The sequence below is a fragment of the Xanthomonas sp. NCPPB 901 genome (assembly GCF_056725085.1).
In genome coordinates this window covers 2,573,722-2,804,407 of record NZ_CM161511.1, presented here as the reverse complement: position 1 = coordinate 2,804,407, position 230,686 = coordinate 2,573,722, and the positions used below count along the sequence as shown (strand labels likewise).

The 230,686-nt window shown below is 70.0% G+C and carries 183 protein-coding genes and 4 tRNA genes (2 of these 187 running past the window's edge); 71 read left to right on the top strand and 116 right to left on the bottom strand.

Annotated features, from left to right (window positions below; genetic code table 11):
- Both glgX and AC1PME_RS11700 read right to left on the bottom strand, forming a co-directional pair.
- On the bottom strand, positions 1-50 hold the beginning of the coding sequence (glgX, locus tag AC1PME_RS11705; RefSeq protein ID WP_481095972.1) for a glycogen debranching protein GlgX. Its footprint begins 2,086 nt before the window's first position; 50 of the gene's 2,136 nt are visible here — the first part of the coding sequence; the start codon lies at positions 48-50; the stop codon falls past the left edge of the window.
- 233 nt (positions 51-283) lie between these two features.
- Positions 284-985, bottom strand: a complete 702-nt coding sequence (locus tag AC1PME_RS11700) for a pirin family protein (RefSeq protein WP_254458190.1) — start codon at positions 983-985, stop codon at positions 284-286.
- A gap of 141 nt (positions 986-1,126) precedes the next feature.
- On the opposite strand from AC1PME_RS11700, the gene AC1PME_RS11695 reads away from it, so the two are divergent.
- From AC1PME_RS11695 to AC1PME_RS11685, 3 genes are all read left to right on the top strand, one after another.
- Complete coding sequence (locus tag AC1PME_RS11695) at positions 1,127-2,062, top strand: LysR substrate-binding domain-containing protein (RefSeq protein WP_254458189.1); 936 nt, start codon at positions 1,127-1,129, stop codon at positions 2,060-2,062.
- Positions 2,063-2,400: 338 nt separating this feature from the next.
- Positions 2,401-3,390, top strand: a complete 990-nt coding sequence (locus AC1PME_RS11690) for a DedA family protein/thiosulfate sulfurtransferase GlpE (RefSeq protein WP_481095971.1) — start codon at positions 2,401-2,403, stop codon at positions 3,388-3,390.
- Between the two features lie 50 nt (positions 3,391-3,440).
- On the top strand, positions 3,441-4,313 hold the full coding sequence (locus tag AC1PME_RS11685) for a hypothetical protein (RefSeq protein ID WP_481095970.1): 873 nt from the start codon (positions 3,441-3,443) through the stop codon (positions 4,311-4,313).
- A 177-nt stretch (positions 4,314-4,490) separates the two neighbouring features.
- On the opposite strand, the gene AC1PME_RS11680 is transcribed toward AC1PME_RS11685, so the two are convergent.
- The 9 genes from AC1PME_RS11680 to AC1PME_RS11640 form a co-directional block, all read right to left on the bottom strand.
- A tRNA-Arg gene (locus tag AC1PME_RS11680) sits at positions 4,491-4,567 on the bottom strand.
- 169 nt (positions 4,568-4,736) lie between these two features.
- Positions 4,737-4,813, bottom strand: a tRNA-Arg gene (locus AC1PME_RS11675).
- Positions 4,814-4,875: 62 nt separating this feature from the next.
- Complete coding sequence (locus tag AC1PME_RS11670; RefSeq protein WP_481095969.1) at positions 4,876-5,751, bottom strand: alpha/beta hydrolase family protein; 876 nt, start codon at positions 5,749-5,751, stop codon at positions 4,876-4,878.
- Positions 5,748-6,557 (bottom strand): bifunctional hydroxymethylpyrimidine kinase/phosphomethylpyrimidine kinase, encoded by an 810-nt coding sequence (gene thiD / locus AC1PME_RS11665; RefSeq protein WP_307550794.1) that lies wholly within the window; start codon positions 6,555-6,557, stop codon positions 5,748-5,750. The genes AC1PME_RS11670 and thiD overlap by 4 nt, the downstream gene beginning before the upstream one ends.
- A gap of 246 nt (positions 6,558-6,803) precedes the next feature.
- Positions 6,804-7,472 carry a YoaK family protein gene (locus AC1PME_RS11660; protein ID WP_307550793.1) on the bottom strand — a complete coding sequence of 223 codons (669 nt, stop codon included), beginning with the start codon at positions 7,470-7,472 and terminating at the stop codon, positions 6,804-6,806.
- Between the two features lie 84 nt (positions 7,473-7,556).
- Positions 7,557-8,006: a hypothetical protein gene (locus tag AC1PME_RS11655; protein ID WP_254461414.1), complete on the bottom strand. Its 450-nt coding sequence runs from the start codon at positions 8,004-8,006 to the stop codon at positions 7,557-7,559.
- Positions 8,007-8,044: 38 nt separating this feature from the next.
- On the bottom strand, positions 8,045-9,445 hold the full coding sequence (locus AC1PME_RS11650) for a PhoH family protein (protein WP_481095968.1): 1,401 nt from the start codon (positions 9,443-9,445) through the stop codon (positions 8,045-8,047).
- Between the two features lie 82 nt (positions 9,446-9,527).
- Positions 9,528-10,007 (bottom strand): peroxiredoxin, encoded by a 480-nt coding sequence (locus tag AC1PME_RS11645; RefSeq protein ID WP_254458182.1) that lies wholly within the window; start codon positions 10,005-10,007, stop codon positions 9,528-9,530.
- Between the two features lie 61 nt (positions 10,008-10,068).
- Positions 10,069-10,644, bottom strand: a complete 576-nt coding sequence (locus AC1PME_RS11640; protein WP_087943489.1) for a glycine cleavage system transcriptional repressor — start codon at positions 10,642-10,644, stop codon at positions 10,069-10,071.
- Positions 10,645-10,810: 166 nt separating this feature from the next.
- Between AC1PME_RS11640 and dapA the strand changes: the two genes are divergently transcribed.
- Both dapA and AC1PME_RS11630 read left to right on the top strand, forming a co-directional pair.
- Positions 10,811-11,719: a 4-hydroxy-tetrahydrodipicolinate synthase gene (gene dapA / locus AC1PME_RS11635; RefSeq protein WP_481095967.1), complete on the top strand. Its 909-nt coding sequence runs from the start codon at positions 10,811-10,813 to the stop codon at positions 11,717-11,719.
- Between the two features lie 17 nt (positions 11,720-11,736).
- Positions 11,737-12,261, top strand: a complete 525-nt coding sequence (locus AC1PME_RS11630; RefSeq protein WP_481095966.1) for a hypothetical protein — start codon at positions 11,737-11,739, stop codon at positions 12,259-12,261.
- 410 nt (positions 12,262-12,671) lie between these two features.
- On the opposite strand, the gene fdxA is transcribed toward AC1PME_RS11630, so the two are convergent.
- The 5 genes from fdxA to AC1PME_RS11605 all read right to left on the bottom strand — a co-directional run bounded on the left by fdxA (position 12,672) and on the right by AC1PME_RS11605 (position 16,663).
- Positions 12,672-12,995, bottom strand: a complete 324-nt coding sequence (gene fdxA, locus AC1PME_RS11625) for a ferredoxin FdxA (protein WP_017909525.1) — start codon at positions 12,993-12,995, stop codon at positions 12,672-12,674.
- 75 nt (positions 12,996-13,070) lie between these two features.
- Positions 13,071-13,970, bottom strand: a complete 900-nt coding sequence (locus AC1PME_RS11620) for a 2-dehydro-3-deoxygalactonokinase (protein ID WP_481095965.1) — start codon at positions 13,968-13,970, stop codon at positions 13,071-13,073.
- On the bottom strand, positions 13,967-14,890 hold the full coding sequence (locus AC1PME_RS11615; RefSeq protein ID WP_481095964.1) for an SMP-30/gluconolactonase/LRE family protein: 924 nt from the start codon (positions 14,888-14,890) through the stop codon (positions 13,967-13,969). The genes AC1PME_RS11620 and AC1PME_RS11615 overlap by 4 nt, the downstream gene beginning before the upstream one ends.
- A gap of 4 nt (positions 14,891-14,894) precedes the next feature.
- The gene (gene dgoD / locus AC1PME_RS11610; protein WP_481095963.1) at positions 14,895-16,046 is read right to left on the bottom strand and encodes a galactonate dehydratase; all 1,152 of its coding nucleotides are present in this window, start codon (positions 16,044-16,046) and stop codon (positions 14,895-14,897) included.
- A complete protein-coding gene (locus tag AC1PME_RS11605) occupies positions 16,043-16,663 on the bottom strand; it encodes a 2-dehydro-3-deoxy-6-phosphogalactonate aldolase (protein ID WP_481095962.1) in 621 nt (206 codons plus the stop codon). Before AC1PME_RS11605 ends, dgoD begins: the two co-directional genes overlap by 4 nt.
- 281 nt (positions 16,664-16,944) lie before the next feature.
- On the opposite strand from AC1PME_RS11605, the gene AC1PME_RS11600 reads away from it, so the two are divergent.
- The 9 genes from AC1PME_RS11600 (at position 16,945) to folE2 (ending at position 34,384) form a co-directional block, all read left to right on the top strand.
- On the top strand, positions 16,945-17,907 hold the full coding sequence (locus tag AC1PME_RS11600; RefSeq protein WP_307550773.1) for a LysR substrate-binding domain-containing protein: 963 nt from the start codon (positions 16,945-16,947) through the stop codon (positions 17,905-17,907).
- A gap of 299 nt (positions 17,908-18,206) precedes the next feature.
- Positions 18,207-21,143 carry a TonB-dependent receptor gene (locus AC1PME_RS11595; protein WP_481095961.1) on the top strand — a complete coding sequence of 979 codons (2,937 nt, stop codon included), beginning with the start codon at positions 18,207-18,209 and terminating at the stop codon, positions 21,141-21,143.
- Between the two features lie 86 nt (positions 21,144-21,229).
- On the top strand, positions 21,230-23,167 hold the full coding sequence (locus AC1PME_RS11590; protein ID WP_481095960.1) for a sialate O-acetylesterase: 1,938 nt from the start codon (positions 21,230-21,232) through the stop codon (positions 23,165-23,167).
- A gap of 17 nt (positions 23,168-23,184) precedes the next feature.
- Entirely contained in the window at positions 23,185-24,876 is a 1,692-nt protein-coding gene (locus AC1PME_RS11585; protein ID WP_481095959.1) for a DUF5597 domain-containing protein, read from the top strand.
- 53 nt (positions 24,877-24,929) lie between these two features.
- Positions 24,930-27,818 (top strand): TIM-barrel domain-containing protein, encoded by a 2,889-nt coding sequence (locus AC1PME_RS11580; protein ID WP_481095958.1) that lies wholly within the window; start codon positions 24,930-24,932, stop codon positions 27,816-27,818.
- A gap of 712 nt (positions 27,819-28,530) precedes the next feature.
- On the top strand, positions 28,531-30,024 hold the full coding sequence (xylB, locus tag AC1PME_RS11575; RefSeq protein WP_481095957.1) for a xylulokinase: 1,494 nt from the start codon (positions 28,531-28,533) through the stop codon (positions 30,022-30,024).
- A 34-nt stretch (positions 30,025-30,058) separates the two neighbouring features.
- Positions 30,059-31,399, top strand: a complete 1,341-nt coding sequence (gene xylA / locus AC1PME_RS11570; protein WP_481095956.1) for a xylose isomerase — start codon at positions 30,059-30,061, stop codon at positions 31,397-31,399.
- An 88-nt stretch (positions 31,400-31,487) separates the two neighbouring features.
- Positions 31,488-32,915 (top strand): sugar porter family MFS transporter, encoded by a 1,428-nt coding sequence (locus AC1PME_RS11565; RefSeq protein WP_481095955.1) that lies wholly within the window; start codon positions 31,488-31,490, stop codon positions 32,913-32,915.
- 539 nt (positions 32,916-33,454) lie between these two features.
- A complete protein-coding gene (folE2, locus tag AC1PME_RS11560; protein ID WP_481095954.1) occupies positions 33,455-34,384 on the top strand; it encodes a GTP cyclohydrolase FolE2 in 930 nt (309 codons plus the stop codon).
- 265 nt (positions 34,385-34,649) lie between these two features.
- On the opposite strand, the gene AC1PME_RS11555 is transcribed toward folE2, so the two are convergent.
- Positions 34,650-34,724, bottom strand: a tRNA-Glu gene (locus tag AC1PME_RS11555).
- A 30-nt stretch (positions 34,725-34,754) separates the two neighbouring features.
- On the opposite strand from AC1PME_RS11555, the gene pcnB reads away from it, so the two are divergent.
- From pcnB to pgi, 6 genes are all read left to right on the top strand, one after another.
- On the top strand, positions 34,755-36,173 hold the full coding sequence (gene pcnB / locus AC1PME_RS11550; protein ID WP_307552968.1) for a polynucleotide adenylyltransferase PcnB: 1,419 nt from the start codon (positions 34,755-34,757) through the stop codon (positions 36,171-36,173).
- Positions 36,170-36,679: a 2-amino-4-hydroxy-6-hydroxymethyldihydropteridine diphosphokinase gene (folK, locus tag AC1PME_RS11545; RefSeq protein WP_481095953.1), complete on the top strand. Its 510-nt coding sequence runs from the start codon at positions 36,170-36,172 to the stop codon at positions 36,677-36,679. The genes pcnB and folK overlap by 4 nt, the downstream gene beginning before the upstream one ends.
- A gap of 31 nt (positions 36,680-36,710) precedes the next feature.
- Positions 36,711-37,529, top strand: coding sequence for a 3-methyl-2-oxobutanoate hydroxymethyltransferase (gene panB, locus AC1PME_RS11540; RefSeq protein WP_307550758.1), 819 nt, complete (start codon positions 36,711-36,713; stop codon positions 37,527-37,529).
- Entirely contained in the window at positions 37,526-38,365 is an 840-nt protein-coding gene (gene panC / locus AC1PME_RS11535) for a pantoate--beta-alanine ligase (RefSeq protein ID WP_481095952.1), read from the top strand. Before panB ends, panC begins: the two co-directional genes overlap by 4 nt.
- A 176-nt stretch (positions 38,366-38,541) precedes the next feature.
- On the top strand, positions 38,542-38,922 hold the full coding sequence (gene panD, locus AC1PME_RS11530; protein WP_160946600.1) for an aspartate 1-decarboxylase: 381 nt from the start codon (positions 38,542-38,544) through the stop codon (positions 38,920-38,922).
- Complete coding sequence (gene pgi, locus AC1PME_RS11525) at positions 38,919-40,433, top strand: glucose-6-phosphate isomerase (protein WP_481095951.1); 1,515 nt, start codon at positions 38,919-38,921, stop codon at positions 40,431-40,433. The genes panD and pgi overlap by 4 nt, the downstream gene beginning before the upstream one ends.
- A 63-nt stretch (positions 40,434-40,496) precedes the next feature.
- On the opposite strand, the gene AC1PME_RS11520 is transcribed toward pgi, so the two are convergent.
- Entirely contained in the window at positions 40,497-42,461 is a 1,965-nt protein-coding gene (locus tag AC1PME_RS11520) for a PhoX family protein (RefSeq protein WP_481095950.1), read from the bottom strand.
- Positions 42,462-42,882: 421 nt separating this feature from the next.
- Between AC1PME_RS11520 and AC1PME_RS11515 the strand changes: the two genes are divergently transcribed.
- Positions 42,883-45,471: a glycoside hydrolase family 3 protein gene (locus tag AC1PME_RS11515; protein ID WP_481095949.1), complete on the top strand. Its 2,589-nt coding sequence runs from the start codon at positions 42,883-42,885 to the stop codon at positions 45,469-45,471.
- A gap of 107 nt (positions 45,472-45,578) precedes the next feature.
- Positions 45,579-47,141, top strand: a complete 1,563-nt coding sequence (locus AC1PME_RS11510) for a sodium/sugar symporter (RefSeq protein WP_481095948.1) — start codon at positions 45,579-45,581, stop codon at positions 47,139-47,141.
- Between the two features lie 28 nt (positions 47,142-47,169).
- Here AC1PME_RS11510 and AC1PME_RS11505 read toward each other — a convergent pair whose 3' ends face one another.
- The 3 genes from AC1PME_RS11505 to AC1PME_RS11495 all read right to left on the bottom strand — a co-directional run bounded on the left by AC1PME_RS11505 (position 47,170) and on the right by AC1PME_RS11495 (position 50,823).
- Complete coding sequence (locus AC1PME_RS11505) at positions 47,170-48,963, bottom strand: putative bifunctional diguanylate cyclase/phosphodiesterase (protein ID WP_254458160.1); 1,794 nt, start codon at positions 48,961-48,963, stop codon at positions 47,170-47,172.
- A gap of 73 nt (positions 48,964-49,036) precedes the next feature.
- Positions 49,037-49,603, bottom strand: a complete 567-nt coding sequence (locus tag AC1PME_RS11500) for a response regulator transcription factor (RefSeq protein ID WP_307550748.1) — start codon at positions 49,601-49,603, stop codon at positions 49,037-49,039.
- Positions 49,600-50,823, bottom strand: coding sequence for an ATP-binding protein (locus AC1PME_RS11495; protein WP_481095947.1), 1,224 nt, complete (start codon positions 50,821-50,823; stop codon positions 49,600-49,602). The genes AC1PME_RS11500 and AC1PME_RS11495 overlap by 4 nt, the downstream gene beginning before the upstream one ends.
- Positions 50,824-50,948: 125 nt before the next feature.
- Here AC1PME_RS11495 and ispG point away from each other — a divergent pair, with 125 nt between their 5' ends.
- Together ispG and AC1PME_RS11485 are read left to right on the top strand one after the other, a co-directional pair.
- Positions 50,949-52,214, top strand: coding sequence for a flavodoxin-dependent (E)-4-hydroxy-3-methylbut-2-enyl-diphosphate synthase (ispG, locus tag AC1PME_RS11490; RefSeq protein ID WP_254458157.1), 1,266 nt, complete (start codon positions 50,949-50,951; stop codon positions 52,212-52,214).
- Positions 52,195-52,920 carry a phosphatase PAP2 family protein gene (locus tag AC1PME_RS11485; protein WP_254458156.1) on the top strand — a complete coding sequence of 242 codons (726 nt, stop codon included), beginning with the start codon at positions 52,195-52,197 and terminating at the stop codon, positions 52,918-52,920. The genes ispG and AC1PME_RS11485 overlap by 20 nt, the downstream gene beginning before the upstream one ends.
- 13 nt (positions 52,921-52,933) lie before the next feature.
- On the opposite strand, the gene AC1PME_RS11480 is transcribed toward AC1PME_RS11485, so the two are convergent.
- The 9 genes from AC1PME_RS11480 to amaB form a co-directional block, all read right to left on the bottom strand.
- Positions 52,934-54,115, bottom strand: a complete 1,182-nt coding sequence (locus AC1PME_RS11480) for a TPM domain-containing protein (protein WP_481095946.1) — start codon at positions 54,113-54,115, stop codon at positions 52,934-52,936.
- 2 nt (positions 54,116-54,117) lie between these two features.
- Positions 54,118-54,807, bottom strand: coding sequence for an aspartate/glutamate racemase family protein (locus AC1PME_RS11475; RefSeq protein WP_481095945.1), 690 nt, complete (start codon positions 54,805-54,807; stop codon positions 54,118-54,120).
- A 130-nt stretch (positions 54,808-54,937) separates the two neighbouring features.
- A complete protein-coding gene (locus tag AC1PME_RS11470; protein ID WP_481098102.1) occupies positions 54,938-55,807 on the bottom strand; it encodes a DMT family transporter in 870 nt (289 codons plus the stop codon).
- Positions 55,808-55,839: 32 nt separating this feature from the next.
- Positions 55,840-56,883, bottom strand: coding sequence for a UDP-N-acetylmuramate dehydrogenase (murB, locus tag AC1PME_RS11465; RefSeq protein ID WP_481095944.1), 1,044 nt, complete (start codon positions 56,881-56,883; stop codon positions 55,840-55,842).
- Positions 56,880-57,935: a quinone-dependent dihydroorotate dehydrogenase gene (locus tag AC1PME_RS11460; RefSeq protein WP_254458152.1), complete on the bottom strand. Its 1,056-nt coding sequence runs from the start codon at positions 57,933-57,935 to the stop codon at positions 56,880-56,882. Before AC1PME_RS11460 ends, murB begins: the two co-directional genes overlap by 4 nt.
- 10 nt (positions 57,936-57,945) lie before the next feature.
- Complete coding sequence (locus tag AC1PME_RS11455; protein ID WP_481095943.1) at positions 57,946-58,719, bottom strand: class I SAM-dependent methyltransferase; 774 nt, start codon at positions 58,717-58,719, stop codon at positions 57,946-57,948.
- A complete protein-coding gene (locus tag AC1PME_RS11450; protein WP_254458150.1) occupies positions 58,716-58,997 on the bottom strand; it encodes a DUF4190 domain-containing protein in 282 nt (93 codons plus the stop codon). Before AC1PME_RS11450 ends, AC1PME_RS11455 begins: the two co-directional genes overlap by 4 nt.
- A 97-nt stretch (positions 58,998-59,094) precedes the next feature.
- Entirely contained in the window at positions 59,095-59,835 is a 741-nt protein-coding gene (locus AC1PME_RS11445; protein WP_307550735.1) for a metallophosphoesterase family protein, read from the bottom strand.
- A gap of 1 nt (position 59,836) precedes the next feature.
- A complete protein-coding gene (gene amaB / locus AC1PME_RS11440) occupies positions 59,837-61,369 on the bottom strand; it encodes an L-piperidine-6-carboxylate dehydrogenase (RefSeq protein WP_254458148.1) in 1,533 nt (510 codons plus the stop codon).
- A 173-nt stretch (positions 61,370-61,542) separates the two neighbouring features.
- Between amaB and AC1PME_RS11435 the strand changes: the two genes are divergently transcribed.
- The 4 genes from AC1PME_RS11435 to AC1PME_RS11420 all read left to right on the top strand — a co-directional run bounded on the left by AC1PME_RS11435 (position 61,543) and on the right by AC1PME_RS11420 (position 66,337).
- Positions 61,543-61,619, top strand: a tRNA-Arg gene (locus AC1PME_RS11435).
- Between the two features lie 427 nt (positions 61,620-62,046).
- Complete coding sequence (locus AC1PME_RS11430) at positions 62,047-62,394, top strand: hypothetical protein (protein WP_481095942.1); 348 nt, start codon at positions 62,047-62,049, stop codon at positions 62,392-62,394.
- Between the two features lie 464 nt (positions 62,395-62,858).
- Positions 62,859-65,372 (top strand): bifunctional aspartate kinase/homoserine dehydrogenase I, encoded by a 2,514-nt coding sequence (thrA, locus tag AC1PME_RS11425; protein WP_481095941.1) that lies wholly within the window; start codon positions 62,859-62,861, stop codon positions 65,370-65,372.
- Between the two features lie 5 nt (positions 65,373-65,377).
- Positions 65,378-66,337, top strand: a complete 960-nt coding sequence (locus AC1PME_RS11420; RefSeq protein ID WP_481098101.1) for a homoserine kinase — start codon at positions 65,378-65,380, stop codon at positions 66,335-66,337.
- A gap of 4 nt (positions 66,338-66,341) precedes the next feature.
- Here AC1PME_RS11420 and AC1PME_RS11415 read toward each other — a convergent pair whose 3' ends face one another.
- Positions 66,342-66,971: a hypothetical protein gene (locus AC1PME_RS11415; RefSeq protein ID WP_481095940.1), complete on the bottom strand. Its 630-nt coding sequence runs from the start codon at positions 66,969-66,971 to the stop codon at positions 66,342-66,344.
- 220 nt (positions 66,972-67,191) lie between these two features.
- Here AC1PME_RS11415 and thrC point away from each other — a divergent pair, with 220 nt between their 5' ends.
- The gene (gene thrC / locus AC1PME_RS11410; protein ID WP_481095939.1) at positions 67,192-68,493 is read left to right on the top strand and encodes a threonine synthase; all 1,302 of its coding nucleotides are present in this window, start codon (positions 67,192-67,194) and stop codon (positions 68,491-68,493) included.
- Positions 68,494-68,518: 25 nt separating this feature from the next.
- Here thrC and AC1PME_RS11405 read toward each other — a convergent pair whose 3' ends face one another.
- On the bottom strand, positions 68,519-68,833 hold the full coding sequence (locus AC1PME_RS11405; RefSeq protein ID WP_254458144.1) for a hypothetical protein: 315 nt from the start codon (positions 68,831-68,833) through the stop codon (positions 68,519-68,521).
- Between the two features lie 302 nt (positions 68,834-69,135).
- A complete protein-coding gene (locus AC1PME_RS11400) occupies positions 69,136-69,891 on the bottom strand; it encodes a Crp/Fnr family transcriptional regulator (RefSeq protein ID WP_481095938.1) in 756 nt (251 codons plus the stop codon).
- A gap of 111 nt (positions 69,892-70,002) precedes the next feature.
- Here AC1PME_RS11400 and hisS point away from each other — a divergent pair, with 111 nt between their 5' ends.
- From hisS to AC1PME_RS11345, 11 genes are all read left to right on the top strand, one after another.
- On the top strand, positions 70,003-71,403 hold the full coding sequence (hisS, locus tag AC1PME_RS11395) for a histidine--tRNA ligase (RefSeq protein ID WP_481095937.1): 1,401 nt from the start codon (positions 70,003-70,005) through the stop codon (positions 71,401-71,403).
- A gap of 887 nt (positions 71,404-72,290) precedes the next feature.
- Positions 72,291-72,617: a YerC/YecD family TrpR-related protein gene (locus tag AC1PME_RS11390; RefSeq protein WP_017912242.1), complete on the top strand. Its 327-nt coding sequence runs from the start codon at positions 72,291-72,293 to the stop codon at positions 72,615-72,617.
- A gap of 9 nt (positions 72,618-72,626) precedes the next feature.
- Positions 72,627-73,541, top strand: a complete 915-nt coding sequence (gene hisG, locus AC1PME_RS11385; RefSeq protein ID WP_481095936.1) for an ATP phosphoribosyltransferase — start codon at positions 72,627-72,629, stop codon at positions 73,539-73,541.
- The gene (gene hisD, locus AC1PME_RS11380) at positions 73,538-74,833 is read left to right on the top strand and encodes a histidinol dehydrogenase (RefSeq protein WP_481095935.1); all 1,296 of its coding nucleotides are present in this window, start codon (positions 73,538-73,540) and stop codon (positions 74,831-74,833) included. Before hisG ends, hisD begins: the two co-directional genes overlap by 4 nt.
- Positions 74,830-75,930: a histidinol-phosphate transaminase gene (gene hisC, locus AC1PME_RS11375; protein ID WP_481095934.1), complete on the top strand. Its 1,101-nt coding sequence runs from the start codon at positions 74,830-74,832 to the stop codon at positions 75,928-75,930. The genes hisD and hisC overlap by 4 nt, the downstream gene beginning before the upstream one ends.
- Positions 75,927-77,000, top strand: a complete 1,074-nt coding sequence (gene hisB, locus AC1PME_RS11370; RefSeq protein ID WP_481095933.1) for a bifunctional histidinol-phosphatase/imidazoleglycerol-phosphate dehydratase HisB — start codon at positions 75,927-75,929, stop codon at positions 76,998-77,000. Before hisC ends, hisB begins: the two co-directional genes overlap by 4 nt.
- 31 nt (positions 77,001-77,031) lie before the next feature.
- Positions 77,032-77,634 carry an imidazole glycerol phosphate synthase subunit HisH gene (hisH, locus tag AC1PME_RS11365; RefSeq protein WP_481095932.1) on the top strand — a complete coding sequence of 201 codons (603 nt, stop codon included), beginning with the start codon at positions 77,032-77,034 and terminating at the stop codon, positions 77,632-77,634.
- Positions 77,631-78,365 carry a 1-(5-phosphoribosyl)-5-[(5-phosphoribosylamino)methylideneamino]imidazole-4-carboxamide isomerase gene (gene hisA / locus AC1PME_RS11360; protein ID WP_481095931.1) on the top strand — a complete coding sequence of 245 codons (735 nt, stop codon included), beginning with the start codon at positions 77,631-77,633 and terminating at the stop codon, positions 78,363-78,365. The genes hisH and hisA overlap by 4 nt, the downstream gene beginning before the upstream one ends.
- Positions 78,359-79,135, top strand: coding sequence for an imidazole glycerol phosphate synthase subunit HisF (hisF, locus tag AC1PME_RS11355; protein WP_481095930.1), 777 nt, complete (start codon positions 78,359-78,361; stop codon positions 79,133-79,135). The genes hisA and hisF overlap by 7 nt, the downstream gene beginning before the upstream one ends.
- Entirely contained in the window at positions 79,125-79,748 is a 624-nt protein-coding gene (hisIE, locus tag AC1PME_RS11350; RefSeq protein WP_481095929.1) for a bifunctional phosphoribosyl-AMP cyclohydrolase/phosphoribosyl-ATP diphosphatase HisIE, read from the top strand. Before hisF ends, hisIE begins: the two co-directional genes overlap by 11 nt.
- 69 nt (positions 79,749-79,817) lie before the next feature.
- Positions 79,818-81,410, top strand: coding sequence for a calcineurin-like phosphoesterase C-terminal domain-containing protein (locus AC1PME_RS11345; RefSeq protein ID WP_481095928.1), 1,593 nt, complete (start codon positions 79,818-79,820; stop codon positions 81,408-81,410).
- Positions 81,411-82,108: 698 nt separating this feature from the next.
- Here AC1PME_RS11345 and AC1PME_RS11340 read toward each other — a convergent pair.
- The 6 genes from AC1PME_RS11340 to AC1PME_RS11315 all read right to left on the bottom strand — a co-directional run bounded on the left by AC1PME_RS11340 (position 82,109) and on the right by AC1PME_RS11315 (position 88,402).
- A complete protein-coding gene (locus AC1PME_RS11340) occupies positions 82,109-83,233 on the bottom strand; it encodes a C13 family peptidase (protein WP_481095927.1) in 1,125 nt (374 codons plus the stop codon).
- Between the two features lie 8 nt (positions 83,234-83,241).
- Positions 83,242-83,940, bottom strand: a complete 699-nt coding sequence (mtnC, locus tag AC1PME_RS11335; RefSeq protein WP_481095926.1) for an acireductone synthase — start codon at positions 83,938-83,940, stop codon at positions 83,242-83,244.
- 3 nt (positions 83,941-83,943) lie between these two features.
- Entirely contained in the window at positions 83,944-84,510 is a 567-nt protein-coding gene (locus AC1PME_RS11330; protein ID WP_254458131.1) for a 1,2-dihydroxy-3-keto-5-methylthiopentene dioxygenase, read from the bottom strand.
- A gap of 96 nt (positions 84,511-84,606) precedes the next feature.
- A complete protein-coding gene (locus AC1PME_RS11325) occupies positions 84,607-85,248 on the bottom strand; it encodes a methylthioribulose 1-phosphate dehydratase (protein ID WP_481095925.1) in 642 nt (213 codons plus the stop codon).
- Positions 85,249-85,408: 160 nt separating this feature from the next.
- On the bottom strand, positions 85,409-86,845 hold the full coding sequence (locus AC1PME_RS11320) for an amino acid permease (RefSeq protein WP_481095924.1): 1,437 nt from the start codon (positions 86,843-86,845) through the stop codon (positions 85,409-85,411).
- An 84-nt stretch (positions 86,846-86,929) separates the two neighbouring features.
- Positions 86,930-88,402 carry an amino acid permease gene (locus AC1PME_RS11315; protein ID WP_481095923.1) on the bottom strand — a complete coding sequence of 491 codons (1,473 nt, stop codon included), beginning with the start codon at positions 88,400-88,402 and terminating at the stop codon, positions 86,930-86,932.
- 169 nt (positions 88,403-88,571) lie between these two features.
- Here AC1PME_RS11315 and AC1PME_RS11310 point away from each other — a divergent pair, with 169 nt between their 5' ends.
- Positions 88,572-89,150: an NUDIX hydrolase gene (locus AC1PME_RS11310; RefSeq protein ID WP_481095922.1), complete on the top strand. Its 579-nt coding sequence runs from the start codon at positions 88,572-88,574 to the stop codon at positions 89,148-89,150.
- A gap of 371 nt (positions 89,151-89,521) precedes the next feature.
- Here AC1PME_RS11310 and serA read toward each other — a convergent pair whose 3' ends face one another.
- Positions 89,522-90,763 carry a phosphoglycerate dehydrogenase gene (serA, locus tag AC1PME_RS11305; RefSeq protein WP_254458126.1) on the bottom strand — a complete coding sequence of 414 codons (1,242 nt, stop codon included), beginning with the start codon at positions 90,761-90,763 and terminating at the stop codon, positions 89,522-89,524.
- A gap of 261 nt (positions 90,764-91,024) precedes the next feature.
- On the opposite strand from serA, the gene AC1PME_RS11300 reads away from it, so the two are divergent.
- The 3 genes from AC1PME_RS11300 to AC1PME_RS11290 all read left to right on the top strand — a co-directional run bounded on the left by AC1PME_RS11300 (position 91,025) and on the right by AC1PME_RS11290 (position 94,763).
- The gene (locus tag AC1PME_RS11300) at positions 91,025-92,413 is read left to right on the top strand and encodes an FAD-binding oxidoreductase (RefSeq protein ID WP_481095921.1); all 1,389 of its coding nucleotides are present in this window, start codon (positions 91,025-91,027) and stop codon (positions 92,411-92,413) included.
- A gap of 113 nt (positions 92,414-92,526) precedes the next feature.
- Positions 92,527-92,844, top strand: coding sequence for a DUF2388 domain-containing protein (locus AC1PME_RS11295; protein ID WP_307550700.1), 318 nt, complete (start codon positions 92,527-92,529; stop codon positions 92,842-92,844).
- Positions 92,841-94,763: an Lnb N-terminal periplasmic domain-containing protein gene (locus tag AC1PME_RS11290; RefSeq protein WP_481095920.1), complete on the top strand. Its 1,923-nt coding sequence runs from the start codon at positions 92,841-92,843 to the stop codon at positions 94,761-94,763. The genes AC1PME_RS11295 and AC1PME_RS11290 overlap by 4 nt, the downstream gene beginning before the upstream one ends.
- A gap of 449 nt (positions 94,764-95,212) precedes the next feature.
- Here the strand turns inward: AC1PME_RS11290 and AC1PME_RS11285 are convergent, their stop codons facing one another.
- The 6 genes from AC1PME_RS11285 to AC1PME_RS11260 form a co-directional block, all read right to left on the bottom strand.
- Positions 95,213-95,635: a hypothetical protein gene (locus AC1PME_RS11285; protein ID WP_481095919.1), complete on the bottom strand. Its 423-nt coding sequence runs from the start codon at positions 95,633-95,635 to the stop codon at positions 95,213-95,215.
- Between the two features lie 5 nt (positions 95,636-95,640).
- Entirely contained in the window at positions 95,641-96,207 is a 567-nt protein-coding gene (gene yeiP / locus AC1PME_RS11280; RefSeq protein ID WP_307550694.1) for an elongation factor P-like protein YeiP, read from the bottom strand.
- Between the two features lie 116 nt (positions 96,208-96,323).
- The gene (locus AC1PME_RS11275) at positions 96,324-97,094 is read right to left on the bottom strand and encodes an SDR family oxidoreductase (RefSeq protein ID WP_481095918.1); all 771 of its coding nucleotides are present in this window, start codon (positions 97,092-97,094) and stop codon (positions 96,324-96,326) included.
- Positions 97,095-97,565: 471 nt separating this feature from the next.
- Positions 97,566-98,462 (bottom strand): hydroxymethylglutaryl-CoA lyase, encoded by an 897-nt coding sequence (locus tag AC1PME_RS11270; protein WP_481095917.1) that lies wholly within the window; start codon positions 98,460-98,462, stop codon positions 97,566-97,568.
- A gap of 165 nt (positions 98,463-98,627) precedes the next feature.
- Positions 98,628-99,032 (bottom strand): VOC family protein, encoded by a 405-nt coding sequence (locus AC1PME_RS11265; protein ID WP_481095916.1) that lies wholly within the window; start codon positions 99,030-99,032, stop codon positions 98,628-98,630.
- On the bottom strand, positions 99,029-99,817 hold the full coding sequence (locus AC1PME_RS11260; RefSeq protein WP_307550687.1) for an enoyl-CoA hydratase-related protein: 789 nt from the start codon (positions 99,815-99,817) through the stop codon (positions 99,029-99,031). The genes AC1PME_RS11265 and AC1PME_RS11260 overlap by 4 nt, the downstream gene beginning before the upstream one ends.
- A gap of 124 nt (positions 99,818-99,941) precedes the next feature.
- Between AC1PME_RS11260 and AC1PME_RS11255 the strand changes: the two genes are divergently transcribed.
- The 5 genes from AC1PME_RS11255 (at position 99,942) to AC1PME_RS11235 (ending at position 104,316) form a co-directional block, all read left to right on the top strand.
- Positions 99,942-100,193, top strand: a complete 252-nt coding sequence (locus AC1PME_RS11255; protein ID WP_254458117.1) for a FeoA family protein — start codon at positions 99,942-99,944, stop codon at positions 100,191-100,193.
- Positions 100,190-102,049 carry a ferrous iron transport protein B gene (gene feoB, locus AC1PME_RS11250; RefSeq protein ID WP_481095915.1) on the top strand — a complete coding sequence of 620 codons (1,860 nt, stop codon included), beginning with the start codon at positions 100,190-100,192 and terminating at the stop codon, positions 102,047-102,049. Before AC1PME_RS11255 ends, feoB begins: the two co-directional genes overlap by 4 nt.
- Position 102,050: 1 nt before the next feature.
- Entirely contained in the window at positions 102,051-102,305 is a 255-nt protein-coding gene (locus tag AC1PME_RS11245; protein ID WP_307550682.1) for a DUF6587 family protein, read from the top strand.
- A gap of 65 nt (positions 102,306-102,370) precedes the next feature.
- Positions 102,371-103,579, top strand: coding sequence for an aminotransferase-like domain-containing protein (locus tag AC1PME_RS11240; protein WP_307550680.1), 1,209 nt, complete (start codon positions 102,371-102,373; stop codon positions 103,577-103,579).
- 20 nt (positions 103,580-103,599) lie between these two features.
- Positions 103,600-104,316: an MOSC domain-containing protein gene (locus AC1PME_RS11235; protein WP_481095914.1), complete on the top strand. Its 717-nt coding sequence runs from the start codon at positions 103,600-103,602 to the stop codon at positions 104,314-104,316.
- A gap of 156 nt (positions 104,317-104,472) precedes the next feature.
- On the opposite strand, the gene AC1PME_RS11230 is transcribed toward AC1PME_RS11235, so the two are convergent.
- Positions 104,473-105,396, bottom strand: coding sequence for an IS110 family transposase (locus AC1PME_RS11230; RefSeq protein ID WP_254460678.1), 924 nt, complete (start codon positions 105,394-105,396; stop codon positions 104,473-104,475).
- A 621-nt stretch (positions 105,397-106,017) separates the two neighbouring features.
- Between AC1PME_RS11230 and dapB the strand changes: the two genes are divergently transcribed.
- The 13 genes from dapB (at position 106,018) to AC1PME_RS11165 (ending at position 125,555) form a co-directional block, all read left to right on the top strand.
- Complete coding sequence (gene dapB, locus AC1PME_RS11225; RefSeq protein WP_307550676.1) at positions 106,018-106,734, top strand: 4-hydroxy-tetrahydrodipicolinate reductase; 717 nt, start codon at positions 106,018-106,020, stop codon at positions 106,732-106,734.
- 162 nt (positions 106,735-106,896) lie between these two features.
- A complete protein-coding gene (carA, locus tag AC1PME_RS11220) occupies positions 106,897-108,024 on the top strand; it encodes a glutamine-hydrolyzing carbamoyl-phosphate synthase small subunit (RefSeq protein ID WP_481095913.1) in 1,128 nt (375 codons plus the stop codon).
- Positions 108,021-108,590 (top strand): hypothetical protein, encoded by a 570-nt coding sequence (locus AC1PME_RS11215; RefSeq protein WP_481095912.1) that lies wholly within the window; start codon positions 108,021-108,023, stop codon positions 108,588-108,590. The genes carA and AC1PME_RS11215 overlap by 4 nt, the downstream gene beginning before the upstream one ends.
- A 62-nt stretch (positions 108,591-108,652) precedes the next feature.
- Entirely contained in the window at positions 108,653-111,895 is a 3,243-nt protein-coding gene (gene carB, locus AC1PME_RS11210) for a carbamoyl-phosphate synthase large subunit (RefSeq protein WP_481095911.1), read from the top strand.
- Between the two features lie 8 nt (positions 111,896-111,903).
- Entirely contained in the window at positions 111,904-112,368 is a 465-nt protein-coding gene (gene greA, locus AC1PME_RS11205; RefSeq protein ID WP_184502593.1) for a transcription elongation factor GreA, read from the top strand.
- Between the two features lie 4 nt (positions 112,369-112,372).
- Positions 112,373-113,299, top strand: a complete 927-nt coding sequence (locus AC1PME_RS11200; protein ID WP_481095910.1) for a phosphoglycerate mutase — start codon at positions 112,373-112,375, stop codon at positions 113,297-113,299.
- Positions 113,296-115,029 carry a single-stranded-DNA-specific exonuclease RecJ gene (gene recJ, locus AC1PME_RS11195; protein ID WP_481095909.1) on the top strand — a complete coding sequence of 578 codons (1,734 nt, stop codon included), beginning with the start codon at positions 113,296-113,298 and terminating at the stop codon, positions 115,027-115,029. Before AC1PME_RS11200 ends, recJ begins: the two co-directional genes overlap by 4 nt.
- Before the next feature lie 358 nt (positions 115,030-115,387).
- Entirely contained in the window at positions 115,388-118,342 is a 2,955-nt protein-coding gene (locus tag AC1PME_RS11190) for a VIT domain-containing protein (RefSeq protein WP_481095908.1), read from the top strand.
- A gap of 50 nt (positions 118,343-118,392) precedes the next feature.
- On the top strand, positions 118,393-119,289 hold the full coding sequence (locus tag AC1PME_RS11185; protein ID WP_307550666.1) for a LytTR family DNA-binding domain-containing protein: 897 nt from the start codon (positions 118,393-118,395) through the stop codon (positions 119,287-119,289).
- Between the two features lie 61 nt (positions 119,290-119,350).
- A protein-coding gene (gene prfB / locus AC1PME_RS11180; RefSeq protein WP_100224025.1) for a peptide chain release factor 2 occupies positions 119,351-120,476 on the top strand; the annotation gives its coding sequence in 2 pieces (ribosomal slippage) (positions 119,351-119,425 and positions 119,427-120,476; 1,125 coding nt in all).
- A gap of 95 nt (positions 120,477-120,571) precedes the next feature.
- Complete coding sequence (gene lysS / locus AC1PME_RS11175; protein WP_481095907.1) at positions 120,572-122,089, top strand: lysine--tRNA ligase; 1,518 nt, start codon at positions 120,572-120,574, stop codon at positions 122,087-122,089.
- Positions 122,090-122,236: 147 nt separating this feature from the next.
- Entirely contained in the window at positions 122,237-123,373 is a 1,137-nt protein-coding gene (gene rpfG, locus AC1PME_RS11170; RefSeq protein ID WP_043086876.1) for a cyclic di-GMP phosphodiesterase response regulator RpfG, read from the top strand.
- A gap of 1 nt (position 123,374) precedes the next feature.
- Complete coding sequence (locus tag AC1PME_RS11165; protein WP_481095906.1) at positions 123,375-125,555, top strand: ATP-binding protein; 2,181 nt, start codon at positions 123,375-123,377, stop codon at positions 125,553-125,555.
- Between the two features lie 55 nt (positions 125,556-125,610).
- On the opposite strand, the gene AC1PME_RS11160 is transcribed toward AC1PME_RS11165, so the two are convergent.
- From AC1PME_RS11160 to AC1PME_RS11145, 4 genes are all read right to left on the bottom strand, one after another.
- Positions 125,611-126,480 (bottom strand): crotonase/enoyl-CoA hydratase family protein, encoded by an 870-nt coding sequence (locus tag AC1PME_RS11160; RefSeq protein WP_307550659.1) that lies wholly within the window; start codon positions 126,478-126,480, stop codon positions 125,611-125,613.
- A 149-nt stretch (positions 126,481-126,629) separates the two neighbouring features.
- Complete coding sequence (rpfB, locus tag AC1PME_RS11155) at positions 126,630-128,315, bottom strand: fatty acyl-CoA ligase RpfB (RefSeq protein WP_481095905.1); 1,686 nt, start codon at positions 128,313-128,315, stop codon at positions 126,630-126,632.
- Positions 128,316-129,115: 800 nt separating this feature from the next.
- Complete coding sequence (gene acnA, locus AC1PME_RS11150; RefSeq protein WP_481095904.1) at positions 129,116-131,875, bottom strand: aconitate hydratase AcnA; 2,760 nt, start codon at positions 131,873-131,875, stop codon at positions 129,116-129,118.
- A 171-nt stretch (positions 131,876-132,046) separates the two neighbouring features.
- A complete protein-coding gene (locus AC1PME_RS11145) occupies positions 132,047-132,949 on the bottom strand; it encodes a LysR family transcriptional regulator (protein ID WP_254458099.1) in 903 nt (300 codons plus the stop codon).
- Positions 132,950-133,053: 104 nt separating this feature from the next.
- Here AC1PME_RS11145 and AC1PME_RS11140 point away from each other — a divergent pair, with 104 nt between their 5' ends.
- From AC1PME_RS11140 to acnB, 8 genes are all read left to right on the top strand, one after another.
- Positions 133,054-134,160 (top strand): 4-oxalomesaconate tautomerase, encoded by a 1,107-nt coding sequence (locus AC1PME_RS11140; protein WP_254458098.1) that lies wholly within the window; start codon positions 133,054-133,056, stop codon positions 134,158-134,160.
- Between the two features lie 83 nt (positions 134,161-134,243).
- On the top strand, positions 134,244-135,296 hold the full coding sequence (locus AC1PME_RS11135) for an ABC transporter substrate-binding protein (protein WP_254458097.1): 1,053 nt from the start codon (positions 134,244-134,246) through the stop codon (positions 135,294-135,296).
- 11 nt (positions 135,297-135,307) lie between these two features.
- Positions 135,308-136,141, top strand: a complete 834-nt coding sequence (locus AC1PME_RS11130) for an ABC transporter ATP-binding protein (protein ID WP_254458096.1) — start codon at positions 135,308-135,310, stop codon at positions 136,139-136,141.
- Positions 136,125-136,901, top strand: coding sequence for an ABC transporter permease (locus AC1PME_RS11125; RefSeq protein ID WP_307550652.1), 777 nt, complete (start codon positions 136,125-136,127; stop codon positions 136,899-136,901). The genes AC1PME_RS11130 and AC1PME_RS11125 overlap by 17 nt, the downstream gene beginning before the upstream one ends.
- A gap of 121 nt (positions 136,902-137,022) precedes the next feature.
- On the top strand, positions 137,023-138,462 hold the full coding sequence (locus AC1PME_RS11120; RefSeq protein ID WP_481095903.1) for an OprO/OprP family phosphate-selective porin: 1,440 nt from the start codon (positions 137,023-137,025) through the stop codon (positions 138,460-138,462).
- Between the two features lie 223 nt (positions 138,463-138,685).
- Positions 138,686-138,943 (top strand): AbrB/MazE/SpoVT family DNA-binding domain-containing protein, encoded by a 258-nt coding sequence (locus AC1PME_RS11115; protein ID WP_254458093.1) that lies wholly within the window; start codon positions 138,686-138,688, stop codon positions 138,941-138,943.
- The gene (locus tag AC1PME_RS11110; protein ID WP_010343321.1) at positions 138,940-139,347 is read left to right on the top strand and encodes a type II toxin-antitoxin system VapC family toxin; all 408 of its coding nucleotides are present in this window, start codon (positions 138,940-138,942) and stop codon (positions 139,345-139,347) included. Before AC1PME_RS11115 ends, AC1PME_RS11110 begins: the two co-directional genes overlap by 4 nt.
- A gap of 52 nt (positions 139,348-139,399) precedes the next feature.
- Positions 139,400-141,991, top strand: a complete 2,592-nt coding sequence (gene acnB / locus AC1PME_RS11105; RefSeq protein WP_307550648.1) for a bifunctional aconitate hydratase 2/2-methylisocitrate dehydratase — start codon at positions 139,400-139,402, stop codon at positions 141,989-141,991.
- A 128-nt stretch (positions 141,992-142,119) separates the two neighbouring features.
- On the opposite strand, the gene AC1PME_RS11100 is transcribed toward acnB, so the two are convergent.
- The 53 genes from AC1PME_RS11100 to AC1PME_RS10840 form a co-directional block, all read right to left on the bottom strand.
- Complete coding sequence (locus AC1PME_RS11100) at positions 142,120-144,717, bottom strand: bifunctional diguanylate cyclase/phosphodiesterase (RefSeq protein ID WP_481095902.1); 2,598 nt, start codon at positions 144,715-144,717, stop codon at positions 142,120-142,122.
- Positions 144,718-144,721: 4 nt separating this feature from the next.
- Complete coding sequence (locus tag AC1PME_RS11095; protein ID WP_254458089.1) at positions 144,722-145,798, bottom strand: protein-glutamate methylesterase/protein-glutamine glutaminase; 1,077 nt, start codon at positions 145,796-145,798, stop codon at positions 144,722-144,724.
- A complete protein-coding gene (cheD, locus tag AC1PME_RS11090) occupies positions 145,795-146,397 on the bottom strand; it encodes a chemoreceptor glutamine deamidase CheD (RefSeq protein ID WP_254458088.1) in 603 nt (200 codons plus the stop codon). The genes AC1PME_RS11095 and cheD overlap by 4 nt, the downstream gene beginning before the upstream one ends.
- Positions 146,394-147,260: a CheR family methyltransferase gene (locus AC1PME_RS11085; RefSeq protein ID WP_254458087.1), complete on the bottom strand. Its 867-nt coding sequence runs from the start codon at positions 147,258-147,260 to the stop codon at positions 146,394-146,396. The genes cheD and AC1PME_RS11085 overlap by 4 nt, the downstream gene beginning before the upstream one ends.
- Positions 147,261-147,353: 93 nt before the next feature.
- Positions 147,354-149,594 (bottom strand): methyl-accepting chemotaxis protein, encoded by a 2,241-nt coding sequence (locus tag AC1PME_RS11080; RefSeq protein WP_481095901.1) that lies wholly within the window; start codon positions 149,592-149,594, stop codon positions 147,354-147,356.
- Positions 149,595-149,995: 401 nt separating this feature from the next.
- Entirely contained in the window at positions 149,996-152,209 is a 2,214-nt protein-coding gene (locus AC1PME_RS11075; protein ID WP_254458085.1) for a methyl-accepting chemotaxis protein, read from the bottom strand.
- A gap of 169 nt (positions 152,210-152,378) precedes the next feature.
- Positions 152,379-154,763 carry a methyl-accepting chemotaxis protein gene (locus tag AC1PME_RS11070; protein WP_307550635.1) on the bottom strand — a complete coding sequence of 795 codons (2,385 nt, stop codon included), beginning with the start codon at positions 154,761-154,763 and terminating at the stop codon, positions 152,379-152,381.
- A 101-nt stretch (positions 154,764-154,864) separates the two neighbouring features.
- Complete coding sequence (locus AC1PME_RS11065) at positions 154,865-155,245, bottom strand: hypothetical protein (RefSeq protein ID WP_254458083.1); 381 nt, start codon at positions 155,243-155,245, stop codon at positions 154,865-154,867.
- 182 nt (positions 155,246-155,427) lie between these two features.
- Positions 155,428-155,922, bottom strand: coding sequence for a chemotaxis protein CheW (locus tag AC1PME_RS11060; protein ID WP_254458082.1), 495 nt, complete (start codon positions 155,920-155,922; stop codon positions 155,428-155,430).
- 122 nt (positions 155,923-156,044) lie between these two features.
- Entirely contained in the window at positions 156,045-156,827 is a 783-nt protein-coding gene (locus AC1PME_RS11055) for a flagellar brake protein (protein ID WP_307550633.1), read from the bottom strand.
- Between the two features lie 59 nt (positions 156,828-156,886).
- Positions 156,887-159,091: a methyl-accepting chemotaxis protein gene (locus AC1PME_RS11050; RefSeq protein ID WP_481095900.1), complete on the bottom strand. Its 2,205-nt coding sequence runs from the start codon at positions 159,089-159,091 to the stop codon at positions 156,887-156,889.
- On the bottom strand, positions 159,088-159,528 hold the full coding sequence (locus tag AC1PME_RS11045) for a hypothetical protein (RefSeq protein ID WP_481095899.1): 441 nt from the start codon (positions 159,526-159,528) through the stop codon (positions 159,088-159,090). Before AC1PME_RS11045 ends, AC1PME_RS11050 begins: the two co-directional genes overlap by 4 nt.
- A gap of 334 nt (positions 159,529-159,862) precedes the next feature.
- Positions 159,863-162,358: a methyl-accepting chemotaxis protein gene (locus AC1PME_RS11040; protein WP_481095898.1), complete on the bottom strand. Its 2,496-nt coding sequence runs from the start codon at positions 162,356-162,358 to the stop codon at positions 159,863-159,865.
- A gap of 686 nt (positions 162,359-163,044) precedes the next feature.
- Positions 163,045-165,288, bottom strand: a complete 2,244-nt coding sequence (locus AC1PME_RS11035; RefSeq protein WP_481095897.1) for a methyl-accepting chemotaxis protein — start codon at positions 165,286-165,288, stop codon at positions 163,045-163,047.
- Between the two features lie 342 nt (positions 165,289-165,630).
- Positions 165,631-167,874 (bottom strand): methyl-accepting chemotaxis protein, encoded by a 2,244-nt coding sequence (locus tag AC1PME_RS11030; protein ID WP_481095896.1) that lies wholly within the window; start codon positions 167,872-167,874, stop codon positions 165,631-165,633.
- Between the two features lie 237 nt (positions 167,875-168,111).
- Positions 168,112-170,469 carry a methyl-accepting chemotaxis protein gene (locus AC1PME_RS11025; RefSeq protein ID WP_481095895.1) on the bottom strand — a complete coding sequence of 786 codons (2,358 nt, stop codon included), beginning with the start codon at positions 170,467-170,469 and terminating at the stop codon, positions 168,112-168,114.
- 13 nt (positions 170,470-170,482) lie between these two features.
- Entirely contained in the window at positions 170,483-171,253 is a 771-nt protein-coding gene (locus tag AC1PME_RS11020) for a transporter (RefSeq protein ID WP_307550622.1), read from the bottom strand.
- Between the two features lie 237 nt (positions 171,254-171,490).
- Positions 171,491-174,139 carry a methyl-accepting chemotaxis protein gene (locus tag AC1PME_RS11015; RefSeq protein WP_481095894.1) on the bottom strand — a complete coding sequence of 883 codons (2,649 nt, stop codon included), beginning with the start codon at positions 174,137-174,139 and terminating at the stop codon, positions 171,491-171,493.
- 400 nt (positions 174,140-174,539) lie between these two features.
- On the bottom strand, positions 174,540-176,792 hold the full coding sequence (locus AC1PME_RS11010) for a methyl-accepting chemotaxis protein (RefSeq protein ID WP_481095893.1): 2,253 nt from the start codon (positions 176,790-176,792) through the stop codon (positions 174,540-174,542).
- Positions 176,793-177,253: 461 nt separating this feature from the next.
- Positions 177,254-179,515, bottom strand: coding sequence for a methyl-accepting chemotaxis protein (locus AC1PME_RS11005; RefSeq protein WP_481095892.1), 2,262 nt, complete (start codon positions 179,513-179,515; stop codon positions 177,254-177,256).
- A gap of 57 nt (positions 179,516-179,572) precedes the next feature.
- Complete coding sequence (locus AC1PME_RS11000) at positions 179,573-179,779, bottom strand: hypothetical protein (RefSeq protein WP_307550614.1); 207 nt, start codon at positions 179,777-179,779, stop codon at positions 179,573-179,575.
- Between the two features lie 858 nt (positions 179,780-180,637).
- Positions 180,638-182,851 carry a methyl-accepting chemotaxis protein gene (locus AC1PME_RS10995; RefSeq protein ID WP_481095891.1) on the bottom strand — a complete coding sequence of 738 codons (2,214 nt, stop codon included), beginning with the start codon at positions 182,849-182,851 and terminating at the stop codon, positions 180,638-180,640.
- Positions 182,852-183,347: 496 nt separating this feature from the next.
- A complete protein-coding gene (locus AC1PME_RS10990; protein WP_254458074.1) occupies positions 183,348-185,351 on the bottom strand; it encodes a chemotaxis protein CheA in 2,004 nt (667 codons plus the stop codon).
- Positions 185,352-185,385: 34 nt separating this feature from the next.
- Positions 185,386-185,751, bottom strand: coding sequence for a response regulator (locus AC1PME_RS10985; protein ID WP_010341778.1), 366 nt, complete (start codon positions 185,749-185,751; stop codon positions 185,386-185,388).
- Positions 185,748-186,056, bottom strand: a complete 309-nt coding sequence (locus AC1PME_RS10980) for an STAS domain-containing protein (RefSeq protein ID WP_010341777.1) — start codon at positions 186,054-186,056, stop codon at positions 185,748-185,750. Before AC1PME_RS10980 ends, AC1PME_RS10985 begins: the two co-directional genes overlap by 4 nt.
- A gap of 112 nt (positions 186,057-186,168) precedes the next feature.
- Positions 186,169-187,641 (bottom strand): chemotaxis protein CheW, encoded by a 1,473-nt coding sequence (locus AC1PME_RS10975; RefSeq protein WP_481095890.1) that lies wholly within the window; start codon positions 187,639-187,641, stop codon positions 186,169-186,171.
- Positions 187,638-188,420, bottom strand: a complete 783-nt coding sequence (locus AC1PME_RS10970) for a ParA family protein (protein ID WP_254458072.1) — start codon at positions 188,418-188,420, stop codon at positions 187,638-187,640. Before AC1PME_RS10970 ends, AC1PME_RS10975 begins: the two co-directional genes overlap by 4 nt.
- Complete coding sequence (motD, locus tag AC1PME_RS10965; protein WP_481095889.1) at positions 188,420-189,367, bottom strand: flagellar motor protein MotD; 948 nt, start codon at positions 189,365-189,367, stop codon at positions 188,420-188,422. The genes AC1PME_RS10970 and motD overlap by 1 nt, the downstream gene beginning before the upstream one ends.
- Positions 189,368-189,374: 7 nt before the next feature.
- Positions 189,375-190,115, bottom strand: coding sequence for a flagellar motor protein (locus tag AC1PME_RS10960; RefSeq protein ID WP_254458070.1), 741 nt, complete (start codon positions 190,113-190,115; stop codon positions 189,375-189,377).
- Between the two features lie 535 nt (positions 190,116-190,650).
- Positions 190,651-192,399 (bottom strand): chemotaxis protein CheA, encoded by a 1,749-nt coding sequence (locus AC1PME_RS10955; RefSeq protein WP_481095888.1) that lies wholly within the window; start codon positions 192,397-192,399, stop codon positions 190,651-190,653.
- Positions 192,400-192,666: 267 nt separating this feature from the next.
- Complete coding sequence (locus tag AC1PME_RS10950) at positions 192,667-193,275, bottom strand: protein phosphatase CheZ (protein WP_254458068.1); 609 nt, start codon at positions 193,273-193,275, stop codon at positions 192,667-192,669.
- Positions 193,276-193,668 carry a chemotaxis response regulator CheY gene (gene cheY, locus AC1PME_RS10945; RefSeq protein WP_254458067.1) on the bottom strand — a complete coding sequence of 131 codons (393 nt, stop codon included), beginning with the start codon at positions 193,666-193,668 and terminating at the stop codon, positions 193,276-193,278.
- Positions 193,669-193,687: 19 nt separating this feature from the next.
- Positions 193,688-194,437, bottom strand: coding sequence for an RNA polymerase sigma factor FliA (locus AC1PME_RS10940; RefSeq protein ID WP_017908923.1), 750 nt, complete (start codon positions 194,435-194,437; stop codon positions 193,688-193,690).
- A complete protein-coding gene (locus AC1PME_RS10935) occupies positions 194,434-195,318 on the bottom strand; it encodes a MinD/ParA family ATP-binding protein (RefSeq protein ID WP_307550602.1) in 885 nt (294 codons plus the stop codon). The genes AC1PME_RS10940 and AC1PME_RS10935 overlap by 4 nt, the downstream gene beginning before the upstream one ends.
- Positions 195,305-196,942 carry a flagellar biosynthesis GTPase FlhF gene (gene flhF, locus AC1PME_RS10930; protein ID WP_481095887.1) on the bottom strand — a complete coding sequence of 546 codons (1,638 nt, stop codon included), beginning with the start codon at positions 196,940-196,942 and terminating at the stop codon, positions 195,305-195,307. Before flhF ends, AC1PME_RS10935 begins: the two co-directional genes overlap by 14 nt.
- Positions 196,943-197,112: 170 nt before the next feature.
- On the bottom strand, positions 197,113-199,173 hold the full coding sequence (gene flhA, locus AC1PME_RS10925) for a flagellar biosynthesis protein FlhA (RefSeq protein WP_254461409.1): 2,061 nt from the start codon (positions 199,171-199,173) through the stop codon (positions 197,113-197,115).
- Positions 199,174-199,190: 17 nt separating this feature from the next.
- On the bottom strand, positions 199,191-200,321 hold the full coding sequence (flhB, locus tag AC1PME_RS10920) for a flagellar biosynthesis protein FlhB (protein ID WP_481095886.1): 1,131 nt from the start codon (positions 200,319-200,321) through the stop codon (positions 199,191-199,193).
- Positions 200,322-200,429: 108 nt separating this feature from the next.
- Positions 200,430-203,330, bottom strand: coding sequence for a ligand-binding sensor domain-containing diguanylate cyclase (locus tag AC1PME_RS10915; protein WP_307550596.1), 2,901 nt, complete (start codon positions 203,328-203,330; stop codon positions 200,430-200,432).
- 221 nt (positions 203,331-203,551) lie between these two features.
- A complete protein-coding gene (fliR, locus tag AC1PME_RS10910; RefSeq protein WP_254458062.1) occupies positions 203,552-204,343 on the bottom strand; it encodes a flagellar biosynthetic protein FliR in 792 nt (263 codons plus the stop codon).
- Positions 204,344-204,938: 595 nt separating this feature from the next.
- Complete coding sequence (locus tag AC1PME_RS10905) at positions 204,939-205,208, bottom strand: flagellar biosynthetic protein FliQ (RefSeq protein ID WP_010343869.1); 270 nt, start codon at positions 205,206-205,208, stop codon at positions 204,939-204,941.
- Between the two features lie 4 nt (positions 205,209-205,212).
- Positions 205,213-206,043, bottom strand: a complete 831-nt coding sequence (gene fliP / locus AC1PME_RS10900; protein WP_254458061.1) for a flagellar type III secretion system pore protein FliP — start codon at positions 206,041-206,043, stop codon at positions 205,213-205,215.
- Position 206,044: 1 nt separating this feature from the next.
- On the bottom strand, positions 206,045-206,461 hold the full coding sequence (gene fliO, locus AC1PME_RS10895) for a flagellar biosynthetic protein FliO (RefSeq protein WP_254458060.1): 417 nt from the start codon (positions 206,459-206,461) through the stop codon (positions 206,045-206,047).
- Positions 206,458-206,796, bottom strand: coding sequence for a flagellar motor switch protein FliN (fliN, locus tag AC1PME_RS10890; RefSeq protein ID WP_429002413.1), 339 nt, complete (start codon positions 206,794-206,796; stop codon positions 206,458-206,460). The genes fliO and fliN overlap by 4 nt, the downstream gene beginning before the upstream one ends.
- Positions 206,793-207,800, bottom strand: a complete 1,008-nt coding sequence (gene fliM, locus AC1PME_RS10885) for a flagellar motor switch protein FliM (protein WP_254458059.1) — start codon at positions 207,798-207,800, stop codon at positions 206,793-206,795. The genes fliN and fliM overlap by 4 nt, the downstream gene beginning before the upstream one ends.
- 12 nt (positions 207,801-207,812) lie before the next feature.
- Positions 207,813-208,331, bottom strand: a complete 519-nt coding sequence (locus AC1PME_RS10880; protein WP_254458058.1) for a flagellar basal body-associated FliL family protein — start codon at positions 208,329-208,331, stop codon at positions 207,813-207,815.
- A 247-nt stretch (positions 208,332-208,578) separates the two neighbouring features.
- On the bottom strand, positions 208,579-209,889 hold the full coding sequence (locus tag AC1PME_RS10875) for a flagellar hook-length control protein FliK (protein WP_481095885.1): 1,311 nt from the start codon (positions 209,887-209,889) through the stop codon (positions 208,579-208,581).
- Positions 209,886-210,347 carry a flagellar export protein FliJ gene (gene fliJ / locus AC1PME_RS10870; protein ID WP_010341649.1) on the bottom strand — a complete coding sequence of 154 codons (462 nt, stop codon included), beginning with the start codon at positions 210,345-210,347 and terminating at the stop codon, positions 209,886-209,888. Before fliJ ends, AC1PME_RS10875 begins: the two co-directional genes overlap by 4 nt.
- Before the next feature lie 3 nt (positions 210,348-210,350).
- On the bottom strand, positions 210,351-211,727 hold the full coding sequence (locus tag AC1PME_RS10865; protein ID WP_307550585.1) for a FliI/YscN family ATPase: 1,377 nt from the start codon (positions 211,725-211,727) through the stop codon (positions 210,351-210,353).
- On the bottom strand, positions 211,724-212,347 hold the full coding sequence (locus AC1PME_RS10860) for a FliH/SctL family protein (protein ID WP_254458055.1): 624 nt from the start codon (positions 212,345-212,347) through the stop codon (positions 211,724-211,726). Before AC1PME_RS10860 ends, AC1PME_RS10865 begins: the two co-directional genes overlap by 4 nt.
- On the bottom strand, positions 212,344-213,333 hold the full coding sequence (gene fliG / locus AC1PME_RS10855; protein WP_254458054.1) for a flagellar motor switch protein FliG: 990 nt from the start codon (positions 213,331-213,333) through the stop codon (positions 212,344-212,346). The genes AC1PME_RS10860 and fliG overlap by 4 nt, the downstream gene beginning before the upstream one ends.
- 10 nt (positions 213,334-213,343) lie before the next feature.
- Positions 213,344-215,062, bottom strand: a complete 1,719-nt coding sequence (gene fliF, locus AC1PME_RS10850; RefSeq protein WP_307550583.1) for a flagellar basal-body MS-ring/collar protein FliF — start codon at positions 215,060-215,062, stop codon at positions 213,344-213,346.
- A gap of 12 nt (positions 215,063-215,074) precedes the next feature.
- Entirely contained in the window at positions 215,075-215,437 is a 363-nt protein-coding gene (fliE, locus tag AC1PME_RS10845) for a flagellar hook-basal body complex protein FliE (RefSeq protein ID WP_254458052.1), read from the bottom strand.
- Between the two features lie 265 nt (positions 215,438-215,702).
- The gene (locus tag AC1PME_RS10840; protein ID WP_481095884.1) at positions 215,703-219,227 is read right to left on the bottom strand and encodes a glycosyltransferase; all 3,525 of its coding nucleotides are present in this window, start codon (positions 219,225-219,227) and stop codon (positions 215,703-215,705) included.
- Between the two features lie 437 nt (positions 219,228-219,664).
- Between AC1PME_RS10840 and AC1PME_RS10835 the strand changes: the two genes are divergently transcribed.
- The gene (locus AC1PME_RS10835; protein WP_254458051.1) at positions 219,665-220,114 is read left to right on the top strand and encodes a hypothetical protein; all 450 of its coding nucleotides are present in this window, start codon (positions 219,665-219,667) and stop codon (positions 220,112-220,114) included.
- Between the two features lie 160 nt (positions 220,115-220,274).
- Here AC1PME_RS10835 and AC1PME_RS10830 read toward each other — a convergent pair whose 3' ends face one another.
- The 12 genes from AC1PME_RS10830 to rpoN all read right to left on the bottom strand — a co-directional run.
- Positions 220,275-220,658 (bottom strand): FkbM family methyltransferase, encoded by a 384-nt coding sequence (locus tag AC1PME_RS10830; RefSeq protein WP_481095883.1) that lies wholly within the window; start codon positions 220,656-220,658, stop codon positions 220,275-220,277.
- A 166-nt stretch (positions 220,659-220,824) separates the two neighbouring features.
- The gene (locus AC1PME_RS10825) at positions 220,825-221,442 is read right to left on the bottom strand and encodes an LbetaH domain-containing protein (protein ID WP_254458049.1); all 618 of its coding nucleotides are present in this window, start codon (positions 221,440-221,442) and stop codon (positions 220,825-220,827) included.
- Complete coding sequence (locus AC1PME_RS10820; RefSeq protein ID WP_481095882.1) at positions 221,439-222,578, bottom strand: aromatic ring-hydroxylating oxygenase subunit alpha; 1,140 nt, start codon at positions 222,576-222,578, stop codon at positions 221,439-221,441. Before AC1PME_RS10820 ends, AC1PME_RS10825 begins: the two co-directional genes overlap by 4 nt.
- Before the next feature lie 24 nt (positions 222,579-222,602).
- Positions 222,603-223,244, bottom strand: a complete 642-nt coding sequence (locus AC1PME_RS10815; protein ID WP_481095881.1) for a NeuD/PglB/VioB family sugar acetyltransferase — start codon at positions 223,242-223,244, stop codon at positions 222,603-222,605.
- Positions 223,241-224,002 carry an SDR family NAD(P)-dependent oxidoreductase gene (locus AC1PME_RS10810; RefSeq protein WP_481095880.1) on the bottom strand — a complete coding sequence of 254 codons (762 nt, stop codon included), beginning with the start codon at positions 224,000-224,002 and terminating at the stop codon, positions 223,241-223,243. Before AC1PME_RS10810 ends, AC1PME_RS10815 begins: the two co-directional genes overlap by 4 nt.
- A gap of 14 nt (positions 224,003-224,016) precedes the next feature.
- Positions 224,017-224,778, bottom strand: a complete 762-nt coding sequence (locus tag AC1PME_RS10805) for an SDR family NAD(P)-dependent oxidoreductase (protein WP_307550574.1) — start codon at positions 224,776-224,778, stop codon at positions 224,017-224,019.
- A 2-nt stretch (positions 224,779-224,780) separates the two neighbouring features.
- The gene (locus AC1PME_RS10800; protein WP_481095879.1) at positions 224,781-225,821 is read right to left on the bottom strand and encodes a ketoacyl-ACP synthase III; all 1,041 of its coding nucleotides are present in this window, start codon (positions 225,819-225,821) and stop codon (positions 224,781-224,783) included.
- A 1-nt stretch (position 225,822) separates the two neighbouring features.
- On the bottom strand, positions 225,823-226,047 hold the full coding sequence (locus AC1PME_RS10795) for an acyl carrier protein (protein WP_254458043.1): 225 nt from the start codon (positions 226,045-226,047) through the stop codon (positions 225,823-225,825).
- Positions 226,044-227,225 carry a DegT/DnrJ/EryC1/StrS family aminotransferase gene (locus tag AC1PME_RS10790; RefSeq protein WP_254458042.1) on the bottom strand — a complete coding sequence of 394 codons (1,182 nt, stop codon included), beginning with the start codon at positions 227,223-227,225 and terminating at the stop codon, positions 226,044-226,046. The genes AC1PME_RS10795 and AC1PME_RS10790 overlap by 4 nt, the downstream gene beginning before the upstream one ends.
- A gap of 276 nt (positions 227,226-227,501) precedes the next feature.
- Positions 227,502-228,989, bottom strand: a complete 1,488-nt coding sequence (locus tag AC1PME_RS10785) for a sigma-54 dependent transcriptional regulator (protein WP_307550570.1) — start codon at positions 228,987-228,989, stop codon at positions 227,502-227,504.
- Positions 228,986-229,369, bottom strand: a complete 384-nt coding sequence (locus tag AC1PME_RS10780; protein WP_010341669.1) for a response regulator — start codon at positions 229,367-229,369, stop codon at positions 228,986-228,988. The genes AC1PME_RS10785 and AC1PME_RS10780 overlap by 4 nt, the downstream gene beginning before the upstream one ends.
- Positions 229,370-229,384: 15 nt before the next feature.
- Positions 229,385-230,686 carry the 3' portion of an RNA polymerase factor sigma-54 gene (gene rpoN / locus AC1PME_RS10775; RefSeq protein WP_481095878.1) on the bottom strand. The gene runs 102 nt beyond the window's last position, so the window shows 1,302 of its 1,404 coding nt (coding positions 103-1,404); its start codon lies beyond the right edge, outside the window — the gene reads right to left on this strand; its stop codon occupies positions 229,385-229,387.

Here is a 230,686-nt window from a genome sequence, read left to right as displayed (position 1 = left end):
TCGCGGATGCGCGAGGGGGTGGCATAGGCGGCGCTGGTGGGGTGGCGCATCGGCAGGCTCTCGGCCGGCATGCCGGCAGTAGGGGAGGGAGAGCGGAAGCATTGACGCGGAGGCCGTGCAGGACGCGTTACGGGGTGCCGAGGGTGGCGTGAGGACGCGAGCGCGACCTGCAGCCGATGCAGCGACCCGCGCGGCGACGCCATGGCGCCGTGGCGTGGGCAGGTGGCGCGCGCCCCATCCGCCCGGTCCGGGATGGCCCCGGGCGCGACGTTGCCCGACGCACTCAGCGCGGCAGGTCGAACAGCAGGAACTCGCTGTCCTGGGCGTCGGCGAACTGCAGGCTGGCCTCGTCGACCGCCTGGAGGGCGTCGCCGGCCTGCAGGGTCTGGCCGTTGACGCTCAGCGTGCCGCGCACCACCTGCACATAGGCGCCGCGCCCGGCCGCCAGCGGATAGTCCAGGCGCGCATCGCCGTCGAGGATCGAGGCGTAGATGCGCGCGTCCTGGTGGATGCGCACCGCGCCGTCCTCGCCCTGCGGGGCGGCGATCAGGCGCAACTGGCCGCGCTTGCTGTCCGGGGTGAAGTGCTTTTCCTCGTAGCCCGGCGCGATCCCGGCGCGCTCGGGCAGCACCCAGATCTGCAGGAAGTGCACCGGCGCGCTGGCGGAGTGGTTGAACTCGCTGTGGGTGACCCCGGAGCCGGCGCTCATGCGCTGTACGTCGCCGTAGCGCAGCACCGAGCCGTTGCCCATGCTGTCCTTGTGCTCGAGCGCGCCATCGACCACGTAGGACAGGATCTCCATATCGCGATGGGCGTGGGTGCCGAAGCCCTCGCCGGGCTGCACGCGGTCTTCGTTGATCACCCGCAGCGGCCCGAAGCCCATGTGGCGCGGGTCGTGGTAGTGGCCGAAGGAGAAGGTGTGGCGCGAGGACAGCCAGCCGTGTTCGGCGCGGCCACGGGTATTGGCGGGGCGGATCTGCAACATGGGAGGCTCCTTGGTGGCTTGGATATGCAAGTGAATCGAAAAGGGCCGAATCGGCGCGCGCTTCGGATTGGAGACAAGTATCGGCGCTGTCGCCGGGTTTGAAAAACGGATAGATTCGGCATCCATCATCGAAAAATTCGAATGCTCAAGCTCAGTCTCGATGCCCTGCAGATCCTCGACGCCATCGACCGTCGCGGCTCGTTCTCGGCCGCCGGCAAGGCCTTGCACAAGGTGCCCTCGACCATTTCCTACACGGTCGCCAAGCTCGAGGAGGACCTGGGCGTACAGTTGTTCGAGCGCCTGGGGCCGAAGGCGGTACCGACCGCCGCGGGCGCCGAGCTGCTGCGCGAAGGCCGGCACCTGCTGCGCGCGGCCGGCGACCTGGAGCTGCGCGTGCGCCGCGTCGCCTCCGGCTGGGAGACCGAGTTCGCGCTGGGCCTGGATGCGGTGTTCGCGCCGGAATGCCTGGCGCAGGACATGGCGGCGTTCTACGCGGTTGCCGATTGCACCCGGCTGCGGGTGGTGCAGGAATCGCTGTCCGGCACGTGGGAGGCGCTGCTGGACCGGCGGGTGGATCTGCTGGTCGGTGCGGCTGGCGAGGGCCCCAGCGGCGGCGGCTACGTGGCCGAGCCGCTCGGCTCGCTGCCGTTCGTGTTCGCGGTCGCGCCCGGGCACCCGCTGGCGCAGGCGCCGGAACCGCTGAGCCGCAGCCAGTTGAGCGCGCACCGCGCGATCGCCGTGGCCGATTCGGCGCGGCGGCTGCTGCCGCGCACCGTCGGGCTGCTGTTCGGCCAGGACGCGCTGACCGTGCCGGACATGCGCAGCAAGTATCGGCTGCAGCTGGCCGGGCTCGGTTTCGGCTTCCTGCCCGAGCCCTATGCGCGGGCGGCGCTGGCGCGCGGTGCGCTGGTGCGCAAGACGGTGGAGGAGCCGAAGCCGGACGAGGTGTTCCAACTGGCCTGGCGCAGCGGCGAGGAGGGCGCGGCGCTGGCCTGGTGGCGCGCGCGGATGCGCCAGCCGGGGGTGTTCGCGGCGTGGCTGGCGCAGATGGCGCTACGGCTGGACGAGGGCGTGTGATGCCGGTCGGCACGACGGCGGCCTGGTCGTCGGCAGGGCGTTGCGGCACGGCGGCCACCGCGGCCTTGGCTGGTTGCGTACAGCGTCGTCTCGGTGCATGGCGGGCCGCTTGTCCGCAGGTGGGCCGTGCGTTGCGTCGTACCGGCGCCATGCGGTTTGCAGGGGTGCCGGTCCCTTGGTTGCGCACCGCCGGTGCCTTCGCCGCGTCGCGCTGCATGCGCTGCGCGCGGCGATGGATGGGTCTGTTCCGCCAGTGATGCCGTGGCACCCACGCGCGCCGCGGGTGCCGGGAGGATAATGCGCGGCATCCCCTTCCTCTTCTCTGCGCCCGGCATGCCATGCAGGACCTGATTGCGCGCTACGGACTCGGGCTGGTCTTCGTCAACGTGCTGGCCTTGTCGCTGGGCTTGCCGGTGCCGGCGCTGCCCACGCTGATCCTGGTCGGTGCGACCTATGCGCTGCTCGACGGGTCGGCGATGTGGGGTGCGCTGCTCGGCGCGTGGTCGGTGTCGATCGCGGCCAGCCTGGTCGGCGACCTGCTGTGGTTCGGCGCCGGCCGCCGCTATGGCACGCGCACGCTGCAGTCGCTGTGCCGGCTGTCGTTGTCGCGCGATACCTGCATGAAGCGCACCGAGCGCTTCTATGCGCGCTGGGGCGTGCGCGTGCTGGCGGTGGCCAAGTTCGTGCCCGGGTTGTCGATGGTGTCGGTGCCGATGGCCGGCGCGATGCGCACGCGGCCGGCGGCCTTCCTGCGCTACGACGCGCTGGGGGCGGCGCTGTGGGCCGGCGGCGGATTGTTGCTGGGCCTGTGCTTCGCCGACCAGGTGCAGTCCCTGCTGGACTGGCTGAGCCTGCTCGGCCGGCGTGCGGCGCTGCTGCTGCTCGGCCTGCTGGCGCTGTACGTGGGCTACCGCGCCTGGCGCCGGCATACGCTGCGCCAGGCGATGGAGACCCTGCGCATCGACGTCGACGAACTGCATGCGCTGCTGCAGGGCGAGACGCCGCCGCTGCTGCTGGACATTCGCGCCCCGGGCTATCGCGGGCTGGAGCCGTATGCGATCCCCGGCGCGCTGGAAGTGGACGATCGCCAGGTCGACGCGCTCGTCGAGCGCTTGCCGCGCGACCGCAGGATCGTCATCTATTGCGCCTGCCCGAACGAGGTCTCGGCCGCGGTGCTGGCCAAGCGCCTGCGCCAGCACCAGTTCCAGGACGTGCTGCCGCTGCGCGGTGGCCTGGATGCGTGGCGGGCGGCGGGCCATCCGCTGGTCGCGCTGGATGCTGGCAGCTCCGCGCCCCCGCCGTCATCGGGACGTCGGATCGCGGCCTGAGCCTGCCGCGCGGCGGCGCCTGGTTGCGGCATGCCGTCGCCCGCTGCGGCTTGTTCGCCTGTCCCGGATCGGCATACGCTGCGTCATCGAAGCAGGGATTGCAGGCAAGGAGCGCAGCGATGCGAGCGAGGCTGTGGGGACTGATTGCCGTCGGGCTGTTGCTGGCGCCGGCGTACGGCACGGCGCAGGCCGGGGGTGCGGCCGCCGCCGGGCCTGCGGCATGCGTCCCGGTCAACAATGTCGACAGCTGCTGGGAAGATGGCGTCGCGGCGGAGCGGCGCAAGGACGGCGCTGCCGCCTTGGCCGCCTACGTGCGCTCCTGCGATGCCGGTCTCCAGCAGGGTGGTTGCTACGAGGCCGGCAAGCGCTATCTGCTCGATCCTGCGGTGCGCGACGGCGCTGCCGCGGAACCCCGCCTGCGCGCCGTGTGCGATTCCGACGATGTCGGCCTGGGGCCGTATGCCTGCAAGTATCTGGGCCTGCTGTATCGCGACGGGATCGGCGTGGCGCCGCAGCCGGCGTTGGCGGTGTCGCGGTTCGCGCGCGCCTGCTTCCTGCACAATGCCGCGCCGTTCATCGATGGCGAGGGCTGTGCACTGCTCGCCGAACGTGTGCTGGCCGCAGACGATCCCTCGCAATCCGGCACGCCCTGGCCGCGCGACTACGTCGCCTACCTTGCCTATGCCATGGGCTGTACCGATGGCATGCCGGCGCAATGCGGCAAGGCCCAGGCGCTGTACGCGCGCGCCGTCGCCGGCGAGGCCACCTGGTTGGCGCGCTGCGAGGACGTGATGGGCGGGCGTGTGCCCGCCGGCACCTGTCCCTTGCTGGCCGATCCCGCCGTCGCCCGCGGCGCGGACGCGCGACAGGCGGTGCGCCGCACCCTGGTCGACCTGTTTCGCGAGGCGACCGGCCAGCGTTGAGCATTGCCGTCGGTGGAGTGGGGGAGCTGGTGCGCACGTCGCCGAAGCGTGCCGCGTTGCGCCGCAGCGCCATGGCGTGGCGCACGAGGTCGCCGCGCAGCGTGGCGTGGCGTGTGCGTTCGCCGGCACGCAGGCAAAAAAAAACGACAAGCGCTGGCTTGTCGTTTTTGATCTGACTGGTGCGCCCGGAGAGATTCGAACTCCCGACCGCCTGGTTCGTAGCCAGGTACTCTATCCAACTGAGCTACGGGCGCGTTGTCAGGCGCGGGATTATTCACGAGTTGCGGCGATTCGTCTACACCTGCGTGTCGTCCGCATGGCATTGGAGGGCGAGTGCGCCATCGCGTGCTGCCGGCAGCGATCGCATCGCGGCGCCAGGGCAAAAAAAAACGACAAGCGCTGGCTTGTCGTTTTTCATCTGACTGGTGCGCCCGGAGAGATTCGAACTCCCGACCGCCTGGTTCGTAGCCAGGTACTCTATCCAACTGAGCTACGGGCGCGTCGTCAGGAGCGGAATTATGCGGGAGTCGATCTGGCCCGTCAATGCTCTTTCCCAAAAAATTCACCGACCCTCGGCCAAGAGCGCCGCGGCCACCGCCGTGGGCCGCTTCATCCAGGCGAAGTGGTCGGCGGCCACGCCCAGCTGCGCGGCATCCAGGCGGCGGATCTGCATCTGCGGTGCCGGTGCGGCGAGTTTGTCCAGCAACCCGCGCAGCGAGCTTTCCGGCGCCAGCCAATCGTCCTGCAGCACCACGCCGCGCACCGGCAGCGCCAGTTGCGCCAGACGCGCTTCCAGATCGGTGGCCAGGCCGGCCGCGGCGTAGCGGCCGCTCCGGCCCACGCGCGCCCAGTCGGCGATCAGACCCCGCGCCTCGGTGCCGCCGAAGCCCAGGCGGCGGCCGTGCAGTACGCCCTGGCGCTGCGCCAGCCACGGCAGCAGGCGGTACGCCAACGGCAGCAGATAGCCGCGCGGTGCGGGAAAACGCCGCCAGTATGGCGTGCCGCTGGCGACCAGCCACAGCGCGGCGAAGGCCTGCGGCTGTAGGCTGGCGTAGCAGCAGGCGAGCTGTCCGCCGAGGCTGTGGCCGCCGACGAGCAGCGGCGGCGCGATGCCGGCCGCGGCGATCGCCGCCTGGCTGGCAGGCAGATCCAGCTGCAGCAGGGCGCGATAGCCCCAGTCGCACTGCCGCGACGGCCGCAGCGCACTGCTGCCGTTGCCGCGCCATTCGTGCAGGAACACGGCGACGCCGTGCGCGGCCAGCGCTTCGGCGAACGGCAGGTAGTGGCGCGCGGCCACGCCCAGCGCCGGCAGCCACAGCAGCGCCTGCCGCGGCGCGGCGGGAACGCGCGCCAGCAAGGTCCAGCGATGGCCGTCGGTCGCGGCGACGGGCAGGGCGTGCTCGGCGATCGCCGTCGCGCTGATGGGGGCCGCGCTCATGGGCCGCGCGCCGCGCCGAAATGGTCCAGCACCGCCACGTCGCCGCGGCCGGGCCGGTAGCTGCCGCGCAAGGCGCGCGCCACGTAGTCGATCGCCGCTTCGCAGGCGGCCGGCAAGGCCAGGCCCTGGCACAGCTGTGCGGCGATCGCCGCGGCCAGGGTGCAGCCGGTGCCGTGCGCGTCCAACGCCAGTCGCGCATGGCTGAACTCGCTGCGGCTGACGCCATCGTCGTAGCGGTCGATCACCCGCTGGCCTTCCCGCAAATGGCCGCCCTTCAGCAGCACCGCCTGCGCGCCGGCCTCGAGCAGCGCCGCGGTGGCGTGCTCGGCGTCGTCGGCGGTGTCGATCGGGCGGCCGAGCAGCAGTTGCGCTTCCGGCACGTTCGGCGTCACCAGCGTCGCCAGCGGCAACAGGCGGCTGCGCAGCGCGTCCAGGGCGTCGTCCTGCAGCAGCGTGGCGCCGCTGGTGGCCACCATCACCGGGTCCAGCACCACCCATGGCGGGCGGTACTCTTCCAGTGCATCGGCGACCAGGTGGATCACCTCGGCGTTGGCGAGCATGCCGAGCTTGACCGCGCCGATGTCGAAGTCGGCGAAGCAGGCGTCGATCTGCGCGCGCAGGAACGGCAGCGGCGGCACGTGCACCGCGGTGACGCCGCGGGTGTGCTGCGCGGTCAGCGCGGCCACCGCCGACAGCCCATGGACGCGGTGCGCGGCGAAGGTCTTCAGATCGGCCTGGATGCCGGCACCGCCGCCGGAATCGGTGCCGGCGATGCTCAGCGCGGAGACGACGGTGGGTTCGCTCATGCGCCGATTGTGCAGGGCTGGCGCGGGTTATGCACTCGCCGGCGCGCGGTGCCGGTCATCGCTGGCAGGCGTCGCGCGGTAGGGTGCCAGCGCGCGTGGCGGGCGGCGGCCACGTCCCCGGCTCGAGTGCCGCTTGCGCCGGCGCCGATACCGCGTCATGCGCCTGGAACGTGTGCGGCGCAGGCCTGCCCGGTGGCGCATCGGTAATCCGCACCGCGCCGGGCGCCGCCTTGCGCGGGCCCGCCTTCAGCGTTCGCGGTTGCGGTAGTGCGCCTGCAGCGCGTACAGGGTGCCGACCGTGCCGGTCAGCAGGGCCGGTCCCAGCAGGGCGTCGAAGCCGACCTGTCGGTAGGCCCACGCGCCGAGCACGCCGCCGCACAGAAAACCGCCGATGATCAGCAGGCTCAGGCGGATGCGCCGGCGCGGCAGCGGCAGGCCGTGCAGCGCCTGGCCCAGGCCGATGCCCAGGTCGGTGAACATGCCGGTCAGGTGGGTGGTGCGCACCACCGCGCCGCTGTAGACGGTGGTGGTGGCGTTTTGCAGGCCGCAGGCGATCGCGGCGAGCACGGCGCCGGCCAGTTGCTGCTGCTTGAACGCCTGCATCGCCGCCAGCAGCAGCAAGGCTTCCAGCGCCAGCGCCACGCCGTAGCGGCGGCCCAGGCGCAGGCGGCTGTCCTGCACGATGAAGCCGCCGAGCATCGACCCGCCGAGGAAGGCCAGGACCACGCCGGCCAGTTGCGCGATGGCGCGCGCGTCGCCGTCGGCCAGGGCCGCGCCGAGCAGGGTGGTGGTGCCGGTGAGATGGGTGACCGCCTGGTGCTCGAAGCCGAGATAGCCGACCACGTTGACCATGCCGGCGACCGCGGCCAGCGCGCCGGCGAAGGCCCAGGCCCAGCGTGGCAGTTCCAGGTTCATGCCGTGCGCAGTGCGGCCGCGGCGCGGCCGCCGCGGTGTGCGGCGGCATCGGCGTGCCGTCGTGGGCGCCTGCCTGCGGCCATCTCAGCGTGCGCCGTTGACCGCGATCTCGGAGAAGCGGGCGCTGGCCGGGTCGTAGACCGCGCCCCAGAAGCGGCTGCCGCCGCCGCAGGCGCGGACCGCGTCGACCGCGGGGTCGCGCGCGCTGCTGTCGTCCGGCGCGAAGGCGTTGACGTAGATCGCCTGCTTGCCGCGGTACAGGATGCCGACGTACTGGCGATCGGACGCGCTGGGGTCGGCGATCTGCGGCTGCAGTTGCGCCAGGTGCGCCTCCAGCGCGGCGATCTGTTCCGGGGTCGGGATCCAGTAGCCGCTGACGTCGCCGTCGTGGTGCGCCGGGCTGTCGCGCGCGCAGGTGTCCAGTACCTGCGCGGCGGTGCTGTTGCGGGTGACGATCCACGACTGCCCGGCCTTGACCGCGGTCGGCACGGTGGCCGGCCCGCGCGCGGTGGCGCAGGCGCCGAGCAACGCCATCGCCAGCGCCGCCCCGGCCAGGCGCGCGCCGGCCGCGGTCACAGGACCTCCGAGGCGTAGTCGGCCAGGCGCGAGCGCTCGCCGCGGCGCAGGGTGATGTGCGCGCTGTGCGGCCAGGCCTTGAAGCGGTCCGCCGCGTAGGTCAGGCCGGAGGTGGTCTCGGTCAGGTACGGCGTGTCGATCTGTTCGACGTTGCCCAGGCACACGATCTTGGTGCCGGGGCCGGCACGGGTGATCAGCGTCTTCATCTGCTTCGGGGTCAGGTTCTGCGCTTCGTCCAGGATCAGGTAGCGCGACAGGAAGGTGCGCCCGCGCATGAAGTTCATCGAGCGGATCTTGATGCGGCTGGCGAGCAGGTCGTTGGTGGCCTGGCGGCCCCAGGTGCCGCCTTCCTGGGTGTGGGTGAGCACTTCCAGGTTGTCGGTGAGCGCGCCCATCCACGGCGTCATCTTCTCTTCCTCGGTGCCGGGCAGGAAGCCGATGTCCTCGCCGACGCTGACCGTGGCGCGGGTCATGATGATCTCGCGGTAGCGCTGCTGGTCCATGGTCTGCGCCAGGCCGGCGGCCAGCGCCAGCAGGGTCTTGCCGGTGCCGGCGGTGCCGAGCAGGGTGACGAAGTCGATTTCCGGGTCCATCAGCGCGTTGAGCGCGAAGTTCTGTTCGCGGTTGCGTGCGGCGATGCCCCACACCGCGTGCTGGCCGCTGCGGAAGTCGTCGACCAGCGCCAGGGTCGCCTTGCGCTCGGCGTTGACCTTGACCACGCGCAGTTCCACTTCGTCCTCGCCGGGCAGGTACAGGTACTGGTTCGGATACCAGTCCTCGTCTGCGGCCAGGGCGATCTCGTAGCAGGTACGGCCCTTGTCGCTCCAGCTGCGCAGGTCCTGGTTGTGCTTCTGCCAGAAATCCTCCGGCAGTTCGATCGCGCCGGTGTACAGCAGGCTGAAATCGTCGAGCGCGCGGTCGTTCTCGTAGTCCTCGGCGACCAGGCCGCTGATCGCGGCCTTGATCCGCAGGTTGATGTCCTTGGACACCAGGATCACCGGAACCTCCGGGTGCTCCTCGCGCAGCGCCAGCACCGCGGCCAGGATCTTGTTGTCCGGGGCGACGCTGCCGAAGCTGCGCCCCGGCTCGACCGGACGCACCTGGAAGTACAGCCGGCCGATGCTGCCGGTGCTCTTGAGCTGGATGCCCTGCGGGTGGCTGAGCGGAATGCCGGATTCGATCTGCTCGGCGCCGGCGCCCTCGATCAGCTCGTTGAGGAAACGGCTGACCTGGCGCGCGTTGCGGCTGACCTCGGACATGCCCTTCTTGGCATTGTCCAGCTCCTCGATCACCTGCATCGGCAGGAACACGTCGTGTTCCTCGAACTTGAACAGCGCGGTCGGATCGTGCATCAGCACGTTGGTATCCAGCACGTAGATGCGCTTGCCTCGGGTCATCGTGGATTCCTGGAAGAGGAGCAGGGACGAACCATCGCTGCCTGCGGGGCAGGGCGATGCGGGGTACGGGAAACGGCAGTGGTCACTGCTGGGCGGCGGCCTGCAGCGCGTCGAGCACGGCCTGGGCGTGGCCGGGGACCTTGACCTTGCGCCAGCTGCGGACCAGTTGGCCGGTCGGCGAGATCAGGAAGGTGCTGCGCTCGATGCCCAGCACCTGGCGGCCGTACATGTTCTTTTCCTTGATCACGTCGAAGGCGCGGCACAGCGCTTCGTCGGCGTCGCTGACCAAGGCGAAGCGGAAACCCTGCTTGGCGCAGAAGTTGTCGTGCGACTTCACCGAGTCGCGCGACACGCCGAGCACGGTCGCGCCGGCCTGCTCGAACTGCGGCAGCAGCGCATTGAATTCGATGCCTTCGGTGGTGCAGCCGGGCGTGCTGTCCTTCGGGTAGAAATACAGCACCAGCCAGCGGCCGGCGTAATCGCCGAGCGTGGCGCTGGCGCCGCCGGACAGCGCCAGCGGCAAGGCCAGCGTGCTGCGCTCCAGGGTGTCGCCGTCCTTCATCGGGTGTCCTCCGCGTGCATCGCCATCATCTGCGTTCGATTGCGTCGGTGTCCAGCGCGGCTCAGAACTTCATCGGGTCCATGATCGCGTCCAGGTTGAGGTGGTCGCAGAACTCGAGGAAGTCGTCGCGCAATGCGGCGATGTGCATGTTCGCGGGCACGCCGATCGTCACCTGCGCCGAGAACATCTCCGCGCCGGTCTGCATGGCGCGGTAGCGCGTGCTCTGCAGGTTCTCGATGGTGATGCCCTGGCGGTCGAAGAAGTCGGCCAACTGGAACAGGATGCCCGGTTTGTCGGCGGCGATGACTTCGACGATATACGGCAGCAGGTTGGACTGCGCCTGCTTGGCGCCGGTGCGGTACCACACCAGCTTCATGCCTTCCTCGCGGTCGAGGCGGGTCAGCATGGCTTCCAGCTTGGCCACCGAGTCCCACGAGCCGGTCGCCAGCGCGGTCACCGACACGTCGCGGCCGACGGTGGCAAGGCGCGCATCGACCAGATTGCAGCCGCTGTCGGCGATGCGACGCGTCACCGGCAACAGCGGCGACTCCGGATGCGTCGTGTAGGCGTTGATCAGGAGGTGGTTTTCGGTCGGCGCGGGCCGGGGCGTGGTGTCGGTCAAAGGGGCTTCCGGCATTGCGTAAGGCTGAACGGCATCCGGGCGGTTGCCCGGCATGGTGTGCAGCATACTTGCCCGCGCTTTCGGGCCGCAAGTAACATGCGGGGCGACCCTGCCTCGCGTGCGGGGTCGAACCGTCCGCGCGCCCTGCGTGGCCCTCATCTCCCAGCGAGCACCCGGCATCTTGTCCCTCTCCGGCATCATCACCGCCCTGGCCACGCCCTTCCAGGGCAATGGCGACCTCGACCTCGACGCCTGGCAGCGGCTGCTCAAACGCCAGCTCGACGGCGGCGTGCAGGGGCTGGTGGTAGCCGGCTCGACCGGCGAGGCGGCCACGCTGCTGGACGCCGAATACGACCGCATCCTGCGCGAGGCGGTGCAGGCGATCGGCGGGCGCGTGCCGGTGCTGGCCGGCACCGGCCTGTCCGGCACCGCCAAGACCGTGGCGCTGACCCGCCGCGCCGCCGCCAACGGCGCGCAGTACGCGCTGGTGGTGACCCCGCCGTACGTGCGCCCGACCCAGGCCGGCTTGATCGCGCATTACACGCAGGTCGCCGAGCAGGGCGGCCTGCCGGTGGTGCTGTACAACGTGCCCGGCCGCACCGGCTGCGACCTGCTGCCGGAGACCGTGGCGCAGCTGGCGCAGCACGCGAACATCGTCGGCATCAAGGACGCCAGCAGCGACCCGCAGCGCATCGCCGCGCTGGCCGCATTGCGCAGCGACCGCTTCGCCGTGCTCAGCGGCGACGACGGCAGCGCCGCGCAGGCGATGCTGGCCGGCTTCGACGGGCTGATCTCGGTGGCCTCCAATGCCTTGCCGCGCGCCTACCGGCGCCTGTGCGACCTGGCGCGCGCGCGCCAGGCCGAGCCGGCGCAGGCCTGGGACGCGCGGCTGCAGCCGTTCCATGCGTTCTGCGGCATCGAATCCAACCCAATCCCGGTCAAGGCGCTGCTGCAGCGTGCCGGGATCGGCCAGGGCCTGCGGCTGCCGCTGCTGCCGCTGTCCGCGGCGCACCACGCCACGGCCGACCGACTTGCCGCCGACGCTGTCGCGTTGGAAGACCTATCCAGCCGCGAAACGCTCGCGGCCTGACCCCAGGAGATTGATTGATGCGTGCTTCCGTTCCCTACGTCCGCGTGCTGTCGGCCGCCGTGCTGGCGACCACCATGGTCGCGGCCACCAGCGGTTGCAGCTGGTTCCACAAGGGCAAGCCGCGCGGCGACTACGCGCTGGCGCCCGAGATGCGCCCGCTGGAAGTGCCGCCGGATCTGACCACGCCCGACACCTCGGCGGCGATGAAGGTGCCGGCGCTGGCCTCCACGCAGCGTCCCGCGGCTCCGGCCGGCCAGGCGCCGGCGGCGTCGAACAGCGGCTTCGTGGTGCCGGGTGCGCGCGAGCAGGTGTTCGGCCAGGTCGGCGACGCGCTGGGGGCCATTCCCGGCGTGACCATCGCCAGCCGCGCGCAGCTGCTGGGCTCCTACGACGTGGCCTACGAGGGCAGCAACTTCCTGGTGCGCGTGGTGGCGGTGGATGCCGGCGTGTACGTCTCGGCGGTGGACCCGCGCGGCCTGCCGGCCAACGGCGAGGCGCCGGTCAAGCTGATCGCGGCGCTGAAGGCCAAGCTGGGCCACTGATCCGGTTGCGGTCCGGCGCGTGCGCCGGACGCAATGCGGTTCCGAATGCGAAACGGGCGCCTTGGGCGCCCGTTTCGTTTGGCCAAGATGCGGCTTCGGCCGCCAACGTTTCGCTTGGGCATCTCGGTCGCGGCTGAAGCCGCTCCTGCGACCGCGTCATGGCGGTGGATGCCGGTGTACGTCTTGGCGGTTGATTGCGCGGCCTGCTAGCGGTGAAGCGTCGGTGGCGTTGGCGGCCAAGGCCGAATCCCATAGTGGTTTATGGATCGGAGCCCGGCTTTCCGCGCTCAAAACGCGAAACGGGCGCCCTGGGGCGCCCGTTTCGTCTTTTGTAGGAGCGGCTTCAGCCGCGACCGCGTGTCCCCGGGACATCCGTCGCGGCCGAAGCCGCGCCTGCGGCCGTCGCGCGGTTACTTCTGCAGCAGCGGCAGCTTGTTCGGCTTGCCGTCCCACTCGGCGGCGTCGGGCAGCGGTTCCTGGCGCGTGGTCAGCACCGGCCAGGCCTTGGCCAGTTCCGCATTGAGCGCGACGAAGCCTTCCTGGCCGGCCGGCACGTCGTCTTCGGGATAGATGGCGTTGGCCGGGCATTCCGGTTCGCACAGGGTGCAGTCGATGCACTCGTCCGGATCGATCACCAGGAAGTTCGGGCCGGCGTGGAAGCAATCCACGGGGCACACTTCCACGCAGTCGGTGTATTTGCACTTGATGCAGTTTTCGGTGACGACGAAAGGCATGGCTCGATCCGGCGATTAACCCGGAGATTCTAATGCAAAGCGGCGGCCGCGCGGGCCTTGGCCGGCGCGCGCGGCTCAGCCGGCGAGGCCGCCGTGCTGCTGCGCCAGCCGGTACAGGCCGCGCGCGGCCAGGTCCTCCGGGTGGGTGCGCACGCTGCTGCCGAGCGCGGCCAGCGCATGCGCGTAGCGCGCCAGCAGGCCGCTGCCGCCAACCAGGTGCACCACCGGCGGCAAGGCGGCGTGCGCGCGCAGTTCGTGGCCGATCAGCAGGCCGGACAGGTAGGACGGCGCCGCCGCGGCGCTCAGGCGTTCGAACAGGCCCAGGCTGCGCACGCCGAACAGATGGTGCAGCAGCCCGCCGGGGTCGCCGCTGCGTTGTACGCCGGCATCGAACGCGGCCGCATCGAAGGCGCCGTCGTCGGCGTCCATCAGCCGCGCCAGCAGGCTGTGCGTGCGCAGCAGCGCGTACAGTTCGCCGGTCATCATCGTCGCCAGCGAGGCGATGCGCCCGTCCTGCAGCGTCACCCACTTGCTGTGGGTGCCGGGCAGGCAGACGTGGTGGACGTCGGCGCCCGGCGATTGCGCTGCCAGCTCTGCGAGCAGGCCGATCAGCTGGGTCTCCTCGCCGCGCATCACGTCCGGCACGGCAGCGGCGGCGCTGGCCACGCCGGGCACGAACCACAGCGTGCGGCCGGGCAGGGCCGGATCCTGCAGCGGCTGCATCGCCGCGGCCAGCGCGGCGGCGTCGGCCGGGCAGGGCGCGTACGGCAGTTCGATCCAGCCGTTGCGGCTGCCGATCATCCCGCACAGGACGACGTCGCCGTCCCAGCCGTCGATCAGCGCGGCCAGGGTCGCGGCGAAACGGCCCTGGCAGGCGGCGATGCCCTGGTCGCTGCGACGTTGTTCGAGGATGCCGCCATCGGCGTCGAGCCGATAGCCGCGCAGGCTGCTGGTGCCCCAATCGACGACGATCATGCGCTGGCGATGCGTCCTTCGGGCAGGCCGGCGATGCCGACCGCGGCGACGTACACGCCGCCGGCCTGCGGCGTGCGTGCCAATTCGTCCTCGCTGTGATCCTGCCGCGAGGTGCTCAGGTACAGGGTGCCGCCGTCGGCGCCGCCGAGGGTGGGACAGGTGGGGTGCTTGACCGGCAGAGCGACGCGGCGCTCGACGCTGCCGTCGGGGCGGTAGCGCACCACCTGCCAGGCGCGCCATTGCGCGTTCCACAGGTGGCCTTCGGCGTCGACGATGGCGCCGTCCGGCTCGGCGCCGGGGTGGTCCAGCTCGGCGAACACGCGGCTGTTGGCGGTGTGCGCGGTGTCCGGGTCGTAGTCGCAGCACAGGATGCGCGGCTGCACCGAATCGCAGTAGTACAGGGTGCGGCCGTCGGCGCTGAAGCAGATCGCGTTGGGGATGGCCACGCCCGGCAGCGGCAGGCGGCGCAGGCCGTGGCGCGCCGACCACTGGTAGAAGCTGCCGACCGGTGCCTGGTCGGCGCGCTCGCTCATGGTGCCGAACACGAAGTTGCCGTGGCGGTCGGCGCGGCCGTCGTTGCTGCGGGTGTCGTCGCGCTCCGGCTCCACGTCCGCCAGGTGTTGCAGCGGCAGCGCGCTGTCGGCGTCGGCGGCGGCATCCGGATCGGCGGCGTACACGCCCTTGGCCAGCGCCAGCAGCAGGCGGCCGTCGTCGAACAGGCCCAGGCAGCCGGGGCGGTCGGGCAGGTCCCAATGCCGGCTGACGTTGCTGGACGGATCGTGGCGCCACAGGCGGCGGCCGCTGATATCGACCCAGAACAGCACGCCGCGACGTTCGCACCACAGCATGCCCTCGCCATGCGCGCAGCGGCTGTCCACCGCCAGGGTGGCGGTGTGGCGGGCGGGGGACGCGGCGGTCATCGGCTCACCACTCGGCGATGCTGCCGTCGGCGTGACGCCAGATGGGGTTGTGCCAGTCGGGTGGGTTGGCGTTGGCATGGCGCAGGCGCTCCTCGTCGATTTCCACGCCGAGGCCCGGTTTGGGCAATGCGGCGATGCTGCCGCCATTGTCGCAGGCGAAGTCGTCCTTGTTGAGCACGTAGTCGAGCAGGTCGGCGCCTTCGTTGTAGTGGATGCCGATGCTCTGTTCCTGCAGCACCGCGTTGTGCGAGACGAAGTCCACCTGCAGGCAGGCGGCCAGCGCCACCGGGCCGAGCGGGCAGTGCGGCGCCAGGCCGACCTCGTAGGCCTCGGCCATGCTGGCGATCTTCAGGCATTCGGTAATGCCGCCGGCGTGCGAGAGGTCCGGCTGCAGCAGCGACAGGCCGCCGGCCTGCAGCACCGGCTTGAAGTCGAAGCGCGAGAACATGCGTTCGCCGGCGGCCAGCGGGATCGGCGTGGACGCGGCCAGCCGCGGGTAGTACTCGGCCTGCTCGGGCAGCACCGGCTCCTCGACGAACAGCGGCTTGAACGGTTCCAGTTCGCGCAGCAGCACGCGCGCCATCGGCGCGGCGACGCGGCCGTGGAAGTCGATGCCGAAGTCGATGGCGGTGCCGAACGCCTCGCGGATCTGCGCCACCTTGGCCACCGCCGCATCGACCGCGCGCGGGCCGTCGATCAGCTTCATTTCCTCGGTGCCGTTGAACTTGAAGGTGTCGAAGCCGAGGTCGCGGTAGTCCTGGATCTGCGCGATGGTCGCCGCCGGGCGATCGCCGCCGACCCAGCGGTAGGTCTTCATGCGGTCGCGCACGCGCCCGCCGAGCAGTTCGTACACCGGCACGCCCAGCGCCTTGCCCTTGATGTCCCACAGCGCCTGGTCGATGCCGGCGATGGCGCTCATCAGGATCGGGCCACCGCGGTAGAAGCCGCCGCGGTAGAGCATCTGCCAGATGTCGTTGATCCGCGCCGGGTCCTTGCCGATCAGGCTGTCGCCGAGTTCGCGCACCGCGGCCTCGACGCTGCGCGCGCGGCCTTCGATGACCGGCTCGCCCCAGCCGGTGATGCCTTCGTCGGTCTCGATCTTCAGGAACAGCCAGCGCGGCGCGGCGTGGTAGGTGGTGAGACGGACGATCTTCATGCGCGGTCCAGATAGGCGTGGCGGAAGGCGGCGGCGTGCGCCTGGGTCTGTGCGAGCGACTGGCCGGGGCGGTACAGCTCGCCGCCGATGCCGGCGCCGATCGCGCCGGCGCCCAGGTAGTCGTGCAGGGTCTCGGTGTTGACGCCGCCGACCACGAACAGCGGCACCTGCGCCGGCAGCACTGCGCGCAGGGCGCGCACGTGGCCGGGGCCGTAGGTCGCCGCGGGGAACAGCTTGAGCATCTGCGCGCCGGCATCCAGCGCGTCGAACGCCTCGGTGGCGGTGGCGAAGCCGGCCACCACCTGCAGGCCGCGCGCCACCGCGTGGCGGATCACCGGCGGGCGCGTGTTGGGGGTGACGATGAAGCGCGCGCCGAGGTCGGCCAGGGCGTCGACCTCGCCAATCTGCAGCACGGTGCCGCCGCCGATCCAGCAGTGCTGCCCGAACGCCTGCGCGGCCGGGCCGATGCTGTCGGCCCAGCGCGGCGAGTTGAGCGGGATCTCGATCGCGTCGTAGCCGGCATCGGCCAGCGCCCCGACGTGCGCCAGCGCGTCCTCGGGGGTGAGACCGCGCAGGATCGCGATCAGCGGGAGTCGAAACGGGGAGGCGGCGGACATCGGAGTACCTGGGGAAGCGGCAGTGACGGAGGCGCCCGGCCAGCGCGGCGCAGCGGCGGGACCGGACGGCGGCGGCCGCGGTCCGCGCCCGTGCGTCGGCGCGCTGGCGCCAACCCGGCTGCCTTCGCTGCCGACGGGCGGTGCCCGACGGCGGCGACGCCAGCGGGGGGCGCGATGGGCGGTTAGCCTGCGCGCGTGAGCTATGCTCTGCAAATGAAATTTTAGGCATATTCTATTCCGCCGCCGAATAGGCGGCGCCGCCCTCAGGACGCCTGCTCACGATGAATGCTTCCGCCAACCCCTGGTTCAACGCCGCGCGCCTGAAGACCCGGCACCTGTTGTTGCTGCTGCAGTTGCACGAGCATCGCTCGGTGCTGCGCGCGGCCGAGGCGGCCAGCATGACCCAGCCGGCGGCGTCCAAGCTGCTGGCGGAAATGGAGGACCTGCTGGGGGTGAAGCTGTTCGAACGCCACGCGCGCGGGGTCGAGCCGACCTGGTACGGGCAGGTGCTGATCCGCCGCGCACGCGCGGCGATGTCCGAAATCGGCCGCGCCCAGGAGGAGATCGCCGCGCTGTGCGAAGGGCGCATGGGCCAGGTCTCGATCGGCACCGTGGTCAATCCGGGCACCAACCTGGTGCCGCAGGCGATCGCCGAGGTCAAGCGCGAGTTTCCCGGCATCCTGGTGCGGGTGGAGATGGACTACAGCCGGCCGCTGGTGGGCAAGCTGCTCGACGGCCAGCTCGATATCGTGATCGGGCGCATCCTCGGCCCCTACGGCGCCGAGGCGCTGGAGTTCGAGCCGCTGGCCGACGAGCCGCACTCGGTGATCGCCCGCGCCGGTCATCCGCTGTCCACCCGCGCCGATCTGCGCCATGCCGACCTGGCCCGCTACGGCTGGGTGCTGCCGCCGGCCGACAGTGTGCTGCGCGCGCGCCTGGACGCGATGTTCCTGGAGCACGCGGTGCCGGCGCCGCAGAACGTCATCGAGACCTCGTCGCTGCCGGTGATGACCAGCCTGCTGCGCGGCAGCGACCTGCTGGCCGCGCTGCCGGCCGAGGCGGTGGCGCCGTACGTGCAGGCCAAGCTGCTGACGGTGCTGCCGATCGCGCTGGGCGTGCGCATGGAATCGTTCGGCATCGTGCGCCGCCGCGACTATCTGTTGCCGCCGGGGGCCGAACGCGTGTTGCTGGCCTTGCGCAACGCGGCCAAGCGGCTGTACCCCGAGCGCGCGGGGAGTCTCTGAGCGAGGTTGCCGCAGACGCTGCAGACGCACGCGCTCATGCCGAATCCGCTGCCGTCACCATGCTGTGGTACGCATCCCGCTAGTCTGGAATCGCATAGCTCGGCGTGAAACTTTCATTTGCTTCACGCAAACCGCATTTCTAGTCTCGGCCGATCGCGATAGCGACCGGCCTGCCGATCTGCGCAGCGGCGCAGTCCGATACGGCGGCGGCTGAGACCGAGGCCGTCACAACTCGCAGGACGGCGCCGTTGGCGACCGTCGCCCGTGTCCGTGTGCATGTTCCTGGGAGGGAAAACAGCATGGCATCGCAGCATCCCCGTGGTCCGGCCTGGCCGACCGCAGCGTCACGCCGTCCCCGCGTTTTGCCGCGCTCCCTCATCGCGTTGAGCATCGGCCTGCTGCTCGGCGCGCAGGCGTCGGCACAGGAGGCGGCGCCCGCGGCCGCATCGCCTGCCGCCCGGCAGAAAGACGACCCCGTGACCCAGCTCGACGCGGTCCAGGTCCAGGGCGTGCGCGGCAGCCTGATCAAGTCGCAGTCGATCAAGCACGATGCCGAGCAGATCGTCGATTCGGTCAGTGCCGAGGACATCGGCGCGCTGCCGGACCGCAGCGTCACCGAGACCCTGCAGCGGGTCAGTGGCGTGACCATCGACCACTTCATGGCGCGCAACGATCCGGACCACTTCTCGGCCGAAGGCAGCGGGGTGATGATCCGCGGCATGACCCAGGTGCGCGGCGAACTCAACGGCCGCGACAGCTTCAGCGCCGCCAGCGGGCGCGGGCTCAGTTTCGAGGACGTGCCGGCCGAACTGATGGCCGGCGTGGACGTGTACAAGAACCCGTCGGCCGAGATCATCGAAGGCGGCCTCGGCGGCACGGTCAACCTGCGCACGCGCATGCCGTTCGACCAGCCCGGCCGGGTGATCGGTTTCACCGCCGACGCCAACTACGGCGATCTGAGCAAGACCTACAAGCCCTCGGGCTCGTTCCTGTTCAGCGATCGCTGGAACACCGGGCTGGGCGAGATGGGGCTCATGCTCGATGTCGCGAACTCCGAGCTGGCCACACGCAGCGACGGCATCCAGGTCGAGCCGTTCGTGCGCCGCACCGATCCTGCGCTGCTGGCCGGCACCACGTTCGACAAGGTCTACGTACCGGGCGGGGTGAACTGGCGGCAGATGGATTTCGAGCGCAAGCGCAAGGGCGTGGCGGCGGCGTTCCAGTGGCGCCCCAGCGATGCCACCGACCTCTATGTGCAGTACCTGCGTTCGTCCTACGACATGAACTGGCGCGACCGCGCCGCGTTCTTCAACGACGACACCAACGCCATCGTGCCGGCGCCGGGCACCACCTTCACCTACGACAGTGAAGGCCGCTTCGTCAGCGGCTCGCCGGTGTCCACCTCCTGGCGCGGCAACGTCACCGGCAACGACGGCGTGCGCTTCTACACCGACAACCGCTACGCCCAGCAGAGCGCCACCACGTCCGACCTGTCCGGCGGCTTCACCCATCGCCTGACCGACCGGCTGACCGTGCGCGGCGACATGCAGTTGGTGCGCTCGCAGAGCGACGTGCTGGATTTCACCCTGTTCAGTTCGATCTACCTGCCTGGCCTGAACGTGGATCTTGGCGGCCGTTACCCGGCCGTGACCCTGGCCGACCCCGGCTACACCACCGACCCCGCCAACTACTTCTGGAGCGCGGCGATGGACCACCTGGCGAAGAATCGCGGCCGCGAGCTGGCCACGCGCTTCGACCTGGAATACAGCTACGACGACAACCCGTGGCTGCGCACCTTCCGCGCCGGCATCCGCGCCACCGACCGCACCCAGACCAACAAGAACTCCGGCTACAACTGGGGCGTGATCAGCGACAACTGGGCCACCATCCCCGGGACCAGCACCGGCCTGGCCGACCTGGCCAGCTTCATGACCGCTTCGTCGTCGCTGTACAGCTACTCGAACCTGTTCCGCGGCAAGGTGAACGTGCCGACGCAACTGGTCTTCCCGCGCAACAGCGCGGTCAAGGACTACGCCGGCACCTCGGCGCTGATCGAGCAGATCGTCGCGCTGCGCGGTTATGGCTGGGCACCGGACCAGTACCAGTTGCAGGACACCAACCGCCAGTTCGAGCGCACCCAGGCCGCGTACATGGTGATGTACTTCGGCAACGACGAGGCGCTGGGCGTGCCGGTGGACGGCAACATCGGCGTGCGCGTGGTGCAGACCAGGACCGAGGCGGCCGGCTACGGCCAGTATCCCGATCTGTCCGCCACCTCGGCCCCGGACGCGCTCAAGGCCCAGTACAACGGGCAGTACTTCCCGAACAACGCGCGTGGCCGCTACACCGACGTGCTGCCGAGCCTCAATGTGCGCTTCAAGTTCTCCGATGCGCTGCAGCTGCGCCTGGCCGCCTCCAAGGCGATGGCGCGGCCCGACTACACCCAGTTGCAGCCCTACCTGCTGCTGGCCACGACCCTCAACGACGACGGCACGCCGAAGGAATGGACCGGCACCGCCGGCAACCCCAACCTCAAGCCGATGAAGGCCGACCAGTACGATGCCGCGCTGGAGTGGTACTTCGACAGCAGCGACATGATGTACCTGACGCTGTTCTACAAGAGCGTCAAGGACTACTTCTCCAACCAGACCGTCACCGAGAACTACGGCGGCCAGGATTTCCTGGTCACGCGCCCGTACAACATGGACAAGGGCCGCATCCGCGGCTTCGAGTACGGCTACACCCAGTTCTTCGATTCGCTGCCGGGCTGGATGAGCGGCTTGGGCGTCAATGCCAACTTCACCTTCGTCGACAGCAGCGGCGGCGTGAACACGGCCACCGATCCGTACACCAAGACCACCGTGACCGGCGTGGCGTTGCCGCTGGAAGGCCTGTCGCGGCGCAGCTACAACCTCGCCGGCATCTACGAGAAGGGGCCGCTGTCGGTGCGCCTGGCCTACAACTGGCGCTCGCGCTACCTGCTCACCGCCAGCGACGTGGCGACCAAGCTGCCGACCTGGTCGGACGACTACGGCCAGCTCGACGGCTCGGTGTTCTACCGGTTCACGCCGCACCTGCAGTTGGGCATCCAGGCCAACAACCTCACCAATTCGGTGACCAAGGTGCTGATGGGGCCGACCTCCTACAGCGACGGCGAAGTCGACCCGCGCCTGTACACGCGCAGCTGGTTCGTCAACGACCGCCGCTACTCGCTGGTGTTGCGCGCCAACTGGTAGGCGCCACGCCGCGTCCGGCACCCGGTCCGCTTGCGGCGAGGCAGGCGGACCGCGTACCGGCCCTTCCCCCGACGCAGGATCCGCTCATGGCCGTTCCCTTGTTCCCCACCGTTCGCCGCCTGGCCCTGCTGGCCCTGGCGAGTGCGTCCTGGCCGGCCGCGGCCGCGCTGGAATTGCCCTTGCTGTTCGACGACGGCGCGGTGCTGCAGCGCGATGCGCCGATTCCGCTGTGGGGCTGGGCCACGCCCGGCGCGCGCATCCAGGCGTGCCTGGACGGGGCCAGCGCCAGCGCGGTCGCCGGTGCCGACGGCCGTTGGCAGTTGCAGTTGCCGGCGCATGCGGCCGGTGGCCCGTACGTGCTGGAGGTGCAGGGCGACGGCAGCCGGCGCCGCATCGGCGACGTGCTGATCGGCGACGTGTGGCTGGCCAGCGGCCAGTCCAACATGGAGTGGCCGCTGGCGCAGGCGCGCGACGGCGCGCGCGAGGTGGCGGCGGCGACCGATCCGCAGTTGCGCAATTTCAAGGTGCCCAAGGCCTGGGCGGCGCAGCCGCAGCCGCGTCTGCCGGGGGGCAATTGGGTCGCGGCGACGCCGGCCACCGCCGGCGCGTTCTCGGCGGTGGCGTATTTCTTCGCGCGCGACCTGCGCCAGCACACCGGGGTGCCGATCGGCATCATCGACAGCAGCTGGGGCGGCAGCGCGATCGAGGCGTGGATGGACGCGGCCTCGCCCGGCGTGGACGCGGCGCAGCTGCGCACGCGCATCGCGCAGATGCAGGCCAAGGACGCGCAGGACCTGGGCGAGACCCGGCGGCGCCTGGCGCGCTGGCCGCAGCCGGCCGCAGCGGAGGCGGATGCAGGCTGGGCCGCCGCCGATCTGGACGACCGCGACTGGGACCGCCAGCCGCTGCCGGGGCTGTGGGAGCAGCACGGCTATGTCGGCATGGACGGCGTCGCCTGGTACCGCAGCAGCTTCACCTTGAGCGCGGCCGAAGCCAAGGCCGGCGCGGTCCTGGGCATCGGGCCGGCCGACGATGCCGACACCACCTATGTCAACGGCGTGGAAGTCGGCCAGACCGAAGGGCGCTACACCGAGCCGCGCCGCTACCGCGTGCCGCCGTCGGCATTGCGTGCCGGGGCCAACCACATCGCGATCCGGATCGTGGATACCGGCGGCTTCGGCGGCATTTCCGGCGATGCGGCAGCGTTCTTCGTGCAGCCCGACGGTGGCCAGCCGCGCGCGCTGGCCGGCGACTGGCGGTTCCGCCCGGGCAAGGTCACGCTGGCCGCCAACGACGACAAGAACCAGGTCCCGACGCTGCTGTACAACGCGATGATCCATCCCTTGCAGTCGTTCCCGGTCAAGGGCGTGATCTGGTACCAGGGCGAGAGCAACGCCTACCCATACGGCGCGCTGCGCTACCGCGAGCAGTTCGCCTCGTTGATCGGGCGCTGGCGGCAGGAGCGTGGACAGCCGCAACTGCCGTTCCTGTGGGTGCAACTGGCCAACTGGAAGGCCGGCAACGACCAGGGCGACCTCAGCCCGTGGGCGCAGTTGCGCGAATCGCAGACCAGGACGCTGGCGCTGCCGGCGACCGGGCAGGCGGTGACCATCGACATCGGCATGCCGGACAACATCCATCCGACCAACAAGCAGGACGTGGGGCATCGCCTGGCGCTGGTCGCGCGGCACGTGGCCTATGGCGACACGCTGGTCTACAGCGCGCCGGTGTTCGCGCGTGCCACGTTCGCCGACGGCCAGGCGCGGGTGGTGTTCGACATGATGGGCAGCAATCTGGCGGTCCGCGGCGGCGGCGATACGCTGCGCGGTTTCGCCCTGGCCGGTGCCGATCGTCGTTTCCACCCGGCGCAGGCGCGCATCGAGGGCGACCAGGTGGTGGTCCGCAGCGCCGAGGTGCCGCAGCCGCAGGCGCTGCGCTACGCCTGGAGCGAGAACCCCGAGGATGCCAACCTGGTCAACCGCGAACAGTTGCCGGTGGGCCCGTTCCGCACCGACAGCTGGTGAGGCAGGGCACGCGCCGCATGCGAGGAATCGGGTCTCCGCCACGCGCGTCGCGCCGCCGCTGGCGGCTGCCGTGCCTGCTGCCGCTGCTGCTGGCCGCCTGCCAGGCTGCGCCGGATGCGCCGCCGGCTCCGGCGCGCGCGGGCGCCGCTAACGCCGCGCCCTCGGCGCCGGTAGGGGCGCCGATCCCGCGCCTGGTCAGCAGCGACGGCCGCCACGCGCTGCTGGTCGACGGCGCGCCGTTCCTGATCCTGGGCGCGCAGGTCAACAACTCCAGCAACTATCCGGCGGCGCTGGCGCAGGTGTGGCCGGCGATCCGCGCGCTGGGGCCGAACACGGTGCAGGTGCCGATCGCCTGGGAGCAGGTGGAGTCGGAAGAAGGCCGTTTCGATTTCTCCTTCGTCGACACTCTGTTGGCGCAGGCGCGCACGCAGCGGGTGCGGCTGGTGCTGCTGTGGTTCGGCACCTGGAAGAACAACGGTCCCAACTACGCGCCGCACTGGGTCAAGACCGACGATGCGCGCTTTCCGCGCGTGGTCGCCCGCGACGGGCGGCGCCTGGGTTCACTGTCGCCGCTGGCGCCGGCCACGCTGGAGGCCGACCGCACCGCCTTCGTCGCGCTGATGCGGCATCTGCGCCAGACCGACCCGCAGCGCACCGTGATCCTGGTGCAGGCGGAGAACGAACCGGGCACCTACGGCAGCGTGCGCGACTTCTCGCCGATGGCGCAGCGCGTGTTCGACGGCCCGGTGCCGCCGGCCCTGCTGCAGCGGCTCGGCAAGCCGCCGGGCAGCTGGGCGCAGGTGTTCGGCGCCGATGCCGACGAGATCTTCCACGCCTGGCACATCGCGCGCTTCATCGACCGCCTCGCCGAGGCCGGCAAGGCCGCGTATCCCTTGCCGATCTACGTCAACGCGGCGCTGCGCGGCCCGTTCAATCCCGGCCAGCCGGGGCAGTACGCCAGCGGCGGCCCCACCGACAACGTGCTGGACGTCTGGAAGGCGGCGGCGCCGCACATCGACCTGCTGGCGCCGGACATCTACATGCCCGAGTACCCGCTGTACACCACGGTGCTGCAGCGCTACGCGCGAGCGGACAACGCGCTGTTCGTCGCCGAGACCGGCAACCGCCCCGAGTACGCGCGCTACCTGTATCCGGCGCTGGGCCACGACGGCATCGGCTGGTCGACCTTCGGCATCGACTACAGCGGCTACTCCAACTATCCGCTCGGCGCCAAGCGGGTGGACGCGCAGGCGCTGGCGCCGTTCGCGCTGGGCTACCGCGCGGTGGGCATGGGCATGCGCGTGTTCGCCAAGGCCGCCGCCGCGGGCAAGTTGCACGGTACCGCCGAGGCGCCGGGGCAGGCGGTGCAGGAGCTGCCGCTCAACGCGCGCTGGCGCGCCACCGTCACCTATGGCGTGCCGCAGTTCTGGTTCCAGGGCGAGCCGCCCGGCAATCCCACGCCGATCGGCGCGGCGCTGATCGCCGAGCTCGGTCCGGACACCTTCCTGGTCACCGCCCAGCACGCGCGGGTGACCCTGCATCCGGCCAGCGCGGCGACCGCCAACATGCTCTACGACCGGGTCGAGGAGGGCGTGTACGACGGCGAGCACTGGCAATTCCGGCGCAACTGGAACGGCGACCAGACCGATTACGGGTTGAATTTCTCCGACGTACCGCAGTTGCTGCGCGTCACGCTGGCGACCTACTGATGACGCGTCGGCGCCTGTGGCGCCGCGCTGCGTGATGATCCAAGGGAGTGAACATGCACAACGCCAACCGTCACCTGCTGCCCTCGTTGCCGCGCCTGTTGCTGCTGTCGCTGTCGCTGTCGCTTGTCGCCGCGTCCGCTGCCGCGCAGCAGGTGACCCGCGATGCCGATGGCGTCACCGTGCATCCCAGCGCCAAGGGCGCAGCGCCGGTGCGCCTGCAGGTGATCGACCGCGGCATCGTCCGGGTCAGCGCCGATCCGACCGGCACGTTCCAGCGCACGCCCAGCCTGATGCGGGTGCCGGTGCAAGGCGACACTGGCTTCGCGCTCGAGCAACACGGTGAGACGGTGGAACTCAGGACCGCCAGGCTGACCGCGCAGGTGTCCACCGTCGATGGCCATGTCGGCTTCGCCGATGCGCACGGCACGCCCTTGCTGGCGGAAGTGGCGGGCGGGCGCAGCTTCGCACCGCTGCAGGTCGAAGGGCGCCACTACCTGAGCGTGCGCCAGCGTTTCGTCTCGCCGCCCGACGAGGCCTTCTATGGGTTCGGGCAGCACCAGCAGGGCTGGATGAACCAGAAAGGCCACGACATCGAGTTGCTGCAGAGCAATCTGGACATGGCGGTGCCGTACCTGGTGTCCAGTCGCAACTATGGCATCCTCTGGGACAACAATGCGATCACCCGCTTCGGCGATCCGCGCGGGCTGCAACCGCTGCCGGCGTCGCTGCGCCTGTACGACGCGCACGGCAAGCCCGGTGCGCTGACCGCGCACTACGCCATCGACGGCAAGCCGGTGCTGGAGCGTCGCGAGCCCGACATCGACTATCAGTACATCAAGGACCTGGCGACGTTTCCCGCGGCCGCCAAGCCCGGCGACAAGCGCCGCGTCCAGGTGCGCTGGGAAGGCCAGGTCGAGGCCGCGCGCGGCGGCACGCACACCTTCTCGCTGTATGCCAGCGAGTACGCCAGGCTGTGGGTCGACGGCAAACTGCTGATCGACCGCTGGCGGCAGAACTGGAATCCCTGGCATCACGAGTTCGCGCTGCAGCTCCAGCCCGGCCAGCGGCATACCCTCAAGGTCGAGTGGGACCTGATCGACCCCAGCTACATCGCGCTGCTGCATCGCGATCCGCTGCCGGCGGCCGAGGCCGGCGACCTGTCGTTGTGGTCCGAAGCGGGGCAGATGATCGACTACTACGTGGTCGCCGGCGACAACGCCGACCAGGTCATCGCCGGCTACCGGCAACTGACCGGCAAGGCGGTGCTGCTGCCGAAGTGGGCCTACGGTTTCTGGCAGAGCCGCGAGCGCTACAAGACCCAGGACGAACTGCTCGGCGCACTGGCCGAGTACCGCCGGCGCCAGTTGCCGATCGACAACATCGTGCTCGACTGGTCGTACTGGCCGGAGAACGCCTGGGGCTCGCACGACTTCGACCGCAGCCGGTTTCCCGACCCGGACGGCATGGTCAAGGCGGTGCACGCCAGCCACGCGCAACTGATGATCTCGGTCTGGCCGAAGTTCTACCCGACCACCGCCCACTACAAGGAACTGGACGCGGCCGGGCACATCTACCGGCGCAATGTCGCCGTGGGCGAACTGGACTGGATCGGCAAGGGCTACACCAACGCGTTCTACGATCCGTACGCGGCCGACGCGCAGGCGATCTACTGGCGGCAGATCGACGAAAAACTCAACCGCAAGGGCATCGATGCCTGGTGGCTGGATGCCGACGAGCCCGACGTGCACTCCAACCTGGACATCGCCGAGCGCAAGGCGCGCACCACGCCGACCGCGCTGGGACCGTCCACCGAATTCTTCAATGCCTACCCGTTGCCGCATACCCACGGCGTCTATGCCGGCGATCGTGCCGCCGACGGCAAGCGCGTGTTCATCCTGTCGCGCAAGGGCTACGCCGGCGTCCAGCGCAACGCGGTAGCGGTGTGGAGCGGCGACATCGCCTCGCGCTGGGAGGACATGCGCGAGCAGATCTCCGCCGGCGTCAACCTGTCGATGTCGGGCCTGCCGAACTGGACCTTCGACATCGGCGGCTTCGCAGTGGAGAAGCGCTACGAGACCCAGGACCCGGCGCACCTGCCGGAATGGCGCGAACTCAATACACGCTGGTTCCAGTTCGGCGCGTTCGTGCCGCTGTTCCGCTCGCACGGCCAGTTCCCGTACCGCGAGATCTGGAACATCGCGCCGGAGGGTACGCCGTACTACGCCAGCATGACGTACTACAGCCGCCTGCGCTACGCGCTGCTGCCGTACATCTACACGCTCGCCGGCGACACCTATCACCGCGACGGGGTGATCCTGCGCGGCCTGCCGATGGACTTCCCACACGATCCCAAGGTCGCCGACATCGACGACGAGTACCTGTTCGGGCCGGCGTTCCTGGTCGCGCCGGTGACCCGCTTCGGCGCGACCTCGCGCCCGGTATACCTGCCGGCGGGGACCGAGTGGATCGACTTCAACAGTGGCGTGCGCCACGCCGGCGGCCAGACCATCGAGGCGCCCGCGCCGCTGCAGCGCATGCCGCTGTTCGTGCGCGCCGGCGCCATCGTGCCGATGACCCGCGTGCAGCAGTACGTCGACGAAACGCCGGAGGCGCCGCTGACCGTGGTGGTCTACACCGGCGCCGACGGTCGTTTCTCGCTGTACGAGGACGACGGCACCGGCTACGGCTACGAGAAGGGCGAATTCAGCCGCATTCCGCTGCAGTGGGACCAGGCGCGGGGCGTGCTGCGCATCGGCGCCCGCGAAGGCCGTTGGCCGGGCATGCAGGAACGGCGCGCTATCCACGTGCGCTTCGTCGACGGCCCGCGCAAGGACGCCGGTGCACTGGAACCCGAGGCGGACGCCAGCGTGGAGTACCGCGGCCAGCCCTTGCAGGTGCCACGCAAGGGCAGCGCCCATGCCGCCGTGGTAGGGGCGGGATGAGCCTAGCGCGACGCGCGCGCGGCGGCGTCCACCCCGGTTGCCGCATGCTGGCGATCGTGGCGTGCTGCGTGGGTTGGCGATGCAACGAAGCGCATGCGCGACCGCAACCGCGTCATCGCTGCGAGCGCAGAGAAGCAGGGAGCTGCGGCGCATTCAGCCCCTCTCCCACCGGGAGAGGGGTTGGGGTGAGGGGACGGCGCGAAGCGCTGGCGCCCTCAACCAGCACAGGCCCTTACCGCGCGCAGGCTCTGCCCGCACCCTCATCCGCCCCTGCGGGGCACCTTCTCCCGGTGGGAGAAGGGATGCACTGGTCGACCGTGCTCCGGCGCACTATGCGCACGCTTTGCGCATGTGCTTTGCGCAGTGCATCAAAACGGTGGCGTGTGTGGATCCGCTCGGCACGCATGTGCGGCCAGCTCCGCGCTGCGCACAGCGCGTGCGATCTGCACATGCACGGCGGCCAATCCCGGCGGGACGGCGCGTTGCTACCGTCTTCGCGCGCTATGTTTGACTGCAGGCAAACGGCGTCCGCCGTACAACTGCAGCGCCGCGCGTGCGGCGCTGGCCGGCTGCGAGAACGGCCAGCATCATGCGCGGCGGAGCAACGCGCACAAGCGCACTACACTCCGTCCCTGGCGCGCTGCCCGGTGCGCCGATCTTTTCCTGGAGCGACGATGGACCTGGCGGTACGCACGATGTGGCGGGTAGGGCAATGAGTCTGTACATCGGCCTGGACGTGGGCACGCAGAGCGTCAAGTTGCTCGCCTACGATGCCGGCAGCCGGCAGGTGGTGGCCACCCACGGCCATGCGCTGGAGTTGATCAGCCGCGACGACGGCACCCGCGAGCAGCAGGCGCAGTGGTGGATCGACGGCATCGTCGCCTGCTTCGCCGCATTGAGCGCCGCGCAGCGGGCGCAGGTGCGGGCGATCGCGGTGTCCGGGCAGCAGCACGGCTTCGTGCCGCTGGACGCGCAGGGCCAGGTCACCGCGCCGGTCAAGCTGTGGTGCGACACCAGCACCCAACGCGAGTGCGAGGAGATCATGGATGCGGTCGGCGGCGCGCAGCGCTGCGTGGAACTGGCCGGCAACCCGATCCTGGCCGGCTACACCGCTTCCAAGCTGCCGTGGACGCGCAAGCATCGCCCCGAGGCCTATGCCGCGATGACCTCGGTGCTGCTGCCGCACGACTACGTCAATTTCTGGCTCACCGGCGAGCGCTACACCGAGGTCGGCGATGCCTCCGGCAGCGGTTGGCTGGATGTGCGCACCCGGCAGTGGTCGGCGCCGCTGCTGCAGGCGATCGACCCGCAGCGCGACCTGGCCGCGGCGTTGCCGCCGCTGGTGCCGACCGAGACCAGCTTCGCCCTGTCCGCCGCGGCGGCGCAGACGCTGGGCCTGCCGCGCGAGGTGCGCGTGGCCACCGGCGGCGGCGACAACATGATGGCCGCGATCGGTACCGGCAACGTGGTGCCCGGGCGGCTGAGCATGAGCCTGGGCACCTCGGGCACGCTGTTCGCCTATGCCGAGCGCCCGGTGGTGGACGCACAGGCGCGCTGGGCCGCGTTCTGCTCTTCCAGCGGCGGCTGGTTGCCGCTGATCTGCACGATGAACTGCACCGTCGCCACCGAGACCATCGCGCGCCTGTTCGGCATCCGGACCGGGCAAGGCGAAGAGTTGCTCGCCGCCACCGAACCCGGCGCCGGCGGGCTGGTGCTGCTGCCGTTCTTCAACGGCGAGCGCACACCGGACCTGCCGGCCGCGCGCGGCTGCCTGACCGGCATGGACCTGCACAACACCACGCCGGCGCACTTCTATCGTGCGGCGATGGAAGGGGCCAGCTACAGCCTGCGCAACGGCTTCGACGCCTTCGTCGACGCCGGCCTGCAGTTCGATGCCATCTCCCTCACCGGCGGCGGCAGCAACAGCGCCGGCTGGCGCCAGCTCATCGCCGACCTGTTCGGGTTGCCGGTGCACGTGCCGGCGCAGGCCGAGGGCGCGGCGTTCGGCGCCGCGCTGCAGGCGCTGTGGGCCGATGGCTGGGCGCAGGGCGAGCGCGCCAGCCTGGCCGAGGTGGTGCTGCGGCACCAGCAGGACGACCCGGCGCGGTCCGCGCAGCCGGATGCGCAGCGCGGCGCGCAGTACCAGGCGCACTACCAGAGCTTCCGCCGGCATCTGCAGGCCATCGGCCCGCTGTACGCCGCGTGATTCCCTTTCCCCCGCAACGCACCAGGACTTCGTGATGAGCACTTCCGTCTACACCGGCGCCAAGGAATACTTCCCGGGCATCGGCCGCATTCCGTTCGAAGGCAAGGCCTCGGACAATCCGCTGGCGTTCAAGGTCTACGACGCCGGCAAGCGTATCGGCGACAAGACCATGGCCGAGCACCTGCGCTTCGCCGTGGCCTATTGGCACAGCTTCTGCGGCAACGGCGCCGATCCGTTCGGCCCGGGCACGCGCGCCTATCCCTGGGACGCCGGCAGCGATGCGCTGGGCATGGCCGAGGCCAAGGCCGATGCCGCGTTCGAGTTCTTCACCAAGCTCGGTGTGCCGTACTACTGCTTCCACGACGTGGACCTGGCGCCGGACGCCGAGGACATCGGCCAGTACGAAAAGAACCTCAAGCACATGGTCGGCATCGCCAAGCAGCGCCAGGCCGACACCGGGGTCAAGCTGCTGTGGGGCACCGCCAACCTGTTCTCGCACCCGCGCTACATGAACGGCGCGGCGACCAACCCGGACTTCGACGTGGTCGCGCGCGCGGCGGTGCAGGTCAAGGCCGCGCTGGAGGCGACCGTGGAACTGGGCGGCGAGAACTACGTGTTCTGGGGCGGCCGCGAGGGCTACGCCTGCCTGCACAACACGCAGATGCGGCGCGAGCAGGAGCACCTGGCGCGGTTCCTGGCCCTGGCCCGCGACTACGGGCGCAGCATCGGCTTCAAGGGCAACTTCCTGATCGAGCCAAAGCCGATGGAGCCGATGAAGCACCAGTACGACTTCGACAGCGCCACCGTGGTCGGCTTCCTGCGCCAGCACGGCCTGGACCAGGACTTCAAGCTCAACATCGAGGCCAACCACGCCACGTTGTCCGGGCACAGCTTCGAGCACGACCTGCAGGTGGCCAGCGACGCCGGCCTGCTCGGCAGCATCGACGCCAACCGCGGCAACCCGCAGAACGGCTGGGACACCGACCAGTTCCCGGTCGACCTGTACGACACCGTGGGCGCGATGCTGGTGGTGCTGCGGCAGGGCGGGCTGGCCCCGGGCGGGCTCAACTTCGACGCCAAGGTGCGCCGCGAGTCGTCCGATCCGCAGGACCTGTTCATCGCCCACATCGGCGGCATGGACGCGTTCGCGCGCGGCCTGGAAGTGGCCCATGCGCTGCTCACCGCCTCGCCGCTGGAGCAATGGCGCCGCGAGCGCTACGCCAGCTTCGACAGCGGCGCCGGTGCGGCCTTCGCCACCGGCAAGAGCACGCTGGCGGATTTGGTCGCGCACGCCGCGCAGGCCGGCGAGCCGACCCAGCGCAGCGGCCGCCAGGAAGCCTACGAGAACCTGATCAACCAGTACCTGCTGCGCTGAAACCGATGCGCGGCGGCGCGCTTGCCGTCGTCGCGCACGCGCTTTCTGCCCGCCGGCCGTCTCCCCTTGCACGCCACCAGGTGAACCCATGTCCAGTGTTCCGATCGATCGCCACGCCGACGCCGGCGAGAACACCCGCCTCATCATCCTGATCAGCTGCGTCGCCACCATCGGCGGCTTCCTGTTCGGCTTCGACAGCGGCGTCATCAACGGCACCGTGGACGGCCTCAAGGAGACCTTCCAGTCCAGTTCCGCCGGCACCGGCTTCGAGGTCGCCTCGATGCTGCTGGGCTGTGCGGTCGGCGCGTTCCTGGCCGGCTCGCTGGCCGATCGCTGGGGCCGGCGCACGGTGCTGATCGTGTCGGCGGCGCTGTTCCTGGTGTCGGCACTGGGCGCCGGCGCGGCGCACAACTCGGGGGTGTTCGTGCTGGCGCGGATGATGGGCGGTTTCGCGGTGGGCGCGGCCAGCGTGATGTCGCCGGCCTACATCGCCGAGGTCGCCTCGGCGCGCTACCGCGGGCGCCTGGCCACGGTGCAGCAGATCGCCATCATCGGCGGCCTGTTCTGCGCCTTCCTCAGCAACTACCTGCTGGCCAAGGCCGCCGGCACCTCCACCGAGGCGCTGTGGCTCGGGCAGCCGGCCTGGCGCTGGATGTTCTGGATGCAGGCGCTGCCGTCGGCGGCGTTCCTGATGCTGTTGCTGGCGATTCCCGAGAGCCCGCGCTTCCTGGTGGTGAAGGGCCGCCGCGAGCAGGCGCTGGCAGTGCTGACCCGGCTGTACGGCGCGCGCGCGGCACAGACCAAGCTGACCGAGATTTCCGCCTCGCTGTCGGCCGACCAGCACAAGCCGCGCCTGTCCGACCTGGTCAGCCAGGTCACCGGCAAGATCCGCCCGATCGTGTGGATCGGCATCGGCCTGGCCACCTTCCAGCAACTGGTCGGCATCAACGTGGTGTTCTACTACGGCGCGGTGCTGTGGCAGGCGGTGGGGTTCTCCGAAAGCGACGCGCTGCTGACCAACGTGCTGTCCGGTGCGCTGAGCATCGGCGCCTGCCTGATCACCGTGGTGCTGATCGACCGGGTCGGGCGCAAGCCGCTGTTGTGGATCGGCTCGGCCGGCATGGCGGTATCGCTGGCGCTGGTGACCTTCGCGTTCGCCAGCGCCTCGCTGGATGCGGCCGGCAAGCTGGCGCTGTCGCCGGGCATGGGGCGGCTGGCGCTGATCGCGGCCAACGTCTACGTGATCTTCTTCAACATGTCCTGGGGCCCGGTGATGTGGGTGATGCTGGGCGAGATGTTCCCCAACCAGATCCGCGGCTCCGGGTTGGCGGTGGCCGGCGCGGCGCAGTGGATGTCCAACTTCGCCATCACCGTGACCTTCCCGATCCTGCTCGGCAGCATCGGCCTGGCCGGCGCCTACGGCATCTACACCGTGGCCGCGTTCCTGTCGGTGTTCTTCGTGCTGCGCTACGTCTACGAGACCAAGGGCAAGGAACTGGAGCAGATGCAGGGCTGAGGCGGAGGCCGGCGCGCGCAGGGCGCACCGGCATCGTCGGATGCGGCGTGGCGCGGCGCGCGCGCGCCGTGCCCGGCGCACTGCCATTGCAGGTCGCGGCTGGAGGCGAGCATGTCCACGCTGCCCCAACTGGACACGACGTCCCCGCCAGGGCCGGCACGGGGCCGTCGCGATACAGGCTGTCGTCGCCGAGCAGCACGTCGTAGCTGCCGCACTCAGTTCTGGCACAGCAGACACGGCCGGGCTGAAGAAGGCCACCGGGCTGTCGCCGGCCTGCGGCACGCGGGCGAGCGCGCCGGCCTAGGTCGGCGTCGCCGCACTGCCGCCGCGTAGACGTCGCCGCTGATCTCGGCCCCCACCGTCGTGCGCTCTGCAGGACGTGGGCGCTGCTGTCGTCGGGGCCGTTGAAGCTGACATCGGGCACCGCACGCGTGCCGTGGAGTGGCGATGGCTCGATATGTTACTTTATAACAATTGAAGCTTTTCCCACCGCCTTCTCCTCGCTCCTTTGCCGCCTTGCCCATCCGATGAACCTGCCGATGCCCCCGCCGTTGCCCGATGTCGCCACCGATGAACCCTCGCAGATCGCCGCCCCGCTGAACTGGGTCGGCATGGACGGTATCGCGTTGCCGCTGTGCCTGGAGGCGGGGGAGGGTGGGATGCCGGCAGCGGTGCCGGCGCAGGCCGCGCTCGCCGTGGACCTGCCGTCGGCGCAGGTCAAGGGCATCCACATGTCGCGGCTGTACCGCCTCCTCGACGACTGCGCGCAGCAGCCGCTGTCGCCGTCGCGGCTGTCGCAGTTGCTGCGGGCGATGGTGCACAGCCACGCCGACTGCGCCTCGACCGCGGCACGGGTGTCGCTGCGCCTGGAACTGCTGCGCCGCAGTCCGGCGCTGCGCAGTCCGGGCCTGGCCGGATGGCGGGCGTATCCGCTGCGGATCGACGCCGAGCTGCGCGGCGACGTGGTCCGCCTGGGGCTTGGCGTGGATCTGCTGTACTCCTCGACCTGTCCCTGCTCGGCGGCGTTGGCACGGCAACTGCTCAGCGAGGCCTTCGTGCAGCAGCACCCGGACGAGGCGTGGCTGCCGCGCGAGGCGGTCGCGGACTGGTTGCTCCAGCACGGCAGCCACGCCACCCCGCATAGCCAGCGCAGCGTCGCCTCGATCCGGATCGGCGTGTCGGCACGCGCAGTGCGTTTCGACCCGGAGGGCGTGATCGCGCTGGCCGAGCAGGCCCTGGCCACGCCGGTGCAGGCGGCGGTGCGGCGCGCCGACGAACAGGCGTTCGCGCGCCGCAACGGCGAGAACCTGATGTACGTGGAGGACGCCGCACGGCGCCTGCAGCAGGCGCTGGGCGCGCGCTACGCCGAGGTGCGCGTGCAGGTGCGGCATCTGGAGAGCCTGCACGCGCACGATGCGGTGGCGGAGACCGCGTCGGCGGCCGGTGCATTGGCCGAGGCCGCCCACTGAGATCCGACGCCAGGCGGCTGCCTGCCGTCGGCCGAACGACTCGGCCCGCGGCGACGGCCTGACGGGCCGCGACCATCCGGGCAGCCTGGCGGCCACGGACTTTTGTGGGGGTAAGGGGGCAAGCCCGCGGCGCATCACATCCGGGGCGGCCGGTACCTGCGCCCCTTGTGCCGACCCACCGTCGCTTGCCTTGCGGGTCCCCAGAACGCAGAAAACCCCGCCAGGGCGGGGTTTTTGCGGTGTTGCGCTGCAGGCGAGGCGAGGATGGCGCTCCCTAGGGGACTCGAACCCCTGTTTTAGCCTTGAGAGGGCCACGTCCTAACCACTAGACGAAGGGAGCGTTTGGTCGCGTCGATTGCAGCGCGCTAGTATATGGGTCTCGCCGCCCTTCGGCAATCCCGCAACCCGATACGGAAGCGCCATCATCAATCCGCCAGTTCCATCGCCATTCACCCTGCGCGCGATCCCGCGCGATCAGCATCCCATCTCGCGCAAGGACATCAGCCCCAACGCCCTGCGCGTGCTGTACCGGCTGCGCGAGGCCGGCTTCGGCGCGTACCTGGTCGGCGGCGCGGTCCGCGACCTGCTGGTCCAGGTCCAGCCCAAGGACTTCGACGTCGCCACCGACGCCACCCCCGAGCAGGTCAAGCAGTTGTTCCGCAACTGCCGCCTGATCGGCCGCCGCTTCCGCTTGGCGCACGTGGTCTACGGCCGCGAGATCATCGAGGTCGCCACCTTCCGCGCCAACGTCGACGACGGCAGCGGCGACCGCGAGCTGGACAACGGCCGCCTGGTCCGCGACAACGTCTACGGCAGCATCGAGGACGACGCGGTGCGCCGCGACTTCACCTGCAACGCCTTGTACTACGCCATCGAGGATTTCTCGGTGCGCGACTACACCGGCGGCTTCGAGGACGTGCAGGCGCGGCTGATGAAGCTGATCGGCGACCCCGAGCAGCGCTACCGCGAGGACCCGGTGCGCATGCTGCGCGCGGTGCGCCTGGCGGCCAAGCTCGATTTCGAGATCGAGGCCGGCACCGCCGAGCCGATCCCGCGCCTGGCCGGGCTGCTGGCCGAGGCCGCGCCGGCGCGGCTGTTCGAGGAAGTGCTCAAGCTGTTCCTGTCCGGCCACGGCGTGGCCAGCTTCGAGGGCCTGGAACGGCACGGGCTGCTCGCCGCGCTGTTCCCGGAGAGCGCGGCGGCGCTGCGCTCCAACCGCAGCGGTGCGCTGCGGCGGATGCTGATCGAGGGCCTGCGCAACACCGATACCCGCGTCGCCAACGACGAACCGGTGTCGCCGGCGTTCCTGTTCGCGCTGCTGCTGTGGCCGGCCTACTGCCGCGCGCTGATGACCCTGCAGAAGCAGGGCATGCAGATGGAGGAGGCGCAACGCCGCGCCGCCGACCGGGTGACCCTGCACCAGTTGAGCACCGTGGCGCTGCCGCGGCGCTTCTCGCTGCCGATGCAGGAGATCTGGCTGCTGCAGTCGCGCTTCAGCTCGCGCCAGCGCAAGCGGGTGATGCGCACGCTGTCGCATCCGCGCTTCCGCGCCGCGTTCGATTTCCTGATCGTGCGCCAGTCCGCCTCGGACGAGCATGCGGCCGACATCGCCTACTGGCGCGAGCTGCAGCAGCAGCCCGGCTACGCGCCGCCGCCGCGCGGCTTCGATCCGGAGGTGGACTACGCCGGCGACGAGCTGGCGTTCGCGCCGCCGGCCGACAGCGAAGAGACCCCCAAGCGCCGCCGGCGCCGGCGCCGCCGTCCGGACGCCGCCAGCCCCGTCGAGTGAGCGCCGCGACCCAGGCGCCGGTCCAGGCCTGCATCGGCCTGGGCGGCAACCTCGGCGACGCCCAGGCGACCCTGCGCGCGGCCCTGGCCGCGCTCGACACCTTGCCGCAAACCCGCCTGCTGCGCGCCTCGCAGCTGTACCGCAGCCCGGCCTGGGGCCGCGAGGACCAGCCGGACTTCATCAACGCCGCGGCGCTGGTGGCCACCACGCTGCCGGCGTCGGACCTGCTGCAGGCGCTGCTGGACCTGGAAAGCCGCCACGGCCGCCAGCGCCTGCCCGGCGAGCGCTGGGGCCCGCGCACCCTGGACCTGGACCTGCTGCTGTACGCGCAGGACGTGATCGACCTGCCCGGGTTGCAGGTGCCGCACCCGTTCCTGCACCAGCGCGGCTTCGTGCTGCTGCCGCTGGCCGAGATCGCCGCCGAGGCGGCGATCCCGGGGCATGGAACGGTGCGTGACGCACGCGACCGCATCGAAACCGGCGGGATCGTGCCAATCGGTAGATAATGCTCGGCTCATTACCGCAGCACATGAGCTTATGAGCAGCCACGCCGACAGCAAGCCCTGGACCGTTCCCGCCCTGGCCGAGGCCAAGCGCCGCCAGCAGAAGCTGGTGATGCTGACCGCCTACGACGCCGGCTTCGCGCGGACCTTCGACGCCAACGGCGTGGACCTGATCCTGATCGGCGATTCGCTGGGCATGGTGGTGCAGGGCCACGACTCGACCCTGCCGGTGAGCGTGGACGACATCGTCTACCACACCGCCGCGGTGGCGCGGGTGCTGCAGCGGGCGCTGCTGGTGGCCGACCTGCCGTTCCAGTCCGACGCCACCCCGGAGCGGGCCCTGGACGCGTCGACCCGGCTACTGCAGGCCGGGGCGGAGATGGTCAAGCTGGAGGGCGCCGGGCACAAGCTGGAGGTGATCCGCTTCCTCAGCGAGCGCGACATCCCGGTGTGCTCGCACCTGGGCCTGACCCCGCAGTCGGTGCTGACCTTCGGCGGCTACAAGATCCAGGGCCGCGAAGACGCCGCCGCGGCCAAGTTGCTCGCCGACGCCAAGGCGGTCGCCGCCGCCGGCGCCGCGCTGCTGGTGCTGGAATGCGTGCCGTCGCCGCTGGCCGCGCGGATCACCGCCGAGATCGCCATCCCCACCATCGGCATCGGCGCCGGCCCCGGCTGCGACGGCCAGGTGCTGGTGATGCACGACTTCCTCGGCCTGGACAGCGGCCACCGCCGCCCGCGCTTCGTCAAGGACTTCCTGGCCGAGGGCGGCTCCATCGCCGGCGCCGCCCGCGCCTATGCCGACGCGGTGCGCGCCGGCACCTTCCCCGACGCCGAACACGCCTACGCCAAATGATCGAGACCATCACCGACCTGGCGCGGCTGCGCGCCGTCGTCACCGGCTGGAAGCGCCAGGGCCTGCGCGTGGCCTTCGTGCCGACCATGGGCAACCTGCATGCCGGGCATTTCTCGCTGGTGATGCTGGCCCGGCAATACGCCGACCGCGTGGTCTCCAGCGTCTTCGTCAATCCGACCCAGTTTGGCCCGAACGAGGACTTCACCCGCTATCCGCGCACGCCCGAGGCCGACACCAGCGGCCTGGAAGGCGCCGGCTGCGACGTGCTGTGGCTGCCGACGGTGGAAAGCATGTATCCGCTGGGCGTGGAGCTGGCGCTGCGCATGCACACGCCCGGCGTCAGCGAAGTGCTGGAAGGCGCCTGCCGGCCCGGCCATTTCGACGGCGTGTGCACCGTGGTCGCGCGCCTGTTCAACCAGGTGCAGCCGGACCTGGCCGCGTTCGGCAAGAAGGATTACCAGCAGCTGGCGGTGATCCGGCAGATGGTCGCCGACCTGGCGTTCCCGATCGAGATCCTGGGCGGCAGCATCGTGCGCGAGGCCGACGGCCTGGCGATGAGTTCGCGCAACCAGTACCTGTCGGCCGAGGAGCGGCCGCGCGCGGCGCAGATCCACCGCACCCTGCGGGCGATGCGCGAGGCCCACCTGGCCGGGCGCCCGCGCACGGAGGTGGAGGCGGCGGCGACCGCGCAACTGCAGGCGGCCGGCTTCGAGGTCGACTACAGCGTGCTGCGTCGGCCCGACCTGAGCGAGCCGCAGGACGACACCGGCCCGCGCGTGGCGCTGATCGCCGCGCGCCTGGGGCGGACCCGGCTGATCGACAACCTGGAATTCTGAGCGGGGCAGGCCACGGTTGCCGTCGTGGGAGCCGCTTCGGCCGCGACCTGGGCTTGCCGTAGGCCCGTCGCGGCCGAAGCGCTCCGACGGTGCGGGGGGCGAGGCGGCCCGGCCACCACCGCCACCTAACCCTCGGCTGCTAAACTGCGCGTCTTTCCTGACCGCAGTCCCGTCCCATGCAACTGAGCCTGTTGAAGACCAAGATCCACCGCGCCACCGTCACCCATTCCGAGCTGAATTACGAAGGCTCGATCGCCATCGACGGGCTGCTGCTGGAGGCGACCGGCATCCGCGAGTTCGAGCAGGTGCACATCTGGGACGTGACCAACGGCGCGCGTTTCAGCACCTACGCGATCCGCGCCGACGAGGGCAGCGGCATCATCTCGCTCAACGGCGGCGCCGCGCGCCACGTGCAGGTCGGCGACCTGATCATCATCGCCGCCTTCGCCGGCATGAGCGAAGAGGAAGCCGCGCGCTTCCAGCCGACCCTGGTCTACGTGGACGGCAACAACAAGATCACCCACACCAACCACAGCATCCCAAAGCAGGCCGCATGACACAGTCCACCGGTTTCGACGCACTGCATTCCCACGCCCAGCGCTTGCGCGGGGCGCGCCTTCCCGACCTGCTGGCGGCCGAACCCGGCCGTGCCGAGACGTTGGCGCTGCAGGTCGGACCGCTGTACTTCAATTTCGCGCGGCAGAAGTACGACCACGCCGCGCTCGACGCGCTGCTCGCGCTGGCCGCCGACCACGACCTGGCCGGCGCCTTCCAGCGCCTGTTCCGCGGCGAGAAGGTCAATGTCACCGAGGACCGCGCCGCGCTGCACACCGCGCTGCGCGGCGACCTCACCGGCGCGCCGGTGGCCAGCCAGGCCCACGCCAGCGCGCGCGAGGTGCAGCAGCGCATGCGTGCGCTGATCGACGCGCTGGCGCAGACCGAGGTCACCGACATCGTCAGCGTCGGCATCGGCGGTTCCGATCTCGGCCCGCGCCTGGTCGCCGATGCCCTGCGGCCGGTCGACGGCGCCCGCTTCCGCGTGCATTTCGTCTCCAACGTGGACGGCGCGGCGATGCAGCGCACCCTGGCCACGCTGGACCCGGCGCGCACCGCCGGCGTGCTGATCTCCAAGACCTTCGGCACCCAGGAGACCCTGCTCAACGGCCAGATCCTGCGCGACTGGCTGGGCGGCAGCGAGCGCCTGTACGCGGTCAGCGCCAACCCCGAACGCGCCGCCAAAGCTTTCGACATCGCCGCCGGCCGCGTGCTGCCGATGTGGGACTGGGTCGGCGGCCGCTACTCGCTGTGGTCGGCGGTGGGCTTCCCGATCGCCCTGGCGATCGGCGCCGACGCCTTCGAACAGCTGCTCGAGGGCGCCGCGCAGTTCGACGCGCACGTCCTGAGCGCGCCGCTGGAGCGCAACGTGGCCGTCCTGCACGGGCTGACCACGCTGTGGAACCGCAACCTGCTCGGCTACGCGACGCAGGCGGTGATGACCTACGACCAGCGCCTGGCGCTGCTGCCGGCCTACCTGCAGCAACTGGTGATGGAGAGCCTGGGCAAGCGCGTGCGCCTGGACGGCAGCCCGGTCGAGGCCGACACCGTGCCGGTGTGGTGGGGCGGCGCCGGCACCGACGTGCAGCACAGCTTCTTCCAGGCGCTGCACCAGGGCACCAGCATCGTGCCGGCCGACTTCATCGGCTGCATCCGCAACGACGACCCGTACACCGTCAACCACCAGGCGCTGCTGGCCAACCTGCTGGCGCAGACCGAGGCGCTGGCGAACGGGCAGGGCAGCGACGATCCGGCCCGCGACTACCCGGGCGGCCGCCCGAGCACGCTGATCCTGCTCGACGCGCTGACCCCGCAGGCGCTGGGCGCGCTGATCGCGATGTACGAGCACAGCGTGTACGTGCAGTCGGTGGTCTGGGGCATCAATGCCTTCGACCAGTTCGGCGTGGAGCTGGGCAAGCACCTGGCCAGCCAGCTGTTGCCGGCGCTGCAGGGCCAGTCCACCGAGATCGCCGACCCGGTGACGCGGGCGGTGCTGGCGCGGTTGCAGGGCTGAGTGTGCCTCCGGTCGCGCGAGCCCAAGCGGCTCGCGCGATCCGTCGGGGTGCCGCGCGCTGCCCTATGCGTCGTCCAGGCGCAGCCCCACCGGGTCGCCGGTGAGATAGCCCACCGCCGCGCCGTAGCGGTCCTTGTAGTTGGCGCGGATCAGCGGATCCAGCTGCGCCTTGACCTTGTCGTGCAGCGGGCTTTCCCAGTCGCCCGGGTGCTGGAAGTTGCTCATCACGTAGGTCCAGCCATGGATCTCGTCGACCGCATGCAGGCCGGTAGATTCGGCGCCGGCCGGCACCGACAGCAGCCGCGACAGCGTGCCGGTGTCGACGTTGTAGGCCCACAGGAAATTGTTCACGTGCATGGCGCTGTCCTCGCCGATGAACAGCGTGCGCAGGCGTTCGGAGAACTTGATGTTGTCCGGATTGGCGATGCGCTCGGGGTCGGCCAGATTGCCCAGCGGATCGGCGGCCGGCAGGTCGCGGCCGGTCAGCGCGGGCGGCGCGCTCATGGACACCGGCACCCAGTCGCTGCGGATCGGCTGGCCCAGATGGTCGCGCTGGCCGCCGCGCAACGGCAGCGCATAGATCGCGCCGGCGGTCGGGCCTTCCACGCGGATGTCGCCGGAGCCGTCGAGCATGCTGCCCTGGATGTAGGACATCGCCGAGTAGGCGATGCGGTCGCGGGTGTCGACCGTGGTGCCTTCCATCTTGGTGAAGCCCAGGCTGCCGCCGACCAGCGCGGCGTAGCGGTGGGTTTCGAGGAAGGCGGCGGCCCGTTCCATGCCTGGGCGCAGCCGCACCCAGTTGAAGCCGCCGCTGTAGGGAATGCGGGTATAGCCGGGGTCGCCCGGATCGCGCGTGGCCACGTCCATGATGTCGCCGATGCGCAGCACGTCGGCCATCGCTTCGATCTCGTCGCTGCTGGCGCTGCCCAGGCGGATCCAGTCCAGCGTGGCCGCGCCGGGGCCGCTGGCCGAGCGCTGCCGCCACTTCGCCACGTACAGGGTGCCGCTGGACAGGTCGCAGTCGCGGTCGGCGACGAACAGGAACAGGCCGCCGTTGCTGGCGTCGTCGCCCATCAGCACGGTGCGCCGGTCCGGCATCACCTGCACCAGTTCGTGCGAGATGCGGCCCAGGCAGTAGTGCTTGCGGATGCTGCCGCTGCCGTCGGGGTGCACGGTCACTTCCGGCAGGTGCCCGTAGTGATACGGATTGGCGCGCTTGGGATCGCCGTAGAGGTGTTCGCTGAAGCGCTGGAACTGGGTGTTGCCGGCGATGCTGGCGGCGTCCGGTTCGTATTCCTCGCTGGACAGGTGCGTGTTCCAGGGCGAGAGGCTGGCGCCGCAGGTGGTCCACAGGCCATGGACCGCCGAGGTGTCGACGTTGTGGTACTTGACCAGGCGCAGGTGGCCGGTGCGCGGATCCTGATCCAGGGTCAGCACCGCGATCGGCGCCGGCAGCTGGCGGTAGGTGCCGTTGCCTGCGAGATCGCGCGTGGTGTACTCGAACTGCACCACCGCGAACACCGTGTTGCCGCGCACGCCGGGCACGTGCGCATGCGGCAGGGTCAGCAGCGAGGAGCCGTCGGGACAGTCCGAGAAGAACGCGCGTTCGCTGCCGGGGACCGAGCGGTCCAGGATCGGCCGGTTGTGGATGTCGTAGTAGCCGCCGGCCAGCACGGTGCCGCCGGCGCCGTCGGGAACCTGGTCGCCGGTCATGAAGAACGGGCGATAGGCCAGGGCGTAGCGCTGGCGGCTGCCGTCGTGCAGAACCACCTCGACATGCGAGCGCACGCTGGTGCTGGCCATCGCCGCCGGGTCGGCCAGCGACGGCGCCGGCATGCCGTCGAAGCTGACCGCGCGCACGCGCCGCCGCGGCGGGCGGCCAGGTCGCGGCGCAGCGTGGGCCGGCAGACTGGTGGGCGTGCCGCCGCTCGCGAGCGCGGCGGCGGACAGGCTGCCCAGCGGCAGCAGGGAGGTACCGGCCAGCAGGCGCAGGGCACGGCGGCGACCGGAATCGGGAAGATGCGACATCGGGGGGCTCTCCATTACGGGCGGGATACCGGCCACTCCCCCTCTGTGCCGGCCCGGCCCAACCTAGGTGCGCTTGGTGACACGCGTTTGAAATTCGCCACCGGGCGTGTCCAGCCCGTCACACGGCCGCCGCGCCGCGGCCTTGCGCAGTGCGCGGTCCGGTTGATATTGCGCCGCAGCAAACACGGCGGCAGCGGATGGTGCGGCGGCGCGCGGTCGACGACCTGGAGGCGGCCCGCCACAAGCGAAGCCGGTATTCCATCGCTATAGCGTCAGCCGATATCCCGGTGGCATCGCGGCATACCTGTCGGTGCGGTTGACAGGGGCGGGGCGATTCGGGAAGCGTAGGCGCCGGCCGCACACCCGTGTTGCGGTCCGGCCGCGACATGGCATGCGGTCGCCGTTCCTGGGAGGGAGTCTCTTGCCTACACAGCCCGTTGGCGCACGCGCGCCGCTTCGCACTGCCCTGGCCGCGGCCGCCGCGCTGGGTCTGCTGGCCCTGGCCGCGGCCGCTCCCGGCCGCTCGGCCGCGGTCGCTCCGCCGCCGCCCGCACCGGCGCCGGTCCATCCCGAGCTGTGGCCCTCGCCGGTCTGGCCGCTGAAGGAGGATCCGGCGCTGGAGGCGCGCATCACCACGTTGATGGCGCAGATGTCGGTGGAGCAGAAGGTCGGGCAGATCGTGCAGGGCGACATCGGCAGCATGACTCCGGAGGACGTGCGCAAGTACCACATCGGCTCGGTGCTGGCCGGCGGCAATTCCGATCCCGGCGGCAAGTACGACGCCAGCCCGGCGCAATGGCTGGCGCTGGCCGATGCCTACTACGCGGCGTCGATGCAGAAGGACGGCGCCGGCCCGGCGATTCCGATCCTCTTCGGCATCGACGCGGTGCACGGGCAGAGCAACATCGTCGGTGCCACGCTGTTCCCGCACAACATCGGCCTGGGCGCGACCCGCGATCCGGAGCTGATGCGCAAGATCGGCGAGATCACCGCCGTCGAGACCCGTACCACCGGCATGGAGTGGACCTTCGCCCCGACCGTGGCGGTGCCGCAGGACGACCGCTGGGGCCGCACCTACGAGGGCTACTCCGAGTCGCCCGAAGTGGTGGCCAGCTTCGCCGGCCAGATGGTCGAGGGCCTGCAGGGCGTGCCCGGCACGCCCGGCTTCCTCGACGGCACGCACGTGATCGCCTCGGTCAAGCATTTCCTCGGCGACGGCGGCACCACCGACGGCAAGGACCAGGGCGATACCCGGATCAGCGAGCAGCAGTTGCGCGACATCCACGGCGCCGGCTATCCGCCGGCGATCGCCGCCGGCGCGCAGACGGTGATGGCCTCGTTCAACAGCTTCAACGGGGTCAAGATGCACGGCAACAAGGTCATGCTGACCGACGTGCTGAAGGGACAGATGCATTTCGGCGGCTTCGTGGTCGGCGACTGGAACGGCCACGCCCAGGTCCCCGGCTGCCGCAAGGACGATTGCCCGGCCGCGTTCAACGCCGGCGTCGACATGCTGATGGCGCCGGACAGCTGGAAGGGCTATTACGAAAGCGCGCTGAAGGCGGTCAAGTCGGGCGAGATCCCGATGGCGCGGCTGGACGATGCGGTGCGGCGGATCCTGCGGGTGAAGCTGCGCCTGGGCCTGTTCGAGGCCGGCAAGCCGTCGCAGCGTCCGCTCGGCGGCAAGTTCGCGCTGCTCGGCGCGCCCGAGCATCGCGCGGTGGCGCGGCAGGCGGTGCGCGAATCGCTGGTGCTGCTGAAGAACCAGCGGCAGGTGTTGCCGCTGAAGCCGCAGATCAAACTGCTGGTGGCCGGCGACGGCGCCAACGACATGGGCAAGCAGGCCGGCGGCTGGACCCTGAACTGGCAGGGCACCGGCACCAAGCGCGCCGACTATCCCAACGGCACCACCATCTGGGAAGGCCTGCAGCAGCAGGTCGGCGCCGCCGGCGGCAGCGCCGAACTGGCGGTGGACGGCAAGTTCACGAGCAAGCCGGACGTGGCGGTGGTGGTGTTCGGCGAGCATCCCTACGCCGAGTTCCAGGGCGACATTCCGACGCTGCTGTACAAGCCCGGCGACGACAGCGACCTGGAGCTGATCAAGTCGCTCAAGGCGCAGGGCATCCCGGTGGTGGCGGTGTTCCTGAGCGGGCGGCCGCTGTGGGTGAACCGCGAGATCAACGCCGCCAACGCCTTCGTCGCTGCCTGGCTGCCGGGCTCGGAAGGCGCCGGCATCGCCGACGTGCTGCTGCGCAAGCCCGACGGCAGCGTGCAGTACGACTTCCACGGCAAGCTGAGCTTCTCCTGGCCGCGCACCGCGGTGCAGTTCGCCAACAACGTCGGGCAGAAGAACTACAACCCGCAATTCGCCTTCGGCTACGGCCTGCGCTACGACGACAAGGGCGATCTGGGGCGGCTGTCGGAGGTGTCCGGCGTGTCCGGCGCGCAGGCGCTGGGCGGGGTGTACTTCGACCGCGGCAAGCTGGCCCCGGGCATCAACCTGATCCTGTTCGGCGGCGGCCAGGCCAACCAGCCGGTGGCGAGCCTGCCGGCGACGCTGGCCGACGGCGCGCTGAAGGTCAGCGCGGTCGACCACAAGGCGCAGGAAGACGCGCGCCGCTTCGTCTGGTCCGGCGGCGGCAAGGCCGGGCTGGCGCTGGTGCTGCCCAAGCCGCTGGACGTCTCCCGCGAGAGCAACGGCGACGTGCAACTGCTGCTCACCGCGAAGGTGGAGGCGGCGCCGGCCGGCGCGGTACGCATCGGCGTGGCCTGCGGCACCGGCTGCGCCGCGCAACTGGACCTGGGCAAGACCCTGGCCGCGCTGCCCAAGGGCGAATGGCGCACCCTCGGCGTGCCGCTGAAGTGCTTCGCCGCGGCCGGTGCCGACCTGACCCGGCTCGAGCGGCTGCCGGTGATCGAGAGCGACGGCGCGCTGGACCTGGCGCTGTCGCGGATCGCGCTGGGCAGCAGCAACGACGCGCAGCACGTGGTCGATTGCCCGCGGCACTGAGCGGCGGCGCGACGGCCGCGAACGGGTTTCTTGAACGAGCGGCGCCGCCCGTGCGGGCGGCGTCTTGGACAACGGTGCGACAGGGCTGCGGCCCGTAGGAGAAGGCAGTGGGGTTGGCGACGTTGGATGTGGCGATCGTGGTGGTGTACCTGGCGGGCATCTTCATGCTCGCGCAATGGGTATCGCGGGAGAAGGCCGGGCACCGCAAGAGCGCCGAGGACTACTTCCTGGCCAGCAAGACGCTGCCGTGGTGGGCGATCGGCGCCTCGCTGATCGCGGCGAACATTTCCGCCGAGCAGATCATCGGCATGGCCGGCTCCGGCTACGCGATCGGCCTGGCGATCGCATCCTACGAATGGATGGCGGCGCTGACCCTGCTGATCGTCGGCAAGTTCTTCCTGCCGATCTTCCTGCGCAACGGCATCTACACCATGCCGCAGTTCCTGGAGCAGCGCTACGGCAAGTGGATCCGCACGCTGATGGCGGTGTTCTGGCTGCTGCTGTACGTGTTCGTCAACCTGACCTCGATCCTGTGGCTGGGCTCGATCGCGGTGAGCCAGGTCACCGGCATGGACCAGACCCTGGCGCTGGCGCTGATCGGCGTGTTCGCGCTGGTCTACCAGCTGTACGGCGGGCTGAAGGCGGTGGCGCTGACCGACATCGTGCAGGTCACCCTGCTGGTGCTGGGCGGCCTGCTGGTCGCCGGCCTGACCCTGTCGCGGATCGGCGACGGCGCCGGCGTGCTCGCCGGCTTCCGCCACCTGTGGAACACCCACCCCGAGCACTTCCACATGATCCTGTCCAAAGACAATCCGTTCTACAAGGATCTGCCGGGCCTGAGCGTGCTGCTCGGCGGACTGTGGGTGATGAACATCAGCTACTGGGGCTTCAACCAGTACATCATCCAGCGCGCGCTGGCGGCCAAGAACATCGGCGAGGCGCAGAAGGGCATGGTGTTCGCCGCGTTCCTGAAGCTGCTGATGCCGGTGGTGGTGGTGGTGCCGGGCATCGCCGCGGTGGTGCTGGCGCCGGACCTGGCCAAGCCCGACCAGGCCTATCCGACCATGATGCAGCTGCTGCCCAGCGGCATCCTCGGCCTGGTGTTCGCCGCGCTGGTGGCGGCGATCGTGGCCTCGCTGGCGTCCAAGATCAATTCGGTGGCGACCATCTTCACCCTGGACTTCTACGCCAAGTTCCGCCCGCAGGCCGACCAGCCGCAGCTGGTGCGGGTCGGCCGCGTGGCCGCGGTGACGGCGGTGCTGATCGGCATCCTCACCGCGCGGCCGCTGCTGGGCAACTTCGACCAGGGCTTCCAGTTCATCCAGGAATTCACCGGCTTCTTTACCCCGGGCGTGGTGGTGATCTTCATGCTCGGCCTGTTCTGGAAGCGCGCCAACGAGGCCGGTGCGCTGACCGCGGCGATCGGCTCGGTGCTGCTGTCGTTCGCGCTGAAGAAGCTGTGGCCGGAACTGCCGTTCATGGACCGCATCGGCCTGGTGTTCGTGCTGTCGCTGGTGGCGGCGGTGCTGGTGTCGCTGCTGACCCCGCAGGCGCCGGCGCGCGACCTGATCCGTACCGACGACGTGGGCTACGGCACCACGCTGGGCTTCAAGTTCGGCGCCGCCGCGGTGATCGCGATCCTGGTGGCGCTGTACGCGGTGTTCTGGTGAGCCGCGGGCGGGCCGTGGCGCGGCACGCTCAGGCGTCGCCGCCCTGCCACGGCTCGGCCAGCCAGGCGTCGAGCGCGTCGGCCGGCATCGGCCGCGCGATCCAGTAGCCCTGGCCTTCGTCGCAGCCCCAGTCGCGCAGCATCCGGTACACGGTTTCGCTCTCGATGCCCTCGGCCACCACCTGCTGGCCGAAGTCGTGGCCGAGATGGATCATCGACGGCACCAGCATGCTGTCGCTGCGGCTGCCGGGCAGGGCGCGGATGAACGACTGGTCGATCTTCAGCGCGCTGGCCGGGATGTTCTTCAGGTAGCCGAGGTTGCTGTAGCCGGTGCCGAAGTCGTCGATGGCGATCTTCACCCCGAGCGCGCTGATCTGCCGCAGCTGTTCGGCCACCCGCTGCGGATCGCGGATCATCGCGCTCTCGGTGAATTCGATCTCCAGCGCACCGGGCGCCAGCGCGTGGCGTTGCAGCAGCGCCTGCAGCCGGGCGATGAAGTCGGCCTGTTCCAGGTCCACCGCCGACACGTTCAGCGACACGCTGAAGCCATAGCCGCGCTGCTGCCACAGCGCCGCCTGGGCGATGCCGGTGCGCAGCACCCAGGCGGTGATGCGGCTCATCAGCGCGGTCTTTTCCGCCAGCGGGATGAAGTCGTTCGGCGCCACCGTGCCCAGCAACGGATGCTGCCAGCGCAACAGCGCCTCCACGCCGACGCAGGCGCCGCTGCGCAGGCTCACCCGCGGCTGGTAGTGCAGGCTCAGCTGGCCCTGCGCCTCCAGCGCCTCGGGCAAGGCGGCCAGGATCCGGAAGGCATTGCGCTGGTTGGCGTCGTGGCCGGGTTCGTACAGGCTCCAGCCCAGGCCGCGCTGGCGCGCCATGTCCACCGCGGTGGTCAGCGAGCGCACCGTATGGTTGGCGCTGAGCGCCCCGTCCAGCCGCACCGCGCCCAGCGACGGGCTGGCCGCGTGCGGAATGCCCTGGTGATCGATCGCGGTGGCGAAGGCGGCGCAGACATGCTCGCACCAGTGGCGCAGCCGCGCCTCCTCGCTGCCTTCCATGATGAACACGAAGGTGGTGGTGTCGATGCGGTACAGCGGCAGGCCGCCCAGGGCCTGACGCAGGCGGTCGCGCGTGGCCAGCAGGTAGCCTTCGGCGTACTCCCAGCCCAGTGCCTTGACCATGTCGCGGAAGTACGCGACACCGCAGACGTCGATCGCCACCGCGGTGTCGTGCTGGTCCGGGCCCTGCAGCGACAGCCACATGGTCAGGTCGTCGTTGAAGCGGCTGCGGTTGGGCAGGCCGGTCAGCGGATCGACGAAGCCGGTGTTGCGCAGGGTGTCGATGCGCGCCATCAGCAGGTCGCGCAGGTCCTGCAGGGTGCGGCGCGCGACGTCGTCGAACTCGCGGTGCGGCTCGGTATCGATCACGCACAGGGTGCCGAGGCTGGCGCCTTCGGCGGTCAGCAGCGGCGCGCCGGCGTAGAAGCGGATGAACGGCGGTCCGGTGACCAGCGGGTTGTCGCAGAAGCGCGGATCCTCGCGCGCATCGTGGACCACCATCAGCTCCGGGCTGTGGATCGCGTAGGCGCAGAAGGCCTGGCTGCGCGGCGTCTGCGCCACGTCCAACCCGACCCGCGACTTGAACCACTGGCGCTGTTCGTCGATCAGCGACACCAGCGCGATCGGCACCCGCAGGTAGCGCGAGGCCAACTGCGTGATCAGGTCGAACATCTGGTCCGCCGGCGTGTCCAGCAGACACAGTCGGCGCAGCGCGTCGAGCCGCTGCGGTTCGTCCAGCAAGGCGGGCGGGGGAGATTTCAACATGCCGAGATAGCGGCCCCGCGAGCGGGGACTTGAGCGCCGGCCAGGGGCGCGGTTCAGGCCGGCGCCGCGCCGCTCAGCGCGGTGGGTCGCGCTGCGGGCTGGGCCGCTTGGCCAGCTTGCGCTGCAGCGACCGGCGGTGCATGCCGAGCAGGCGCGCGGCGGCGGAGACGTTGCCGCCGGTCTCGTGCATGGCCTGCTGGATGTGCTCCCACTGCAGGCGGCTGAGCGGGGTCATCGCGTCCGGCACCTCGCTGCCGTCCTCCTCCTCGTCCTCCTCGGCCTCCAGGCCGATCGCACGCAGGATCATCGGCACGGTGGCCGGCTTGGGCAGGTAGTCGTCGGCGCCGAGCTTGATCGCCTCCACCGCGGTGGCGATGCTGGCGTAGCCGGTGACCAGCAGGATGCGCATGTCGGCGCGGATCGCGCGCAGCGGCTGGATCAGCGCCAGGCCGGATTCGTCGCCGAGCTTGAGATCGATCAGCGCGTAGTCCGGCGGGGCCTCGGCGGCCAGCGCCAGCGCGGCGGCGGCGCTGTCGGCGGTGCGCGTGTCCAGGCCGCGGCGGGCGAGGGTGCGCTGCAGGGTGCGCAGGTACAGCGGATCGTCGTCGACCAGCAGGCCCAGCGGGGCGTCGGTGTTCATGCGGAGGTCTCCAGGGCGAGCAGCGGCAGGCGGAAGCCGACCCGGGCGCCGTGGTCCGGCGCCGGCTCGGTCCACAGCTCGCCGCCCAGGCGTTCGATGGTCGCATGCGACAGCGCCAGGCCCACGCCCATGCTCTCGGGCTTGCCGCTGCGGAACAGGGTGGCCGGCAGGCCGACCTGGTTGGCGTCGAAGCCGCCGCCGTAATCGCGCACCTCGCCGACCAGTTCGCTGCCGGTGACGCGCACGTTCAGGTCCACCTGCGGATGGCCGGCGCGTTCGCCGGCGTCGGCGGCGTTGTTCAGCAGCACCTGCAGCAGGTGGCCGATGGCGCTTTCCATGCGCAGATGCAGCGGCGCGTCGTCGTTGCGGCGCAGGCGCACGGTGGGCCGCACCAGCTGCCACTGGTGCAGCACCTGCGCCAGCGACACGGTCTGCCCGCCGGCGCGCTGCGCCGGGGCCGCCAGCGCCAGCACCCGTTCGCGGCACTGCACCAGCAGTGCGCGCAGGGTGTCCAGGTCCTCGCGCAGCTCCGGCTGGGTACTCTGTTCGGCGATGTCGTCGGTGAGCAGGGTCATCGTCGCCAGCGGCGTGTTCAGTTCGTGCGCCACCGAGGCGGCGTGGGTGGCCAGGGCGACGATGCCCTCGTTGCGGGTGAAGCGCTCGCGCAGCAGCGCCAGCTCGCGCTCGCGTTCGCGCATGGCCATCGCCAGGCGCGTGGAGAACACCAGCACCACCACCGTGGACAGCAGGAAGTTGGCGGCCATGCCCCAGCGCTGCAGATCCAGCGCCTGGTAGGGGCCATGCGGCAGCGGCAGGCCGAACAGGGCGCTGACCGCATAGCCGGCCACGCAGGCCACCGCCACCGCCAGCGCCCAGCGCAGCGGCAGCGCCAGTACCGCCAGCGCGATCAGCACCAGGAACAGCGAGCCGAAGGCGTTGCCGATGCCGCCGCTCCAGCCGACCATCCAGGTCAGCACGGTCACGTCGACCAGGATGTGGCCGAAGGCGGTGGCCGGCGCGGCCGAGTCGGCATGGCGCAGGCGCAGTTGCGCGTACAGGTTGAACAGCGCCAGCACCGCCACGCCGGCCCACAGCGGCGCCTGCGGCAGCGGCAGCTGCAGCGGCCAGGTCGCCACCAGGATCGTCGCGGCCTGGCCGGCGGTGGCCAGCCAGCGCAGGCTGCACAGGGTGCGCAGGAAGGAGGCGTCGGTGGAGTCCATGCTGCGCATCGTATGCGCTGGGCCGGGGGCCTGCCTGCGACAAACCGTCGCAGCGGCGCCGGCCTCGCTGAATCGCCGGTGCCGGCGCATGCGGCAGGATGCGCGGCGCAGGCTAAAATGGGCGCATGTACGACGCCGTCAGCCGCCCCACGCCTCCCGCCGACGCCGCGCCCTGGGCGCGCCGTCTCACCCAGCCGGTCCGCATCGGCGGCGTCACCATGGGCGGCGGCAAGCCGGTGGTGGTGCAGTCGATGACCAACACCGACACCGCCGACGTCGCCTCCTCGGTCAAGCAGGTGGCCGAACTGTGGCGCGCCGGCTCGGAACTGGTGCGCCTGACCGTCAACAATGCCGAGTCGGCCGCGGCGATCCCGCGCATCGTCGACAAGCTGCGGATGATGGGCATCGAGGTGCCGCTGATCGGCGACTTTCACTACAACGGCCACCAGCTGCTGGCCGCCGAGCCGGCCTGCGCGCAGGCGCTGGCCAAGTACCGGATCAACCCCGGTAACGTCGGTTTCGGCAAGAAGAAGGACACCCAGTTCGCGCAGCTGATCGAGTTCGCGCTGAAGTACGACAAGCCGGTGCGCATCGGCGCCAACTGGGGCTCGCTGGACCAGGCGCTGGCCGCGCAGCTGATGGACGAGAACTCGCGGCGGGACGTGCCGTGGGATGCGGGCCGGGTGCTGCGCGAGGCGCTGATCCGCTCGGCGCTGGACTCGGCCGAGCGCGCGGTGGAACTGGGCCTGGGCCGCGACCGCATCGTGCTCAGCTGCAAGGTCAGCGGCGTGCAGGAGCTGATCGCGGTGTACCGCGACCTGGCGCAGCGCTCGGACTTCGCCCTGCACCTGGGCCTGACCGAGGCCGGCATCGGCAGCAAGGGCATCGTCGCCTCCAGCGCGGCGCTGGCGGTGCTGCTGCAGGAAGGCATCGGCGACACCATCCGCATCTCGCTGACCCCGGAGCCGGGGCAGCCGCGCACCCAGGAAGTGATCGTCGCCCAGGAGTTGTTGCAGACCACCGGCCAGCGCGCCTTCACCCCGCTGGTCACCGCCTGCCCGGGCTGCGGCCGCACCACCTCCGAGTTCTTTCAGGAGCTGGCCAAGGTGGTGCAGAACCACGTCCGCGCGAAGATGCCGGAGTGGAAGGTGACCCACCCCGGCGCCGAGAGCATGACCCTGGCGGTGATGGGCTGCGTGGTCAACGGGCCGGGCGAGTCGCGCCATGCCAACATCGGCATCTCGCTGCCCGGCACCGGCGAGGCGCCGGCCGCGCCGGTGTTCATCGACGGCGAGAAGAAGGTGACCCTGCGCGGCGAGAACATCGCCCACGAGTTCGTGGCGCTGATCGACGACTACGTCGAACGCACCTATGTCCGCCGCACCGGGTGAGTCCGCCGCCGAGGCGGCCGGGCTGCGCCGCTGGCTGCGGCTAAATGCCTGGCGCGTGGTCCTGCTGTTCGCCGGGGTGCTGCTGCCATTGGGCGTGTTCGTGGCCCTGGCCGAGGACGTGCACGCACTCGAAGATCTGTATTTCGACGAGCCGCTGCTGTGGAGCATGCGCGGCCTGACCAGCCCCGGCTGGGACCGCTTCTTCACCGTGGTGACCGAGGCCGGCTACCAGTACGGAGTGATCCCGCTGGACACGCTGATCGTGCTGGCGCTGCTGGGCCTGCGCCGCTGGCGCGAGGCGTTGTTCGCGGCGCTGTCCTTCGTCGGCTCGGCGCTGCTGAACATGGGCGCCAAGCAGTTCTTCCAGCGCGACCGGCCCAGCCTGTGGGAATCGATCGCGCCCGAGCACCACACCTTCAGCTTCCCCAGCGGCCACGCGATGGGCTCGATGACCCTGGCCGCGGTGCTGATCGCGCTGAGCTGGCGCACCCGCTGGCGCTGGCCGGTGCTGTGGCTGGCCGGCAGTTTCACCCTGCTGGTCGGCGTGTCGCGGGTGTACCTGGGCGTGCATTACCCCTCCGACATCCTCGGCGGCTGGAGCGCGGCGCTGGTGTGGGTGGTGGGGCTGTACCTGCTGCTGTTCCGCGGTGAGCGCCGGCCGCGCTGGCGGGCGCGGCGCGCGCTCGCCGCCGCCGACTCCCGCTGACGCCGGCCGCCGCCTACCAGCTCGAACTGGCCCCGCCGCCCCCGGAACTGCCGCCGCCGGAGGAGGAGTCGCTGCTGGCGCTGGAAGACGACGCGGAGGATGAGGACGAGGCCGTCGACTCGGCCGCAGCGCGTTCCTTGGCGGCCTGGGCGGCGTGGTAGCTGGCGGTGTAGGCGAACACGCCGGGGGCGGTCTCGGCGATGTGGCCCTTGTGGATCAGCGCAGTGCGCCGCCGCGCCTGCGCTCTCAGGAAGCGGCTGTAGCGCGGCGGCGAGCGGTAGCGCTGCGCGGCGATCGTCAGGGTCAGCACCAGGATCAGCAGTTCCATCGCCAGGAAGATCGCTGACATCGTCATCGACCTGGCCGACAGCAAGAACACGAAGATGCCGGGGTTGGCGCTCAGGAACAGGCGGATGAACCACTCCCAGAAACCGGCGCGTGCATTGTCCTGGACCAGTTCCTCGGGCTTGGCCGCCAGGCGCGGATGCCGCCGCAGCAGGCGCCTGCGCAGATGGCCGGTCCAGGCCCGACGCAGCGGCAGCAGCAGCCACACCAGCACCAGCAGGCCGGTCCAGGCGATGGCCCCGCGTCGCCAGTCCGTGCCGTCGTCGGCCGGTTGCGCCAGTTCGGCGAGGGTTGCGGGATCCTGCGCGGCGGCGCGACCCATGAAGGCGAACGCGGCCACGATGGCGTCGGCGGTGTCGCCCTGGCGCAGGCGCGGTGCTAGATCGTCGTCCAGCGCGTGCCGCGCGACCACGTCGGGCAGCACGCCTTCCAGACCGTAGCCGACTTCGAAGCGCGAACGCCGCTCCTGCATCGCCAGCACCAGCAACAGGCCGTTGTCGCGGCCTTGCCGGCCCAGCCGCCAGGTGCGAAAGGCGCGTTCGGCCAGGCGTTCGATCGGTTCGCCCTGCAGCGACGGCACGAGGTAGACCGCGCCCCAGATATGCTGGCGGTCGCGCAGGCGCTGCAGCGCCGCGTTGATCCGTTGCGTGTCTTCCGCGCTGAGCGTGCCGGCGGGGTCGACCACGTTCGGCGTGTAGGGCGGAATGGCGACGGCGCAACTGCCCAGCGCCGGCCACAGCAGCAGGGCCAGGAGCAGCAGGGGAGCGCGCCGGATCGGGACCCGGGCGCGCTGGGCGCCGGCGTTGTGGTAATGGACGGTGGCGGCGGCGTGCCGGGCCTGCCTGTGCATCGCTAGGCCAGGCTGTGCAGGGCGGCGGCGCGCGCATGCAGCGCGGTCGTGTCGAACAGCGGCATCGCCGCGTCGGCGGGGCCGATCAGCAGCGAAATCTCGGTGCAGCCCAGGATCACCGCCTCCGCGCCCTGCGCCTGCAGCCCCGCGATCACCTCGCGATAGCGCTGCCGCGACGGCGCCAGGACCAGACCCTGGCACAGCTCTTCGTAGATGATGCGATGCACGTCCTCGCGTGCCGGCGCATCCGGGATCAGCACCTCGAAGCCGCGCCGCTGCAGCCGTTCGCGGTAGAACGCCTGCTCCATGGTGAAGCGCGTGCCGAGCAGGCCGACGCGGACGATGCCGGCGGCCTGCAGCGCATCGGCGGTGGCATCGGCGATATGCAGCAGCGGCAGCGGGACCGCCGCGGCGATCGCGTCGGCGACGCAGTGCATGGTGTTGGTGCACAGCACCAGGAAATCGGCGCCGCCGGCTTGAAGCGCGCGCGCCGAAGCCGCCAGTGCGGCACCGGCCGCCTCCCAGTCGCCGTCGTGCTGGTACTGCGCGATCTCGTGGAAGTCCACGCTGTGCAGCAGGATCCTGGCCGAGTGCAGTCCGCCCAGCTGCGCGCGCACCGTCTCGTTGATGTGCCGGTAGTAGGGCAGGGTGGATTCCCAGCTCATGCCGCCGATCATGCCGATGGTCTTCATCGTGCGTGGCTTGCCATGGGTGTGAGTACGCAAGGATGGTAGCGGCATCGGCCGCGCGCAGCGACTGCGCACGGCACCCGCGCCGGCGATCGCCGGCACGTCGGAGCGCGCTGGCGCGGCAGGTCTGCCACTAGGCGTCCAGCGTCGGCGGCGTGCCGGCGCCGGCGCGCGCTGCACGCCGTGCCAGCACGGTCTCGCGGTGGGCGATGTAGGCGTTGGCGCCAAGGATCACCAGCGCACCCAGCACGGTGCCGCCGTCCGGGGTCTCGTCGAACAGCCACCAGCCGAACAGTGCCACCAGCGGTAGTTGGGTGAAGCTGATCGGGGTCAGCGCGGAGACCTCGCCGAGGCGCAGCGCGTGCGTCCACAGCACCTGCCCGAGGGTGCCGAACAGGCCGGTGGCCAGCAGCCACAGCCACTCGCTGCCCTGCGGCCAGCGCCACACGCACAGCGCCGGCAGCAGCGACATCGGCACCCAGAACGCGTAGGTGTAGAACACCACGGTGTTGGCGTCGTCCACCCGCGCCAGTTGCTTGATCTGGATCGCCACCAGGGCGCTCATCACCGCCGCCAGCACCGCCACCAGGGTGGCGGGACTGAACGCGGCGGCGCCGGGGCGCACGATCAGCAGCACCCCGGCGAAGCCGCACAGCACTGCCAGCCAGCGCCGCAGGCGCACCGTCTCGCCCAGCCACAGGGCGGCGGCCAGGGTCGCGAACAGCGGCGTGGAGTAGGACAGGGCGATCGCCTGCGACAGCGGCAGGTGGCCGATCGCCCAGAACCCGGCCAGCATCGACACCAGGCCGATCGCGGTGCGCAGCAGGTAACGCGGCAGCTGCGCGGTGCGCGGCAACGGCCGGCCCGGCCGCAGCAGCATCGGCAGCAGGAACAACAGGCCGAACAGGTTGCGGAAGAAGGCGATCTGCAGCGTGGACAGCTGCGCCGAGGCCAGCCGGATCGCCACCACCATCAACCCGAAGGCCATGGTGCTGGCCAGCATCAGCAGCGCCGCGCGCAGCGGCGTGGGTGCGGCTACCACTGCGCGCCGACGATGCGCGGTTCCGGTTCCAGGACCAGACCGAAGCGCTCGCGCACCGAGGCGGTGATGCGCCGCGCCAGCGCCAGCAGCTCGGCGCCGCTGGCCTGGCCGTGGTTGACCAGCACCAGCGCGTGCGCGGCGGACACGCCGGCGTCGCCGTCGCGGTGGCCCTTCCAGCCGCAGGCCTCGATCAGCCACGCCGCCGACAGCTTGCGCTGGCCGTCGTCGTCGCCGGGGAACACCGGCAGGGCCGGATGGGCGTGCTGTAGCGCCAGCGCCTGTTCCAGCGGCAGCAGCGGGTTCTTGAAGAAGCTGCCGGCGTTGCCGAGCAGGTCCGGGTCGGGCAGCTTGCGCCGGCGGATGTTGATCACCGCCTGGGCCACGTCGGGCGCGCCGGGCGTGGCGATGCCCATCGCCTGCAGCTCCTCGCCGATGCCGGCGTAGTCCAGGCGCAGCGCGTGCAGCCGCGGCAGGTTGAACTCCACCGCGGCGATCAGATAACGGTCGGGCTGGCGCTTGAACAGGCTGTCGCGGTAGCCGAACTCGCAGGCGGCCGCGTCCAGCCGCACGAAGCGCGCGTCGGCGCGGTCGTAGGCCTCGACCACGTGCACGAACTCGCCCATCTGCGCGCCGTAGGCGCCGATGTTCTGGATCGGCGCGGCGCCGACCGTGCCGGGGATCAGCGCCAGGTTCTCCAGGCCGGACAGGCCCTGCGCCAGCGACCACATCACCAGTTCGTGCCAGCCCACGCCGGCGCCGGCGCGGACGATGGCGTAGTCGGCGCGGTGCTCCAGGGTGTCGATGCGGCCGTTGGCGAAGCGCAGCACCACGCCGGGCGCATCGCCGGCGAACAGCATGTTGCTGCCGCTGCCCAGCGGCAGCAGCGCGGCGCCGGCCAGCTCCGGCGCCAGCAATGCCTCGGGCAGCGCCTCGGGGGCGAAGATCTGCAGCAGCCACGGCGCCTGCGCGGCAACGTGGAAGGTGTTGAGCGCCTGCAGCGGCGCCTGCGCGGTCAGCGACCAAGCCGACGCACTCATGGGGCGGCCACGGCGCCGCGGCTGGGCGCTTCGCGGCGCCGGCGCATCGCCTCCACGCACTCGCCGATCAGGTCCGGCCCGCGGAACACCAGCCCGCTGTAGCACTGCACCAGCGCCGCGCCGGCGGCCATCTTCGCCACCGCGTCGGCGCCGGAGAGGATGCCGCCGACGCCGATCAGCGGGATGCTCTCGGGCAGGCGCGCGCGCAGCCGGCGCAGCACCAGGGTCGACTGGCCCAGCAGCGGCGCGCCGGACAGGCCGCCGCTTTCCGCGCCCAGCGGCTCATGCTCCAGGCCGGGGCGGGCGACGGTGGTGTTGGTGGCGATCACCCCGTCCACCTGCAGGTCCGACAGCACCCGTGCCGCCGCGTCGATGTCGCTGTCGCTCAGGTCAGGCGCCACCTTCACCAGCATCGGCACGCGCTTGCCGTGGCGCGCGGCCAGGGCTTCCTGCGCCTCGCGCAGGCGCGCGATCAGCTGCCGCAGCGCCTGTTCTTCCTGCAGCTCGCGCAGGCCGGCGGTGTTGGGCGAGGAGATGTTGACGGTGACGTAGTCGGCCAGCGCGTAGACCTTTTCCAGGCAGTGCAGGTAGTCGGACGCGGCGTCCTCGTTCGGGGTGTCCTTGTTCTTGCCGATGTTGATGCCGAGCAGGCCGCGCCGGCGCCGCGCGCGCTCGACGTTGCGCACCAGCGCATCCACGCCCAGGTTGTTGAAGCCCATGCGGTTGATCACCGCCTGCTGCCGGGGCAGGCGGAACATGCGCGGCTGCGGATTGCCGGCCTGCGGACGCGGGGTGACGGTGCCGATCTCGACGAAGCCGAAGCCCAGCGCCAACAGCGCGTCGATGTGCTCGCCGTTCTTGTCCAGGCCGGCGGCCAAGCCGACCGGGTTGGGGAAGTCCAGGCCGAAGGCGCGCGTGGGCATCGGCGCGATCGTGCGCGCCAGCAGCGGATTGGTGCCGGTGCGGTAGGCCAGTTCGATCGCGCGCAGGCCCAGGGCGTGCGCGCGCTCGGCGTCGAAGGCGAACAGGAACGGTCGGGCGAGGGAATACATGGCGGGTGGCTCAGTTCAGCGTCCCGGCGAAGGCGCGGGTGCGGTAATGGAACGCGACGACGCCGTCGCGCTGGTGCCGGTCGAACAACGCGCGCAGCGCCTCCAGCATCGGCGCATGGCGCGGGTGGCCGGGCAGCGGCGCGTAGGAGGACGACAGCAGGCGGCCGCGCAGCGCCTCGAAATCCATGCGCTGCTCGTTGGGGAACTGCGCGGTGCCGCGCAGGCCGGCGCCGAACCAGCGCTGCATGGTCGCATCGTCGTGGTAGCGCTCGGCCACCGCGCTGTAGTCGGTGCCGTACTCCAGCAAAAGTTGCTCGTAGCCCTGCAGGAACGGCGTGGCGTCGAGCAGGCGCGAGTTCCAGTACACCAGCGCCAGGCCGCCGGGGCGCAGTACCCGTGCCCATTCGCGGCGCACCGCCTCCAGGTCGAACCAGTGGAAGGCCTGCGCGGCGCTGATCAGGTCGACGCTGGCGTCGGCCAGGGTGGTGGCCTCGGCGCTGCCGTCGATGGCGCGGAAACCGGGCAGGTCCTGCAGCAGCGCCACCGCGGCTTCGCGCATCGCCGCGTTCGGTTCCACCGCCAGGGTCGGGTGCCCGGCCTGCAGGAACATGCGCGTGGAGATGCCGGTGCCGGCGCCGATGTCGGCGACCAGCGCCTCGTGCGCCACGCCCAGTTCGCCGTGCACCCAATCCAGCAGCGCCGGCGGATAGCTGGGGCGGTAGCGCACGTAGTCGGCGACCCGGTCGCTGAAGCGCTCGCGCGGCGCGGCGGCATCCCGGCTCACGACTGGGTGCTCGCGAACCAGGCCAGCCCGCCGAAGAACAGCACGAACGCCAGCACCGCCAACACCGCCAGTACCACGGCAGCCCAGCCCAGGATCAGCCCGGCCACGGCCAGGCCATCGCCCTGGAAGCGCTGCGGCTGGCGGCGGATCTCCGCGCGGGCCAGGTGCCCGGTGATGATCGCGCCGAGGCTGCCCAGCACCGGCATCAGGGTCCAGCCGAGAATGCCGGCGACCAGGCTGACCACGGCGAGGGAATTGGTTTCGCGAACGGTGCTCATGTGGATTCCTCGTGCGAGCAAGGCGGCATGCGCCAGGCAGACGCGCGCGTGCGCGGGATTAGCGAATTATCCCAGAAGCGCGCCTGGCGTGCGCCGCTCATGCGGGGATGCGCCCATGTCGCAACGCATGCGCCCAGTGCGGCCGGCCGTTGCGCTCGGCCTGCGCGGCGGCGCTGGCGTGGTCGTAGTCGATCGCGTGCAGCTGCGCGTGCCACTGGCCGTCGCGGTAGTCGAGCACGGCGTAGCGCGCCTGCGGCGTGCCGGTTTCGACCCGGTGCGGTTGCGGATGGGTCTCGGCATAGGCGGGCAGACCGACGCTGCCGGGATTGCACAGCAGGCGTCCGTCGTCCAGGCGCAGCGTGCGCGGCAGGTGGCTGTGTCCGCACAGTACCAGTGCCGCCGGCGGCGCGTCGCCCAGTCGCTCGCGCACGCGTTGCGCATCGGCGGCGCGCAGCCGCGGCGGTTCCAGTTCGTCGAGCAGCCAGCATAGGTCGTCGTGCGGCGTGCCATGGCACAGCAGCGCATGTGGCAACGACAAGGTCGGCGGCAGTGCGGCCAGCCAGTGCCGCTGTGCCGGCGTCAGCTGCGCATGGGCATAGGCGTCGCTGGCGCCCATGGCCGCCGGTTCCAGTTCGCTCAACTGGCGCTCGTGGTTGCCGCGCACCGTGGGCAGCGCCAGCGGCATCAGCCGCGCGGCGGTTTCCCGCGGCCACAGCGGGCCGGAGACGATGTCGCCCAGGTTGACGATCCGGTCCACGCCGCGCCGTCCGATATCCGCAAGCACCGCCTCCAGCGCGGGCAGGTTGCCGTGGATATCGGAGAGCGCGGCCAGGCGCATCTTACAGATCGAACTTGATGCCCTGCGCCAGCGGCAGCGAGTCGGAGTAGTTGATCGTGTTGGTCTGCCGGCGCATGTACACCTTCCACGCGTCCGAGCCGGATTCGCGGCCGCCGCCGGTGTCCTTCTCGCCGCCGAAGGCGCCGCCGATCTCGGCGCCGGAGGTGCCGATGTTGACGTTGGCGATGCCGCAGTCGCTGCCGGCCGCGGACAGGAACTTCTCCGCCGCCTTCAGGTTCTGGGTGAAGATCGACGAGGACAGGCCCTGCGGCACGCCGTTCTGCATGTCGATGGCCTCGTCCAGGGTGCTGTACTTCATCACGTACAGGATCGGCGCGAAGGTCTCGTGCTGGACGACCTCGTCACTGTTCTTCAGGCCGGTGACGATGGCCGGCAGCACGAAGTTGCCAGGACGGTCCAGCGCGGTGCCGCCGGTCTCGACGGTGCCGCCGGCGGCCTTGGCCTTGGCGATCGAGTCCAGGAACTGCTCGACCGCGCCGCGGCTGTTCAGCGGGCCCATCAGGTTGGCCGGGTCGGTGGGATCGCCGATCTTGCCTTCGACCTGCTTGTAGGCCTTGACCAGCGTCGCCAGCACGGTGTCGTAGATCGATTCGTGCACGATCAGCCGGCGCGTGGTGGTGCAGCGCTGGCCGGCGGTGCCGACCGCGCCGAACACGATGCCGGGCACCGCCAGCTTCAGGTCGGCGCTCTCGTCGAGGATGATCGCGTTGTTGCCGCCCAGCTCCAGCAGGCAGCGGCCCAGCCGGCGCGCGCACTTCTCGGCGACCACGCGGCCGACCTGGGTGGAGCCGGTGAAGCTGATCAGCGGGATGCGGGTGTCCTCGACCAGGCGCTCGGACAGGGCCACGCCGGCATCGTTGATCAGGAAGAAGATGTCCGGGAAGCCGGCGTCGCGCAGCGCCTCGTTGCAGATCTTCATCGACGCGATCGCGGTCAGCGGGGTCTTGTTGGACGGCTTCCAGATGCAGATGTCGCCGCAGATCGCCGCCAGGAACGCGTTCCAGCTCCACACCGCGACCGGGAAGTTGAACGCGCTGATGATGCCGACCAGGCCCAGCGGCTGGTACTGCTCGTACATGCGGTGGCCGGGGCGTTCCGAATGCAGGGTGTAGCCGTACAGCATGCGGCTCTGGCCGACCGCGAAATCGGCGATGTCGATCATCTCCTGCACTTCGCCGTCGCCTTCCGGCTTGCTCTTGCCCATTTCCAGCGCGACCAGCGAACCCAGCGCGTCCTTGTGCTTGCGCAGCGCCTCGCCGCACAGCCGCACGGCCTCGCCGCGGCGCGGCGCCGGGGTGGTGCGCCAGACCTTGAACGCGGCCTGGGCGCGCGCGATCACCGTCTCGTAGTCCTGCTCGGTGGTGGCCTGCACCTCGGCGATCACGGCGTTGCTGGACGGATTGAGCGGCTGCAGCACGCCGGCGCCGGTGGCGCTGGACCACTCGCCGTTGCCGAGATAGGTACCGGAGTTGGTGGCGGCGAGGCCGAGCGCCTTGAGCAGGTCAGCGGACATGGAATCTCCTGGGTTCGTTGCGACAGGGAAGGCGACCGCAGGCGGGGGACGCGGGACGCGATTAGCCGGCAATTTTAGCAGACCCCACGCAGTCGGCCGCCGCCGCCGGCCTGGGTGCCCGGCGAGCGCAAAAAACCCGCAGGCATGCCGTAGAATCCCCCGGCAAGCCCAATGGCCCCGTAGCTCAGCTGGATAGAGCGGTCCCCTCCTAAGGGACAGGTCGTGCGTTCGAATCGCGCCGGGGTCACCATGTCGTGCAGGTCGGCGGCCGCGACCGCCATGCCGCTGCGGCCCTTGCCCGCATTGCCGATGCAGTACGCGCCGCCGCCGCGCGGCGACGCTGAACCGCGCGTGGTCGCGCCTGCCTGCAATCCTGCCTGCAATAACGCCCTCTACACCTTGTGCCGACGCGGCCTGAGCATCGCCCTGCGTAGGCTGCGGACGTCGACCACTGCGGCTTGGCGGCGGTTCGCGCTGCCACTTTGCATTGCCGCGGGGGCGACGGACGACGCTGGCGGCCTCGCATTCCGCCACGTCCGCGACAAGCGTCCCGCCCGCAGCGCGTGCGGCGGGGCGATCGCCGCCGCGCATCGGCGGTCCTGGTCGCCTTGGCGTGATGGCCGGCTTGCCGGCCTGCACGCGGCGACTCCCACCCCTATGCGAAGCAGGAGTCACCGATGAACACAGCGATGAAGATGGTCCTGGTCGGTTCGATGCTGGCTGCCCTGGCGGCATGCAAGCGCGATGGCGACCAACCGGCCACCGATCCGAATGCGGCCAACCCGCCGGCAGCGGCCGACGGCAGTCCCGCGGGCGGCAGCACCGCCCCGGCCGGCACCACCGGCGGCGACGCGACCGGCACTGCGACCGGCACCGATGCCGGGCAGGGCACGATGCAGGGGCAGGATACGTCGCAGGGCATGCCGCCCACCACGACGTCGCCGACCACCCCGCAGGATCCCGCCAATCCGGATCCGCAGCAGCCGCCGACGCAGCCGCCGACGACCGACCAGAAACAGCAGTAAGGGTTTGCGCAAAGCGCGCGGCGCCGCCGGCGTCGCGCGCCCGCGGCGCGCCATCGCGCGGACCTGGGTTCGAGGCCTTGTCCTGACGCCCAACGCGCCCTGCGCCGCGGCGTGACGCAGTGTTTTCCGGCTCGGCGCGATAGTCACTTTTGCAACCGTTTGCCCGGGCCGCGGCGCCGATGCTGCGGTCGCACACGCGGTGCTTGACAGCGCCCCGGCGCATGATGTCCTCTTGCGTTCATGCCTCTGGTTCTCGCCCCCATCGCCACCTCGCTTCCGCGTTCGCTTCGGCACGCGGCAGCGGCCGTTGCGGGCATTACCACCGGTATTACCACCCTCACCATTCGCCCGGTGCGGCCCGTCGTTTTCGCCTGATTGTCGAACACCACGGCCCCGCACCCGGATCAGGATGCGGGGGACTCCCTCGGCCTGATGCGAGCGGGGCCTCCACTCCGAGGTCTCCCATGTCGTCCCCCGCTGTCGCCGCTTCGCCTGATTCCGCTGTAGAGCCTGCGCTCGCCGCCGCCACCGTCGTGCACAAATTCGGCGGTACGTCGGTCGCCGATGCCGAACGCTATCGTCATGTCGCGCAATTGCTGCTGGCGCGCCCGGAACGTCTCCAGGTCACCGTCGTTTCGGCGATGAAGGGCGTCACCGATGCGTTGATCGGCCTGGCCGACCTCGCCGCGCGCGGCCACGGCGACTGGCGCGAGCGCTGGCACGAGACCCGCGCCCGCCATCGTGCCGCCGCAGTGGCGTTGCTGGGCGAGCACGCCGGCGCCACGGTGGAATGGCTGGACGCGCGCTTCGAGCACCTGGCCGAGATCCTGGCCGCGCTGGCGGTGATCGGCGAACTGCCGCGGGAAGTGCTGGACCGCGTGCAGGGCCTGGGCGAGGTGTACTCGGCGCAGCTGCTGGGCGACCACCTGCGTGCGCTGGGCGAGGACTGCGCGGTGCTGGACGCGCGCGAGGTACTGGTGGTCGATCGCGGCGAACTGGGCGTGGACGTGGACTGGGAGGCCAGCGCGCAGCGCCTGGCGCAGTGGCGTGCGCAGCACCCGCAGCAGCGCATCGTGGTCACCGGCTTCGTCGCCCGCGACCGCGCCGGCCGCATCACCACCCTCGGCCGCAACGGCAGCGACTACTCCGGCGCGATCTTCGCCGCGCTGTTCGACGCCACCGAACTGCATATCTGGACCGACGTCGACGGCGTGCTCTCGGCCGACCCGCGAGTCGTGCCGGAAGCGGTGCAACTGGAAACGCTCAGCTACGACGAAGCCTGCGAACTGGCCTATTTCGGCGCCAAGGTCGTGCACCCGCAGACCATGTCGCCGGCGATCGAGCGCGGCCTGCCGATCATCATCCGCAACACCTTCCAGCCCGAGCATCCGGGCACCCGCATCACCGCCAGCAGCGCCACCAGCGGCCCGATCAAGGGCCTGACCCTGAGCCCGGACCTGGCCGTGCTCAACCTCGAAGGCACCGGCCTGATCGGCGTGCCCGGCACCGCCGAGCGCGTGTTCGCGGCACTGCGCAACGCGCGCGTGTCGGTGGTGATGATCTCGCAGGGCTCCTCCGAACATTCCATCTGCTGCGTGGTGCGGCAGAACGAGGCCGAGCGCGCGCGCGATGCGGTGCTGTCGGCGTTCGCCCACGAACTGGTGGTCGGCCAGGTGCAGCGCGTGCAGCTGACCACCGGCATCAGCGTGCTGGCCGCGGTCGGCGACGGCATGGCCGGGCAGCCCGGCGTGGCCGCGCGCCTGTTCGAGTCGCTGGGCCGCGCCCAGGTCAACATCCTGGCGATCGCGCAGGGCTCGTCCGAGCGCAACATCTCGGTGGCCATCGACAGCGCGCATGCGACCAAGGCGCTGCGCGCCGCGCATGCCGGTTTCTGGCTGTCGCCGCAGACCTTCTCGGTCGGCGTGATCGGGCCGGGCAACGTCGGTGCCGCGCTGCTGGACCAGTTGCGCGCGGCGCAGCCGCAACTGCTGGCCAAGGCCAATCTCGACCTGCGCCTGCGCGCGGTCGCCTCGCGCAGCGCGATGCGCCTGGAGCCGCGCGCCTTCGCCGGCGACTGGCGGCAGGCGCTGGCGGCCGGCCAGCAGCCGACCGACCTGGACGCGTTCACCGCGCACCTGCTGTCGGCGCATCTACCGCATGCGGTGATCATCGACTGCAGCGGCAGCGCCGACGTCGCCGACCGCTATGCCGGCTGGCTGGCCGCCGGCATCCATGTGGTGACCCCGAACAAGCAGGCGGGCGCCGGGCCGCTGCCGCGCTTCCACGCCATCCGCGCCGCGGCCGCCGCCAGCGGCGCGCGCTTCCGCTACGAGGCCACGGTCGGCGCGGGGTTGCCGGTGATCACCACCTTGCGCGACCTGGTCGATACCGGCGACGCGGTCACCGCGATCGAAGGCATCTTCTCCGGCACCCTGGCGTGGCTGTTCAACAAGTACGACGGCAGCGTGCCGTTCTCGCAACTGGTGGCCGAGGCGCGTGGCATGGGCTACACCGAACCGGATCCGCGCGACGACCTGTCCGGCACCGACGTGGCGCGCAAGCTGGTGATCCTGGCGCGCGAGGCCGGCCACGAGTTGAGCCTGGAGGACGTGGCGGTGGAGAGCCTGGTGCCGGAGGCGCTGCGCCAGGCCAGCGTGGACGACTTCATGGCGCGCCTGCACGAGGTCGATGCCGTCTTCGCGCAGCGGCTGCAGGCGGCCAAGGCGCGCGGCTGCGTGCTGCGCTACGTGGCGCGGCTGGCGCCGGGCCATGCGCCCAGCGTAGGCCTGGTGGAATTGCCGGCCGACCATGCCTTCGCCAACCTGCGCCTGACCGACAACGTGGTGCAGTTCACCACCCGCCGCTACTGCAACAATCCGCTGGTGGTGCAGGGGCCGGGCGCCGGTCCGGAAGTGACCGCCGCCGGCGTGTTCGCCGACCTGCTGCGGGTGGCGGCGGGCGAGGGCGCGCGCCTGTGAGCCGGATGCAGACGCTGGCGGCGGCTGCCATGGGCTCGGCCGCGCTGCCGGAGCAGGCGCGCGCGTTCGCGCCGGCCTCGGTGGCCAATGTAGCGGTGGGCTTCGACCTGCTCGGTTATGCGGTGGAGGGCGTGGGCGACACGGTGACGGTGCGCCGCATCGACGCGCCCGAGGTGCGCATCGCCGCGATCCGCGGCACCACCGTGGCGTTGCCGCTGGAGGCGGCGCGCAACACCGCCGGCGCTGCGCTGATCGCCCTGCGCGAGGCGTTGGCGCTGCCGTTCGGCTTCGAACTGGAGATCGACAAGGGCATCCCGCTCAGCTCCGGCATGGGCGGCTCGGCGGCGTCGTGCGTGGCCGCGCTGGTGGCGGCCAACGCCTTGCTCGCCGCGCCGCTGTCGCGCGACCAGCTGTATCGCTACGCGCTGGACGGCGAGGCGGTGGCCAGCGGCAGCCGCCACGGCGACAACCTGGGCCCGATGCTGCTGGGCGGGCTGGTGCTGTCGACCCTGGAGCGGCTGGTGCCGGTGCCGGTGCCTGGCCACTGGCACAGCCTGCTGGTGCATCCGGACGCGACGCTGGAGACCCGCCACGCGCGTGCGGTGCTGGCGGGCGACTACCGGCTGGGCGAGTTCGTGGCGCAGAGCGCGAATCTGGCGCTGGTGCTGGCGGGCTGCCATGCCGGCGACGCGGCCCTGGTGCGCGCCGGCTTGCGCGACGTGCTGATCGAGCCGCGGCGCGCGCCGCTGATCGTGGGCTTCGATGCGGCCAAGGCGGCGGCGTTGGCGGCGGGGGCGATGGGCGCTGGCATTTCCGGCGCCGGCCCCAGCGTGTTCGCCTGGTTCGCCACCCGCGCCGAGGCCGAGGCCGCGGCACCGGCGGTGCAGGCGGCCTTCGCCGACGCGGGCTTCGGCAGCCAGCACTGGGTCTCGCCGTTGCAGTGTCCGGGTGCGACGTTGTTGTAGTCATTTATTGGAGCGGTGCGTCGTCCGCGCCGCTGTTGCTGTTGTTAGTGTCGTTGCTGTTGCTGTTGCTGTTGCTGTTGCCGATTTCGAATTTGCTTTTGTTGTTGCAGTCGCTGTCGCTGTCGCTGTCGCTGTTGCTCTGGTTGTTGCTTTTGCTTTGCTGTTGCCGTTGCCGTACCGGGTTCCCTTCCGAAGCGGCGGCCAGCGCGGGGAAAAACCCGAAGGGCGGCGTACATGGATGTACGCCGTCCGCGGCAGGGGCAGGATGCCCCTTCCGCGGATCCCCGTGATGGACGCGGACCCGGAGCGCGCAGCGCGGAGGGCGCGAGGCAGGGCGCGCTTTCTTTTGGTTACTTTTCTTTGCGCGAGCAAAGAAAAGTAACTCGCCCGCAAGGGCGAAAGCTTTGCTTCTGCTGTTGTCGTTGCTGTGGTTGCTGTGGTTGCTGTGGTTGCTGCGTTTGGAAGCTTGAAAGCAACAGCAAAGGCTTTCGCCTGACGGCGAGTCACTTTGATCAGCCTTCGGCTGCTGAGAAGCGCTTCTTTGCTTGTGCAAAGAAAAGTAACCAAAAGAAAGCACACCCCGCAGCGCGCCCTCCGCGCTGACGCGCTCCGGGTCCGCAGCCACGACGGGCATTTTTCGACGGCACATCCATGTGCCGGCGAAAAACGACGCGCATCCTGCGCGTCGCCCTTCGGGTATTCGCCCGCCGCGGCTGCCGCGCCGAGGGGCCCCGGGTGAAGCAGAAGCGCAACAGCCAAAGCGACAGCAACAGCTAGAGCAACAGCAACAGCTAGAGCCAAATTCAAATCCAAGAATGCCAGTGCGACCGAATTTCCCTGCCACCGGAACCACCATGAACTTCATTTCCACCCGTAACGCCGCACCCGCCGTCTCGCTCAGCCAGGCCATCGCCGCCGGACTGGCGCCCGACGGCGGCCTCTACGTGCCCGAACGCATGCCCGCCGCCCGCGACCTGCGTGCCGGCGCCAGCCTTGCCGAGACGGCCGCGCAGCTGCTGGCACCGTTCTTCGAGGGCGATGCCCTGGCCGCGGAACTGCCGGCGATCTGCGCCGAAGCCTTCGACTTCGCGGCGCCCCTGCAGCCACTGGCCACGCCCGGCGACCATGCGCTGGAGCTGTTCCACGGGCCCACCGCCGCGTTCAAGGACTTCGGCGCCCGCTTCCTGGCCGCCTGCCTGACCCGGCTGCGGCGCGGCGCGCCGACGCCGCTGACCATCCTCGTCGCCACCTCCGGCGATACCGGCGCCGCGGTCGCGGCCGCGTTCCATCGCCAGCCCGGCCTGCGCGTGGTGGTGCTGTATCCGGACGGGCGCGTGTCGCCGCGCCAGGCGCACCAGCTCGGCTGTTTCGGCGACAACATCCAGGCGCTGCGCGTGGCCGGCTCCTTCGACGACTGCCAGGCGCTGGTCAAGCAGGCGCTGAACGACGCCGAGCTGCAGGCGCAGGCGCCGCTGAGCTCGGCCAACAGCATCAGCCTGGGCCGGCTGCTGCCGCAGATGAGCTACTACGTGCACGCAGCGCTGCAGCACCATGCCGCGCATGCGCAGCCGCTGAACCTGGTGGTGCCCACCGGCAATCTGGGCAATGCACTGGCCGCGATCCTGGCGCGCGCGCTGGGCGTGCCGCTGGGCCGGATCGTGCTGGCGACCAACGCCAACCGCGTGCTGCCGGACTTCTTCGCCGGCGCCGACTACGCGCCGCAGCCCAGCGTGGCGACCCTGGCCAACGCGATGGACGTCGGCGCGCCGAGCAACGTCGAGCGCCTGCGCTGGCTGTACCTGGGCGACGATGCCACGCTGCGCACGCAGTTCCAGGCGTACTCGGTGGACGATGCGCAGATCCGCCAGACGATCGGCGAGCGCTTCCGTCGCTATGGGGAAGTGCACTGTCCGCATACCGCCACCGCGCTGCATGTACTGCAGCAACTGCGCGCCGAAGGCGCCGAGGCCGACGCCGGCGACTGGGCGGTGGCGGCCACCGCGCATCCGGCCAAGTTCGAAGGGGTGGTGGAGCCGCTGATCGGGCAGCCGGTGCCGGTGCCGCCGGCGTTGGCGGCGCTGCTGCAGCGGCCGGCGCAGGCCGAGCCGATCGCGCCGGACTACACGGCGCTGCGCGCACGGCTGCTGGCCGACTGAGGCGCGCGCGGGCGCGCCCGGCGGCTCAGTCGGTCGGCTGCAGCCGTTGCCAGGCGGCCAGGACGATGCCGCGGACCTGCAGCCAGTCCAGGCGCGAGCGCGGATGGTCGCGCAGGAACACGTCGCGCAGTTGCGCGACCACGTCCTCCACGCGCTGGCCGTGGTACTTGAGGTAGGCGTCGTAGGCCAGCTTCAGTGCCGGTTCGTAGTCGTGGAAGACGTAACCGGGCTGATGGAAGCTGCTGTGCGCGAACTGCGCCTTCCAGAACTCCAGTTCGCGTTCGCGGTCCAGCATCACGCAGGCGCGCGAGGCGTGTTGCATCTCGATGGCGACGGCCATGATGGCCCTCCGAGTGGTCCCCCCCACCGGCACCGCGGCGGCGCCGCAGGTGTGTTGCGCACGCAGTCTATGCCGCGCGGGTGCGGACGCCGCGATGGCCGGCTGAAGCGTTCAGCGCTGGCGTCGCCGCAGCGCTGCCCTCGACGGCACGCAGGCCGCCAGCCGCTGTCGGCAGCCGGCATGGCCAGGTTGTCCACATGCGGTGTGGAGCATTGCCCTGGAATCCTGTGGATAAGTGCCTGCGCGCCCCGTGGCGGCGGCATGCGACGGGGACTGGCGAAAAAATCGCCGGGCCGGTCCGCTCAGTCTTCGTCCGACGCCAGCCGGTGCAGCGCGGCGAAGTCGCGGATCTCCACCACGTGCAGTTGCGGCAGCGCGATCAGGCCCTGCTGGCGCAGCTTGGTGAAGGTGCGGCTGACCGTCTCCATGGTCAGGCCGAGATGGTCGGCGATGTCGCCGCGGCCCATCGGCAGCACCACCTTGTTGCCGGCATCGCCCTGGCGCGCCGCGCGCGCGGCCAGCTTCAGCAGGAAGTCGGCCAGTTTCTCCGCCGGCTGCAGCCGTGCCAGCGCCAGCGCCGCGTCCTGCGCCGCGTCCAGTTCCAGGCAGGCGCGCTGCAGCAGCTTGCGCTCCAGGTGCGGGAACTGGCTGCGCAACTGCTGCATCTGCGTCACCGGCACCCGGCACACCCGGCTGTCGGCGATGGCTTCGATGTCGTGGCGGTGCCTGGCCGATTCGCTCAGGCCCACGTAGTCGCCGGGCAGCACGAAGCCGGCCACCTGGCGGCGCCCGTCGGCGAGGGTGCGGACCAGGCGCAGCGCGCCGGCGGTGACGGTATAGACCGCCTGCCGCGCCTCGCCCGTGCGCGCCAGGGTGGCACCCGCGGGGTAGGTCTGCGAGGTCGTGGCCCGTTCCAGCGCCTGCACCTCGTCGCAGGCCAGCGCCGAGCAGATCGCCAGGTGGCGGACCGCGCAATGCAGGCAGTCATTGCCGCGCGGCGCGCGCGGGACGTCCGCTTCGGCATAGGGCAAGGCGAACCCGGAAGGTGGCCTGTTCATGGGCGTGGCAGCGGCGTCGGCACCGGCGAATGATACGCCGATGCGGCCGGGCGTGGCCGGTGCGGCTAGAATTGGCGTCCCGCTCGCCCCCGAATCGCAGGAGTTCCGCTCGTGATCAAGCCCCGTACGCCGCCCGGCATCATGGAATTGCTGCCGCGCGAGCAGATCGCGTTCCAGCGCATGCTGGACGTCATCCGCCGCAATTACGAGCGGTTCGGGTTCCTGCCGGTGGAGACGCCGGTGTTCGAGCTGTCCGACGTGCTGCTGACCAAGTCCGGCGGCGAGACCGAGCGCCAGGTGTACTTCGTGCAGTCCACCGGCGCGCTGGCCAATGCCGCGGCCGAGGGCGGCGAGGGCGGATTGCCGGAGCTGGCGCTGCGCTTCGACCTGACCGTGCCGCTGGCCCGCTACGTGGCCGAGCACGAGCACGAACTGAGCTTCCCGTTCCGCCGCTACCAGATGCAGCGCGTGTACCGCGGCGAACGCGCCCAGCGCGGCCGCTTCCGCGAGTTCTACCAGTGCGACATCGACGTGATCGGCAAGGACGCGCTGAGCATCCGCTACGACGCCGAAGTGCTGGCGGTGATCCACGCGGTGTTCGCCGAACTGGGCATCGGCGATTTCGCCGTGCAGTTGAACAACCGCAAGCTGATGCGCGGCTTCTTCGAGAGCCTGGGCGTGGCCGAGGGCGAGCGCCAGCTCGCGGTGCTGCGCGAGGTCGATAAGCTGGACAAGCGCGGCGCCGACTACGTGCGCGAGACGCTGACCGGCGAGGGTTTCGGCATTCCCGCCGAACAGGTGCAGCGCATCCTCGACTTCGTCGCGGTGCGCTCCAGCGGTCATGACGATGCGCTGGCGCGGCTGCAGGCGCTGGAGGCCGATGCCGCGTCCAGCGCGATCCTGCGCGAAGGCGTGGCCGAATTGCGCGAAGTACTGACCCTGGTCAAGGCGCTGGGCGTGCCGGAGACCGCGTACTGCCTGAATTTCTCCATCGCCCGCGGCCTGGACTACTACACCGGCACCGTCTACGAGACGCTGTTGACGCACTATCCGCAGATCGGCTCGATTTGCTCGGGCGGCCGCTACGAGGACCTGGCCAGCCACTACAGCAAGTCCAAGCTGCCCGGCGTGGGCATCTCCATCGGCCTGACCCGGCTGTTCTGGCAGTTGCGCGAGGCCGGGCTGATCGACGGCATCGCCTCCAGCAGCGTGCACGCGATGGTGGCGCTGATGGACGAGGCCAAGCTGGACGACGCGCTGGACATCGCGCGGCGCCTGCGCGCCGGCGGCATTAATACCGAAGTGCAGATGGAGCCGAAGAAGATCGGCAAGCAGTTCCAGTACGCGGCCCGCGCCGGCATTCGCTTCGTGGTGCTGGCCGGCGACGACGAACTGGCGCGCGGGGTGGTGGCGGTCAAGGACCTGCTGCGCGAGCAGCAGTTCGAGGTCGCCCGCGACGAACTGGCCAGCACGCTGCAGGTGGAGCTGGAGCAGGCCAAGGTCATGGCCTGAACGGATGGCGGCGGCCCGCATTGGCCGCCGCATCACGAGCGCATCGGACGCACGAGCGCGCTGTGATCGGTGATGCCATTTTTGGTCGCCACCGCAGAGCCGTTGGCGCGCCAGGGTGGCTCCGCAACAGAAGTGGAGCGGCCGCTCCCGCCGTGGCCCGCGCTGTGGGGCGCTTGCAGGTGGGACTGGAGTCATCCTCCTGCGGCACATGCGTCGTGACTGAAGGTCCTCCCGCAACGTCCAGTTTCGCGATGGGCCGCGCGCTTCACCGCAAGGGCTGGGCGTCTCGCCCGGAATCAAATGACCTGCGGAGGAGCGGCTTCAGCCGCGACGCGTTACCGGGAACGCCTGTCGCGGCTGAAGCCGCTCCTACAGGGCCCCTACGGGACCCCTGCAGGACCGCGTCCCGGAGTTACTAGAGGTGCCCTGAAGCCGCTCCTTGCACGGGCTGCAGCGTGTCTTGCCAGGTCACGGCAAGCGGGACCGAGTGGGGGCGCATCAGCCGCGCACGGGCATTTCCGCCGAGGTCCGCTCGCGGCTATGGCCGATCCTGCAGCAGCCGCGCACCCCGCAGCATCGCCTTCAGCGCGCTGCGCTGCGCGCCATCGGCCGCCGGCCACCCCTGCCATGCCAGGCACAGGGCGAGGGCGGCAAAGCACGTGCGGCGCCTCCGGCGCCCCAGCAGTGGCGGTCGTTGCCGATCCTAGCGGTCGCCGGGCGGTGCTTCCTGCCGCCGCGGCCGGCGGATTCCGCGAAATCAGGCCGGCCAGGGCGCTTCGGCGGCAGGGCGCCGGCGCCTCCGGCAGGATCGCCTGTCGGCTGAACGGCCAGTGCGCTGTGACCTGCGCAAACTTGACCTTGTAACAGCGTGCTATTACATTAGCGCAATGAAACAACGTCCCGCCCCTGCAGCAGACCGCGATAGCGACGCCTCGTTCAAGGCGTTGGCGCGCACCCTGGCCCAGCTCGGCAAGCCGCAGGAAGTGGCGGCGTTCCTGCAGGACCTGTGCACGCCGGCCGAGCTGGAGGCGATGGCGGACCGCTGGCGGGTGGTGCCGCTGCTGCTCAAGGGCGTGCCGTACCGCGAGATCCACGACCTGACCCAGGTCAGCGTCACCACCATCGGCCGTGTCGCACGGACCCTGGAATATGGCGCCGGCGGCTATGCCGCGGCGCTGCGCCGGCAGACGGCGCGCCCCTCCGATTCCCACTGAGATGTCCTGATGAGTGCTTCCCTGGCAGCACCGGCCCGCGACCGGCTGCGTATCGCGATCCAGAAGAGCGGCCGCCTGGCCGAGCCGGCCCGTGCGGTGCTGGCCGCCTGCGGGCTGAGCTGGCGCGAGAGCCGCGACAAGCTGTTCTGCTACGGCGAGTCCTTGCCGGTGGACCTGCTGCTGGTACGCGACGACGACATTCCCGGCCTGATCGCCGACGGCGTGTGCGATTTCGGCATCGTCGGCCGCAACGAACTCGACGAGCAGGCCGGCGAGCGTCGCCGCAATGGCCTGCCCGAGGCCTATCGCGCCCTGCGCGGGCTGAACTTCGGCCATTGCCGGCTGATGCTGGCGGTGCCGGAGAGCTGGGAATGGAGCGGCCCGCAGCAGGTGCAGGGGCTGCGCATCGCCACCAGTTATCCGGCGGTGCTGGCCGAGTGGCTGGAGGCGCGCGGCATCGCCGCGCAGGTGGTGGAGCTGTCCGGCTCGGTCGAGATCGCGCCACGCCTGGGCACCGCCGACCTGATCTGCGATCTGGTCTCCAGCGGCGCCACCCTGGCCGCCAACCAGCTCAAGCCGGTGGAGACGCTGCTGGAGAGCGAGGCGGTGCTGGCCGGCCCGGTACGCGAACCGGCCGACGCCCGCGCCGGCCTGGCGGCGATGCTGCTGCGCCGGCTCGACGGCGTGCTCAAGCTGCGCGACAGCAAGCTGCTGATGTTCCGCGCCGCGCGCGAGCGCGTCGCCGACCTGGCGCGGCTGCTGCCCGATGCCGAACCGCTGGTGCAATTGCCCGGCGACGCCGATGGCCCGCTGCAGCTGCAGACCATGTGCCACGGGGCGATCACCTGGCAGCGCATGGAGGAACTGGAGCGCGCGGGCGCGCAAGGCTTGATGGTATTGACGGTGGAGCGGTCGCTGGCATGAATCGATTGGAGTGGAGCGCGCTCGACGCGCAGGAGCGCACCCAGGCGTTGACCCGGCCGGTGCAGCGCGTCGCCGACCGGACCCGCAGCGCGGTGGCGCAGGTGCTGGAGGACGTGCGCAGCCGCGGCGACAGCGCGCTGCGCGAACTCACCGCGCGTTTCGACGGCGTGGTGCTGGAAACCTTCGAGGTGAGCGCCGAGGAATTCGCCGCGGCCGAGGCGGCGGTGCCGGCGCCGTTGCGCGCGGCGATGGCCGAGGCGGCGGCGCGGATCAATACCTTCCACCGCGCCGGCATGGCCCAGCCGTACGCGGTCGAGACCGCGCCGGGCGTGGTCTGCGAGCGCGTGGTGCGGCCGATCGGCCGGGTCGGCCTGTATGTGCCGGCCGGCAGCGCACCGCTGCCGTCGACCGCGCTGATGCTGTGCGTGCCGGCGGCGCTGGCCGGCTGCCGCGAGGTGGTGCTATGCACGCCGCCGCGCGCCGACGGCTCGGCCGATCCGGCGGTGCTGGTCGCGGCGACGCTGTGCGGGGTGGACCGGGTGTTCAAGCTCGGCGGCGCCCAGGCGATCGCCGCGATGGGCTTCGGCACCGACAGCGTGCCGTCCTGCGACAAGCTGTTCGGCCCGGGCAACAGCTACGTCACCGAGGCCAAGCAACAGGTGGCGCAGGCCGGCGCGGCGGCGATCGACATGCCGGCCGGTCCGTCCGAGGTGCTGGTGATCGCCGATGCCGGCGCCGATGCCGCCTTCGTCGCCGCCGACCTGCTGTCGCAGGCCGAGCACGGCCCCGACTCGCAGGTGCTGCTGCTGTCCGACAGCGCCGCGCTGATCGAGGCGGTCGAGAACGAACTGGAGCGGCAACTGGCGACGCTGCCGCGCGCGGCGATCGCCCGGCAGGCGCTGGCCGCGTCGCGGCTGATCCGCGTCGACACCCTGGAGGAGGCGTTCGCCATCAGCAACCGTTACGCCCCGGAACACCTGATCCTGGCGCTGCGTGCGCCACGCGACTGGCTGGACCGGGTCGAGGCGGCCGGCTCGGTGTTCCTCGGCGACTACACCCCCGAGGCGCTGGGCGACTACTGCAGCGGCACCAACCACGTGCTGCCGACCAGCGGCGCCGCGCGCGCCTACAGCGGGGTGAGCGTGGCCAGCTTCCAGAATTTCGTCAGCGTGCAGAGCGCCAGTGCCGCCGGCATCGCCACGATCGGCGGCTGCGCGGTGCTGATGGCGCGCGCCGAGGGCCTGGATGCGCATGCCAACGCGGTGGCGCTGCGCATGGAGAAGGCGGCATGAACGCGGCCTCCGACGCACGCGCCGTACTGGCGCTGGTACGCCCGGACCTGCGCGAGTTCGCCGGCTACTCGTCGGCGCGCAGCAGCGCGCTGCAGGGCGAGGTCTGGCTCAACGCCAACGAATCGGCCTGGGCCAACGCCGCCGACGGCGACGCCGGCAATCGCCGCTACCCCGATCCGCAACCGCCGGCGCTGCGCGCGGCGCTGGCCGCGCTGTACGCCTGCGTCCCGGAGCAGCTGCTGCTCGGCCGCGGCAGCGACGAGGCCATCGACCTGTTGCTGCGCGCCCTGTGCGAGCCGGGCCGCGACGCCATCGTCATCACCCCGCCGGTGTTCGGCATGTACGCGGTGTGCGCGCGGCTGCAGAACGCACGCGTGGTCGAGGTGCCGCTGCGCGACACGGCCGACGGCCTGCTCACCGACGTGGATGCCGTGGTGGATGCCGCGCTGAGCCAGATGGCCAAGCTGGTGTTCCTGTGTTCGCCGGGCAACCCGGGAGGTGCGGCGATCGCCCTGGCCGACATCGCCCGCGCCGCCGAGCGCCTGCACGGACGCGCGGTGCTGGTGGTGGACGAAGCCTATGGCGAGTTCTCCGACGAAGCCTCGGCCACCACCTTGCTGGCGCGTCACGCCAATCTGGCGGTGCTGCGCACCCTGTCCAAGGCGCACGCGCTGGCGGCGGCGCGGATCGGCTGCGTGATCGCCGACCCGGCGCTGATCGCGGTGCTGCGGCGCTGCCAGGCACCGTATCCGATCCCGGCGCCGTGCACGCAACTGGCGTTGGCCGCGCTGCAGCCCGAGCCGCTGCGGCAGACCGCGGCACGGGTGCAGGAGGTGCGCGCCGAGCGCACGCGCATGCAGGCGGCGCTGGCGGCGTTGCCGGGCGTGCGCCAGGTGTATCCGTCGCAGGGCAATTTCCTGCTGCTGCGCTTCGACGACGCCGAGGGCGCGTTCCAGGCGCTGCTGGCGGCCGGGGTGGTGGTGCGCGACCAGCGCGCCGCGCCGGGCCTGGGCGATGCGCTGCGCATCACCCTGGGCACGCCGGCGCAGAACCAGCGCGTGCTCGGCGCGCTGCAGGCCTGGAGGGCGGCGGCATGACCCCGATCCTGTTCGTGGACCGCGACGGCACCCTGATCGAGGAGCCGGCCGACTTCCAGATCGACGCCTACGAGAAGCTGCGCTTCGTGCAGGGCGTGATCCCGGCCATGCTCAGGCTGCGCGACGCCGGTTACCAGTTCGTCATCGTCACCAACCAGGATGGCCTGGGCAGCGAGGCCTACCCACAGGCCGCCTTCGACGGCCCCAACGACCTGATGCTGCAGATCTTCGCCAGCCAGGGCATCGTGTTCCGCGAAGTACTGGTCGACCGCAGCTGGCCGGCCGACAATGCGCCCACGCGCAAGCCCGGCATCGGCCTGATGCTGCCGTACCTGCAGGACCGCAGCATCGACTGGGCGCGCTCGGCGATGGTCGGCGACCGCGTGACCGACATCCAGTTCGCCGAGAACCTGCGCATCCGCGGCTTCCAGTTGCGCACCGCGCAGTTCGGCGGCGACTGGGATTGGGCCGGCATCGCCCACGAGCTGGCCGATGCGCCGCGGCGTGCGCGGGTACAGCGCGACACCAAGGAAACCCGCATCGCGGTGGAACTCGACCTGGACCTGGCGCGCGACCCGCACTGCGCCACCGGTCTGCCGTTCTTCGACCACATGCTGGAACAGATCGGCAAGCACGGCGGCTTCGCCCTGGACGTGCGCGCCGAGGGCGACCTGCACATCGACGAACACCACACCATCGAGGACACTGGCCTGGCCCTGGGCCAGGCGCTGCGCCAGGCGCTGGGCGACAAGCGCGGGATCGGCCGTTACGGCTTCACCCTGCCGATGGACGAGACCCTAGCCAGCGCCGCGCTGGACTTCAGCGGGCGCCCGTACTTCGTGTTCGAAGGCGAGTTCAAGCGCGAGCGGGTCGGCGACATGCCCACCGAACTGGTGCCGCATTTCTTCCGCTCGCTGTGCGACGCGGCCGGGCTGAACCTGCACCTGAGCGTGCGCGGCGACAACGACCACCACAAGGTCGAGGCCTGCTTCAAGGCGCTGGCGCGCGCCCTGCGCCAGGCGCTGCGCCGCGAGGGCGCAGCGCTGCCCTCGACCAAGGGCGTGCTGTGAACCGGCGCGTCGTGAACACGGGGAGGGGACGATGAGCACGGTGGCATTGATCGACGCTGGCGGCGCCAACCTCGGGTCGGTGCGCTATGCGCTGCAGCGGCTCGGTGTGGAGCCGCGGCTGGTGCGCGACGCGGCCGGCCTGCAGGGCGCGGACCGGGTGATCCTGCCGGGCGTGAGCGCTGCGCCGCATGCGATGGCGCGGCTGCACGAGCAGGGCCTGGTCGACGCGTTGCGCACGCTGGAGGCGCCGTTGCTGGGCATCTGCCTGGGCATGCAGTTGCTGTTCGAGCGCTCGGAGGAGGGCGATGTCGATTGCCTGGGCCTGCTGACCGGCGTGGTCCGGCGCATGCCGCCGGCGCTGGGCATCCGCGTGCCGCACATGGGTTGGAACCGGCTGCTGCCGCTGCGGCCCTCGTCGCTGCTGGCGGGCGTGCCCGACGGCGCCAGCGCCTACTTCGTGCATGGCTATGCCGCGCCGGTCACCGGCGACACCGTCGCCGCCTGCGATCATGGCGGCCTGTTCACCGCGGTGGTACAGCACGGCCGCCGCTGCGGCGCGCAATTCCATCCCGAGCGCTCGGCCGACACCGGCGCGCGCATCCTGCGCAACTTCATCGAGACCGATTTCCCATGAGCTTCGTCGTCTATCCCGCCCTGGACATCCGCGACGGCCGCGTGGTGCGGCTGGCGCAGGGCGACTACGCCCGCGAGACCCACTACGGCGACGATCCGCTGCGCCGTGCGCAGGCCTTCGCCGAGGCCGGCGCGCAGTGGATGCACCTGGTCGACCTGGATGCGGCCCGCGCCGGCGGCTACACCCTGGCGCCGTTGCTGCAGCGCATCCGCAGCGAGACCGGGCTGCAGGTGCAGACCGGCGGCGGCGTGCGCTCGCGTGCCGACGTGCAGCGCCTGCTCGATGCCGGCGCCAGCCGTGTGGTGATCGGCTCGCTGGCGGTGCGCGACCGCGAGTCGGTGCTGGAGTGGCTGGGGGAGTTCGGCCCCGAACGCATCACCGTGGCGCTGGACACGCGCCAGGACGCGCAGGGGGTGTGGCGGTTGCCGGTGCACGGCTGGACCGAGACCTCGTCGCTGAGCCTGGATGCGCTGGCCGGCGAGTACGCCGCCGCCGGGCTGGTCCATCTGCTGTGCACCGACATCGCCCGCGACGGCATGCTGTCCGGGCCGAACCTGACACTGTATGCGCACCTGCGGCAACTCGCGCCGGCGCTGGCGGTGCAGGCCTCCGGCGGCATCCGCGACGCCGCCGACGTGCGCGGCGCGCGCGAGGCCGGCTGCGCCGGCGCGGTGCTCGGCAAGGCGCTGCTGGAAGGGCGCCTGCGCCTGGACGAGGCGCTGGCATGCTGAGCCGGCGCATCATCCCGTGCCTGGACGTGCGCGAGGGGCGCGTGGTCAAGGGCGTCAAGTTCCGCGACCACGTGGACATGGGCGACATCGCCGAGCTGGCCTTGCGCTACCGCGACCAGGGCGCCGACGAACTGGTGTTCTACGACATCGGCGCCAGCCCGGAAGGGCGCTCGGTGGACTACGCCTGGGTCGAAAAGGTGTCGCGGTTGCTGGATATCCCGTTCTGCGTGGCCGGCGGTATCCGCGACGTCGCCACCGCGCGTGCGGTGCTGTATGCCGGCGCCGACAAGATCTCGATCAACTCGCCGGCGCTGGAGCGGCCGGCGCTGATCGCCGAGCTGGCCGAGGCCTTCGGCGTGCAGTGCGTGGTGGTCGGCATTGATTCGATCCGCGAGGACGACGGCCAGTGGCGCGTGCGCCGCTTCACCGGCGACCCGAGCAAGACCCAGGCGCTGCGCGTGCGCACCCTGGACTGGGTGGTGGAGGCGCAGCGCCTGGGCGCCGGCGAGATCGTGCTCAACTGCATGGACAACGACGGCGTGCGCCGCGGCTACGACATCGCCCAGCTGCACGAGGTGCGCGCGCTGTGCAAGGTGCCGCTGGTCGCCTCCGGCGGCGCCGGCGAGATGCAGCACTTCGCCGACGTGTTCGAGCGTGCCGACGTCGACGGCGCGCTGGCCGCCAGCGTCTTCCACAGCGGCGCCATTCCCATTCCCGAACTCAAGCGCTTCCTGCGCCAACGACAGATCGAGGTGCGCGATGGCGCATGAACATTCCCACGACGCAGACGCCGCCGACGCGGCGCTGGACTGGGGCAAGGGCGACGGCCTGCTGCCGGTGGTGGTGCAGGACGCCGCCACCTTGCGCGTGCTGATGCTGGGCTACATGAACCAGGAGGCGCTGGCGGCCACGCGCCGCAGCGGCCAGGTCACCTTCTACAGCCGCAGCAAGCAGCGGCTGTGGACCAAGGGCGAAAGCTCCGGCCATGTCCTGCAGGTGGTGGCGATCGACACCGACTGCGATCGCGACACCCTGCTGGTGCTGGCGCATCCGCACGGGCCGACCTGTCACCTCGGCCGCGACAGCTGCTTCCCGCAGGCGCCGGGCCAGTTCCTGGGTGCGCTCGATCGCCTGGTCGCGCAGCGCGAACGCGAGCGGCCCGCCGGCAGCTACACCACGCAACTGTTCGAGAAGGGCACGCGGCGCATCGCGCAGAAGGTGGGCGAGGAGGGCGTGGAGACTGCGCTGGCCGGCGTCGCCCAGGGCGACGACGAGCTGCTCGGTGAGTCCGCCGATCTGCTCTACCACCTGACCGTGCTGCTGCGCGCGCGCGGCCTGGGCCTGGCCGACGCGGTGGCGGTGCTGGAAGCGCGGCACCGCTGAGCCTGTCCGGCGCGGTCACCGCCGCGTCGGCGTAGCTGGCTACAATCGGGGGACCCTCGGCTTCCCCGGATGTTCCGCATGCTGCGCACCGTCGTCCTCGCCTGCCTGTTGGCTGCCGCCGCGCCTGCCGTGGCGCAGACCGCGACGATCAGCGGCAGCGTCTACCAGGAACGCGACAACGCCCCGGGCCGCGGCCCGGGCGATACCGGCGTCGCCGGCGTGCAGGTGTCCGACGGCGTGCACATCGTCCGCACCGATGCGCAGGGCCGCTACCGCCTGCAGGTGGAGCCCGGCCGCACGGTGTTCGTGATCAAGCCGGACGGCTACAGCTTCGCCAGCGCCGGCAACGGCCTGCCGGACTACTGGCGGCACTACGCACCGGCCGGCTCGCCCACGCTCAAGTACCCGGGCATCGCGCCGACTAGCGGCGCCACCGACCACTGGGATTTCGCGTTGCGCGCGCAGCCCAAGGCCGACAGCACCGAGGTGCTGGTGTTCGCCGATACCCAGACCGCGTCGATGACCGACGTCGGCTACTACGCTCGCGACATCGTCGCGCCGTTGCGCGGCAAGACCCGTGCGCGCATCGGCACCACCCTGGGCGACGTGGTCAGCGACGACCTGTCGCTGTATCCGGCGCTGAATGCGGAAACCGCCAAGCTCGGCGTGCCGTGGTTCCACGTGCCGGGCAACCACGACCTCAACTTCGACGCGAGCGACGACGTCGAGTCGCTGTCGAGCTGGCGCGCGGTCTACGGCCCCGACACCTACGCGGTGGAGGAGGGCGGCGCCAGCTTCGTGTTCCTGGACGACGTGGTCTACCAGCCGCAGCAGCAGCCCAAGTACATCGGCGGCCTGCGCGCGGACCAGTTCGCGTTCCTGCAGGCCTACCTGGCCAGCGTGCCCAAGGACCGGCTGGTGGTGCTGGGCCTGCACATCCCGTTGTTCGACGCCGCGCCGGGCAAGCAGACCTTCCGCCACGCCGACCGCGCGCGGCTGTTCGCGTTGCTGCAGGAGTTTCCGCACGTGCTGGTGCTCAGTGGCCACAGCCACACCCAGCGCCACTACGATCATGGCGCCGACGAGGGCTGGCACGGCGCGCAGCCGCTGCACGAGTACAACGTCGGCGCGGCCTGCGGCGCGTTCTGGTCCGGGGTCAAGGATGCCGACGGCATTCCCGCGGCGACGATGGCCGACGGCACCCCGAACGGCTACGCGCTGCTGACCGTGCGCCGCGACGGCGGTTACGCGCTGGCCTACCACGCCGCCCGCGCCGCCGACGACGTCCAGATCGGCCTGCATGCGCCGAAGGTGTTGCGCCGCGGCGCCTATCCGGCCTGGGGCGTGTACGCGAACGTGTACATGGGCGAGGCCGACAGCCGCGTCGAGTACCGCGTGGACGAGGGAGCCTGGAAGCCGATGCAGCGTGTCGAACAGCCCGATCCGGCGCTGCTCGCCGAGAATGCGCGCGACGATGCTGCCGATGCGCTGCGTGGTTACGACCGCTCGCCGGAAGCGATTCCCTCGCAGCATCTGTGGCGCGGCGCCTTGCCGACCGACCTGAGCGTGGGCGCGCACCGCATCGAGGTCCGTGCGTTCGACCGCTGGCATGGCGAGCAGCGCGCCAGCGGCAGCTACCGCTTGCAGGATGCGAACCCGTGATGGGATTGCGGCGGTAGGCGGTGGTCGGTAGAAGCGCGTGCAGTGATGCTGCATGCTCGATTACCGTCACTGCCGCGACAGGGTTTTAGGCGGCCATGCGTTTCAGGCGTCGGGACTGAAGTCCCTCCCACAGTGCGCCGATCAGCGCCTCGCAGCGTCGGACCCATGTAGGAGCGGCTTCAGCCGCGACGAGCGAAGCGACGATGCCAGCCGGTGTGGTCCGCGTTGGACACAACGGAAATCTCTCGCCGACGGTGCGCTCCGGTGGTGTTGGAGCGTAACTGCCGCCATCGCAACGCCCCATGTAGGAGCGGCTTCAGCCGCGACAAGCGCAGTGAGGTGGCCGCGCGTCATCCTCCGCAAAACCAAGACGCTCGCGTTCCACACGCGCCAAGCCGACCCCAGAAACGAAAAAACCTCCACGAAGGAGGCCGACGAACCGAATGATCCTGGCTGGCGAGCGAAGGCTGGCGGGCGGTTGGATCGGGGGCGCAGCTGGCTGGCGAAACGCGGCGGGCTTGCTGCGGCAGGCATTCTAGCGAGCGCGCACGCGGCGCGATCGAACGCGAATCACTCTCATCTTTCCGGCCTGCGGCAGGGATTCGGGCTTACGTGGGCGAGGGCAGGATCGGCCGGCAAACGCGAGAGAGCGCGCACGAGCGCCGCATGCAGTCGATCCCGCGTCCTGCGCGGTTGCATCACCGCACGGGCGTGCGCTTCGTCGGCGGTGCCGGGTCCTGGGCGCGAATCGGCGCGGCGGGCGTAGCCGCTGCACCACGCTCGCCAGTCTGCTCGCCAATCTGCTCGCCATCTGCCGCATCCGGCGCATTCGCCGCGTCGTCCGCATCGGGTTCCGGATACGGATAGGGTGGCGCCGCGGCGTTCGGCAACTGCGCGCGCCAGCGCTGCAGCCATGGCCCGATCCGCGCGCCGACGTACAGCTGCGGATACGACGGCGCTTCGCCCTCGGCCCGCTCGCGCGCACTGATCTCGGCGCTGGCCAGGCGGTAGCTCTCGACGAGGTCGGTGGTGCGCGCCAGCGCGTCGATCAGCCAGGCACGGCCGAAATAGGTGGCGCTGGCGGTGTTGCCGCAGCCGAACGAGGGCCGGTCGCGGCGCGCGGCGGTGATGACCAGGGTGTCGGCGGTCTTCAGCGCCGGCACGAAGCCGCCGGAGTAGCAGGCGGAGATCACGATGATGCGGTTGCGGATGCCGGCGTCGTCGAGCAGGCGGCGCAGTTCCTGCGGGGTGATGGTGTCGTACTCGGCATCCTCGCCGGGACCGAACTGCAGATACAGCTCGTGCTGGTCGGTGCCGTGGCTGCTCAGGAACAGCAGCAGCGCGTCCTCGCGCGGGTCCATCAGCTTGCCGATACGGTCCAGCGTATCGGCCAGGTTGTCGTAGGAGGCCTGCGGCGCGTAGGCGTGCGCGCCGAGATTGTCGCCGTGGTTGATCAGGGTGGCGATACGGCCGGCGGCGCCGAAGCGCTGCGCGAACAGCTGGCGCAGGTACAGCACTTCGTTGCGGAACACGTCCTCGCTGGCGTCGCCGGCGAACCCGACCACGTACAGGTCGGGGATGCCTGGGCGCTGCGGCTGCAGCGCCGCCAGCGCCCGACTCAGCTGCGCCTGGTCGACCGGGTCCTGCGCCGCTTCGTCCTGCGCGGTATCGGCCGCGCCGGCCGGCATGGCACCGGCATCGGAGTGGCAGGCGGGCAGGGCCAGCGCCAACAGCGCGGCAGAAAGCAGCCGGCCGCGCAGCACGGCGAGCGGCCGCCGCAGCGTCGCCAGGGCGGCGATCAAGGCAGCGATGGGCCTGCGCATGCGCGGGCTCAGAAGCCCAGGTCGGCGAAGCTCTCCGCGCGGCGGTGGCCGTTGCAGGCCTCGCCCTGGCGCGGTTGCGGGTAATCGTCGCGGCGGTCGATCAGCACCGTGTCCAGGCCGGCGGCGCGGGCCGCATCCAGTTCGGCGACCACGTCGGACAGGAACACGATCTGCGCCGGCGCCACCCCGATCGCCTCGGCGATGCGCGCATAGCTGGGCTGCTCGCGCTTGCCGCCGATCTCGGTATCGAACCAGCCGGAGAACAGCCCGCGCAGGTCGCCGGCGTCGCTGTGGCCGAAGAACAGCTTCTGCGCCGGCACCGAGCCGGACGAGTACACGTACAGCGCACGGCCCTGGTCGTGCCAGCGGTGCAGCGCCGGCGCGGCGTCGGGGTAGATGTGCGCGGTGAAGTCGGCATCGCGGTAGCCGGCTTCCCAGATCATGCCCTGCAGCGCCTTCAGCGCGGTGTGCTTGCGGTCCTGGTCGATCCAGCCCTGCAACGTCTCCACGATCACCGCATCGGTGCAGATGCCGCCGCATTCGGCGGCCACCGCGTCCAGCCAGTGCCGCACCTGCGGCTGCTGGCCGTGCTCGCGCACGAAGCCGGGCAGGGCGCGGCGCGCGTAGGGGAACAGCACGTCCTTGACGAAGGAGATGCTGCTGGTGGTGCCTTCGATGTCGGTGAGAACGATGCGCGGCTCGGTCATCGCTCAGTGCGCCTCGCCGCGCAGCTTCGCCTCGTAGCGCGGGAAGCGCTGGGCGATGTCGGTGCCGGTGAAGTGGCCGACCCAGCCATCGGGCTCGGTGAAGAAGCGGATCGCGACGAAGCGCGGCTCCGGCCCCATGTCGAACCAGTGGTGGGTGCCGTCGGGCACGGCGATCAGGTCGTTCTGCACGCACTCGATCTCGTAGACCTTGCCGTCCACGTGCAGGGTGAACAGGCCGGAGCCGGCGACGAAGAAGCGCACCTCGTCTTCCTTGTGGAAGTGCTCGTCGAGGAACTTCTTGCGCATCTCCTCGCGCTGCGGGTTGTCGGGCGCGATGCTGACCACGTCCACGGTCTTGAAGCCGTTGGCGGCGACCAGGCGGTCGATGTCGGTTTTGTAGGCGGCCATGACCGCCTCCGGCGTGGCGCCGGCCTCGATCGGCTGGTTGGCCTGCCAGCGCTCGAAGGTGACGCCGATCTTGCGCAGTTCGGCGGCGATCGCGTCGCCATCGCGGCTGTCGAACAGCGGCGCGTCGGGAGTGGTGTCGGCGAAGATGCGGAGTCGGCTCATGGCGGCGGGCGAAAGCGGCAGGGGGGGGACGAAAAGGGTAGCAGGTGCGCGGGCGGCGGCCGTTGCGGCGCTGGAACGCTGTCGCGCCGCGGCCGATCAGCCGGCGGCGCGCAGCTTGCGCAGTTCCAGCTCGCAGTGCAGCAGGAACTCGAAGGCCTCCAGGTGGCGGCGCGCCTCGGCCATGTCGCGGCCCCAGGCGTACAGGCCGTGGCCGTCGATCAGGTAGCCCCACAGCGGCGTGCGGTCGAGCAGGGCGTCGACCTGCGCGGCCAGCACGGTCATGTCCTGGGTGTTGGCGAACACCGGCAGGTCCACCGCGGTCTCGTGGGTCTGGTTGCCGTGCAGCGCTTTCAGCAGCTCATAGCCTTCCAGGCGGATATGGCCCTGCGGCGCATACAGGCGCGAGGCGATGGTCTGCACCGGCGAATGCGTGTGCAGCACGCAGCCGATCTCGGGGAAGCGCCGGTACAGCTGGGTGTGCAGCAGGGTCTCGGCGGACGGACGCAGCGGCCGGCCGACGGCCTGGCCGTCGAAGTCCACCACCATGATGTCCTCTTCCACCAGCCGGCCCTTGTCGCGGCCGGAGACGGTGATCGCGGCATGGCGATCGTCCAGGCGGTGCGAGAAGTTGCTGCTGGTGGCCGGGGTCCAGCCGGCTTGCGAGAGTTCGCGGATGTTGTCGATCAGCAGGTGCGCCAGCGTGCGCAGGCGCTCGGAATCGTAGGGCAGTGCGTTCATGCGCGTAGTGTAGGGCTTGACGGCTGGATTGGGATGACAGCTGGCTGCACCCAGTAGCGCCTGCTCACGCCGTACCCTTACCCCAATCCCTCTCCAGAGGGATCGCGAGCGGTCGGACCCTCACCCCAACCCCTCTCCCGGGGGGAGAGGGGCGCATGGCTCAACCTTGGTTGGTGCGGCGCAGGCGGCTGTGGCGGTAGCCATAGCCGAAGTAGATCGCCAGGCCGACGATGGTCCAGCCGACCATCAGCATCCAGTTGTGCGCGGTCATCTTCGACAGCAGCGCCAGGCAACTGAGCACGCCGGCGATGCAGATCGGCCAGGCGAACGGGATGCGGAACGGGCGCGGCAGGTCCGGCTGGGTGCGGCGCAGGATCAGCACGCCGGCGCAGACCGCGGCGAAGGCGATCAGGGTGCCCATCGAGGTCAGTTCGCCGAGCACGTCCAGCGGGAACAGCGCCGCCAGCAGGGCGATGCCGATGCCGGTGATCACCGTGTTGATGTGCGGGGTGCGGTAGGTCGGGTGGATCTTGGTGAACACCGGCGGCAGCAGGCCGTCGCGGGCGATGATCATGAAGATGCGCGGCTGGCCGATGATCATCACCAGCACCACCGAGGACAGGCCGATCAGCGCGCCGATCTCCACCACCACGCGCAGCCAGGCCAGTTGCGGATGCGCCGCGACCGCGGTCACCACCGGCTCGTCGGTGCCCAGTTGCGTGAACGGCAACAGCCCGGTCATCACCGCGGCCATGGCCACGTACAGCACGGTGCAGATCAGCAGCGACAGGATCATGCCGATCGGCAGGTCGCGCTGCGGCCGGTGCGACTCCTGCGCCGCCACGGAGACCGCCTCGAAGCCGATGTAGGCGAAGAACACCATCGCCGCGCCGCGCAGCACGCCGTCCAGGCCGTACTTGCCCGGGCCTTCGTTGGCCGGGATGAACGGGTGCCAGTTGGCCGGATCCACGTACTTCCAGCCGGCGGCGATGACCAGCACGATCAGGCCGCTCTTCAGCACCACCATGGCCATGTTCATCGCCGAGGACTTGCGGATGCCGACGTAGCACAGCCAGGTCAGCAGCAGCACGATGGCGGCGGCGGGCAGGTTGGCGATCGCGCCGGTGGGCTGCAGCTTGCCGTCCAGCGGCGCGTTGACCAAGGCCGCAGGTAGATGGATGTCGAAGTGATCGAGCAGGCTGAGGAAGTAGCCGGTCCAGCTCACCGCCACCGCCGAGGCCGACACGCCGTACTCGAGCACCAGCATCCAGCCGATGAACCAGGCCGCCAGTTCGCCGAAGGTGGCGTAGGTGTAGGTGTAGGCGCTGCCGGAGACCGGCACCATCGCCGCGAACTCGGCATAGGCCAGCGCGCAGAACGCGCAGCACACCGCGGCCAGCACGAACGAGAGCATGATCGCCGGCCCGGCGTGGTTGGCCGCGGCCTGGCCGGTGATGACGAAGATGCCGCCGCCGATCACCGCGCCGATGCCCAGAGCGGTCAGGCCCCAGGGACCGAGCGCGCGTTGCAGGCCCAGTCCGCCGGCGTCCTCGTGGCTGGCGTGGGGGTGTTTGGTGGCCAAGAGTTGTTTGAGCATCGAGCGGTTCCAGCCGGGCGCGGCGCGCGAGGAGAGGGGATGAACGCGAAGACCGGCGCGGGCGCCGGTCTTCGGGGCAACGGATCAGGCCTTGGCGGCCAGGCGGCTGTTGCGGATGCCGTAGAAGAAATAGATGCACAGGCCGATCAGGGTCCAGCCGACGAACACCTTCCAGTGTTCCTGGAACGCCTGGAAGAACAGGCCGACGCAGAACAGCGCGCCCAGCGGGCACACCGCCCAGAACCACGGCACCCGGAACGGCCGCGGCAGCTCGGGGCGGGTGAAGCGCAGCACCATCACGCCGACGCAGACGGTGGCGAAGGCGAGCAGGGTGCCCATCGACACCAGTTCGCCAAGCACGTCCAACGGGATCAGCCCGGCCAGCAGCGCGGCCAGCACACCGACCACCACGGTGCCGACGTAGGGCGTATGGAAGCGCTGATGGACCTTGCCGAACAGCTTCGGCAGCAGGCCGTCGCGGGCCATGGTGTAGAAGATGCGCGGCTGCGCCATCAGCATCACCAGCACCACCGAGGACAGGCCGGCGATGGCGCCGATCTCGACGAAGGTCTTCAGCCAGGCCAGGTGCGGGTAATGCTCCAGCGCGGTGGCCACCGGCTTGGCGGTGCCGAGCTGGGTGTAGGGCAGCAGGCCGGTCAGCACCGCGCAGACGATGATGTAGATGATGGTGCAGATCGCCAGCGACACCAGGATGCCGATCGGCATGTTCTTCTGCGGGTCCTTGGTCTCGCCGGCGGAGGTGGAGACCGCATCGAAGCCGATGTAGGAGAAGAACACGATGGACGCGGCGCGGAACACGCCGCTCCAGCCGAACTCGCCCGGGCCGGTGTTCTCCGGGATGAACGGGTGCCAGTTGTCCGGGTTGATGTAGAAGACGCCGACGCCGACGAACAGGCAGATCACCGCGATCTTGATCGCCACCACGATGGCGTTGGCGAAGGCCGACTGGGTGACGCCGATGTAGCACAGCGTGCTCACCGCGGCGACGATCAGCACCGCCGGCAGGTTGACGATGTTGCCCGAGGCGACGAAGGCGTGGCCGGTCCACGCCAGCGGCGCGCCGGCCAGTTCCGCGGGGAAGGGCAGGCCCAGCGTCGTGGTGATGAAGCTGATCAGATAGGCCGACCAGCCGACCGCGACGCTGGAACCGGCGAACAGGTACTCCAGTACCAGGCACCAGCCGATGAACCAGGCCACGCCTTCGCCCAGGGTGGCGTAGGAATAGGAGTAGGCGCTGCCGGACACCGGCAGCATCGCCGCGAATTCGGCGTAGCACAGCCCGGCGAAGGCGCAGGCCAGGCCGGCGAACACGAACGACAGCATCACCGCCGGGCCGGCGTGGTTGGCCGCCGCCTGGCCGGTGAGCACGAAGATGCCGGCGCCGATCACCGCGCCGATGCCGAGCATGACCAGGTGCTTGGCGGTGAGGGTGCGTTTGAGGGTGGCTTCGCCCTCCAGACTGCCTTCGAACGGTTCGCCGGCATCGACGTGGCCGGCGGGTTCGATCGGCTTGACCCTCAACAGAGACTTGAGCATTCGGTGCATCCCCAGGTGGCGGTACGGGGCAAATGGCCCCGGCAATGGCGAAGCGCCGGGCCCGCAGCGGGCGACGCAAGCGTCGTACCATGCCAAAGCCGGCCGGCCGCCACAAGCCGCGCTGCATCCTGGGCGGCGATAATGGCCGCCCCTGAATGCGAGAACGCCGATGCCGGAGCCGTCCCTACGCCAGCAGTTGCAGGCCCACGCCCTGCAGTGCCCGGACCAGGCCGAGGTCGCCGCGCAGTTCCTGGCGGTGCTGGACGATGCCGCCGATCCGTTCGTGCGCGCACGCCTGGATGGCCATTTCACCGGCTCGGCCTGGCTGGTCAGCGCCGACGGCACCCGCACCCTGCTGACCCATCACCGCAAGCTGCAGCGCTGGCTGCAACTGGGCGGGCACGCCGACGGCGACCGCGATCTGGCGCGGGTGGCGTTGAAGGAAGCCGAGGAAGAGTCCGGGTTGCCCGGCCTGGCGCTGGAGGACGGTGCGCTCTTCGACCTGGACCGGCATTGGATTCCCGCCCGTGGCGAGGTGCCGGGGCACTGGCACTACGACGCGCGCTACGTGGTCCGCGCCGGCGCCGACGAGGCCTTTGCGGTCAGCGCCGAATCGCTGGCCCTGGCCTGGCGCCCGATCGCCGACCTGCTGGACGAGGCGGACCTGGATCCGTCGCTGCGGCGCATGGCGCGCAAATGGCTGCAACGACAAGCAGCCCCTCTCCCTCCGGGAGAGACGTCGGGGTGAGAGTGCGGGCGCGAAGCGCGTGCGGTGTTTGGGTTGCGCGAGGCTGCGCCCGGACCCTCATCCGCCCCTCCGGGGCACCTTCTCCCGCCGGGAGAAGGAAGCGCCGGCTTCGGCTGGATGGCTAAGCCCCTCTCCCCCCGGGAGAGGGGGTGGGGTGAGGGTCCGGGCGCGAAGCGCGCGCGGTGCTTGGGCTGCGCGAGGCTTCGCCCGGACCCTCATCCGCCCCTTCGGGGCACCTTCTCCCGCCGGGAGAAGGAAGCGCCGGCTTCGGTTGCATGGCTAAGCCCCTCTCCCCCCGGGAGAGGGGTTGGGGTGAGGGTCCGGGCGCGAAGCGCACTCGCCAATCCCCAATCCCTAATCCCCAATCCCCGCTAGTAAAGAATGCGCGTCCGCAACGTCCCAGCCACCTGTGCCAGTTCGTCCTTCAACACCGCCGCCTGCTCGACGCTGGCGCCGACGTCGATCACCACGTAGCCGACCTTGGGGTCGGTGCGCAGGAACTGGCCGTCGATGTTGACGTTGTGGCGCGAGAACAGTTCGTTGATCTGCGACAGCACGCCCGGCACGTTGCGGTGGATGTGCAGCAGGCGCAGGCTCTCTTCGTGCTCGGGCAGGGTCACCTCGGGGAAGTTGACCGCCGACAGGGTGCTGCCGTTGTCGCTGTAGCGCACCAGCTTGGCCGCCACTTCCACGCCGATGTTGTCCTGCGCCTCCAGCGTGCTGCCGCCCACGTGCGGGGTCAGGATCACGTTGTCGTGCGCGGCCAGCGGCGATTCGAACAGGTCGCCATTGCCCTTGGGCTCGATCGGGAACACGTCCACCGCGGCACCGCCGATGTGGCCGCTGCGCAGCGCCGCGTCCAGCGCATCGATGTCGATGACGGTGCCGCGCGAGGCGTTGATCAGATGCGCGCCCGGCTTCATCTGCGCCAGCTGCGCCGCGCCGATCATGTTGCGGGTGGCCGCGGTTTCCGGCACGTGCAGGGTGACCACGTCTGAGCGCGCCAGCAGGTCGTCCAGGTCGGTGGCGGTGCGGGCGTTGCCCAGCGACAGCTTGGTCTCGATGTCGTGGAAGATCACCTGCATGCCCAGCGACTCGGCCAGCACGCCGACCTGGGTGCCGATGTGGCCGTAGCCGACGATGCCCAGCACCTTGCCGCGGGTCTCGTGGCTGCCGGCGGCCGACTTGGACCAGCCGCCGCGGTGGCATTCGGCGTTCTTCTGCGGAATGCCGCGCAACAGCAGGATGGCCTCGGCGATGACCAGTTCGGCGACGCTGCGGGTGTTGGAGTAGGGCGCATTGAACACCGGGATGCCGGCCAGTTCGGCCGCGTCCAGGTCGACCTGGTTGGTGCCGATGCAGAAGCAGCCGACCGCGATCAGGCGCTTGGCCTGGGCCAGCACCTCGGCGCTGAGCTGGGTGCGCGAGCGGATGCCGACGATGTGCGCCTCGGCGATGCGCTGCTTGAGTTCCTCTTCCGGCAGCGACTTGGCGTGCAGCTCGATCTGCGAGTAGCCGGCCGCGCGGAACACGTCGACGGCGGTCTGGCTGATGCCTTCGAGCAGCAGCACGCGGATATCCTGCTTCGGAAACGAGGTCTTCTTGGGCGACATTGCAGTAAAGGGAGCGATGGCCAACGGGCCGGTCACTATGCCAGATGGCTCCCTGCTTTGGTGCGCCGCAATAGGATGCCGGGAGACCGCAGGTGCAACGCCGGCGAAAGGTTTCAGGTGCATCGATTGATCAGGGCCGGCACGGGATTGGGGAGTCGGGATTGGGAATGCGTAAGCGCCGCGAGTTGCTGCCCGCAACTGGACGCCGCTGCGCAACGCTGGCAGGCTTGAACGATTGTCTACGCCCCGACCTCTCCGCCCATGACCGACCCGCGCCTGGATGCCCTGGCCCTTGCCGTTCCCACCCTGCGCCTGAAGACCGACCCGGCCGACCTGGAGCACTACGGCCGCGACTGGACCCGGCGCTGGACCCCGGCGCCGCTGGCGATCGCGTTGCCGGCGACAGTGGAGGAGGTGCAGGCGGTGCTGCGCTGGGCCAACGATCATGCCGTGGCCGTGGTGCCCTCCGGCGGCCGCACCGGCCTGTCCGGCGGCGCGGTGGCCGCCAACGGCGAGCTGGTGCTGAGCCTGGAGCGGATGAACAAGGCGCTGGCCTTCGACCCGGTCGACCGCACCCTGACCGTGCAGGCCGGCATGCCGCTGGAGGCGGTGCACAACGCCGCGCGCGAGCACGGCCTGCTGTACCCGGTGGACTTCGCCGCGCGTGGCTCGTGCTCGATCGGCGGCAACATCGCCACCAACGCCGGCGGCATCCGCGTGATCCGCTACGGCAACACCCGCGAGTGGATCGCCGGGCTCAAGGTCGTCACCGGCAGCGGTGACCTGCTCGAGCTCAACCGCGGGCTGATCAAGAATTCCAGCGGCTACGATTTCCGCCAGTTGCTGATCGGCTCCGAAGGCACCCTCGGCATCGTGGTCGAAGCGACCCTGCGGCTCACCGACCCGCCGCCGCCGAGCAACGTGATGTTGCTGGCGCTGCCCTCGTTCGAGGTGCTGATGCAGGTGTTCGCCGCGTTCCGCAGCCGCCTGCAGCTGGAAGCGTTCGAGTTCTTCACCGACCGCGCGTTGCAGCATGTGCTGGCGCACGGCGCGCAGGCGCCGTTCGAGACGGTCTACCCGTACTACGTGGTCACCGAGTACGCCAGCGGCAACGAGGCGCAGGAGGCGGCGGCGCTGGCCGCGTTCGAGACCTGCATGGAGCAGGGCTGGGTGCTGGACGGGGTGATCAGCCAGAGCGAGGCGCAGGCCGCGCAGTTGTGGCGCCTGCGCGAAGGCATCACCGAAGCGGTGGCGCGCTACACCCCGTACAAGAACGACGTGTCGGTGCGGATCTCGTCCATGCCTGCGTTTCTGCAGCGCACCCAGGCGCTGCTCGGCGAGGCCTATCCGCAGTTCGAGGTGGTGTGGTTCGGCCACATCGGCGACGGCAACCTGCACATCAACGTGCTCAAGCCCGACGCCACCGCGCCGGCCGAGTTCATCGCCGCCTGCGAGCAGGTCACCAAGCTGCTGGCGCAGGTGCTGGCCGAGCATGGCGGCAGCATCTCCGCCGAGCACGGCATCGGCCTGGTCAAGAAGCCGTACCTGGACAGCACCCGCAGCCCCGACGAGATCGCGCTGATGCGCGCGGTCAAGCGCGTGTTCGATCCGTCCGGGCTGCTCAATCCGGGCAAGCTGTTCGACCCCTGAGTCCGGTGCCGCCGCCGCGCGGCCCGTTCAGGCGCTGCGCCCGGCGGACCGCTAGGCTATGCGGCGCGGCGGCGGCCGCCCCCTTTTTCACGATCCTGCTTGGAACGATTGCGATGACCCGAGTGACCGCGCGCTGCGCCCTGCTGTTGGCCCTGATCCTGCCCGCGTTCGCGCAGGCGTCCAGCTTCGCCGGCACCTCCGCCGGTTCGGCCTCGGCCGGTTCGGCCGGCAGTTCGGCGTCGTCGGACAGCAGCTCCAACAACGACAAGGTGGTGCTGCAGGCGCGCGACGACGCGGCCGGCTTCGTCGCCAGCGCCGGCCGCATCCGCGGCGCGCAACTGGAAGCGGCGCTGCGCGTGCTGCGCGAGCGCAACCCGCAGGCGCAGCAGGCCAGCGACCTGGAACTGGCGCAGGCGATCCTGGCGCTGTGACCGCGCGCCGGCCACGGCGCCTCGGCGCGCGGTGGCTGGCGGTGCTGGCGCTGGCCGCTGCGCCGCACGCAGCGGCCGCGCCGCTGTCCGTCGACGACACCGGGCTGAGCGCCGCCGAGCGCACGGCCAGCCAGGCCGTGCTGGCCGCGGCGCAGGCGCGGCTGCCGCCGGCCTGGGCTGCGGCGCTGCCCGCAGGGCTGCCGCTGCAATGGCGCGACGACCTCCCCGCGCAGGTGCACGGGCGCGCGCAGGCACGGCGCCTGCTGTTGAACAAGCGCCTGCTGCGCGACTGGATGGCGGCGGAGGGAGACGGCGCCGATCCGGCCGCCGACCCCGCACGGCGACCGGCACTGGCCGCCGTGCTGCACGAACTGGCGCATTTTTACGACCGCGCCGCGGCGGGGCGGCTGTCGTCCGATCCGCGCCTGCTGGATCTGGCCGGTTGGCAGGTCAGCCCGATGCGCTTGGGCCTGCGCCGCGGCGACAACCGCTTCACCGAGCGCAGTCCGGACCGCTACGAATTGCAGTCGCCGGCCGAGTTCGTGGCGGTGAATCTCGAGCACTTCCTGCTCGATCCGGACTACGCCTGCCGCCGGCCGGCGCTGGCCGGGTACTTCGCCGCACGCCTGGCCTGGACACCGCCGCGCGGCGATTGCGCACCCGGCCTGGTGTTCGTGCAGGATCCGCTGGCCGAGCGGACCGCGCTGCTGCAGATCGACCCGGCGCGGGTCTACGCGGTGGACTACCTGCTGGCCGACGGCAATGCGCAGCCGATGAGCCACTGGGGGCACAGCATGCTGCGCCTGGTGATCTGTGCGCCCGGGCGGCCGCTGGGACCGCGCTGCCGGCTGGACCTGGCCGAGCACCGGGTGCTGTCGTTCCGCGCCTTCGTCGACGACGTGCAGATCTCCAGCCTGCGCGGGCTGACCGGCTCCTATCCGTCGCGGCTGTTCGTGCTGCCGCTGCGCCAGGTGGTGGACGACTACACCCAGGTGCAACTGCGCGGCCTGCAGTCGCTGCCGCTGCGGTTGTCGCGCGAGGAGATCGCCGCGCTGCTCGAACGCGCCGCGCAACTGCACTGGAGCTACGACGGCCGCTACTACTTCCTCAGCAACAACTGCGCGGTGGAGACCTACGCCTTGCTGCACGACGGCGTGCCGCGGCTGGCGGCCGCGCACCTGTCCGGGATCAGTCCGACCGGCTTGCGCCGGCGCCTGGTCCGCGCCGGCATCGCCGATGCATCGGTGCTGGACGATGCCGACGCGGCGGTGCGGGAGGGATACTTCTTCCCGGCGGCGAGCGCGCACTTCGCGCAGATGTTCGCGGTGGCGCGCGGTTCGTTGGCGTTGCCGGCCCGCACTGCCGACGCGTGGCTGGACCTGCCGGCCACGCAGCGCGCGCCGTGGCTGCAGCGCGGCGACCTGCGCGCCAGCGCCGCCTTGCTGCTGCTGGAGAACGCCGCGCGCCGTCGTGCCGAACAGCGCGGTCGCGATGCGTTGAAGCGGCGCTATCTGGGCAAGCCGCTGCCGTCCGCGGTGGCCGGTGCGGGCGGGGGCGATGCGGGTGGCGACACCCGCGACGCCGCCAGCGCGGTGCGTGCGGTGCTGGCCGAGCAAGGCCTGCTGAGCCAGCCGGCGAGCCTGCTGCAGGGGCAGCCGGGGTATGGCCTGCCGCAGGCGCAGGAACGCGCCTGGCTGCAGGTCCAGGGACAGGCGCGGATCGTGGCGCTGCGCGACGATGGCGCCGCGCTGCAGACGCGCTTGCGCGGCCTGCTGCCAGCGCCGCTGCAGGCGGACCTGGCGCAGATCGATGCCAACCTGGCGACGCTGGGCGAACGCCTGCGCACGCTCAATCGCGAGGGTGGCGGGCTGCAGCTGCGGTCGCCTTCCGTGTTGCAGGAGGGGGGCGGGCAACCGTAGTGCGGCATGCGCGGTTGGTCAGGGAGGCCGAAGGGGGCATCTCGCATTTGGTCGACGACGTCGCGGTCGCGGCTGAAGCTGGGACCGCGACGCGGCCGGCGGTGAGTCCGCGGCATTGGCTGGTTGCAGGTGCAGCCTTTTCGTCATCAAAGGAGGCCGATAGTTCCAGTCGTCGGGACTGAAGTCCCTCCCACAGGGAGCGGCCCATTTTTTCGCCCATCTTTGAGGGAGCGGCTTCGGCCGCGAGAGCGAAGCGCGAAGGCGAATCGGCTGGGGCAGTCGTCGCGACTGAAGTCGCTTCCACAACAAACGCGGTGCAGCCTCCGTCCATTTTGCAGGAGTGGCTTCAGCCGCGACGCGCGAAGCAGGGAAACCGCCTGATGTCGGCCGCCGTCAGGGCTGACATGCACTCCCGCTAGGGCACGACCTTGCCGGCCCGCAGGCCGCCGTCACGGCAGCTCGAGACCGACATCCTCGCCGTAGCGGCGCAACCAGGCGTCGCGTGGCGGATCCTGGCGGTACTGCGCTCGCAGCTTCGCCCAGGTCTGTTCATTGCCGTCGCAGTACGTGTCCATCGCCTTTTCCAGGTCGCGACGCCGCGCGGCGTCGTAGGGTTCCTCCCCGGCGAAATGGCTGCAGGTGTCCTGGCGGGCGACGAAGGCGCGGATCGGCTCGGGCATCGAGCAGAAGCCGGCGTGGTGCTCGGGATCGACCGCGTCCGGAATCGTGCATGCGGGCTTGGCCGCGGCCGCGGCGGCCGGCCTCACCGGCGCGGCGAGCGCCAGCGCCGGCAGGGCCAGCAGCAGGCCAAGGCAGGCGCACTGCGGCGCATGCCCGGCGCTGCCGGCGCGGGCGGCACGGCGCCCGCGCATGGGACTCAGTCGGCGCGGCCGGCGAATTCGCCGGTGGTGGTGTTGACCAGCACGCGCTCGCCGTTGCCGATGTACTCCGGCACCATGATCTCGATGCCGGTATTGAGCTTGGCCGGCTTCGGCCGCTTGGTGGCGGTGCCGCCCTTGAGCTCCGGCGGGGTCTCGATCACTTCCAGGGTCACGCTCTGCGGCAGCTGGATCGCCACCGGCTGGTCGTCGATGACCTGCACGTAGATGCCGCTGAGGCCCTCGGTGATGTAGCCGGCATCGGTGCCGATCGCATCGGCGTCCAGGGTGTAGGGGGTGTAGTCCTCGTCGTCGAGGAACACGAACGCCTCGCCGTCCTTGTAGGAGAACGTGGCCTGGCGGCGCATCAGCTCGACCTCGCGCAGGTCGTCGTCGCCGTCGAAGCTGGCATCGAGCTTGTTGCCGCCCGGCACGCTGTACATCACGAAGCGGAAGCGCACGTTGCCGCCGCGGCCCTGCGGCGAGCTGCGCTCGATGTCGCGGATCTGGTACACGCCATTGTTGTATTCGACGACGTTGCCTTTCTTGATTTCGTTGGCTTTCATGAGAGCTGGGAATCGGGAATGGGAAATAGGGAATCGGAACAGCGTCAAGCGGGCGGAGAGGAGCAGCGGGTGGGAAGCGCCCTTGCGATTCCCCATTCCCGATTCTCCATTCCCGGCTACTTCGGCGCCAACCGCACCGCGCCGTCCAGGCGGATGGTCTCGCCGTTGAGGTAGCGGTTGCGCAGCAGGAACATCACCGTGTCGGCGAATTCGTCCGGGCGGCCGAGACGCGAAGGATACGGGATCGCCGCGGCCAGCGACTGCTGCACGGCCTCGGGCATGCCGTCGACCATCGGGGTCCAGAAGATGCCGGGGGCGATGGTGTTGACGCGGATGCCGAAGCGCGCCAGTTCGCGCGCCATCGGTAGGGTCATCGCCACCACGCCGCCCTTGGAGGCGGCGTAGGCGGCCTGGCCGATCTGGCCTTCGTAGGCGGCGACGCTGGCGGTGTTGACGATGACGCCGCGCTCGCCGTCCTCGCCCGGGGCGTTGTGCTGCATCAGGTCGGCGGCGGCCTTGGCGACGTTGAAGCTGCCGACCAGGTTGACCATCACCGTGCCCTGGAAGGTGGCCAGCGGCATCGGCGCCTCCTTGCCGAGCACGCGGCCGGCACCGAGGATGCCGGCGCAGTTCACCGCCGCGTTGAGTCCGCCGAGGAAGTCGCGTGCCGCGCCGAGCTGGGCGGCCACCTGGGCCTCGTCGCTGACGTCGGTGCGCAGGTAGCAGGCCCGCTCCGCGCCCAGGGCGGCGACCGCGGCCGCGCCCTTGTCGTCGTTCAGGTCGAACAGCGCCACCTTGCCACCCTCGGCGACGATGCGTTGCGCCACCGCCAGGCCGAGGCCGGACACGCCGCCGGTGACCACCGCGTTGAGATCGGCAAGCTGCATGGATGTTCCCTCCCAGGAAAACCGCCATTTTAGAAGGTGTTGCGCCGTTTGCGGCGAGACGTCGTGGCAGTGGCGCTGTGGGGTGGGCGTGGGCAACGCCGCCCCGAGACGCGGCATCGGCGCTGTGCTGGGGAGGACAACGTGGACAGCGGTGCCGGTGCCACGCCGAGACGGTGTCGTGCGCTTCGCCGGAATTGCCGCGTCGGCGCGCCGCACGCCTCGTCTCAAGGGCATGTCCAATCGCGTGCGTCCACCACGATCCAGCCGGGTGCAGGTTGCTCTCCTGTAGGAGCGGCTTCAGCCGCGACAGGCTTTCCCCGGGACCGCGCCTGTCGCGGTTGAAGCCGCTGCTAAAGGACGCTTCCCGTCGCTGTGCGAGGCGCCCTCAGCACGCGCAGGGGCGTCTCGGCGGACGTCATGCATGGCCGCCAGGTGCGGCCGTGCCGCCCGTGCCGAGCACCGCCGCGGCGCTCAGGCCTCGGCGGCCAGCGCCTGGCCGACCTTGCTGCCGGTCGGCCGGCCGAGTTTCTGCGCCAGCCAGCGCCCGGTCGCGGCCAGCGCCGGCAGGTCGATCCCGGTCTCCACCCCATTGCCGTGCAGCAGGTAGACCACGTCCTCGGTGGCGACGTTGCCGCTGGCGCCCTTGGCGTAGGGGCAGCCGCCGGCGCCGGACACCGCGGCATCGACCACGCGCACGCCTTCCTCCAGGCAGGCGGCGATGTTGGCCAGGGCCTGGCCGTAGGTGTCGTGGAAGTGCACCGCCAGCGCCGCCATCGGCACCGCCGCGGCGACTGCGCGCAGCATCGCCCGCGCCTTGCCGGGCGTGCCCACGCCGATGGTGTCGCCCAGCGAGATCTCGTAGCAGCCCATCGCATGCAGCCGCTGCGCCACCCGCACCACGTCGGCCAATGGGACGTCGCCCTGGTAGGGGCAGCCGAGCACGGTGGAGACGTAGCCGCGCACCTTGACCCCGTCCGCCGCCGCGCGCTCGAGCACCGGTGCGAAGCGCGCCAGCGATTCGTCGATGCCGGCATTGGTATTGGTGCGGTTGAAGGTCTCCGAGGCGGCCGTGAACACCGCCACCTCGCGCACGCCGACCGCGGCGGCGCGCGCGTAGCCCTGCAGGTTCGGGACCAGCACCGGATAGTCCACGCCCGGCACCTGCGCGATGCCGGCGTAGACCTCGGCCGCATCGGCCAGTTGCGGCACCCACTTCGGGCTGACGAAGCTGGTCGCCTCGATGCTGCGCAGGCCGGTGCGTCCCAGCCGCGCGATCAGCTCGATCTTGTCGGCGGTGGCGACCCAGGCCTTCTCGTTCTGCAGGCCGTCGCGCGGGCCGACTTCGACGATGCGCACGCTGTCGCTCATCGCGCACGCTCCCGCGCCGGGAGTGTGCGCGTGCAGCGCGATGTCGGTCGGACGCCGCGCACGAGACGGGAAGCAACGAGGGTCATGGGAGACTCCTGATAAAGATGGGCGGTGCGACGGCGGCAGGCGCGGTCAGCGCCGCGCGCGCCGGCCCGAGGCGACGGATCAGGTCGCTGCCGGGCGGTGACAGACCGCTTCGATGTTGTGGCCGTCCGGATCCCGCAGGAACGCGCCGTAGTAGTGGGGGTGATAGTGCGGGCGCAGGCCGGGGGCGCCGTGGTCGCGGCCGCCGGTGGCCAGACCGGCGCGATGGAACGCATCCACCTGCGCGCGGCTGGCGGCGACGAAGGCCACGTGCACGCCATTGTCGCCGGCGTCGCGGCCGCCGTCGGCGATCCAGAAGCTGGGCTTGCCGTCGCGGCCGAAACCGACGTGGCGCTGGCCGCCGCTCGCTTCGGCGCTCACCTGCATCACCACGTCCAGGTCCAGCGCGGCCAGGGCGGCGCGGTAGAACGCCAGGCTGCGTTCGAAATCGCTGCAGCGCAGGCCGAGATGGTCGATCGGGTTCATGGGCTGGCCCTCCAGGCCGGTTCGCGTTTCTCCAGGAACGCAGTCAGTCCTTCCTGGCCCTCGGCCGAGACCCGCAACTGCGCGATCAGGGCCGCGTTGGCCTGGTCCAGCGCATCGCGCTCGCCGCCGGCGGCGACCCGCCGCACCAGGGCCTTGGCGCCGGCCGCGGCCAGCGGCCCGGCCTGGCCGAGCAGGGCGACCTGGCGCTGCACGGCCGCGTCCAGTGCCTCCGGCGCCACCGCCTGGTGCACCAGGCCGATCTGCGCGGCGGTGGCGGCGTCGAAGGTTTCCGCGCTGGCGAACCAGCGCCGCGCCTGGCGCGCGCCGATCGCGGCGACCACGTACGGCGAGATCACCGCCGGCAGCAGGCCCAGGCGGCTTTCGCTGAGCGCGAACCGCGCATCGGTGGCGGCCACGGCGATGTCGCAGCAGGCGACCAGGCCGACCGCGCCGCCGAACGCGGCGCCTTGCACCCGCGCGACGGTGGGCTTGGGCAGTTCGTCGAGCAGGCGCATCAGCCGCGCCAGGGCCAGCGCGTCGTCCAGGTTCTCCTGTTCGCCGGCGCCGGCCATCGAACGCATCCACTGCAGGTCGGCGCCGGCCGAGAAGGCGGGGCCGGCACCGGCCAGGACCAGCACCTGCACCTGCGGATCGGCGCCGATCTGCAGCAGGGCGTCGCTAAGTTGCGCGATCAGCGCGGCGTCGAAGGCGTTGCGGACCTCGGGTCGGTTCAGCTGCAGCGTCAGGACCTTGCCGGATCGTTGCAACAACAGGACATCGCTCATCGAACACGCTCGTACAAAGGGGAAACGGCAGCCATACGGCGATCATAGCCGGCTGTGCCGGCGCCGCCATGACGCGCCGCGGCGATGCTACAATTGATAACCATTCTTATCGACGGATCGTGCTGTGACGTTGTCCGACATGCCGTTGCGCAGCAGCGCCCTCGTGGAATCCGTGCACGACCGCCAGCCCAACGACGCCATCGCCCGGCGTCTGCGCGAGCTGGGCTTCGTCGCCGGCGAACAGGTGCAGGTGCTGACCAGCGGGCCGGTCGGCGGCGAACCGCTGCTGGTGCAGGTGGGCTATACGCGCTTCGCGCTGCGGCGCAGCGAGGCGGCGCGGGTGCAGGTCAGCGCGCTGGACGAGGTGCGGCCGTGAGTGCGGCCGCCGCGCCGCTGCGCCTGGCCCTGGTCGGCAACCCGAACTGCGGCAAGACCGCGCTGTTCAACCAGTTGACCGGCAGCAAGCAGAAGGTCGCCAACTACGCCGGCGTCACCGTCGAGCGCAAGGAGGGCCGTTTCCGCGCGCCGTCCGGGCGCGAATTCGCGGTGCTGGATCTGCCCGGCGCCTACAGCCTGCAGCCGGCCAGCCTGGACGAGGCGATCACCCGCGACCTGTGCCGCGGCTTCTACCCGGGCGAGCCGGCGCCGGACGTGCTGGTGTGCGTGGTCGACGCCACCAACCTGCGCCTGCACCTGCGCTTCGCGCTGGAGCTGCGCGAGCTGGGCAAGCCGATGCTGGTGGCCCTGAACATGGTCGACGCGGCGCAGCGCCGCGGCATCCAGATCGACCGCCAGGCGCTGGAGCAGGCGCTGGGCGTGCCGGTGATCGAGACCGTGGCGGTGCGCCGCAACGGCGCGCGCGCCCTGGTCGAGCGCCTGGACACGCTGGCGCCCGCGCTGCCGCCGGCAGTGGCGCCGGCCGAGGGGCAGGGCGACTACCACCAGCAGGTGCGCGCGATTCTTGCCGCGGCCGTGTCGATGCCGACCCGCACCTCGCGCATCGATGATGCGCTGGACCGCTGGCTGCTGCATCCGGTGGCCGGCCTGTTGACCCTAGTGCTGGTGATGTTCCTGATCTTCCAGGCGGTTTTCGCCTGGGCGCAGCCTGTGATGGACCTGATCGACGGTGGGACCAAGGCGCTAGGCGTCTGGGTCGGCGGAACGCTGCCGGAGGGGCCGCTGAACAGCCTGCTGGTGGACGGCATCATCGCCGGCCTCGGCGGCGTGGTGATCTTCCTGCCGCAGATCCTGATCCTGTTCGCCTTCATCCTGGCGCTGGAGGAATCCGGCTACCTGCCGCGCGCGGCGTTCCTGCTCGATCGCATGATGGCCGCGGCCGGCCTGTCCGGCCGCTCGTTCATCCCGCTGTTGTCCAGCTTCGCCTGCGCCGTGCCGGGGATCATGTCCACGCGCAGCATCCAGGACCCGCGCGACCGCCTGGCCACCATCCTGGTCGCGCCGCTGATGACCTGTTCGGCGCGCCTGCCGGTTTACACATTGCTGATCGCCGCGTTTGTGCCGCAGAAGCAGGTGTGGGGCGTGCTCAATCAGCAGGGCCTGGTGTTGTTCGGCCTGTACGTGGCGGCGATCGTCAGTGGATTGGCGGTATCGTGGACGATGAAGAAATGGCGCCGCGACAAGGGCGAGCATCCGCTGCTGCTGGAGCTGCCATCCTACCGCGTGCCGCACCTGCGCGACCTGGCGCTGGGCCTGTGGGAGCGCGCGGCGATCTTCCTCAAGCGCGTCGGCGGCATCATCCTGGCGTTGACCATCCTGCTGTGGTTCCTGCTGAACTTTCCGGCGCCGCCGGCCGACGCCACCCTGCCGGCGATCGACTACAGCTTCGCCGGCCGCATCGGCCACGCCATGACCACGGTGTTTTCGCCGCTGGGCTTCAACTGGCAGATCTGCATCGCGCTGATCCCCGGCCTGGCCGCGCGCGAGGTGGCGGTGTCGTCGCTGGCGACGGTGTACGCGCTGTCGGCGGCCGACGACGATGCCGCCGCGCAGGCGCTGTCGCCGCTGATCCACGACGGCTGGTCGCTGGCCACCGCGCTGTCGCTGCTGGTCTGGTACATCTACGCGCCGATGTGCATTTCCACGCTGGCCACGATCAAGCGCGAGACCAATTCGTGGAAGCAGATGAGCTTTGCCGCGTTCTACCTGTTCGCGCTGGCGTATCTGGCCTCGCTGGTCACCTACCAGGTCGCGGTGGCGCTGGGAGCCGGCTGAGATGAGCGCGTCGCTGCTGCTGCAGTACCTGGTGATCGCACTGGCGGTGCTGGTCAGCGCCTGGGTGGTGCTGAAGAAGCAGTTCCCCGGTGCCGCGCGCAAGCTGCGCGGTGCGCTCGCGCTGCGCCTGCTCAGGCCCGGCCGCGCGAGCTGGCTGCAGGCGCTGGGCCGGCGCATCGCGCCGCCGGTCAGTGCCGGCACCGGTGCCTGTGGCGGCTGCGACAGTTGCGGACCGACGCCGCCGCGGCGGCACTAGAGGGCGTGCCGGCCGGCGCACGCTTGTGCGCCGCACATGCGTGCCGCGATGGCCGCGATTATCCTATGCCGATGACCACCTCCTTCCCGTTCTCCCGCCGTGCGCAGGCGCTGACCAGTTCGGCGATCCGCGAAATCCTCAAGGTCACCGAACGCCCGGAGGTGATCTCCTTCGCCGGCGGCCTGCCGTCGCCGGAGACCTTCCCGGTCGCGCGCATGCGCGAGGCCTGCGACAAGGTGTTGCGCGACGCGCCGCAGGCGGCGCTGCAGTACGGCCCCACCGAAGGCTATCTGCCGCTGCGCGAATGGGTGGCGGCGCGGCTGAGCCGCGACGGCGCCAGCATCCGGCCCAGCCAGGTGCTGATCACCACCGGTTCGCAGCAGGGCCTGGACCTGCTCGGCAAGGTGTTCATCGACGAGGGCAGCAAGGTGCTGGTGGAGACGCCCAGCTACCTCGGCGCGCTGCAGGCGTTCTCGCTGTTCCAGCCGGCGTTCGCGGCGATGCAGTCGGACGACGACGGGCTGGTGGTGGACGCGCTGGACGCGCCGCAGCTGGACGGCGCGCGCTTCATGTACGTGCTGCCGAACTTCCAGAATCCGACCGGGCGGCGCCTGCCGTTGCATCGGCGCCAGGCGCTGGTCGCGCGCGCGGCCGAGGCCGGTGTGTCCATCGTCGAGGACGATCCCTACGGCGAACTGTGCTACAGCGGCGACACCCTGCCGAGCCTGCTGTCGATGAACCCGGACGGCGTCATCTACATGGGCTCGTTCTCCAAGGTGTTCGCCCCGGGCCTGCGCCTGGGCTACCTGGTCGCGCCGGAGGCGGTGCACGCCAAGCTGGTGCAGGCCAAGCAGGCCGCCGACCTGCACACGCCGTCGTTCAGCCAGCGCATCGTGTACGAGGCGGTACAGGACGGCTTCCTGGATGCGCACATCCCCGGCATCCGCGCCCTGTACGCCAGCCGCTGCGAGCAGATGCTCGCCGCCCTGGCCAAGTATTTCCCCACGCAGGTGCGCTGGAACCGCCCGGCGGGCGGCATGTTCATCTGGGTCGAACTGCCGCAGGGCATGGACGGTGGCGCGCTGCTGAGCAAGGCGATCGAGCGCAACGTGGCCTTCGTGCCGGGGGCGCCGTTCTTCGCGGTCGCGCCGCAGCGCAATACGCTGCGGCTGTCGTTCGTGACCGTGCCGGCCGAGCGCATCGAGACCGGCGTGCGCATCCTTGGTGCGCTGTTGCAGGACGAGGTCGCCGCGCACAGGCGCGCGACGGCCTGAGCCCGGCATCGGGTCAGGCGATGACAGCTCCTGATTCCGCCGTGGCGGCGTGGACCATCGATGCGGTCCTGGTCGGTCGCGCCCAGGCGTTCACCCGTCCAGGCAGCCGCAGCGCGATCGACAAGCGGCCGCAGGCCGGGCGTCTGCGCATCGGCCTGGAGGGGCTGGAGCTGGACGAGCAGGGCGACCGCCGTGTGCATGGCGGCCCCGACAAGGCCTTGCATCATTATCCGCGCGACCATTACCCGGCCTGGCGCGAGGAGCTGGGCGCGCATGCCTTGCTGGACGCGCCGGGCGCGTTCGGCGAAAACCTCAGCAGTTGCGGCGTGACCGAGGCCAACCTGTGCCTCGGCGACCGGCTGCGCCTGGGGACGGCTGTGGTCGAGGTGTCGCAGTCGCGGCAGCCGTGCTGGAAGCTGTCCGACCGCTTCGGCGTGGCCGCGCTGGCGCGGCGCGTGCAGGACAGCGGCCGCACCGGTTGGTACTACCGTGTGCTGGAGCCCGGCGAGGTGGCCGCCGGCGACAGTCTGGTGCTGCTGGAGCGTCCGCATCCACAGTGGTCTCTGGCGCGCCTGGTCGGCCTGCTGTACCGGCGCGAGATCGACCCGGCGCAACTGCAGGAGGTGCTGGCGCTGCCGCTGGTGCCGAACTGGCGCACCTTGTTCGAGCGGCGCTTGGCGCACCGCGCGGTGGAGGATTGGGACAAACGCTTGTTGGGGCAGGCGGCGGCCGAGTAGGGCGGTCGATCGCTCCGGCGAGTGCGCTCCCCTCTCGGCGGGAGCGGTGGCGTCGACAGGTGCATGCCCGATTGGGTGGGTGCAACGCGTCGGGGCTGAAGCCCCTCCCACAATGCCTTGCCAGCGGCGTCGTTGACCGTCTGTAGGAGTCAACTGTCATGCCCCAGCGATAACCGGAGGAGCGTACGGTGCCTGATCGCGCGCGATGGCATTGAGCCAGCGCAGGAACTTGTGCATGCAGGCGACGATGGCGACCTTGGCCGGCTTGCCGGCCGCGCGCAAGCGCGCGTAGGTGTTGGCCAAGGGGGATTTGGCGCGGATGCTGGCCCAGGTGGCCATGTACAGCACGCCTCGCACGTCGGCACGGCCGCCTTTGATGCGACGTTGGCCTTTCCAGCAGCCGCTGTCGTGATTGAACGGGGCCAGCCCGACCAGGGCGGCGAGCTTGCGTGGCGGCAGCGTGCCCAGCTCTGGCAACCGCGCGGCCAGCACTGCGCGCAGGATCGTGCCGAGCCCAGGTACCTTGGGCAAGCTCGAGCAGGTCTTGCCCTGCTGCTCGATCTCCTGCGTCAATGTCTGGATCTGCTGGTTCAGCAGGGCGATCACCTCTCGGCAGCGGTGTTGCACCTTGGCGCTGGTGATGTGTTCCAGGCGCCGCCGATGGGCATCGCGCTGGCCCACCAGGGTGGCACGCAGGTCCAACAGTTCGCGAAGAGACTGCTGGTGCTCGGGCACCACGGTCGTGGGCGTGGTCGGGATGTGCTGGGCGGCGATGGCCAGCAGGCGCGCGTCCAGGGCGTCGGTCTTGGCCTGCAGGCCCAAGGCTTGGGCTAGCTTGCGCGGACGATCGGCGGCCATCCGCACTGCCGGCAGGGCCGCCTCTCGGAGCACCCGCAGCACGGCATGTTCGTAGCCGCCACTGGCTTCCAGCAAGATCCGCTCGCAGCCCAGCTCCACCAGGCGTTGGGCCAGCACACGCTGCCCCTGTGGCGTATTGGGTTGGGTCCAGGCCTGCTCGTCCGGCAGGACATGAATGACCAGTTCGGCCTTGGATACATCGATCCCGACATAGCGCCGCATAGACGTTCTCCGCAGTAGACTCAGGAACGAGAGCACTCCTGCCGATGCCCATGCTTGTGGAGTTCGAGCTCGCGACTCGGGCAACTGTTCGGGCTGATGAGGCAGGAGATACGGGGTGCGGCGGCGCTGACTCCTACTCGTGCTTGCTGGCACTGCGGCTAAACGGCCTGCCGCACTCCGCTCTCACTTACAACGATAGACTCTCATTTGACACAAGCGGCTTCCGCCGCGACGAACGAGGCCGCGCTGTATCCGAAGCGCGGCGCCGTCCGCCTCGAGCATGCTCCGTGCAAGGCGATGCGGGTGCAGCGTCGATCGCGTAACGGCAGCAGGGCTCCCGCGTGAGATCGGGCGGTCCGGCGTCGGGGCTGAAGCCCCTCCCACAGGGGGTGTCCGATCGGCTGCGCTGTCTCTTGGCAGATGCCAAGTGCCAAGTGCCGAGTACCAAGTGCCTCGCTCGGCGGCTTTTGGGTCGCTTCCAGTGCCTCCACAGCCTTGTGGGAGGGGCTTCAGCCCCGACGAGTGAAGCATCGCCACGTCCGAGGCGGTGCGTCGGGCGCTTGCGTCTCCGGTGCACGCGCCCTCTGTCGCAGTCGCGCGCAAACCGCTAGCCTTGTGCCGATGACGACTTCTCCGCTGCGTGTGTTGATCCATGGTGCGTCCGGCCGCATGGGCCAGGCGTTGTTGCGGCTGGCCGCGCAGGACCCGGCGCTGCAGGTGGTGGCCGCGGTGGTGCGGCGCGCGCCGGCGCAGCGGGTGATCGACGGGGTGCCGTATTTCGCCGCGGCCGAGCTGGGCGGGGTGCCCGCTTTCGACGTGGCGATCGATTTCAGCCTGCCGCAGGGCTTCGACCCGGTGTTGGCCTTGTGCACGGCGCGCGGCGCGGCACTGGTGTCCGGCACCACCGGGCTGGAGGACGCACAGCGGCAGGCGCTGGCCGCCGCCGCCGACCGCATTCCGCTGATCTGGGCATCGAACTTCAGCCTGGGTGTGGCGGTGCTGCACGATCTGGTCGAGCGCGCCGCCGCGGCGCTGCCGGGCTGGGATTGCGACATCGTCGAATCCCACCATGTGCACAAGCAGGACGCGCCTTCCGGCACCGCGCTGACCCTCGGCGCAGCCGCCGCGCAGGGCGGCGCCACTGCGCGCTACGCCAGCCTGCGCGCCGGCGACATCGTCGGCGAGCATCTGGTGCAGTTCGCCGGACTCGGCGAGCGGGTCGAACTGGTGCATCGCGCCAGCAATCGCGACATCTTCGCCCGTGGTGCGCTGCATGCCGCTGCGCGCCTGCCGGGGCGTGCGCCCGGGGCCTACCGGCTGCGCGACCTGCTCGGCTGAACAGGCACTTCACCCAAACGGCTGGCGCGGACCGCCCCGCGTCGGTACAATTCTCGCTCGCCTGTTACCCATCGCCACGGACCCGGAGAAGCGCCGAGTTCGCGGTTTCTTGCAGCCTGCAAGTTGGTGGGGCAGGGTTCCTCTCTCCCCAAGGCGAACCCCGTGACTCAACCCGCAATCCTTGTCCTTGAAGACGGCACCGTGTTCGAGGGCGAATCCGTAGGCGCTGCCGGCCTGTCCGTCGGCGAAGTGGTGTTCAACACCGCCATGACCGGCTACCAGGAGATCCTCACCGATCCCTCCTACGCCCGCCAACTGGTCACGCTGACCTATCCGCATATCGGCAACACCGGCTGCACCGACCAGGACGACGAGGCCGCCCAGGTCTGGTCGGCCGGCCTGATCGTGCGCGACGTGCCGCGCCGCCCGAGCAACTGGCGCAACCGGGTGGCGCTGCCGGACTGGCTGATCCAGCGCGGCGTGGTCGCCATCGCCGGCATCGATACCCGCAAGCTGACCCGCATCCTGCGCGAGAAGGGCTCCCAGAACGGCGCGCTGATGGCCGGCGACGTGAACGTGGACACCGCGCTGGAAGCGGCGCGCAAGTTCCCGGGGCTCAAGGGCATGGACCTGGCCAAGGTGGTGTCCACCGACACCGCCTATCCCTGGCGCGACGGCCAGCTCGACCTGGACAGCAACGCGTTCGTGCAGGCCGAGCCCAAGTTCAAGGTCGTCGCCTACGACTACGGGGTCAAGTACAACATCCTGCGCATGCTCGCCGAGCGCGGCTGCGAGGTGACCGTGGTGCCGGCGCAGACGCCGGTCGCCGAGGTGCTGGCGATGAACCCGCACGGCGTGTTCCTGTCCAACGGCCCCGGCGACCCGGCCCCGTGCGACTACGCGATCGCCGCGATCAAGGAACTGCTGGCGCGCAAGATCCCGACCTTCGGCATCTGCCTGGGCCATCAGTTGCTGGCGCTGGCCGCCGGCGCGCAGACCCTGAAGATGGGCCACGGCCACCACGGCGCCAACCACCCGGTGCAGGACCTGGACAGCGGTCGGGTGATGATCACCTCGCAGAACCACGGCTTCGCGGTGGACGAGGCGACGCTGCCGGCCAACGTGCGCGTCACCCACCGCTCGCTGTTCGACGGCAGCAACCAAGGCATCGCGCTCACCGACGCGCCGGCCTTCAGTTTCCAGGGCCACCCGGAAGCCTCGCCGGGCCCGCGCGACGTGGCGCCGCTGTTCGATCGCTTCACCGCGCTGATGGCGGCGGCAGGCGCATGAACGTTCGCCAGCTGATGTTGGCAATTCTTCTGGCCTGCACTGGAGCTGCAAATGCCGCCGACGTATCGGAGGCGCAAGCGTCGCAACTTTTTCAGATCATCGGATTGAAAGAGGCGGCGTCTATCTACGCCAGGGACTCGGTGGCGGCGGCGCCGTTGTTCCAGAAGCTCGGTTCAGATCAGAAAGGCTGCATCGCTGGGCTCGTGGGAGAGGCGATCGCGCTGAATACCATGGCGCAGTTGAAGACGATCTTCCAGGATGACGATACGGCGGGGCGCTGGATCGCGTTTTCTGGAACACCTGCTGGCCAGCGCTACATGCACTATGTGGCCGCGAACGCAAAGGCCGTTTTTCTGAATCAACCCAAGCCTGATGGCGCCGAACTGCTGCTTGGAATGAGCCCTGATCAAGCGGCGCAGGCGCGTGAATTCATCTCTTCGCCTGCGGGAATGGTGTTTCGCGCGGCACCGCCTCTGACTGTCCCCACCATGACGGAAGAGCAGCAGGCCGCGCTCGGGGATGAGCTCATCCATCGTTGTCGATTGTCCGAACATGATGTTTCCTGAACGACTTTAAACGTTAGGCGCTCAGCCTCAAAAACGTCGAAAGCCCAGACTTCGAGAAAGAAATGCCCAAGCGCACCGACCTCAAAACCATCCTCATCATCGGCGCCGGCCCGATCGTCATCGGCCAGGCCTGCGAGTTCGACTACTCCGGCGCGCAGGCGTGCAAGGCATTGCGCGACGAGGGCTACCGGGTGGTGCTGGTCAACAGCAACCCGGCCACGATCATGACCGACCCGAACATGGCCGACGCCGTGTACATCGAGCCGATCAACTGGCAGACGGTCGAGAAGATCATCGCCAAGGAAAAGCCCGACGCGCTGCTGCCGACCATGGGCGGCCAGACCGCGCTGAACTGCGCGCTGGACCTGGCCGACCACGGCGTGCTGGAGAAGTACGGCGTGGAGCTGATCGGAGCCAAGCGCGAGGCCATCCGCATGGCCGAGGACCGCGAACTGTTCCGCGTGGCGATGGGCGAGATCGGCCTGGAGTGCCCGAAGGCGGCGGTGGCGCACACCCTGGAAGAGGCGCTGGAGATCCAGGCCACGGTCGGCTACCCGACCATCATCCGCCCCAGCTTCACCCTCGGCGGCAGCGGCGGCGGCATCGCCTACAACCGCGAAGAGCTGATCGAGATCGTCGGCCGCGGCCTGGAACTGTCGCCGACCAGCGAAGTGCTGGTCGAGGAATCGGTGCTGGGCTGGAAGGAGTTCGAGATGGAAGTTGTCCGCGACACCGCGGACAACTGCATCATCGTCTGCTCGATCGAGAACCTGGACCCGATGGGCGTGCACACCGGCGACTCGATCACCGTGGCCCCGGCGCAGACCCTGACCGACAAGGAATACCAGCGCCTGCGCGACGCCTCGATCGCGGTGCTGCGCAAGATCGGCGTGGACACCGGCGGCTCCAACGTGCAGTTCGGTATCAACGCGCAGACCGGCCGCGTGGTGGTGATCGAGATGAACCCGCGCGTGTCACGCTCCTCGGCGCTGGCCTCCAAGGCCACCGGCTTCCCGATCGCCAAGGTCGCGGCCAAGCTGGCGGTGGGCTACACCCTGGACGAACTGAAGAACGAGATCACCGGCGGGCTGACCCCGGCCTCGTTCGAGCCGTCGATCGACTACGTGGTCACCAAGATCCCGCGCTTCGCCTTCGAGAAGTTCCCGCAGGCCGATGCGCGCCTGACCACGCAGATGAAGTCGGTGGGCGAGGTGATGGCGATGGGCCGCACCTTCTCCGAATCGCTGCAGAAGGCGCTGCGCGGCCTGGAGACCGGCAAGATCGGCCTCGACCCGACCGGCCTGGACCTGGCCAGCGAGGACGACCTGGCCGCGCTCAAGCGCGAACTGAAGGCGCCCGGCCCGGAGCGGCTGTTCTACGTCGCCGACGCGTTCCGCGCCGGCATGAGCGTGGAGCAGGTGCATGCGCTGTCGTTCATCGACCCCTGGTTCCTGGACCAGATCGAGGAGCTGATGGCGCAGGAAGCGCAACTGGCCGCCGACGGCCTGGGCGCGCTGGACGCGGCGCGTCTGCGCACCCTCAAGCGCGCCGGCTTCTCCGATGCGCGCCTGGCGCAGCTGACCGGCACCAACGAGGCCGCGGTGCGCGCGCTGCGCCGCGCGCACAAGGTGCGCCCGGTGTACAAGCGGGTGGACTCGTGCGCGGCCGAATTCGCCACCAGCACCGCCTACCTGTATTCGACCTACGAGGACGAGTGCGAGGCCGCGCCGAGCGACCGCGAGAAGATCATGATCCTCGGCGGCGGCCCCAACCGCATCGGCCAGGGCATCGAGTTCGACTACTGCTGCGTGCACGCGGCGCTGGCGCTGCGCGAGGACGGCTACGAGACCATCATGGTCAACTGCAATCCGGAGACCGTGTCCACCGACTACGACACCTCCGATCGCCTGTACTTCGAGCCGCTGACCCTGGAAGACGTGCTGGAGATCGTCGAGCTGGAGCAGCCCAAGGGCGTGATCGTGCAGTACGGCGGGCAGACCCCGCTGAAGCTGGCGCGCGCGCTGGAGGCCAACGGCGTGCCGGTGATCGGCACCTCGCCGGACTCGATCGACCTGGCCGAGGACCGCGAGCGCTTCCAGCAGCTGGTCGACCAGCTCGGCCTGAAGCAGCCGCCGAACCGCATCGCCCGCAACGCCGAGGAAGCGCTGGTGCTGGCGCGCGAGATCGGCTATCCGCTGGTGGTGCGCCCGAGCTACGTGCTCGGCGGCCGCGCCATGGAGATCGTCTACGGCGAATCCGACCTGGCGCGCTACGTGCGCGACGCGGTCAAGGTCTCCAACGATTCGCCGGTGCTGCTGGACCGCTTCCTCGACAATGCGGTGGAAGTGGACGTGGACATCATCGCCGACCATAGCGGGCAGGTGCTGATCGGCGGCGTCATGGAGCACATCGAGGAAGCCGGCGTGCACTCGGGCGATTCGTCCTGCTCGCTGCCGCCGTACTCGCTGTCGGCGGCCACCCAGACCGAGCTGCGCCGCCAGGTGGTCGAACTGGCCAAGGCGCTGCACGTGGTCGGGCTGATGAACACCCAGTTCGCGGTGCAGGTCAACGATGCCGGCGACGACATCGTCTACCTGCTGGAAGTGAACCCGCGCGCCTCGCGCACCGTGCCGTTCGTGTCCAAGGCGATCGGCGTGCCGCTGGCCAAGATCGCCGCGCGCTGCATGGCCGGCAAGACCCTGGCCGAGCAGGGCGCGCTGAAGGAAATCGTGCCCGACTACTACTCGGTGAAGGAGGCGATCTTCCCGTTCGCCAAGTTCCAGGGCGTCGATCCGATCCTCGGCCCGGAGATGCGTTCCACCGGCGAGGTGATGGGCGTGGGCCGCAGCTTCGGCGCGGCGTTCGCGCGCGCGCAGGAAGCCGGCGGCATCAAGGCGCCGCCGCTGGGCAAGGCCTTCGTGTCGGTGCGCGACCCGGACAAGCAGCGCGTGCTGCCGGTGGCGCAGGCGCTGGTCGAGCGCGGCTACACCCTGGTCGCCACCCGCGGCACCTGCGCCTGGCTGCAGCAGCACGGCCTGCAGTGCGAGCAGGTGAACAAGGTCGCCGAGGGCCGCCCGCACATCGTCGACCTGATCAAGAACGGCGAAATCGTGTATATCGTCAACACCACCGAGGGCCGGGCGGCGATCTCCGACTCGTTCTCGATCCGCCGCGAAGCCCTGCAGCATCGCGTCACCTATTCGACCACGGTCGCCGGCGCGCGTGCGCTGGTGCATTCACTGGAATTCCGCGGCACCGGTCCGGTCTGGGCGCTGCAGGAACTGCACAAGGAGCTGGAAGCGTGAGAGCCCCGATCACCATGCAAGGCGCGCAGCGGCTGCGCGAGGAACTGGATCACCTGAAGTCGGTCAAGCGTCCCGAAGTCATCACTGCGATCGCCGAGGCGCGCGCGCATGGCGACCTCAAGGAGAACGCCGAGTATCACGCCGCGCGCGAACAGCAGGGTTTCATCGAAGGCCGCATCAAGCAGTTGGAGAGCGAGCTGTCGCACGCCGAGGTCATCGACGTCAGCAAGCTGGCGGTCGGCAGCAAGGTGGTGTTCGGCGCCACCGTGACCCTGGCCGACGTCGAGACCGACGAGGAAAAGCGCTACCAGTTGGTCGGCGACCTGGAAGCGGACATCAAGCAGGGCCTGATCGCGATCTCCTCGCCGTTGGCGCGCGCGCTGATCGGCAAGATGGAAGGCGACAGCGTCAGCATCGACGCCCCGGCCGGACGCCGCGAGTACGAGATCGTCAGCGTCGCCTACGTCGGCTGATCCGATGGCCGTCGCCACCTTGCTGTTGCCGGAGCGGGTGCGCCTGGCCGGCGCCGTGCTGGCCGGCGAGGTGGCGCGCGCGTTCGGTCGTGCCGACCGCGTGCAGGCCGCACCGGGCGGGGAGGCGCAGTTGCGGCGGCACTTCGTGCTGGCCGACGACAGCCTGCCGGCCGCGGCGCTGACCCGGCAACTGGACGCCAGCGATGCCGGCGACGGCCTGTGGCTGCGTGCCGATCCGGCCTACGTGGTGCCGGACATGCAGGGCGCGCGGCTGATGGCGCATGGCGACATGCTGCCGCTGGACGCGGTGGACCTGGACGCGCTGCTGCCGGCGGTGCAGGGCCTGTTCGCCGAGAGCGGGCTGCCGCTGGACGCGCCCGATCCCACCCGCTGGTACCTGCGGCTGCCGGCCGACAGCGTGCTGCCGGCGTTCGCCGCGCCCGCGCAGGTGCTCGGTGCGGATCTGTTCGATCACCTGCCGCAGGGCGAGGACGCGCGCCGCTGGCGCGCCCTGCTGACCGAGGCGCAGGTGCTGCTGCATCAGCACCCCTGGAACCGCGAGCGCGTCGCCCGCGGCCAGCCGGCGATCAACTCGCTGTGGTTCTGGGGCGGCGGCCGCCTGCCGGCCACGGTCGGCACCGCGCACGCGCAGGTGCGCAGCCGCGACCCGCTGTTGCGCGCACTGGCCCAGGCCGCCGGCATCGGCGTCGCCGAGGCGCAGGCGCCGCGGGTCGATGCGCTGGTCGACCTGCGCCAGCTGCGCGCGCCCGAGCAGTTCGTCGGCGAGGTGGTGCAGCCGCTGCTGCAGGCGCTGCGCGAGGGCGAACTGCAGCAACTGCAGCTGGATTTCGAGGACGGCACCTGTTTCCGCATCGCCCCCGCGCAACGCTGGCGCCTGTGGCGGCGGCCGCTGTCGCGCCTGGACGCATGAGTTCGGTCACGCGCATCGTGCGGCGGCCCGTGGCGGCCGCGGCCGGCCCGTGGCACGCGGCCACGTTGCCGCTGTTGCGGCGCATCTACGCCGCGCGCGGCGCGCACGACAGCGACCTGGCGCAGCCCAGGCTGGCGCAGTTGTTGCCGCCGGATGCGCTGAGCGGCATCGATGCGGCGGTGGCGTTGCTGGCCGAGGCGATCGCCGCCGGCAAGCGCATCCTGGTGGTCGGCGATTTCGATTGCGACGGCGCCACCGCCTGCGCGGTGGCGGTGCGCGGGCTGCGCCTGCTCGGCGCCGCGCAGGTGCTGCACGCGGTGCCCAATCGCATGGTCCACGGCTACGGGCTGTCGCCGGCGCTGGTGGCGGAACTGGCGCCATTGCGGCCGGACCTGCTGGTCACGGTGGATCACGGCATCGCCTGCCATGCCGGCGTCGCCGCGGCCAAGGCGCTGGGCTGGCAGGTGCTGGTCACCGACCACCACCTGCCGGGGCCGACCTTGCCGCCGGCCGATGCCATCGTCGATCCGAACCTGGCCGGCGACGCGTTCCCGAGCAAGGTGCTGGCCGGCGTCGGCGTGATCTTCTACGTGCTGCTGGCGCTGCGCCGGCACCTGCGCGCGCAAGGTGCGTTCGCCGCCGCGCCGCCGGACCTGGGCGTGCTGCTGGACCTGGTCGCGGTCGGTACCGTCGCCGACCTGGTGCCGTTGGACCCGAACAATCGCGCGCTGGTGTCGGCCGGCCTGCGCCGGCTGCAGCGCGGCGAGGGGTGTGTTGGCCTGCGGGCGCTGATCGAGGCCAGCGGCCGCGACCCGGCGCGGCTCAGCGCCAGCGACATCGGCTTCGCCCTGGCGCCGCGGCTCAACGCCGCTGGCCGCCTCGAGGACATGGCCCTGGGCATCGAACTGTTGTTGTGCGAGGACCCGCAGCAGGCGCGCGCGATCGCCGCGATGTTGGAAGAGATCAACGCCGAGCGCCGCGCCGTGCAGCAGCAGATGACCGACGAGGCCGAGGCGGTGGTGGCGCAGGCGCTGCTGGCCGCGCCCGAGCAACCGCCGGTGGCGGTGTGCCTGTTCGATGCGCAGTGGCATCCCGGCGTGATCGGCCTGGTCGCCTCGAAGATGAAGGACCGCCTGCACCGGCCGGTGATCGCCTTCGCCCCGGCCGAGCCGGGCAGCACCCAGTTGCGCGGCTCGGCGCGTTCGATCCCGGGCTTCCACATCCGCGATGCGATGGCGGCGGTGGAAGCGCAGCGGCCAGGGCTGATGGAGAAGTTCGGCGGCCACGCCATGGCCGCCGGCCTGAGCCTGCGCCAGGACGCGTTGGCCGAGTTCGAACAGGTGTTCCGCGCGCATGCGCTGGCCAGCCTGGACGCGGAACTGCTGCAGGCTGAACTGCTCAGCGACGGCATGCTGGACCCGCACGAACTCGACCACCGCCACGCCGAGGCGCTGCGCCAGGGCGGGCCGTGGGGGCACGGCTTTCCCGAACCGCTGTTCGACGGCGAATTCGAGGTGCTGCAGTGGCGCGTGCTGAAGGAGCGCCACCTCAAGTTGAGCCTGCGCTGCCCGGGCCGCGCCGCGCCCTTGAACGCGATCCACTTCAACGGCTGGCACGGCCGCGAACCGGGCCGGCGCGTGCACGTCGCCTACCGCCTGGTCGCCGACGACTACCGCGGCGGCGACGCCGTGCAACTGGTGGTGGAGCACTGCCAGCCGCTGGGTGATTGAGTCCCCGGCGGTCTGCCGGCGCAGGCGGCGCCGTACCCTCACCCCAACCCCTCTCCCGGTTGAAGAGGGGCGATGCGGCTTGCTTCTCCTGCCTGGAGAAAGTGGCTCGCAGGGCCGGATGAGGGGCGGGTAGCACAGGCAATGATCGGGTGCGCCGCGCGTGCCGGCCCCTCATCCCAACCCCTCTTCCGATGGGAAAGGGTCGACGCGGCTCCCTTCTCCCCTCGGGAGACGGTGTCCCGCAGGGGCGGACGAGGGGAGGGCGCGGCCTCGGTCGCCTCACGTCCGGCAGCACGCCCCCAACCCCGTTGCGCCATGGCGGACGTTCTAGCCATACCGTCCCATCAAGGAGCGATCCATGCCGTTCATCGTGCGCAGAGGCCTGTGCGGGTTGTTGCTTTCGTTGTCGGCGTTCGCCGTGGCAGCCGCCGGCGCGCGCTCCGCCGTACCGCAGCAGCAGTTGGTCGCCCCATTGCTGCGCACCGACGCCGGCGAGCGCCCGGTCGAGCTGCGCGCGGCGACGGTGCGTGCGCATGCCGCCGCCGGCCTGGCCGAGACCACGGTGGAGTTGGAGTTCTTCAATCCCAATGCGCGGGTGCTGGAAGGGCAACTGGCGTTCCCGCTGCGCGCGGGGCAGCAACTCAGCGGTTTCGCCCTGGACATCGACGGGCAGATGCGCGACGCGGTGCCGGTGCCCAAAGAGCGCGGGCGCCAGGTGTTCGAGGCGGTCGAGCGGCGCGGCGTGGATCCGGGCCTGCTCGAGCAGACCGCTGGCAACCAGTTCCGGCTGCGCGTCTATCCGCTGCCGGCGCATGGCAGCCGCCATGTGCGCCTGGTCTATCGCGAATCGCTGCCGCGCACCGCGACCGGCTGGCAATGGCGGTTGCCGCTGGCGTATGCGGCCAGCGCGAGGTCGCTGCAGGTAGCGCTGAGCACGCAGGCCGCGCCCATCGAGCACGCGCTGGCGGCGCCCGGCATGCGCCTGCTGCCGACAGCCGACGGCGGTTATGCGGTGGCCTGGTCCGGGACCCCGGCGCAGTTGCCGCCGGAATTGACGCTGTCGCTGCGCGCGAGCGCGGCGCCGCGCGTGGCGACCGGCGTCCACGAGGGCCAGCGCTATTTCCAGGCGCTGGTGCCGATCGCCGACCTGCATGGCCCGCGGCCGCTGCCGCAACGCATCGGCCTGCTGTGGGATGCGTCCGGTTCGGCGCGGCAGCGCGATATCCCCGCCGAACTGGCCTTGCTGCAGCGCTATTTCGCCGCGGTCGGCACGGCCCAGGTCGAGTTGATCGTGCTGCGCGACCGCGCCGAGGCGCCGCGCCAGTTCCAGGTGCGCAATGGCGACTGGGGCGCCTTGAAGGCGGCCTTGCAGGCCGAGCAGCCGGATGGCGCCAGTGCGCTGGGCGCCTGGCAACCGGCGGCGCAGGTGCAGGAGTACCTGCTGTTCAGCGATGGCCTGGGCAACTACGGTGCGCAGACCATGCCGACGCTGGCACCGGGACAGCGCCTGTATGCGATCGACTCGGCCGGCGCGCACGCCGATGCCGCGCGCCTGGCGGCGATCGCCGAAGCGCGTGGCGGACGCGCGATCGCGCTGCAAGGCCTGCAGGGGGTGCAGGTCGCCAGCGAGCGCCTGTTGCAGCGCGGCGGCGAACTGGTCGCGATGGCGGGCAGCCAGGTCGCCGATCTGGTGGCCGAGTCGCGCTACGCCGACGATGGCTACCTGCGCATCGCCGGGCGCCTGCTGGGGCCCGACGCGGCGCTGCAGCTGGAGATCGCCACGGCGGCCAGCACCCGCCGCCTGCGCCTGCCGCTGCGTGCGGCCGCTGAGGTGCCCGGCGATCTGGTCCCTGGCGCATGGGCGCGGGCCATGCTGCGCAGTCTGTCCGCCGACCCGCTGGGCTCAGCTGCGCGCCGCCAGGCATTGGCCACGCGCTTCGGCCTGGTCAGCGCCGACACCTCGCTGCTGGTGCTGGAGAACGTCGACGACTACGTCCGCTACGCCATCCCGGCGCCGCCGGCGCTGCGTGCGGCGGTGGCGCGCGCGCAGGCGCAACGCCAACAGACCAATGACGACACGCGCAAGCAACGCATCGACCGGGTCGCCGAGGCGTTCGCGCAGCGCGTCGCCTGGTGGCAGCGCCGCTTTCCCAAGGACGCGCCGCCGCAGATGGTCGCCCAGGAACGGCAGCGCCGCGCCGAGACGGCCGGACAGGACGGTGCCCCCATGGCAGCGGTGTCCGCATCGATTGCGATGGCGCCGCCCTCGCCACCGGCGCCTGCCGCCATGGAGGCGCCGGCACCGGCACCGGCACGGATGCTGGCCGCGCCGGCGAGCCTGGACGCGATCGCCGTTGCCGGCGACGCGGGCGCATCCGCGGCCGGCGGCAGTGCAGGCCCCGTCACGATCTCCCTGGCCTTGCAGCCCTGGCAGCCGGATTCGGCGTATGCGCGGCGCCTGCGCGCAGCCGCGGCGGAGGCGGTGTATCCGCTGTACCTGAGCGAACGCGCCGCGCACGCCGACAGCGTGGCGTTCTATCTGGACGTGGCCGACGTCCTGTTCGCGCGCGGGCAGCGCGAGTTGGCCCTGCGGGTGCTGTCCAACCTGGCCGAGCTGCAGTTGGAGAACCGTCACGTGCTGCGTGTGCTCGGCTACCGGCTGCTGCAGGCCGGCCGCGCCGATCTGGCGGTGCCGGTGTTCGAGCAGGTAGTGCGGCTGGGCGAGGAGGAGCCGCAGAGCTTCCGCGACCTGGGCCTGGCCCAGGCCGCGCGCGGCGACGCGCAGGCGGCGATCGCGCAGCTGTACCAGGTGGTGGTGCGCGACTGGGACCCGCGCTTCGACGGGGTGAGCATGATCGCGCTCAACGAGCTGAACGCGATCGTGGCGCGTGCGCCGCAGCCGCTGGATACCGGCTTCGTCGATCCGCGGCTGCTGCGCAATCTGCCGCTGGACCTGCGCGTGGTGCTGAACTGGGACAGCGACAACAGCGACATGGACCTGTGGGTGACCGATCCCAATGGCGAGCGCTGCTACTACGGCAACCGCGCGACTTACCAGGGGGGCCAACTGTCGCCGGATTTCACCGGCGGCTACGGGCCGGAGGAGTTCTCGCTGCGTAGGGCCAAGCCCGGCAAGTATCGGGTCGAAGCGAACTTCTTCGGCGACCGCCAGCCGCTGGTCACCGGCGCCACCACCTTGCACCTGCAACTGAGCACGGGCTGGGGCACGGCCGCGCAGCGCGACCAGCAGGTGACGTTGCGCCTGATCGAGCGCAAGGAGACGGTGCTGGTCGGCGAGTTCGAGGTGCGCTGAGCCGGCCGTGGCGCGTCGGCGTGGCCATGCCGGCGCGCTACACTTCGCTGATGTCCGATCCATCCGGCGCCAGCGCCTATTCCCGTTTCCAGCCCTGGCGCCGCAGTTTCGAGATCGGCTTCTGGGTCGTGTTGACCCTGATCAACGCCACCGCCAACAGCGTCACGGTGCTGATCGATATTCGCAAGACCGGGCTGCACTTCGCCGCGTGGGAACCGGTGGTGTGGGAGTGGTCGAGCAATCTGATGTTCCTGCTGATCGTGCCGTTGGTGGTGGTGCTGACCCGGCGCTACCCGCTGCACTGGGACACCTGGCGACGCCGGCTGCCGGGCTATCTGCTGGGCAGCGTGGCGCTGTCGGTGCTGCACGTGCTGGGGATGGTCGCCCTGCGCAGCCTGGTCTACCGCCTGCAGGGTCAGCACTACGACTTCGGCCCGTGGCCGCAGGGCCTGGCCTACGAATACCTCAAGGACGTGCGCAGCCTGGCCTCGATCGCGCTGTGCGTGGAGATGTACCGGTTCCTGCTGCGGCGCTGGCAGGGCGAGGCGGCGCTGCTCGGCGCGCCCGACGCCGGCCCGCCGGTGGGGTCGCTGGAACGGCCCGAGCGCTTCCTGGTGCGCAAGCTGGGCCGCGATTTCCTGGTCGCCGCGGCCGACATCGAATGGCTGCAGGCCGCCGGCAACTACGTCAACCTGCGCGTGCGCGGCCACGACTATCCGCTGCGCAGCACCATGGCCGCGATCGAGGCGCGGCTGGATCCGGCACGGTTCGTGCGCATCCACCGCAGCTACATCGTCAACCTGGCCAGCGTGGTCTCGATCGAGCCGCTGGAGGCGGGCGAGGCGCGGGTGCACCTGCGCGACGGCAGCCAGGTCCCGTGCAGTCGCCGCTACCGTGCCGCGCTGCGCGTGGCGGCCGGGGAGGGCGAGGCCGCCGCGGTCCAGTAGCGCTGTGGCGCGGCGGCCGGAATTGCTAGAATCGCGCTCTTGTCTGCCGGAAAACGCCGCAATGATCGAACTCAATCCGATTCGCCACCGCATCGCCGATCTGTCCGATCGGGTGCTGTCGCTACGGGGGTTTCTTTGACTACGACGCCAAGAAGGAGCGTCTAGAGGAAGTCACCCGGGAGCTGGAGAGCCCCGACGTCTGGAACGACCCCGAGCGCGCCCAGGGCCTTGGCCGCGAACGCGCCAGCCTGGAGAAGACCGTCGGCGGCATCGCCAGCGTGCTCGATGGCCTGAACGAATCACTGGAATTCCTGGAACTGGCCGAGAGCGAGAACGACGAGGCCACCGCGCAGGCGGTGCTGGCCGACGTCGACCGCTTCCAGGCGCAGGTGGAGAAGCTGGAATTCCAGCGCATGTTCTCCGGGCAGATGGACGCCAGCAACGCCTTCGTCGACATCCAGGCCGGCGCCGGCGGCACCGAGGCCCAGGACTGGGCCGAGATCCTGCTGCGCATGTACCTGCGCTGGTGCGAGTCGCGCGGCTGGAAGACCGAGCTGATGGAAGTCTCCGGCGGCGAAGTGGCCGGGATCAAGTCCGCCACGCTGCGCGTGGAAGGCGACTTCGCCTACGGCTGGCTGAAGACCGAGACCGGCGTGCACCGGCTGGTGCGCAAGTCGCCGTTCGACTCGGACAACCGCCGCCACACCAGCTTCACCTCGGTGTTCGTGTCGCCGGAAGTGGACGACAACATCGACATCGACATCAACCCGGCCGACCTGAAGACCGACGTGTACCGGTCCTCCGGCGCCGGCGGCCAGCACGTCAACAAGACCGAGTCGGCGGTGCGCATCACCCACGTGCCCACCGGCATCGTGGTGGCCTGCCAGACCGGGCGCAGCCAGCACCAGAACCGCGACAACGCGATGAAGATGCTGGCCGCCAAGCTGTACGAGCTGGAGATCCAGAAGCGCAACGCCGAGCGCGATGCGGTGGAGGCGACCAAGTCCGACATCGGCTGGGGCAGCCAGATCCGCAACTACGTGCTCGACCAGAGCCGGATCAAGGACCTGCGCACCGGCGTGGAACGCTCGGACACCCAGAAGGTGCTCGACGGCGACCTGGACGAGTTCGTCGAGGCCAGCCTCAAGTCCGGCCTGGAAGCCGGCGCGAAACGCAGCGACGCCTGAACCGGCGGCCTCCGTCCTGGCGACGGAGGCCGTGCCGCGGCACACGGCCTCGCCGGCTGGTGCATTCTTTCCCTTCCTCACGCATCCCCGATCCCATGACCGAGCAGACCCCCGCGCCGTCCCTTCCCGTCGACGAGAACAGCCTCATCGCCGAACGGCGCGCCAAACTCGCCGCGCTGCGCGCGCAGGGCGTGGCCTATCCGAACGATTTCCGCCGCAGCGACTTCGCCGGCGATCTGCAGGCCGAGTTCGCCGACGCCGAGCGCTGGACCGCCGAGGCGCTGGAGGGGCAGGGCCGCAGCCTGCGCCTGGCCGGGCGCCTGCTGGCCAAGCGGGTGATGGGCAAGGCCAGCTTCGTGCAGCTGCAGGACGAGTCCGGGCGCATCCAGCTGTTCCTGCAGGCCAACGCCCTGGGCGAGGCCTACGACGCCTTCAAGGGCTGGGACATCGGCGACATCATCGGCGTGGAGGGCGGGCTGACCCGCACCAAGACCGGCGAGCTGTCGATCAAGGCCACCGGGCTGCGGCTGCTGACCAAGGCGCTGCGCCCGTTGCCGGACAAGTGGCACGGCCTGTCGGACGTGGAGCAGCGCTACCGCCAGCGCTACGTGGACCTGATCGTGTCGCCGGAGGCGCGCGAGGTGTTCGTCAAGCGCTCCAAGATCATCCGCGCCATGCGCGCCTGGCTGGACGCGCGCCGCTTCCTGGAAGTGGAGACGCCGATGATGCACTACATCCCCGGCGGCGCCACGGCCAAGCCGTTCACCACCCACCACAACGCGCTGGACCTGGACCTGTACCTGCGGGTGGCCCCGGAGCTGTACCTGAAGCGGCTGGTGGTCGGCGGCCTGGAACGGGTCTACGAAATCAACCGCAATTTCCGCAACGAAGGCGTCAGCACCCGGCACAATCCGGAATTCACCATGATGGAGCTGTACGAGGCCTACGCCACGTACCACGAGGTGATGGACCTGACCGAGAACGTCATCCGCGACGTCGCCCGCGAGGTGCTGGGTACCACCCAGGTGCACTGGGACGGCGCCGACATCGACCTGGCGCCGGCGTTCCGCCGCTGGCGCATGGACGAGGCGGTGCGCCACCACAACCCGGAGATCAGCGTCGCCGACTGCACCGACCGCGAGGCGCTGCTGCGCCACTGCGAGCGGCTGAAGATCCGCACCAAGCCGTCCTACGGCTGGGGCAAGCTGCTGCTGGAGATCTTCGAGGCCACCGTCGAGCACACCCTGATCCAGCCCACCTTCATCACCGACCACCCGGTCGAGGTGTCGCCGCTGGCCCGCTCCAGCGACACCGAGCCGGGCTATACCGATCGCTTCGAGCTGTTCATCAATGGCAAGGAGATCGCCAACGGCTTCTCCGAGCTCAACGACCCGGAAGACCAGGCGGCGCGGTTCCAGGCCCAGGTGGCGGCCAAGGAAGGGGGGGACGACGAGGCCATGCACTTCGACGCCGACTACATCCGGGCACTGGAAGTGGGACTGCCGCCGACCGGTGGCCTGGGCATCGGCATCGACCGACTGGTAATGTTGCTTACCGGCAGCAGCTCGATCCGTGACGTGCTGCTGTTTCCGTACATGCGTCCGGAGGCTTAACCTAGCCGCGGACGAGGTGGCGCGGTTCTTGCACTAGGCGTTGCACGCAAAAGGAAGTGAGGTGGACGGGTCGGCGTGATTGGGCGCAGGCGCGTTCCCGTTGTCGTCTCAGCAGCCCGCGCAGATGCGACGGGCGGAGGATTGCAGATGCATGATGCCAGCATGAGCCTCTCCGGCGCGTCCTCGAACGGGGACCGTCTCCACTGGGCGGACGGAAGCGACAATCGTTTGAACATCGTCATCGTCGACGATCAGACCTCCGCGCGCACGATGCTGCGGCATGTCATCGAGGACATCGCCCCGGAACTGACCGTGCGCGACTTCGGCGACTCGCAGGCCGCGCTGGCCTGGTGCGAGGCGGGCAAGGTCGATCTGCTGTTGCTCGACTACCGCATGCCGGGCATGGACGGGCTGGAGTTCGCGCGGCGCCTGCGCCGGCTGCCCAAGCACCGCGACATTCCCATCATCCTGATCACCGTGGTCGGCGACGAGCCGATCCGCCAGGCGGCCCTGGAAGCGGGGGTGATCGACTTCCTGGTCAAGCCGATCCGCCCGCGCGAGCTGCGCGCGCGCTGCCACAACCTGCTGCAGCTGCGGCTGCAGAGCGAGAACATCAAGCAGCGCGCGATGTCGCTGGAGCAGCGCCTGCTGGCCAGCATGCGCGAGGTCGAGGAACGCGAGCGCGAGACCCTGTCGCGGCTGGCGCGGGCCATCGAGTACCGCGACGTCGGCACCAGCGCCTACCTGGAACGGATGGCGCACGTGGCCGGGCTGATCGCCGAGCAACTGGGCCTGTCCGAGGACGAGGTGCGGGTCATCGAGATGGCGGCGAGCCTGCACGACATGGGCAAGATCGCCATTCCCGACGCGGTGCTGCTCAAGCCGGGCAAGCTCAACGAGGACGAGATGGCGGTGATGCGCATGCACCCGCGCATCGGCTACGAACTGCTCAGCGGCAGCCAGAACCGCTTCATCCAGGTCGGCGCGCTGATCGCCCTGCGCCACCATGAGCGCTACGACGGCAGCGGCTACCCGGACGGCCTGGTCGGCGAGGCGATTCCGCTGGAAGCGCGGATCGTGGCGGTCGCCGACGTGTTCGACGCGCTGATCTCGCCGCGCCCCTACAAGGAAGCCTGGACCATGGATGCGACCCTTGCCTATCTGTACGCCCAGCGCGGCCGCCTGTTCGACCCGCGTTGCGTGGACGCGCTGTTCCGCGGCCGCGAGCAGCTGCAGGTGATCTGCGAGAAATTCTCCACCGCCTCGGCGCGACCAGGAGTCTGACATGATCTCGGCGATCAGGTTGGTGCGGCAACGCTTCGCGGAGCGCAAGGATACCGAGCACGGCCAGGCGTTCGTCCGCATCTGCATGGTCGCGCTGATCCTGGCGTACGAACTGGCGTTCTCGCACGATTGGGACATCGCCCCGCGGCAGCGCGCCTACGTCATCGGCCTGACCCTGATCTCGCAGGCCGTGGCCCTGGCCTTGATGACCTGGATCCTGGTCCGGCCGCAGCGCTCGGACGTGCGCCGGATCATCGGCATGGTCGCCGACTACGGGCTGATGTCGATGGCGATGAGCGCGATCGGCGAACCGATGGCCTGCATCTACGTCGTCATCATGTGGGTCACCATCGGCAATGGCCTGCGCTACGGCAACCGCTATCTCTACTTGGCCGTGGCCATGGCGGTGGCCAGTTTCAGCATCACGCTGATGACCAGCGAGTACTGGATCGCCAATCGCGGCCTGGGCATCGGCCTGCTGGTCGGCCTGGCCGCCATCCCGCTGTACCTGTCCGGGCTTTTGCGGCAATTGACCAGCACCACCGCCGAGGCGCGCCGTGCCAGCGAGGCCAAGAGCCGCTTCCTGGCCAACATGAGCCATGAGTTCCGCACCCCGTTGAACGGCCTGTCGGGCATGACCGAGGTGCTGGCGACCACGCGCCTGGACGCCGAGCAGCGCGAGTGCGTCAACACCATCCAGGCGTCGGCGCGCAGCCTGTTGTCGCTGGTCGAGGAAGTGCTGGACATTTCCGCGATCGAGGCCGGCAAGCTGCGGCTCGACAAGCGCGATTTCTCGCTGCGCGAAACCCTGGAGGGGATCAGCCTGATCCTGCAGCCGCAGGCACGGGCCAAGCACCTCGCCTACCAGGTGGATGTCGCCCCGGACGTGCCGGACTATCTTTCCGGCGATCCGGGTCACCTGCGCCAGGTGCTGCTGAACCTGGCCGGCAACGCCATCAAGTTCACCGAGGCCGGCCGGGTCGATATCCGGGTGCGCCTGCACAAGAACGAGCAGGGGCAGCCGAAGCGCCTGAGTTTCGACATCGTCGATACCGGGATCGGGGTCGCGCCGGACATGCGGCCACGCCTGTTCGAGGCGTTCGAACAGGCCGACGTCGGCCTGGCGCGCCGCTACGAAGGCAGCGGTCTAGGCACGACGATCGCCAAGGGCCTGGTCGAGGCGATGGGGGGCAGCATCGGCTACCAGGAGAATGCGCCGCGCGGCAGCCATTTCTGGTTCGAACTGCCGTTCGTGGCCGCGGCGGTCCCGACGTCGGCGGACTTCGGTGCGCCGGCGGCCAGCGTGCCGGCGGCCGCCGAGGAGGTCGATACCAGCGGCAACGTCATCGCATTCTCCGATCCGTTCCTGCGCCACCGCGCGCGGGTGCGCGGCATGCGCATCCTGGTTGCCGACGACCACGCCGCCAACCGCATGGTGCTGCAGCGCATGCTGCAGAAGGCCGGCCATCGCGTCATCTGCGTCGATGGCGCGGAGGCGGTGCTGGACGCGCTGGCCGAGACCGAATTCGATGCGGTGATCGTCGATCTGCACATGCCGGGCATGAGCGGCCTGGACATGCTGCGGCAGTTGCGGGTGATGCAGGCCGGCGGGCCGCGCACGCCGGTGGTGGTGCTCAGCGCCGACGTCACCCCCGAGTCGATCCAGCGTTGCGAGCAGGCCGGCGCGCGCACCTTCCTGGCCAAGCCGGTGGTGGCCAACCGCCTGCTGGATACGCTCTCCGACATCGCCATGGAAGGGCGCTTGCGGGTCGGCAGCGAGATGGCGGCGCGGCAGGGCGCGGTGTCCAGCGAGGGGGTGCTGGATTCGTCGGTCCTGGACGAACTTGCCGGGCTCGGCATGGGCGACGGGTTCGAACGCGAATTCATCTCGCAATGTCTGAACGATGCCGAAGGCTGCCTCGGCGGCATGCAGATCGCCGGCGAAGCCGAGCACTGGGAACGCCTGCGCGAACATGCGCATGCGATCAAGGGCGTGGCCAGCAATCTCGGCCTGATCCGGCTCGCCAGTCTCGGCGGCGAGTTGATGCAGATGCCGGAATGGCAGGTGCGCAGCGAGTGGCGCCCGCGCCTGATGGCGCTCAACGCCAGCCTCACCGAAGGCCGCGAGGCGCTGGAACTGCGCGCCCGGCAGAGTGCCGTGCACGACGGCGAGCTGCGCTGAGGAACGCCCGGCGCTGGGCCGGGTCATTCCCCCCTTGCCGGCAGCGATACCACGCTCAGGCGGCGACGCCCGCTTGCGCGCGCCGGACCTGGGCGCGTACCAGCCGATCCATCGTCCGCAGCGATTTTTCGCCCAGGGCCAGCGCGGCGTCCACCCAGATTTCCGTCACCGCAAGCAATTCCTCGCGGCGCACCGGCTGCACCACGGTGCGCATCGCGTTCATCCCCAGATGCGCCAGCGGCGCGCGTCGTTGTTGCTGGATCAGATCGCGTACGGCTTCCTTGCCCTGACCCTTGGGCACCAGGACGTCGACGATGCCCATGGCATGCATCTCCTGGCTGCTGAAGACATGGCCACCCAGGATGAGCTTTTCCGCGGCATGCGGCGCGATGCGGCGGCTGAGGAACGAATACGCGCCCATGCCCGGGAACAGGCCGAACATGATTTCCGGCAGGCCCATGCCGACATCCTCTTCGGCCACGATCAGGTGGCACGACAGCGCCATTTCCAGGCCACCGCCGAGCGCATCGCCCTGTAGCAGGGCGATGGTGCTGAAGTTGCCGCCGAGTCCTTCGTGGAAACGGTGTACGCCATCGATGCAGCTTGTCGCATAGGCCATCAGCCCGGCGCGATCGCGGCGGCGGATGCAATGGCCGAACAGTTCCAGATCGCCGCCCAGATTGAATGCGTTGGCATCGGACGCCAGCACCAGGCTGCCCAGCCGCGCCGACGTCAGGTTGCGGGGCTGGCTGATGGAGGCGAGGTAGCTGTGCATCTCGCGCATCAACGTGGGATGGAAACAGGGCCGCTGTTTGGCGGCGTTGCCTGCATGCATGTACAGCCAGTGGCTATCGTCGTCGCCATCCGCATCGATGCGGATGCTGGAATAGGCGCGGGTACGGGGCAGCGTGTCGATCATGCTCATGGCGGGCTCTCGGAAAGACGCCCGCGGAGATGGCGTGGCGCAGCGGGCGAGTGCGTTTCCACCCGGCGGATGCTACACCTGGGTGCCGCGGCCGGAACTCGCCCCGCCAGCGCCTGCACGGGCGCCGCATGGGCGCCCGCTGGAGCTGCTTACTGCGGCGGCGGCGCGTCGCGCAGCTCGCGCCGCAGGATCTTGCCCACGTTGGTCTTGGGCAGCTCCTTGCGGAACTCGACGATGCGCGGGTGCTTGTAGCCGGTCAGGTTGGCGCGGGCGTGCGCCTTGACGTCCTCGGCGGTGAGGTTGGGGTCCTTCTTGACGATGACCACCTTGACCACTTCGCCGGACTTCTCGTCGGGCACGCCGACCGCGGCCACTTCCAGCACGCCGGGCATCATCGCGATGACGTCCTCGACCTCGTTCGGATACACGTTGAAGCCGGACACCAGGATCATGTCCTTCTTGCGGTCGACGATGTAGAAGAAACCCTGCGGATCCATCCGCGCCATGTCGCCGGTGTGCAGCCAGCCGTCGGCGTCGATGGCGCTGGCGGTTTCCTCCGGTCGGCGCCAGTAGCCCTTCATCACCTGCGGTCCGCGGATGCACAGTTCGCCGACCTCGCCGGGCGCCAGGATGCGGCTCTGGTCGTCCTTGACGCAGGCGTCGGTGGAGGGGATGGGCAGGCCGATCGCGCCGTTGTATTCGGTCAGGGTCAGCGGGTTGATGCAGGCCGCCGGCGAGGTTTCGGTAAGGCCGTAGGCCTCGACCAGGGTGACGCCGGTGACCTGCTTCCAGCGCTCGGCCACCGCGCGTTGCACCGCCATGCCGCCGCCGAGGGTGAACTTCAGCGAGGAAAAATCCACCTTGTCGAAGCCGGGCGTGTTGAGCAGGCCGTTGAACAGGGTGTTGACGCCGGTGAAGGCGGTGAAGCGGGTCTTTTGCAGTTCCTTGACGAAGCCCGGCATGTCGCGCGGATTGCTGATCAGGTGGTTGAGCCCGCCCAGCTTCATGAACACCAGGCCGTTCGCGGTCAGCGCGAAGATGTGGTACAGCGGCAGCGCGGTGATGATGACTTCCTTGCCTTCCTCCAGCTTGCCGGTCGCCGCGATCCAGGCGCCGGCCTGCAGCATGTTGGCGACCAGGTTGCGGTGGGTCAGCATGGCGCCCTTGGCCACGCCGGTGGTGCCGCCGGTGTACTGCAGGAAGGCGATGTCGTCCGGCGCGATGTCGATCGGCGGCAGCGTGTGCAGGCGGCCGAGGGTCAGCGCGTCGCGGAAGCGGATCGCATTGGGGATGTCGTAGTCCGGGACCAGCTTCTTGACGTACTTCAGGACGAAGTTGACCAGGGGACCCTTGGGGAAGCCGAGCATGTCGCCCAGGCCGGTGGTGATGACCTGCTTGAGCGGGGTGTCGGCGAGCACTTCCTGTACGGTGGTGCCGAAGTTGTCGATCACCACCAGTGCGCTGGCGCCGGAATCGATCAGTTGGTGGCGCAGTTCGCGCGGGGTGTACAGCGGGTTGACGTTGACCACGGTCATGCCGGCCAGCAGCACGCCGAAGGTGGCGATGGGGTACTGCAGGCAGTTGGGCATCATCAGGGCGACGCGGTCGCCCTTCTTGAGTTGCAGTTCGCCCAGCAGGTAACCGGCGAATTGCCGGGCCAGTTCGCCGGCGTCGCGGTAGGTCAGGGTCTTGCCGAAGTTGCAGTAGGCGGGGCGGTCGCCGAACTTGGCCACGGAGCTTTCGAAGACGGCGGCGACGGAGCGGTATTCATCGACATCGATGTCGGCGCCAACGCCGGCCGGATAACTCTGCAACCACGGACGATCCAGACTCATATTCCCCCTCCAGGAAACGTGTTGATGGGCTCACAACGGACAGTATCCGTCAGAACCGGCAACGGCAGCATACCGTTCCGTAGGGAAAAGGCGAACAGGGACGGGGTGGGGTGGCTGGGAGTCGTTGATTTCCTTGGGGTGGCCGTGGTGCACGTTGAGCGCTTGTAATGCTGCAGCGAGTGCTGGCGCTTTGGAGTCGCCTGCTGGGCAGTGTCAAGCAACGGCTTTCGCCCTTGCGGGCGAGTTACTTCGATCAGCCTTCGGCTGCTGAGAAGCGCTTCTTTGCTCGCGCAAAGAGAAGGTAACCAAAAGAAGCGCTTTACCACAGCCGAAGGCTGGTCAAGCGCGCCCTGCCTCGCGCCCTCCGCGCTGCGCGCTCCGGATCCGCGGCCATCCCGGGGATCCGCAGAAGGGGCATCCTGCCGCTGCCGCGGGCGGCGCACATCCCTGTGCGCCGCCCTTCGGTTTTTCCCCACGATGGCCGCCGCTTCGGAAGGGAAGCTGGTAGAGCAGGAGCAAACGCAACAGCAACAGCAACGGCGGTCGCGGGGCTGATCAGTGATGGATCTGGTTCCTTCGCTGTCGGCGGCGCTGTGCAATGCGCTGGCGCTGGGGCCGCGCTTTCGCGGTCGGAAAACGCAAAGGCGGGTTGGCGTGCAGCCAAGCTGCCGGGGCATGTCATGCATCAGGCCGCTGTGCCGGCCGCGCGGGCGCGCTTGCGAACCAGTGGTCAGCGCTGCCCAAAAAAATGCCCCCGCGCAAGCGCGGGGGCGGACCTTGGGGTCGAACCCGAAGGTGGGTCAGCGCGCAGCCAACTGCCGCAGCACGTACTGCAGCAGGCCGCCATGGCGGAAGTACTCCACTTCCTTCGGGGTCAGCAGCATCACCGCTACCTCGAAGGACTGCGCACTGCCGTCGGCCTTGGTCGCGACGACCTTGGCGCGCTTGCTGGCGCCGTCCTGCAGGCCGGTGATCTCGAACACTTCCGAGCCGTCCAGGCCCAGGCTCTGTGCGTTCTGGCCGTCGAGGAACTGCAGCGGCAGCACGCCCATGCCGACCAGGTTGGAGCGATGGATGCGCTCGAAGCTCTCGGCGATCACCGCCTTGACCCCGAGCAGGTTGGTGCCCTTGGCCGCCCAGTCGCGCGAGGAACCGGTGCCGTATTCCTTGCCGCCGATCACCACCAGCGGCACGCCGTCGGCCTTGTACTTCATCGCCGCGTCGTAGATCGCCAGCTTTTCCGGCTGGCCGTCGCCGGACGGGTAGTACAGGGTGTTGCCGCCTTCCTCGCCGCCCAGCATCAGGTTCTTGATGCGGATGTTGGCGAAGGTGCCGCGGACCATGACGTCGTCGTTGCCGCGGCGGCTGCCGTAGCTGTTGAAGTCGGCCGGCTGCACGCCGCGTGACTGCAGGAAGCGGCCCGCCGGCGAGTCCTTCTTGATGTTGCCGGCTGGGGAGATGTGGTCGGTGGTGATCGAATCGCCGAACAGGCCCAGCACGCGCGCGCCGTGCACGTCCTCGATGCGGCCGACCTGCATGGTCATGCCCTCGAAGTACGGCGGGTTCTTGATGTAGGTGGAGGCGCTGTCCCAGGCGTACAGCTCGCCGTCGGGCGAGGCGATGGTGTTCCAGCGGTTGTCGCCCTTGAACACGTCGGCGTAGTTCTGCTTGAACATCTCTGGGCCGACCGTGGCGGCGATGGTGTCGCCGATCTCCTTGTTGCTCGGCCAGATATCGCGCAGGTACACGGGCTGGCCATCGTGGCCGGTGCCCAGCGGCTCGCGGGTCAGGTCGATGTCGGTAGTGCCGGCGATGGCGTAGGCAACTACCAACGGCGGCGAGGCCAGGTAGTTCATCTTCACTTCCGGATGCACGCGGCCTTCGAAGTTGCGGTTGCCCGACAGCACCGAGGCCACCACCAGGTCGTCCTTGGCGATCGCCGCGGAGACGTCCTCCGGCAGCGGGCCGGAGTTGCCGATGCAGGTGGTGCAGCCGTAGCCGACCACGTAGAAGCCGAGCTGTTCCAGGTCGTCCATCACCCCGGCCTTCTTCAGGTAGTCGGTGACCACCAGCGAGCCTGGCCCGAGCGAGGTCTTGACCCATGGCTGCGCCTTCAGGCCCTTGGCCACGGCGTTGCGCGCGAGCAACCCGGCGCCGAGCATGACCGCCGGGTTGGAGGTGTTGGTGCAGGAGGTGATCGCCGCGATCACCACCGCGCCGTCGCGCAGGCGCCAGCCGGCGCCGCTGGCCTCGGCGTCCTGCGCCTGCGCCGCCTGGGCGCCGACCGCGGTGCCGCCGCCGCCTTCGTTCTTGAGCCGGTCTTCCTGCGCGGCGTCGCTGCGGCGCTTGGCGCGCGCGTCGGCGAACGGCACCAGGCTGTCGCGGAAGTTGCGCTGCATGTCTTCCAGCAGCACCCGGTCCTGCGGGCGCTTGGGGCCGGCCAGCGACGGCTTCACCTCGCCCATGTCCAGTTCCAGGATCGCGCTGTAGCTGGCGTGCGCGCTGTCGCCGTCGTGCCACAGGCCCTGCGCCTTGGCATAGGCCTCGACCAGCGCGATCTGCTCCTCGTTGCGCCCGGACAGGCGCAGGTAGGTCAGCGATTCGGCGTCGATCGGGAAGATGCCGCAGGTGGCGCCGTACTCCGGCGCCATGTTGCCGATGGTGGCGCGGTCGGCCAGTGGCAGGTGCTGCAGGCCGTCGCCGAAGAACTCGACGAACTTGCCGACCACCCCGTGCTTGCGCAGCATCTGCGTCACCGTCAGCACCAGGTCGGTGGCGGTGGCGCCCTCGGGCAGCTTGCCGGTGAGCTTGAAGCCCACCACCTGCGGGATCAGCATCGACGAGGGCTGGCCGAGCATCGCCGCCTCCGCCTCGATGCCGCCCACGCCCCAGCCGAGCACGCCGATGCCGTTGATCATGGTGGTGTGGCTGTCGGTGCCGAACACGGTGTCCGGATAGGCGATCGCCTCGCCGTCGCGTTCGCCGGTCATCACCACCCGCGCCAGGTGCTCCAGGTTGACCTGGTGCACGATGCCGGTGTTCGGCGGCACCACCTTGAAATTGTCGAAGGCCTTCTGGCCCCAGCGCAGGAAGCCGTAGCGCTCCTTGTTGCGCTGGAATTCGATCTTGCCGTTGAGGTCCAGCGCGTCGGGCTTGCCGAACACGTCCACCTGCACCGAGTGGTCGATCACCAGTTCCGAGGGGATCAGCGGGTTGATCTGCTCCGGGCGTCCGCCGAGCTTGACCACCGCGTCGCGCATCGCCGCCAGGTCGACCACGCAGGGCACGCCGGTGAAGTCCTGCAGCACCACGCGCGCCGGCATGAACGCGATCTCGGTGTCCGGCTCGGCGGTCGGCTGCCACTGCGCCACCGCTTCGATGTGCTCCTTGCCGACGGTCGCGCCGCCGTCCTCGTGGCGCAGCAGATTCTCCAGCAGGATCTTCAGCGAGTAGGGCAGGCGCGAAATGTCGAAGCGCTGGCCGAGCTTGGGCAGGCTGAAGTAACCGTAGGTCTTGCCGCCGACGTGCAGTTGGCTGCGGGTGGAGAACGAGTCGTTCATGCGGGGGAACTCCTGATTGCGGGTGGCTTGCAGTGGCCCGCTGTCGTGGGCCTGCTTGCGAGTGCCGGGCCGTTGCGTTGCCGGCACTGCGTCGCGGGCGCGGCGCGGCCGGAAGGCGCGGCGGCCCAAGGCGTCGGGCGGAAGCTTACACGTTCAGATGTAGCGCCCGTGTCACGGCTTGCCGCGCCATTGGCTCATCAGCATCTGCAGGAAACGTTCGGCGCTGGGCGAGAGCAGCGCGCTGCGCCGGCGCACGATGCCGATGGTGCGCGAGACCACCGGGTTGCCGATCGGCCGGGTCACCAGGATCGGATGCTCGCCGTCGGGCGTGGCCATCTTCGGCAGCACCGACACGCCGATGCCGGCCTCGACCATGCCCAGCGAGGTGGACAGGTGGGTCACTTCGTAATGCCAGCTCAGCTTCAGGTTCTCGCGCGCCAGCGCGCCGTCGAGCAGGGTGCGGTTGCCGCTGGTGCGGTGCACGGTGATCAACTGGTGCTGGGCCAGATCGGCCCATTCGATCCGGCGTTTCTTCGCCAGCGGATGGTCGCGGCGGCAGGCCAGCACGAACGGGTCCTCGGCGAGTACGTCGAAATCCAGGTTGGGATCGTTGGCGCCCATGAAGTTGATGCCGAACTCGACCTCGCCGCGTTCCACCGCCTGCAGGCCTTCGGTGGCCGGGATGTCGAGGATGCGGAAGCGCACGTGCGGATGCGCCTCGCGGAAGCGCGCCATCACGCTGGGCAGGAAGTAGAACGCGGCCGTGGGCAGGCAGGCGATGGTGACGGTGGCGCCGCGCGCATCGTCGTGGCCGCGCACCGAAAACAGCGAGCCGTCGAACTCCTCGATCATGCGCCGCACCAGCGGCAGCAGGTTCTCGCCGATGGCGGTGGTGGCCACGCTGCGGGTGGTGCGCTCCAGCAGCGGCGACCCCACCGCCTGCTCCAGCTTCTGGATGCGCCGGCTCAGCGCCGGTTGCGACATGTGCAGCGCCTCGGCCGCGCGGTGGAAGCTGCGCGTCTCGGCCACCAGCAGGAACGCGCGCAGGTCGAGGATTTCGCAATTGATGCTCATTGGTAATCAATCATCGAGAAATTAGCAATTCACAGATTAATTGAGGCCATGCCAGTATCGAATCAGACGAAGACATTCATCTTCATGGCGCATCAATCTACACCATGTCCAACGATCTGACCGGCATTCCCTGCGTGCTCATGCGCGGCGGCACCTCCAAGGGGCCGTTCTTCTTCGCGCCGGACCTGCCGGCCGATCCCGCCCGCCGCGATCGCCTGCTGCTGGAGGTGATGGGCGCCGGCCACCCGCTGCAGATCGACGGCATCGGCGGCGGCAACGCGCTGACCAGCAAGGTCGCCATCGTCGACCGTTCCAGCCGCGCCGATGCGGACGTGGACTATCTGTTCGCGCAGGTGCGGGTCGAGCAGCAGGTGGTGGACACCTCGCCCAACTGCGGCAACATGCTAGCGGCGGTGGCGCCGTACGCGATCGAGCGCGGCCTGGTGCAGGCGCAGCATCCGCGCACCCAGGTGCGCATCCACAACGTCAATACCGGCAAGCTGATCGTGGCCACGGTGGAAACGCCGCATGGCCGGGTGGTGTACCGTGGCGAGACGCGCATCGCCGGGGCGCCCGGCGCGGCGGCGCCGATCTGGCTGTCGTTCCTGGACGCGGCCGGCGCGCGCACTGGCAAGCTGTTGCCGAGCGGGCGGGCGCAGGACACCATCGACGGCGTCGCGACGAGTCTGGTGGATTGCGCCATGCCGATGATGTTGCTGCGCGCCGCCGATCTCGGCGTGCGCGGCGATGCCTCGCCTGCCGAGCTGAATGCCGATGCCGCGCTGCTGGCGCGGCTGGAGGCGCTGCGGATCCAGGCCGGCGCACGCATGGGCATCGCCGATGCCGGCAGCAAGGTGATTCCCAAGCCGGTGCTGCTGTCGGCGCCGCAGCATGGCGGCGACCTGCAGGTGCGCTATTTCATGCCGCAGCAGTGCCACACCGCGCTGGCCATCACCGGCGCGGTCGGCATCGCCACCGCGGCGGCCACGCCGGGTACCTTGGCCAATACCTTCGTCGACGATGCGGCGCTGCCGCGCCGCATCGTCCTGGAACATCCGAGCGGCGCCCTGGAGGTGGGATTGAGCCGCAGCGCGGCCGATGCGCCGATCGTCGCCAGCGTGGTGCGCACCGCCCGCCGGCTGTTCGAAGGGCGGGTCTTCGCGACCTCGCCCATGTCCAACGAGGCCCGCCAATGGATCTCCGCGGCATGACATGACCTGCACCGGCCGGGCGCCTGCATGCACGCGTGCGTCCGCGACCGACAACGTACACGCTTCAATCCTGGGAGGGATCGATGTTGTCCAGAACGTTCTTCACCGCGGCGCTCGCCGCGGCCGGTCTGCTGCTCCTCACCGCCTGCGGCAAGGGCGGCGGTGACGCGGCGAGCGCCGACACCGCGCCCGTGCGCATCAGCGTCGGGTCCTACAACCTCAACAACCTGCCGTTCTTCATCGCCGACGCCAACGGCTACTTCGACCAGGTCGGGCTCAAGGTCAAGACCGAGAACTTCGCCCAGGGCGGCTCCAAGGTGCTGCAGGCGCTGGTGGCCAACTCCACCGACGTGGCGGTGGGCTTCTACGACCACACCATCCAGATGCAGTCCAAGCGCAAGGACGTGGTCGCCTTCGTGCTGCTCTCGCGCAACTCCGGGCTGGTGCTGGCCGGGCGCAACGACACCGCCTTCGATCCGGCCAGGCCGCAGACCATCAAGGGCCTGAAGGTCGGCATCACCGCGCCCGGGTCCTCGTCCGACTTCTTCGTGCGCCATTACCTCTCGCGCAACGGCATCGCCGAGAGTGCGGTGTCGCTGATCGGCGTGGGTTCGGGCGCGGCCGCGGTGGCGGCGCTGGAGCAGGGCAAGATCGACCTGTTGGTCAATTACGACCCCGCCGCGACCCTGATCAGCGAGCGCAGGATCGGCAAGATCCTGATCGATGCGCGCAGCGACGCCGGCGCGCGCCAGGTCTACGGCGGGCTGTATCCGACTTCGGTGATGTACGCCAACCGCAGTTTCCTGGAGCAGCGCCCGCAGGATGCGGAGAAGATCGTGCGCGCCGAGCAGATGGCCCTGCGTTTCATCGCCGACCATTCCGCCGAGGAGATCGTCGCCGCCTTGCCCGATGCCTATGTGTCCGGCGACCGCGCCACCTATGCGCGGGCGGTGGAGAACGCGCGCGCCATCTTCACCCGCGATGGGCGCTTCGTCGCCGCCGACCTGGAAACCCCGCTGACCGTGCTGCGCGAGTTCAACCAGGACGTGGCGCGCGCAGACATCGACCTGTCCAAGACCTACACCAACGCCTTCGTGGACCGCGCCAGCGGTGCGGCGAAGGCGGCCCAACCGTGAGCGGAGGAACCATGGCACGCAACGCTACCGTGCAACGCCTCAACGGCGCGCCGCACCTCGACCCGGCGCAGACGATGGTCGCGATCAACCACGTCACCATGTCCTTCGGCGACTTCACCGCCGTGCGCGAGGTGGACATCCAGGTCGCCGATGGCGAGTTCCTGGCCATCGTCGGCCCCACCGGCTGCGGCAAGAGCACCATCCTCAACGCGGTGGCCGGGCTGCTGTCGCCCTCGGCCGGCGAGGTCGTCATCGACGGCCAACCGGTGGCCGGCGTGCAGGAGGCGGTCGGCTACCTGTTCCAGCAGGATGCGCTGCTGCCGTGGAAGACCGCCTTCCAGAACGTGGAGCTGGGCCTGCGCTTCCGCGGCGTGGCCGAGGCCGAGCGCAGGCAGCGCGCCAACGCCTGGCTGGCCAAGGTCGGCCTGGCCGGGTTCGAGCACCGCTATCCGCACCAGCTCTCCGGCGGCCAGCGCAAGCGCGTGCAGATGGCGCAGGCGCTGATCGTGGAGCCGAAGGTGATCCTGATGGACGAGCCGTTCTCGGCGCTGGACATCCACACCCGCCACCTGATGCAGAACGAGCTGCTGCGGCTGTGGCAGGAGCAGCGCCGCTCGGTGATCCTGATCACCCACGATCTGGAGGAGGCGATCGCGCTGGGCGACCGCGTGGTGGTGCTGTCCTCCGGTCCTGCCAGCCGCGTGGTGCGCAGTTTCGACGTGGACCTGCCGCGTCCGCGCAATGTCGCCGAGATCAAGCTCGACACGCGTTTCACCGACCTGTACCGCGACATCTGGGCCTGCCTGCGCGGCGAAGTGGAGAAGAGCTATGCACGCCAAGACTGACAAACTGATCCAGCTCGCCCTGGTCGTGGCCGTGTTCGGCGGCTGGGAGGGCGGCATCGCGCTGGGCCTGATCGACCCGTTCTTCTTCCCGGCGCCGACCGCGATCGTGCAGCAGGCCTGGACCTGGTTGTCCGATACCGGGTTCTACCAGCATGTCTACATCACCCTGACCGAGACCGCGCTCGGCTACGTCATCGGTACCGCGCTGGGCGTGGCCGGCGGCGTGTGGCTGGGCCTGAGCCGGCGCTCGGCGCGGATCCTGGATCCCTTCATCAAGGGCTTCAACGCCATCCCGCGCGTGGTGCTGGCGCCGATCTTCGTGCTGTGGCTGGGCCTGGGCCTGTGGTCGAAGGTGGCACTGGCGGTGACCCTGGTGTTCTTCACCACGTTCTTCAACGCCATGCAGGGCGTGCGCGAGGTCAATCCGGTGGTGCTGGCCAATGCGCGCATCCTCGGCGCCAACCGCCGCGACCTGCTGCGCCACGTGTACTTCCCGGCCGCGGCGAGCTGGATCCTGTCGTCGCTGCGCACCTCGGTGGGCTTCGCCGTGGTCGGCGCGATCATCGGCGAATACCTCGGCGCCTCCGCCGGCCTGGGCTACCTGATCGCGCAGGCCGAGGGCAACTTCAATGCGGTGGGCGTGTTCGCCGGCATCATCATCCTGGCCGCCTTCGTGCTGATCATCGACGCATTGCTGGACGTGATCGAGAACCGCCTGATCACCTGGCGTCCCAACGCGCAGGGCCAGGCGACCAGCTGACGACCGCGCAGGCGCGCCCCGGCTCGGCCGGGGCGCGCCTGTCGCGCGCACCGCATCCCCCGCACCATCGCAACGGGCCAGCGCCGGGCCAGGCGCCCGGCTGGCCGGAGAGACCCGATCCATGCATTCACATCCCGTGCTGCCGCGCGCAGCGCTGACGCTCGCCCTCGGCCTGCTGTTGGGCAGCGCCGAGGCCGGCGCGCAGACCGTGCCGGCCGCGCCGGCCACGCTGAGCCAGGCCGAATTGACCGCGCTGGTGCGCCAGCAGGCGCAGCAGATCCAGCAATTGCAGGCGCGGCTCGACGCGCTGCAGGCGCCTGCCGCACCGCCGGCCGCCGTGGCCGCGCCGGCAACCGCGGCGCCGGCGCTGGAAGGCCGCGTCGCCGCGCTCGAGTCGGCGCAGGCCAAGGCGCCGAAGGTGTCGTGGTCGAAGGGCGCGCCGGAGTTCGCCAGCGCCGACGGCAACGTGGCGTTCCGGCCGCGCGGCCGCCTGTTCGTCGATGCCTCCAGCACCGACGGTTCCGCCGCCAGCCAGCGCAACCTGTCCGGCACCGAGATCCGCTCGGTGCGGCTGGGCGCCGAAGGCCGCTACGGCCTGCTCGGCTGGGTGGTGGAGGGCGACTTCGCCGACAACGAAGTCGCCTGGAAGTCGGTCTACGCCACGCTGGAGCACCGCCTGTTCGGCCTGCCGGCCGACCTGAGCATCGGCAATCGGCTCAACGATCGCGGCATCGACGGCGCCAGCAGCACGTCCAACACCCCGTTCCAGGAGCGCAACGTGGTCGGTACGCTGATCCTGCCGCAGCGCGGCCTGTTCGGCGTCGGCCTGACCGAGCGCGTCTACGGGCGCGATTGGCACGCCAGCCTGTCGGTGTCGGGCAACGACCTCAACAATGCCGGCGACGACAACGACAGCCTGGCCTGGGCGGCGCGCGCGCACTGGAATCCGCTGGTCGGCAAGGCCGCCACCGTGCACCTGGGCGCCTGGGCCTTCCACGAGGAGATCGCCGCCGGCGCCAGCGGGGTGCTGCGCAGTTCGGCGATCGCCGGGCACTTCAACGACCAGGTCCGGATCGCGCCGGGAACGCTGCTGGGCGCGAAGCGCAGCGACGGCTACGGCACCGAGCTGGCCGGCGTGTTCGGCCCGGCCTGGGCCAGCGGCGAATGGGGCAGGCGTAACCTGCACGGGCGCGGCGCCGCGGGCGGTTACGACCTCGCTCACCAGGCCTGGGCGGTGTCGGCCGGCTGGTTCCTGTCTGGCGCGCTGCCGGCGTATGTCGGCAAGACCGGCACCTGGGGCCGGGTCAAGGTCGCCGCCCCAGTCGGCGCCGGTGGCGCCGGCGCCTGGGAGCTGAAGCTGCGCTACGAGGACGTGGACTACGCCGAACTGCCGGGCGGCGGCCGCGGCCATGCCTGGACGCTGGGCACCAACTGGTACCTCAACGATGTCAGCCGGCTGATGCTCGACGTGATCCGCTGGCAGACCGACAACCGCAGCGGCAGCGTGCAGGGCCCGGACCAGGGCACCACCTTCAATGGCCGTCTGCAGGTGGCGTTCTGAGCCGCTGAGAGAGGGCGGGGCGGCCCTGCGTTGGCGGGGGCCCCGGCCCCGGCATCCGCAAGGGGGGGGCGTGCGGTGGCTGCCGAGGACGCCGCAAGGCCGTGCGTCACTGGCGGCACCGCGCCCGGTACCTGACCGCGCGCTGTGCCGGGGCGCGTCCGGCGCTGGCGGTATGGCCGCTTGAGTATGTATAATCCGTGCATACCGAACCGGGCCTACACCAATGGAAGCCACTGTCGCCGAACGCGGTCAGATCACTCTTCCCAAGGCCGTGCGCGATGCGCTGGGCCTGAGCAAGGGCACCATCCTGAAGGTGGAGCTCGATGGCGGCCGGATCATCCTGCGCAAGAGCGTGGACGATGCCATCTCGCGCGCCCGCGGCCGCTTCAAGCTCGACGGCTTCGCCAGCACCGACGAGGCGATGCGCGCGATCCGCGGCCGCGCCCCGGGCGATCCGTTCGAACCCGACGCCGGCGCATGATCGCCATCGACTCGTCCGTGCTGGTGGATCTGCTGGCCGACGGCCCCCAGGCCGACGCCGCCGAAGCCTGCCTGCGCCAGTGTCTGAGCACCGGCCCGGTCGTGGTCTGCGACATCGTCCTGGCCGAAGTGTGCAGCGCGCTGCGCGACGGTGCCGAGGCGTTGTCGGTGCTGGAAGACATGAGCATCCGCTTCAGCGCGCTGGAGGCCAAGTCGGCCTTGCGCGCCGGCGAGATGCAGCGCCGCTTCCGCGCCCGCGGCGGCAAGCGCGAGCGGGTGGTGGCCGATTTCCTGATCGGTGCGCATGCGCTGCTGCAATGCGATGGCCTGATCACCCGCGACGACGGTTTTTTCCGCGATTACTTCAAGGGCCTGAAGATCATCGTCCCCAAGCCCGCCGGTTGACGCCGCGCAGCCGATACCCCCCATCCCCACCGTTTTTTCCCGGAGAACCCGTATGTTGGAAGCCTACCGCCACCACGTAGCCGAGCGCGCCGCGCTGGGTATCCCGCCGCTGCCGCTGAGCGCGCAGCAGACCGCGCAGGTCATCGAACTACTGAAGAACCCGCCGGCCGGCGAGGAGCAGTTCCTGGTCGAACTGCTGAGCCACCGCGTGCCCGCCGGCGTCGACGACGCCGCCAAGGTCAAGGCCTCGTACCTGGCCGCGGTCGCCTTCGGCAGCGAGAAGACCCCGCTGATCTCGCCGACCCGCGCCACCGAACTGCTGGGCACCATGCTCGGCGGCTACAACATCCATCCGCTGATCGAGCTGCTGGACAACCCGGAGTTGGGCGCGGTCGCCGCCGAAGGCCTCAAACACACGCTGCTGATCTTCGACGCCTTCCACGACGTGCAGGAGAAGGCCGAGGCCGGCAACGCGCATGCCAAGGCGGTGCTGCAGAGCTGGGCCGAGGCCGAGTGGTTCACCAGCAAGCCGGAAGTGCCGCAGAGCCTGACCATCACCGTGTTCAAGGTGCCGGGCGAGACCAACACCGACGACCTGTCGCCGGCGCCGGACGCCACCACCCGCCCGGACATCCCGCTGCACGCGCTGGCGATGCTGAAGAACAAGCGCGACGGCGCGCCGTTCGAGCCGGAAGAAGACGGCAAGCGCGGCCCGATCCAGGCCATCGCCGACCTCAAGGCCAAGGGCCACCTGGTCGCCTACGTCGGCGACGTGGTCGGTACCGGTTCCTCGCGCAAGTCGGCGACCAACTCGGTGCTGTGGTGGACCGGCGAGGACATCCCGTACATCCCCAACAAGCGCTTCGGCGGCGTGTGCCTGGGCTCGAAGATCGCGCCGATCTTCTACAACACCATGGAAGACGCCGGCGCGCTGCCGATCGAGCTGGACGTGTCGCAGATGGAGCACGGCGACGTGGTCGAGCTGCGTCCGTACGAGGGCAAGGCGCTGAAGAACGGGCAGGTGATCGCCGAGTTCGCGCTGAAGTCGGACGTGCTGTTCGACGAAGTGCGCGCCGGCGGCCGCATCCCGCTGATCGTCGGCCGCGGCCTCACCGCCAAGGCGCGCGAGTTCCTGGGCCTGCCGGCCTCGGACCTGTTTCGCCTGCCGATGAACCCGCCCGATACCGGCAAGGGCTTCTCGCTGGCGCAGAAGATGGTCGGCCGCGCCTGCGGCCTGCCGGAAGGCCAGGGCATGCGTCCGGGCACCTACTGCGAACCGAAGATGACCTCGGTGGGCTCGCAGGACACCACCGGCCCGATGACCCGCGACGAGCTGAAGGACCTGGCCTGCCTGGGCTTCTCCGCCGACCTGGTGATGCAGTCGTTCTGCCACACCGCGGCGTACCCGAAGCCGGTGGACGTCAAGACCCACCACACCCTGCCGGAGTTCATCTCCACCCGCGGCGGCGTGTCGCTGCGCCCGGGCGACGGCGTGATCCACAGCTGGCTCAACCGCATGCTGCTGCCCGACACCGTCGGCACCGGCGGCGACTCGCACACCCGCTTCCCGATCGGCATCTCGTTCCCGGCCGGCTCCGGCCTGGTCGCCTTCGCCGCCGCCACCGGCGTCATGCCGCTGGACATGCCGGAAAGCGTGCTGGTGCGCTTCAAGGGGCAGATGCAGCCGGGCGTGACCCTGCGCGATCTGGTCAACGCGATCCCGCTGTACGCGATCAAGCAGGGCCTGCTGACCGTGGCCAAGCAGGGCAAGAAGAACATCTTCTCCGGCCGCATCCTGGAGATTGAAGGCCTGCCGGAGCTGAAGGTGGAGCAGGCGTTCGAACTGTCCGACGCCTCGGCCGAGCGTTCGGCCGCCGGTTGCACGGTGCGCCTGAACAAGGAGCCGATCGTCGAGTACCTGACCAGCAACATCACCCTGTTGAAGTGGATGATTGCCGAAGGCTATGCCGACGCGCGTTCGCTGGCGCGGCGGATCAAGAAGATGGAGGAGTGGCTGGCCGACCCGCAGCTGCTCGAGCCCGATGCCGACGCCGAATACGCCGCGGTGATCGAGATCGACCTGGCCGACATCCACGAGCCGATCGTGGCCTGCCCGAACGACCCGGACGACGTGAAGACGCTCTCCGACGTCGCCGGCGCGGCGATCGACGAAGTGTTCATCGGTTCGTGCATGACCAACATCGGCCACTTCCGCGCCGCGGCCAAGCTGCTGGAAGGCAAGCGCGACATCCCGACCCGCCTGTGGGTCGCGCCGCCGACCAAGATGGACGCCTCGGAGCTGACCAAGGAAGGCCACTACGGCACCTTCGGCGCCGCCGGCGCGCGCATGGAAATGCCGGGCTGCTCGCTGTGCATGGGCAACCAGGCGCAGGCGCGCGAGGGCGCCACGGTGTTCTCCACCTCCACCCGCAACTTCCCCAACCGCCTGGGCCGCAACACCAACGTGTACCTGGGCTCGGCGGAGTTGGCGGCGATCTGCTCGCGCCTGGGCCGGATTCCGACCAAGGACGAGTACATGGCCGACGTGGGCGTGATCAAGACCAGCGGCGAGCAGATCTATCGCTACATGAACTTCGATCAGATCCAGGACTACCAGGACGTGGCCGACACGGTCGCCGCCTGATCGCTGCGGCGATGCGCTGACGCGACGTGCCGCCCACGCGGCACCGTCGCAACGAAAAAGCCCGGCAATGCCGGGCTTTTTTCGTGGGCGCTGCCGGTGTTTCGCGGCGCCGCGCCAGCCGCCTGCGCCTAGGCCGGCGGCGCCGGCGCATGCGCGTGCAACCACTGCTCCAGCGCCGCGGCCGGCAGCGCCGGCGCGAACAGGAAGCCCTGCAGCACGCGGCAGCCCAGCCGTGCCAGGAACGCGCGTTGCGCTTCGGTCTCCACGCCCTCGGCAACGGTGTGCAGGCCCAGGGTCTCGCCGATGCGCAGCACCGAGGTGGTCAGCGCGCGCGAGGTCTGGCAGTGCTCCAGGTCGCTGACGAAGCTCATGTCCAGCTTGAGTTCGTTGACCGGCAGCTGGTGCAGGTGGCTGAGGCTGGAATAGCCGGTGCCGAAGTCGTCCAGCGACAGCAGCACGCCGCAGGCCTGCAACTGGCGCAGGTTGGCCAGCGCCGCGCCGGTGTTGGAGAGCATGACGCTCTCGGTCATCTCCAGCGCCAGGTCGGCCGGCTGCAGGCCGCAGGCGGCGAGCAGGCCTTGCACCCGCGCCAGCAACGCCGGGTCGGCGAAATTGTTCGCCGACAGGTTCACCGCCACGCGCGGCACCGGGATGCCGCGCCGGCGCCAGTCGGCCATCTGCCGGCAGGCTTCGCGCAACACCCACTGTCCCAGTTCGTCGATCAGCCCGCATTCTTCGGCCATCGGCACGAACCGCGCCGGCGAGATCGCGCCGAGATTGGGATGTTCCCAGCGCAGCAGCGCTTCCACCCCGTACAGCGCATTCGGCGCCTGGCTGTGCAGTTGCGGCTGGTAGTGCAGTTGCAGCTTGTTGTGGTGCAGGGCATCGCGCAGGGCGGTCTCCATCGCCACGCGTTCCTGCGCCATGCGGGTCATGTCGGAACTGAAGTAGCGCACGCTGTCGCCGCCCTCGCGCTTGGCCCGGAACATGGCCAGGTCGGCATGGCGCAGCAGGGTCTCGATGTCGTGGCCGTCGTCGGGGAACATCGCCACGCCGATGCTGGCGCTGGGGTGCAGGGTCACCTGGCCGACCACCAGCGGCTCGGCCAGCGCCAGCAGCAGGCGTTCGGCGACGCCGGCGGCCTGTTCGGCGCTGCACTGCGGCAGCATCAGCACGAATTCGTCGCCGGCCTGGCGGCCGACCAGATCGGCCACGCCCAGGGTGTCGCCGATGCGCTGGGCGATGTCGCGCAGCAGACCGTCGCCGGCGGCATGGCCCTGGGTCTCGTTGACGCGCTTGAAGCGGTCGATGTCCACGAACAGGATCGCCACCGGCGTGCCGTGGTGTTCGGCGTCGGCCAGCGCCTGTTCGGCACGGGCGCTGAACATCACCCGGTTGGGCAGGCCGGTGAGGGAGTCGTAGAAGGCGAGCTGGTGCACGCGCGCCTTGGTCTGCTCGCGTTCCAGCGCCAGTGCGCACAGGTGTACGCACAGTTCGATCAGGCGCAGGTGCCAGGCCAGCGGCTCGCACACCTGCCGGTAGCACAGCGCGAAGCTGCCGAGTACGCGGCCGCTGCTGGACTTGATCGGGGTGGCCACGCAGGTGCCCAACTGCACGTGCTCCACCAGCCCGACGTAGTTGGCGAACAGCGGGTCGGTGCGCGGGTCGCGCACCAGCACCTGCTTGCCGCGCCAGATCGAGGTGCCGAGGGCGCCGGCACGCGGCCCCGCATGCATGTCGGTCATGGTCTCGGCGAACAGCGCCGGCATGCTCGGCGCCGCCAGCGGCTGCATGCAGCCGCTGCCGTCGACGCTGACCAGCACCGCCAGCGCCTGCGGCGCGATGCGTTCGACCTCCTTGCAGATCAGGGTCACCACGTCGATCAGCGGCTGTTCGCGGACCAGCGCATCCAGCACGTTCTTGTGCAGCACCTCGTGCATCTTGCTCTGGGTGATGTCGGTGAACGAGAGGATGTAGCGCTGTTGGCTGCCGTCCTCGCCGGCGATGGGGGTGGCCACCAGGGTGGCCCACAGCGGGGTGCCGTCCTTGCGATAGGCCAGGATGTCGGCCTGGTGGCCGAAACCGGCGCTTACGCGCTCGCGGGTCTGCTGCACGGTCTGCATGTCGGTGCCGGGGCCGGTCAGCACGCTGCTTGGCAGGTGGCCCAGGACCTCGGTTTCGGTATAACCGAATACCTGGCTGAAACCGGCGTTGGCGTAAAGGATGTTCAGCTGCGGATCGCAGACGAGGATGGCGTTGTCGCTGGAGTCCAGCGCCAGCGACAGCAGCCGCATCCTGGCGTCGCGGGCGCGCTCGGCGCTGATGTCGCGCACGAACAGGACCTGCAACTGGCTGTAGCTCTGCGGTGCGCGTGCCGCGCTCACCGCCAGCCAGCGCGCCGCGCCGTCGTGGTCGCGCAACACCAGTTCGTAGTTGCCGCTGCCGTCTTCGTGCAGGCAACTGGCGAGGAAATCCGCGCGCACCTCGGCGTCGACCAGGTCGCCGAGCGGATACCCCAGCACCTGCGCGCGCGGGCGGTTCCACAGCGCCTCGGCGGTATGGTTGAAGGCGACCACGCGCGCCTGCGGATCGACGATCAGCACGCCGTCGGGCGCGTAATGCAGGCAGTGCAGCAGGTCCAGCTCGGAACGGGCGCTCGCCACCCCCGCTGCCTCGACGCCAGCGTCGCTGGGCGCGCTCAGGGTGGTGGCGCGACGGCCCGGCATGCGGTCAGCGGGCCTGTGCGGACAAGGCGATCAAGCGTTCGGCGATCCTGTCCAGCGGCAGCACTTCCTGCGCCGCGCCCAGGCGGAAGGCGGTGCCGGGCATGCCCCAGACCACGCTGCTGGCCTCGTCCTGGACCAGGGTGCTGGCGCCGGCCTGCAGCATTTCCAGCAGGCCGCGGGCGCCGTCGTCGCCCATGCCGGTGAGGATTGCGCCGATGGCGTTGGCGCCGGCGTTGCGCGCCACCGACTGGAACAGCACGTCGACCGCCGGCTTGTGCCGGTTGACCGGCGGGCCGTCGTCGATCTTGCAGCGCCAGCGCGCACCGTCGCGGATCACCTGCAGGTGCTTGCCGCCGGGCGGCAGGTAGGCATGGCCGGGCAGGATCGCTTCGCCTTCGCTGGCTTCGCGCACGGCCATCGCCGAGTGCCGGTTGAGGCGGTCGGCGAAGGCGCTGCTGAAGCCGGCCGGCAGATGCTGGGTCATCACCACCGCCGGGGCGTCGGCCGGCATGCCCTCCAGCACCACGCGCAGCGCCTCGGTGCCGCCGGCGGAGGCGCCGATGGCGATCAGCCGGTCGGTGGTGCGGAACTTCAGCGAGGACACCGCGGCGGGCGTGGCGGTGGCGGCGCCCGCCGGCTTCGGCGTGGCCGCCCGGTCCAGCGCGCGGACCTTGGCCTTGGCGGCGTTCTTGACCTTGGCGATGATCTCTTCGGCGTACTCCTCCAGCCCGCGGGCCACGTCGAGCTTGGGCTTGGAGACGAAGTCGACCGCGCCCAGCGACAGCGCCTGCAGGGTGGTGTCGGCGCCGCGTTCGGTCAGCGAGGAGATCATCACCACCGGCGTGGGCCGCAGCCGCATCAGGTTTTCCAGGAACGCCAGCCCGTCCATGCGCGGCATTTCCACGTCCAGGGTGATGACGTCCGGGTTCAGGCGCTTGATCTTCTCGCGCGCCAGCAGCGGATCGGCGGCCGAGCCGACCACCTCCACGCCAGCGGCGCCGGACAGGATCTCGGTGAGGATCTGCCGCACGACCGCGGAGTCGTCGACGATCAGGACACGGCAAGGGGCTTCCAGGCTCATTCGAACAACTCCACGGCGCCGGTGACGGGGGCTTTGGCGAGACGGGCGCGCACTGCCGACTCGGCCGCGGCGATTTCGGCTTCCTCGTGCGCATGCGGCAGGCGCTGCACGACCACGCGGCCGGTGCCGGGGAAGAACCAGATCTTGCGCGGATGGATGCCGCGCAGATCCTCGGCCACCACCGGGATATGCTCGGCCTTGAGGTAATTCAGCACGAAATCGGCGTTGCGCGTGCCCACAGGATTGTTGGTGAAGCCCTTGAGCACGTTGCCGCCGCCGAACACCTTGGCTTCCAGGCGGTTGCGGGCGGCGCCGCGCTTGAGCAGGTCGTTGATCAGCACTTCCATCGCATAGCTGCCGTAGCGCGCCGGCGCGCCGTCGCCGCTCTGGCCGTCGGGCAGCATGAAGTGGTTCATGCCGCCGATCTTCAGCAGTGGGTCGCGGATGCAGGCGGCCACGCACGAACCGAGGATGGTGGTCAGCGCGGTGTCGTCGTCCACCACCAGGTACTGGGTCGGCAACAGCTTGGCCGCCATCGTCTGGAAGCGCGTGTCGTGATAGCGCATCACCTGGTCCAGGGCCATCGCCGCGGCAGTCATGAGCGATCCTTCTGCGCGCGGCGATACAGCGTGCGGCCGCAAGGCTGGATCAGGTCGGCCGCGTGCAGATAGTTTTCCGAATGGCCGGTGTAGAGCATGCCCTCGTCGTCCAGGTGCGGGATCAGCCGCGACAGGATGCCGCGCTGGGTGGGCTTGTCGAAATAGATCATCACGTTGCGGCAGAACAGCGCCAGGTACGGGCCGGCGACGTCGTAGCGCGGTTCCAGCAGGTTGAGCTGGCGGAACTCGAGCAGGTCGCGCAGCGCCGGCAGTACCCGGCACTGGCCTTCGTTGGCGCCGCTGCCGCGCTGGAAATACTTGCGCTTGAGCGCCGGGTCCAGGCTGGCGACGCGTTCCAGCGCGTAGACGCCGCGCGAGGCGGTCGCCAGCACCTGGGTGTCGACGTCGGTGGCCAGGATCCGCACCGGCGGGGTCAGCGTACCGAAGGCCTCGCAGGCGGTGATCGCCAGCGAGTAGGGCTCCTCGCCGGTGGACGAGGCGCAGGACCAGATCTTCAGCGGCGCCGCGCCGGAATGCTTCTGCAGTTCCTCGCGCAGCCGTTCGAAATGGTGCGGCTCGCGGAAGAACGAGGTCAGGTTGGTGGTCAGCGCGTTGGTGAACGCCTCCCATTCGTCGCCGCCGTCGCGCTCAAGCCAGTCCAGGTAGTCGCGGAACGAGCGCAGGCCCAGCACCCGCAGGCGCCGCGACAGCCGGCCGTAGACCATGTCGCGCTTGGCTGGGGCCAGGGCGATGCCGGCCTTCTGATAGATGAGGTCGCAGACCCGCTTGAAATCGCGGTCGCTGAAGTCGAAGTCGCGATTGTCGGAACCGGGGGAGGGCGAAGCGGGAGTCTGGATGGCCATGGTACGCAGCGAGGGTCGGTCAATCGGGTTATCGGCCGGGAGCGGACGAAATTGACAGCCGGCGGTCGGCGACGGCCGCCGGCGGTGGCGTACTCAGAACTCCTGCCACTGGGCCTCGCTGGCGGCCGCCACGGCCGGGCGCGACCGCGCCGCCGGGCGGGGTCTGGCGCGGACCGGGGCCGGGCCGGTCCGCGCGCCCGGGGGCCGTGCGGTCGGAGCGTTGGCGGCCGCGCCGTGGTGGGTGTCCAGCTTGAAGGCGGCGATGGCCGCGCCCAACTGGCCGGCCTGTTCCTCCATCGAGCGTGCCGCGGCGGTGGCTTCCTTGACCAGGGCGGCGTTCTGCTGGGTGCTCTCGTCCATCTGCACCACGGTCTGGTTGACCTGCTCGATGCCGGCGGACTGCTCCTGCGAGGCCGCCGAGATCTCGCCCATGATGTCGGTGACGCGCTGCACCGAGGTCACGATCTCGCTCATGGTGCGGCCGGCCTGGCCGACCAGGGCCGAGCCTTCGGCGACGCGGCCGACCGACTCGTCGATCAGCGTCTTGATTTCCTTGGCGGCGGTGGCCGAGCGCTGGGCCAGGGTGCGCACCTCGCTGGCGACCACGGCGAAGCCGCGGCCCTGCTCGCCGGCACGCGCGGCTTCCACCGCCGCGTTGAGCGCCAGGATGTTGGTCTGGAAGGCGATGCCGTCGATGACGCCGATGATGTCGGCGATCTTCTTCGAGGATGCCTCGATCCCGTTCATGGTGGTGACCACCTGGCCGACCACGTCGCCGCCCTGCGAGGCCACCGCGGCGGCGCCGGCCGCGAGCTGGTTGGCCTGGCGGGCGTACTCGGCGTTCTGCTTCACGGTGGAGGTCAGTTCCTCCATCGAGGCGGCGGTGCGTTCCAGGTTCGCCGCCTGCTGCTCGGTGCGGCGCGACAGGTCGCCGTTGCCGCTGGCGATCTCGTTGGAGGCGACGTTGATGTTGGCGGCGGCGGCCTGGATGCGCCCGACGATGGCCGCCAGCTGCGCGGCGGTGGCGTTGGCGTCGTCGCGCATGCGCCCGAACACGCCATGGAACTCGCCGTGCATGCGCGCGGTCAGGTCGCCGGCGGCGATGGACTGCAGCAAGGTCGACAACTCGCCCAGATTGCGGTCGCTGACCGCCATCATCGCGTTGAGGTCCTGCACCATCGCGCGGAAGCCGTACTGGAAGCGGTCCGGGTCGCCGCGCGTGCCGAACGCACCGGCCGCGGCGGCTTCCGCCAGTTGCTTGATCTGCTCGCTCATCGCGGTCAGGTTCTGCTTGGCCATGTCCATGGTCTCGGTGAGCACGGCCTTTTCGCCGGGCAGGCGATCCATGTCCTCGGACAGGTCGCCGATCGCGTAGCGCTGGATGATCTGCAGCAGCCGCATCTTCACCGCGATGTGCGAGGCCACCAGTTCGTTGGTGCCCTTGACCATCTGTCCGTACTCGCCGGGGAAGGCGTTCTCGTCCATGCGGTAGCTGATGGTGCCGCGCGCGTGCTGTTGGGCCATGTCGTCCTGCGCGCGGATCACGGCGTGGATGCGCGAGCGCATGATCAGCATGTCCTCCATCAGCTCGCCGATCTCGTCCTTGCCGTGCGGATAGGTGGCCCCCTCCAGTTCGCCGCGCGCCACCGCCTGCGACAGGCGCTTGGCCGCGTGCAACTGGCGGGCGATGCCGCGCGCGATCAGCCAGGCGGTGACGCCGGCGAACAGCACGGCCAGGCCGAGCAGCGCCAGGATCAGCATCTTGGTGTTGGCCAACTGACTGTCGGCGCGCTCCATTTCCCGATTCAGTGCGGCGACGTTGTACTGGGTCAGTGCCACGAGGCGGTCGAACAGGGTCCGGCGCAGCGCCCGCGAGCGGGTGTCGGAGATCGTCTGCGCGCCCGCCACGTCGCCGGCGCGCAGCGCCGCGCCCATCTCGGCGTTGGCCTGCAGATAGGCCTTGAGCGTCTCCTGCACGCCGGCGTACATCTGTGCCTGCCTGGCGTCGCGCATCATCGCCGCGATCACCTGCTGGTTCTTCGCCACCTCGGCGCGCACCTGCTGCATGCGCTTGAAGTAGTCGGCCTGGGCCTGCGGATCGTCGGCGCGCCCCAGTTGCGCCAGTTCGTAGGTCCGGAACTCGCCCAGATGCGCGCGGATCTCGGCCAGGGCCTGGGTCGCCGGCATCCAGTCGTGCTGGATGTGCTTGAGTTCGGCGATGGACTGGTTGGTGCGGGAGTAGGTAAAGCCCCCCAGCACGACCGTCAGCAGCGTGGTCAAGGCGAAGGCGAAGATCAGCTTGTCGCGGATTTTCAGGTGCGCGAGTACGTTCATGGGCATTCCAGGTGCAGCGGCGGTTGGAAAAGACGAGGGTGACCGCGCGGTCAGCCGACGCAGGCGAGGCGAGGGCGGGCCAGCGCCAGGGCGCCGTGCCGGTCCAGGCCGTCCCGGGCCGTGCGTGCGCGGGTCCGCCGCGCCGGGCAGGGCCGCGACGCGGATGACGGCCGCGGCAGCCCGGTGGCCGCGGCGTGGCGCCGCCGCAGGAGGCTGGACGATGGCGAATGTCGGCGGCTAGGCATCACGTGCTCCCGGAACGGTCGCGGTCGCGCCCAGGCGGTGTCATGCCCGGGTCACACAGCGTGATCCTGATATCGACTAGCGCGGCGATTGCTTGAATCGCCACGCGGGGATCGCCGCCTGCTGCCTGTTGGTTCCTATCGCAGCGGTAAGGCCGCTCAATCGGCGTCGTTGGTTGGGGCCGCGGTGCGCACCAGCCGCAGCGCGGTCGGCCGTGTCGCCGCGCGTGCCGTGCCTGCGCCGCCAGCGTTCGCGCCGATCGGCGCCGCGTCCAGCCGGAACACCGCCGCCGCCTCGCCGAGCCGGCGGCCCTGCTCTTCGAGCGCCCGTGCCGAGGCGCTGGCTTCCTCGACCACGGCCACGTTCTGCTGGATCGCCTGGTCCATCTGCGCCACGGTGCGGCTGACCTGCTCGATGCCCATCGACTGCTCCTGCGAGGCCGCGGCGATCTCGCCGATGATGTCGGTCACCCGCTGCACCGAGGCGACGATCTCCTGCATGGTGCGGCCGGCCTGGTCGACCAGGGCCGAGCCTTCGGTCACGCGGCCCACCGAGTCGTCGATCAGGGTCTTGATCTCCTTGGCGGCGCCGGCCGAGCGCTGGGCGAGGGTGCGGACCTCGCTGGCGACCACGGCGAAGCCGCGGCCCTGTTCGCCGGCGCGGGCGGCTTCCACCGCCGCATTGAGCGCCAGGATGTTGGTCTGGAAGGCGATGCCGTCGATGACGCCGATGATGTCGGCGATCTTCTTCGAGGACGCCTCGATCCCGTTCATGGTGGTGACCACCTGGCCGACCACCTGGCCGCCCTGCGAGGCCACCGCGGCCGCGCCGGTGGCGAGCTGGTTGGCCTGGCGGGCGTGCTCGGCATTCTGCTTGACGGTGGAGGTCAGCTCTTCCATCGAGGCGGCGGTCTCTTCCAGGTTGGCGGCCTGCTGTTCGGTGCGGCGCGACAGGTCCTCGTTGCCCGCGGCCAGTTCGGTGGTGGCGCCGTGGATGCTGCGTGCCGCGCTCTGGATGCGGCCGACGATGTCGGCGAGCTGGTCGGCGGTGGTATTGGCATCGGCGCGCATGCGCGCGAACACGCCGTGGAAGTCGCCCTGCATGCGTACGCTCAGGTCGCCGGCGGCGATGGCCTGCAGCAGCGTCGACAGCTTGTCCAGGTTGCGGTCGCTGACCTCCATCATCGCGTTGAGGTCCTGCACCATCAGCCGGAAGTCGTGCTGGAAGCGGCCGGCATCGCCGCGGGCGCTGAAATCGCCGGCCGCCGCCGCCGCGGCCAGGCGCTTGATCTCGGTGTTGATCGCCAGCAGGCTGGCCTTGGCCGCGTCCATCGACTCGTGCAGCAGCGCGCGGCTACCGGGCAGGCGGCGGGCGTCGCGGCGCAGGTCGCCGTTGGCGTACTCGTTGAGCACGCCGATGGCGTCGACGAGGGCGTCCAGGTGCTCGAACATCATGCGGTTGATGCTGGCGGCCAGGTCGCCGTACACGCCGGGGAAATCCTCCGGCATGCGGTGGGACATGTCCTTGTCGGCGTGCAGCACCGCCATCCGCGCGGTCTCGCTGGAGAAGCGTTCCAGCATCGTGATCATCTCGCCGGTGGCGCGCAACATCTCCCCGGTCTCGTCGCGGCCGGGATTGTCGATGCGCACGCTGAGGTCGCCGCGCGACACCGCGCGGATCGCCTCCAGGCTGCGCGACACCGGGCGCAGCACCGAACTGCCGATCAGCCAGTTGATGCCGAAGGTGAGCAGCACCAGGATGCCGCCGGCCAGGGTCATCAAGCCGGTGAAGAGCAGCGCCTGCGCCTGCACGTCGTCCATGTACACGCCGGTGCCGATCACCCAGTGCCAGGGCGCGAACGCGGCATTGTAGGAGACCTTCTCCACCGGCTTGGCGTTGCCGGGCTTGGGCCAAAGGTAGTCGACATAGCCGCCGCCGGCCTCGGCCACCTTCACGAATTCGCGGAAGACCGGTTTGCCGTCGGCGCTGAGCACCTGGCCGATGTCCTTGCCGACCAGATCGTGGCGGGTGGGATGCATCAGCATGGTCGGATGCAGGTCGTGCACATAGAAGTAATCCACGCCGTCGCGGGCGCGCATCGACTCCAGGGTGCGCAGGGCGGTGCGCTGCGCCTCGGCCAGGGGCATGTTGCCCTTGTCCACCTCGGCGGCATAGGCGCGCACCACCCCCAGCGCCAGCTCGATCTGGCTCTTCAACGCCTGCTCGCGCGTGTTGCGGATGTCCAGGTACTGCATCCGCGCGGCGAGCACCGCCAGCAGCACGATGCCGGTACCCAGCAACACGGTCTGCCACAGGAACTTGCGGCGCAGCGGCAGATCCGAGAGACGCGTGAACAACGAGCGAGACGACATCGACCTGATCCTTGGAGAGGTTCCCTGAGGTTTAACGGCCCCGGGGACGGTGAAATTGAGCGTGCGGCGCCACCGATTCGTAGACAGTCCCGGCGCTGGCGCAGCCGCGAAAAAAAATCCCCGGCGCGAAGGCCGGGGAGAGGGGATGCAGCGACAGGCCGGGCCGGTCTCAGAACTCCTGCCAGTCCGAATCGGCCAGCGCCGGCTCGACCTTGCGGGCGCGCACCGGCGCCGGCTTGGCGGAGGCCACGGCCGCAGGCTTCTTCGCCGCCACTGCCGGCTTCGGCGCGGCCACGGCGTGCGGTACCTGCGCCGCCGCGGTCTGGGCCGACTGCTCGACACGGAAGATCGACACGGCCTCGATCAGCTGGCCGGCCTGTTCCTCCATCGACCGCGCCGCGGCGGTGGCTTCTTCCACCAGCGCGGCGTTCTGCTGGGTGGTCTCGTCCATCTGGGTGACGGTCTGGTTGACCTGCTCGATGCCGGCGGACTGCTCCTGCGAGGCCGCGGCGATCTCGCCCATGATGTCGGTGACGCGTTGCACCGAGGCGACGATCTCGGTCATGGTCTGGCCGGCCTGGCGCACCAGGGTCGAGCCGTTGGCCACCTGGCTCACCGAGGCGTCGATCAGGCCCTTGATCTCCTTGGCGGCGTTGGCCGAGCGCTGCGCCAGGGTGCGCACTTCGCTGGCGACCACGGCGAAGCCGCGGCCCTGCTCGCCGGCGCGCGCGGCTTCCACCGCGGCGTTGAGCGCCAGGATGTTGGTCTGGAAGGCGATGCCGTCGATCACCGAGATGATGTCGGCGATCTTCTTCGAGGAGGCCTCGATGCCGCTCATGGTCTGGACCACCTGGCCGACCACGTTGCCGCCCTGCGAGGCCACGGTCGCGGCACCGCCGGCGAGCTGGTTGGCCTGGCGCGCGTGCTCGGCGTTCTGGCGCACGGTCGAGGTCAGTTCCTCCATCGAGGCGGCGGTCTCTTCCAGGTTGGCGGCCTGCTGCTCGGTGCGGCGCGACAGGTCGTCGTTGCCGGCGGCGATCTCGCTGGCGGCGCCGTTGATCGCGTTCGCCGCCTGCTGGATGCGGCCGACGATGGCCGCCAGCTGCGCGGCGGTGGCGTTGGCGTCGTCGCGCATGGTCGCGAACACGCCCTGGAAGTCGCCGTGCATGCGCGCGGTCAGGTCGCCCTGCGACAACGCGGTCAGCAGCTTGGACACTTCGCCGATGCTGTCGCCATTGGCCTGCAGCAGGCCGTTGAGCTGCTGCGCCAGCTGCAGGAAGAAGCCGTGCTTGCCTTCGATGCCGACACGCCCGCTGAGGTCGCCGGCGGCGGCCTCGCGCACGATCTTGGCCACTTCCTGCTCCACCTGCGCTTCCAGGGTGCGGTCGCGCGATTCGCAGACGAAGCCGATGTGGGCGCCGTGCTGGTCGCGAATGGCGGTGATGGTCTGGGCGATGCGGGCGTCGGCGTAGGCCATCTCGCGCTCCATCACGCCCTTCTTTTCCAGCTCCGCCAGGGTCTTGGGATCGTGCTGGTTGCCGTACTCCAGCACCGTCACCTGCGAGCCGACCAGCGGCAGGCTCGAATCGAAGGCCGGCGCCACCGAGTGGATCTGCTCGGCGTACTTGTCGGTGAGGCCCTGCATCGACGGGTTGGCGTAGACGATGTTGTAGTCCAGGTCGACGATGAACATGCCGATCGAGGAATTGTCCAGCGCGGTGCGGATGCGCAGGTTCTCGGACGCGACCGCGGCGTCGCGCTCGATGCGCCCGCGCAGGTCCTGCTGCATGCGCTTGAGCGCCTGCATCAGCTCGCCGATTTCGTCCTTGCCACTGGCATCGATGTGCCCGTCGAGCTTGCCGCCGGCGACATCGCTGGCCACCTTGACCGCGTCGCGCACGCTGTTGGCCAGCATCCGCCCGAACAGGAAGGCCATGCCGATCGCCGCGCCCAGGCCGATCAGCAGACAGATCAGCAGGGTCGCGGAGGCCTTGCGGTAGGTACCGCTGGCGGCGTCGGCGGCGACCTTGGCCTGGCGGTCGTTCTCCGCGATCAGGGCCACGACGTCGTCCACGACCTTGTTGTGCAGGGTGCGGGTCTCGCCGGTGAAGGTGTCGATGGCGTCGTCATGCAGGTCCAGCTGCAGCATTTCGTTGACGGACTGGTAGGAGGCGCTGGCCTTCTTCCAGTCGGCCACCAGCCGCTCGTAGATCTTCTTTTCCTGCGGGCTGCCGATCTTGGGCGGATAGTCGGCCAGGATCTTGTCCAACTGCTTCTTCAGCTCGACCGAGCGCGCGGCCGATTCCTTCTTCAGCGCATCGCTGCTGCGGATCAGGCTCTGGTAGGCCGCGTTGCGGTACTCGCCCAGGATGCCGCGCATTTCGCCGCCGGTGCGCACGCTCGGCACGACCTGCGACGAGAGGTTGCCGGTCACGCCATTGAGCGAGTTCAGACCGCGATAGGCGGCCACACCCTGGATGAGCATCAACGCCAGTACGACGCCGAACGCCAGCATCAGCTTGGGCATCACCTTGAGATCTTTTATCCACTGCATGAGCGCGTTTCCCGTAATTCGGAGGGGGCGGCAAGGGGAGAGAACGGCAAACGCCGCCGCGCCGGACCGCCTGCACGGGTCCAGCACGGCGGCGTCCGGGCTTACTTGATGGTGGCCAGCTTCAGGCTGGACGGCGCGCTGACCTGGATTTCGGCGCGCGAGCTGTCGCGCTCGATCTTGCCGATCACGCACACGTCCTTGCCTTCCAGGGTCTCCGGCGGGAAGCCGAACTTGCTGCGGTCGGCGCCGGCGATGCGGGCGGAGAAGGTGTGGCGCGGGAACATGCCGCCCATGTACAGGAAGGTCGGCTCGCCTTCGGAGTTCTGCGCGTACTTGGCTTTCTCGACCTTGCCGCAGACCATGCCGTCCTTGCCGACGAAACGGGTGGCCATTTCCGGCGGGATCATCTGCTGGGACTGGGCGAAGGTGCTGGGGCTGGCGGCGAGCAGCAGGACCAGCAGCATGGGAAAGTTCGGTTTCATGGGGCGACTCCTTGAGAACGGGGGATGAAGTGAGGGCTGCGTGATGGCTAGCCACCCTTCAGCTATCGGCGTGAAGTCGGGGAACTTGATTCGAGCAAGTGATAAGTAGTTCGCATTTCAAATAAAAAACCCGCCGTGAGGCGGGTTCTTCTTGCGTCGGGCGGCCGCCGTGGCGGCCGGGCTCAGGCTGCCTCGTCGACGTGGGCGTGCTGCTGGCCGAACTCGGCGCTGTCGAGCAGGGTCTCGATATCCAGCAGGATCAACATCTTGTCGTCCTGGGTGCCGATGCCGGAGATGAAGCGGGTGTCGACCGCCGCGCCGAACTCGGGGGTGGGGCGGATCTGCTCTGCGTTCAGCGGGATCACGTCGGAGACGCTGTCCACGACGATGCCGACCACGCGGTTCTCGACGTTGAGCACGATCATCACCGTGAAGGCGTCGTAACGGGCTTCCTTCAGGCGCAGCTTCAGGCGCAGGTCGATCACCGGCACGATGGTGCCGCGCAGGTTGATCACGCCCTTGATGTACTCGGGGGCGTCCGGGACCCGGGTGACCGAGTCGTAGCCGCGGATTTCCTGCACTTTGAGGATATCCACGCCGTAGTGTTCTTCGCCGAGGGTGAAGCTGAGGAATTCGCCGCCGGTGGCGCCGGAGGTGGAGGTGGTCTTGTCGTTCATCGTGTGCTCCTGGTGCGCACGGGATTGCGGATGGTGGCGTGAGAGGGGAAAGCGCGACTCTGATGCTAGATCGGCGCGGCGCCGCCGAACTTTAGACCCGATCGACTGGCCGGGTCCGGCGTTCAGGAAAGCACGCCGCTCTTGCGGGCGCTGCGCTGGCGCTCGATCCGGAACACGTAGCGCTGGATCGCCGCATCGGCGCCGCGCGGCAGGTCCAGGAAGCGCATGCCGACCCGCAGCGTGTCCTGGCCGTTGGCGAGCTTGGAGACATACATGTTGCAGACCTGCAGGGTCAGCCGGATGGGATCGGCGTCGGGCAGCTGCAGCACGCAGTTGGGGTAGCTCTGCTGCAGTTGCGGCATCGGCTGGCCCTCTACCAGCGCCACCGCCAGGCCGCCGCCGCTGATGTCCACCACGCGCAGCTTCAGTTCGACCAGGCCGGCGTCGTCCTCGATCCGCAGCACGCACAGCGGCGACTCGGTGATCGGCGTCTCCAGGCGGAAATGCTCGCGCCGCTGCAGGTAGTACAGCGATTCGGGCAGCGGTGCGCGGAAGCCGGACTGGCCGTTGTGGTCGGTGCGTTGCGGGCCTTCGATGCGAAAGCGCAACCGCACCCTGTCCAACTGGGCGAAGCACAGCAGGTAGTCGGCCTGTTCGGCGGCGCGGTTGGAGGCTTCGTTGACGCTCAAGTCCAGCAGCACGCTGTCCTCGTCCAGCTCCAGCAGCGCGGTCGAGAAGGCCTGGTCGCGACCGCCCACGTGCGCGCTGACCTGCGAACGCTGCTGGATCAGCGACTGCAGCAACTGGCGGATCTGCCGCGGCTTGGTCAGCAGGAAACGGTCGTCCTCCGCTTCTTCTTCCGGCGAAGTCGGGGCAGGGGAGTCGCTGGGAGTGCCTTCGGCCATGGTGGAGACGGGGACTGGAGGTGGGTGGGGCGGCGCTGCGTCGAGCCGCCACACGCATGCTATCGGCTGAGCAGGACGTTTTTGTAGGCCGGCTGCACCTTGCCGCCGGCGGCCGCGCTCAGCGGCGGGCGCTGCTCCAGGGTGAAGGATGCCACGGCGCGCGCCAGGGCGCCGGCCTCCTGTTCCATCGAGCGGGCGCTGGCGCTGGCTTCCTCGACCAGGGCGGCATTCTGCTGGGTCGCCTCGTCCATCTGCGCGACGGTCTGGTTGACCTGCTCGATGCCGGCCGACTGCTCCTGCGAGGCCGCGGCGATGTCGCGCATGATGTCGGTGACGCGCTGCACCGAGGCCACGATCTCCCGCATGGTGGAGCCGGCCTGGTCGACCAGGGCCGAGCCTTCGGTGACGCGGGTCACCGAGTCGCCGATCAGGTCCTTGATCTCCTTGGCGGCGCCGGCCGAACGCTGCGCCAACGTGCGCACCTCGCTGGCGACCACGGCGAAGCCGCGGCCCTGTTCGCCGGCACGCGCGGCTTCCACCGCCGCGTTCAAGGCCAGGATATTGGTCTGGAAGGCGATGCCGTCGATCACCGAGATGATGTCGGCGATCTTCTTGGAGGAGGCCTCGATCCCGCTCATGGTCTGGACCACCTGGCCGACCACGCTGCCGCCCTGCGAGGCGACCGTCGCCGCGCCAACCGCCAACTGGTTGGCCTGGTGCGCATGCTCGGCGTTCTGCTTGACGGTGGAGGTCAGCTCCTCCATCGAGGCGGCGGTTTCCTCCAGGCTGGCGGCCTGCTGCTCGGTGCGGCGCGACAGGTCGTCGTTGCCGGCGGCGATCTCGCCGGCGGCGGTGTTGATCGCGTCGGAGGCGCCCTGGATCTGCCGCACGATCGCCGACAGTTGCGCGGCGGTGGCGTTGGCATCGTCCTTCATGGTTGCGTAGACGCCCTGCAGGTCGGCGTCGATGCGCCGCGACAGGTCGCCTTCGGCGAGGGCGCGCAGCAGCTGCTGGATGTGGCCCAGGCCGGCGGCGCCGGCGGCGAGCATGGCATTGATCTGTTCGCCCAGCTGCAGCAGGAAGCCGTGCTTGTTGTCCAGGCGGATACGCCCGCCGAGGTCGCCGGCGACCGCGCCGCGCACGATGCCAGCGATCTCCTCTTCCACCGCGACCTCTTCGGTGCGGTCGGCCCATTCCACCACGAAGCCCAGCCGGTTGCCGGCGGCGTCGGTGACCGGATTGACGATCAGGCGCATGGTGTGGCCGCCGACGCGGATCTGTGCGCGGTGGGTGCCCTTGAGCTCGGCGAGCATGCGCGCCTGGTGTTCGGGATGGCGGTGGAACACGTCGATGGTCTTGCCCAGCAGGGTGCTGGCATCGAACTGGGGCAGGTCGCGGCGCAGGTCCTCCTGCACCTCGCTGAGCATCTGCAGCAGCGGGCGGTTGACGTAGACGATGCGGCGCTCGGCGTCGGCGATCATCACGTTGGTGGTGACGTCGTCCAGTGCGCTGCGGATGCGCAGGGTCTCGCGCTGGGCCTCGCTGTCCTGCTCGCGGCTGCGCAGCAGTTGCGCGTTGGCCGCCACCAGGGTGTGGGCGATGGAGCCTTCCGGCAGGGCCAGCGTGCGGATCGCGGCCGGCAGTGGCTGCTGCTGGGCGATGGCGCGCGCGGCCTGCGCCAGGTCGTGCGGATCGTGGCCCACGTCCAGCAGTTGCCGGCGCATCTGCACCGCCATCGGCACCAGGATCGCCGCCTCCACCGCCACGTACAGCGCGTGGATCGCCAGGATGCCGATGCCGGCCTCGGCGGCGAACACGCGGACCGGCAGGCCGCGGTGCTGTAGCCAGAAAAACAGCACGTGATGCACGGCGATCGCCGCGGACGCGACCACGATCGGCCGCCAATCGCGGTAGTACAGCAGCAGCGCGATCAGCAGGATGACGCCGAAGTGCACCTCGATCATGCCGCCGGCCTGCTGGATCAGCGTCGCCGCCAGCACCATCAGACCCAGTGCCACGGTGCAGCGGCTCAGCAGGCTGCCCGGATGCAGCTTCACCTGCAGGGCGACCACGGCCAGGGTCGGCAGGCTGACCGCCAGCCACGGCGTCCACGCACCCTGATGCCAGGCAGCGGCCAGGCTGGCGAGGGTGGCCAGCGCGGCCACCGCCACGAACAGCCGGTCGGCCTGTGCGGCGAGTTCCTGCAGGTAGACGTAGCGCTCGTTGCCGACGAGAAAACTGCCTTGGGTAGGCGAGGCGCTCATGCGAAGGGTTCCTTGGAGTCGGGGGGACATCCGCACTGGGCGGGAGAGATCAGCGGCGAGGCGCCGCTGGTGGCCAGCAGTCGCGAGATCAGCGCCGCGGCGGCGATCGGCGTGCCGCATCCGGCCAGTTGCGCCGGACCCGCATAGATCAGGCGCGACTGCGCGTCGAGGACGATAAGCGGATAAGGCAACGCCGGCGGCGCCGGTCGGTCGCGCAGGTCGACGCTGTGGACGCCTGGCAGCGCGAGCGCCGCAGGCGCGGCGCATGCGCAGCCGGCGATGCGCAGGCGGAACGCCACGGCCTGGCCGGCGGTGCGGGTGATGGGGGCGAAGGCCAGCAGGCGCGCGCGAATGGCCTCGGCACTGTCGGCCGGTGGCGGCGTGGCGAGCGCGACCAGCTGGCTCGCCGCCCAGATGCTCCAGAGCACCAGCAGCACCAGTCCCCATGGCAGGCGGGCGAGACGTCGCGGACGGGGCGTCGTGGCGGAACGTGCCTGCGGCATGGAAGATCGGCCAGCGTGACGCCGGCACGCACCGGCTTTTCACGTTATCGACAGTGCGCCTGGTTCCTTAAGGTTGCATTCATCACAATTCACTGTGTGGTAACGACGCTGACGGCGCTTTCGCTCGCAAGCGCTGACTTACGCGCCTGGAAACGCGATCGGCCGCAGAACGGCCGCGGCCGATCGGGCCGTGCGCCTTGCCGCCCGGCGCAAGCATTGCGTTGGCCGGGGGCAGAGCGGGTGGAGACCGGCGGCCGCGCGGGCCGGCTCAGGCGGCTGCGTGAGCCGGCCTGCGCGCGGACGGCAGCGTCGGCGCGCGGGCCGAGGGCGCCGCCTCCACCTTGAATACCGCCACCGCTTGGCGCAGTTGGCCGGCCTGTTCCTCCATCGAGCGCGCGGCGGCGGTGGCTTCCTCCACCAGCGCGGCGTTCTGCTGGGTGGTCTCGTCCATCTGGGTGACGGTCTGGTTGACCTGCTCGATGCCGGCCGACTGCTCCTGCGAGGCGGCCGAGATCTCGCCCATGATGTCGGTCACGCGCTGCACCGAGGCGACGATCTCGGTCATGGTCTGGCCGGCCTGGCGCACCAGGGTCGAGCCCTTGGCCACCTGGCTCACCGAGGCGTCGATCAGGCCCTTGATCTCCTTGGCGGCGTTGGCCGAGCGCTGCGCCAGGGTGCGCACTTCGCTGGCGACGACGGCGAAGCCGCGGCCTTGTTCGCCGGCGCGCGCGGCTTCCACCGCGGCGTTGAGCGCCAGGATATTGGTCTGGAACGCGATGCCGTCGATCACGCTGATGATGTCGGCGATCTTCTTGGAGGAGGCCTCGATGCCGCTCATGGTCTGGACCACCTGGCCGACCACCGCGCCGCCCTGCGAGGCCACCGCGGCCGCACCGCTGGCGAGCTGGTTGGCCTGGCGTGCGCGCTCGGCGTTCTGCTTCACGGTGGAGGTCAGTTCCTCCATCGATGCGGCGGTTTCTTCCAGGCTGGCGGCCTGCTGTTCGGTGCGGCGCGAGAGGTCGTCGTTGCCGGCGGCGATCTCGCTGGCGGCGCCGTTGATGCTGACCGCGGCGGTCTGGATGCGCGCCACGATCGCCGCCAGTTGTTCGGCGGTGGCATTGGCGTCGTCGCGCATCGCCGCGAACACGCCCTGGAAGTCGCCGTGCATGCGCGCGGTCAGGTCGCCGGCGGCGATGGACTGCAGCAGGGCCGACAGCGCCTGCAGGTTGCCGTCGGCGGTGGCCATCAGCTGGTTGAGGCTGTCGACCATCAGCCGGAAGTCGTACTGGAAGCGCTCGGTGTCGCCACGCACGCTGAAATCGCCTGCGGCAGCCGCCCCGGCCAGATGCTTGATCTCGCGGTTCATCGCGGTCAGGTTGCGCTTGACCGTGTCCATGGTCTCGGTGAGCGCGGCCTTCTCGCCGGGCAGCCGGTCCATGTCCTCGGACAGGTCGCCGATGGCGTAGCGGCCCATGATCTGCGCCAGGCGCTCGGTCACCGCGATGTGCGCGGCGGACAGGGCATTGCTGTCGCGGACCATGCGCCCGTAGTCGCCGGGGAACAGGCTTTCGTCCATGCGGTAGCTGGTCTGGCCCGCATCGTGGCGCCGCGCCATCTCGGTCTGTGCGGCCAATACCTCGCGCAGTTGCTGCTGCATGCGCTGCATGTCGGCCAGCAGGCGCCCGCTTTCGTCGCGGCTTGGCACCACGATCCGGGCATCCAGGCGTCCCTGGGCGATGTCGGCGGCGACCCCGGCGGCGCGGCGCACGTTGCGGGTGAGGGTGCTCAGGGTATGCACGCACACCGCCGCGATCAGCAGCGTCAGCAGGCTGAGCCCGGCCACTGCGGTCCACATCGCCTGCAACGAGGCGTCCAGGTGCCGCTGCGACTGGCGTTGCAGTGCCTGCAGCGCGGTGGCGCTGAGGCCGTGCAAGGCCGCGTCCCAGCCGTGCAGGGCCGCGTTCCAGCGCTGATCGGCATCGGCGCCGCCGCCATCCAGGGCCTGCGCCAGCTGCGGCAGGGCGCGATCGGCGACGGCGGCCTCGGCGGCGACGGCGCGCGCCAGCGCCGGGTCCGGTTGCTCGAGCAGGCCCAGGGCCTTCTTCAGCTCATGCCGCAGGCGTGCGTGGTCGCGCGCGAGCTCGGCGATCTGCGCGCGCAGGATCGGCAGTTCGGCGCCGGCCTGGGATGGGGCGCGCATCGCATCCAGGCGGGTCAGGGTGCTGCTGGTGACCGGCGCGTAGATCAGGCTGCTGACCACCAGGTGGTAGCTTTCCACGTACGGCGTATACACCAGCTGGCTGTCGTCGCGCAGGGCGTCCAGCGCGTCGTCGGCCTGGTCGGCGACCGTCGCGGAGTCGTTGCGCCGGGTCTGCAAGGTCTGCTGCAACCGCGCCAGCGCCGCCGTGCTGCGCTCGAAGCCGGGCAGGGCCGGCACGGTCCGCTGCAGTTCGCGCAGCGCACGGTCGGCGCTGGCGCGTGCCTGCGCCGCGTCGGCGGCGCCGCCGACTTGTTCTTCCTGCAGGGCCGCCAGCAGCGTCAGCATCTGGCGCAAGGGCGCATAGCTGCGCAGCTCGGCGCGGCTCACTTCCACGCCGTCGTTGAGCGTGCGGGTGTACAGCAGCAGGGGAATCACCAGCCCGATCAGGGCCAGCACGCCGATCAGGCTGAGCTTGCGCGCAATGGGAAGGTCGTGCCAGACCCGCCAGCGGGAGCGGCGTTCGGAGGCGGGCGGAGCGGCGTTGTTCGCGGGGGGCGACGTCATTGCGCGGGTCTCTGAGGGAGAGCGAAGGAAGGCAGGCGCTCCATAGGGAATGCATGCCGTGGGAATACGGGTGGAACCGGACGACCGTCGAACCTCGCCTGGCCCGGATGCGCGTCTGCAATGGGATTGGCAGCGCTCGACCGGGCCGGGCAGATCTTTAGCGGCCGCCACGGAGGAAACTTTGAATCTGTGATGGCCGCCGAATTACGCCGGCACCGTGTTACGTGTGCCACCGCGAGCTCGATCGGGCAGGACATACGCGGTACGCGCTTGTGCGGATGCAGCCGCGAGGCAGGTCCTTGCGCGATCCGCGCGCGGCGGCATGGTCCTGGTGTTCATGGGGCAGCGCGAAGCGATGCCGGGGCGGCCGTGACCGGCGCGGCGACCTGCATGCGGCCATCCACCCTCGCCCCAGAGGGGGACGGTATGCCGCCTTCGCACGCGGGGCCTGCAGCAGGCGTCGCTTGCCCGGCGTCGTTCGGTATCGACGGGCGCGTCATCGGAGTGGGGAAACGCGGGGCGGTTCCGCACCGGCGTGCCGCGAGCGATGGGGCCTAGTAAGGGTCGGACCGGCCGTCGCCGGCTGCGCGTGTCCGCGCCGCCGGCGTTCGATCGGGCCCAAAATGGCGGCTGTGCCGCATGTACGGGCGTGGTGGCCAGACCGCAGGGGCCTGGCCAATGTGGCCTCAGAACTCCTGCCAGGCGTCGCCGTTGCTGGCGGCGGCCACGACTGCGCGGCGTGCGGCCGGTTGCGGCGTCGGGCCGGCCTTGGTCGCGCTCCGGCCCGCCGGCTTGGCCGGCACCGCGCGGACCGCTGGCGGCCGCGCGGTCGTAGCAACACGGTCGATCTTGAACAGCGCCACCGCATCGCTCAGTTGCACGGCCTGTTCCTCCATCGACCGCGCCGCGGCGGTGGCTTCTTCCACCAGGGCGGCGTTTTGCTGGGTGGTCTCGTCCATCTGGGTGACGGTCTGGTTGACCTGCTCGATACCGGCCGACTGTTCCTGCGAGGCCGCCGAGATCTCGCCCATGATGTCGGTGACGCGCTGCACCGAGGCGACGATCTCCTGCATGGTGTGGCCCGCCTGGCCGACCAATGCCGAGCCGGTGGCGACGCGGCCGACGGAGTCGTCGATCAATGTCTTGATTTCCTTGGCGGCACCGGCCGAGCGCTGGGCGAGGCTGCGCACCTCGCTGGCGACCACGGCGAAGCCCCGGCCCTGGTCACCGGCGCGGGCGGCTTCCACCGCGGCGTTGAGCGCCAGGATGTTGGTCTGGAACGCGATGCCGTCGATGACGCCGATGATGTCGGCGATCCTCTTCGAGGAGGCCTCGATGCCGCTCATGGTCTGGACGACCTGGTCGACCACGCTGCCGCCCTGTGCGGCCACCGCGGCCGCCCCCACCGCCAACTGGTTGGCCTGACGGGCGTGCTCGGCATTCTGCTTGACGGTGGAGGTCAGCTCTTCCATCGAGGCGGCGGTCTCTTCCAGGCTGGCGGCCTGCTGTTCGGTGCGGCGCGACAGGTCGTCGTTGCCGGTGGCGATCTCGCTGGCGGCGGCGTTGATGCTGACCGCCGCGGTCTGGATGCGGCCGACGATGCCGGTCAACTGGTCGGCGGTGGCGTTGGCGTCGTCGCGCATGGTGGCGAACACGCCATGGAACTCGCCTTCCATGCGCGCGGTCAGGTCGCCGGCGGCGATGGCCTGCAGCAGCGAAGACAGCTTGCCCAGGTTGCGGTCGCTGACCTCCATCATCGCGTTGAGGTCCTGCACCATCAGCCGGAAGTCGTGCTGGAAGTGCGCTGCATCGCCGCGGGCGCTGAAGTCGCCGGCCGCGGCGGCCGCCGCCAGGCGCTTGATCTCGGTATTGATCGCCAGCAGGCTGGCCTTGGCCGCATCCATCGATTCGTGCAGTACCGCGCGGCTGCCGGGCAGGCGACGCGCGTCGCGGCGCAGGTCGCCGTTGGCGTACTCGTTGAGCACGCCGATGGCGTCGACGATGGCGTCCAGGTGCTCGAACATCATGGTGTTGATGCCCTTGCTCAGCTCGCCATACACGCCAGGGAAGTCCTGCGGCATGCGGTGGCGCATGTCCTTGTCGGCATGCAGCTCGATCATCCGCGCGGTTTCGCCGGAGAAGCGCTGCAACTGGGTCTGCATGCGGCCCATCGCCAGCAGCAGGCGGCCGGGTTCGTCGTGCGCGTCGGTGGTCACGTCGTTGTCCAGGCGCCCGTCGGCGATGGCTTCGGCGGCGCGGGTGGCGCGGCGCAGCGGTCCGGTCAGGCTGCGGGTGATGGTCCACCCCAGCAGGCCGCTGACCAGCAGGACGGCGAGGCCGCCGGCGATCAGGACGATGCGGCCGCGCGCCATCGCCGCCGAGGACGCCGTATAAGCGTCCTGGCTCAGGCGCCGCTGCAGATCGGCATTGGCGCGGATCGCCGCCTGCTGCTTCTCCATCGCCACCGACGCATCGCCGAGCAACAGCGCCTGCGCCTGCGCGTTCTGGTCCTTTTCGCCCAGTGCCAGCACCTGGTCGTTGAGTTGCATCGACCGCGTCCGCGCGGCCTGGATCACGGCCATGGCCTGGTGTTCGCGCGCACTTGCCGGCATCGCCGACAGCGCATCGTGCGCGGCCTTGTAGCGCGCCCGGTTGGTCTTCACGATGTTCAGCATCTTCTGGTTGGCCGCATCGCCCTGGACGATGCTGATGGCCAGTAGCCCGATCTGCACATTGGTGTTGGCATCCAGCATCTCGTTGGAGAGCCGGACCTTCTCCATGTTGCCGTTGACGATGCTGTCCAGTTCGCGATGCGCCCTGGTCATGGTCAGCAAGCCCATGGCGACCAGCACGCCGGACAGCAGGATGAGGATGCCGAACGCCATGCCCAGGCGCCGGCCGACGTTGTAGCGTTGCAGAAGTGCGTTCATAACCGACCTTTCGGGGGAACAGGAGGAGTCGGGGTCGCAGGTGCTGGCAGGCCAGCCATGCGATGTGTCATGGCGATGCGCTGCCACTGCCTGGATATCGACATGGCGGGCGGAAATTGAGCGGTGCTGTGGTTCTCGTTGGCGGGCGCTTAGGAAGCTGTCTGGAAAGCAGACGGAGTGGTCGACGCGGGCAGAATCCGACACTATTCCGACATGCGATGGCGCGGACTGGGCGCATCTACGCCTTGCCTGTCGTGGGTATGCGCCTACGACAGGCAAAGCGGATGTCGGATGTTGCCGCCGGGACCGGTCGCCGTGCCGCCGGCACGGCGACCGCGCGACTCAGAACTCCTGCCAGTCGCCGCCGACCACGGCCGCGGCGCGCTTGGCGGGTTGACGCGGTGTGTGCGCCACCGCCTTGACGGCGCGCGGAGCGTGGGGAGCCACGGCCGGTGCCGGTGCCACGCGCACGCCAGCGACGGCAGCGGCACCGACGCTGTCGATCTTGAACAACGCCACCGCATCGCTGAGTTGGCCGGCCTGTTCCTCCATCGACCGCGCCGCGGCGGTGGCTTCTTCCACCAGCGCGGCGTTCTGCTGGGTGGTTTCGTCCATCTGCACCACGGTCTGGTTGACCTGCTCGATGCCGGCCGACTGTTCCTGCGAGGCGGCCGAGATCTCGCCCATGATGTCGGTCACGCGCTGCACCGAGGCGACGATCTCCTGCATGGTGCGGCCGGCCTGGTCGACCAGCGCCGAGCCCTCGGTCACGCGGGCGACCGAGTCGTCGATCAGCGTCTTGATCTCCTTGGCGGCACCAGCCGAGCGTTGGGCGAGGGTGCGGACCTCGCTGGCGACCACGGCGAAGCCGCGGCCCTGGTCGCCGGCACGCGCCGCTTCCACCGCCGCGTTCAAGGCCAGGATGTTGGTCTGGAAGGCGATGCCGTCGATCACCGAGATGATGTCGGCAATCTTCTTGGAGGAGGCCTCGATGCCGCTCATGGTCTCGACCACCTGGCCGACCACGTTGCCGCCCTGCGAGGCGACTACCGCCGCACCGGTGGCGAGCTGGTTGGCCTGGCGGGCGTGTTCGGCGTTCTGCTTGACCGTTGAGGTCAGCTCTTCCATCGAGGCAGCGGTTTCCTCCAGGCTGGCGGCCTGCTGCTCGGTGCGGCGCGACAGGTCGTCGTTGCCGGCGGCGATCTCGCTGGCGGCGGCATTGATGCTGACCGCGGCGGTCTGGATGCGGCCGACGATGCCGGTCAACTGGTCGGCGGTGGCGTTGGCGTCGTCGCGCATGGTGGCGAATACACCGTGGAACTCGCCGTCCATGCGTGCGGTCAGGTCGCCTCCGGCGATGGCTTGCAGCAGTGCCGACAGCTTGCCCAGGTTGACGTCGCTGACCTCCATCATCGCGTTGAGGTCCTGCACCATGCGTTGGAAGTCGTGCTGGAAACGCTCGGCATCGCCGCGGGTGCTGAAGTCGCCGGCCGCGGCGGCCGCCGCCAGGCGCTTGATCTCGGTGTTGATCGCCAGCAGGCTGGCCTTGGCCGCATCCATCGATTCGTGCAGCACCGCGCGGCTGCCGGGCAGGCGACGCGCGTCGCGGCGCAGGTCGCCGTTGGCGTACTCGTTGAGCACGCCGATGGCGTCGACGATGGCGTCCAGGTGCTCGAACATCATGGTGTTGATGCCCTTGCTCAGCTCGCCGTACACGCCCGGGAAGTCCTGCGGCATGCGGTGGCGCATGTCCTTGTCGGCGTGCAGTTCGATCATCAACGCGGTTTCGCCGGAGAAGCGCTGCAACTGCTGTTGCATCGCGTCCATCGCCAGCAGCAGGCGGCCGGGTTCGTCGCGCGCGTCGGTGGCCACGTCGTTGTCCAGGCGGCCGCTGGCGATGGCTTCGGCGGCGCGGGTGGCACGGTCCAGCGGTCCGGTCAGGCTGCGGGTGATGGTCCGGGCCAGCAGGCCGCTGACGACCAGCACCAACAGCCCACCGCCGATCAGCATGTTGCGGCCGCTGGCGATCGAACGGGTCCCTTTGGCGTAGGCGGCCTGCAACTGCTCGTTCTGGAGATCCACGTTCTCGCGAATGTAGCCGTTCCAGGTCAGCGTGGCAGGACGCGAGCGCTGGATCAGCAGCGCTTGCGCTTCGTCGTTGCGGCTGGCGAGGGACAGCGCGATGACCTGGTCGTTCAGTGCGCGGGCGGTCGCCCGTGCCGCGTCGATCTTGGCACGCACCACCGTGCCTTTCGCGGAGGGAGGAAACTTGTCCAGCTCGGCGCGCAACTCGGTGTAGCGCTGACGGTTGTTCCGGACCTCGACCAGCGCTTGCTGGTTGAGCGCGTCGCTGGTCACCATCGCCAGGGTGCCTAGCGCGCCAAGGATCTTGTTGTTGGCGTCGAGCATGTCATTGCTGATTCTGGTCTTCTCGACGTTGTTCTTGACGATCTGGTCCAGTTCGGTCTGAGCCTGCGACATGGAGACCGTCCCGGCCACGACCAGCAGACAGGACAGCAGGATCAGCAGACCGAAGGCACCGCCGAGGCGGCGTCCGACGTTGTAGCGTTGTAGAAAGGCGTTCATTGGTCGTCCTGTTCGTTGACTGTGAAACGCAGCCACTACTGCTGCGTCCATGCGGGGCTCCCGCGACGCTGACGCGGGCGGAGCAGCGGAGCGCGGTGGTCAGACAAGAACAGAAACCAAGTGCCTTGCTGTATGACGCGGAAACGCCGTCGCTCGAATGTAATATCGGCGTCACGACGCGATGCTCGATAGGTCGTTGGTCGTAAGACGATTCCCGACGCTGTCTAGTTCATTTCCTTACGCGGTCAGCGGCTGCCATTGCGTGCCGATCGCGTCGGCGATCGCCTGGGCGTTCGGCTGGGACGCCTGTGGAGCGTGCGCTGGGTGTCCCGGCAAGGCCGCCGCAACCGGATCCGGGGCAGGACCGGTGGTACGGGCGGCGCGCTGTTCCAGCCGGAACACCGCCACCGCGTCGCTCAGCTGCGCCGCCTGGTCCTCCATCGACCGCGCCGCGGCGGTGGCTTCCTCGACCAGGGCGGCGTTCTGCTGGGTGCTTTCGTCCATCTGCGTGATCGTGCGGTTGACCTGCTCGATGCCTGCCGACTGCTCCTGCGACGCCGCGGAGATCTCGCCCATGATGTCGGTGACGCGGCCCACCGAGGCCACGATCTCCTGCATGGTCTGGCCGGCGCGCTGCACCAGTTCCGCGCCGGTGGCGACGCGGCCGACCGAGTCGTCGATCAGGCCCTTGATCTCCTTGGCGGCGTTGGCCGAGCGTTGCGCCAGCACGCGCACCTCGCTGGCGACCACCGCGAAGCCGCGGCCCTGTTCGCCGGCACGCGCGGCTTCCACCGCGGCATTGAGCGCCAGGATGTTGGTCTGGAAGGCGATGCCGTCGATCACCGAAATGATGTCGGCGATCTTCCTCGATGCGGTCTCGATCCCGCTCATGGTGTCGACCACCTGGCCGACCACCGCGCCGCCTTGCGAGGCGACCGCGGCGGCGCCGGCGGCGAGCTGGTTGGCCTGGCGCGCGTGCTCGGCGTTCTGCTTGACCGTGGAGGTCAGCTCCTCCATCGAGGCGGCGGTCTCTTCCAGACTGGCGGCCTGCTGCTCGGTGCGCTGCGACAGGTCGTTGTTGCCCTGGGCGATCTCGGTGGCGGCGCTGTGGATGTCGCCGGCGGCGCGCTGGATGCGGCCGACGATGTCGGCCAGGCGCTCGGCGGTGCCGTTGGCGTCGTCGCGCATGGTGGCGAAGATGCCGTGGAACTGGCCGTGCATGCGCGCGCCGAGGTCGCCGTCGGCCAGCGCGCTGAGCAGTCGCGAGACCTCGGCGATGCTGATCGCGTTGGCGTCGAGCAGGCCGTTGAGTTGCTGCGCCAGCATCAGGAAGAAGCCCTGCTTGCCGCTGCGGTCGATGCGCTGCGACAGGTCGCCGGCGGCGGCGCTGCGCACCACCGCGGCCACTTCCGCCTCCACCCGCGTCTCGGCGGTGCGATCGCGCCATTCGCAGACGAAGCCCAGGTGCGTGCCCTCGGCGTTGCGGATGGCGGAGATCTCCTGGGCGATGCAGACCTCGCGATAGCGCACCTCGCGCTGCGCCGCGCCTTGCCGATCCAGCCGCTGGTAGATTTCCGCGTCCTGCGCATTGCCGACTTCCAGCAGCGTCACCGACTGGCCCAGCAAGGGCGCAGCGCGGTCGAACGCCGGCGCGCTGGCGCGGATGTCCTCGGCGTAGGTCTGCAGCAGGGTCTGCAGCGCGTTGTTGGCGTAGATGATGGTCAGGTCGGGGTCGGCGATGTACATGCCGGTGGACGCGTTGTCCAGGGCGGTGCGGATGCGCAGGTTCTCGGCGGCGACGCTGCGCTCGCGTTCGATGCGTTCGCGCAGCTCGCGTTGCATCCGCGCCAGCGCCGCCATCAGGCTGCGCCCGTGTCGGGCCGCGACCGGAATGGGCTGGTCCAGGCGGCCTTCGGCGATGTGCTGGGCGGCGTCCATCGCCACCCGCGGCTCGCCGCCGAGCAACTGGGCGACCGAGCGCAGGATCCAGGCCGCGGCGGCGACCAGGCACAGCACGGCGACCAGCACCGCGCCGGTCTGCTGCCAGGTGGCGTGCTGGCTCTGCCGCTCTGCGGCGGCACGGCTCTGATCGTTCAGCGCCAGGATGCGATCGCTGATCGCGTCCATCTCGGTTTCCAGCCGAGCGAATTGCGCGGTGAAGTCCGCATAGGCGGCGTTGCTGTCGCCCTGGGTCTCGGCCAGTGTCACCACCTTGTCGGCCGCCGCGATGTAGCGCTGCAGCGCCGGTCCCGCCGCATCGAGCTGCGCGCGCACGTTGCCGTCCAGCGGCAGCGTGCGGTTGTCGTCCAGCGCCTTGCGGAACGCGCTGGCGTGTTCGCCCAGGGCGGCGCGCGCGGCCTTGACCCCGTCCGCGTCCTGTCGCGCCGCCGCCAGCAACGCGGCGGTCACGTCGCCGCGCAGGGCGTCGTGCATCATGTCCGCCTGCATGTGGTTGCGCAGCGCATCGGAGGACACGACCTGCGTGGCGACCGAGCGCAGCAGCGCTTGCTGCGCGCCGTAGCCGACTCCGCCCAGGGCGAGCAGGGCGAGCACCGCCACCAGCACCAGGATCCCCAGCATATGCATGATTTTCATCGGTGTGGCCCGATCAGAAACGGAAGGACAGGCCAGCGCCGAGCGCGTGGTCCGGCGAACGGTCATTGAGGCCGCGGCTGTACACCACGTCCAGTTGTACGTCCTGGCTGAGCAGCCAGGCCGACCCCACGTCGAGCAGGGCGATGGTGCCGCCGTCGTCGGCATGCGCGATCTGCGGCAGCGCCAGTTCCACGAACGAGCGGGCGCGGTCGGTCCAGGCCTTGCCCAGCACCACGCCGAAGATGCCGGCGGTATAGCGGTGCCCGCCGTCGCCTTCGTCGCGGATCACGCCGGGCATCATTCCCAGCGAAACGCTATCGCTGAGCTCCCATTCGGCCACCAGGCGGAACGAGGGGCGGGCGCCGCTGCCACGCACGTCGCGCGCGCCGCTGGGCAGATCCACGTGCAGCAGCCAGGCCAGCGAGGCACCGCCGACCTCGCTGGCCAGGTGATGCTTGAGGCCGAGCGAAATGTCGGAGAAGCCGGAGACATCGTCGCCGACGGGGACGTCGACCGTCTGCCAGCCGTCGGTTTCCAGGCGCAGTTCCCAGGTCGGGCCGATGCCGTAGCGGAACAGGGTCGGCGTGGCGTAGCCATCGACAGTGCCGTCGCGCTCCCAGGCCACGCTGGTTTCCACCTGCAGGCGGCGGTCGCCGGCGGTGAGGCTGGATTCGACGAAGTCGGGGCGATCGGTGGCGATCGGCTCGACCTCGGCGTGGACTTGCCCGGCGAGGCCGGCCAGGCCGCACAAGGTCAGATAGGTGGCGATAATGCGTCGCTGCATGGTGGCTCCCTTGGCGGTTCGGTCGGAACCGGGGATCCGGGCGCAGTGCGGCCGGCGCCGGGGGGCGCGTCGCGGTGCCCACGGCATGGTAGTTCCGGTTTCTATATCGACCCTGACGACCGTTTCTTTACGAACGTGACGTGCTAAGCGCTCTTCCGCGGGCCTCGCTCAGGGCCGTGCGGCAGTGCCGCCAGGCGCGCGAGGCGCCGCGGCGGTGGCGGCATGTGATGCAGCCGCTCAGAACTCTTGCCACTGCCCGTCGTCCGCCGGCACGGGCGTGCGTGCGACCGCCTGCAACGGGGCCGCTGCCGGTCGCCGCGGTGCCGCCGCCGTGGCCGCAGCTGGCGCGGGCGACGCTGGACGGCGCGCGGGTGCCGGCGTAGCGGGTGGCACGACGCGGGTCTCGAGCTTGAACAGCGCCACCGCCTGGTTGAGCTGGCCGGCCTGGTCTTCCATCGACCGTGCCGCGGCGGTGGCTTCCTCGACCAGCGCCGCGTTCTGCTGGGTGGCCTCGTCCATCTGGGCGATGGTCTGGTTGACCTGCTCGATGCCGGCCGATTGCTCCTGCGAAGCCGCGGAAATCTCGCCCATGATGTCGGTCACGCGCTGCACCGAGGCGACGATGTCCTGCATGGTAGTGCCGGCCTGTTCGACCAGGGCCGAGCCCTCGGCGACGCGCGTGACCGAATCGTCGATCAGCGTCTTGATCTCCCTGGCGGCATTGGACGAACGCTGCGCCAGCGTGCGCACTTCGCTGGCGACCACGGCGAAGCCGCGGCCCTGTTCGCCGGCACGTGCGGCTTCCACCGCCGCGTTGAGCGCCAGGATGTTGGTCTGGAACGCGATGCCGTCGATCACGCTGATGATGTCGGCGATCTTGCGGGACGAGGCCTCGATGCCGGTCATCTTGTCCGAGACCTCGCTGGCCAGTACGCCGCCCTGCGAGGCCACCGCGGCCGCGCCCGCGGCCAATTGATTGGCCTGGCGGGCATGCTCGGCGTTCTGCTTGACCGTGGAAGTCAGCTCTTCCATCGAGGCGGCGGTTTCCTCCAGGCTCGCGGCCTGTTGCTCGGTGCGGCGCGACAGGTCGTCGTTGCCGGCGGCGATCTCGCTGGCGGCGCCGTTGATGCTGACCGCGGCGGTCTGGATCCGCGACACGATGGCGGCCAGCTGTTCGGCGGTGGCATTGGCGTCGTCGCGCATGGCCGCGAACACGCCCTGGAAGTCGCCGTGCATGCGTGCGGTCAGGTCGCCGGCGGCGATGGCCTTGAGCAGCGTCGACAGCGCCTGCAGGTTGCCGTCGGCGGTGGCCATCAACTGGTTGAGACTGTCCACCATCAGCCGGAAGTCGTACTGGAAGCGTGCGGCGTCGCCGCGCACGCTGAAGTCACCGGCCGCGGCGGCCCCGGCAAGGTGCTTGATTTCGGTGTTCATCGCGGTCAGGTTGCGCTTGACCGTGTCCATGGTCTCGGTGAGCACGGCCTTTTCCCCGGGCAGGCGCTCCATGTCCTCGGACAGGTCGCCGATGGCGTAGCGGCCCATGATCTGCGCCAGGCGCAGCTTGACCGCGATATGCGAGGCGGCCAGCGCATTGCTGTCGCGGACCATGCGCCCGTAGTCGCCCGGGAAGGCGCTCTCGTCCATGCGGTAACTGATCTCGCCGGCATCGTGGCGCTGGGCCATTTCCTTCTGCGCATCGAGCACCGCGCGCAGCTGCTGCTGCATGCGGTGCAGCGATCCCAGCAACTGCCCCAGTTCGTCGTTGCGCGGCGACTGGATGCGGCTGTCCAGGCGGCCGGCGGCGACCGCACTGGACACCTCCACCGCGCTGGCCAACGGCTTGACCACCAGCCGCCGCAGCAGCAGGTAGAGGCCGCCGCTGAGCAGCAGCGCGGCGCACAGGCCGACCGCGGCGATGGTCCACAGCAGGGAGCGCGCCTGCGCCATCAGTACCGCCTTGGGCACCGCCACGCCCAGCGCGAAGCGCTCCTGGGCCTGGCCGATCTGCAGCGGCACGTACACCTCCACGTCGCTGGCACCGGTCTGCGGATCGACGGTGTCGCGGCTTACGGTCTTGCCCTGGGCGACAGTGGCCAGCAAGGCGCGGGTCGCCGGATCGTGCAGCGTCTTGCCGACCAGCGCGGGATCGCGGTCGGCGATGATGGCGCCGCCGGGCGAGAGCAGGCGCACGTGGCCTGCGCCGAGCGGGCGCAGCTTGGCGATGCGCTGCTGCAGCCCGGCCAGGCCGAAATCGGTGGTGACCACACCCAGGAACTTGCCGTCTTCCAGGATCGGCGTGCTGACCGTGGTCATCAGCACCTTCTGCCCGGCGATCTCGTAATCGTAGGGTTCGGCGACGGTCGGCCGCAGCAGCTTGCGCGGATTCAGATACCAGTCGCCGGCACCGGCCACGTCGTAGTCGCGCAGCGGATCGCGCACGAGTTTTCCGTTCTGCCAGGACCAGTACACCATGTAGCGGCCGCTGGCGTCGTGGCCGGGGGTGTTGACGTAGTCCGCGTCCTTGCCGTCCAGCGCCTGCGGTTCCCACAGCGTGCCGACGCCGGTCCAGTCGGGGTGCTGCTGCAGCTCGCGGCGCAGGCTCTCGCTGAACAGGTCGCGTGCCTTGTCCTGGCCGCGCTGGGCGAGCAGGGCGTTGGCCAGCGCCTGGTTGGAGACGGCGGAAGCGCCGATGGTGTTGCCGATGTGCTCGGATTCCAGGTACGCGGTGTCGGTCATGCGGACCTTTGCGGAGGCGAGCAGGGCGGAACTGCTGCGGGCATAGATGATGGCGGCGGTAATGCCGAAGCACAGCAAGGCGATCGCGGCCACGCCCAGCATCAGGCGGGTGGCGACACTGCTCGGGCGTGTGGAGGGCGTCGTGGACATCGCGGTCGTCTCGAGGGAGGGGAGGGACAGAGCGCGCCGTCGTGGACTGGAGCCTTCTGCCTGCAGACAGAGCAGGCAGGAGCGGAAACGTGCGCGACGATCTCTTATCGGCACAACATCCCAGAAATGTAGCGGGCATCGAGGTGCGGCGCGCCTGGCGTTGCGGCACCGAGGCGGGGCGGGGGGCCGGTCCCGGAAGCGCCGTCGCCCGCGGCGGACGGCGCAGGGCTGCAGGCGTCCGCGCGCCGTCGGCGCGTGCCCGATCGCCGGGCGCGCGGCCGCGCCGCAGGATGCCGCCGGCTCGTGGCGGACGCTGGAAGGTCGGCAATGAAACTGAAAAGCCCCGGGGAGCGATCGCTCCCGGGGCCGGTGAGGCGAGGCGGGCGGCAGCGGCGCGCGCTCAGAACTCCTGCCAGCTGTCGTCGCCTGCCGCGACCGCGACCGGCCGGGCCGATGCCCGGACCGGGCGGACGGCGGGCTTGGCCACCGGCCTGAGCGCCGTCCGGGCCGCCGGGCGGCGCGCGGTGCTCGGTGCGCTGGCCGCAGCCGGCTGGCCGAGCGGGGCGCTGCTCGCCTCGATCTTGAACACGGCCACGGCCTGGCTCAGCTGGCCGGCCTGTTCCTCCATCGAGCGCGCGGCGGCGGTGGCTTCCTCCACCAGCGCGGCGTTCTGCTGGGTGGCCTCGTCCATCTGGGTGACGGTCTGGTTGACCTGCTCGATGCCGGCCGACTGTTCCTGCGAGGCGGCCGAGATCTCGCCCATGATGTCGGTCACGCGCTGCACCGAGGCCACGATCTCGGTCATGGTCTTGCCGGCCTGGTCGACCAGGACCGAGCCTTCGGTCACGCGCTGGACCGAATCGTCGATCAGCGTCTTGATCTCCTTGGCGGCATTGGCCGAGCGCTGCGCCAGCGTGCGCACTTCGCTGGCGACGACGGCGAAGCCACGGCCCTGTTCGCCAGCGCGGGCGGCTTCCACGGCGGCATTCAGCGCCAAAATGTTGGTCTGGAAGGCGATGCCGTCGATCACCGAGATGATGTCGGCGATCTTCTTGGAGGAGGCCTCGATGCCGCTCATGGTCTGGACCACCTGGCCGACCACGCTGCCGCCCTGCGAGGCGACCGCCGCTGCGCCGCTGGCGAGCTGGTTGGCCTGGCGGGCGTGCTCGGCATTCTGCTTGACGGTGGAGGTCAGTTCCTCCATCGAGGCGGCGGTTTCCTCCAGGCTGGCGGCCTGCTGCTCGGTACGGCGCGAGAGGTCATCGTTGCCGGCGGCGATCTCGCTGGCGGCACCGTTGATGCTGACCGCGGCGGCCTGGATCCGCGACACGATGGCGGCCAGCTGTTCGGCGGTGGCATTGGCGTCGTCGCGCATGGTGGCGAATACGCCTTGGAACTGGCCGTGCATGCGTGCGGTGAGGTCGCCGGCGGCGATGGACTGCAGCAGGGCCGACAGCGCCTGCAGGTTGCCGTCGGCGGTGGCCATCAGCTGGTTGAGGCTGTCGACCATCAGCCGGAAGTCGTATTGGAAGCGCTCGGTGTCGCCACGCACGCTGAAATCGCCTGCGGCAGCCGCCCCGGCCAGGTGCTTGATCTCGCGGTTCATCGCGGTCAGGTTGCGCTTGACCGTGTCCATCGTTTCGGTGAGTCGGGCTTTTTCGCCGGGCAGGCGCTCCATGTCCTCGGACAGGTCGCCGATGGCGTAGCGGCCCATGATCTGCGCCAGGCGCTCGGTCACCGCGATGTGCGAGGCGGACAGGGCGTTGCTGTCGCGGACCATGCGCCCATAGTCGCCGGGGAACGCGGTTTCGTCCATGCGGTAGCTCATCTGGCCGACGTCGTGGCGCTTGGCCATGTCGGCCTGCGCGGCGAGCACCGCCTGCAACTGGCTCTGCATCTTGTCCATGCTCAGCAACAGCACGCCGGCCTCGTCCTTGCTGCGCAGGTCGATCGTATTGTCGAGCTTGCCGCGCGCGATGGCGTCGGCCACGCCGATCGCGGTGCCCAGACGCTTGAGCAGTTGCCGGCGGATCACGATCGCCAGGCCGATCGCGGCCACGATCACCAGCAGGTTGCCCAGCAGCACGGCCCACTTGTTCTGCGCGCGCACCGTGTTCAGGGTTGCGCTGCGCTTGGCCAACAACCCGCTTTCCTCGTTGTGGAACTCACCGAGCAGACTGCGGATCGTTTGCATTGCCTTGCGATCGCGCGCTTCGCGGAACACCGACACGACCTGCGCCGGATCGTTGGACTGCTCGCGCAGGGCGGTCACCTGCTTTTCCACGTTGACGAGATCGTCGAACGCGGTATGCAGCTTTTCCAAGCGCGCCTGCTGGCGTGGATTGTCCGAGGTCAACTGCTTGGCCTCGGTGAAGTTCTTGTCGAAGTTGGCTTGGCCGTTGATGAAGGGCTGCAGGTGTTGCTTGTCGCCCGACAGCATGTAACCGCGTGCGCCGGTTTCAACGTTCAGGGCGTCGAGCCCCATCATGTCGCCGGTGGCCAGCACCTTGTAGGTGTGGTCGTTCATGTCGGCGGCATTGTTGAGCGAAGAGAGACTGCTGAGGGTGATCGAGCCGATGATCACCGTGATCAGCACGATGACCGAAAAGCTGAGCGCGAGTCTTGCGGAAAGACTGAGATTCTTGAGCGTCATCGTCGTATTCCTGGTGGAAAAGTGGTGCGTTGGGGATGGCGTACCCCGTGCCTGAGTCGATGTCCGCGTAGGCGCTGGGCGCTGCCCTATATATTCATGCTGTGAATTTAAATAAACTAATTGATAGTTATTCTTTAAATAAACGTTTGCGATTGAAGCGTTTACTGCACTCTGACTTGTCTTGCTTTAGTCGCTTGATGACACGGCGCATTCAAATTTGTAGACAATTTGTGTGAGCAACACCCGTATCGGCATGTGCGCTTCGTTCTTGAAGCCGCCGTGACGCGCGAATTTAGCTTTGCTTCACATTGACTTCACGTCAGTCGGAATGGGGTTCACGCTCTGCTCTGCGTGGGTGCGTTGCAAGGGGGCTCGGGCCATGCGCGCTGGTGCAAAAAAAGCCCGGGAGCTGGCGCTCCCGGGCTTGGATCCTCTGTGTCCGTGGCAGGTGGGTGAGGCGATCAGAACTCCTGCCAGTCCGCGCCGCCGCCACTCGCGGCCGCGGCGATGGCCACCGGCCGGCGTGCGTTCGCCTTCGGGGCAGGTGACTTGGCCGTCGGTCGCTTGGGGGTAGCGGTGGCGAGCGCCGGCGGCGGAGCGGCAGCGTGGTGGGCCGCCGCCACTGCCTGCTGGTCGATCCTGAATAGCGCCACGGCCTGGCTCAACTGCCCGGCCTGATCCTCCATCGAGCGCGCGGCGGCGGTGGCTTCCTCGACCAGCGCGGCGTTCTGCTGGGTGGTCTCGTCCATCTGCATGACGGTCTGGTTGACCTGCTCGATGCCGGCCGACTGCTCCTGCGAGGCCGAGGCGATCTCGCCCATGATGTCGGTCACGCGCTGCACCGAGGTCACGATCTCCTGCATGGTCTTGCCGGCCTGATCGACCAGGGCCGAGCCTTGGGCGACGCGGACCACCGAGTCGTCGATCAGGTCCTTGATCTCCTTGGCCGCATGCGACGAGCGCTGCGCCAGGGTGCGCACTTCGCTGGCGACGACGGCGAAGCCGCGGCCTTGTTCGCCGGCGCGCGCGGCTTCCACCGCGGCGTTGAGCGCCAGGATATTGGTCTGGAAGGCGATGCCGTCGATGACGCTGATGATGTCGGCGATCTTCTTCGAGGAGGCCTCGATGCCACTCATGGTGTCGACCACCTGGCCGACCACGCTGCCGCCCTGCGAGGCCACCGCGGCCGCGCCGGTGGCGAGCTGGTTGGCCTGGCGGGCGTGCTCGGCATTCTGCTTGACGGTGGAGGTCAGTTCCTCCATCGACGCGGCGGTTTCCTCCAGGCTGGCGGCCTGCTGCTCGGTCCGGCGCGACAGGTCGTCGTTGCCGGTGGCGATCTCGCTGGCGGCGGCATTGATGCTGACCGCGGCGGTCTGGATGCGCGCGACGATCGCCGCCAGTTGTTCGGTGGTGGCATTGGCGTCGTCGCGCATGGTCGCGAACACGCCCTGGAAGTCGCCGTGCATGCGCGCGGTCAGGTCGCCGGCGGCGATGGACTGCAGCAGGGCCGACAGCGCCTGCAGGTTGCCGTCGGCGGTGGCCATCAGCTGGTTGAGGCTGTCGACCATCAAGCGGAAGTCGTACTGGAAGCGTGCGGCGTCGCCGCGCACGCTGAAGTCGCCCGCGGCAGCCGCCCCGGCCAGGTGCTTGATCTCGGAGTTCATCGCGGTCAGGTTGTGTTTGACCGTGTCCATGGTTTCGGTGAGTCGGGCTTTTTCGCCGGGTAGCCGGTCCATGTCCTCGGACAGGTCGCCGATGGCGTAGCGGCCCATGATCTGCGCCAGGCGCTCGGTCACCGCGATATGCGCGGCGGCCTGTGCGTTGCTGTCGCGGACCATGCGCCCGTAGTCGCCGGGGAAGGTGCTTTCGTCCATGCGGTAGCTGATCTGGCCGGCGTCGTGGCGCTGCGCCATCTCGGCCTGCGCGGCGAGCACGGCCTGCAGTTGCTGCTGCATGCGTCCCATGGCGTTCAACAGGCGGCCGGTTTCGTCGCGGGCCTCGGTGCGCACGATGTTGCGCATGTCGCCGTTGGCGATGGCTTCGGCGGTGCGCGTGGCCAGGCCCAGCGGTGCGGTCAGGCTGCGGGTAATGGTCAGCGCCAGCAGCGCGCTGAGCACCAGTGCCAGCACGGTGCCGCCGATCAACAGCATGCGGCCGCGGTGCATCGCATCCAGCGCCGACTGGTAGGCGTCGGCCGCCTGCGACTTCTGCCGATCGGCAAACTCGCGGATCTTACCCTGCCACGCAAGGGTCGCCGGCAGTGCTTCGCGATTGAGCATCTGCACCGCCTGGGCGGTCTCGCCCCTCTCGCCCAGCGCGACGATGGCGTCGTTGATCTTCTTCGCGGCGTTGCGCTTGGTGTCCATGTCGGCGCGGATGGCGCGGCCGGCGGCGGTGCTGGACAGCGCGTCCATCTTGGTACGCGACGCGGTGTAGCGCTCGCGCTGCTTGGTGAACGTCTCCAGCGCCTGCTTGCGGATCGCCGGGTCGGTGGAGGTGGTGTAGGCGCTCAGCGCGACCAGCACGGAGGAATTGGCATCGAGCATCTGGTTGCTGAATTCGATCTTCGCCATGCGATCCAGCACGATCATGTCCAACTGCTTGCGCGCGTCGGCCATGCCGGACAGCCCGATGACCACCAGGATCACCGAAAGAAGAATCAGCAGGCCGAATGCCGCCGACAGGCGGACACCGACGTTGTAGCGTTGCAGAAAGCGGGTCATTTCATTCTCCAAAGAACGGGAAGGCAGGTCGGCGCGCAGGGAGGCGGCGCCGGCGGTTTACTCGGGCAGACGCGAAAGATCCGCGCTGGCCGCGACCGCAGTCACATGGCGTGATGACGGGGGCGCGGCAGGCAGGTCGTTCGAAAGCACCGCAGTCGCGACGGCGGCCAGGGTGTCGGCATGCCCCATCTCCACCCGCAATCGCCGACGGCGTCGGCCGGTCGCGCGGTGGATGCGTTCTTCGTGTCGCAAGATCGCATGCATGTTGGACCCCCCGTGAACGGATGAAGGAACGGCGCGCGGTGTAATGCGCGGGGAGCCGGGATGGACGCGACCTGAAGGACGCCGTGGCAAGAACCGCAAGTCGAACCCGCACCCATGCCGGCGGCATGCGCGAAAAGATCGATCGTCAGGGCCTGCTCGCTTCCCCCCGGTTGTTCCGACTTCAGCGATCGGCAGCGTGCGCCGAGCGTTCCCTCTGAAGCGCAGGCGGACCTCCCCAGGTCGCACCGGCACGCACCGATGTAGACAAAAAACGTGCGCCAAACCTTGTATCGACAGCGGTGCGGGAATCTTTAGCGCGACATCGCGCTCGCGCGCGCAGGCACTCGCGCCGCGTGGCCCGCTTGGCGCACTGGGGCGCAGCCGGACCTGATGCCAGCAGCATCTTTCTGCTGCCGATCCATCGCGTCCGCGCTATCGCCGCTGCAGCAGCGGGTGCTGACGGCGGTGATGGAGGTGTGCGGACGGCCGGCGCCGGCAGTGGGCGTGATGGGGGCGGGCCCGCTGGATTCCAGCGTCGCCGAGCAAGCCCGGAGCGGCGTCTGCGACGGCATGCGTACGGCGGCCACGTCGGGGCCGTCCGACGAGCGGCAGGCGACCGAAGACGCGTCGGCAGGCGAACCCGCCGACCAGCCTACGGCGACACCGCGCGGTCGCACGACGCGGCACGTCGAACGCTTCGAGGCTCGAGGCATGCCGCCGTGCAGGCGCGCGTCCATCGGCAGCGTCATCTCGTTCCAGCATGGCCACATCCGAGATGGGAGCGGCCGTGGGGACACGGCCGCTGCGTGGCGTCGACGGGGCAAGTGTTCAGAACGCTTGCCAGTGACAGGTGACAGCCTAGGCGAGTGCAGCGGACGGCAGCGGCGCCGGCCGCAGCGTGCGAGCGTGCACCGAGGGCGCGCCGCGCGGGGCGGGATGCGAGGTCCGTGCGATGGTGGCCGGCGCTGCCGCAGGCAGCGTGTCCAACTTGAACACCGCCACGGCGTCCTGCAACTGCGTGGCCTGTTCCTCCATGGAACGCGCCGCGGCCGTGGCTTCCTCCACCAGGGCGGCGTTCTGCTGGGTGGCCTCGTCCATCTGGGTGACGGTCTGATTGACCTGCTCGATGCCGGCCGACTGTTCCTGCGAGGCCGCGGAGATCTCGCCCATGATGTCGGTCACGCGCTGCACCGAGGCCACGATCTCGGTCATGGTCTTGCCGGCCTGGTCGACCAGGACCGAGCCTTCGGTCACGCGCTGGACCGAATCGTCGATCAGCGTCTTGATCTCCTTGGCGGCATTGGCCGAGCGCTGCGCCAGCGTGCGCACTTCGCTGGCGACGACGGCGAAGCCACGGCCCTGTTCGCCGGCGCGGGCGGCTTCCACTGCGGCGTTCAAGGCCAGAATATTGGTCTGGAACGCGATGCCGTCGATCACCGAGATGATGTCGGCGATCTTCTTGGAGGAGGCCTCGATGCCGCTCATGGTCTGGACCACCTGGCCGACCACGCTGCCGCCCTGCGAGGCGACCGCCGCTGCGCCGCTGGCGAGCTGGTTGGCCTGGCGGGCGTGCTCGGCATTCTGCTTGACGGTGGAGGTCAGTTCCTCCATTGACGCGGCGGTTTCCTCCAGGCTGGCGGCCTGCTGCTCGGTACGGCGCGAGAGGTCATCGTTGCCGGTGGCGATCTCGCTGGCCGCGGCATTGATGCTGACCGCCGCGCTCTGGATACGGCCGACGATGCCGGTCAACTGATCGGTGGTGGCGTTGGCGTCGTCGCGCATGGTGGCGAATACACCGTGGAACTCGCCGTCCATGCGTGCGGTCAGGTCGCCTCCGGCGATGGCTTGCAGCAGTGCCGACAGCTTGCCCAGGTTGACGTCGCTGACCTCCATCATCGCGTTGAGGTCCTGCACCATGCGTTGGAAGTCGTGCTGGAAACGCTCGGCATCGCCGCGGGTGCTGAAGTCGCCGGCCGCGGCGGCCGCCGCCAGGCGCTTGATCTCGGTGTTGATCGCCAGCAGGCTGGCCTTGGCCGCATCCATCGATTCGTGCAGTACCGCGCGGCTGCCGGGCAGGCGACGCGCGTCGCGGCGCAGGTCGCCGTTGGCGTACTCGTTGAGTACGCCGATGGCGTCGACGATGGCGTCCAGGTGCTCGAACATCATGGTGTTGATGCCCTTGCTCAGCTCGCCGTACACGCCCGGAAAGTCCTGCGGCATGCGGTGACGCATGTCCTTGTCGGCATGCAGCTCGATCATCCGCGCGGTTTCGCCGGAGAAGCGCTGCAACTGGGTCTGCATGCGATCCATCGCCAGCAGCAGGCGGCCAGGCTCGTCGCGCGCGTCGGTGGCCACGTCGTTGTCCAGGCGGCCGTCGGCGATGGCCTCGGCAGCGCGGGTGGCGCGGCCCAGCGGTCCAGTCAGGCTGCGGGTGATGCTCAGGGCCAGCACGCCACTGACCAGCAGAACGGCGATACCACCTGCGATCAGCATATTGCGGCCCTGCGCCATCGCCTGGTTGGCCTTGCCGTAAGCGGCTGCCGTCTCCCGTTCCTGCAAGGCCACGTTTTCGCGGATCTTGGCCTGCAGGGCGGCCGTCACCGGCCTGGCTTTTTCGTTCAGCAGCGTTTGCGCTTCGTCATTGCGATTGGCGTTGGCTAATGCGATCACCCTGTCGTTGAGCTTACCTGCCACGACGCGCTGCGCGTCGATGTCCGCACGCAGCTGCTTCACGCTTGCGTTAGATGGCGGGAACCCATCGAGTTCCTTGCGCAAGTCGGTGTAGCGCTGACGCGCTTGCTGGATTTCGGTCATCTCCTTCCGGTTGAGCGCCTCGTCCGACACCATGCTCAATGCACTCAACGCGAGCAGGATGCGGGTGTTGGCGTCGAGCATGCCGTTGCTGATGCGGATCTTCTCGACGTTGACCTTGACGATGTGGTGCAACTCGCTTCGCGCTTGCGCGATGGAAACCAGGCCGGCAGCCACCAGCAGGCAGGACAGTACGATCAGTAGACCGAAACCGCCGCTGAGGCGGCGGCCCACGTTGTAGCGTTGCAGGAACGAAGTCATGGTTGAAACCCCTGGTCGAATGAAGGAGCTGCTGCGCGCGCTCCGAAGCGATCGGGAGAAACCCATCCCGTGACCGGCGTAGCATCGTGATGAATTCGCGACCTTGCCTGGGGGTGCACGAACACCGCGTTCCACCAACGCCGACACAGGATCAGTTTTCCCTTCCCCTGACACATCGGCTTCAGCGATCGGCATGACGCAACCGTTCGTTCCCCCTGAAGCGCCGGCGCACACCTCCCCAGGCGTGGCCGGTCCGCACGTGTAGACAAAAACTGTGCGCAAGAGCCGTATCGGCAGCTGTGGCAAATTCTTTAGGGTCGAGTCTTGATGGTGTCTGGCGTTTCGCTGTGCCGGAACGATGACTGCGCGGCGCGAGGCGGGTCACGGCAGGCGGGTTGGCGTCGTGGCCGTCATGGAATCGGCGGCGCCCACAACGCAAAAGCCCCGGCATCGCTGCCGGGGCTCGTGTGGGACGTGACGCGGGAAGATCCTGCGGTCAGGCCGCCTGCTGCACTCGCAGCGAGCGGACCAGGCCGCCGATGTCCACGATCAGGGCGACGCGGCCGTCGCCGAGGATGGTGGCACCGGAGATGCCGCTGATGCGGCGGTAGTTGTTCTCGATGTTCTTGACCACCACCTGCTGCTGGCCGATCAGCTCGTCCACTTCCAGCGCCAGCTTCTGCCCGTCGGCCTCGACCACCACTACCAGCGGTTCTTCGCTCTGCTCGATGCGGCCGAAGCCGTAGGAGTCGCTGAGCGAGAGGATCGGCAGGTACTCGCCGCGGACCCGCAGCACGCGGCCTTCGCCGGCCATGGTGCGGATGTCGTCGGCCTTGGGCTGCAGCGCCTCGATGACGTAGGCCAGCGGCAGGATCAGGGTCTCGCCGGCGACCGCCACGGTCATGCCGTCGAGGATCGCCAGGGTCAACGGCAGACGGATCAGCACGCGGGTGCCGCGGCCGGATTCGCTTTCCAGCTGCACTTCGCCGCCCAGGCCCTGGATGTTGCGGCGGACCACGTCCATGCCGACGCCGCGGCCGGACAGGTCGGTGACCGCATCGGCGGTGGAGAAGCCCGGGGCGAAGATCAGATCCCAGACTTGCGCATCGCTCGGGTTGTCCGGCACCGCGATGCCGCGTTCGGCGGCCTTGGCCAGGATGCGGCTGCGGTTGAGGCCGGCACCGTCGTCGCTGACTTCGATGACGATGTGGCCGCCCTGGTGCGAAGCCGCCAGGGTGATGGTGCCGGTCTCGTCCTTGCCGGCGGCGCGGCGCGCCTCCGGCAGTTCCAGGCCGTGGTCGATCGAGTTGCGCACCAGGTGCACCAGCGGATCGGCGATCTTTTCGATCAGGCCCTTGTCCAGCTCGGTGCCCTCACCAATCGTGCGCAGGCGCACCTGCTTGCCGAGGCGGGTGGACAGGTCGCGGACCAGGCGCGGGAAGCGGCGGAACACCGCGTCCACCGGCAGCATGCGCACGCCGATCACCGCTTCCTGCAGGTCGCGGGTGTTGCGTTCCAGCAGGTCCAGGCCGGCGAACAGGCGCTCGGCCACGGCCTGGTCCAGGCCGGTGGAGACCTGCTTGAGCATGGCCTGGGTGATGACCAGTTCGCCGACCAGGTTGATCAGCGCGTCGACCTTGTCGACGCTGACGCGGATCGAGCTTTCCGCTTCGTGCGCGGCGGCGGCGTTGCCGGCCGGCGCGTTGGCGGCCACGGCGGCGGCCGGCGCCGCGGTGGCGGCGGTCGGCGGCGCGGTCAGCACCGGCGCCGGCGCGGTGGCCAGGCTCGGCGGCGGCACCGGGCGGATCTCCAGTTCGCAGTCGTCGATGACCCAGGCGAAGGTGTCTTCGATCGCGCTGCGCGGGATCTTGCCGACCAGGCCCAGGTCCCAGGCCAGGTAGGCCTCGAGCGGGTCGAGTTCGGCGAAGCCGGGCAGGCGGGTGCTGCGGCAGGCGACCTGCAGCGGGCCGAGGTGTTCCAGTTCGCGGATGATGCGCAGCGGGTCGTTGCCGCTCATGAACAGCGACGGCGCGGGGGTGAAGCCGATCTGCCAGGCTTCCGGTTCGGCCGGCTGGTTCGCCGCCGGAGTGGCGGCGGTCGGCGCGGCCGGGCCGCCGTTCAGCGCGTGCTGCAGGCGCTCGTGCACCGCCTTGACCGCGGCCGGATCGGCCGGGACGCCGTGTTCGGCTTCGCGCAGCAGGGCGCGCAGCACGTCCACCGAGCCGAGGATGGCGTCGATGGCGTGCGCCTCGACGTCGCGCTTGCCGGCGCGCAGCTCGTCGAGCAGCGTTTCCAGCACGTGGGTGAGGCCGGCCATCGCCTCGAAGCCGAAGGTGGCGGCGCCGCCCTTGATCGAGTGCGCGGCGCGAAACACCGAGTTGATGGTCTCGGGATCGCGATTGCCTTCTTCCAGCGACAGCAATCCGGCTTCCATCGCGTCCAGTCCTTCGCGGCTTTCCTCGAAGAAGGTGGCGTGGAAACGCTGCAGGTCCATGCTCATGGGGCGGGAATCCGGAAAAGGAGGAGGAGAGGGATCAGCCCAGGACTTTCTGGACGGTGGCGATCAGCTGTTCAGGATTGAACGGCTTGACCAGCCAGCCGGTGGCGCCGGCGGCCTTGCCCTCGGACTTCTTCTCCGCCGCCGACTCGGTGGTCAGCATCAGCATCGGGGTGAACTTGTAGTCCGGCAGCTGCCGCAGCTCGCGGATCAGGGTGATGCCGTCCATGTTCGGCATGTTGACGTCGGTGACCACCGCATTGAAGCGCTGGCCCTTGGCGCGGCCCAGCGCGACCGCGCCGTCTTCGGCTTCTTCGACGGCAAAGCCGGCCGAGGTGAGGGCGAAGGAGACCATCTGGCGCATCGACGCCGAATCGTCCACTACCAAGATACGTGCGCTCATGCCGCGTTCTCCACAGATTTCAGATTGTCAGGGGTTGCAGGAAGGCCCAGCGATTCGCTGACCCCTAGCAGGCGGGCCGCGTCGCGAAAGGTCGCGTTGCAGGCCTCGAATTCGGTGCGCTTGCCGTCCTTGCGACGGGCATCGACGAACGCGCACAGCACCTGTACGGATGCGGTGTGGATGCGGCGGACTTCGCCGGCGTCCAGCCGCAGCACGTCGTCCGACGCAAGGAACGCGGTCAGGCGTTGTTTCAGGTCGGCGCTGGTCTCGATGCCGAGATCTTCGCCAAGGGGGACTGTGCTCATCATTGCTCCGCACCAATGGTTCTATGGCAGATAACGGCCGTGGCCTGAAAAGCTTTAGCGGCGCTTGGTAAAGTGCGGCACCGTTCGCAGTTGCCGCCTGCCGAGCCCCGGGTCAGTGCAGCAGTTGCTCGGCGTCGAGCAGGATCATCGGCTGCTGCGCCAGCCGCGCCACGCCGCGGAACAGATGGTTGGAAATGCGGCAGATGCGGGCGTTGTCCGGCGGCTCGATTTGCTGGTCGCTGAGGCTGGCCACGTCTTCCACCGCGGACACGCGCAGGCCCAGGGTCTCGCCGTTCTCCTCCAGCACCACCACGCGGGTCAGCATGTCCATCTCGATCGGGGCCGCGCCCAGGTGCAGGCCGAGGTCGAGCACCGGTACCACCTGGCCGCGCAGGTTCATGATGCCGAGCATGGCCGGCGGGGTGCCGCGCAGCGCCAGCAGCGGCACCGGCAGCACCACTTCCTGCACCTTCAGCAGTTCCAGCGCGTAGGCCTGCTCGCCGCAGCGCAGGCGCAGCCAGCGGGTGCGGCGCTCGGACAGGCGGTCGGGGGCGATGGCCGAGCCGTGTGGCACGCTCGGCGCCATGAAGGACTGCAGGTTCGGCGGCAGCTTCGCGCCGGCGGCCTGGGCGCGGCTGGCTTCGGCGCGCCGTTCCGGCGGCACCGCCATCGGCGGGCGCTTGATCGCGCGCGCGGCGGCGGCATCGTCTTCGGCGGCCAGGTTGCGCGGCACGGTGACGCGCTGCCGCTCCATCGCCGCGACCGCGTCCAGGTCGGCCTGGCGCTCGGCCTGTTGGGCCGGGGTGAGTGCGGCGGGCGCGGCCGCCTGCTGCGACATGATCCCGGCCAGGGCCGGATCCGAATCGGCTTCGGCCAGCACCGCGGCAGCGATCTGCTCGGGTGTCGGGCCGGTCGGCGCAGGCGCCAGGGCGTGTTGCGACATGATGCCGGCCAGGGCCGGATCCGAATCGGCTTCGGCCAGCACCGCGGCAGCGATCTGCTCGGGTGTCGGGCCGGTCGGCGCGGGCGCCAGGGCTTGTTGCGACATGATGCCGGCCAGGGCCGGATCGGCATCGGCTTCGGCCAGGACTGCGGCAGCGATCTGTTCGGGCGTCGGGCCGGTCGGCGCGGGCGCCAGCGCCTGCTGCGACATGATGCCGGCCAGCGCGGGATCGGCATCGGCTTCGGCCAGGACTGCGGCAGCGATCTGTTCGGGTGTTGGGCCGGCCGGTGCGGGCGCCAGCGCCTGCTGCGACATGATGCCGGCCAGCGCCGGATCGGCGTCGGCTTCGGCCAGGACTGCGGCAGCGATCTGTTCGGGCGTCGGGCCGGCCGGTGCGGGCGCCAGCGCCTGCTGCGACATGATGCCGGCCAGCGCGGGATCGGCGTCGGCCTCGGCCAGGACCGCGGCGGCGATCTGCTCCGGGGTCGGCGCGGCCGCGGCAGGCGCCGGGGTCTCGGCGTCCGCGTGCGCGTCGGCGACCGCGACCGCTGCGGGACTCGGCGGCGGCGCCTTCTGCTCCTCGGCGATCACGTCGTGGAGCAGGCCTTCCAGATAGTCGTCGAGGATGCCGGGGGTGCTCATGCGGCTTGCTCCATCGGTGTCGCATCGCTGGCCAGCAGCCATTCCAACGCGCGGCGGTAGGCGGCCAGGCCGCGGCCGGGGTAGTCGCCCGGCACGCCGGGCACGGTCAGCGCCTTGACGTTGCAGATCTTGGTGTCGACCGGGATCGCGTCTTCCCAGACCCGCTCGGCGTAGCTGTCCTGCATCTGCCGCAGGGTCTCGTTGCCGGCGCGGGTGCGCTTGTCGAACAGGGTCGGCAGGATCGAGGCGGGCAGCGGACGGCGCCGCGAGCGCTCGACCATGTCCACGGTACGGACCATGCTGGCCAGGCCGTGCAGCGCCAGCGGCTCGGCCTGGGTCGGGATGACCACGCGGTCGGCCGCGGCCAGCGCGTTGATCATCAGCAGGCCCAGGGTCGGCGGGCAGTCGAGCAGGATGTAGTCGTGCTGGCCGGCGTGGCGGGCCATCGCCTGCTGCAGCGCCAGGCCCAGGCCGGGCTGGTTGGCGCTGCGCCGTTCCAGCGTGGCCAGCGCGGTCTGCCCGCAGACGAAGCTCAGGCGCTCGACGGCGGTGTCGCGGGCCAGCGCGGCGAGTTCGCCCGGCGGGGTCGCGAACAGGTCCAGCACGCCCGGCGGCTGCGGTTCCTGCGGCACGTCGAAGGCCCGGGTCAGCGAGGCGTGCGGATCGAGATCGAGCATCAGCACGCGGTGTCCGAGCATGGCCAGCCCACGGCCCAGGGCCAGCGTGGTGGTGGTCTTGCCCACGCCACCTTTCTGGTTGGCGATCGCCCAGATGCGCATCAGTTGACTCCTTCAATGGCAGGTACTGCGCGGGGCGCGCCGGCGTTGCCGGCGGCCGCCGCGGCGGGGGGTGTGGTGGTGGCCGGCGCGGCGCCGGCGCTCAAACGGTCGGAGGCCGACGGCGTCGCATCGCCGCTGGCGCCGGAATCGGCCAGGATCACCAGCACCACGCGGCGGTTGGCGTTGCGGCCGGCCGGCGTGTCGTTGCTGGCGCGCGGGCGGAACTGGCCGTAGCCGATCATCGACAGCCGCGAGGGCTGCAGGCCCTGGTCGGCGAACAGGTGGACCACGCTGGCCGCGCGCGCCGCCGACAGCTCCCAGTTCGACGGGAACTGCTGGGTGGCGATCGGGGTGTTGTCGGTGTAGCCCTCCACGCGCACCCCGTTGGGCACGCCGGCCAGCACCTGCGCCAGTTCCGCCAGGGTGGCGCGCGCGCTCTGGTCCAGCGCGGCCGAGCCGGAGCCGAACAGGATGTCGCTGTTGATCTCCACTTCGATCCACAGCCCGGCGCGGCGCACGGTGATCAGCTTCTTCTGGATCAGCGGCGCCAGCGCGGCGCCGAGGCGGTCGGCGATGCTGTCGAGCTGGCGTTGCGCACGGCGCAACTGCTGCGCATCGCGCAGGTCGTCGCCGCGCTGCGCGGTGCCCGAGGGCAGGCGGTTGGGGTCGGGCAGGGTCAGCGCCGGGCTGGACTTGATCGGGGTCGGCCGTTCGCCGCCCTGGCCCTGCAATGCATGGTCGCCGACCTGCACCGGGCGCAGCGTCGTTGGGGTGCCGCCGAACGCGGCGCTCATCGCGTCGGCCATGACCCGGTATTTGGCTTCGTTGACCGTGGACAACGCGTACATCACCACGAAGAAGGCGAGCAGCAACGTCATCAGGTCGGCATAGGGGATGGCCCATGCCTCGTGGTTGGCGTGCTCGTCGTGGGCGTGCTTGCGGGCCATTCGGAACTCAATGCAAGAATCCGGCCAGTTTCGATTCGATGTTGCGCGGGTTCTCGCCCTGGGCAATGGCGATCAACCCTTCGATGACCATTTCGCGCTCGCCGCAGCCGCGCTTGATCACGCTCTTGAGCTTGGCGGCCATCGGCAGGAACAGCAGGTTGGCCGAGGCGATGCCGTAGATGGTGGCGGTGAAGGCGGCGGCGATGCCGTGGCCGAGCTTGCTCGGGTCGGCCAGGTTCTTCATCACCGCGATCAGGCCCAGCACCGCGCCGATGATGCCAAGGGTGGGCGCGTAGATGCCCATGCCCTCGAACACCTTGGCCGCGGCCAGGTCGCAATGTTCCTGGCCTTCCAGGTCGATCTCCAGCATGTGCCGGATGGCCTCCGGTTCCACGCCGTCCACCAGCATCTGCAGGCCCTTGCGCACGAACGGATCCTGCTGCTGCGGCACCTGGTTCTCCAGGCCGAGCAGGCCCTGGCGGCGGGCGATATTGCTCCATTCCACGATCTGCTTGAGCAGCGCCTGGCGATCGCTCGGCGGCGGCCACAGGATCCACTTGGCGATCTGGAACGCACGGCGGAACACCGCCGGCGGGGTATGCACCAGGATCGCGGCCACGGTGCCGACGATCACGATCACGAACGCAGCCGGCGACCACAGCGCCGACATGCCGGCGCCCTTGAGGATGCTGCCGCCGATCAGCGACAGAATCGCCAACAGCAGGCCAATGAGACTGAGCTTGTCCATGCAAGAGGTATCGGCAACGGGGCTTGGGACTTGATGGTAGGGGGCCGGGAGTGGGGATTCGGGATTCGCTGCAGCCGGGATTGGGGAATCGGGAGTGGGGATTCGCAAAGGCAAGCCGCACGGAAATCTGGGGTCGGCTGTTGTGGGAGCGGCTTCAGCCGCGACGCGCGGACCTCGGCGTGTCGCCGGCGCGCACTGCGACATGCGTCGGCGAGAGACAGGAGGCCAGGGGCATTCGCTTTCGCCAATGCAGATTCCCCACGCCCGGCTTTACCGCGTCGCGACTGAAGTCGCTCCCACAAGGAAGGGATAGCAGCGGGGAACCGCTGTTGCGCTTCCCGAATCCCCATTCCCGAATCCCAGCCTCACCGCGTCGCGGCCGAAGCCGCTCCCACAGGGAAAAACGAGGCGCACGGGGCCGCTTTTGCGATTCCCGAATCCCCATTCCCCATTCCCGGTTTCACCGCAGAAGACAAGAAGGCGCAAGGAACCCTGCTCTTACGATTCCCCAATCCCCATTCCCCACTCCCGGCTCTCAGGCCTTCAAGCCATCCACATCCAAAATCAACGCCAGACGGCCGTCGCCGATCAGGGTGGCGCCGGCGTAGCCGGGCAGGCCGCGCAGCGAGCGCGGCAGCGGCTTGATCACCACTTCCTCGCGGCCGCGGACCTGGTCCACGACCAGGCCCATGCGCGATTCGCCGGCCTGCAGCACCACCACGGTGAGCAGCGGCAGTTGCGGGGCGTCGATGTTGAGCCACTGGCGCAGGTCCACCAGCGGCAGGGTGTGCGACTGCCGGTCGAGCACGGCGCGGCCGTCGAACCAGCCCAGCGAGCGGCGCGGCGCATGCAGCACTTCCACCACGCGCGCCAGCGGCAGCGCATAGACGGTGTCGCCGGCCTGTACCAGCAGGGTCGGCAGGATCGCCAGGGTCAGCGGCACGCGGATCAGGAAGCGGCTGCCGCGGCCCAGCTCCGACTGGATCTGGATCTGCCCGCTGAGTTCGCGGATGCGCGACTGCACCACGTCCATGCCGACGCCGCGGCCGGAGATGTCGGTGACTTCGGACTTGGTCGAGAAGCCGGGCAGGAACACCAGGTGCAGGCATTCCTCGGTGCTCAGGCGGGCGGCGGCCTCGGGGTCGATCAGGCCCTTCTCGCGCGCCTTGGCGCGCAGCCGTTCCGGGTCGATGCCGGCGCCGTCGTCCTGCACTTCGATGCTGACGTAGTCGCCTTCCTGCTGCGCCGACAGGCGCACGTGGCCGCCGCGCGGCTTGCCGGTGGCCTCGCGCAGCGCCGGGGCCTCGATGCCGTGGTCGATCGCGTTGCGCACCAGGTGCACCAGCGGATCGGCCAGCGCTTCGACCAGGTTGCGGTCCAGTTCGGTGTCGGCGCCGACCAGTTCCAGTTCCACTTCCTTGTTGAGCGAGCGGGCGACGTCGCGCGCCACCTTGGGGAAGCGCGAGAACACCTTGCCGACCGGCTGCATGCGCGTGCGCATGACCGCCGACTGCAGGCGCGCGGTGGCGATGTCCAGGCTGCTGACCGCACGGTCGAGTTCCTCGTCGCGCAGGCGCACGCGCAGGGTCTTGAGGCGGTTGCGCGAGAGCACCAGTTCGCCGATCAGGTTGACGATCGCGTCCAGGCGCTTGGTGTCCACGCGCACGGTCTGCTCGGGCTCGGCGGCCTTGGCCGGGGCGGCCGCGGCCTTGGGCGCGGCGCTGGGCGCGCGTGGCGCAGGCTGCAGCGCCTGCGGCGTGGCCGCCGGCGGCGCATCGCCGTGCAACTGGTCCAGCAGCGCCTCGAATTCGTCGTCGCTGATCAGGTCCGCATCGCCCGCGGCGGCGGTGGCCGGGGCTGCTGCCGGCGCCGGCGCGGCGCTCTTGGCCGGGGCCGGCGCGGCGGTGCCGTGCGCGTCGAACTGCGCGATCAGTTCCGCCGGCGCGCGCGGCGGCTCCTGGCCGTTGCCGAACGCGTCGAGCATCGACTGCAGGTAGTCCAGCGACTGCTGGGCGGCGTCGAAGTGCTGCGCCTGCAGGGTGGCCTGGCCGGCACGGGCCATGCCCAGGGTTTCCTCCGCGGCGTGGCACAGCTCGACCATGGCGGTGATCGCCAGGAAGCCGGCGCCGCCCTTGAGCGTGTGGAAGCCGCGGAACACGGCGTTGAGCTGGCCGCTGTCCTCGGGCGCCTGCTCCAGCGACACCAACTGCTCGCCGAGCCGGTCCAGGATCTCCTGGGCCTCGATGATGAAGTCGGCAGCGATGTCGTCGGGTACGGCGCTCATGGCTAGAGCCTGCCCGCGCGGTTGCAATCGGCCACGTTGGCGTGTCCGGTTGCCAGGTGGCTGCGCGCGGCGCCGCGACAGGCCGACCGCCTGTTCAAGCCGTGCGCGGCCGCCTGGGGAGCGGACACGGCAACCCGAAGGGCCGCGCTTGGGTGCGTGCGATCCTGCGTCATCATGCGGTCGTCTGTTGACATAAATTCCCTCGTTCTTTCTCGCCGTGCGCGCACCCGAGTGCGGCGTGGCCTAGTCCAATCGCCCGGGCACGCTCTAGAGTCCCAGTCCGGACAGCAGGTCGTCGGCGTCGTGCTGCGACACGCCGTGGCGATCCAGGCCGGGCAGGACCGGGCCGGCCAGGGTGCCGTCGGCCTTGCGTTCTTCCTTCGGCGGCAGACCCAGCGCGCCGAAGCCCTCGTGCACGCGGCGCACGATGCCGGCGACGCGGCGGATGATCTGCCCGGTCAGGTCCTGGAAGCTCTGCGCCAGGGCCATTTCGGTGAGGTTGTGGCGGATCTTGTCGAGGATCTCGCCCTGGTCGCCGCTGAGGCCGCCGGCGGCCAGCTGGTCGGCCAGCGCACGGCATTCCTCGGCCAGGTCCAGGGTGCGGTGGCTGGCCTGTTCGGTCATCTCCACCACGTGGTCCAGGCGCGAGCAGGCATCGTCCAGTTCGCCGGCCTCGCTGGGCACCACCGGCAGTTCGCCGAGCGCCTGCCCCAGATCGCGCGCAAGCCGGCTCAGGCCCTGCATCATCGGCCGTGTGCGCCAGGCGGCGAGGGTGTCGATCTCCCTGCGCCAGCCGGCCTCGTCGCCGTTTTCCAGCGCGTCGAGCGCGCCTTGCAGGCGTTCGATCAGGGCGGTGCGTTCGGCGGTAGCTTCCATTTAGGCGGTCGCTCCCAGGCGTTCGAAGATCTTGCCCAGCTTCTCCTGCAGCGTCTGCGCGGTGAACGGCTTGATGATGTAGCCGTTCACGCCGCACTGGGCGGCCTCGATGATCTGCTCGCGCTTGGCCTCGGCGGTGACCATCAGCACCGGCAGGTGCTTGAGCTTGTCGTCGGCGCGGATGTTGCGCAGCAGGTCGATGCCGGTCATGCCCGGCATGTTCCAGTCGGTGACCACGAACTCGAACGGCGCCGAGCGCAGCGCGACCAGGGCGCTGTTGCCGTCTTCGGCCTCGGCGGTGTTGGTGAAGCCCAGATCGCCGAGCAGATTCTTGACGATGCGTCGCATCGTCGAGAAATCGTCCACGATCAAAATCCGCATGTTCTTGTTCACCACTGACTCCTAAGGGTTCCTATTCTTCGTCTTCCAGACCGGCATCGGCGACCTCGAACGCCTTCAGGCGTCCGCGCAACCGTACCGTGGCCTGGCCATGGATCTGACACACGCGCGACTCGCTGACCCCGAGCACCGCGCCGATTTCCTTGAGGTTCAATTCCTGCTCGTAGTACAGCGACAGCACCAACTGCTCGCGTTCGGGCAACTGCGCGATGGCCTTGCCCAGCTCGCGGCCGAATTCGCTGCGCTCGAGCATCTGCTGCGGATTGGGTCCGCCCTTGGCGATGGTATCCAGTTCGCCATGGTCCTCGATGCGCGACTCCAGGCTCAGCACCTGGCCGCGGGCGGCATCTTCCATCAAACGCAGGTATTCGGGAAGCGGCATGTCCATCGCCGCGGCCACTTCGTTGGCGGCGGCGGCGCGGCCGGTGCTCTGTTCGATCTTGCGGATCGCCGAGGCGGCGTCGCGGGCGCGGCGGTGCACCGAGCGCGGCACCCAGTCGCCGCGGCGGATCTCGTCGATCATGGCGCCGCGGATGCGGATCGAGGCGTAGGTCTCGAACGAGGCGCCCTGTTCGGCGTCGTAGCTGCGCGAGGCCTCGATCAGGCCGATCATGCCGGCCTGGATCAGGTCGTCGATCTCGACGCTGGCCGGCAGCCGCGCCGCCAGGTGGTGGGCGATGCGCCGGACCAGGTCCGAGTGCTGGGCGATGTAGTCGTTGGCGCTGTTGCGCTGGACGGCGCGGTAGTGGGCGGCGGCGTTCATGCGGCCACCCCGCGCTGGATGATGCGTTCGACGAAGAACTCGACGTTGCCGCGCGGGGCGGTCGGCGCCTGCCAGCGCGCGGTGCGCCGGGCGATCTCGGCGATCGCCTGCGCCGACGGGCTGGACGGGTAGGCCTTGACCACCGGCTGCTGGCGCTGCACCGACAGGCGCAGCCAGTCGTCCTGCGGCACGCAGCCCAGGTAGTTCAGCGACACGTCGCCGAGGAACTTCTCGCAGACCCGGCTGAGCTTGTCGTACAGCAGGCGGCCTTCGTTGAGGTCGCGGACCATGTTGGCGACGATCTGCACCCGGTCCACGCCGCGCTCGCGCGAGAGGACCTTGATCAGGGCGTAGGCGTCGGTGATCGAGGCCGGCTCGTCGCAGACCACCACCACCGCGTCCTGCGCGGCCTGGCAGAAGGTCAGCACGCTGTCGGTGATGCCGGCGGCGGTGTCGACGATCATCACGTCCAGCTCGCGCTGCAGCTCGGAGAACACGTTGACCAGGCCCACGTGCTGGGCCGGCGGCAGCTCGGCCATGTAGCGGCGGCCGGAGGCGGCGGGCACCACCATCAGCCCGTTGGGCAGGTCGATCAGCACCTCTTCCAGGGTGCAGCGCCCGGCGACCAGGTCGGCCACGGTGAACTTGGGGGTCAGCCCCAGCAGCACGTCGACGTTGGCCAGGCCGAGGTCGGCGTCCAGCAGCAGGGTGCGCTTGCCCATGTCGGCCAGCGCCATGGACAGGTTGACCGAGATGTTGGTCTTGCCCACGCCGCCCTTGCCGCCGGTCACGGCGATGGTCCGCACCGGACCCAGCGGTTCGTTGCGCGTCGCCGACAGGGGAAAGGCATTGGTCAGATTGACGTAGTCACGCGACGGCATGGGTCTGCTCCGGAGTACAGGGCTTATCGGCAGCGCGCCGCAAATCTTCAAGGCGCAATACCAGGCTGGCGGCGTTGGCGCGGTGCAGGTCGTCCGGCACACGCTGTCCATCGGTCACCCAGGTGATGGGGAGGCGGTGGTCCACGACCACCGACAAGGCACTGCCGAACCGCCCGGTCTCGTCCAGCTTGGTCAGGATGACCCCCTGCGGGTCGGCGCCAGCGAACCGGCGCACCACCTCGTCCAGGTCGGAGAAATGGGCGTTGGCGGGGAGGACCAGCAAGGACCGGACCACCCGCGAGGCGCGCAGCCAGTGCAGCTGCGCGGCCAGGGCGCGGTCGCGCTGGCCCATGCCGGCGGTGTCGATCAGGACCAGCTTGTAGTCGGCCAGGCGCTCCAGCAGCAGCTGCAGCGCGGCGTCGCTGTCGGCCTCGTGCACGGCGATGCCGAGCTGGCGGCCGTAGCTGTGCAACTGTTCGCGGCCGCCGACGCGGATGGTGTCGGTGGTGACCAGGGCCACGTCGCGGGCGGCATGGCGCTCCAGGAAGCGCGAGGCCAGCTTGGCGATGGTAGTGGTCTTGCCGGCGCCGGTCGGGCCGATCAGGGCGATCACGCCGCCTTCCTCGAGCGGGTCCAGCGCGGCGATCGGCAGGCGCTTGGACAGCAGGCCCAGCATCAGTCCGCGGCCGCGGTGCAGCTCCAGGTCGGCGGGGATCTGCATGACCACGTCGCGGATGATGCCGCTGTCGAAGCCGTAGTCGTCCATCAGCTCCAGCGCCTGGGCGCGGACCGGCGAGCCGCGCAGGCGCTCGTCGGTGAGGCGGTTCATCTCGCGCTCGATCATCTGCCGCATCAGCGCCAGTTCGTCGCGCAGCTGCGTCAATTGTTCGTCGTTCTGCGGGGCGGGGAAGGTCGGCACCGCCGCCAGTGCCGCGGCCGCCGGGATTCCGGCAGCGGCCGGCGCCGGCGCGATCGGCGCGGCCGGGGCGCTTACCGGGGTCAGCGCCACCGCGGCGACGTCGTCGCGCCAGGCCGGCGCGGCCTCGGCGGCCGGCGCCGGGGTGGCGGCGAACGGGCTGGGCAGGGGTACGCTGATCGGGGCGTTGCGGAACACGTCCTCGGGAATGCTGAACTCGGCACGGGCCGGCGCTGGCGCCACCGCCGCAGCTGCAGCCGCAGCCGCAGCCGCAGCCGCAGCCTTGGCCGGCGCGGGCTGGCGCGCGGCGGCGGCCGGGGCGGCCGCGCCCGGCATGGCCGAGGCGGCCAGCGCCGCCGGCTGGGTCAGCGGCCGTGCGGCGGCGGCGGGCGCGGCATTGCCGCGGCGTTCGCTGATCGCGGCCATCATCGCCATCGCCGGGCTGGCCGCGGCGCTGTCGCCGCGTGCGGCACGCGGGGCGGCCGCGGCCGGGGCCTGCGCCGCCGCGGCGGCGCGCGGCGCCTCGTCCGGGCGCACCGCATCCAGCGCCCGCTGCACCAGGGCTTCGTCGTAGTTGCTGGCGGCGACGATCTCGATGCCCTCGTCGGTGCGCCGGTTGGACAGGATCACCGCATCCGGCCCGTGCTCGTCGCGCACCATCCGGAAGGCGGTGCGCATGTCGGGGGCGACAAAGCGTTTGATCTTCATGGGTGGAAGCCGGGAATGGAGAACGGGGAATGGGGAATGGACGCGCTGCCGGTGCCGATACGTGGCGGGCCGCGGTGCCGTGTCTGGGTTGTGGTGATCGTGTTCATTGCTCTCTCCGCTTCCGGGACAGGGGGACGATTCCCCATTCCCTGTTCCCGATTCCCGTCATCTCAACTGATCGTGCCCACCAGCTTCAGCCGCTTGTCTTCCGGCACTTCGCTGTAGGACAGGACCGACAGCGCGGGGACGCTGTGGCGGACCAGGCGGGCGAGGGCGGCGCGGACCTGCGCCGGCACCAGCACCACGGCCGGTTCGTTGCGCGCTTCCTGCTTGCTCACGCAGTCCGCCAGACTTTGGTGCAAGCGTTCGGCCAGTCCGGGTTCCAGCGCCGCGCCGTTGCCCTGGGTGGAGTCTTGCAAGACACGTTCCAATTGCGGGGCCAGGGTGAACACCGGCAGTTCCGGGGCCATGCCGGCGATCTCCTGGACGATGAAACGGCCCAGGGCGTTGCGCACCGCGGCGGTGAGCGCGCCGGGTTCCTGACTCTGCGGGGCGTGTTCGACCAGGGCTTCGACGATCTTGCGCAGCTGCCGCACCGGGATCTTCTCGATCAGCAGGTTCTGCAGCACGCGCACCACCACCGACAGCGGCAGCGCCTTGGGGGTGAGGTCCTCGACCAGCTTGGGGGCGCTCTTGGCCAGGGTGGCCAGCAGCTGCTGCACTTCCTCGTGGCCGAGCAGTTCCGGGGCGTGCTCGCGGATCAGGTGCGAGAGGTGGGTGGCGATCACCGTGGCCGGGTCGACCACGGTGTAGCCCATGGTCTCGGCCTGGGCGCGCAGGTGCGGCTGGATCCAGATCGCGTCCAGGCCGAATGCCGGGTCCTTGCCGGGAATGCCGTCGATCTTGCCGAGGGCGCCGCCCGGGTCCAGCGCCAGTTCGCGGTCCGGATGGATGTCGGCGGTGGCCACGGGGACTCCGTGCACCAGCAGGCGGTAGGCGTTGGCCGGCAGTTCCAGGTTGTCGCGGATATGCACCGGCGGCACCAGGAAGCCGATGTCCTGGGTCAGCTTGCGGCGCACGCCCTTGATCCGCGCCATCAGCTCGCCGCCCTGGGCCTTGTCCACCAGCGGGATCAGCCGGTAGCCGACTTCCAGGCCCAGCGGGTCGATCGGGCGCAGTTCGTCCCAGCCCAGTTCGGCGTTGGCCTGGGCCGCGGCTGCGGCCTGTGGCGCCGCTTCGGCGGCGGCCGGCGGCGGCTGCAGGCTGCGCTTCCACATCTTCCAGGCCAGTAGGCCCAGGATCAGCGCCAGCGTCAAGAAAGCGACGTTGGGCATGCCCGGGATCAGGCCGACCAGGCCCATGATCGCCGCGGCCACCGCCAGCGCCTTATGCTGGCCGAACACCTGGCCCATCATCGAGGCGCCCATGTCCTGCGAGCGCGAGGCGCGGGTGACCAGCATCGCCACCGCCGAGGACACCAGCAGCGCCGGCAACTGCGCGACCAGGCCGTCGCCGATCGACAGCAGGGTGTAGGTGGAGGCCGCCTGAGCGAACGGCATGCCGTGTTGTAGCACGCCGACCGCCATGCCGCCGATCAGGTTGATGAACAGGATCAGGATGCCGGCGATGGCGTCGCCGCGGATGAACTTGCTGGCGCCGTCCATCGAGCCGTAGAAGTCCGCTTCCTCGCGCACTTCCTCGCGGCGGGCCTTGGCTTCCTCGCGGGTCAGCAGGCCGGCGTTGAGGTCGGCGTCGATCGCCATCTGCTTGCCGGGCATGGCGTCGAGGATGAAGCGCGCGGTCACTTCCGACACGCGCCCGGCGCCCTTGGTGATGACCACGAAGTTGATGATGGTCAGGATCGCGAACACGACGATGCCGACCGCGTAGTTGCCGCCGATCACGAATTCGCCGAAGGCCTCGATGACCTTGCCGGCGGCGCCGTGGCCGTCCTGGCCGTTGATCAGGATCACGCGGGTGGAGGCCACGTTCAGCGCCAGGCGCAGCATCGTGGTCATCAGCAGCACGATCGGGAAGATGCTGAACTCCAGCGGCCGCTTCACGTACACCACCGCCAGCAGCACCATCAGCGAGATGGCGATGTTGAAGGTGAACAGAGCGTCCAGCACCGGGGCGGCCAGCGGCACCACCACCATCGCCAGCATCAGCAGCACGATCACCGGGGCGCCCAGCCCGTGCTTGATCATGTCCATCACTTTGCGCGTGTTCATCTGCGCGGCCGGCTGGCTCATGGCTGGCTCCCCGGGGCGAATTCATCCACCTCCAGCGGCGGCAACGGCGGCATCGGCCCGCTGCGCCAGGCGCGCAGCTGGTAGACGTACGAGAGGACCTGCGCCACCGCCGAATACAGTCTCACGGGAATTTCCTTGCCGAGTTGGCCTTCCCTATACAAGGCGCGTGCCAAAGGCGGCGCCGAGATCACCGCCACCCGGTGCTGCTCGCCGACCTCGCGGATGCGGAAGGCGATCTCGTCCACGCCCTTGGCGACCACGGTGGGCGCGCGCATGCGCCCGCTCTCGTACTTCAGCGCCACCGCGTAGTGGGTGGGGTTGACCACCACCACGTCGGCCTTGGGCACCGCTTCCATCATCCGCCGCTGCGACATCTGCATCTGCATCTGGCGGATGCGGCCCTTGACCTCGGGGCTGCCGTCGCTTTCCTTCATTTCCCGGCGCACTTCCTCCCGGGTCATCTTCAACTTGCGGATGTAATTCCACTTCTGATAGGGCGCGTCGATCGCGGCCAGCAGCGCCAGCGCGCCGGCGGTGTACAGCAGCAGCCGCAGGGTGAAGCCCAGGCCGTGGCCGATCGCCTGCTCCAGCGGCTGCAGCAGCAAGCCGCGCAGGAAGTCGACGCTCCCCCACAGGCACAGCACCGCGGCGCCGCCGACGAAGCCCATGCGCAGGATCGACTTCAGCAGTTCGGCCAGGGCCTCGGCACCGTACATCCTGCTCAGCCCGGCCATCGGATTGAGACGGTCGAACTTGGGGATCAGCGCCTGGCCGGAGAAGCGCAGGGTGCCCATCAGCACCGGTGCGGCAAAGCTGGCCGCCAGGCAGATGCCGACCAGCGGCAGCACCACCCAGAGCAGGTTCAGCAGCAGGTCGCCGAAATGGCCGAACATGGCCTCCGGATGCTGGCGCATCGACAGGTCCGGGCGCAGCGCCTGCTTCAGCCAGGCCACGGCGCCGGCGGTCAGCGAGGTGGACAGGCCCATCAGGGCGAAGACGCCGGCGCTGAACACCGCGGCTGTCGCCAGCTCGCGCGAATGCGGGACATTGCCCTGTTCGCGGGCTTCGCGCAGGCGTTTGTCTGTGGGCTGTTCTGTGCGCTCTGCGCCTTCTTCGCTCTCGGACATCGGGGGATGCGCTCGGCCAGGATCGACCCTACGCGCTGCAAGGACCGTGCCGGTCCGTGCCGCGCTTGCCCCGGCGCTGCCGGGGGGCGCCTCCGACCGCGGCGGCGGCTAGGCCGGCTGCAGCTCCACCCGGTCGCGGCCCAGGTGCTTGGCCTGGTACAGCGCCGCGTCGGCCCGCGCCAGCAGGTGCTGCAGCGGCTCGCCGGGCTGGTACCAGGCCACGCCGATCGAGGCGGTGATCGCCAGCTGCCGCTCGCCGATGCGCAGCGGCTGGCCGGCGATGGTGGCGCGCAGGGCCTGCAGCCGATCGCCGCAGCTCGGCGGCAACCCCGGCAGCACCGCCAGCAGCTCCTCGCCGCCGTAGCGGCCGACCAGGTCGGCGTCGCGCAGGTTGGCATTCAGGCGCCGCGCCACCTCGATCAGCACCGCATCGCCGACCAGATGGCCGTGTTCGTCGTTGATCCGCTTGAAGTGGTCCAGGTCGATCATCGCCACCGCCAGCGGGATCTGGTCCGCCCCGCAGCGGCGCATCTGCGCCGCCAGCGCCTCGAGGATGCCGGCGCGGTTGAGCAGGCCGGTGAGGGCGTCGTGCGAGGCCTTCACCGCCAGTGCGGCGCGGGCGATCTCCAGTTCGCGCTTGTCGTGCTCCAGTTCCTCGGTGCGCCGCGCCACCAGATCGGCCAGTTCGCGCTGGCGCTGGTACAGGCGACGTTCGCGCCAATGCAGCAGCGCCACCGCCAGGCCGCCGCCGAGCAGCAGGTACAGCGCCAGCATCGGCTGGCTGCGCCACCACACCGGCGCCACCGAGAACGCCACCCGCAGCGGGGCCGAGGCGCGGCGCCGGTAGGCATCCAGCAACTGGATCTCCAGCACGTAGCTGCCCGGCGCCAGCGGCGGTTGCTCGAACTCGAAATTGGGCGTGTGCAGCCAGCGGGTATGCGCGCCCTCGAAGCGGTAGCGGAAGCTGATGCGGTTGCGTTCGTCGTACAGGTCCGGGGCCCCGACCGCGATGTGCAACGGATCTTCGCTCCAGCGCAGGCGCGCGCCCGCGGCGATGGGCACGCCGCCGCGGCTGAACTCCTGCAGCGCCAGCCGCGGCGCCTGCGTCGGAAACAGCCGCGCCGGGTCCAGCAGGTGGGTGACGCCGCGGCTGCTGCCGAGCCACACCGAGCCGTCGTTGTCCTCCAGGAAAGCCGATTCGGACATGTCGTTCCAGAGCAGGCCCTGCGCCTGGGTCAGCCGCGACCAGGCGCGTCCGTCGTACACGTCCACACCCTGGTTGTGGCAGATCCAGATCCAGCCGTTGCGGGTGCGGCGCAGGCTGTAGAGCTGCAGGTCGCTCAATTGCGCATCGGCCGGCTGCAGGTGCAGGGTGTCGCCATCGAGCCGGCCTTGCCAGACGCCAGGGCCGTACAGGCTGGCCCAGGCCTGGCCGTCGTCCAGGACCAGCAGCTTGCTGAGCACCGGCTGCGCCGGCGCGCCGTCCAGCGTCAGCCGGATCGGCGTCCAGGTCTCGCCGCGCAGGCGGAACACGCCGGTCATGCCCACCACCAGCACGCTGCCGTCGTGGCGCTGCTGGATGTCCGAATACTCGCCGCCCGGCAGCGCCCGCACCGGCTCCGGCACCGCGTCGGCGTCGGCCTGCGCCAGCAGGTAGACGCCGCGGTTGGTCAGGATCCAGACCCGGCCGCGCGCATCCACGAACAACTGCTTGGCGATGCCGTCCAGCGGCGGGTAGGCGCGCAGCAGCCGGCCCTGCGCGTCGTAGCGGCGCAGCATGCCGACCGACCCGATGCTCCACAGCGTGCCGTCCGCGGCGCGTTGCAAGCCGATCATCTGGGTGCCGTTGTCGCTGGCCCAGCGCTCGAAGCGGCCGTCCTCGCGCAGCCGATCGACGCCGCCCTCGTTGCCGACCAGCAGGTCGCCGCGCTGGGTGCGCTGGATGCTCCAGGTCGGCGCCCGGCTGATGCCCTGCGACACGTCCCAGTTCTCGATCCAGCCATAGCCGTTCCAGCGCAGCACGCCTTCGCCGTCCATGCTCAGCCACAGGTCGCCGGCCTGATCGAAGTGCATCGCGACGATGTTGCCCTCGGGCAGGCCGTGGCGGCCGTCGAAGCTGCGCCAGCGGCCGTGCTCCCAGCGCGCCAGGCCCTGGTTGGTGCGCACCAGCACGCGGCCCTGCGGGTCGAGCAGGATCGGCGTGCGCAAGGTCACTAGGGCCGGTCCGTCCAGGCCCGGCGGGGTCTGGTCCTGGAAGCGCGTCGTGCCGGCCGGTCGCCGCATCACCGTGCGGTTGCCGACGACCCACAGGGTGCCGTCGTTGTCGTGGACCGCATTGCGCCACAACTCGGGCGGCAGGCCATCGGCCTGGTCGTAGCGGGTGGCGCGGCCATCGGCATCGACCCGGCACAAGGCCTTGGCGCAGCCCAGCCACAGGGTGTCGTCGGCCACGAACAGGTCGTGGACATCGGCCAGTTCCGGCTGCCGCGCCAGCGTCGCCGCATCGAACAGGGGCTGCAGTTGCCATCCCTTTCCGTCGGCCTTGCGCACCGCGCGCAGGACCCGGTGCTCGTCGAGCACCACCGTGCCCCAGGCCGGCGTGGCCAGGCGCGGGCGGTTCAGCCGGCGCTGCGAAGGCAGGCTGGTGTGCTCAAGCGGAATCCACCGTGCCGGAGCACCGTCGCCGACGTAGATCGCATCGAAGGTCGCCACCCACAGGCGCTGCGCGGCATCCTCGGCCGCGTCGGAGATGTAGTGGCCGCCGCGGCCCTCCAGCGGCAACTGCTGGAACTGATCGCCGTTGAACGCGTACAGGCCGCTTTCGCTGCACACCAGCAGGCTGCCGTCGCGACGCTGCAGCAGGCAGGTGTCGGCGAGGCCGAGCAGGCCCTGGTCCTGCGCGTAGTGCCGCAACGGAATCACCTGGGCCTGCGCGGCCCCGCTGCAGGTCAGGGCCGACAGCAGCAGCCACAGTGGCCAGCGCAGGCATCGACCCCGCAACGTACGCATGCGCCGCTCAGCCGCCGCGACGCCGCCGTGGGGCACGGCGATGGCAGGCACGAGCGGGCGCTGGCGGGCGATGGGGCATGGCGTGCGCGGACGGCGAAGGAAGGGACGGACAGCGGCGATCGGCAGTGTAAGAACGGCCGGCGTCGCCGGCGCTCATCCTGGCGTCACACCGATGGCATGCTGCCGGTATCGGCCGCGTCGCAGCTTAGCTTGAGCGCCGGCTATGCGGTGAGCGCGCGCGCGGCGTCGAAGGCGGCGTCGAACAGGCGCTGCACCGGCGGCCCCATCTCGCCGACCAGCACCGCCAGCAGCGCAAGGCCCAGCACCACCGCCACCGGCAGGCCGAGCTGGATCGGGTTCAGCGACGGCGCGGCCTTGGCGAGCGCGCCGAAGGCCAGGTTCACCGCCATCATCGCCACCATCACCGGCAGCGCCAGCGTCACCGCGCCGCGCATGATGCTCATGAAGAAGTTCGGCGCCACCGAGGCCATGGCCTGCGCATCGGGCAGGGCGGTACCGATCGGCAGCGCCTTGTAGCTGTCCACCAGCAGCGACACCACCGCCAGATGCCCGTTGGCGGTGAAGAACATCATCCCGAAGGCCAGATAGAACCACTGGCCGATCACCGGGGAATTGACCCCGCGCAACGGATCGGCCATCTGCGCGAACCCCAGGCCGGTGCTCTGCGAGACCAGTTCCCCGGCCATCGCTCCGGCCTCGAAGATCAGCCGCAGCATGAAGCCCATGCTGGCCCCCACCGCCAACTCCCGCGCCACGCTGAGCACCACCGCGGCATTGAACCCATCCCAGTCCGGCACCGGCGGCAGCAACGGCGCCAGCGCCATCGCCAGCGTCCCGGCCAGGATCACCCGCACCCGCCCCGGCACCGCCTTGGTCCCCACCATCGGCATCACTGTCAGCATCGCCCCGATCCGCAGCATGGTCCACAGAATCGCCCCGACCATCGCGAACGCCCGCGACCCATCGACGACCATTTGCGTGGCGGCATCCATCAGCCTAAGACCCCGGCAGACATCACGAAGGAACGGCCAGTCTCGACTGCGCAACGCGAGCGACCTGCAGCCGAAGACAGACCGGCGAACCCCCGAACAACAACGAACACAGCACGACCGGCAATGAAACCAAAGCCAAAGCGGCTGTGGCAGTAGCGTTCGTTTTTGCCGTTGCTGTTGCTTCGCTCTTGATCCACCGGGTCCCCTCCGCAGCGGCGGAGCTGGCGGGTCAAACCCCCCGCAGGGGGGCGGCGCACAGGGACGTGCGCCGTTTTCGGCCGGGGCAGGGCTCGCCGGGAAAAGGCGAAGCACTGCTTCGCCCCGGCGGGCGGGCAGGCGCCGCGAGGCGACTGCCCCGGACTTGGCTGCGAAGCAGACAAGCCCCGTCCGAAAATCCCGTCAGCGGAGCGGACCCGCGTAGCGGGCGCTGCGGCGGGGTGTGCTTTCTTTTGGTTACTTTTCTTTGCACAAGCAAAGAAAAGTAACTCGCCGCCAGGCGAAAGCTCTAGCTGTTGCTCTCCAAACCTAGAAAAGCGAGCAGAAGAGGCATCCACTACACAGGGAGCGATCAGGGCAGCAGGCGCAGCCATCCCCGCTACCCAATCAAATGCGGAATACGCTGAAACAGCATCGTCGTGTACTCCACCAGGTGCGCCAGCAGCATGCTGCCCGTCGCGAACAACATCGCCGTCAACGCCACCACCTTCGCGATGAACGCGATCGTCGGCTCATTGAGCTGCGTCGCCGCCTGGAACACACCGATCACCACACCCACCGCCAGCATCGCCAGCAACAACGGCCCGGCCACCCACAACACCGTGATCAGCCCGCCACGCAGCTCGGTCAACGCCAGTTCCGGACTCATCGCCTCAGACCCCGTTGAAACTGGCGGCCAGCGTGCCGACCGTCAGCACCCAGCCATCGACCAGCACGAACAGCAGGATCTTGAACGGCGCCGAGATCAGCATCGGCGACATCATCATCATGCCCATCGACATCAGCACGCTGGCGACCACCAGATCGATGATCACGAACGGAATGAAGATCAGAAAGCCGATCTCGAACGCCGTCTTCAGCTCGCTGGTGACGAACGAGGCCACCAGTACCTGGAACGGCACCGCGTCCGGGCCGCTGTAGGTGCCGTTGCCGGCCATGCCGGCGAAGGTCATCAGGTCGGTCTCGCGCACCTGCGCCAGCATGAACGCGCGCAGTGGCTGCGTGGTCAGCGTCCACGCGGTCTGGAAATCGATCTGGCCGTTGAGATACGGGCTCATGCCCTGGCCCCAGGCCTTTTCCCACACCGGCATCATCACCAGCGCGGTCAGGAACAGCGCCAGGCCCATCAACACCTGGTTGGACGGCGTCTGGCCGGTGCCCAGCGCCTGCCGCAGCAGGCCGAGCACGATGGTGATGCGGGTGAAGGCGGTCAGCACCAGCAGCATCGACGGCAGCAGGGTGATGGCCGTCATCAGCAGCAGCGTCTGCAGCGGCAGGCTCACCGGCTGCGCGCCGATCTTGCCGACGTTGACCTGCGGCAGCGAGGGCAGGGTGGGCGCGGCGTTCTGCGGGTTCTGCGCGGTCGGCGTGGCGGCCGGTGCCGCGGCGGCCTGCGCCCAGGCGAACGCGGGCAGCAGGCTCAGCGCCAGCAGGATCAGCAGCAGGCGCAGGCGGCGGGCGTTGCGGTTCCAGAAAAACGGCATGTCATTTGTCCTTGCGCAGCTTCTGCGCCAGAAGCTGGGCGAAATCGGGAAGCTGCTTGAACGGCTTGATCGCGGGCAGGGTCGGCGCGGGCGCCTGCGGCAGCGGCGCGGGCAGCTGATGCAAGGTGCGTACCCCGCCGGGCGACACGCCGAGCAGCAACTGTTCGCCGTTGACCTCGACCACCACCACCCGCTCCTTGGCGCCGACCGCCAGGCTGGCGACCACGCGCAGGCCCTGCGCCGGGCGGAAGCCGCTGCCGGGCAGGCGCTTGAGCACCCAGGCCATGGCCAGGATCAGGCCCAGTACCAGCAGCAGGGCGAACACCGCACCGAGCAGGCTGGGCGCCGACGGCGCCGCGTTGCCGACGCCCGCGCCGTGCTTGGCGGTCTGCGTGGCGACGGCGAGCAGCAGGCTCACCGCAATCTCCGGATGCGCTCGCTGGGGCTGACCACGTCGGTCAGGCGCACGCCGAAGCGGTCGTTGATGGTCACCACTTCGCCGTGCGCGATCAGGGTGCCGTTGACGTACACGTCCAGCGGCTCGCCGGCGCCGCGTTCCAGTTCCACCACCGAGCCCTGGTTGAGCTGCAGCAGGTTGCGGATCGGAATGCGGCTGCGGCCGACTTCCAGCGACAGCGTGATCGGCACGTCTAGGATCACGTCCAGGTTCAGATCGTTGGACTCGGCCATGGCCTCCGGCTGCAGGCTGTCGAACTGGGCCGGCGCCGGCTGGGTGGGATCGGTCTGGGTCATGGCTGGTCTTCCTGTGGAGCGGGGCGGCGGCGCGGCGCGCCGGGGGGATGGGTGGCGGTGATCTTCACCGCGTTCTGGCCGTGCGAAATGCCGAACTCGCCGGTGAACACCGGGATGTTCTCCACGCACAGCGGCACCTGCTTGGGCAGGTCGATCGGGAGCACGTCGCCGATCTTCAGCCGGGTCAGCTCGCGCAGGCTCATCTGCTTCTGCGCCAGCACGCTGGAAATGGTGACCTCCGAGCCGAACAACTGCTCGCGCAGCATGATGTTCCAGCTCTCGTCGCGGTCCACGCGGTCGCTCTGGATGCCGGCGTCGAGCAGTTCGCGGATCGGCTCGAGCATCGAATACGGCAGGGTCACGTGGATCTCGCCGCCGCCGCCTTCCAGCTCCACGTGGAAGCGGCTGACCACCACGTACTCGCGCGGGGTGACGATGTTGGCGAAGTGCGGGTTGACCTCGGAATTGAGGTACTCGAAGTCCACTTCCATCACCGGCGCCCAGGCCTCGGCCAGGTCGGCGAAGGTCTGCTTGAGCATCAGCTGGATCACCCGCATCTCGGTCGGGGTGAACTCGCGACCCTCGATGCGGGTGGGGTAGCGGCCGTCGCCGCCGAAGAAGTTGTCGACCACGGTGAACACCAGGGTCGGCTCGAACACGATCAGGCCGGTGCCGCGCAGCGGCTTGAACTTGATCAGGTTCAGGTTGCTCGGCACGTACAGCGAGTGCATGTAGTCGTTGAACTTGATCAGGTCGATGCCGCGCACCGACAGGTCGGCCGAGCGCCGGATCAGGTTGAACAGGCCGATCCGCCACAGCCGCGCGAAGCGCTCGTTGACCATCTCCAGGGTCGGCATGCGCCCACGGATGATCCGGTCCTGGCTGGAGAAGTCGTAGCTGCGCGCTTCGCCCGGCTCGGCCGGCGGCGGCTCGGTGTCCACCACGCCGGCGTCGACGCCATGCAGCAGGGCGTCGATCTCGTCTTGGGAAAGCAGGTCGGTCATCGCGGCAGCGCCTTACTGGGTGACGAAGCTGGTGAACAGCAGTTCTTCCACGCACTTCTTGCCGGTCTCGGCGGTCATCAGCTTCTGCGCGTCGGCCAGCGCCGCGGCCTGCAGCTTCTTGCGCCCGGCGATGTCGGCGATGTCCGGCGCCTGCACCTGCGAGAACAGCATCAGCAGGTGCGCGCGGATCGCCGGGGCGTTCTCGGTGATCAGCTTCAGTTCTTCCGGGTCGCGGGTCATCAGCTGCACTTCCAGCTGCAGGTAGTGCGGGCCGTCCTCGGCGCCGCCATTGAGGTTGACCACGAACGCCGGGTCCATCGCGAAGTACTGCGCCGGTTTGGGAATCTCGGCGGTCTTCTCTTCGGCCTTGGCGTGGCCGCCCTCGGGCTTCTTCAGGAAAAAGAACGCGCCGGCACCGCCGCCGCCGAGCACCAGCACCGCCGCGACGACGATGATCAGCAGCGTCTTCTTGGACTTGCCGCCTTCCGGGGCATCTTTGGCGTCTTTCTTGGATTTGTCGGCGGCTGACACAGAGCGGGCTCCTGGAGGGGGTCTGCCCCTAGGGATGCAATCGCCGTGCCGAAACCGGGCGGCTGGCGCGCCGGGTGTTTGACGGGGGGGGCGCGCCGTGCGGGCGCGGGCCAAGACCGTTGCGGGAGAAGGGGCTGGGAGGGGCGGCGGGGCGTCGGCCCCGACGCTTTCGGGGATGGCGCGTCGGGGCTGGAGCCTCTTCCACAGGGCGAATCGCCCGGCCGCGGTGGCGCCGCCGCCGCCAGGATCAGGCGTAGGCGTCGAGCAGGCCGCGCTGGCGCAGCACCATCGCCGGAATCCCGACGCTGCCGGACAGGTCGTCGGCCAGCTCGGTGCCGCTGCGGCTGCCGCCCTGCGGCGTGCTCTGCGCATTGGCCTGCTGTTGCTGCGGCGGCTGCTGGCCGACGTCGGCCTGGCCGAGCTGGAAGCCGTGCTGGCCGAGCATGTCGCGCAGGCGCGGCAGGCTGTTTTCCAGCGCCTGGCGCACGTCGGCCTGGGCGCTGATGAAGCTGGCGTTGACCTGGTCGCCGGTCATGTGCAGGCGCACCTCGACCGGGCCGAGCTCGGCCGGATTCAGCTTGATGTGGGCGTGGCCGATCTTCTGGTCGGCCAGCCAGCTGATGCGCGCGCCCAGTTCCTCGTCGAACTGGTTGCCGTGCAGGTTCGGGGTCGGCGTCGGCGAGCCGCTGAACGGCTGCGGATCGGCCAGCCGCGCCGCGGCGTGCAGCGGGGCCGCCGCCGCGGTCGGCACAATCGCGCTGGGGTCGGCGGCGGGGGCGGCGTCGCCACTCTCGCCGCTCTTGCCGCCAGCCGCGGCGGCGACGGCGGCCAGCGCCGCCAGCGGGGCCGCGGTCTCGGCGCCGCCGGCCTTGCCGGCCGACCCGGCCTGCGTCGACAGCATCGCGCCGAAGCCGCCGGCCGCCGAGGCTGGGGCGGTACCGGCGGCGGTGGCGGCGGTGGCGGCGTTCGGATCGGTGGCGCCGGCCGCGGTCTGCGCCAGCGCGTCGCCGCCGCCGAGCAGGGCCGCGGCGCCGTTGGCCACGGCGCCGGCGACGCCGACCGCCAGCCCGGCCGCCGCACCCAGCGGGGTCGCGGTGGCCGCCGGCAGCACGGCCGCGCCGATCGCCGGCAGCAGGCCCAGGCCGATGCCGGCCAGCCCGGCCGGCGGCCAGGCGCTCTCGTCGGGCTTGGCGTCGTCGCGCTTGTCGTCGCTCTTGCCCTTGTCCTTGCCGGCCGCCTTGGTCTCGGTGCTGCTCTTCTCGGTGTCCTGGGCGACCTTGTCGCCGGCCTGGGCGGTGCGCGCCGGATCGCTGGCGGTGTCGTCCGCGGCGGCCGGACGCTTGTCCGCCTGGTCCTTGCCGGCGGCCTGCGCCGGCTTGGGCGTCTCGCGGGCGGCAGGCTTGGGCGCGGTGGTGCGTGCCGAGCCGCTGCCGCCACCGCCACCAAGCAACTTGGCGAAGTCCTTGCCGCCGGTGCGGTCAGTGCCCTGGGCGTCGTTGCCGCCGCCGATCTGGCTGGCGCGGCCGCTGCCGGCCAGCGCGGAAAGCGCGTTGTTCATCGTCCATCTCCGTCATCGTGTTCGTCGGCGGTGGCCGCCAGGCGCGCGCGGCGTGCGCCGAGGTCGTCCATCTCGCGCTGGCTGCGGCGGTCGTCGACCTTGCGTTCCTGTGCGCGGTAGCTGGCCGCGAGCTGTTCCAGCACCTGCTTGTCGCGGCTGGCCAGCAGTAGCCGGCTGCGCTCCATCTCCACCTTCTCGCGGTTGCGGTCCACGGTCTGGCACTGCTGCTGCACCGCGCTCTCCAGCCGGTCCAGGAACGCACGGCGGTTGGCCAACTGCGCCAGGCTGGTCGCGGCCATCTGGCTGTTGGCGTACTCCTCGGCGTAGCGGCGCAGTTCCTCCAGCCGCGACTCGTGGGTGGCCAGGGCGCGCTGGCGCTCGGCGAGATCGCGCGCGACCTCGTCTTCGTGCTGCTGGGCGCGGCGGAGCAGGGGATCGAGACGTTGCGATTGCATCATGGCTTAGTTCTCGCGGTCGACCAGGCGCTTCAGGGCGGCCTGGCTATGGGGCAGATCTGCGGCTTTGGCGACGTCCTGTCCGAGGAACTCCATGATCTCCGGCCAGCGCTCCAGCGCTTCGTCCACGGCCGGATCGTTGCCGCGCTGGTAGGCGCCGATGGTGATCAGGTCGCGGTTGGCCGAGTACGCCGCCACCAGCCGCTTCAGCGCGCGGATGCGCAGCCGCCACGGTTCGTCGGCGATGTCCTGGACCACGCGGCTGACCGAGGACTCGACGTCGATGGCCGGGTACAGGCCGCTGTCGGCGACGCGCCGCGACAGCAGGATGTGGCCGTCGAGGATGGCGCGGGCGGCATCGGCGATCGGGTCCTGCGGATCGTCGCCCTCGGTGAGCACGGTGTAGAAGGCGGTGATCGAGCCGCGGCCCTTGGCGCCGTTGCCGGCACGCTCGACCAGCGCCGGCAGCTTGGCGAACACCGACGGCGGATAGCCGCGGGTGGTCGGCGGCTCGCCGACCGACAGGCCGATCTCGCGCTGGGCCTGGGCGAAGCGGGTCAGCGAGTCCATCAGCAGCAGCACGTTCAGGCCCTGGTCGCGGAACCATTCGGCGATGGCGGTGGCGCGGTAGGCGCCGTGCAGGCGCGCCAGCGGCGGGCGGTCGGCCGGGGCGGCGACCACCACGGCGCGGCGCAGGCCTTCCTCGCCCAGGGTGGTCTCGACGAAATCGCGCACTTCGCGGCCACGTTCGCCGATCAGCCCGACCACGATCACGTCGGCGGCGGTGTAGCGGGTCATCATGCCCAGCAGGGTGGACTTGCCGACGCCGGAGCCGGCGAACAGGCCCACGCGCTGGCCGCGGCCGATCGGCAGCAGCGCGTTGATCGCGCGCACGCCCACGTCCAGCGGGGTGGTGATCGGTTCGCGCGCCAGCGGGTTGATCGACACGCCGGCCATGCCCACCGAGCCTTCGGCGCGGATCGGGCCCTTGCCGTCCAGCGGCACGCCGTCCGAGTCGATGACCCGGCCGAGCAGGCCTTCGCCCACTTCCACGCCGCCGCGGCGGTGCAGCGGCACCACCCGCGCGTTGGGCAGCAGGCCGTGGGTTTCGGCGCTGGGCATCAGCGAGGTGCGGTCGCCGGAGAAGCCGACCACTTCGGCGTCGACCCAGCCGCCGTCGACCTCGACCTTGCAGGTGGCGCCCATCGGCGCCTCGCAGCCGACCGCTTCCAGGGTCAGGCCGACCGCGCGGCGCAGGATGCCCTCGCGGATCAGGCCGCGGCCGGCGGCCGCGTCCAGATCGAGCTTGCCCAGGCGGCCGGCCAGGCGCAGGTTGCGCGCATCCAGCCAGTCGCCGGGGTGGGTGCCGGACAGCGCGCTCACAGGCCCGCTCCGGACTTGCGCATCACCGTCTCCAGGGCCGCGCGCAGGCGCGCCTCGAGGGTGCCGTCGATGCGCACCGATTCGGCGTGCACGCGCAGGTCGCCGCGGCTCAGGCTCAGGTCCGGCACCAGCCGGATGCCCTGGTCCATCAGCGTCAGCAGCGGGGTCAGCGCGGCGATGTCGTCCGGGTGCAGGCGCACCTCGACGTCGCGGCGCGCGCCGCCGACCGCGTCCAGCGCCTCGGCGACCAGTTCCGACAGCAGCACCGGGTCGGCCTGGTAGGCGCGGCCGACCAGGCTGCCGGCGATGCGCACCGCCAGTTCGCCGAGCGCGCCGACCACTTCGTTCTCCAGCCGCGCCAGCGGCCGCGAGAAGTTGTCCAGGATGCCTTCGATCTGCGCGGTCAGGCGGCGGATCTCGGCCTGGCCCTGGGCCAGGCCCTCGGCGTGGCCGCGTTCGAAGCCTTCGTGCTGGGCCGCGGCCTCGATCGCCTGGATCTCCTCCAGGCTCGGCGGACGCAGCACCGGTTCGTCCGGCAGGGCGTCCTCGTACGGCAGCGCCGCCAGCGGGGGCGGGGCATCGAGTTCCGGCGCCAGCCAGCGCACCACGTTACCGTTCATACCATGGCCTCCGCACCGCTGCCGCCGAGGCTGATCACGCCCTCATCGGCCAAGCGCCGCACGATCGCCAGGATCTCCTTCTGCGCGGCCTCCACGTCGGACAGGCGCACCGGGCCGCGCGCCTCCATGTCTTCGAGCAGGATCTCGGCGGCGCGCTGGGACATGTTCTTGGTGATCTTTTCGCGCACCTTGATGTCGGCCCCGCGCAGGGCCAGGCCGAGGCGATCGCCGCTGACTTCGCGCAGCATGGTCTGCAGCCCGCGGTCGTCCAGCTCCACCAGGTTGTCGAACACGAACATCAGGTCCTGGATACGGCTGCCCAGGTCGGCGTCGATCTTGCTGATCGCCGACAGCACGCCCTGGTCCGCGCCGCCGTCCAGGAAGTTGAGGATGTTGGCCGCCACCTTGACCCCGCCGACGTTGGACGACTTCAGGTTCTGGTTGCCGGAGAACTGCCGCTCCATGATCTCGTTGAGCTCGTTGAGCGCGTGCGGCGGGATGCCGTCGAGGGTGGCGATGCGCATCAGCACGTCGGCGCGGGTGCGCTCGGGCAGCAGCTTCAGCGCCTCGGCGGCCTGGTCGCTGTCCAGGTGCGCCATCACGATGGCGATGATCTGCGGATGCTCGTTGCGCACCAGGTCGGCGATGGAGCGCGGGTCCATCCACTTCAGGGTGTCCAGGCCGGTGGTGTTGCGGCCCAGCAGGATGCGGTCGATCAGGCTGCCGGCCTTGTCGGCGCCCAGCGCCTGCACCAGCACGTTGCGGATGTAGTCGTCGGCGCCCACGCCGAGCGAGGTCTTGCTGCCCAGTTCGGCGTTGAATTCCTCCATGACCTTCTCGACCTGCTCGCGCGAGATGCCGCTCAGCGTGGCCATGGCGATGCCGATCTTCTGCACCTCCTTGGGGTCCATGTGCTTGAGCACCTCGGCCGCGTCGGTCTCGCCGAGCGACAGCAGCAGCACGGCGGCGCGCTGGGTGCCATTCATTGCGTTCGCATCAGGCTTCATTGGCGACCCATCCCTTCACGACCTGCGCCACGCGCTTGGAATCCTGTTTGACCGCTTCGCGGGCCTGGCGCAAGCGTTCCTCGTAGGCGTCGGGCAGGGCGATGGCGGGGTTGCCGCCGCCGCTGAGGCTGGCGGTGTCCTCGCCCAGCGACGGCAGCAGCGAGGTGTCGTCGTCGAGCATCGACAGCTTGGCGTCGCGCGGCTCGTTGCCGTCGCGGTCGTGGCCGACCGCCGCCGCCGGCGCGGGACCGGCGATCTGGCGCAGCGCCGGGCGCAGCACGCCGAACAGCAGCGCCAGCACCACCGCCGCACCCAGCACCAGGCGCAGGCCGTTCATCACCCGCGGATCTTCCCACCAACCGGGCTTGTCGGCCGCTTCCGGGGCCGGGCGGACGAACGGAGCGTTCATCACCGAGACGGTATCGCCGCGTTCGGCGTTGAAGCCGACCGCCTGCTTGACCAGGCCTTCGATGCGGGTCAGCTCGGCGGCGCTCAGCGCCTGCTCGGTCATCTTGCCCTTGGCGCCCGGCCGCATCACGTGGTCGACCAGCACCGCCACCGAGACGCGCTTGATCCGTCCGGGCGGCTGCCGGGTGTGCTGCAGGGTGCGGTCCAGCTCGTAGTTGCGGGTGGCGCTCTTGGAGCTTTCGGTCGGCGTCGCGGCGGCGGCCTGCTGGGTGCCGGCAGTGGCACCGGCGGCGGCCGGGGCGCCGGTGGCGCCCGGCTGGCCCGGCGCGCTGCCCGGCGAGTTGCTGGTGGCGCCGGGCGCGCCCTGCGGGCCGGCGGTGCTGGTGCTGCTGTCGCTGACCTGCTCGCTGCGCAGCTTCGGCGGGTCGCCGTTGTACAGCTCGCGCGCTTCCTCGGTCACCGAGAAGTCCATGTCCACGTTCACTTCCGGGTTGACCCGGCCCGGGCCGGTCATCGGCTCCAGCAGTTCGCGGATGCGCTGGTTGTAGGCGCTTTCCTGGCGTCGCACCTGGTCGAACTGGGCGGCGTTGAGCGCGGCGTCGCTGTTGGGGTCGGCGATGGTCAGCATGCGCCCGCTCTGGTCGACCACGGTGACGCGGTCCGGCGCCAGGTCGGGGATGCTGGAGGCGACCATGTTGACGATCGCATCGACCTGGTTGCGTTCCAGGGTGGTGCCGCCGCGCAGCTCCAGCACCACCGAGGCGCTGGCGGCCTCGCGCTGACGAGTGAACGCGCTCGGCTTGGGAATGGCCAGGTGCACCCGCGCCTCGCGCACCGGGCGCAGGCTGGCGATGGTGCGCGCCAGCTCGGTTTCCAGGGCGTGCTGGTAGCGCGCGTTCTCCACGAACTGGCTGACCCCGAAGCCGGGATCCTTCTCCATCACCTCGAAGCCCATGTTGCCGTTGTCGGTCAGGCCGGCGCCGGCCAGCTTCAGCCGCGCGTCGTACAGCTTGTCCTCCGGCACGGTGATCGCGCCGGTGGCCGGGTCCAGCTTGAACGGGATCTGCGCGGTGCGCAGCAGGTCGGTGGCCTCGGCCGTGCCTTTCTCGTCCAGGCCGGTGTACAGCGGGGTGTAGGCGGGCTTCTGCGACCAGAAGAACACGAACAGGCCGGCCGCCACGGCCACCGCGATCATCGCCATCAGGCCGATGCGTCGGGTGATCTGCAGGCTCTGCAGGCGGTCGAACCAGGCGCCCGCCTTCTCGCTGTTGAATGTGTCTTTGCTGATCGCAAGCGCCATCGTCTTCTACCCTTACAGCGGCATGTTCATCACGTCCTGATACGCCTGGACGAGTCGGTTGCGGACTTCCACGGTAGCGCGAAACGCCACCTGGGACTGTTGCGCGGCCAGCATCACCTTGGCCAGGTCGGCGCTGGGGTCGCCCAGTTCGAAGGCCTTGGCGAGCGCGCCGGACTTCTGCTGGGCCTCGTTGACCCCGCCGATCGCGTTGCGCAGGGTCTCGGTGAAGCTCGGGCCCTGCACGCCTTGGTTGCCGGCCAGGCCTTCGATCGCGTTGCTGCGGCCGACATCGCCCACCCGCGTCTGCGCCGCCTGGCCGACCTGGCCCTGGTAGCTGCGGATCTGCGAAAGGATGGAACTGATGGAGTCGCTCATACGGTGAAGTCCCTGCCGGGGGATGGCTTGCCCGTATGCAATGCAAGCAGCGTGCCGAAACCGGATTCAGGCGCCGCGACCGCCGCCGCCGGCGCGCGGGCAGGGCGGCCGACGGGCGGTGTCGGGTTCCCGGCGCCGGCGATGCCGGCGGCGTAGTGGGCCGTCCTTGGCGCGTCGGGCGGTTGACGCCGTGCGCGCCGTCACAGCCGTGGCGACGCCGGCGCAGCCCCCGGCGGCGGTGGCAGCGTCGGGTGGATCGGTCGGGTCAGTCGGGCAGCCAGGCCGCCCGCCATGCCTGCAGGTTGTCTCCCTGCAGCAGCCAGTCGCGGTGCACCGCCGCGCGCAGGGCGGCGCCGGCCGCGGTCCGCGCCGGCGCGTCGGCCAGGTGCGCGCGGATCGCGTTGACCCAGTCGCGGAAGCGGTTCTTGACCAGGGTGACCGGCAGCCCGCCGTCGCGGTAGGGCGGCAGGTCGCTGGCCACCACCGGATAGCCGCAGGCGCCGTACTCGAGCAGGCGCAGGTTGCTCTTGCAGCGGTTGAACAGATTGTCTTCCAGCGGCGCCAGCGCCAGGTCCAGGCCGAGCGCGGCCAACGCCTGCGGATAGCGGGCGAAGTCCACGCCTTCGTGCACCTCGTGCACGTGCCGGCGCAGCCGCTCCGGGCACAGGCCCATGAACACCCAGTGCACCTCGCCGGCCAGGGTCTGCACCACGTCGGCGATCAGCTCCAGGTCGCCGGTGTGGCTGAGCCCGCCGGCCCAGCCGATCCGCGGCTTGGCCGTGGCGGACGCCGCCGGTGCCGTCAGCGCGCCCCACAGCTGCGGCTCCAGCCGGTTGCGCACCACGCGGATGTCGCCATGCAGGCCGGTCAGCGCCTCGGCCAGGTCCGGCGTGGACACGGTGACCCGGTCCACCAGCGCGGCCGCGCGGCGCAAGGACCGCAGCACGTCCTTGGGCATCTGCTCGCGATGCGCGCTCTTCAACGGCAGGTTCGGCAGGTAGTCGTCCAGTTCGTAGACCATGAACGCAGTGCCGAAACGGCGCATGCGCTCGATCCGCGCCAGTTCCGCGTCGCCGACACGGCGTTGCAGCACCACCGCGTCGGCGCCGATGCGCTGCAGTTCCACCGGGTCGAGCAGGCGTGCGTAGTACAGGCCGTCGATCTGCGCGGCCGCGGCCAGCGCCTGGAGTGGCTGGATCACCCGGTACTGGCCGCTGCCGAAGGTGTCGCCCGGATGCGCGAGCACCCGTGGCAGTGGCTTCCACGACAGCGGCTGCCAGGAGAATTCGGACTCGGTCAGCTGGAAGCCGCCGGGCTGATCCAGGCCCAGGCTCGGCGAATAGGCCGGATCCTGGGCCAGCGCCGGCAGCCAGCGCTGCAGCAGGGCCTCGTCGGCCGCCTCGCTGCGCGTGGCCGGGGCCGGCTGCAGCAGCAGCGCCTGCGGTGTCCACACGGTCCAGGCGCCGGCCGCCGCGGCGCGCAGGCACAGGTCCACGTCGGCGCCGCCCTCGGCGAAGCCGGCCGCGTCGAATCCGGACAGGTGCTCGAACAGCGCCCGCCGCACCAGCAGGCAATGCGCCGACACCGCGCTGTAGCGGTGCGCCACCTGCAGCCGGCCCATGTAGCCGGGCTGCGCCATCGCTTCGCCGGCGAAGGCGTGGCCGGCACCGGCCAGCAGGCCCGGCAGCAGGCCGGCATGGGTGATGCGGCCGTCGGCGGACACGCCCTTGGCGCCGACGATGCCGACCTCCGGCCGCTGCGCATGGTTCATCAGCGCGTGCAGCCAGCGATCCTGTACCGCGGCGCTGTCGGCGTCCAGGAACAGCAGGTAGTCGCCCTGCGCCTGGGTGGCGGCGAGGTTGTGCGCCTCGGCCTGGCAGACCCGCTGTTCCAGCGCGAACACGCGGATGCGGCCGTTGCCCAGCTCGGCCACCGCCTGCATCCACGCGGTGATCTCCGGTGCCTGGCTGGCGTTGTCCACCAGCAGCAGCTCGTAGGCCGGGTAGGCGGTCTGTTCGAGCAGGCTGACCACCGCGCGCTGCAGCGCCGGCAGGTTGTCCTGCGCCAGCAGCACGATCGAGACCGGCGGCTGTGCGGGGTGGCCATAGTCGATGTGGAACAGGCCGCTTGGCAGCGGTTCGACCGAGGCCTGCGGATAGCCGCGGGCCTGCAGGTGCGCGGCGATCGCGCGCTGGCGCGCCTGGCTGCCTGCTTCGGTGCTGCCCGGCGCGGCGACCAGCAGCGGTTCCGGCAGGTGCGCGATGCCGTCGCCGCCTTCGCGCAGGAACAGCCGCAGGATCAGCTCCAGTTCGCTGGCGCCGTCGTAGCCCGGGTCGAAGCCGTCCAGCGCCTGCACCGCGGCGCGGCGGAACACCCAGTGGCCGGCCATGGCCAGCGGATTGCCCAGCAGCAGGTCCAGGTCCGGGTCGGGCCGCAGCAGCGGCGCCAGGTGATCCGCGTCCATGGCCAGCCATTCGTCCGCATACAGGGCGTTGCACTGCGGGTGCTGCGCCAGTTCCTGCAGCAGCCGCAGCAGGCCGCCGGCGCAGAAGCGGCTGCCGGCGGCCACGCGCAGGCACCAGTCGCTGGCCGGCGCCGCCTCCAGCGCGGCCTGCAACGCCGCCGCATCGGCCGCGGCCGGCAGCGGCGGCAGGATCTGCACCCGCGGGTCCGGCCACGCGGCGAGCGGCGCATCGCCCAGCACCAGCGCCTGCAGCTGCGCGAACGGCGCGCCCTCCAGCAGCAGGCTGTCCAGGGTCGCCGCCAGCGCGGCGCGGTCGGCACCGCGTGCGTCGACCAGCACGGCCAGCCGCGGCGCGCCGCCCAGGGCGGCCAGGCGCGCGTCGAGCAGCGCGCGCTGCGCCGGCGTCAGCTGCCGTCGCGCTTGCCAGTCGCGCAATGCGCCTTGCACTAGGACGCGGGCGTAGGCGTCCTGGATCGCCTGCAGCAGGTCCACCGGCGCGCCCGGGCCGCCGCCCAGCGGCGTCACCGTGACCTGGCGGACATCGCCATCGCCGCGGTACCAGCCCATCGCGCGCACGCCGTTGCGGAAGTTGGCGTGGCCCTGGTCGCCGATGCCGGGCTGGTCGCGGCCGACCTGGCTGTACTGGTCCTCCGACACCCGGAAGCGGGTCAGCGGCCGCGCCAGCAGCGCCAGGTGGCCGCGGTGCAGCAGCTTGGCGTACAGCGCCAGGTCGCCGACCCAGTTGATCACCTTGCCGGCCAGCGTCATCAGTTCGTCGCCGATCTCCAGCAGGTCGCTGCGCCGGCACAGCACGCAGCTGGGCTCGCCGACGAAGTTGATGGTGTGGTCGGCCAGGAACGACAGCAGCTCCGGCCCGTCCAGCAGCACGTCGCCGGCGAACGGGAAGGCGGTGGCGGGAATGTCCTCCAGCGGCGCACCGTCGCTGTCGATGCGCTGCCGGCGCGAGGAGGCCAGCAGGATGTCCGGCGCGGACTGCATCGCCGCGACCAGCGCGGCCACGCAGTCCGGCGCCAGCACGTCGTCGTCGTGCAGGAACTTCACGTACTCGCCCTGGGCCAGGGCGATGCCGCGCGCGGTGCTGCCGAGTTCGCCCAGGCGGCTGGGATTGCGGTGGTAGCGGATCGGGAACGGGGCGGTGGCGGCGCGGCGCTTCACCACCTCGGCGATCGCCTCGGTGGGGTTGTCGTCGCAGATGACCAGTTCCAGTGCCGGATAGGTCTGGGCCAGCACGCTGTCGAGCGCCTGCTCGAAGTAGCGCAGCTTGTAGGCCGGCATGACCACGCTGACCAGGGGCGGGTGGGGCATGAACGATGGACCGTGTCGAAAGGGGAAATGCCGGGCTCGGCCGCGAGCGACATCGCGGTCGAGCAGAGCGATTTCTGTGTCCTGCAATATGTGTGCCGATGGAAGGGCGCTGCGATAAAGCCCAAGGTGACGGGGCGTGGCCTGCCCTCTGTAGGCGGCTAGAGGGGCGGCATGAACGTGGCTGTCCCGGGGCACTGCCTTCGATAGGCCTTGCAAGCTTGATGCAGGGTCAGCGCAGTATTTGCGTATCGCTCTCTGCAGCGACTTACTTGGCCATGCCGCCGAAGACGAGGATGCAGGCCGTCGCCTCACTTGCCCATAACTGCGTCGAATTCCTGACGGCACAAGGCGAGGTGGCGCGATAGCGAGGCGGACGTCGCACCGTCACTTTTCTTTGTTACGCTGGCGCTGCTTCATCTCAAAACACAGGGGGAAATATGATCAAGCGTAAAGCTTTGGCGTTCATTGCGCTCGCGCTGGCGGCAGGATCCTCGCAAGCGTGGACCTTGGTGTATGGGACGGACGCCAATGGGAATGTTTCGGCAGGCTCGTTGCAAACGCTGCGTACGGCCGTGGACAATGGCGCGGATCTCAAGGTCCTGGTGACGGCACCAAATCAGAATACCCAGCATACCTGGGGCGTTCTTTGCACGAACACCTCCATGAAGCTGGATTCTTCGCAGGCCCTGGTGTGTGTCGGGCACGACGATTATGCGATGAATATCGGCATGGGCAGCCAGTTCGGCGAGCCCAGCAATCCACCCTTTTCGGCCCATTTCGTCATCAATACCTCGGGGGAGTACGCTGAGGCCGATATGAAGCTGGGCACCGGCGAGGTCGTCTCGAAGTCGAAGTACGTCTATCCGATGCGCTGGTACGTGAATTGATAGAGGTTGAAAAGGTATTCCTTCAACATCCTGATTGCTTTGGATTGAGTTGGTGATCAATAGCACTCAGTCGATCACGGTGTAGCACGGCGCGGCGGTAGACCCGTAAGGGCGCCGTCGCGCGATCGGAGCAGATGCGTCGCGCCGATGCGTATCTGCGTCATTCAACGTAGAGCTTGGTGTCGTAGAAGTAGCAAGAATACTTGCGCAGGCGGAGCCTGGCATCCGGCAGGATCCGATCCAATTCGGCGACGATGTCCGGCAGATCGAACGCGTGGTGGTAGCAGGTGATGACCATGTGCGGACGGCAGCGCCCGATCGGCTCGGTGGCGCCACGCAGTACCTGCGGCTCGGCGCCTTCCACGTCCATCTTCAGCAAGGTGCCGCGCTCGACAACGTCGTCCAGGCGCAAGCAATCCACGCGCGCGGTGCGGCTGCCGTCGAGACGGCGTCCCATGATGCTTTGTGCGTCGCACGCCAAGGTGCCGGCGGTGTCGGCGACTGCCGCGTTGTACAGCGTGGTGCGGCCGCCTTCCTCAGCCAATCCCTGTTGCAGAGCGGCATAGTTGGCCGGGTGCAGGCATCCCAGTCTCGCGTAGTGGCGCGTCGTATGCGCTGAATCGGACAAACAGTACGCTGCCACACTGTTGGTGCGGTGCAGCGGGAGCTCGATCGTGATGTGTGCCGCGGGGCGTCGCGCGGCAGGGCGGTCAACGCAGGATGCGGGCGCCGCCTGGCATCAGCGCGTCGTAGAAACAGCGGTCCGGCAGTACGTCCGGCACGGTGCCGGGCAGCAGCCATTCGCTGTGCCGGCCGATGCTGGTACCGCTGCGGGTCATGCTGCCACCGCCCAGGGTGCTGCCCTGGCCGATCTGGGTGCCGCGGCCGAGGTGCACGCCTGCATGCAGGGTAACGCAGACGCCGACGCGCACGTCCTGTTCGACGATCACCTGGCGTTCCAGCCAGCTGCCGGCGCCGATGCTGCTGCCGGCCGCCAGGTTGCAGCCGGGGCCGACATGCACGTTGCCGAGCAGGCGCACGCCGGTATCGACGTGCGCCTGTGGCCAGATCAGGTCGATGCTGCCGTAGCCGGCCAGGCGCACGTCGGCGAGCAGCTTGTGTCGCGACTGATTGATCGCGCGTTCGTCCATGGCAACGAATACGTCGGTCGCGGCGGGCGGGTGGCTGGCATACAGGACCCCCAGGTCGAAGTTGTAGCGGTCAGGCGATTCCAGGGCGATGCCCACGTGGGCCAGGCCGCAGGCCTGCGCGGTGCGTTGCGCCTGTTCCAGCGCATGGCCCTGGCCGATCAGCACCAGCGTCTTCATACCGCTTGCTCCAGCACGTTGGCGCGGTACCACAGGTGCTGGCGCACCAGCTCGGTCTCGTAGTCGCCGTGCGTGAAGGGTAACGAATGCGGACCGATCCCAGCCTGCATGCGTTCCAGCAGTGCCGTGTCTTCCGCGATCACCAATCGCTCAGCCCTGATCAAGCTGCTCAGCAAGGCGGTGAAATCGGTACGCGCGTCTTTGCGGCGCGCGGTCATGACCCACAGGTGATAGTCGGTTTCCCCTGGAGCGACGGGGTCGTACTGCTGCAGCAGGAAGTGGTCGCCGCGCACGCAGCAGAAATTCACATTCGGATAGATGAACCAGTTGTAGTAGGCAGAGTCCGCGCCGTAGCGCTCGCAATGGCGCCGGAACCAGTTGTCCTGCGGCACGATCGCGCCCTTGGCCGCAAAGCTCAAGCGATGCAGCGGCGTGGGAGCGTGCGCGCTCAGGAGTTGCTCGACATCGGAAGGAACATCGGCGGCGCGCTCGATATTGGCTGGTGTCCTGTCCGTCTCTGTCATCAGCGGACCGAAGGTCTTTGGATGGACGAACGGGACATGGTTGTAGTCCTTCACGTTCTCCATGTTGAGCTTCCAGTTGTAGTGCACGCGGTGGCAGCTGTAGGCGATCTGCGAATCCAGATGCGAGGAGGCCGTCGCGACATTTTCTAGGAACGCCGGCGCGAACTGCTCCTCCAGCGCTAGCGGCCGTTCGGCCATGTTCACGAACAGCAGCTCGCCGACCTGCTGCAGATGCAGCTTGGTCAGGCAGATGCCGGCCTTCTCCTCGGCGGTGAACTGGTACAGGCCGGAGTTGGGCAGCCCGCGCAGTTCGCCCTCGGCGCCGAACGACCAGGCGTGGTACGGGCACACCAACGGACGCTTGCCGTGCGACTCGATCTGGATCGCCGATTGCCGGTGCGGGCACTGGTTGAGAAAGGCGCGGATGCCGGCCTCGGTGCGCTGCACCAGCACCGGCACCCCGGCCACCTGGCGCGCGAAGAACTGGTTGCGCTCGCGCACCATGGAGGCGAAGCCGACGAAGATCCACAGCTTGCCGAACAGCCGCTGCTGTTCAAGGCGCAGGCTGTGCGGGCTGGTGTAGTGCTCGGCGTCGAGGGCGTGGCGGGTCATGCGGAGGGCGTCCTGCGCGCGGGGTTAACGGCTGAAGATGGTACGCGCCGGATTCCCGGCGACGGTGACGTTGGGCGGCACGTCGCGGACCACCACGCTGCCGGCGCCGATCACCGCGCCGTCGCCGATCGCGATGCCAGGCAACACGGTGGCGTGCGGATGGATGACCACATCGTTGCCGATGCGCGCGCCGCCGCCGACGAACACGAAGTTGCCGATCTGCACGTAGTCGCCGACGATCACGTCGTGGCCGAGGATGGTGGTGGCGAGGATGGTGACGAACTCGCCGATGCGGCTGTCGGCGCCGATCGACACGCCGACCTCGAACAGGCTGCCGCGGCCGATCGGGGTCTCCGAAGCTTCGCGCAGGCGCGGACGCAGCACCATGAAGTCGGCGCCACGCGCCAGCAGCGGCTGGCTGTAGCGGCGGCGCGCGGCCGGGTCGCCGAGCGCGCACACGAACAGGTCGCCGGGCACCGGCTGGTAGGTGTCCGGGTCGCCGAGCAGCGGCCAACGCAGACCGGGGCCCAGTTCACTGCGGCTGTCGAGGAAGCCCTTGATGTCCCAGGCCTGGCCGTAGCCCGGATCGTCGTTGCAGGCCATCGCCGCGATGCCGCGGCCGAAGCCGCCGGCGCCGACGATCAGCACGTGTTTCGACACGGTCATACGTACTCCACGCCGCCATCCATGCTGAAGGCCTGACCGGTCACCTTGCCGCTGGCTGTCGAAAGAAAATACAGACATGCCAGAGCGACATCCTCGGGAGTGCCGATGCCCAGCGGGTAACGGGCGCGGTTCTCCTCGAGCCAGGCCCTGTCCTCGCTGGTCAGCGGTGTTTCGACCAGACTGGGGCACAGCGCATTGGCGCGGATGTTACGCCGCACCAGTTCCAGTGCCAGCGGGCGCAGGGTGCCGATCAACGCGGCCTTGGAGCCGGCATAGGGGCCGACGCCGACGGTACCGGTGAGCGCGGCGATGGAAGACAGGAAGACGATCGAACTGCCGGGGCGCAGCGACTGCCGCGCCAGCAGATGCCGGGTGAGCATCGTCGGCGCGATGTAGTTGATCGCCATCACCTCGTTGAGGAACGGTTCGCTGACCAGTTTCATCGGCGACAGACCGCGGATGCCGGCGCTGTGGACGATGCCATCGAGTGGACCGCACTCGGCGGCGAGGCGCTGTACGGTGACTGCTTCGCTGAGGTCGCCGGCGAACAGGCGATGGCCATCGCCAGGCAAGGCGTCCAGTACGGCCTGCAGGCGCACCTGATCGCGTCCGGCCACGATCAGGCGCGCACCCGCGCCGGCGCAGGCGTGCGCCACCGCCGCGCCGATCCCCTTGGAGGCGCCGGTCACCAGCACGGTCTTGCCGTCCAGTCCATACAACGCGCGCAGCAGCGCGGAAGGCTCGTCCAACAGCCGCATTGATGTTTCCAGGTTCATAGGCGCATCGGTAGGGAAAGACCGCCGTCGATGGTCAGCGTGCTGCGGGTGATCCAGCGGCTGGCGGCGGACAGCAGATAGACCGCGCCCTTGGCGATATCGTCGGCATCGATGCGTCCCAGCGGCGTCAGGCTGATCTTGTCTTCCATTTTCGCCTTGGCGCCGAGGGCGTCGAGCATCGGTGTATCCACGTAGCCGGGCGCGATGCAGTTGGCACGGATACCGCGTTTGGCCTGTTCCAGGGCCAGCGTGCGTACCGCGGCCTCCAGGGCGGCCTTGGACCCGGCGTAGCCGGCGCTGGCCTGCGGTGCTGCCCGCGCGGTCAGCGCGGAGACGTAGACCAGCGAGGCACCCGAGGCCAGGCGACGTTTGGCCAGCAACTGTTGGGTCAGCGTGAGCGGCGCCAGATAGTTCACCGTCAGCATCTGTTGCAGATGCTGTTCGCTGGCCATGTGGAAGGGCACCAGCGTCGCGATCCCGGCGCACGAGGCCAGCCCATGGTAGTGCTCCGCGGCTTCCAGCAGCCGCGTGCGGGTCGCCTGCTCGGTGAGGTCGCCGTCGATGGCGCGATGCCCGTCGCCGTGCAATGCGTCGGCGACTGCCTGTAGCCGTGTGCGGTCGCGTCCGTTGAGTACCAGGCTGGCGCCGAGGCGTGCGCACAGCGCAGCCACGGCGGCGCCGATGCCCGAGGAGGCACCGGTCACCAGGATGGTCTTGCCTTGCAACCCGAAGGCGTCGGTGGGTGCGGCAGGCGCCATCGTCAGGACTCGATCAGGTCGGGGAACACCGCACCGTCGATATCGACCAGGCAGGTGCCCCAGGACAGGCCGATACCGAAGCCGCACAGCAGCACGCGCTTGCGGCCTTCTTCCAGTTGCTTGTTGATCCGCGCGGTCATGGTCACCGGCAGCGAGGCGCCGCTGGTGTTGCCGAAATCGTGCAGGGTCGATGGCACCTTTTCCGTGGGCAGGCCGAGCTTCTTGCGGATGCTCTCGTTGATCATCCGGTTGGCCTGGTGGAACACGAAGTAGTCGATCTCGTCCTTGGACACGCCGCTGTAGTCGAGCAGCTTCTGCACCGCCGGCGGTACCCGCTGGGTGGAGAAGCTCAGCACCGCCACACCGTCCAGCTGCAGGTCGGTGCCGCGATGCCAGCGATCGTGCTCGTTGGCCCGGTAGGGGATCAGGTGCTGCACCCCGACCGGTTCGCGGTGGCCGCCGACCGGCAGGATGATCGCGCGGTACCCGCTGCCGTCGCTGTTGAGGTCGAAATGCATCGGCGCCGCGTCGGCGCTGAATTCCAGTGCGGTGGCGGTACCCGAGTCGGAGAAGATCGGATCCTCCAGGTTGGCGCTGCGGTCGCCGACCAGCAGCAAGCCCTTCTTGACGCCGCCGGCGGCGATCATCGAGCCGAGCAGGTTGATGCCGAACGGGTAGGCCGAGCAGCCCAGGTTGACGTCGAAGGCCACCGTGGCGTGCGACAGGCCCAGGCGGTCCTGCAGGATGATCGCGGTGGCCGGGATCAGATAGTCCGGCGACTGGGTGACCACGATCAGCGCATCGACCTCTTCGCGCTGCCACTGCAGGCGTTCCAGCAGCACCTGCGCCGCGTCGAAGGCCAGGTCGGAAAAGCATTGCCAGTCCGCGGCCATGCGCCGCGTCTCGATGCCGATGTTGCGCACCAGCCGCTCGCGCTCGGAGCGGATCTGCGGCCGGCAATCGGTGAGATTGGAGACGACGCGCCTGGGCACGCAGGTCGCCATCCCGGCGAAGCGTACGTTGCGCAGCGTGGAGGTCGGCATGCTATGCCTCGGTCAGCTGGTAGAGATCGCCGAGGGTGATCACGGCGGCCAGGTGCTCGCCGGTGATGGTCTTGCCGTACTCCGAGTCGAACATCACGATCACGCCCAGCGCGGCCAGCGAATCCCATTCGGGCAGTTCGCGCAGCACCGTGTCCATGGTCACCGCGACCGGATTCTGGAAATCGGTGGCCGACAGGAAATTCTCGATAAACGTCTCTTGGCTCATGCTGCTGGTTCCACGGGTTGGGCGAAGGAGGAGGGAGGGACGAGGGTGCGACGGGAATCGGACATGGGCATGACGCCGCCCGCCGCGGCGATCAGGTCGACGATGGCGTCCACCTGTTCGGCGGACAGTCCGGGGAAGATCGGCAGGCACAGCACGCGTTCGGCCATCTGCCGCGCCACCGGCAGGCCCGCCGGGGCGGACGAGGGCAGGCCGCGGTACATCGGGAAGTCGCTGATCAACGGGTAGAAATAGCGGCGCACCAGGATGTCGTGGCTGCGCAGCAGCCGGTGCAGTTCGTCGCGGGCCAGCGGGAAAGCGTCCTCGACCAGGATCGGGAACGAGGCGTAGTTGGACAGCGCCGGCGCCCGCGGCGCCAGGCAGCGGATGCCCGGCACCTGCGCCAGGCGCTGCCGGTACTGCGCGTCGATCGCCCCGCGCTGCGCCAGCGCGGCATCGATGTGCTGCAGTTGCAGCAGGCCGAAGGCGGCGTTGATCTCGCTCATCTTGCCGTTGATGCCGGTGGCGACCACCGTGGTCTCGTCGACGAAGCCGAAGTTCTTCAGCCGGCTGATGCGCTGGTAGGTCTTGGCGTCCGGGCAGACGATGGCGCCGCCCTCGAAGGTGTTGAACACCTTGGTGGCGTGGAAGCTGAGCACGCTGAGGTCGCCATGGCGCAGGATCGAGCCGCCGGCGTCCTTGACCCCGAACGCATGCGCGGCGTCGTAGATGACCTTGAGGTTGTAGGTGTCGGCGATGCGCTCGATCGCGGCGCTGTCGCAGGGCGTGCCGTAGCAGTGCACCGGCATGATCGCGGTGGTGTGCGGGGTGATCGCCGCCTCGATCTTGAGCGGATCCAGGTTCATGGTCTGCGGATCGATGTCCACGAACACCGGCTTGATCCCGCGCCACAGCAGCGAGTGCGCGGTGGCGACGAACGAGTACGGCGTGGTGATCACCTCGCCGGTGATGCGCAGCGCCTGCAGCGCGGTCAGCAGCGCCAGGGTGCCGTTGGTCAGCAGCGCCAGGTGGTTGACCCCCAGGTACTCGGCCAGCGCCTTCTCCAGCGCACGGTGCATGTCGCCGCCGTTGGTCAGGATGCGGCTGCGCCAGATCTGTTCCAGGTAGGGGACGAACGCCTCCAGGGGCGGCAGCAGCGGACTGGTGACGGGGATGGCCATGGAACCTGCCTGGCGACGGGTGGAAGTCCCCGGTGCGGAACGCCCCGCCCGGTGCTGTGGAAACGTGAAGCAAGCCACATGCCAAACGCGCTGTCCACTGTCGGCGTGGCCGAACGGCAGGCGCTGTCGGCGAGGCGTGGCCGTCGTCGCCGCGAATGCGCGCAGCGCGCCAGCGCCCGCGTGGATCCGGCACGCAAGGCAAAAGGAGGGAAGGAGATGACGTCCAGCGGCACACCGTGCCGCCGGGTGCGACCGCACCCGGCGCCGTGTGTCGGCTCAGCTCGCCAGTTCGGTCTGGTCGCGGTCGATGCCGTACTTGCGCAGTTTCTCGACCAGGGTGGTGCGCCGCAGGCCCAGCAGCTGCGCCGCATGCGCGACCACGCCCTGGGTGCGCTCCAGCGCCTCGTTGATCAGCGCCAGCTCGATGTTGGCCATGTGCCCGCGCAGGTCCAGGCCGCTTTCCGGCAGCGTCGCCGCGGCCGGCGCTGGCGTCTCCGCGTCCGCGCCGCCCGGCTTGCCGCCGACATGCAGGTCCACCACGTTGGGCACCCGCCGCGGATCGGCCGCGATCGGCGCCGGCGGCGCCGACACGTCGATGGACGAGGCGAAGTCGCCGCGGTAGCGGGCCGGCAGGTCCTGTACCCGCACCAGGGCGCCCGGATGCAGCACCGCCAGGCGCTCGACCAGGTTCGTCAGCTCGCGCACGTTGCCCGGCCACTCGTAGCTGCGCAGCGCCTGCAACGCCTCCTCGGAGAAGCGCACTTCGCCGCGCCCGGTGCGCGCCAGCTGCGCGGCGATGGTGTGCACCAGCGCCGGCAGGTCGTCGCTGCGTTCGCGCAGCGCCGGCATCTCGATCGGGAACACGTTGAGCCGGTAGAACAGGTCCTCGCGGAACTGGTTGCCGGCGATGCGTTCTTCCAGGTTGCGGTGGGTGGCGGCGATCACCCGCACGTTGCAGCGGATGGTGACGTTGCCGCCGACCCGCTCGAAGCTGCGTTCTTGCAGCACCCGCAACAGCTTGACCTGCATCGGCAGGCTCATGTCGCCGATCTCGTCGAGCAGCAGGGTGCCGCCCTCGGCCATCTCGAAACGGCCCTTGCGCGCGCTCAGCGCGCCGGTGAACGAGCCCTTCTCGTGGCCGAACAGTTCGCTCTCCAGCAGATCCGGCGGGATCGCGCCGCAGTTGATCGCCACGAACGGACCGTCGCGGCGCGGCGACTGCTGGTGGATCGCCCGCGCCACCACTTCCTTGCCGGTGCCGGACTCGCCCAGCACCAGCACGGTGGTGTCGAATGCGGCGACCTGGTCGATCAGCCGGCGCAGGCGGGTCACCGCCGCGCTGGTGCCGGTCGGGCCGTTGTCCTGCGCGGCGCCGGCCTGGTGCTCGGCGTCCAGCCGCTTGAGGCTGGCGCGGCGCAGCAGCGTTTCCAACTGGGCGTGGCGCAGCGGCGCCTCCAGCTGCCACACGTTGGCCTCGTGCAGGCCGTGGCGCTGCGCGAACGCCTGCGCGTCGCCGTTGAGCAGCAGCACCGGCGGCGGCAGCGAACTGCGCGCCACCCAGCCGAAGAAGGCATCGGCCTGGTCCTGATCGTCGAGCCCGCCGACCAGGATCGCCATCCACTCGGTCTGCCGGTGCCGGCCGGGCTGCACGTCGGCGACGTCGGTGACCCAGCGCGGGTTGAGGTCCATGAATTCGAGCAGGCTCACGGTCCGCTCGGCGCGCACCGCGTCGTCATCGATCACCAGGATCCGCGATTCGCTCATGCCGGCACTCCTTCGGTCCGCAGCCCCTCCAGGATCGGCATCACTTCCTGGATGTAGGACAGCTTGCTGACGAAGTTGTCGGCGCCGGCGCGCATGGCGTGCTCGCGGTGCTCGGCATCGTCGAAATGGCTGGCGATCACGATATAGGGCGCCTGGTCCTGGGTCTTGATCAGGCGCGTGGCCTGCAGGCCGCCCATCTCGGGCATCGCCAGGTCCATCAGCACCACCTGCGGGCGCAGCGACTCGGAGCGCTCGATGGCTTCCAGGCCGTTGGCGGCGCTGCCGATCACTTCCATCCAGTCGAGCTTGCGGAAGTGGCGCATGGCGGCGTTGATGAAACCTTCGTGGTCGTCGACCAGAAGTACGGACAGTTTGTTCATATGCGTCGTTTTTCCTTAGCCCGCACGGGCCAGCAGCGGTTTGCTGCCGCGGCGGCGTTCGCGTGCGGGAGCGATGTCCAATTGTTCACGATACTTGGCGACAGTGCGCCTTGCCACGTTCACGCCCTGTCGCGACAGCAGCCCGGCGATGGCCTCGTCGGCCAGCGGCCGCCCGGCCGGTTCGGATTCGATCAGGCGCCGGACCATGGCGCGCACCGCCTGCCCCGACACTGTGGCGCCTTCCAGGCGCACCGCGAAGAAGTGCTTGAGCTCGAAGGTACCGCGCGGGGTCTGCAGGTACTTGCCGGTGGTGATGCGCGAGACCGTGGACTCGTGCATGCCGATCGCGTCGGCCACTTCCTTCAGGGTCAGCGGCGCCATCGCTTCCTCGCCCCTGACCAGGAAGGCGGCCTGGCGCTCGACGATGGTGCGGGTGGTGCGCAGCAAGGTTTCGTAGCGCATCGACAGGCCGCGGGTCAGCCAGCGCGCTTCCTGCAACATTTCGCGCAGCGGCTGCGCGGCGTCGCCGGCCTCGGCCAGGGCGCGCTCGTGCATCGGGTTGACGGTGACGCGGTGGGTGGTGGCCGGGTTCAGCGCCACCCGCCAGGTGCCATCGGCGTGCCAGGCGACCACGTCCGGCAGCACATGGCCCAGGTCCTGCGGCTGCAGGCTGTCGCCGGGGCGCGGCTGCAGCGACAGGATCAGCCGCACCGCCTCGCGCACGTCGTCGGCCTCGGCATCGAGCTGGCGCCCGAGCAGGGCGTAGTCGTGGCTGGCGAGCAGGGTGAGGTCGCCGGCGAGGATGCGGGCGGCCAGGTGGCGGCCGGGCACGCGGCCGGGCAGGTCGCTCAGCTGTGCCTGCAGGCACTCGCGCAGGTCGCAGGCGCCGAGACCGCCCGGGTCGCCGTGCAGCAAGCGCTGGCGGACCGCTTCGGCCTGCGCCACGGACAGGCCCAGACGGGCGCTGGCCAGCTGTTGCAGGGTGTCCAGCGCGCCGTCCAGGTAACCGGCGTCGTCGCAGTGTTCCAGCCAGAACGCCGCCGCTTCCAGTTCGGAGGCCGGCAGTTCCAGGGCCAGCCGCTGCAGCACGCGCAGGTGCGGATCGGTGGACTCGCCCGCGGCGATGCGCTGCAGGCGGTCGTCTTCGCCGTCGTTCCAGCCGGCCGCCGGGATGTCCCACATCGAGGATTCGGGCAGTTCGTCGAATGCCGCCGTGTCCAGCGCCACGTCCTCGTGCTTCACCACCGGCTCGATCACGCCCTCGGGTTCTTCCAGCTCGAGCAGTGGATTGGTCTCCAGCGCGCGACGGATTTCCAG

Coding starts and splice junctions, on each gene's coding strand:
- AC1PME_RS11700 (WP_254458190.1), bottom strand. CDS start 985: ATGTTGCAGATCCGCCCCGCCAATACCCGTGGCCGCGCCGAACACGGC.
- AC1PME_RS11695 (WP_254458189.1), top strand. CDS start 1,127: ATGCTCAAGCTCAGTCTCGATGCCCTGCAGATCCTCGACGCCATCGAC.
- AC1PME_RS11690 (WP_481095971.1), top strand. CDS start 2,401: ATGCAGGACCTGATTGCGCGCTACGGACTCGGGCTGGTCTTCGTCAAC.
- AC1PME_RS11670 (WP_481095969.1), bottom strand. CDS start 5,751: ATGAGCGCGGCCCCCATCAGCGCGACGGCGATCGCCGAGCACGCCCTG.
- thiD (WP_307550794.1), bottom strand. CDS start 6,557: ATGAGCGAACCCACCGTCGTCTCCGCGCTGAGCATCGCCGGCACCGAT.
- AC1PME_RS11660 (WP_307550793.1), bottom strand. CDS start 7,472: ATGAACCTGGAACTGCCACGCTGGGCCTGGGCCTTCGCCGGCGCGCTG.
- AC1PME_RS11655 (WP_254461414.1), bottom strand. CDS start 8,006: ATGGCGTTGCTCGGCGCCTGCGCCACCGCGCGCGGGCCGGCCACCGTG.
- AC1PME_RS11650 (WP_481095968.1), bottom strand. CDS start 9,445: ATGACCCGAGGCAAGCGCATCTACGTGCTGGATACCAACGTGCTGATG.
- AC1PME_RS11645 (WP_254458182.1), bottom strand. CDS start 10,007: ATGAAGGACGGCGACACCCTGGAGCGCAGCACGCTGGCCTTGCCGCTG.
- AC1PME_RS11640 (WP_087943489.1), bottom strand. CDS start 10,644: ATGCCGGAAGCCCCTTTGACCGACACCACGCCCCGGCCCGCGCCGACC.
- AC1PME_RS11630 (WP_481095966.1), top strand. CDS start 11,737: ATGCGTGCTTCCGTTCCCTACGTCCGCGTGCTGTCGGCCGCCGTGCTG.
- fdxA (WP_017909525.1), bottom strand. CDS start 12,995: ATGCCTTTCGTCGTCACCGAAAACTGCATCAAGTGCAAATACACCGAC.
- AC1PME_RS11620 (WP_481095965.1), bottom strand. CDS start 13,970: ATGATCGTCGTCGATTGGGGCACCAGCAGCCTGCGCGGCTATCGGCTC.
- AC1PME_RS11615 (WP_481095964.1), bottom strand. CDS start 14,890: ATGACCGCCGCGTCCCCCGCCCGCCACACCGCCACCCTGGCGGTGGAC.
- dgoD (WP_481095963.1), bottom strand. CDS start 16,046: ATGAAGATCGTCCGTCTCACCACCTACCACGCCGCGCCGCGCTGGCTG.
- AC1PME_RS11605 (WP_481095962.1), bottom strand. CDS start 16,663: ATGTCCGCCGCCTCCCCGTTTCGACTCCCGCTGATCGCGATCCTGCGC.
- AC1PME_RS11600 (WP_307550773.1), top strand. CDS start 16,945: ATGAATGCTTCCGCCAACCCCTGGTTCAACGCCGCGCGCCTGAAGACC.
- AC1PME_RS11595 (WP_481095961.1), top strand. CDS start 18,207: ATGGCATCGCAGCATCCCCGTGGTCCGGCCTGGCCGACCGCAGCGTCA.
- AC1PME_RS11590 (WP_481095960.1), top strand. CDS start 21,230: ATGGCCGTTCCCTTGTTCCCCACCGTTCGCCGCCTGGCCCTGCTGGCC.
- AC1PME_RS11585 (WP_481095959.1), top strand. CDS start 23,185: ATGCGAGGAATCGGGTCTCCGCCACGCGCGTCGCGCCGCCGCTGGCGG.
- AC1PME_RS11580 (WP_481095958.1), top strand. CDS start 24,930: ATGCACAACGCCAACCGTCACCTGCTGCCCTCGTTGCCGCGCCTGTTG.
- xylB (WP_481095957.1), top strand. CDS start 28,531: ATGAGTCTGTACATCGGCCTGGACGTGGGCACGCAGAGCGTCAAGTTG.
- xylA (WP_481095956.1), top strand. CDS start 30,059: ATGAGCACTTCCGTCTACACCGGCGCCAAGGAATACTTCCCGGGCATC.
- AC1PME_RS11565 (WP_481095955.1), top strand. CDS start 31,488: ATGTCCAGTGTTCCGATCGATCGCCACGCCGACGCCGGCGAGAACACC.
- folE2 (WP_481095954.1), top strand. CDS start 33,455: ATGCCCCCGCCGTTGCCCGATGTCGCCACCGATGAACCCTCGCAGATC.
- panB (WP_307550758.1), top strand. CDS start 36,711: ATGAGCAGCCACGCCGACAGCAAGCCCTGGACCGTTCCCGCCCTGGCC.
- panC (WP_481095952.1), top strand. CDS start 37,526: ATGATCGAGACCATCACCGACCTGGCGCGGCTGCGCGCCGTCGTCACC.
- panD (WP_160946600.1), top strand. CDS start 38,542: ATGCAACTGAGCCTGTTGAAGACCAAGATCCACCGCGCCACCGTCACC.
- pgi (WP_481095951.1), top strand. CDS start 38,919: ATGACACAGTCCACCGGTTTCGACGCACTGCATTCCCACGCCCAGCGC.
- AC1PME_RS11520 (WP_481095950.1), bottom strand. CDS start 42,461: ATGTCGCATCTTCCCGATTCCGGTCGCCGCCGTGCCCTGCGCCTGCTG.
- AC1PME_RS11505 (WP_254458160.1), bottom strand. CDS start 48,963: ATGTTGAAATCTCCCCCGCCCGCCTTGCTGGACGAACCGCAGCGGCTC.
- AC1PME_RS11500 (WP_307550748.1), bottom strand. CDS start 49,603: ATGAACACCGACGCCCCGCTGGGCCTGCTGGTCGACGACGATCCGCTG.
- AC1PME_RS11495 (WP_481095947.1), bottom strand. CDS start 50,823: ATGGACTCCACCGACGCCTCCTTCCTGCGCACCCTGTGCAGCCTGCGC.
- ispG (WP_254458157.1), top strand. CDS start 50,949: ATGTACGACGCCGTCAGCCGCCCCACGCCTCCCGCCGACGCCGCGCCC.
- AC1PME_RS11485 (WP_254458156.1), top strand. CDS start 52,195: ATGTCCGCCGCACCGGGTGAGTCCGCCGCCGAGGCGGCCGGGCTGCGC.
- AC1PME_RS11480 (WP_481095946.1), bottom strand. CDS start 54,115: ATGCACAGGCAGGCCCGGCACGCCGCCGCCACCGTCCATTACCACAAC.
- AC1PME_RS11475 (WP_481095945.1), bottom strand. CDS start 54,807: ATGAAGACCATCGGCATGATCGGCGGCATGAGCTGGGAATCCACCCTG.
- AC1PME_RS11470 (WP_481098102.1), bottom strand. CDS start 55,807: ATGCTGGCCAGCACCATGGCCTTCGGGTTGATGGTGGTGGCGATCCGG.
- murB (WP_481095944.1), bottom strand. CDS start 56,883: ATGAGTGCGTCGGCTTGGTCGCTGACCGCGCAGGCGCCGCTGCAGGCG.
- AC1PME_RS11460 (WP_254458152.1), bottom strand. CDS start 57,935: ATGTATTCCCTCGCCCGACCGTTCCTGTTCGCCTTCGACGCCGAGCGC.
- AC1PME_RS11450 (WP_254458150.1), bottom strand. CDS start 58,997: ATGAGCACCGTTCGCGAAACCAATTCCCTCGCCGTGGTCAGCCTGGTC.
- AC1PME_RS11445 (WP_307550735.1), bottom strand. CDS start 59,835: ATGCGCCTGGCCGCGCTCTCCGATATCCACGGCAACCTGCCCGCGCTG.
- amaB (WP_254458148.1), bottom strand. CDS start 61,369: ATGTCCGCTGACCTGCTCAAGGCGCTCGGCCTCGCCGCCACCAACTCC.
- AC1PME_RS11430 (WP_481095942.1), top strand. CDS start 62,047: ATGAACACAGCGATGAAGATGGTCCTGGTCGGTTCGATGCTGGCTGCC.
- thrA (WP_481095941.1), top strand. CDS start 62,859: ATGTCGTCCCCCGCTGTCGCCGCTTCGCCTGATTCCGCTGTAGAGCCT.
- AC1PME_RS11420 (WP_481098101.1), top strand. CDS start 65,378: ATGCAGACGCTGGCGGCGGCTGCCATGGGCTCGGCCGCGCTGCCGGAG.
- AC1PME_RS11415 (WP_481095940.1), bottom strand. CDS start 66,971: ATGCCCGTCGTGGCTGCGGACCCGGAGCGCGTCAGCGCGGAGGGCGCG.
- thrC (WP_481095939.1), top strand. CDS start 67,192: ATGAACTTCATTTCCACCCGTAACGCCGCACCCGCCGTCTCGCTCAGC.
- AC1PME_RS11405 (WP_254458144.1), bottom strand. CDS start 68,833: ATGGCCGTCGCCATCGAGATGCAACACGCCTCGCGCGCCTGCGTGATG.
- AC1PME_RS11400 (WP_481095938.1), bottom strand. CDS start 69,891: ATGAACAGGCCACCTTCCGGGTTCGCCTTGCCCTATGCCGAAGCGGAC.
- AC1PME_RS11390 (WP_017912242.1), top strand. CDS start 72,291: ATGAAACAACGTCCCGCCCCTGCAGCAGACCGCGATAGCGACGCCTCG.
- hisG (WP_481095936.1), top strand. CDS start 72,627: ATGAGTGCTTCCCTGGCAGCACCGGCCCGCGACCGGCTGCGTATCGCG.
- hisD (WP_481095935.1), top strand. CDS start 73,538: ATGAATCGATTGGAGTGGAGCGCGCTCGACGCGCAGGAGCGCACCCAG.
- hisC (WP_481095934.1), top strand. CDS start 74,830: ATGAACGCGGCCTCCGACGCACGCGCCGTACTGGCGCTGGTACGCCCG.
- hisB (WP_481095933.1), top strand. CDS start 75,927: ATGACCCCGATCCTGTTCGTGGACCGCGACGGCACCCTGATCGAGGAG.
- hisH (WP_481095932.1), top strand. CDS start 77,032: ATGAGCACGGTGGCATTGATCGACGCTGGCGGCGCCAACCTCGGGTCG.
- hisA (WP_481095931.1), top strand. CDS start 77,631: ATGAGCTTCGTCGTCTATCCCGCCCTGGACATCCGCGACGGCCGCGTG.
- hisF (WP_481095930.1), top strand. CDS start 78,359: ATGCTGAGCCGGCGCATCATCCCGTGCCTGGACGTGCGCGAGGGGCGC.
- hisIE (WP_481095929.1), top strand. CDS start 79,125: ATGGCGCATGAACATTCCCACGACGCAGACGCCGCCGACGCGGCGCTG.
- AC1PME_RS11345 (WP_481095928.1), top strand. CDS start 79,818: ATGTTCCGCATGCTGCGCACCGTCGTCCTCGCCTGCCTGTTGGCTGCC.
- AC1PME_RS11340 (WP_481095927.1), bottom strand. CDS start 83,233: ATGCGCAGGCCCATCGCTGCCTTGATCGCCGCCCTGGCGACGCTGCGG.
- mtnC (WP_481095926.1), bottom strand. CDS start 83,940: ATGACCGAGCCGCGCATCGTTCTCACCGACATCGAAGGCACCACCAGC.
- AC1PME_RS11330 (WP_254458131.1), bottom strand. CDS start 84,510: ATGAGCCGACTCCGCATCTTCGCCGACACCACTCCCGACGCGCCGCTG.
- AC1PME_RS11325 (WP_481095925.1), bottom strand. CDS start 85,248: ATGAACGCACTGCCCTACGATTCCGAGCGCCTGCGCACGCTGGCGCAC.
- AC1PME_RS11320 (WP_481095924.1), bottom strand. CDS start 86,845: ATGCTCAAACAACTCTTGGCCACCAAACACCCCCACGCCAGCCACGAG.
- AC1PME_RS11315 (WP_481095923.1), bottom strand. CDS start 88,402: ATGCTCAAGTCTCTGTTGAGGGTCAAGCCGATCGAACCCGCCGGCCAC.
- AC1PME_RS11310 (WP_481095922.1), top strand. CDS start 88,572: ATGCCGGAGCCGTCCCTACGCCAGCAGTTGCAGGCCCACGCCCTGCAG.
- serA (WP_254458126.1), bottom strand. CDS start 90,763: ATGTCGCCCAAGAAGACCTCGTTTCCGAAGCAGGATATCCGCGTGCTG.
- AC1PME_RS11300 (WP_481095921.1), top strand. CDS start 91,025: ATGACCGACCCGCGCCTGGATGCCCTGGCCCTTGCCGTTCCCACCCTG.
- AC1PME_RS11295 (WP_307550700.1), top strand. CDS start 92,527: ATGACCCGAGTGACCGCGCGCTGCGCCCTGCTGTTGGCCCTGATCCTG.
- AC1PME_RS11285 (WP_481095919.1), bottom strand. CDS start 95,635: ATGCGCGGGCGCCGTGCCGCCCGCGCCGGCAGCGCCGGGCATGCGCCG.
- yeiP (WP_307550694.1), bottom strand. CDS start 96,207: ATGAAAGCCAACGAAATCAAGAAAGGCAACGTCGTCGAATACAACAAT.
- AC1PME_RS11275 (WP_481095918.1), bottom strand. CDS start 97,094: ATGCAGCTTGCCGATCTCAACGCGGTGGTCACCGGCGGCGTGTCCGGC.
- AC1PME_RS11270 (WP_481095917.1), bottom strand. CDS start 98,462: ATGAGCGACAGCGTGCGCATCGTCGAAGTCGGCCCGCGCGACGGCCTG.
- AC1PME_RS11265 (WP_481095916.1), bottom strand. CDS start 99,032: ATGAACCCGATCGACCATCTCGGCCTGCGCTGCAGCGATTTCGAACGC.
- AC1PME_RS11260 (WP_307550687.1), bottom strand. CDS start 99,817: ATGAGCGATGTCCTGTTGTTGCAACGATCCGGCAAGGTCCTGACGCTG.
- AC1PME_RS11245 (WP_307550682.1), top strand. CDS start 102,051: ATGAGCGCGTCGCTGCTGCTGCAGTACCTGGTGATCGCACTGGCGGTG.
- AC1PME_RS11240 (WP_307550680.1), top strand. CDS start 102,371: ATGCCGATGACCACCTCCTTCCCGTTCTCCCGCCGTGCGCAGGCGCTG.
- AC1PME_RS11235 (WP_481095914.1), top strand. CDS start 103,600: ATGACAGCTCCTGATTCCGCCGTGGCGGCGTGGACCATCGATGCGGTC.
- AC1PME_RS11230 (WP_254460678.1), bottom strand. CDS start 105,396: ATGCGGCGCTATGTCGGGATCGATGTATCCAAGGCCGAACTGGTCATT.
- dapB (WP_307550676.1), top strand. CDS start 106,018: ATGACGACTTCTCCGCTGCGTGTGTTGATCCATGGTGCGTCCGGCCGC.
- AC1PME_RS11215 (WP_481095912.1), top strand. CDS start 108,021: ATGAACGTTCGCCAGCTGATGTTGGCAATTCTTCTGGCCTGCACTGGA.
- carB (WP_481095911.1), top strand. CDS start 108,653: ATGCCCAAGCGCACCGACCTCAAAACCATCCTCATCATCGGCGCCGGC.
- AC1PME_RS11200 (WP_481095910.1), top strand. CDS start 112,373: ATGGCCGTCGCCACCTTGCTGTTGCCGGAGCGGGTGCGCCTGGCCGGC.
- recJ (WP_481095909.1), top strand. CDS start 113,296: ATGAGTTCGGTCACGCGCATCGTGCGGCGGCCCGTGGCGGCCGCGGCC.
- AC1PME_RS11190 (WP_481095908.1), top strand. CDS start 115,388: ATGCCGTTCATCGTGCGCAGAGGCCTGTGCGGGTTGTTGCTTTCGTTG.
- AC1PME_RS11185 (WP_307550666.1), top strand. CDS start 118,393: ATGTCCGATCCATCCGGCGCCAGCGCCTATTCCCGTTTCCAGCCCTGG.
- lysS (WP_481095907.1), top strand. CDS start 120,572: ATGACCGAGCAGACCCCCGCGCCGTCCCTTCCCGTCGACGAGAACAGC.
- rpfG (WP_043086876.1), top strand. CDS start 122,237: ATGCATGATGCCAGCATGAGCCTCTCCGGCGCGTCCTCGAACGGGGAC.
- AC1PME_RS11165 (WP_481095906.1), top strand. CDS start 123,375: ATGATCTCGGCGATCAGGTTGGTGCGGCAACGCTTCGCGGAGCGCAAG.
- AC1PME_RS11160 (WP_307550659.1), bottom strand. CDS start 126,480: ATGAGCATGATCGACACGCTGCCCCGTACCCGCGCCTATTCCAGCATC.
- rpfB (WP_481095905.1), bottom strand. CDS start 128,315: ATGAGTCTGGATCGTCCGTGGTTGCAGAGTTATCCGGCCGGCGTTGGC.
- acnA (WP_481095904.1), bottom strand. CDS start 131,875: ATGAACGACTCGTTCTCCACCCGCAGCCAACTGCACGTCGGCGGCAAG.
- AC1PME_RS11145 (WP_254458099.1), bottom strand. CDS start 132,949: ATGAGCATCAATTGCGAAATCCTCGACCTGCGCGCGTTCCTGCTGGTG.
- AC1PME_RS11140 (WP_254458098.1), top strand. CDS start 133,054: ATGTCCAACGATCTGACCGGCATTCCCTGCGTGCTCATGCGCGGCGGC.
- AC1PME_RS11135 (WP_254458097.1), top strand. CDS start 134,244: ATGTTGTCCAGAACGTTCTTCACCGCGGCGCTCGCCGCGGCCGGTCTG.
- AC1PME_RS11130 (WP_254458096.1), top strand. CDS start 135,308: ATGGCACGCAACGCTACCGTGCAACGCCTCAACGGCGCGCCGCACCTC.
- AC1PME_RS11125 (WP_307550652.1), top strand. CDS start 136,125: ATGCACGCCAAGACTGACAAACTGATCCAGCTCGCCCTGGTCGTGGCC.
- AC1PME_RS11120 (WP_481095903.1), top strand. CDS start 137,023: ATGCATTCACATCCCGTGCTGCCGCGCGCAGCGCTGACGCTCGCCCTC.
- AC1PME_RS11115 (WP_254458093.1), top strand. CDS start 138,686: ATGGAAGCCACTGTCGCCGAACGCGGTCAGATCACTCTTCCCAAGGCC.
- AC1PME_RS11110 (WP_010343321.1), top strand. CDS start 138,940: ATGATCGCCATCGACTCGTCCGTGCTGGTGGATCTGCTGGCCGACGGC.
- acnB (WP_307550648.1), top strand. CDS start 139,400: ATGTTGGAAGCCTACCGCCACCACGTAGCCGAGCGCGCCGCGCTGGGT.
- AC1PME_RS11100 (WP_481095902.1), bottom strand. CDS start 144,717: ATGCCGGGCCGTCGCGCCACCACCCTGAGCGCGCCCAGCGACGCTGGC.
- AC1PME_RS11095 (WP_254458089.1), bottom strand. CDS start 145,798: ATGAGCCTGGAAGCCCCTTGCCGTGTCCTGATCGTCGACGACTCCGCG.
- cheD (WP_254458088.1), bottom strand. CDS start 146,397: ATGACTGCCGCGGCGATGGCCCTGGACCAGGTGATGCGCTATCACGAC.
- AC1PME_RS11085 (WP_254458087.1), bottom strand. CDS start 147,260: ATGGCCATCCAGACTCCCGCTTCGCCCTCCCCCGGTTCCGACAATCGC.
- AC1PME_RS11080 (WP_481095901.1), bottom strand. CDS start 149,594: ATGAACGTACTCGCGCACCTGAAAATCCGCGACAAGCTGATCTTCGCC.
- AC1PME_RS11075 (WP_254458085.1), bottom strand. CDS start 152,209: ATGTCGTCTCGCTCGTTGTTCACGCGTCTCTCGGATCTGCCGCTGCGC.
- AC1PME_RS11070 (WP_307550635.1), bottom strand. CDS start 154,763: ATGCAGTGGATAAAAGATCTCAAGGTGATGCCCAAGCTGATGCTGGCG.
- AC1PME_RS11065 (WP_254458083.1), bottom strand. CDS start 155,245: ATGAAACCGAACTTTCCCATGCTGCTGGTCCTGCTGCTCGCCGCCAGC.
- AC1PME_RS11060 (WP_254458082.1), bottom strand. CDS start 155,922: ATGAACGACAAGACCACCTCCACCTCCGGCGCCACCGGCGGCGAATTC.
- AC1PME_RS11055 (WP_307550633.1), bottom strand. CDS start 156,827: ATGGCCGAAGGCACTCCCAGCGACTCCCCTGCCCCGACTTCGCCGGAA.
- AC1PME_RS11050 (WP_481095900.1), bottom strand. CDS start 159,091: ATGAGCGCCTCGCCTACCCAAGGCAGTTTTCTCGTCGGCAACGAGCGC.
- AC1PME_RS11040 (WP_481095898.1), bottom strand. CDS start 162,358: ATGACGTCGCCCCCCGCGAACAACGCCGCTCCGCCCGCCTCCGAACGC.
- AC1PME_RS11035 (WP_481095897.1), bottom strand. CDS start 165,288: ATGAACGCACTTCTGCAACGCTACAACGTCGGCCGGCGCCTGGGCATG.
- AC1PME_RS11030 (WP_481095896.1), bottom strand. CDS start 167,874: ATGAACGCCTTTCTACAACGCTACAACGTCGGACGCCGCCTCGGCGGT.
- AC1PME_RS11025 (WP_481095895.1), bottom strand. CDS start 170,469: ATGAAAATCATGCATATGCTGGGGATCCTGGTGCTGGTGGCGGTGCTC.
- AC1PME_RS11020 (WP_307550622.1), bottom strand. CDS start 171,253: ATGCAGCGACGCATTATCGCCACCTATCTGACCTTGTGCGGCCTGGCC.
- AC1PME_RS11015 (WP_481095894.1), bottom strand. CDS start 174,139: ATGTCCACGACGCCCTCCACACGCCCGAGCAGTGTCGCCACCCGCCTG.
- AC1PME_RS11010 (WP_481095893.1), bottom strand. CDS start 176,792: ATGACGCTCAAGAATCTCAGTCTTTCCGCAAGACTCGCGCTCAGCTTT.
- AC1PME_RS11005 (WP_481095892.1), bottom strand. CDS start 179,515: ATGACCCGCTTTCTGCAACGCTACAACGTCGGTGTCCGCCTGTCGGCG.
- AC1PME_RS11000 (WP_307550614.1), bottom strand. CDS start 179,779: ATGCATGCGATCTTGCGACACGAAGAACGCATCCACCGCGCGACCGGC.
- AC1PME_RS10995 (WP_481095891.1), bottom strand. CDS start 182,851: ATGACTTCGTTCCTGCAACGCTACAACGTGGGCCGCCGCCTCAGCGGC.
- AC1PME_RS10990 (WP_254458074.1), bottom strand. CDS start 185,351: ATGAGCATGGACCTGCAGCGTTTCCACGCCACCTTCTTCGAGGAAAGC.
- AC1PME_RS10985 (WP_010341778.1), bottom strand. CDS start 185,751: ATGAGCGCACGTATCTTGGTAGTGGACGATTCGGCGTCGATGCGCCAG.
- AC1PME_RS10980 (WP_010341777.1), bottom strand. CDS start 186,056: ATGAGCACAGTCCCCCTTGGCGAAGATCTCGGCATCGAGACCAGCGCC.
- AC1PME_RS10975 (WP_481095890.1), bottom strand. CDS start 187,641: ATGAGCACCCCCGGCATCCTCGACGACTATCTGGAAGGCCTGCTCCAC.
- AC1PME_RS10970 (WP_254458072.1), bottom strand. CDS start 188,420: ATGCGCATCTGGGCGATCGCCAACCAGAAAGGTGGCGTGGGCAAGACC.
- motD (WP_481095889.1), bottom strand. CDS start 189,367: ATGGCCCGCAAGCACGCCCACGACGAGCACGCCAACCACGAGGCATGG.
- AC1PME_RS10960 (WP_254458070.1), bottom strand. CDS start 190,115: ATGGACAAGCTCAGTCTCATTGGCCTGCTGTTGGCGATTCTGTCGCTG.
- AC1PME_RS10955 (WP_481095888.1), bottom strand. CDS start 192,399: ATGAGCGCCGTACCCGACGACATCGCTGCCGACTTCATCATCGAGGCC.
- AC1PME_RS10950 (WP_254458068.1), bottom strand. CDS start 193,275: ATGGAAGCTACCGCCGAACGCACCGCCCTGATCGAACGCCTGCAAGGC.
- AC1PME_RS10940 (WP_017908923.1), bottom strand. CDS start 194,437: ATGAACGCCGCCGCCCACTACCGCGCCGTCCAGCGCAACAGCGCCAAC.
- AC1PME_RS10935 (WP_307550602.1), bottom strand. CDS start 195,318: ATGCCGTCGCGTGACTACGTCAATCTGACCAATGCCTTTCCCCTGTCG.
- flhF (WP_481095887.1), bottom strand. CDS start 196,942: ATGAAGATCAAACGCTTTGTCGCCCCCGACATGCGCACCGCCTTCCGG.
- flhA (WP_254461409.1), bottom strand. CDS start 199,173: ATGAACACGCGCAAAGTGATGGACATGATCAAGCACGGGCTGGGCGCC.
- flhB (WP_481095886.1), bottom strand. CDS start 200,321: ATGTCCGAGAGCGAAGAAGGCGCAGAGCGCACAGAACAGCCCACAGAC.
- AC1PME_RS10915 (WP_307550596.1), bottom strand. CDS start 203,330: ATGCGTACGTTGCGGGGTCGATGCCTGCGCTGGCCACTGTGGCTGCTG.
- fliR (WP_254458062.1), bottom strand. CDS start 204,343: ATGGATGCCGCCACGCAAATGGTCGTCGATGGGTCGCGGGCGTTCGCG.
- AC1PME_RS10905 (WP_010343869.1), bottom strand. CDS start 205,208: ATGAGTCCGGAACTGGCGTTGACCGAGCTGCGTGGCGGGCTGATCACG.
- fliP (WP_254458061.1), bottom strand. CDS start 206,043: ATGCCGTTTTTCTGGAACCGCAACGCCCGCCGCCTGCGCCTGCTGCTG.
- fliN (WP_429002413.1), bottom strand. CDS start 206,796: ATGACCCAGACCGATCCCACCCAGCCGGCGCCGGCCCAGTTCGACAGC.
- fliM (WP_254458059.1), bottom strand. CDS start 207,800: ATGACCGACCTGCTTTCCCAAGACGAGATCGACGCCCTGCTGCATGGC.
- AC1PME_RS10875 (WP_481095885.1), bottom strand. CDS start 209,889: ATGAACAACGCGCTTTCCGCGCTGGCCGGCAGCGGCCGCGCCAGCCAG.
- fliJ (WP_010341649.1), bottom strand. CDS start 210,347: ATGATGCAATCGCAACGTCTCGATCCCCTGCTCCGCCGCGCCCAGCAG.
- AC1PME_RS10860 (WP_254458055.1), bottom strand. CDS start 212,347: ATGAACGGTAACGTGGTGCGCTGGCTGGCGCCGGAACTCGATGCCCCG.
- fliG (WP_254458054.1), bottom strand. CDS start 213,333: ATGAATGGCACCCAGCGCGCCGCCGTGCTGCTGCTGTCGCTCGGCGAG.
- fliF (WP_307550583.1), bottom strand. CDS start 215,062: ATGGCGCTTGCGATCAGCAAAGACACATTCAACAGCGAGAAGGCGGGC.
- fliE (WP_254458052.1), bottom strand. CDS start 215,437: ATGAGCGACTCCATCAGTTCCATCCTTTCGCAGATCCGCAGCTACCAG.
- AC1PME_RS10840 (WP_481095884.1), bottom strand. CDS start 219,227: ATGCCCCACCCGCCCCTGGTCAGCGTGGTCATGCCGGCCTACAAGCTG.
- AC1PME_RS10835 (WP_254458051.1), top strand. CDS start 219,665: ATGATCAAGCGTAAAGCTTTGGCGTTCATTGCGCTCGCGCTGGCGGCA.
- AC1PME_RS10825 (WP_254458049.1), bottom strand. CDS start 221,442: ATGAAGACGCTGGTGCTGATCGGCCAGGGCCATGCGCTGGAACAGGCG.
- AC1PME_RS10820 (WP_481095882.1), bottom strand. CDS start 222,578: ATGACCCGCCACGCCCTCGACGCCGAGCACTACACCAGCCCGCACAGC.
- AC1PME_RS10815 (WP_481095881.1), bottom strand. CDS start 223,244: ATGACCGTGTCGAAACACGTGCTGATCGTCGGCGCCGGCGGCTTCGGC.
- AC1PME_RS10810 (WP_481095880.1), bottom strand. CDS start 224,002: ATGCGGCTGTTGGACGAGCCTTCCGCGCTGCTGCGCGCGTTGTATGGA.
- AC1PME_RS10805 (WP_307550574.1), bottom strand. CDS start 224,778: ATGGCGCCTGCCGCACCCACCGACGCCTTCGGGTTGCAAGGCAAGACC.
- AC1PME_RS10800 (WP_481095879.1), bottom strand. CDS start 225,821: ATGCCGACCTCCACGCTGCGCAACGTACGCTTCGCCGGGATGGCGACC.
- AC1PME_RS10795 (WP_254458043.1), bottom strand. CDS start 226,047: ATGAGCCAAGAGACGTTTATCGAGAATTTCCTGTCGGCCACCGATTTC.
- AC1PME_RS10790 (WP_254458042.1), bottom strand. CDS start 227,225: ATGGCCATCCCCGTCACCAGTCCGCTGCTGCCGCCCCTGGAGGCGTTC.
- AC1PME_RS10785 (WP_307550570.1), bottom strand. CDS start 228,989: ATGAGCGAATCGCGGATCCTGGTGATCGATGACGACGCGGTGCGCGCC.
- AC1PME_RS10780 (WP_010341669.1), bottom strand. CDS start 229,369: ATGAACAAACTGTCCGTACTTCTGGTCGACGACCACGAAGGTTTCATC.